Source organism: Streptococcus sp. Marseille-Q7087 (genome assembly GCF_965111935.1).
On sequence record NZ_CBCOPJ010000001.1, the window covers coordinates 20001 to 195000 of the forward strand.

The 175000-nt window shown below is 40.8% G+C and carries 162 protein-coding genes, 13 tRNA genes, 5 rRNA genes, 1 other RNA gene and 1 pseudogene (1 of these 182 running past the window's edge); 155 read left to right on the top strand and 27 right to left on the bottom strand.

From position 1 onward, the window contains the following. The first annotated feature begins 238 nt into the window (after positions 1-238). The 12 genes from ACWPVF_RS00105 to ACWPVF_RS00160 all read left to right on the top strand — a co-directional run bounded on the left by ACWPVF_RS00105 (position 239) and on the right by ACWPVF_RS00160 (position 9737). Positions 239-1525 (top strand): adenylosuccinate synthase, encoded by a 1287-nt coding sequence (locus ACWPVF_RS00105; protein ID WP_045613084.1) that lies wholly within the window; start codon positions 239-241, stop codon positions 1523-1525. 199 nt (positions 1526-1724) lie between these two features. Beyond that, a complete protein-coding gene (gene tadA, locus ACWPVF_RS00110) occupies positions 1725-2192 on the top strand; it encodes a tRNA adenosine(34) deaminase TadA (RefSeq protein ID WP_454383964.1) in 468 nt (155 codons plus the stop codon). Positions 2193-2224: 32 nt separating this feature from the next. Next, an RNA gene (ffs, locus tag ACWPVF_RS00115) (signal recognition particle sRNA small type) lies at positions 2225-2322 on the top strand. Between the two features lie 54 nt (positions 2323-2376). Then, positions 2377-2820, top strand: coding sequence for a dUTP diphosphatase (locus ACWPVF_RS00120; RefSeq protein ID WP_454383966.1), 444 nt, complete (start codon positions 2377-2379; stop codon positions 2818-2820). Continuing rightward, entirely contained in the window at positions 2780-3337 is a 558-nt protein-coding gene (locus tag ACWPVF_RS00125; protein ID WP_454383968.1) for a histidine phosphatase family protein, read from the top strand. Before ACWPVF_RS00120 ends, ACWPVF_RS00125 begins: the two co-directional genes overlap by 41 nt. A gap of 13 nt (positions 3338-3350) precedes the next feature. Further along, positions 3351-4712 (top strand): DNA repair protein RadA, encoded by a 1362-nt coding sequence (gene radA / locus ACWPVF_RS00130; protein ID WP_454385765.1) that lies wholly within the window; start codon positions 3351-3353, stop codon positions 4710-4712. A gap of 70 nt (positions 4713-4782) precedes the next feature. Beyond that, positions 4783-5481, top strand: coding sequence for a TIGR00266 family protein (locus ACWPVF_RS00135; RefSeq protein ID WP_454383970.1), 699 nt, complete (start codon positions 4783-4785; stop codon positions 5479-5481). 158 nt (positions 5482-5639) lie between these two features. Beyond that, the gene (locus ACWPVF_RS00140) at positions 5640-6134 is read left to right on the top strand and encodes a beta-class carbonic anhydrase (protein ID WP_045613092.1); all 495 of its coding nucleotides are present in this window, start codon (positions 5640-5642) and stop codon (positions 6132-6134) included. 215 nt (positions 6135-6349) lie between these two features. Then, positions 6350-7318, top strand: coding sequence for a ribose-phosphate diphosphokinase (locus ACWPVF_RS00145; RefSeq protein WP_000010176.1), 969 nt, complete (start codon positions 6350-6352; stop codon positions 7316-7318). Positions 7319-7592: 274 nt separating this feature from the next. Then, positions 7593-8246 carry an amylase-binding adhesin AbpA gene (gene abpA, locus ACWPVF_RS00150; RefSeq protein WP_454383973.1) on the top strand — a complete coding sequence of 218 codons (654 nt, stop codon included), beginning with the start codon at positions 7593-7595 and terminating at the stop codon, positions 8244-8246. A 76-nt stretch (positions 8247-8322) separates the two neighbouring features. Further along, on the top strand, positions 8323-9165 hold the full coding sequence (gene srtB / locus ACWPVF_RS00155) for a class B sortase, LPKTxAVK-specific (RefSeq protein ID WP_454383975.1): 843 nt from the start codon (positions 8323-8325) through the stop codon (positions 9163-9165). Between the two features lie 134 nt (positions 9166-9299). Further along, positions 9300-9737, top strand: coding sequence for a CoA-binding protein (locus ACWPVF_RS00160; RefSeq protein ID WP_070457923.1), 438 nt, complete (start codon positions 9300-9302; stop codon positions 9735-9737). 28 nt (positions 9738-9765) lie between these two features. Here ACWPVF_RS00160 and ACWPVF_RS00165 read toward each other — a convergent pair whose 3' ends face one another. Further along, on the bottom strand, positions 9766-10776 hold the full coding sequence (locus ACWPVF_RS00165; protein ID WP_454383978.1) for a YeiH family protein: 1011 nt from the start codon (positions 10774-10776) through the stop codon (positions 9766-9768). Positions 10777-10930: 154 nt separating this feature from the next. Between ACWPVF_RS00165 and ACWPVF_RS00170 the strand changes: the two genes are divergently transcribed. The 4 genes from ACWPVF_RS00170 to ACWPVF_RS00185 are packed head-to-tail and all read left to right on the top strand — an operon-like array spanning position 10931 to position 14094. Then, entirely contained in the window at positions 10931-12100 is a 1170-nt protein-coding gene (locus tag ACWPVF_RS00170) for a pyridoxal phosphate-dependent aminotransferase (protein WP_454383980.1), read from the top strand. Further along, positions 12097-12867 carry a DNA repair protein RecO gene (gene recO / locus ACWPVF_RS00175; protein WP_454383982.1) on the top strand — a complete coding sequence of 257 codons (771 nt, stop codon included), beginning with the start codon at positions 12097-12099 and terminating at the stop codon, positions 12865-12867. The genes ACWPVF_RS00170 and recO overlap by 4 nt, the downstream gene beginning before the upstream one ends. Beyond that, positions 12864-13856, top strand: coding sequence for a phosphate acyltransferase PlsX (gene plsX, locus ACWPVF_RS00180; protein WP_454383984.1), 993 nt, complete (start codon positions 12864-12866; stop codon positions 13854-13856). Before recO ends, plsX begins: the two co-directional genes overlap by 4 nt. Before the next feature lies 1 nt (position 13857). Further along, positions 13858-14094, top strand: a complete 237-nt coding sequence (locus ACWPVF_RS00185; RefSeq protein ID WP_045613102.1) for an acyl carrier protein — start codon at positions 13858-13860, stop codon at positions 14092-14094. A gap of 53 nt (positions 14095-14147) precedes the next feature. Here ACWPVF_RS00185 and cysK read toward each other — a convergent pair whose 3' ends face one another. Continuing rightward, a complete protein-coding gene (cysK, locus tag ACWPVF_RS00190; protein ID WP_454383986.1) occupies positions 14148-15074 on the bottom strand; it encodes a cysteine synthase A in 927 nt (308 codons plus the stop codon). Positions 15075-15218: 144 nt separating this feature from the next. Beyond that, positions 15219-15854, bottom strand: a complete 636-nt coding sequence (locus ACWPVF_RS00195) for a YigZ family protein (RefSeq protein WP_454383988.1) — start codon at positions 15852-15854, stop codon at positions 15219-15221. A 55-nt stretch (positions 15855-15909) separates the two neighbouring features. Between ACWPVF_RS00195 and ACWPVF_RS00200 the strand changes: the two genes are divergently transcribed. From ACWPVF_RS00200 to polA, 9 genes are all read left to right on the top strand, one after another. Then, positions 15910-17208, top strand: coding sequence for a DEAD/DEAH box helicase (locus tag ACWPVF_RS00200; protein ID WP_454383990.1), 1299 nt, complete (start codon positions 15910-15912; stop codon positions 17206-17208). Then, positions 17205-17867: a ComF family protein gene (locus ACWPVF_RS00205; RefSeq protein ID WP_454383992.1), complete on the top strand. Its 663-nt coding sequence runs from the start codon at positions 17205-17207 to the stop codon at positions 17865-17867. The genes ACWPVF_RS00200 and ACWPVF_RS00205 overlap by 4 nt, the downstream gene beginning before the upstream one ends. A gap of 79 nt (positions 17868-17946) precedes the next feature. Next, on the top strand, positions 17947-18495 hold the full coding sequence (hpf, locus tag ACWPVF_RS00210; RefSeq protein ID WP_045613108.1) for a ribosome hibernation-promoting factor, HPF/YfiA family: 549 nt from the start codon (positions 17947-17949) through the stop codon (positions 18493-18495). A gap of 278 nt (positions 18496-18773) precedes the next feature. Further along, positions 18774-20621 (top strand): DHH family phosphoesterase, encoded by a 1848-nt coding sequence (locus ACWPVF_RS00215; RefSeq protein WP_454383994.1) that lies wholly within the window; start codon positions 18774-18776, stop codon positions 20619-20621. Then, complete coding sequence (gene rplI, locus ACWPVF_RS00220) at positions 20618-21070, top strand: 50S ribosomal protein L9 (protein ID WP_004250991.1); 453 nt, start codon at positions 20618-20620, stop codon at positions 21068-21070. Before ACWPVF_RS00215 ends, rplI begins: the two co-directional genes overlap by 4 nt. A gap of 42 nt (positions 21071-21112) precedes the next feature. After that, positions 21113-22471 (top strand): replicative DNA helicase, encoded by a 1359-nt coding sequence (gene dnaB, locus ACWPVF_RS00225; RefSeq protein WP_454383996.1) that lies wholly within the window; start codon positions 21113-21115, stop codon positions 22469-22471. Next, positions 22468-22734 carry a Veg family protein gene (locus tag ACWPVF_RS00230; protein WP_006154753.1) on the top strand — a complete coding sequence of 89 codons (267 nt, stop codon included), beginning with the start codon at positions 22468-22470 and terminating at the stop codon, positions 22732-22734. Before dnaB ends, ACWPVF_RS00230 begins: the two co-directional genes overlap by 4 nt. A gap of 94 nt (positions 22735-22828) precedes the next feature. Next, the gene (locus ACWPVF_RS00235) at positions 22829-23950 is read left to right on the top strand and encodes an SH3 domain-containing protein (RefSeq protein ID WP_454383998.1); all 1122 of its coding nucleotides are present in this window, start codon (positions 22829-22831) and stop codon (positions 23948-23950) included. A gap of 64 nt (positions 23951-24014) precedes the next feature. Then, entirely contained in the window at positions 24015-26648 is a 2634-nt protein-coding gene (polA, locus tag ACWPVF_RS00240) for a DNA polymerase I (RefSeq protein ID WP_454384000.1), read from the top strand. Positions 26649-26766: 118 nt separating this feature from the next. On the opposite strand, the gene ACWPVF_RS00245 is transcribed toward polA, so the two are convergent. Further along, on the bottom strand, positions 26767-28215 hold the full coding sequence (locus tag ACWPVF_RS00245) for an APC family permease (RefSeq protein WP_454384002.1): 1449 nt from the start codon (positions 28213-28215) through the stop codon (positions 26767-26769). Between the two features lie 424 nt (positions 28216-28639). After that, positions 28640-30727 (bottom strand): GH92 family glycosyl hydrolase, encoded by a 2088-nt coding sequence (locus ACWPVF_RS00250; protein WP_454384004.1) that lies wholly within the window; start codon positions 30725-30727, stop codon positions 28640-28642. Between the two features lie 171 nt (positions 30728-30898). On the opposite strand from ACWPVF_RS00250, the gene ACWPVF_RS00255 reads away from it, so the two are divergent. From ACWPVF_RS00255 to ACWPVF_RS00325, 15 genes are all read left to right on the top strand, one after another. Next, positions 30899-32179, top strand: coding sequence for a glycoside hydrolase family 125 protein (locus ACWPVF_RS00255; protein WP_454384006.1), 1281 nt, complete (start codon positions 30899-30901; stop codon positions 32177-32179). Positions 32180-32374: 195 nt separating this feature from the next. After that, positions 32375-35020: an alpha-mannosidase gene (locus tag ACWPVF_RS00260; protein ID WP_454384008.1), complete on the top strand. Its 2646-nt coding sequence runs from the start codon at positions 32375-32377 to the stop codon at positions 35018-35020. A gap of 84 nt (positions 35021-35104) precedes the next feature. After that, positions 35105-35974, top strand: a complete 870-nt coding sequence (locus ACWPVF_RS00265) for an ROK family protein (protein ID WP_454384010.1) — start codon at positions 35105-35107, stop codon at positions 35972-35974. Beyond that, entirely contained in the window at positions 35968-37848 is a 1881-nt protein-coding gene (locus ACWPVF_RS00270) for a beta-N-acetylhexosaminidase (RefSeq protein ID WP_454384012.1), read from the top strand. The genes ACWPVF_RS00265 and ACWPVF_RS00270 overlap by 7 nt, the downstream gene beginning before the upstream one ends. Positions 37849-38049: 201 nt before the next feature. Further along, complete coding sequence (locus ACWPVF_RS00275) at positions 38050-38979, top strand: ABC transporter permease (RefSeq protein ID WP_045613125.1); 930 nt, start codon at positions 38050-38052, stop codon at positions 38977-38979. A gap of 13 nt (positions 38980-38992) precedes the next feature. Continuing rightward, entirely contained in the window at positions 38993-39913 is a 921-nt protein-coding gene (locus ACWPVF_RS00280; RefSeq protein ID WP_045613126.1) for a carbohydrate ABC transporter permease, read from the top strand. Positions 39914-40017: 104 nt separating this feature from the next. After that, positions 40018-41514 carry an ABC transporter substrate-binding protein gene (locus tag ACWPVF_RS00285; RefSeq protein WP_454384015.1) on the top strand — a complete coding sequence of 499 codons (1497 nt, stop codon included), beginning with the start codon at positions 40018-40020 and terminating at the stop codon, positions 41512-41514. Between the two features lie 157 nt (positions 41515-41671). Then, the gene (locus ACWPVF_RS00290; RefSeq protein ID WP_454384017.1) at positions 41672-42361 is read left to right on the top strand and encodes a CPBP family intramembrane glutamic endopeptidase; all 690 of its coding nucleotides are present in this window, start codon (positions 41672-41674) and stop codon (positions 42359-42361) included. Between the two features lie 127 nt (positions 42362-42488). Further along, a complete protein-coding gene (gene trhO, locus ACWPVF_RS00295; protein ID WP_454384019.1) occupies positions 42489-43475 on the top strand; it encodes an oxygen-dependent tRNA uridine(34) hydroxylase TrhO in 987 nt (328 codons plus the stop codon). 122 nt (positions 43476-43597) lie between these two features. Next, positions 43598-44461, top strand: coding sequence for a DUF4299 family protein (locus ACWPVF_RS00300; protein WP_454384021.1), 864 nt, complete (start codon positions 43598-43600; stop codon positions 44459-44461). Between the two features lie 184 nt (positions 44462-44645). Next, a complete protein-coding gene (locus tag ACWPVF_RS00305; protein ID WP_454384023.1) occupies positions 44646-45569 on the top strand; it encodes a helix-turn-helix domain-containing protein in 924 nt (307 codons plus the stop codon). 93 nt (positions 45570-45662) lie between these two features. Beyond that, positions 45663-45884: a hypothetical protein gene (locus tag ACWPVF_RS00310; protein WP_454384025.1), complete on the top strand. Its 222-nt coding sequence runs from the start codon at positions 45663-45665 to the stop codon at positions 45882-45884. A 31-nt stretch (positions 45885-45915) separates the two neighbouring features. Further along, a complete protein-coding gene (locus ACWPVF_RS00315) occupies positions 45916-46779 on the top strand; it encodes an ATP-binding cassette domain-containing protein (RefSeq protein ID WP_454384027.1) in 864 nt (287 codons plus the stop codon). A gap of 23 nt (positions 46780-46802) precedes the next feature. Further along, positions 46803-47495, top strand: coding sequence for an ABC transporter permease (locus ACWPVF_RS00320; protein ID WP_454384029.1), 693 nt, complete (start codon positions 46803-46805; stop codon positions 47493-47495). 11 nt (positions 47496-47506) lie between these two features. Beyond that, positions 47507-48085, top strand: coding sequence for a hypothetical protein (locus ACWPVF_RS00325; protein WP_454384031.1), 579 nt, complete (start codon positions 47507-47509; stop codon positions 48083-48085). 158 nt (positions 48086-48243) lie between these two features. Here the strand turns inward: ACWPVF_RS00325 and ACWPVF_RS00330 are convergent, their stop codons facing one another. From ACWPVF_RS00330 to ACWPVF_RS00355, 6 genes are all read right to left on the bottom strand, one after another. Next, the gene (locus tag ACWPVF_RS00330; protein ID WP_454384033.1) at positions 48244-49191 is read right to left on the bottom strand and encodes a DUF6574 domain-containing protein; all 948 of its coding nucleotides are present in this window, start codon (positions 49189-49191) and stop codon (positions 48244-48246) included. 30 nt (positions 49192-49221) lie between these two features. Further along, a complete protein-coding gene (locus ACWPVF_RS00335; RefSeq protein WP_454384035.1) occupies positions 49222-50169 on the bottom strand; it encodes a DUF4097 family beta strand repeat-containing protein in 948 nt (315 codons plus the stop codon). Continuing rightward, positions 50162-50755 carry a DUF1700 domain-containing protein gene (locus tag ACWPVF_RS00340; RefSeq protein ID WP_454384037.1) on the bottom strand — a complete coding sequence of 198 codons (594 nt, stop codon included), beginning with the start codon at positions 50753-50755 and terminating at the stop codon, positions 50162-50164. Before ACWPVF_RS00340 ends, ACWPVF_RS00335 begins: the two co-directional genes overlap by 8 nt. Further along, positions 50742-51068: a PadR family transcriptional regulator gene (locus tag ACWPVF_RS00345; protein WP_454384039.1), complete on the bottom strand. Its 327-nt coding sequence runs from the start codon at positions 51066-51068 to the stop codon at positions 50742-50744. The genes ACWPVF_RS00340 and ACWPVF_RS00345 overlap by 14 nt, the downstream gene beginning before the upstream one ends. Positions 51069-51229: 161 nt before the next feature. Next, entirely contained in the window at positions 51230-54055 is a 2826-nt protein-coding gene (locus tag ACWPVF_RS00350; protein WP_454384041.1) for a hypothetical protein, read from the bottom strand. A 211-nt stretch (positions 54056-54266) separates the two neighbouring features. After that, positions 54267-55433 carry a CynX/NimT family MFS transporter gene (locus ACWPVF_RS00355; RefSeq protein WP_454384043.1) on the bottom strand — a complete coding sequence of 389 codons (1167 nt, stop codon included), beginning with the start codon at positions 55431-55433 and terminating at the stop codon, positions 54267-54269. A gap of 219 nt (positions 55434-55652) precedes the next feature. On the opposite strand from ACWPVF_RS00355, the gene ACWPVF_RS00360 reads away from it, so the two are divergent. From ACWPVF_RS00360 to ACWPVF_RS00375, 4 genes are all read left to right on the top strand, one after another. Beyond that, positions 55653-56483: a glycosyltransferase gene (locus ACWPVF_RS00360; protein WP_454384045.1), complete on the top strand. Its 831-nt coding sequence runs from the start codon at positions 55653-55655 to the stop codon at positions 56481-56483. 76 nt (positions 56484-56559) lie between these two features. Then, the gene (locus tag ACWPVF_RS00365; RefSeq protein ID WP_454384047.1) at positions 56560-58410 is read left to right on the top strand and encodes a polysaccharide biosynthesis protein; all 1851 of its coding nucleotides are present in this window, start codon (positions 56560-56562) and stop codon (positions 58408-58410) included. A gap of 152 nt (positions 58411-58562) precedes the next feature. Continuing rightward, positions 58563-58988, top strand: coding sequence for a DUF805 domain-containing protein (locus tag ACWPVF_RS00370; protein ID WP_454384049.1), 426 nt, complete (start codon positions 58563-58565; stop codon positions 58986-58988). A gap of 151 nt (positions 58989-59139) precedes the next feature. After that, entirely contained in the window at positions 59140-59583 is a 444-nt protein-coding gene (locus ACWPVF_RS00375; protein WP_045613141.1) for a DUF805 domain-containing protein, read from the top strand. Between the two features lie 86 nt (positions 59584-59669). Here ACWPVF_RS00375 and ACWPVF_RS00380 read toward each other — a convergent pair whose 3' ends face one another. Genes ACWPVF_RS00380 through sdaAB form a run of 3 tightly spaced genes read right to left on the bottom strand, consistent with a single transcriptional unit; the run spans position 59670 to position 61887 of the window. Next, positions 59670-60311: an HAD hydrolase-like protein gene (locus tag ACWPVF_RS00380; RefSeq protein ID WP_454384052.1), complete on the bottom strand. Its 642-nt coding sequence runs from the start codon at positions 60309-60311 to the stop codon at positions 59670-59672. Positions 60312-60334: 23 nt separating this feature from the next. Then, positions 60335-61207 carry an L-serine ammonia-lyase, iron-sulfur-dependent, subunit alpha gene (sdaAA, locus tag ACWPVF_RS00385; protein ID WP_016466472.1) on the bottom strand — a complete coding sequence of 291 codons (873 nt, stop codon included), beginning with the start codon at positions 61205-61207 and terminating at the stop codon, positions 60335-60337. Between the two features lie 8 nt (positions 61208-61215). Further along, the gene (gene sdaAB, locus ACWPVF_RS00390; RefSeq protein ID WP_414259915.1) at positions 61216-61887 is read right to left on the bottom strand and encodes an L-serine ammonia-lyase, iron-sulfur-dependent subunit beta; all 672 of its coding nucleotides are present in this window, start codon (positions 61885-61887) and stop codon (positions 61216-61218) included. A 242-nt stretch (positions 61888-62129) separates the two neighbouring features. On the opposite strand from sdaAB, the gene apf reads away from it, so the two are divergent. Further along, positions 62130-62774 (top strand): aggregation-promoting factor, encoded by a 645-nt coding sequence (gene apf, locus ACWPVF_RS00395; protein WP_454384055.1) that lies wholly within the window; start codon positions 62130-62132, stop codon positions 62772-62774. A 158-nt stretch (positions 62775-62932) separates the two neighbouring features. Here apf and ACWPVF_RS00400 read toward each other — a convergent pair whose 3' ends face one another. Continuing rightward, complete coding sequence (locus ACWPVF_RS00400; RefSeq protein ID WP_454384057.1) at positions 62933-63724, bottom strand: hypothetical protein; 792 nt, start codon at positions 63722-63724, stop codon at positions 62933-62935. Positions 63725-64028: 304 nt separating this feature from the next. On the opposite strand from ACWPVF_RS00400, the gene mnmA reads away from it, so the two are divergent. The 51 genes from mnmA (at position 64029) to gap (ending at position 101201) form a co-directional block, all read left to right on the top strand. Further along, positions 64029-65150, top strand: coding sequence for a tRNA 2-thiouridine(34) synthase MnmA (gene mnmA / locus ACWPVF_RS00405; protein ID WP_454384059.1), 1122 nt, complete (start codon positions 64029-64031; stop codon positions 65148-65150). A 140-nt stretch (positions 65151-65290) separates the two neighbouring features. Continuing rightward, entirely contained in the window at positions 65291-65746 is a 456-nt protein-coding gene (locus ACWPVF_RS00410; protein WP_454384061.1) for an NUDIX hydrolase, read from the top strand. 8 nt (positions 65747-65754) lie between these two features. Beyond that, positions 65755-67671: a tRNA uridine-5-carboxymethylaminomethyl(34) synthesis enzyme MnmG gene (gene mnmG / locus ACWPVF_RS00415; RefSeq protein WP_454384063.1), complete on the top strand. Its 1917-nt coding sequence runs from the start codon at positions 65755-65757 to the stop codon at positions 67669-67671. Between the two features lie 86 nt (positions 67672-67757). Continuing rightward, the gene (locus ACWPVF_RS00420) at positions 67758-67892 is read left to right on the top strand and encodes a hypothetical protein (protein WP_414264779.1); all 135 of its coding nucleotides are present in this window, start codon (positions 67758-67760) and stop codon (positions 67890-67892) included. Between the two features lie 44 nt (positions 67893-67936). Continuing rightward, complete coding sequence (locus tag ACWPVF_RS00425) at positions 67937-69490, top strand: damage-inducible protein CinA (protein WP_454384065.1); 1554 nt, start codon at positions 67937-67939, stop codon at positions 69488-69490. A gap of 125 nt (positions 69491-69615) precedes the next feature. Continuing rightward, the gene (gene nrdD, locus ACWPVF_RS00430; protein WP_414308167.1) at positions 69616-71823 is read left to right on the top strand and encodes an anaerobic ribonucleoside-triphosphate reductase; all 2208 of its coding nucleotides are present in this window, start codon (positions 69616-69618) and stop codon (positions 71821-71823) included. Between the two features lie 11 nt (positions 71824-71834). Then, positions 71835-71975 carry a hypothetical protein gene (locus ACWPVF_RS00435; RefSeq protein WP_000521611.1) on the top strand — a complete coding sequence of 47 codons (141 nt, stop codon included), beginning with the start codon at positions 71835-71837 and terminating at the stop codon, positions 71973-71975. A gap of 37 nt (positions 71976-72012) precedes the next feature. Continuing rightward, positions 72013-72513 carry a GNAT family N-acetyltransferase gene (locus ACWPVF_RS00440; RefSeq protein ID WP_454384067.1) on the top strand — a complete coding sequence of 167 codons (501 nt, stop codon included), beginning with the start codon at positions 72013-72015 and terminating at the stop codon, positions 72511-72513. 4 nt (positions 72514-72517) lie between these two features. Beyond that, positions 72518-73114, top strand: a complete 597-nt coding sequence (gene nrdG, locus ACWPVF_RS00445) for an anaerobic ribonucleoside-triphosphate reductase activating protein (RefSeq protein WP_454384069.1) — start codon at positions 72518-72520, stop codon at positions 73112-73114. After that, positions 73111-73743, top strand: a complete 633-nt coding sequence (locus ACWPVF_RS00450; protein WP_454384071.1) for a uridine kinase family protein — start codon at positions 73111-73113, stop codon at positions 73741-73743. Before nrdG ends, ACWPVF_RS00450 begins: the two co-directional genes overlap by 4 nt. A 265-nt stretch (positions 73744-74008) precedes the next feature. Next, positions 74009-74317: a 30S ribosomal protein S10 gene (gene rpsJ / locus ACWPVF_RS00455; RefSeq protein ID WP_003009585.1), complete on the top strand. Its 309-nt coding sequence runs from the start codon at positions 74009-74011 to the stop codon at positions 74315-74317. Between the two features lie 82 nt (positions 74318-74399). Next, the gene (gene rplC, locus ACWPVF_RS00460; RefSeq protein ID WP_004251088.1) at positions 74400-75026 is read left to right on the top strand and encodes a 50S ribosomal protein L3; all 627 of its coding nucleotides are present in this window, start codon (positions 74400-74402) and stop codon (positions 75024-75026) included. Between the two features lie 24 nt (positions 75027-75050). Beyond that, positions 75051-75674, top strand: a complete 624-nt coding sequence (gene rplD, locus ACWPVF_RS00465) for a 50S ribosomal protein L4 (protein WP_000024549.1) — start codon at positions 75051-75053, stop codon at positions 75672-75674. Continuing rightward, a complete protein-coding gene (locus tag ACWPVF_RS00470) occupies positions 75674-75970 on the top strand; it encodes a 50S ribosomal protein L23 (protein WP_001055347.1) in 297 nt (98 codons plus the stop codon). The genes rplD and ACWPVF_RS00470 overlap by 1 nt, the downstream gene beginning before the upstream one ends. Positions 75971-75987: 17 nt before the next feature. Beyond that, complete coding sequence (gene rplB, locus ACWPVF_RS00475; RefSeq protein ID WP_454384073.1) at positions 75988-76821, top strand: 50S ribosomal protein L2; 834 nt, start codon at positions 75988-75990, stop codon at positions 76819-76821. A gap of 102 nt (positions 76822-76923) precedes the next feature. Next, positions 76924-77205 (top strand): 30S ribosomal protein S19, encoded by a 282-nt coding sequence (gene rpsS / locus ACWPVF_RS00480; protein ID WP_000533766.1) that lies wholly within the window; start codon positions 76924-76926, stop codon positions 77203-77205. Positions 77206-77216: 11 nt separating this feature from the next. Next, on the top strand, positions 77217-77561 hold the full coding sequence (gene rplV / locus ACWPVF_RS00485) for a 50S ribosomal protein L22 (protein ID WP_000818137.1): 345 nt from the start codon (positions 77217-77219) through the stop codon (positions 77559-77561). 12 nt (positions 77562-77573) lie between these two features. Then, complete coding sequence (gene rpsC / locus ACWPVF_RS00490) at positions 77574-78227, top strand: 30S ribosomal protein S3 (RefSeq protein ID WP_000529936.1); 654 nt, start codon at positions 77574-77576, stop codon at positions 78225-78227. A gap of 3 nt (positions 78228-78230) precedes the next feature. Beyond that, entirely contained in the window at positions 78231-78644 is a 414-nt protein-coding gene (rplP, locus tag ACWPVF_RS00495) for a 50S ribosomal protein L16 (RefSeq protein ID WP_002928793.1), read from the top strand. 9 nt (positions 78645-78653) lie between these two features. After that, positions 78654-78860 (top strand): 50S ribosomal protein L29, encoded by a 207-nt coding sequence (gene rpmC / locus ACWPVF_RS00500; RefSeq protein ID WP_000772918.1) that lies wholly within the window; start codon positions 78654-78656, stop codon positions 78858-78860. Positions 78861-78884: 24 nt separating this feature from the next. Then, the gene (gene rpsQ / locus ACWPVF_RS00505) at positions 78885-79145 is read left to right on the top strand and encodes a 30S ribosomal protein S17 (RefSeq protein ID WP_000440801.1); all 261 of its coding nucleotides are present in this window, start codon (positions 78885-78887) and stop codon (positions 79143-79145) included. Positions 79146-79170: 25 nt separating this feature from the next. Then, positions 79171-79539, top strand: a complete 369-nt coding sequence (rplN, locus tag ACWPVF_RS00510) for a 50S ribosomal protein L14 (RefSeq protein ID WP_000616547.1) — start codon at positions 79171-79173, stop codon at positions 79537-79539. Positions 79540-79613: 74 nt separating this feature from the next. Continuing rightward, positions 79614-79919 (top strand): 50S ribosomal protein L24, encoded by a 306-nt coding sequence (gene rplX, locus ACWPVF_RS00515; RefSeq protein WP_000497691.1) that lies wholly within the window; start codon positions 79614-79616, stop codon positions 79917-79919. A 23-nt stretch (positions 79920-79942) separates the two neighbouring features. Further along, a complete protein-coding gene (gene rplE / locus ACWPVF_RS00520; protein WP_000013542.1) occupies positions 79943-80485 on the top strand; it encodes a 50S ribosomal protein L5 in 543 nt (180 codons plus the stop codon). A 17-nt stretch (positions 80486-80502) separates the two neighbouring features. Further along, complete coding sequence (locus tag ACWPVF_RS00525) at positions 80503-80688, top strand: type Z 30S ribosomal protein S14 (protein ID WP_001085699.1); 186 nt, start codon at positions 80503-80505, stop codon at positions 80686-80688. A gap of 212 nt (positions 80689-80900) precedes the next feature. Beyond that, on the top strand, positions 80901-81299 hold the full coding sequence (rpsH, locus tag ACWPVF_RS00530; protein ID WP_454384076.1) for a 30S ribosomal protein S8: 399 nt from the start codon (positions 80901-80903) through the stop codon (positions 81297-81299). A 187-nt stretch (positions 81300-81486) separates the two neighbouring features. Next, positions 81487-82023, top strand: coding sequence for a 50S ribosomal protein L6 (gene rplF, locus ACWPVF_RS00535; RefSeq protein WP_045613177.1), 537 nt, complete (start codon positions 81487-81489; stop codon positions 82021-82023). 83 nt (positions 82024-82106) lie between these two features. Continuing rightward, positions 82107-82463 (top strand): 50S ribosomal protein L18, encoded by a 357-nt coding sequence (gene rplR / locus ACWPVF_RS00540; RefSeq protein WP_004251098.1) that lies wholly within the window; start codon positions 82107-82109, stop codon positions 82461-82463. A gap of 17 nt (positions 82464-82480) precedes the next feature. Continuing rightward, the gene (gene rpsE / locus ACWPVF_RS00545) at positions 82481-82975 is read left to right on the top strand and encodes a 30S ribosomal protein S5 (RefSeq protein ID WP_004251100.1); all 495 of its coding nucleotides are present in this window, start codon (positions 82481-82483) and stop codon (positions 82973-82975) included. Between the two features lie 13 nt (positions 82976-82988). After that, on the top strand, positions 82989-83171 hold the full coding sequence (gene rpmD, locus ACWPVF_RS00550) for a 50S ribosomal protein L30 (RefSeq protein WP_000057241.1): 183 nt from the start codon (positions 82989-82991) through the stop codon (positions 83169-83171). 145 nt (positions 83172-83316) lie between these two features. Further along, on the top strand, positions 83317-83757 hold the full coding sequence (gene rplO, locus ACWPVF_RS00555) for a 50S ribosomal protein L15 (protein WP_195183501.1): 441 nt from the start codon (positions 83317-83319) through the stop codon (positions 83755-83757). A gap of 12 nt (positions 83758-83769) precedes the next feature. Beyond that, positions 83770-85080 carry a preprotein translocase subunit SecY gene (secY, locus tag ACWPVF_RS00560; RefSeq protein ID WP_454384079.1) on the top strand — a complete coding sequence of 437 codons (1311 nt, stop codon included), beginning with the start codon at positions 83770-83772 and terminating at the stop codon, positions 85078-85080. 155 nt (positions 85081-85235) lie between these two features. Continuing rightward, on the top strand, positions 85236-85874 hold the full coding sequence (locus ACWPVF_RS00565) for an adenylate kinase (RefSeq protein ID WP_045613186.1): 639 nt from the start codon (positions 85236-85238) through the stop codon (positions 85872-85874). 117 nt (positions 85875-85991) lie between these two features. Further along, the gene (gene infA / locus ACWPVF_RS00570; protein WP_001029883.1) at positions 85992-86210 is read left to right on the top strand and encodes a translation initiation factor IF-1; all 219 of its coding nucleotides are present in this window, start codon (positions 85992-85994) and stop codon (positions 86208-86210) included. Positions 86211-86234: 24 nt separating this feature from the next. Next, positions 86235-86351: a 50S ribosomal protein L36 gene (rpmJ, locus tag ACWPVF_RS00575; protein WP_001808836.1), complete on the top strand. Its 117-nt coding sequence runs from the start codon at positions 86235-86237 to the stop codon at positions 86349-86351. A 17-nt stretch (positions 86352-86368) separates the two neighbouring features. Then, positions 86369-86734: a 30S ribosomal protein S13 gene (rpsM, locus tag ACWPVF_RS00580; protein WP_006151054.1), complete on the top strand. Its 366-nt coding sequence runs from the start codon at positions 86369-86371 to the stop codon at positions 86732-86734. A 17-nt stretch (positions 86735-86751) separates the two neighbouring features. After that, positions 86752-87135 carry a 30S ribosomal protein S11 gene (rpsK, locus tag ACWPVF_RS00585; RefSeq protein ID WP_001118385.1) on the top strand — a complete coding sequence of 128 codons (384 nt, stop codon included), beginning with the start codon at positions 86752-86754 and terminating at the stop codon, positions 87133-87135. Positions 87136-87178: 43 nt separating this feature from the next. Beyond that, a complete protein-coding gene (locus tag ACWPVF_RS00590; RefSeq protein WP_454384082.1) occupies positions 87179-88114 on the top strand; it encodes a DNA-directed RNA polymerase subunit alpha in 936 nt (311 codons plus the stop codon). Between the two features lie 11 nt (positions 88115-88125). Next, the gene (rplQ, locus tag ACWPVF_RS00595; RefSeq protein ID WP_004251124.1) at positions 88126-88512 is read left to right on the top strand and encodes a 50S ribosomal protein L17; all 387 of its coding nucleotides are present in this window, start codon (positions 88126-88128) and stop codon (positions 88510-88512) included. A gap of 261 nt (positions 88513-88773) precedes the next feature. Then, on the top strand, positions 88774-89040 hold the full coding sequence (locus tag ACWPVF_RS00600; protein WP_454384084.1) for an ACT domain-containing protein: 267 nt from the start codon (positions 88774-88776) through the stop codon (positions 89038-89040). A gap of 9 nt (positions 89041-89049) precedes the next feature. Then, a complete protein-coding gene (locus ACWPVF_RS00605) occupies positions 89050-90387 on the top strand; it encodes a PFL family protein (protein ID WP_454384086.1) in 1338 nt (445 codons plus the stop codon). Positions 90388-90696: 309 nt separating this feature from the next. Then, on the top strand, positions 90697-91068 hold the full coding sequence (gene rnpA / locus ACWPVF_RS00610) for a ribonuclease P protein component (protein ID WP_045613192.1): 372 nt from the start codon (positions 90697-90699) through the stop codon (positions 91066-91068). Beyond that, a complete protein-coding gene (locus tag ACWPVF_RS00615) occupies positions 91043-91858 on the top strand; it encodes a YidC/Oxa1 family membrane protein insertase (RefSeq protein WP_071788244.1) in 816 nt (271 codons plus the stop codon). The genes rnpA and ACWPVF_RS00615 overlap by 26 nt, the downstream gene beginning before the upstream one ends. Positions 91859-91872: 14 nt before the next feature. Then, positions 91873-92829: an RNA-binding cell elongation regulator Jag/EloR gene (gene jag, locus ACWPVF_RS00620; RefSeq protein WP_454384088.1), complete on the top strand. Its 957-nt coding sequence runs from the start codon at positions 91873-91875 to the stop codon at positions 92827-92829. A gap of 55 nt (positions 92830-92884) precedes the next feature. After that, positions 92885-93505, top strand: coding sequence for a ribonuclease P (locus tag ACWPVF_RS00625; protein ID WP_454384090.1), 621 nt, complete (start codon positions 92885-92887; stop codon positions 93503-93505). Between the two features lie 118 nt (positions 93506-93623). After that, positions 93624-95600 carry a transketolase gene (gene tkt, locus ACWPVF_RS00630; protein ID WP_454384092.1) on the top strand — a complete coding sequence of 659 codons (1977 nt, stop codon included), beginning with the start codon at positions 93624-93626 and terminating at the stop codon, positions 95598-95600. A 117-nt stretch (positions 95601-95717) separates the two neighbouring features. Then, on the top strand, positions 95718-96038 hold the full coding sequence (gene yajC, locus ACWPVF_RS00635; protein WP_016466451.1) for a preprotein translocase subunit YajC: 321 nt from the start codon (positions 95718-95720) through the stop codon (positions 96036-96038). A 47-nt stretch (positions 96039-96085) separates the two neighbouring features. Further along, positions 96086-96523 carry a low molecular weight protein-tyrosine-phosphatase gene (locus tag ACWPVF_RS00640; protein WP_454385768.1) on the top strand — a complete coding sequence of 146 codons (438 nt, stop codon included), beginning with the start codon at positions 96086-96088 and terminating at the stop codon, positions 96521-96523. After that, positions 96516-96929: an MORN repeat-containing protein gene (locus ACWPVF_RS00645; RefSeq protein WP_006151082.1), complete on the top strand. Its 414-nt coding sequence runs from the start codon at positions 96516-96518 to the stop codon at positions 96927-96929. Before ACWPVF_RS00640 ends, ACWPVF_RS00645 begins: the two co-directional genes overlap by 8 nt. 299 nt (positions 96930-97228) lie before the next feature. Beyond that, positions 97229-99880: a bifunctional acetaldehyde-CoA/alcohol dehydrogenase gene (gene adhE / locus ACWPVF_RS00650; protein WP_454384095.1), complete on the top strand. Its 2652-nt coding sequence runs from the start codon at positions 97229-97231 to the stop codon at positions 99878-99880. 310 nt (positions 99881-100190) lie between these two features. Beyond that, the gene (gene gap, locus ACWPVF_RS00655) at positions 100191-101201 is read left to right on the top strand and encodes a type I glyceraldehyde-3-phosphate dehydrogenase (protein WP_045613204.1); all 1011 of its coding nucleotides are present in this window, start codon (positions 100191-100193) and stop codon (positions 101199-101201) included. 69 nt (positions 101202-101270) lie between these two features. Here gap and ACWPVF_RS00660 read toward each other — a convergent pair whose 3' ends face one another. After that, entirely contained in the window at positions 101271-102146 is an 876-nt protein-coding gene (locus ACWPVF_RS00660) for an RluA family pseudouridine synthase (RefSeq protein WP_142321326.1), read from the bottom strand. Positions 102147-102233: 87 nt separating this feature from the next. Here ACWPVF_RS00660 and pbp2a point away from each other — a divergent pair, with 87 nt between their 5' ends. The 30 genes from pbp2a to ACWPVF_RS00810 all read left to right on the top strand — a co-directional run bounded on the left by pbp2a (position 102234) and on the right by ACWPVF_RS00810 (position 126088). After that, complete coding sequence (gene pbp2a, locus ACWPVF_RS00665; RefSeq protein ID WP_454384098.1) at positions 102234-104459, top strand: penicillin-binding protein PBP2A; 2226 nt, start codon at positions 102234-102236, stop codon at positions 104457-104459. A 181-nt stretch (positions 104460-104640) separates the two neighbouring features. Next, positions 104641-105117, top strand: coding sequence for a sigma-70 RNA polymerase sigma factor region 4 domain-containing protein (locus ACWPVF_RS00670; protein WP_045613208.1), 477 nt, complete (start codon positions 104641-104643; stop codon positions 105115-105117). Positions 105118-105186: 69 nt separating this feature from the next. Further along, positions 105187-105258, top strand: a tRNA-Glu gene (locus tag ACWPVF_RS00675). 227 nt (positions 105259-105485) lie between these two features. Continuing rightward, positions 105486-107033 (top strand): 16S ribosomal RNA (locus ACWPVF_RS00680). 50 nt (positions 107034-107083) lie between these two features. Next, a tRNA-Ala gene (locus ACWPVF_RS00685) sits at positions 107084-107156 on the top strand. Between the two features lie 125 nt (positions 107157-107281). Then, a 23S ribosomal RNA gene (locus tag ACWPVF_RS00690) occupies positions 107282-110183 on the top strand. A 77-nt stretch (positions 110184-110260) separates the two neighbouring features. Then, positions 110261-110376 (top strand): 5S ribosomal RNA (gene rrf / locus ACWPVF_RS00695). The 16S, 23S and 5S rRNA genes sit together here with 11 tRNA genes alongside, the layout of an rRNA operon. 4 nt (positions 110377-110380) lie before the next feature. Further along, a tRNA-Val gene (locus ACWPVF_RS00700) sits at positions 110381-110453 on the top strand. Between the two features lie 2 nt (positions 110454-110455). Beyond that, a tRNA-Asp gene (locus ACWPVF_RS00705) sits at positions 110456-110528 on the top strand. Positions 110529-110546: 18 nt separating this feature from the next. Continuing rightward, a tRNA-Lys gene (locus tag ACWPVF_RS00710) sits at positions 110547-110619 on the top strand. Between the two features lie 5 nt (positions 110620-110624). Then, positions 110625-110706: transfer RNA gene (locus ACWPVF_RS00715), tRNA-Leu, on the top strand. Between the two features lie 12 nt (positions 110707-110718). Continuing rightward, positions 110719-110791: transfer RNA gene (locus ACWPVF_RS00720), tRNA-Thr, on the top strand. Between the two features lie 27 nt (positions 110792-110818). Beyond that, a tRNA-Gly gene (locus ACWPVF_RS00725) sits at positions 110819-110890 on the top strand. A 7-nt stretch (positions 110891-110897) separates the two neighbouring features. Further along, positions 110898-110983 (top strand) — tRNA-Leu (locus ACWPVF_RS00730). An 11-nt stretch (positions 110984-110994) separates the two neighbouring features. Continuing rightward, positions 110995-111068: transfer RNA gene (locus tag ACWPVF_RS00735), tRNA-Arg, on the top strand. A gap of 13 nt (positions 111069-111081) precedes the next feature. Next, positions 111082-111155: transfer RNA gene (locus tag ACWPVF_RS00740), tRNA-Pro, on the top strand. A 202-nt stretch (positions 111156-111357) separates the two neighbouring features. Beyond that, positions 111358-112629, top strand: coding sequence for a glycosyltransferase (locus ACWPVF_RS00745; RefSeq protein WP_454384100.1), 1272 nt, complete (start codon positions 111358-111360; stop codon positions 112627-112629). Continuing rightward, positions 112629-113609 (top strand): NAD-dependent epimerase/dehydratase family protein, encoded by a 981-nt coding sequence (locus ACWPVF_RS00750; RefSeq protein ID WP_454385770.1) that lies wholly within the window; start codon positions 112629-112631, stop codon positions 113607-113609. Before ACWPVF_RS00745 ends, ACWPVF_RS00750 begins: the two co-directional genes overlap by 1 nt. Further along, complete coding sequence (locus tag ACWPVF_RS00755; protein WP_454384102.1) at positions 113584-114399, top strand: MBL fold metallo-hydrolase; 816 nt, start codon at positions 113584-113586, stop codon at positions 114397-114399. The genes ACWPVF_RS00750 and ACWPVF_RS00755 overlap by 26 nt, the downstream gene beginning before the upstream one ends. Beyond that, the gene (locus ACWPVF_RS00760; protein ID WP_454384104.1) at positions 114377-115639 is read left to right on the top strand and encodes a F390 synthetase-related protein; all 1263 of its coding nucleotides are present in this window, start codon (positions 114377-114379) and stop codon (positions 115637-115639) included. The genes ACWPVF_RS00755 and ACWPVF_RS00760 overlap by 23 nt, the downstream gene beginning before the upstream one ends. A 14-nt stretch (positions 115640-115653) precedes the next feature. Next, the gene (locus ACWPVF_RS00765; RefSeq protein WP_454384106.1) at positions 115654-116598 is read left to right on the top strand and encodes a 3-oxoacyl-[acyl-carrier-protein] synthase III C-terminal domain-containing protein; all 945 of its coding nucleotides are present in this window, start codon (positions 115654-115656) and stop codon (positions 116596-116598) included. A 171-nt stretch (positions 116599-116769) separates the two neighbouring features. Beyond that, positions 116770-118302: a cardiolipin synthase gene (gene cls / locus ACWPVF_RS00770; RefSeq protein WP_454384108.1), complete on the top strand. Its 1533-nt coding sequence runs from the start codon at positions 116770-116772 to the stop codon at positions 118300-118302. A gap of 256 nt (positions 118303-118558) precedes the next feature. Continuing rightward, positions 118559-118849, top strand: coding sequence for a thiamine-binding protein (locus tag ACWPVF_RS00775; RefSeq protein ID WP_454384110.1), 291 nt, complete (start codon positions 118559-118561; stop codon positions 118847-118849). Then, positions 118812-119570 carry an ABC transporter permease gene (locus ACWPVF_RS00780; RefSeq protein WP_045613716.1) on the top strand — a complete coding sequence of 253 codons (759 nt, stop codon included), beginning with the start codon at positions 118812-118814 and terminating at the stop codon, positions 119568-119570. Before ACWPVF_RS00775 ends, ACWPVF_RS00780 begins: the two co-directional genes overlap by 38 nt. Positions 119571-119608: 38 nt before the next feature. Further along, a complete protein-coding gene (locus ACWPVF_RS00785) occupies positions 119609-120616 on the top strand; it encodes an ABC transporter substrate-binding protein (protein WP_454384113.1) in 1008 nt (335 codons plus the stop codon). Continuing rightward, positions 120616-121344: an ABC transporter ATP-binding protein gene (locus ACWPVF_RS00790; RefSeq protein WP_454384115.1), complete on the top strand. Its 729-nt coding sequence runs from the start codon at positions 120616-120618 to the stop codon at positions 121342-121344. The genes ACWPVF_RS00785 and ACWPVF_RS00790 overlap by 1 nt, the downstream gene beginning before the upstream one ends. A 364-nt stretch (positions 121345-121708) precedes the next feature. Beyond that, entirely contained in the window at positions 121709-122002 is a 294-nt protein-coding gene (locus ACWPVF_RS00795; RefSeq protein ID WP_454384117.1) for a DUF7675 family protein, read from the top strand. Positions 122003-122342: 340 nt separating this feature from the next. Continuing rightward, positions 122343-122801 carry a CtsR family transcriptional regulator gene (locus tag ACWPVF_RS00800; RefSeq protein ID WP_454384119.1) on the top strand — a complete coding sequence of 153 codons (459 nt, stop codon included), beginning with the start codon at positions 122343-122345 and terminating at the stop codon, positions 122799-122801. Between the two features lie 6 nt (positions 122802-122807). Beyond that, the gene (locus ACWPVF_RS00805; protein WP_454384121.1) at positions 122808-125240 is read left to right on the top strand and encodes an ATP-dependent Clp protease ATP-binding subunit; all 2433 of its coding nucleotides are present in this window, start codon (positions 122808-122810) and stop codon (positions 125238-125240) included. 74 nt (positions 125241-125314) lie between these two features. Then, positions 125315-126088 (top strand): NUDIX domain-containing protein, encoded by a 774-nt coding sequence (locus ACWPVF_RS00810; RefSeq protein WP_454384123.1) that lies wholly within the window; start codon positions 125315-125317, stop codon positions 126086-126088. 49 nt (positions 126089-126137) lie between these two features. Here the strand turns inward: ACWPVF_RS00810 and ACWPVF_RS00815 are convergent, their stop codons facing one another. Next, positions 126138-126368 carry a hypothetical protein gene (locus ACWPVF_RS00815; RefSeq protein ID WP_016466580.1) on the bottom strand — a complete coding sequence of 77 codons (231 nt, stop codon included), beginning with the start codon at positions 126366-126368 and terminating at the stop codon, positions 126138-126140. Between the two features lie 267 nt (positions 126369-126635). Here ACWPVF_RS00815 and ACWPVF_RS00820 point away from each other — a divergent pair, with 267 nt between their 5' ends. Further along, positions 126636-127325: a hypothetical protein gene (locus tag ACWPVF_RS00820; protein WP_454384126.1), complete on the top strand. Its 690-nt coding sequence runs from the start codon at positions 126636-126638 to the stop codon at positions 127323-127325. A 127-nt stretch (positions 127326-127452) separates the two neighbouring features. After that, positions 127453-128139 (top strand): YoaK family protein, encoded by a 687-nt coding sequence (locus ACWPVF_RS00825; protein WP_454385772.1) that lies wholly within the window; start codon positions 127453-127455, stop codon positions 128137-128139. A 46-nt stretch (positions 128140-128185) separates the two neighbouring features. Here the strand turns inward: ACWPVF_RS00825 and dusB are convergent, their stop codons facing one another. Continuing rightward, on the bottom strand, positions 128186-129166 hold the full coding sequence (gene dusB / locus ACWPVF_RS00830; RefSeq protein ID WP_263394113.1) for a tRNA dihydrouridine synthase DusB: 981 nt from the start codon (positions 129164-129166) through the stop codon (positions 128186-128188). After that, a complete protein-coding gene (gene hslO / locus ACWPVF_RS00835) occupies positions 129153-130025 on the bottom strand; it encodes an Hsp33 family molecular chaperone HslO (RefSeq protein ID WP_454384128.1) in 873 nt (290 codons plus the stop codon). The genes dusB and hslO overlap by 14 nt, the downstream gene beginning before the upstream one ends. A 271-nt stretch (positions 130026-130296) precedes the next feature. Here hslO and ACWPVF_RS00840 point away from each other — a divergent pair, with 271 nt between their 5' ends. The 11 genes from ACWPVF_RS00840 to ACWPVF_RS00890 all read left to right on the top strand — a co-directional run bounded on the left by ACWPVF_RS00840 (position 130297) and on the right by ACWPVF_RS00890 (position 139784). Continuing rightward, on the top strand, positions 130297-130428 hold the full coding sequence (locus ACWPVF_RS00840) for a teichoic acid D-Ala incorporation-associated protein DltX (RefSeq protein ID WP_006154052.1): 132 nt from the start codon (positions 130297-130299) through the stop codon (positions 130426-130428). A 20-nt stretch (positions 130429-130448) separates the two neighbouring features. Then, on the top strand, positions 130449-131999 hold the full coding sequence (dltA, locus tag ACWPVF_RS00845; protein ID WP_454384130.1) for a D-alanine--poly(phosphoribitol) ligase subunit DltA: 1551 nt from the start codon (positions 130449-130451) through the stop codon (positions 131997-131999). Then, positions 131996-133240 carry a D-alanyl-lipoteichoic acid biosynthesis protein DltB gene (dltB, locus tag ACWPVF_RS00850; RefSeq protein ID WP_454384132.1) on the top strand — a complete coding sequence of 415 codons (1245 nt, stop codon included), beginning with the start codon at positions 131996-131998 and terminating at the stop codon, positions 133238-133240. Before dltA ends, dltB begins: the two co-directional genes overlap by 4 nt. 13 nt (positions 133241-133253) lie before the next feature. Then, positions 133254-133493: a D-alanine--poly(phosphoribitol) ligase subunit DltC gene (dltC, locus tag ACWPVF_RS00855; RefSeq protein WP_414254617.1), complete on the top strand. Its 240-nt coding sequence runs from the start codon at positions 133254-133256 to the stop codon at positions 133491-133493. Beyond that, positions 133486-134754, top strand: coding sequence for a D-alanyl-lipoteichoic acid biosynthesis protein DltD (gene dltD / locus ACWPVF_RS00860; RefSeq protein ID WP_454384135.1), 1269 nt, complete (start codon positions 133486-133488; stop codon positions 134752-134754). Before dltC ends, dltD begins: the two co-directional genes overlap by 8 nt. Before the next feature lie 248 nt (positions 134755-135002). Then, a complete protein-coding gene (gene adcR, locus ACWPVF_RS00865) occupies positions 135003-135443 on the top strand; it encodes a zinc-dependent transcriptional regulator AdcR (protein ID WP_454384137.1) in 441 nt (146 codons plus the stop codon). Continuing rightward, positions 135443-136147: a metal ABC transporter ATP-binding protein gene (locus ACWPVF_RS00870; protein ID WP_045613679.1), complete on the top strand. Its 705-nt coding sequence runs from the start codon at positions 135443-135445 to the stop codon at positions 136145-136147. Before adcR ends, ACWPVF_RS00870 begins: the two co-directional genes overlap by 1 nt. After that, the gene (locus ACWPVF_RS00875) at positions 136140-136946 is read left to right on the top strand and encodes a metal ABC transporter permease (RefSeq protein WP_414308212.1); all 807 of its coding nucleotides are present in this window, start codon (positions 136140-136142) and stop codon (positions 136944-136946) included. The genes ACWPVF_RS00870 and ACWPVF_RS00875 overlap by 8 nt, the downstream gene beginning before the upstream one ends. Positions 136947-136955: 9 nt before the next feature. Then, positions 136956-138458, top strand: a complete 1503-nt coding sequence (locus tag ACWPVF_RS00880; RefSeq protein ID WP_454384140.1) for a zinc ABC transporter substrate-binding protein AdcA — start codon at positions 136956-136958, stop codon at positions 138456-138458. Between the two features lie 129 nt (positions 138459-138587). After that, positions 138588-139451: a VOC family protein gene (locus tag ACWPVF_RS00885; RefSeq protein ID WP_454384142.1), complete on the top strand. Its 864-nt coding sequence runs from the start codon at positions 138588-138590 to the stop codon at positions 139449-139451. A 75-nt stretch (positions 139452-139526) separates the two neighbouring features. Further along, complete coding sequence (locus ACWPVF_RS00890; protein WP_454384144.1) at positions 139527-139784, top strand: metal-sensitive transcriptional regulator; 258 nt, start codon at positions 139527-139529, stop codon at positions 139782-139784. Positions 139785-139876: 92 nt separating this feature from the next. Here the strand turns inward: ACWPVF_RS00890 and ACWPVF_RS00895 are convergent, their stop codons facing one another. The 3 genes and pseudogenes from ACWPVF_RS00895 to ACWPVF_RS00905 all read right to left on the bottom strand — a co-directional run bounded on the left by ACWPVF_RS00895 (position 139877) and on the right by ACWPVF_RS00905 (position 141345). Further along, the gene (locus ACWPVF_RS00895; protein WP_454384146.1) at positions 139877-140173 is read right to left on the bottom strand and encodes a rhodanese-like domain-containing protein; all 297 of its coding nucleotides are present in this window, start codon (positions 140171-140173) and stop codon (positions 139877-139879) included. After that, positions 140163-140947, bottom strand: a pseudogene (locus tag ACWPVF_RS00900) (rhodanese-like domain-containing protein); the annotation flags it as partial. The pseudogene ACWPVF_RS00900 and the gene ACWPVF_RS00895, both read right to left, overlap by 11 nt. 92 nt (positions 140948-141039) lie before the next feature. Further along, positions 141040-141345: a rhodanese-like domain-containing protein gene (locus tag ACWPVF_RS00905; protein WP_061863960.1), complete on the bottom strand. Its 306-nt coding sequence runs from the start codon at positions 141343-141345 to the stop codon at positions 141040-141042. 567 nt (positions 141346-141912) lie between these two features. Between ACWPVF_RS00905 and rpoB the strand changes: the two genes are divergently transcribed. From rpoB to ACWPVF_RS00925, 4 genes are all read left to right on the top strand, one after another. Next, positions 141913-145515, top strand: a complete 3603-nt coding sequence (gene rpoB / locus ACWPVF_RS00910; protein ID WP_454384148.1) for a DNA-directed RNA polymerase subunit beta — start codon at positions 141913-141915, stop codon at positions 145513-145515. Positions 145516-145547: 32 nt separating this feature from the next. Next, positions 145548-149201 carry a DNA-directed RNA polymerase subunit beta' gene (rpoC, locus tag ACWPVF_RS00915; RefSeq protein WP_454384150.1) on the top strand — a complete coding sequence of 1218 codons (3654 nt, stop codon included), beginning with the start codon at positions 145548-145550 and terminating at the stop codon, positions 149199-149201. Positions 149202-149466: 265 nt separating this feature from the next. Continuing rightward, a complete protein-coding gene (locus ACWPVF_RS00920; protein WP_454384152.1) occupies positions 149467-157764 on the top strand; it encodes a CshA/CshB family fibrillar adhesin-related protein in 8298 nt (2765 codons plus the stop codon). A 146-nt stretch (positions 157765-157910) separates the two neighbouring features. Beyond that, the gene (locus ACWPVF_RS00925; RefSeq protein WP_454384154.1) at positions 157911-158474 is read left to right on the top strand and encodes a sugar O-acetyltransferase; all 564 of its coding nucleotides are present in this window, start codon (positions 157911-157913) and stop codon (positions 158472-158474) included. A gap of 30 nt (positions 158475-158504) precedes the next feature. On the opposite strand, the gene ACWPVF_RS00930 is transcribed toward ACWPVF_RS00925, so the two are convergent. Together ACWPVF_RS00930 and ACWPVF_RS00935 are read right to left on the bottom strand one after the other, a co-directional pair. After that, positions 158505-159188, bottom strand: a complete 684-nt coding sequence (locus ACWPVF_RS00930) for a DUF4956 domain-containing protein (RefSeq protein ID WP_454384156.1) — start codon at positions 159186-159188, stop codon at positions 158505-158507. Next, entirely contained in the window at positions 159181-159957 is a 777-nt protein-coding gene (locus ACWPVF_RS00935; protein WP_454384158.1) for a polyphosphate polymerase domain-containing protein, read from the bottom strand. Before ACWPVF_RS00935 ends, ACWPVF_RS00930 begins: the two co-directional genes overlap by 8 nt. 206 nt (positions 159958-160163) lie before the next feature. Here ACWPVF_RS00935 and ACWPVF_RS00940 point away from each other — a divergent pair, with 206 nt between their 5' ends. Then, positions 160164-161411 carry a carbohydrate-binding domain-containing protein gene (locus ACWPVF_RS00940; RefSeq protein WP_454384160.1) on the top strand — a complete coding sequence of 416 codons (1248 nt, stop codon included), beginning with the start codon at positions 160164-160166 and terminating at the stop codon, positions 161409-161411. Positions 161412-161473: 62 nt separating this feature from the next. Here ACWPVF_RS00940 and ACWPVF_RS00945 read toward each other — a convergent pair whose 3' ends face one another. The 3 genes from ACWPVF_RS00945 to ACWPVF_RS00955 form a co-directional block, all read right to left on the bottom strand. Next, positions 161474-161677 (bottom strand): CsbD family protein, encoded by a 204-nt coding sequence (locus ACWPVF_RS00945; RefSeq protein ID WP_371560816.1) that lies wholly within the window; start codon positions 161675-161677, stop codon positions 161474-161476. A 117-nt stretch (positions 161678-161794) separates the two neighbouring features. Continuing rightward, complete coding sequence (locus ACWPVF_RS00950) at positions 161795-162427, bottom strand: DUF421 domain-containing protein (RefSeq protein WP_454384162.1); 633 nt, start codon at positions 162425-162427, stop codon at positions 161795-161797. Continuing rightward, a complete protein-coding gene (locus ACWPVF_RS00955; RefSeq protein WP_006154032.1) occupies positions 162424-162876 on the bottom strand; it encodes a DUF3290 family protein in 453 nt (150 codons plus the stop codon). The genes ACWPVF_RS00950 and ACWPVF_RS00955 overlap by 4 nt, the downstream gene beginning before the upstream one ends. Positions 162877-163066: 190 nt before the next feature. Here ACWPVF_RS00955 and ACWPVF_RS00960 point away from each other — a divergent pair, with 190 nt between their 5' ends. From ACWPVF_RS00960 to ACWPVF_RS01010, 11 genes are all read left to right on the top strand, one after another. Next, positions 163067-163831 (top strand): nucleoside phosphorylase, encoded by a 765-nt coding sequence (locus tag ACWPVF_RS00960; protein WP_454384164.1) that lies wholly within the window; start codon positions 163067-163069, stop codon positions 163829-163831. Between the two features lie 32 nt (positions 163832-163863). Further along, positions 163864-165243, top strand: coding sequence for a TrkH family potassium uptake protein (locus tag ACWPVF_RS00965; protein WP_414308222.1), 1380 nt, complete (start codon positions 163864-163866; stop codon positions 165241-165243). 13 nt (positions 165244-165256) lie between these two features. After that, complete coding sequence (locus tag ACWPVF_RS00970; protein ID WP_414308223.1) at positions 165257-165922, top strand: potassium channel family protein; 666 nt, start codon at positions 165257-165259, stop codon at positions 165920-165922. Between the two features lie 156 nt (positions 165923-166078). After that, positions 166079-168307, top strand: a complete 2229-nt coding sequence (locus tag ACWPVF_RS00975; protein WP_454384167.1) for an SSURE domain-containing protein — start codon at positions 166079-166081, stop codon at positions 168305-168307. A 122-nt stretch (positions 168308-168429) separates the two neighbouring features. Further along, a complete protein-coding gene (locus tag ACWPVF_RS00980; protein WP_045613077.1) occupies positions 168430-169128 on the top strand; it encodes a response regulator transcription factor in 699 nt (232 codons plus the stop codon). Then, positions 169125-170177, top strand: a complete 1053-nt coding sequence (locus ACWPVF_RS00985; RefSeq protein WP_414308226.1) for a sensor histidine kinase — start codon at positions 169125-169127, stop codon at positions 170175-170177. Before ACWPVF_RS00980 ends, ACWPVF_RS00985 begins: the two co-directional genes overlap by 4 nt. 194 nt (positions 170178-170371) lie before the next feature. After that, positions 170372-170983, top strand: a complete 612-nt coding sequence (rpsD, locus tag ACWPVF_RS00990; protein WP_006144803.1) for a 30S ribosomal protein S4 — start codon at positions 170372-170374, stop codon at positions 170981-170983. 234 nt (positions 170984-171217) lie between these two features. Next, a tRNA-Glu gene (locus ACWPVF_RS00995) sits at positions 171218-171289 on the top strand. A gap of 227 nt (positions 171290-171516) precedes the next feature. Continuing rightward, positions 171517-173064, top strand: a 16S ribosomal RNA gene (locus ACWPVF_RS01000). A 50-nt stretch (positions 173065-173114) separates the two neighbouring features. Then, positions 173115-173187, top strand: a tRNA-Ala gene (locus ACWPVF_RS01005). 125 nt (positions 173188-173312) lie between these two features. Then, a 23S ribosomal RNA gene (locus ACWPVF_RS01010) occupies positions 173313-175000 on the top strand; it runs 1214 nt beyond the window's last position.

The window sequence follows — 175000 nt, forward strand, 5'->3', positions numbered from 1 at the left end:
TAGTCAATTTTTATTTATTACGAACGTTATTTTACAAACAATAAAAAATATATAGAAAATACTAGATATTGTTAAAATTTTAATTTAGAATTAATGGAAAACCCTAATCTTTTCTAGTGTTTATTCTTGATAAAATGGGGTTTTTTTCTTATAATAAATTGTAAGATATAATTGTGGGTGAGAGTCCCGCCATGTATATGAGAAAGGACGAGCCTTTAGGCTCAGACGAAAATTTATTATGACTTCAGTTGTTGTTGTAGGTACCCAATGGGGTGATGAAGGTAAAGGAAAAATTACTGATTTTCTTTCAGCTAATGCAGAGGTGATTGCTCGTTACCAAGGTGGTGACAATGCAGGTCACACGATTGTGATTGATGGAAAAAAATTTAAGTTACACTTGATTCCTTCTGGAATTTTCTTCCCAGAAAAAATCTCTGTAATTGGAAACGGAATGGTTGTAAATCCAAAGTCTCTTGTAAAAGAATTGTCTTATCTCCATGAAGAAGGGGTTACAACAGATAATTTACGTATTTCTGATCGTGCGCACGTTATTTTGCCTTATCATATCGAGTTAGATCGCTTGCAAGAAGAAGCTAAGGGTGATAATAAGATTGGTACTACAATTAAAGGAATTGGTCCAGCTTATATGGACAAGGCAGCTCGTGTGGGTATCCGTATCGCAGATCTTTTGGATAAAGAGATTTTCCGTGAACGTTTAGAACGCAATCTTGCTGAGAAAAATCGTCAATTTGTAAAATTGTATGATAGCGAACCTATTTCATTTGATGATATTTTTGAAGAATATTATGAGTATGGCCAACAAATCAAGCAATATGTAACAGATACTTCTGTTATCTTGAATGATGCACTTGATAATGGCAAACGTGTTCTCTTTGAAGGGGCTCAAGGCGTTATGCTTGATATTGACCAAGGAACTTATCCATTTGTTACTTCCTCAAATCCTGTTGCTGGTGGTGTGACAATTGGTTCTGGAGTAGGTCCAAGCAAGATTGACAAGGTTGTAGGTGTATGTAAAGCTTACACAAGTCGTGTTGGTGATGGTCCTTTCCCAACTGAGCTATTTGATGAAGTTGGAGATCGTATCCGTGAAGTGGGGCATGAGTATGGAACAACCACTGGTCGTCCGCGTCGTGTAGGTTGGTTTGACTCAGTTGTTATGCGCCATAGCCGTCGTGTGTCTGGCATCACAAATCTCTCTTTGAACTCTATCGATGTTTTGAGTGGTTTGGATACAGTAAAAATCTGTGTGGCCTATGATCTTGACGGTCAACGTATTGATTATTACCCTGCTAGTCTTGAACAATTGAAACGTTGTAAACCAATCTACGAGGAGCTACCAGGTTGGCATGAAGATATTACTGGAGTACGTACTTTGGAAGACCTTCCTGAAAATGCGCGAAACTATGTTCGTCGTGTTAGCGAATTGGTGGGTGTTCGTATTTCTACATTCTCTGTAGGTCCTGGCCGTGAACAGACAAATATTTTAGAAAGTGTCTGGTCATAGGAGATTTTTTAAGATTTGTTTAAGACAGGTCGGATATACTATAGACAGTTACAAGAAGACCTCCTAACTTGTTGTAACAAATTTCCTAAACTTTTCTTTTTCATAATAATCTCCCTATAAAGCCACCGCATTCGGTGGCTTTTTTTGTCTTCAAAAACGTGATATAATGATAGAATTGATAGCTAGGAAGAGAGAAGAGATGGATTACACGCTTGAAGAGAAAGAAGCTTTTATGAGAGAGGCCTTAAAGGAGGCAGAAATTGCCTTAGAGAATGATGAAATCCCGATTGGTTGTGTGATTGTCAAGGATGGGATAATCATCGGGAGAGGCCATAATGCGCGCGAGGAATTGCAACGTGCAGTCATGCATGCAGAAATTATGGCTATAGAGGATGCTAATCTGAGCGAAGAGAGTTGGCGATTGCTTGATTGTACGCTTTTTGTGACCATCGAGCCTTGTGTCATGTGTAGTGGGGCAATTGGGCTCGCACGGATTCCAAACGTGGTCTACGGGGCTAAAAACCAGAAATTTGGCGCTGCTGGAAGTTTGTATGATATTTTGACGGATGAGCGGCTCAATCACCGTGTGGTTGTTGAGACAGGCATTTTAGAGAGTGAGTGTGCAGGGATTATGCAGGACTTTTTCCGAAATCGACGGAAAAAATAATTTCTCTTTAAAAACAGAAAGGAATGTGGTATAATAACTAGTGGAGCAACAGTTCTGCGTGAAGCGGGTCAGGGGAGGAATCCAGCAGCCCTAAGCGATGTGAATTGTGTGCTCTTTTTTCGTGCTTTTTTCGAATAAATAAGATAAAATAGCCTAGAATATAAGATTTAAAAAGAGGAAAAATATGAAAATTCGTGGTTTTGAATTAATTTCTAGTTTTACAGATGAAACTTTGTTACCCAAGCGTGAGACAGCTCACGCAGCTGGTTACGATCTAAAAGTTGCAGAACGTACGGTTATCGCTCCAGGAGAGATTGTTCTTGTCCCAACTGGTGTCAAGGCCTATATGCAGCCGACTGAAGTGCTCTATCTTTATGATCGTTCCTCTAACCCTCGCAAAAAAGGCCTAGTTTTAATCAACTCTGTGGGGGTTATTGATGGAGACTACTATGGCAATCCAGGAAATGAAGGCCATATCTTTGCTCAGATGAAAAACATTACGGACCAAGAAGTGATTCTTGAAGTTGGGGAACGTGTGGTTCAGGCTGTCTTTGCACCTTTCTTGATCGCAGATGGGGATGAAGCAGATGGCGTTCGTACTGGTGGATTTGGATCGACAGGGCATTAAGATGAAGATTATCTTTGTCCGTCATGGGGAGCCAGATTATCGTGTGTTAGAGGAGTATGCTTATTCCGGATTTGGAATGGATCTAGCTCCCTTATCTGAGAAGGGAAGGAAACAGGCTCAGGACCTTTGCCAAAATCCCTTGTTCCAATCAGCTGATTTGCTAGTAGCTTCTTCAGTGACGCGAGCTTTAGAAACGGCTTCTTATCTTGCTAGTGCTATTGGACTTCCTTTGAGAGTGGAACCATTATTGCATGAATGGCAAGTCTATGAAAGTGGCGTAGAGAATTTTGAAAAAGCTCGTACTCTGTTTCTAGGAAATAATGGATCCTTATCGCCTAATAGTCCTATTCAATATGAGACAGCTGAGGAAATGAGGTCTCGGTTTCTAGAATCTATGGGCAAGTATCGAGACTATCAGACAGTCGTTGTTGTCACTCATCGAATGCTCATGCGTCAATTTGTGCCAGACGAGAAGATTGATTTTTGCCAAGTGATTGAGTGTGAGATAGAGATTTAGAAAGAGGTTTATTATAGCAAAGAAAAAAGCGACATTTGTGTGTCAAAATTGTGAATATAATTCACCCAAGTATCTAGGCCGCTGTCCAAACTGTGGAGCCTGGTCTTCTTTTGTAGAAGAAGTTGAGGTCGCAGAAGTCAAAAATGCGCGTGTGTCCTTGACAGGTGAGAAAACCAAGCCTATGAAATTGGCTGAGGTGACTTCTATCAATGTCAATCGAACTAAGACTGAGATGGAGGAATTTAACCGAGTGCTTGGTGGCGGTGTGGTGCCAGGAAGTCTTGTCCTCATTGGTGGAGATCCAGGGATTGGAAAATCAACCCTTCTCTTACAAGTATCAACCCAGTTATCTCAAGTAGGAACAGTTCTCTATGTTAGTGGGGAGGAGTCTGCTCAACAGATCAAACTCCGTGCAGAGCGCTTGGGTGATATCGACAGTGAGTTTTATCTCTATGCAGAAACCAATATGCAGAGTGTGCGGGCAGAAGTGGAGCGTATCCAACCAGATTTTCTTATCATCGACTCGATTCAGACCATTATGTCTCCTGAGATTTCAGGGGTGCAGGGATCAGTCTCTCAAGTACGCGAGGTAACGGCTGAACTCATGCAGTTGGCTAAGACCAATAACATCGCCATCTTTATCGTGGGGCATGTGACAAAAGAAGGAACCTTGGCTGGCCCACGTATGTTGGAACATATGGTGGACACCGTACTTTACTTTGAAGGGGAGCGCCACCATACCTTCCGTATCTTAAGAGCGGTCAAAAACCGTTTTGGCTCGACCAATGAGATTGGAATCTTTGAGATGCAATCAGGTGGATTGGTTGAAGTTCTTAATCCTAGTGAAGTGTTTTTGGAAGAACGCTTGGATGGGGCGACTGGTTCGTCAATTGTTGTGACTATGGAAGGGACACGTCCGATTTTGGCGGAGGTTCAGGCCCTGGTGACACCGACTATGTTTGGGAATGCCAAGCGAACTACAACTGGTCTTGATTTCAATCGTGTTAGCTTGATTATGGCTGTTTTGGAGAAACGGGCAGGTTTGCTCCTCCAAAATCAGGATGCCTACCTCAAATCTGCAGGTGGCGTCAAATTGGATGAGCCTGCCATTGACCTTGCGGTAGCAGTTGCTATTGCGTCAAGCTACAAGGACAAGCCTACCAATCCCCAAGAATGTTTTGTAGGAGAACTTGGTTTGACGGGAGAGATTCGACGCGTAAATCGTATCGAGCAACGGATCAATGAAGCTGCGAAACTTGGATTTACAAAAATTTATGTACCGAAAAATTCTTTGACAGGTATTAAACCGCCTAAAGAAATTCAGGTGATTGGAGTGACGACTATTGGAGAAGTCTTGAAAAAAGTGTTCTCCTAATAGTTGTACTCAGGTTTATATTACTAATTATTTTATTGCTAACTTTTATTAAAACAAGGAGGAATTTCTGATGAAATTTTCTATGGATAGTCAAATGCAATTTCCTTTGGTAGAGTTATCGCTCAATCAAGGAGAAACAGTCTTTATCCAGCGTGGGAGTATGGTTTACCACACATCTAATGTCAGCCTCAATACCCAGCTTAATGCTAGCGGTTCTGGTTTGGGGCGCTTTGTCAAAGCTGTGGGACGTTCGATGGTTTCTGGTGAAAGTACCTTCATTACTCAAGCTATTGCAGAATCTGACAACGGACATCTTGCTTTAGCACCAGATACTCCTGGTCAAGTGATTGCTCTTGAACTAGGCGAAAAGCAGTATCGCTTGAATGATGGAGCCTTTCTAGCTCTTGATGGTTCGGCAACTTATACAATGGAGCGTCAGTCTATTGGGAAAGCCCTGTTCGGAGGGCAAGGTGGTCTCTTTGTGATGACAACCAAAGGTCAGGGAACTCTTTTGGCCAATGCTTTTGGATCTATTAAGAAAATTGAACTCCAAAACCAAGAAGTGACGATTGACAATGCCCATGTGGTGGCTTGGAGTCAGTCTTTAGACTATAATATTCACTTAGAAAATGGTTTTTGGCAATCTATCGGTACAGGGGAAGGAGTTGTTAATACTTTCCGAGGTACTGGTGAGGTTTATGTACAAAGTCTCAATCTTCAGAGTTTTGCAGGGGCACTCAACAAGTATATTCCAAAAAGTAGTTCATAAAAATAAAACTAGGACAGAAACCCAAGCTAGAAGCCGGACGTCTCTGTCCTAGTTTTCTATATATAGTCTGAAAGCTGACAAACGAGGCAAAAGATGGTAAGATAGGAGATAAATAATTTGGTGTTCAAATTATCTGGCAGACTAGAAAGTGAGTTGTCATGTCCTATTTTGAAAATTTTTTAAAAGCCAATCAAGCCTATGTAGAACTACATGGAGATTTGCACTTATCCATTAAACCCAAGACCAAGGTTGCAATCGTCACTTGTATGGATTCGCGTCTCCACGTTGCGCCGGCTCTGGGGTTAGCTCTGGGGGATGCCCATATTTTACGAAATGCGGGTGGCCGTGTGACAGATGATATGATTCGCTCACTGGTGATTTCCCAACAACAGATGGGAACAAGAGAGATTGTGGTACTTCACCATACAGACTGTGGTGCCCAAACATTCAATAACGAGGACTTCCAAGAGCATTTAAAACGTGAATTGGGGGTTGATGTATCTGGCAAAGACTTTCTTCCTTTCCAAGATGTCGAGGAGAGTGTTCGCGAGGATATGAAATTACTTCGAGAATGTCCATTGATTCCGGATGATGTCATTATTTCAGGAGCTGTTTATGATGTGGACACAGGAAGAATGAGCGAAGTATATTAATTTTTCATGTGAAAGTGCTTCTCGTAGGCAGAAATAGGATGCTAAAATAGATAAATTTTTGCTTTACTATCACTAATATAAAATAGCATAAGACAAGGGGATAAAAGTCTACTCTTGTCTTATTTTTTATTGAAAAATCAAGAAAAAAGCGCTACAATGGTAGATGGAAAATATTGTGCAAAAACACAAGTGATACATAAATACTGGAGGAAATCATGTCTTTTTCTGATTTAAAGCTGTTTGCCCTTTCTTCAAATAGAGAATTGGCAGAGCGTGTAGCGCAAGAGATTGGAATAGAATTGGGAAAATCGACTGTTCGTCAATTTTCAGATGGAGAAATTCAAGTTAACATCGAAGAATCTATCCGTGGGAAACATGTCTTTATCTTACAATCAACTAGCTCACCTGTAAACGACAATCTACTAGAAATTTTGATTATGGTTGATGCTTTGAAGCGTGCTAGTGCAGAATCTGTCAACGTTGTGATGCCTTACTATGGTTATGCGCGTCAGGATAGAAAGGCTCGAGCGCGTGAACCAATCACTGCAAAACTCGTTGCAAATATGCTTGAAGTGGCTGGAGTGGATCGTTTGTTGACGATTGATTTGCACGCTGCACAGATTCAAGGATTCTTTGATATTCCTGTTGATCACTTGATGGGTGCTCCTTTGATTGCGGATTACTTTGAGCGCCGTGGTATGGTTGGTTCTGACTATGTTGTTGTCAGTCCAGACCATGGTGGGGTAACTCGTGCTCGTAAATTAGCAGAGTTCTTGAAAACTCCAATTGCCATTATCGATAAACGCCGTAGCGTAGACAAAATGAACACTAGCGAAGTGATGAACATCATTGGTAAGGTAGAAGGCAAGACTTGTATCTTGATTGACGATATGATCGATACAGCTGGTACTATTTGTCACGCAGCAGATGCCCTTGCTGAGGCAGGAGCTGTTGAAGTTTACGCAAGCTGTACGCACCCAGTTCTTTCAGGGCCAGCTATGGACAATATCCAGAAATCAGCCATTAAAAAATTGGTTGTTTTGGATACTATCTACCTACCAGAGGAACGTTTGATTGATAAGATTGAGCAAATCTCTATCGCTCATCTTTTAGGCGATGCAATCATCCGTATCCACGAAAAACGTCCTCTTTCTCCATTGTTTAGTATCGAGAAGACTATTTAAATTTACAGTTGAGGAAATAAAATATACTCTTAGAAATACAGAACCCTAACACTCGCAAAACTCTACATTGTTCGGAGTTTAAATATTTTTGTATCAATTGTTACAAGAATATTATTTGATTTTTTTAATTAGAATGAATTTTACTTATTTTTTACCAGAAAAAAATAAATTTATTTTAAAAAAAGCTTGACAACTTAGATTTATATGATATAATTTGATGTAATAAGGGTTGTCCTTATAAATTAAATTTTAAAATTAAAGAGGAGATAAAACAATGAAGAAAGTTTTATTATCATCAGTAGCAGCTCTTGCAGTATTTTCTGCAGCAGCTCCAGCATTTGCAGATATCAACGGTGGAGCTAACACTCCAGGTGCATACGACCAACCAGTAACTGGTGGTGGTGTAAACGACGCTTACAACGCTCAAACTGAGTTTAAAAATGGTCGTAAAGCTAACGAATATGTTGGTGGTCACCAAGATAACGTTGATGCTATTGCATCACAAGACCCAGCAGTAGTTGAAGCTAAAAAAGCATTCGACGCTGTTGAAGGTGGATCACACCTTTACGGTGAAAAGAAAGCTGCTTACGAAAGCGCATTGAACGATGCTCGTAATGCTGCTCGTAACGCTAAAATCCAAGAATCTCAAAAAACATACAACACTGCTGACAAAGCACAACGCAGCTACTACATCTTGAACGAAACTCCAGAACAAGCAAATGCTCGTTACTTGAAAGAACATGGTCTATCTGCTCAAGCAGAACAACCAGCTGCTCAAGCAGCAGCTGACCAAGCAGCAATGCAACCAGAAGGTGGTAAACCAGGTGCTGTAGATCAAGCTAAAAAAGCTGATGCAGCAGCTAAAAAAGCAGGAGCTTCTGCAAAAGCAGGTCAAAAAGCTCTTCCAAAAACTCACGCTGTTAAATAATTTATTTATTTGGTGAAGTATACTATCACTGAAACTTTGTTTCAGTGATTTTTTTAGTAAATAACGAGGTAGAAAAATGAGTGGACACTCTAGAACAAAGAAAACACCAATTACTAAAATAATTGCTTCTATCGCAGCAGTAGCTATCGTTGCTTTGGGAGGCTTGTTTATATATAATAACAGCTTCTCAGCATCAAGTGAGAATAAGACGACTGAAACTACCGTTACCCAGGAAGCGTCAAAGCAAGCTTATACTGCTAGCGAGGAAGAAAAGGAATATCTCTCTAATAAATTTAAAGGTTTACTTGCAACAAACTCTGAAACTGTGGGGTATGTATATATTCCGGGTACACAGTTAGATGAACCAGTCGTTCAAACAACGGATAATGCGACTTATTTAGATAAGCGCTTTGATGGCGTTAACGAGCCTTTAATGGGGACAGTCTTTATGGACGCTGATAACAAAAAGGACTTTAGCGATCGATTAACTTGGTTATTTGGACACGCTCGTGGTAGTAAAGTGGCTGACCACCGTATGTTTAAAGATGTGAACTATTTCAGTCGCCAAGATTATTTTGATGAACATCCTTATGTAGTTATTGAAACTCCAGAGAGAAAGTACTATTATGAAGCTGTTGCCATGATTATTGTTCCAGAAGAAACAGCATTTTACCGTACTTCTTTTGATGATGATGCAGATTTTGAGAAACAGCTAACTACTATTTATGATACTGCAGAGGTTAAGAAACCAAATGTTAAAGTATCAGCTAAGGATAAATATCTTGTGCTTTCTACTTGTCGTGAAGAAGATGATACAATTCGTGCCAATCTCTACCTTCGACAAATTCCTGATTCAGAGATGAGTGACTTTGTTAAACAACACGGAGAAAGCCTTCAGTATAAACCAACAAGAGAATAATCTTTAAATAAAATCTTTATGGAATCCTCTTAAAATTAAATGAATAGTTTAATTTTGGGAGGATTTTTTATTTTCATAGCAAATTTCTGCAAGCCTTTTCAAAATATGCTATACTGAGAAAAAGGAGGAATTCTATGACTCAAGAATTTATTAATCCAAGTGATGGAGTAATCCGTCAGTATCTAGAAACTAGTAAAACTCTGGCAGTAGTCGGTTTGTCTGACCGTGAGGAAACAACTAGCAATCGAGTGACTAAAGAAATGCAGGCTCGTGGCTATAAAATCATTCCAGTTAACCCTAAAGCTGCAGGTGGCGAGATTTTGGGAGAAAAGGCTTATGCTAGTCTAGCTGAAATTCCTTTCCCTGTAGATATCGTTAATGTATATCGTCGCAGTGAATTTTTACCTGATGTAGCGCGTGATTTCCTCAAGGCGGATGCTAAGATTTTTTGGGCGCAATTAGGACTTGAAAGCTTAGAAGCAGAGGAGATTTTACGTGCTGGAGGATGCGATGACATCGTGATGAACCGTTGCATTAAGAGAGAACATACACGTTTAATTCTTGAACAATAAAAAGGTAGCCTTTAGGCTACCTTTTTTCTTAGAAAATACCAATGAAGGCTTGCATACCAAGACTAGTCAGGATGATGGCAATCCAGCAAAGGGCTCCAAGAAGAATGGATTTTCCACTGGATTTGATCATAGCAATGAGGTTGGTTTTGAGGCCAATAGCACTCATGGCCATGATGATGAGGAATTTGGAGAGTTGTTTGAGAGGTGAAAAGAAGCTATTGCTGACACCAAAAGAAGTAAGGACGGTGGTTAGCAGAGAAGCTAGGATAAAGTAGAGGATGAAAACGGGGAAGATTTTTTTAAGTTTTACCCCTTGGCTATTTCCTTGTTGACGACTTTGCCAGTAGGAGAGGAAGAGAGTAATAGGAATAATAGCTAGGGTACGGGTCAGTTTGACAATGGTTGCTGACTCAAGAGTGTTGGTGTGATAAAGACTATCCCAGGCGCTAGCTGTAGCTGTTACAGAAGAAGTATCGTTGACTGCTGTCCCTGCAAAGAGAGAAAACCCTTCGTTTGATAGGTGAAGCCAGCCTCCTAGGGTCGGGAAGATAAGCGCAGCTATGACATTGAAGAAAAAGATAACAGATATGGCTTGAGCGACTTCTTTTTCCTTAGCATGGATGACAGGAGCGGTTGCCGCAATGGCAGAGCCTCCACAGATAGAAGAACCTACTCCAATTAAGGTAGCCAGCTTTGTATCGAGGCCAAAAAATCGTTGGAAGAGATAAGCTACAATCAAGGCTATAGAAATGGTAGAAAGAATGACAGGGAGGGAAGATTTCCCAACTGCGAAAACCTGAGAGATATTGAGTCCAAATCCAAGCAAGATGACAGCGTACTGGAGTAATTTTTTAGAGCTGTAAGTCAAACCAGCATCTAGCTGTTTATAGGAATTGAGAAAGGGGTGGAGAATCATTCCGATAAAGATGGCAAAAACTGGCGCTCCTACAACAGGCAAGAAGCCTCCTAAAACCCAAGAGATGATAGAAATGATAAGACAGACTAGAAGTCCGGCCCAATTTTTTGATAGAAATGACATAAAAACCTCCGAAAATAAGCACTTCTTATTATAAGCTTGTCTATCAGAAAAGTAAAATAGAAAGTTGGAAGCACGCTGTAACTAAATGGATTTTTGCGGTCAAGGAGCTTTTGTAGTATAATAGATATATGTTCTTTAATCAAGGAGGGTATCTATGGACTTAACCAAGCGCTTTAATAAACAATTAGATAAGATTCAAGTTTCCTTGATTCGTCAGTTTGACCAGGCTATTTCAGAGATTCCTGGAGTGTTACGTCTGACATTGGGAGAACCGGATTTTACAACACCAAATCATGTCAAGGAGGCTGCAAAACGAGCCATTGATCAAGACCAATCCTACTATACAGGGATGAGCGGTTTACTGACCTTGCGTCAGGCGGCTAGTAATTTTGTAAGAGAAAAATACCAGCTAGACTATAATCCTGAAAATGAAATCCTAGTCACTATTGGTGCGACAGAGGCTTTATCAGCTACTTTGACAGCTATCTTAGAAGAGGGAGACAAGGTTCTCTTACCAGCTCCTGCCTATCCTGGCTATGAGCCGATTGTCAATCTAGTGGGGGCAGAGATTGTCGAGATTGATACAACTGAAAATGGTTTTGTTCTGACTCCTGAAATGCTGGAAAAGGCAATTTTGGAGCAGGGTGACAAGCTTAAGGCTGTCATTCTCAACTATCCAGCTAATCCAACTGGTATCACTTATAGTCGCGAGCAATTAGAAGCCTTGGCAGACGTTCTACGTAAGTATGAGATTTTCGTAGTCTGTGATGAGGTTTACTCAGAATTGACCTATACAGGGGAAAATCATGTCTCTTTGGGAACCATGCTGAGAGATCAAGCCATTATCATTAACGGTCTTTCTAAATCCCATGCCATGACAGGGTGGCGTTTAGGTTTTATCTTTGCACCAGCAAACTTCACAGCTCAACTCATAAAGAGTCACCAGTACTTGGTAACTGCTGCGAATACTATGGCGCAACATGCTGCAGTAGAAGCCTTAACAGCTGGTAAAGATGATGCAGAACCGATGAAGAAAGAGTATATCCAACGTCGAGACTACATTATCGAGAAGATGACTGACCTTGGCTTTGAGATTATCAAACCAGATGGTGCTTTTTACATTTTTGCTAAGATTCCTGCAGGTTACAATCAAGATTCTTTTGCTTTTCTAAAAGATTTTGCTCATAAGAAGGCTGTTGCCTTTATCCCAGGTGCTGCCTTTGGTCAGTACGGAGAAGGGTATGTTCGCCTATCTTATGCAGCCAGCATGGAAACGATTAAAGAAGCTATAAAACGACTTGAGGAGTATATGAAGGAAGCATGATTCAGTCTATTACGAGTCAAGGCCTGGTGCTCTACAATCGTAACTTTCGTGAGGATGATAAGCTGGTCAAAATCTTTACAGAGCAAGCTGGGAAACGGATGTTTTTTGTGAAACATGCTAGCAAATCTAAACTTGCTCCAGTCATTCAACCCTTGGTGCTGGCTCGTTTTCTCTTAAAGGTCAACGAAGATGGACTCAGCTATATTGAGGATTACCATGAGGTAAAGACTTTTCCTAAAATCAATAGCGACCTCTTTGTTATGGCATATGCAACCTATGTTGCAGCTTTGGCAGATGCGAGTTTGCAGGATAATCAGCAGGATGCACCCTTGTTTGCTTTTTTGCAAAAGACTTTAGAGTTGATGGAAGAGGGCTTAGACTATCAGGTTTTGACCAATATTTTTGAAATTCAAATATTGACACGTTTTGGGATTAGTCTGAATTTTAATGAGTGTACTTTCTGCCATCGTGTTGGGCAGGCCTTTGATTTTTCTTTCAAGTACGGTGCCTGCCTTTGCCCAGATCATTACCATGAAGATGAAAAACGATGCCATTTGAATCCGAATATTCCTTATCTGCTCAATCAATTTCAAGCCATTGATTTTGAAACTTTGGAGACTATCTCACTCAAGTCCGAAATCAAGCAGGACTTGCGTAAGTTTATAGATCAAATCTACGAGGAATATGTCGGTATTCACCTAAAATCAAAGAAATTTATTGATTCCCTAGCCGACTGGGGACAATTACTAAAAGAGGAAGACAAATGAAAAAAATCGCAGTAGACGCAATGGGTGGCGATTATGCACCACAAGCTATTGTAGAGGGTGTCAATCAAGCCCTTGCTGACTTTTCAGATATTGAGATTCAACTTTACGGAGACGAAAGTAAAATCAAGCAATATCTAACAGCTACAGACCGTGTCAGCATTATCCATACAGATGAGAAAATTGACTCTGACGACGAGCCTACAAAAGCTATCCGCAAAAAGAAAAATGCTAGTATGGTCTTGGCGGCTAAGGCTGTCAAGGACGGAGAAGCAGACGCTGTTCTCTCGGCAGGAAATACAGGTGCTTTGTTAGCGGCAGGGTTTTTCATCGTTGGTCGTATCAAAAATATCGACCGACCTGGGCTTATGTCAACATTGCCAACGATTGATGGTAAGGGTTTTGATATGCTGGATCTCGGAGCTAATGCCGAAAATACAGCTCATCACCTCCATCAATATGCAATTCTAGGTTCCTTCTATGCCAAGAATGTTCGTGGCATTGCAAATCCCCGTATTGGCCTTCTCAACAACGGTACAGAAAGCAGTAAGGGAGATCCACTACGCAAGGAAGCCTATGACTTATTAGTAGCTGACGAGAGTTTGAATTTTGTCGGGAATGTGGAAGCACGTGACTTGATGGATGGTGTTGCAGATGTAGTCGTAACCGATGGTTTCACGGGAAACGCTGTTCTCAAAGCTATTGAAGGTACTGCTATGGGGATCATGGGATTACTTAAGAATGCCATTGTAGGTGGTGGACTTAGAGCCAAGCTCGGTGCATTCCTCCTCAAGGATAATCTCAGAGGTTTGAAAAAACAGCTCAACTATTCAGATGTTGGTGGTGCCGTCTTGTTTGGCGTTAAGGCGCCTGTTGTTAAGACTCATGGTTCAAGTGACGCTAAGGCTGTATACAGTACGCTTCGTCAGATTCGTACCATGCTTGAGACAGATGTAGTTGCACAAACTGCGCGTGAATTTTCAGGAGAATAATATGACAGATAAAGAAATTTTTAACCGTGTTGTTATGATTATCCAAGAACGTCAAGGGGAAGACTTTGTTGTAACCGAAAACTTGAGTTTGAAGGATGATTTGGATGCTGACTCTGTGGATTTGATGGAATTCATTTTAACAATCGAAGACGAATTTGGAATCGAAATTAGTGATGAAGAAATCGACAACCTCAATAGCGTCGCAGATGTATTAGCAATTATTAAAAATAGAACATAAGAAAAAGTAACATGCTTGACATGTTACTTTTTCTATTTAGTGTATTTAGGAGATTACACTTCAAATTCATAGAGTGCTGTAGATAGGTAACGTTCTCCGTTATCTGGTGCAAGTGCAAGGACTTTTTTACCTGCTCCAAGTTTTTTAGCGACTTCAATTGCTGCATAGATAGCTGCAGCAGAAGAAATACCTACTAAGAACCCTTCTTTTCCACCGATTTCACGACCAAGTGCAAGAGCATTGTCTGATGTTACGCGGACGATACCATCGTAAGCTTGTGTGTCAAGTGTCTCTGGAATGAATCCAGCAGAGATACCTTGAATCTTATGAGGTCCAGGTTTTTCACCTGATAAGATAGCTGATTCGTCTGCCTCAACTGCAAAAACTTGAATGTTTGAATTCGCAGCTTTAAGAGCATGAGAAACACCTGAAATAGTTCCTCCAGTACCAACACCGGCAACAAAGGCATCTAAACCGTCAGCTCCGAAATCAGCTAGAATTTCAGCTCCTGTTGTTCTTTCGTGAACTTCTGGGTTAGCTTGGTTGATAAATTGCAAAGGTAGGAAACCATCACGTTCAGCAGCGATTTCTTCAGCTTTAGCAATAGCGCCTTTCATACCTTCACTTCCTGGAGTTAGAACGAGTTCAGCACCATATGCTTGGATGATTTTACGACGTTCCACACTCATTGTCTCAGGCATAACGATGACAACTTTGTAGCCTCTAGCAGCACCAACCCATGAAAGACCGATACCAGTGTTTCCGCTTGTTGCCTCTACAATAGTAGAACCAGGTTTAAGTTTGCCTTCTTGTTCAGCTTTTTCAATCATGCTTAGAGCAATGCGGTCTTTAACGGATGACCCTGGGTTAAAGGCTTCTAGTTTTACGTAAACATCTGCTGCACCCTCAGGCACGATGTTGTTCAATTTAACAATCGGTGTTCTACCGACAAGTTCAGTGATATTGTTATAAATAGCCATATTAGCACCTCTATATATAAGATGCTACTAGTATAACGCTAACTTTACCTTTTGTAAAATATAGAAATCCTATCGAAGCGATAGGATTTTTTTATATCAGATATAAATGAGGAAATTTAGATGATAAGGTAGTATTTCTTTATTTTACCCTAAGTTAACAGGAACCTCAACCTCTCGTAACCCCTGATCAATTAAGGTGACTTTTCCATTGAAAAATTCTATGAGAGAAGCTTTGATAGTTTCTTTATCTTCCTTATCAACAAAGATGATTGTTTTGACTTGATCAGTGAAATTTGTTTCAAGTTCCATGAGATTATGTTCTTTAAGAAAATTGCCATATTCTTGATATTGAGCATAACTCATTTGAATCTGAATCCCTGCTTGTTCTTTAATTTCTACAATTCCAATCTCTTTAACAGCTAAAGCGACACTACCAGCATAAGTGCGAATGAGCCCCCCAGCACCTAGCTTAATACCACCGAAATAACGGGTAACAACCACACAGACATTAGTTAAATTGTGATTTTCTAACACTCCTAGCATTGGTACTCCAGCAGTTCCGCTTGGTTCTCCATCGTCACTAGTTCGTTTAATTTCACTCCGCTCACCGATAATAAAAGCAGAGCAGTTGTGGGTCGCTTTATAGTGTTCTTTCTTAATAGCAGTGATGAAAGCTCGAGCTTCTTCTTCGCTATTGACGCGCTTTGCATGGCAAATAAAGCGTGATTTTTTGATTTCTTCTTGGACTTGTCCGTCCTCTTTAATTGTTCTACATTCCATATTTTTATTGTACTAAAAAATAGGATAAAGTTCTAGATTTTACGAATAAAGAAGTATGAAAATAGATCCAAATTATCTAGGACGTCTTTTTACTGAAGAGGAATTAAGTGTAGCAAAGCGTGAGTTAGCAGTGAAACTTCCAAGTATGCGAAAAGAGAAGGGGAAACTAGTTTGTCAACGATGTGATAGTGTGATTCAAGAAGAATGGTTATTACCCATTGATGCATACTACTGTCGAGAATGTCTGTTGATGAAGCGAGTTAGGAGTGATCAAAGTTTATATTATTTCCCTCAGGAAGAATTTCCAAAACAAGAGGTTCTTAAATGGCAGGGACAATTGACTCCATTTCAAGAGAAAGTATCAAAAGGATTACTTAAAGCTGTAGAAAGTCAGCAGCCAACTTTAGTTCATGCCGTGACTGGCGCTGGGAAAACAGAGATGATTTATCAAGTTGTTGCGAAAGTTATTAATGATGGTGGGGCGGTTTGTCTAGCCAGTCCCCGGATAGATGTTTGTTTGGAGTTACATAAGCGACTACAAAATGATTTTGCCTGTGACATCGCGCTTTTACATGGTGAGTCTCAACCCTATTTTCGGACACCTCTAGTCGTTGCAACGACTCACCAATTATTAAAGTTTTATCATGCTTTTGATTTGTTAATAGTAGATGAAGTAGATGCTTTCCCTTATGTTGATAACAAGATGCTTTACAAAGCTGTAAAGAATTGTGTAAAGGAAGATGGACTCAGCATATTTCTTACAGCAACTTCTACAGACGAGTTGGATAAAAAGGTTCGCTTAGGAGAGTTAAAAAGGTTGAGTCTACCAAGGCGGTTTCATGGCAACCCCTTAATAATTCCAAAACCAGTCTGGCTATCTGAATTGGACAATTACTTAGACAAACATCGTCTCCCCCCAAAATTAAAAAGCTATATAGAAAAACAACGAAAATCGAGCTATCCATTACTCATTTTCGCTTCAGAGATTAAAAAAGGAGAGAAGTTAAAGGAAATCTTGCAGCTACAGTTTCCAAATGAGAAAATTGGTTTCGTATCTTCGGTTACTGAAGACCGATTAGAACAAGTTCAAGAATTTAGGGATAGAGAATTAACCATATTGATAAGCACAACCATATTAGAACGCGGAGTTACCTTTCCGTGTGTAGATGTCTGTGTTGTTGAAGCCAATCATCGCCTCTTTACAAAATCAAGTCTCATACAAATTGGAGGGAGAGTTGGTCGTAGTATGGATAGACCAACTGGAGATTTGATTTTCTTTCATGATGGATTGAATCGTTCAATTAAGAATGCTATTAAAGAAATTAAACTGATGAACAAGGAGGCAGGCTTATGACTTGTTTACTATGTGGGGAACAGTCAAAAAACAATCTAACCTTTGGAGAACTTCTTTTCTTGAAAAAGGAGGAGAATCCACTTTGTTTAGCGTGCTCCTCTACTTTTGAAAAGATTGGGGAAGAACATTGCCCAAATTGCTACAAAATAGGAGTGTCAACTTTGTGTCAAGAATGTCAATTATGGTGTAAAGAAGGAATTGACGTAGACCATGAAGCAATTTTTACTTATAATGAAGCAATGAAGGATTACTTTAGTCGATATAAGTTTGATGGAGACTATCTTCTGAGAAAGATTTTCGCATCGATTTTAAGGGAGAGATTAAAAAAGTACAAAGAGTTTCAATTTCTTATAATACCTTTAAGTTCAGAAAGGTTTTCCAAAAGAGGATTTAATCAGGTTGAGGGTTTAATTGAAGCTACAGGACTCTCTTATCATGATTTTTTAGAAAAAAATGAAGAGAAAGCAAGTTCTTCAAAAAATCGTTCAGAACGTTTGGCCACGAAACTTCCATTTTTTATTAAAGCTGGTGTCACGATTCCAAAGAAGATTTTATTAATTGATGATATTTATACTACTGGAGCAACCGTTAATCGTGTGAAGAGATTGCTTGAGAACGCAGGAGCAAAGGAGGTTCGAACATTTTCCCTCGTAAGATGAGGAAAAAGATTGCAATAATTTTATGAAAGCGTTATAATAAATGTAGAAAAACAAATATGTTTAGAAAGAAGGTACTTATATGATTAAATATAGTATCCGTGGTGAAAACCTAGAAGTAACAGAAGCAATTCGTGATTATGTAGTTTCTAAACTCGAAAAGATCGAAAAATACTTCCAAGCAGATCAAGAATTAGATGCACGTGTAAACTTGAAAGTGTACCGTGAAAAGACTGCTAAGGTAGAAGTTACGATTCCACTTGGATCCATTACTCTCCGTGCAGAAGATGTTTCTCAAGATATGTATGGATCAATTGATTTAGTGACAGATAAGATTGAACGTCAAATTCGTAAAAATAAAACAAAAATCGAACGCAAGAACAGAAATAAAGTATCAACTAGCCAATTATTCACAGACGCTTTGGTTGAAGAGTCAGATGTTACTCAGCCAAGAGTAGTTCGTTCAAAACAAATTGATTTAAAACCAATGGACCTCGAAGAAGCCCTTCTTCAAATGGACTTATTGGGTCATGATTTCTTCATTTACATTGATGTTGAAGATGAAACAACAAATGTAATTTACCGTCGTGAAGATGGAGACATTGGCCTTCTTGAAGTAAAAGAATCATAATACTTAATATGATTAGACTAAAAAGGTGGTTTACACTAGTGTAAACCACCTTTTGTTTTAAGGAATGCTACATTTGAGTACAAGCGCTATTCCTTCTTTAAAGGTCGCTTTTTCAGTGCAAATATGGTATAATATTGCGCAAGAGGTTTGTAATGAAAAAAAATGAAATGAATCCCTTTTTTATATATTTATTTGTTGGGATTTCCTTTATAATTATGACTGTATTGGTTGTTTTTCTTCAAAATAACCTAGTCACAATAACATGCTTATTTTTCTTGATGGTAGTGTTTCTTTTGCTATTTTATTTTCAGAAGAGATCTTATCAGAAAACAGAAATTGAACAAATCCAGTACGTAAACCATCAAGCGGAAGATAGTTTAAGTTCACTCTTAGAACAGATGCCGGTGGGAGTTGTCAAACTAAACATGGAAAGTAGTGAGATTGAGTGGTTCAATCCCTATGCAGAGTTAATGCTGACAACAGAAGATGGAGAAATTGACTATTCTCAAGTTCAAGAAATTATAAAAACATCCATATCTTCACCTGGAATTTATGCCAATGTGGGAGAAAAACGTTATGCAGTACACCTAGATAGAAACTCAGGTGTACTCTACTTTTTTGATGTTTCTGGAGAGTATGAAGCCACAGTAGAATTGGTTACGAGTCGCCCTGTTATCGGTGTCATTTCGGTAGATAACTATGATGATTTAGAGAATGAAACATCTGAATCAGATATCAGCCATATTAATAGTTTTGTTGCGAATTATGTCGCAGAGTTTACTGGAAAACATAAGATGTTCTCTCGCAGAGTGACCATGGATCGTTTTTACTTGTTTACCGACTATACGGTATTGGAGCAATTGATGCAGGATAAATTTTCTGTAATTGATACCTTCCGTGAAGAAGCTAAAAAGAGAGAGTTGCCGTTAACTATGAGTATAGGTATATCATACGGTGATGGAGACCATGAGAGCATTGGTAAAGTTGCTTTATCAAATCTTAACCTTGCAGAAGTTCGTGGTGGAGACCAAGTTGTCGTAAAAGAGAATGACGAAGTTAAGAATCCAATTTATTTTGGTGGAGGCTCTGCAGCTTCTATTAAGCGAACAAGAACACGTACTAGAGCGATGATGACGGCAATCTCTGAGAAATTGAAGAGTGTTGATCATGTTTTCGTTGTTGGTCATAAAAACTTAGACATGGATGCTTTGGGCTCTGCGGTTGGAATGCAATTGTTCTCTAGTAATGTCCTGGATGAAAGTTATGTAGTCTATGATGCTGAACAAATGTCTCCGGATATTCATCGAGCCATTCAATTTCTAGAGAATGAGGGGGTAACAAAACTCCTTACTCTAAATCAGGCTATGGAGATGATTACTAATCGTTCTTTGCTTGTAATGGTGGACCACTCTAAGACGGCCTTGACCTTGTCAAAAGAGTTTTATGATTTATTCACGCAAACGATTGTTATTGACCATCATAGACGGGATCAGGATTTCCCAGACAATGCAGTGATTACCTATATCGAGAGTGGAGCAAGTAGTGCAAGCGAACTTGTAACGGAATTAATCCAATTCCAAAACTCTAAGAAATCACGATTGAGTCGTATTCAAGCAAGTGTTCTGATGGGCGGTATGATGCTAGATACCAAGAATTTCACCTCTCGTGTGACTAGCCGAACATTTGACGTAGCGAGCTATCTAAGAACACGCGGTAGTGATAGTGTTGTGATCCAGGAACTTGCGGCGACTGACTTTGAAGAGTATCGATTGGTGAATGAACTCATCTTACAAGGACAGGCTGTACAACCTTCTATTCTTGTTGCTCAGGCCAAGGATACTAAGGAATATGATACTGTAGTGATTAGTAAAGCAGCCGATACGATGCTGGCCATGTCAGGTATTGAAGCTAGCTTTGTTATTGCAAAAAACCGCCAAGGGGATATTTCCATTTCTGCACGAAGTCGTAGTAAGATTAATGTGCAACGGATTATGGAAGAATTGGGTGGCGGAGGCCACTTCAACCTGGCAGCTGCTCGACTTACAGATATGAGTCTGCAAGAAGCAGGTGATAAATTGAAAACCATTATTTCTAATGAACTTAGTGAAAAGGAGACAGAGGAATGAAAGTAATCTTTTTAGCAGATGTAAAAGGTAAAGGGAAAAAAGGCGAAATCAAGGAAGTTCCAACAGGTTATGCACAAAACTTTTTGATTAAGAAAAATCTTGCTAAAGAAGCGACTTCTCAAGCAATTGGCGAGTTGCGTGGTAAGCAAAAATCTGAAGAAAAAGCACATGCCCAACTTCTTGCAGAAGCACAAGAAATTAAGGCGAAACTTGAAGCAGAAGAAACAATTGTTGAGTTTGTTGAAAAAGTTGGTCCGGACGGACGAACTTTCGGTTCAATTACAAGCAAGAAAATTGCGGAAGAACTTCAAAAACAATTTGGAATTAAAATTGATAAACGTCATATTCAAGTCCAATCTCCAATTCGTGCAGTTGGCTTGATTGATGTTCCAGTAAAAATTTATCAGGATGTAACTAGCGTCATCAATCTTCGTGTAAAAGAAGGCTAATCTAGATCTAAGTAATTATTTTGTAAAAGGAAGGGAAATCTGATGGCAGAAGTAGAGGAACTACGAGTTCAGCCCCAGGATATCTTGGCAGAACAATCTGTATTGGGAGCTATATTTATCGATGAGAGTAAACTCGTGTTTGTTCGAGAATATATTGACTCTCGAGACTTCTTTAAGTATGCTCACCGTTTGATTTTTCAGGCCATGGTTGACTTATCAGATCGTGGCGAAGCCATTGATGCAACAACTGTTCGTACGATTTTAGATAATCAAGGTGATTTGCAAAATATTGGTGGGCTATCCTACCTTGTTGAAATTATCAACTCTGTACCGACTTCTGCTAATGCTGAGTACTATGCAAAGATTGTAGCAGAGAAAGCCATGCTTCGTCGCTTGATTGCCAAATTGACAGAATCAGTCAATCAAGCTTATGAAGCCTCTAGTCCAGTAGATGAAATCATTGCGCGTGCAGAAAAAGGCTTGATTGATGTCAGCGAGAATGCCAATCGTAGTGGGTTTAGAAATATTCGAGACATTCTAAACCTTAATTTTGGAAACCTAGAAACTCGTTCACAACAAACTTCTGATATTACAGGGATTGCAACTGGTTATCAAGATTTGGATCATATGACTACAGGTTTACACGAGGAAGAGTTGATTATTATAGCAGCTCGTCCTGCTGTTGGTAAGACTGCCTTTGCATTGAATATTGCTCAAAACATTGGAACTAAGCTAGACAAGACTGTTGCAATTTTCTCTCTCGAGATGGGTGCAGAGAGTCTGGTCGACCGTATGTTGGCTGCCGAAGGACTAGTAGAGTCTCACTCTATTCGTACTGGACAACTTACTGAGGAAGAATGGCGTAAGTACACCATTGCTCAAGGGAATCTTGCTAAAGCAAGCATCTATATCGATGACACACCCGGAATCCGGATTACTGAAATTCGGTCACGCGCCAGAAAATTGTCTCAGGAAACAGGCAATCTTGGATTAATCTTGATTGACTACCTGCAGCTAATCACAGGAACAGGCAGAGAAAACCGTCAACAAGAGGTGTCAGAGATTTCACGTCAGTTGAAGATTTTGGCCAAGGAATTGAAGGTTCCCGTTATCGCGCTGAGTCAGTTGTCGCGTAGTGTTGAACAACGTCAAGATAAAAGACCGGTATTATCAGATATTCGTGAGTCTGGATCTATCGAGCAGGATGCGGATATTGTAGCCTTTCTTTATCGTGACGACTATTATGAGCGTGGTGGCGAAGAAGAGGAAGGTCTTCCTAATAACAAAGTAGAAGTTATTATCGAGAAAAACCGTAGCGGTGCACGTGGAACGGTAGAATTGATTTTCCAAAAAGAGTATAACAAGTTTTCAAGCATTTCGAAGAGAGAGGAACAAAGATGACAGATGCATTTACAGATGTAGCCAAGATGAAAAAAATCAAAGAGGAAATCAAGGCACATGAAGGACAAGTCGTGGAAATGACCTTAGAAAATGGTCGTAAACGCCAAAAGAATCGCTTAGGAAGACTCATTGAAGTTTATCCATCGCTCTTTATCGTTGAATTTGGAAATGTTGAAGGGGACAAACAGGCCAATGTCTATGTTGAATCCTTCACCTATTCAGATATTTTAACGGAAAAGAATTTGATTCACTATTTGGATTAAGGTTGAAAGTGAGAGTATTCTCACTTTTTTCTTTTTCTTTCGAATGATATAAATGAGGTTAACCTCAAAAATTTATCTATTCGAAGGAGAATGAATGACATATAGTAAAAAGGGAACTTTTCTAAAGAGAACGACGGTGGGTACAGCATCATTATTGCTAGCAGGTGCTTTTTTGTTTGGTGGAGGAACTGTTCATGCCAATCAGGTAAACAATGGCTCAAAGGCACGTGGAGATGATTATCCCTATTATTATAAAAATGGAAATCAAAATATTGATAAATGGCGCCTATACTCAAGACAGTGCACATCTTTTGCAGCTTTTCGATTAAGTAGTGTTAATGGATTTGAACTACCAGCTGCTTATGGGCATGCGAAGGAATGGGGCTATCGAGCTCAAAAAGAAGGATATCGTGTGGATCAGAGACCAGCGATTGGGGCTATTGCTTGGAGCACGAGGGGAACGCATGGTCACGTAGCTTGGGTTTCTAATGTGATTGGAGACATGATTGAAATCGAGGAGTACAATTACGATTACACAGAAACGTATCATCGTAGGACAGTAAAAGCAAGTTCTATGACTGGATTCATTCATTTTAAAGATGTGGGGACTGCTAGTGTAGGAAATAATCAATCTGTACTAGCTTCTAGTGGAACTCATTACTTTACAGAAAAAGTAGCTATTATGAATCAGCCATCATTGACATCTACTATTATCGATTACTATGAACCTGGAATGAGTGTTCATTATGATCAAACTCTTGAAAAGGATGGCTATAGATGGATTAGTTATATGTCACGAAGTGGGAATAGACGTTATATCCCCTTAATTAAAACGGCAACCTCTAAGAATGGATGGGAAAAACAGGGGACAATCTGGTACTACTATGAAAATGACAAAGTGGCTCTTGGTTGGAAAAAAATAGACGGAAGTTGGTACTATTTCCAAACAAGTGGTGCCATGAGAACAGGATGGCTAAAAGACGGATCTAAGTGGTACTACTTGAAATCATCTGGAGAAATGCAGACGGGATGGTTAAAGGATAAGGGCATTTGGTATTACCTAGAAAGCTCAGGTGCTATGAAGGCTAGTCAGTGGTTTCAGGTTTCAGGGAAATATTATTACGTAAACTCATCTGGAGAATTGGCAGTAGATACGACAATCGATGGGTTCCAAGTTGACAGTAATGGTGCGCGAGTAGAAAAATCAACTCAATAAGCCTTCTCCTATAATCTAACTCTTAGCAATGGTATTTTTCTTTGCTTTCCTTTATAATGGGTGTATGGACAAGAAAAAATTATTATTAATTGACGGTTCTTCAGTTGCTTTCCGAGCATTCTTTGCGCTTTACCAGCAACTGGATCGTTTTAAAAATGACAATGGACTACATACCAATGCAATCTATGGTTTTCACCTGATGCTAAATCACCTATTGGAACGAGTCCAACCTAGTCATATCCTGGTTGCTTTTGATGCAGGAAAGACAACTTTCCGTACAGAGATGTATGCAGATTACAAGGGTGGCCGTGCTAAGACTCCGGATGAGTTTCGTGAGCAATTTCCCTTTATTCGTGAGTTGCTAGACCATCTTGGGATTCGTCATTATGAGTTGGCCCAGTATGAAGCAGATGATATCATTGGTACCTTGGGACGCTTGGCTGAAAAGAAATCTTTTGATGTAACTATCGTCAGTGGAGACAAGGACTTGATCCAGTTGACAGATGAACATACCGTGGTTGAAATTTCCAAGAAAGGTGTAGCTGAGTTTGAGGCCTTTACACCAGAATATCTCATGGAAAAGATGGGCATCACACCAGCTCAGTTCATTGATCTTAAAGCTCTCATGGGAGATAAATCAGACAATATCCCTGGCGTAACCAAGATTGGTGAAAAGACCGGTATTAAGCTCTTGTTAGAACATGGCTCGCTTGAAGGCATTTATGAAAATATCGATAGCATGAAGGCTTCCAAGATGAAGGAAAATCTTGTCAATGATAAGGAACAAGCCTTCCTATCTAAAACACTGGCTACCATCGACACGAAAGCGCCGATTGAGATTGGACTGGATGATTTGGTTTATAGCGGTTCAGATGTGGAAAACCTTGGGAAATTCTACGATGAGATGGGCTTTAAGCAGCTCAAACAAGCCTTGAATGCTTCTCAGACTAACCAAGCTGAGATTTTGAATTTCACTATGGTGGATAAAGTGAGTCAAGATATGCTGAGCGCCGACTCCATTTTTCACTTTGAACTCTTTGGGGAAAACTACCATACAGATGATTTGGTTGGTTTGGCCTGGTCATGCGGAGACAAGCTCTATGCTACAGATAAGCTGGAACTTCTGCAGGATCCGATTCTTAAGGATTTTCTAGAAAAAACACCTCTGAAAGTGTATGACTTTAAGAAAGCAAAAGTCCTTTTAAATCGCTTTGGTTTGAATTTGCAGGGTCCTGCTTTTGACAGTCGCTTAGCAAAATATCTCCTATCAACAGTCGAGAATAATGAAATTTCAACCATTGCTAGTCTCTACGGTCAAACATACTTGGTCGATGATGAAACCTTCTACGGTAAAGGTGTCAAAAAAGCTATCCCAGAGCGAGAGAAACTCTTGGAACACTTGGCTCGCAAGGTTGCTGTATTGGTTGAGACAGAGCCTGTTTTACTTGACAAGTTAAATGAGAATGGGCAACTAGACCTTCTCTATGAAATGGAGCAACCTCTGGCCCTTGTTCTAGCTAAGATGGAAATCGCTGGGATCAAGGTCAAAAAAGAAACCTTGTTTGAGATGCAAGCTGAAAATGAGCTCGTCATCGAAAAGCTGACGCAAGAGATTTATGAACTAGCTGGTGAGGAATTTAATATCAACTCACCAAAACAGCTGGGGGAATTGCTTTTCGAAAAGTTAGGGCTCCCACTCGAATACACCAAGAAAACCAAGACAGGTTACTCGACAGCAGTAGATGTCTTGGAGCGTCTAGCTCCTATTGCACCAATCGTCAAGAAAATTCTTGACTATCGTCAAATTGCTAAGATTCAATCCACTTATGTGATTGGTTTACAGGACTGGATTTTAGCGGATGGTAAGATTCATACCCGCTATGTGCAGGATTTGACTCAGACAGGTCGTCTGTCTAGTGTCGATCCAAACTTGCAAAATATTCCTGTTCGTTTGGAACAGGGTCGCCTCATTCGTAAGGCTTTTGTACCAGAGTGGGAAGATAGCGTACTTCTCAGCTCTGACTACTCACAGATTGAACTACGAGTTTTGGCCCATATCTCTAAGGATGAGCACTTAATCAAGGCCTTTCAAGAGGGAGCGGACATCCATACCTCGACAGCTATGCGGGTCTTTGGAATTGAACGTCCTGAGGATGTAACTCCAAACGACCGTCGCAATGCCAAGGCTGTAAACTTCGGAGTGGTCTACGGAATTTCAGACTTTGGTTTATCGAATAATCTAGGCATCAGCCGTAAAGAAGCTAAAGCCTACATCGATACCTATTTTGAACGCTTCCCAGGTATCAAAAACTACATGGATGAAGTGGTTCGTGAGGCGCGTGATAAGGGTTATGTAGAGACTCTCTTCAAACGTCGTCGTGAGTTACCAGATATTAATTCGCGCAACTTTAATATTCGTGGTTTCGCAGAGCGGACAGCTATCAACTCACCTATCCAAGGATCGGCTGCAGATATTCTCAAAATCGCTATGATTCAGCTGGATAAAGCATTGGTAGAAGGTGGTTATCAGACTAAGATGCTTCTACAAGTACACGATGAAATCGTTCTTGAAGTTCCTAAGTCAGAATTAGCTGCCATCAAAAAACTCGTCAAACAAACCATGGAAGATGCCATTCAACTCAGTGTGTCCCTCATTGCTGATGAAAATGAAGGCGTAACTTGGTATGAGGCCAAGTAAAAAATAGACTATTAAACAAAAAGAAATCCCCTTGAACGTTACTGTTCAAAGGGGATTTTTGCTGAGAAAATTCTTTCAAGCAAAGATAAAATCGATTTTATCTAGCTAGTAGTAGAATTTATTTGATTTGTTTCTTTTGTTCTTTTTTGGCAAGTACTGGTAGAATCACACCTAATCCAATCAGAATAATTGGAGTCAAGATGTTCGTAAGAAGAGAGAATTGCCAAGCAGTCGGATTCTCAGCATAGCTAATTTTTGGAACCATACCAAGGATACAAGCAAAGGCAGTAAAGAGGAAGCACCAAGTACCGATAATAAAGCCAAGTTTAGGATTGTTCACAAACTTGTATTCGGCATTTTTGTATGTCTTCCAAGCGCGATTAAGCATCATATAGGCAAGGAATACCCAGAGGTAACGCATTGGCATTACGATCGAATTGAGGTTTGTCATCCATTTTACAAGTCCGTCAATTTCCTGAATACCAAAAATTGGGAGGATAATGATGAGACTGACAAGGACGCCTGTAAGGAGGTAGCCGTTAATGAGGACACCTTTTTCAGTACGTTTGCGAAGCCAGCTTGGGATGTAGTCTTCATCAGCGTTATTGAGAAGGATTTGCAATGGTGCGTCAATAGAGAAGGCAAGCGCAGCGATTTGTCCGACCATGTTTGTAAGAGCGTAGATCACGACAAAGAGGTTTCCAACTCCCCAAGAATTTCCTAATATTTGGAAGGCTTGATAAGCGCCATTACGCATGAGGTCTTCAGGGATATTATTGCCATCAAATAGCATTCCCATGGCAACTGATCCGAGAATAGCAGAGAGTCCTACCATGATAGCCATGACAATCATACCCTTTGGAAATTCTTTTGCAGGGTTGCGAGTTTGATTAACATAAGGGGAAATTTTTTCACAACCACCAACTGCGAAGACCAATAGTGAGATTGTTGTAAAATAAGAAAAATCAAAGTTTGGAATGTAGGTGCTCAGTTGATCCATGTGTGGTGTCGCAAACTGAATATCTGGCTTGATGAAAGGCAGACCGACAGCCAAAAGCACAAAGAGTAAAGACATAATCAACATAGCACTTCCTGCCAAGCTACCAATGACTTTTAGAGTTGCCAATCCCTTTGTAGAAAGGTAGAGGAAAAGTCCAAAGATTAGCAAGCAGAGAATAACGATCCAGTGGATGTCGATTTGTTTAAGGAATTGTCCGTTACCTTGCAAGGCCCAACCAAGCGGAATTAGAATTCCTTGAGGTTTTTGTGCGAGATAAGGGATATGCACAACCCAGTAGGTCCAAGCAGCAAAGTAGGCTAAACGTTTGGTTGATGTTTTTTCAACCCAGTCACTAACACCGCTTCCGCTTTCCTTGAAGGTAGAACCTAGTTGTCCGACGATGAGGGAATAGGGGATAAAGTAGAGTGCGAGGATTAAAATCCAAGATACGACGACTGAAATTCCCTGTTGAGAATAGTTGTTGACGACGTTTCCTAGCCCCCAAACCATGTTGAAGGCAATCAGAGAAACCATCAGCCAATTAAGTTGGTGTTGATCTTTTTTCATAATGTCTCCTTTTCTATTAATTTCAGTATATCATGTTTTTTTGAAAGCGCCTAACAAAATTCGAAATTTCCTATAAAAAATGTAAAGGATAGCTAACAGATAGAGAGTGGGGCTTGTTGATTGAGAAAAAGATTATCCACAGCCTGTGGATAACTCGACGTTAGCCTATCAAAAATATTTTTATAGCAATGGTTTGGAAGGTGGCAAGAAATTTAGGAATTATAAGAGATGATAAACTAGTATAAATCTTGATATAACAAGCTTTGTTGGATGCTTTCTATTCTAAAACATAGAGAATAGAATTGGAAAGATATTTTGGAAATGCTTGAAAATGATTTTTGAAAAAGGGTTGAATGTTATTCACAACCTGTGGATAACTTTGTATAAAAGAGAACCCCCTTTGTCAGACACAAAGGGGGTTAGTTTATTGATGGTTTGGTAGCCAACTGAGGGTAAAGTCGAGAGATTGGGCGTTTAGCAAATCCTGGTGACCAATACTCTGAACTTCTTTTCCGTCAAGATGACAGTCTTGTACAAAGTGGAAGTGTTCATGATTTTGTTGTGTGCGAATATCAAGCCATTTATCTTCTTGAGCTAGATTGACACGAAGGTGGTCAAAGAGTGGAATTCCGATATCATAACTGGCTTTACCTGGGCAGGTTGGATAAAGTCCGATAGCAGACCAGACATACCAAGCCGATAAACTGCCGTTATCCTCATCTCCTGGATAAGCATCCCAGCCAGCTCGAAAGGCTTTTTGACGGAGAGTCTTGATTAAGAGACTGGTATATTGGGGATAATTACTGTAGCGGAACAGATAAGGGATGTGGAAGCTTGGTTGGTTTGAAATGGCTAGTTGACCAAAAGGTGCTGTTGCCATTTCGCTCATCTCGTGAATTTCATATCCATAACCCGTCGTTTCAAAGAGTGGGAGACTTTGACAAGCTTTTAAGAGATAATTGCTAAAGGCTTCTTTTCCACCCATTAGTTGACCAAGTCCAGAAATATCATGTAAGACGCCGAGACTGGCTTGGATGGCTGAACACTCAGCATAATCACGGCCCCAACTATAAGGAGAAAAGTCAGGGCGGAAGTTGCCATCTACATCACGCGCCCTCATGTATCCTGTCTCAGGGTCAAAGAGGTTTTGATAATTCTTAGCATATTGGGAATAGGTTTGGGCTAGCTCTTCATGACCCAATTTTGCTGCGCAGGTAGAGATGCAAAAATCACTGTAAGCATAGTCTAGGGTATGGCTGACACTTTCATGGAAGTCTGTGGATAGGTAGCCTAGCTCTTGGTATTGTGCCAGGCCGTGTCGCCCGTTGACAGCTTTTGGGTCAGCCTTGGTCGCAGTTTCAAGCATAGCTTTGAGAAATTCTTCTTCAAGATCAGGCGCCATATCTTTACAAGCACTATCTGCAATAAGACCATCAATCAAGGTGCCAGGCATCATGCCTCGTTCGTCAGGCGCCAGCCACTTAGGGAGATACCCAGTGTCGCGGTAGCTATTGAGGAAGCCTTTGAGAAACTGACGATAGCGTTCCGGAATAATCAAGGCAAAGAGTGGGAAAGAAGTGCGGAAGGTATCCCAAAAACCATTGTTGGTAAAGAGAAGACCTGATTTAACTGTTCCTGAAGCGAGGTCCATATGGATGCTTTCACCTTGCTCATTTACCTCATAGAAGGTTTGCGGGAAGAGAAAGAGTCTATAAAGACAGTGATCAAAAAATGTTCGGTTTACTGGACCAGTTTCCACGACATCAAAACGGCCTAGAAGGTCTTCCCAACTTTCTTTGGCATCTGCTTTTGTTTCTTCAAAATCCTGTTTAGGAAGATTAAAGAGGGCCTGTTCTTTGGAAATAAAAGAAGTTGCCAGTTGAATGAGTGCTTCTGCTCCAGCCAAGTCAATACGCCAGTCTTGCCCCTCTTGCGTAATAGAAAGGATTTCTACAGAAAATGCGAGAGCAGTATACATGACGAGGGGACTTTTATTGGTTTCGGTTTCACCTGCTTGTATCAGGGCCAGAGTTCGCTTATCGACTTGTTCGACTGTCAGTTCATCTGCGGCGTGAAGATAGAGGGAGAGGGCTTTTCCTTGTATCTGTCTTAGTTGAATAGAAGCTCCATAGCAAGTAGGACTTAGTTGCGTTTCAATCTGGTAACGCTCAGAAAAAATCTTTAGAAAATGAGGATTGAAAATAGCACGATCAAGGTTATAGGAGGACTGACGATGAAAGAGAGTATCGCCGCTGATTTCTCCTGTAATTGGTGTCAGCAAGAGCCAGGAGTAATCGCCAATCCAAGGGCTAGGCTGGTGGGTTAGTCGAATACCCTGAAAGATAGGAAGATGGGGATCAAAGAACCAAGATCCTTCCTGGTCACTAGTTTGGGGGACAAAGTAATTCATCCCAAAAGGAACACCTGTGTAGGGTAGGGTGTTTCCTCGTGAAAATGCATGTTTACTGGCTGTTCCAAAACGCGTATCAATGGTTTCGAGTATAGGTTTCATAGTAGTTCCTTCAGTAGTTTTCTACATTATATCAGAAAAAGGAGACTTTTAGAAAATGACTTTCAAATATAACAATTTTGTAGAATAATGACTAACATTTGTGTATATATTTTCTGGACTAAAAGCTATATACTGAAAATGAAAATCTGTTTGAAAGAGGCAAAATAGTTTATGGTTTATTCAAAAGAAATTGTCAGAGAGTGGCTAGATGAGGTAGCAGAGCGTGCCAAGGAGCATCCTGAGTGGGTTGATGTCTTTGAACGTTGCTACACAGACACTTTAGACAATACAGTTGAGATTTTAGAAGATGGTTCGACCTTTGTACTGACGGGAGATATCCCAGCTATGTGGCTTCGTGACTCAACTGCTCAGCTGAGACCTTACCTCCATGTGGCTAAAAGAGACCCTCGTTTGCGTCAGACCATTGCTGGTTTGGTCAAACGCCAGATGACCTTGATCCTCAAGGATCCCTATGCTAACTCTTTCAATATTGAGGAGAACTGGAAAGGGCATCACGAGACCGACCACACCGATTTGAATGGCTGGATTTGGGAGCGCAAGTATGAAGTGGATTCGCTTTGCTACCCTTTGCAGTTGGCTTATCTTCTGTGGAAAGAAACTGGTGAGACTAGCCAGTTTGATGAAACTTTTGTCACAGCGACCAAGGAAATCCTTCATCTCTGGACAGTGGAACAAGACCATAACAACTCACCTTATCGCTTCGTTCGTGACACTGATCGCAAGGAGGATACCTTGGTAAATGACGGATTTGGTCCTGACTTTGCCGTGACAGGGATGACCTGGTCAGCCTTTCGTCCAAGTGATGACTGCTGTCAGTATAGCTATTTGATCCCGTCAAATATGTTTGCAGTGGTTGTCTTGGGTTATGTGCAAGAAATCTTTGCAACATTGAATCTAGCTGATAGCGAAAGTATTATTGCTGATGCCAAACGACTCCAAGCTGAGATTCAAGAAGGAATCGAAAATTACGCCTACACTACAAATAGTAAGGGCGAGAAGATCTATGCCTTTGAGGTAGACGGTCTAGGAAATGCTAGCATCATGGATGATCCGAATGTGCCAAGTTTGTTAGCGGCTCCATATCTTGGTTACTGTGATGTCAATGATGAAGTGTATCAAGCTACTCGTCGCACTATCCTGAGCCCTGAAAATCCATACTTCTACCAAGGAGAGTACGCAAGTGGACTTGGAAGTTCTCATACCTTCTACCGCTATATCTGGCCGATTGCCCTTTCTATCAAAGGATTGACAACAACGGATAAGGCAGAGAAGAAATTCTTGCTAGATCAGTTGGTTGCCTGTGATGGTGGAACAGGTGTGGTGCACGAAAGCTTCCACGTAGACGATCCGACACTCTACTCACGCGAATGGTTCTCATGGGCCAACATGATGTTCTGCGAATTAGTCTTGGATTACTTGGATATTCGCTAATACTCTTCAAAAATCAAATTTAAACCACGTCAGCTTCGCCTTGCCGTACTCAAGTACAGCCTGCGGCTAGCTTCCTAGTTTGCTCTTTGATTTTCATTGAGTATAAGGAGCACGCTTTAGATTCACTGATTCTTGTTAGAATTACAAGTTTATATTTAAAACATTAAAAATTTAAGTTAGAATGAGGTTTTACTCATGGAAAATGTTGTTGTACATATCATCTCTCACAGTCACTGGGATCGTGAGTGGTATCTACCTTTTGAAAGTCACCGGATGCAATTGGTGGAACTTTTTGACAATCTTTTTGATCTTTTTGAAAATGATCCTGAGTTCAAGAGTTTCCACCTGGATGGACAAACCATCGTCCTCGATGACTATTTAGAAATTCGTCCTGAAAACCGTGACAAGGTGCAGCGTTATATCGACGAAGGCAAGCTCAAGATTGGTCCTTTTTACATCTTGCAGGATGATTACTTGATTTCAAGTGAAGCCAATGTTCGCAATACCTTGATTGGACAAGCGGAATGTGCCAAATGGGGCAAATCTACTCAAATTGGATACTTCCCAGATACCTTTGGAAATATGGGGCAAGCTCCTCAAATCCTTCAAAAATCAGGTATTCACGTAGCAGCCTTTGGTCGTGGTGTCAAGCCAATCGGCTTTGACAACCAAGTTCTCGAAGATGAGCAATTTACCTCTCAATTTTCTGAGATGTACTGGCAAGGTGCGGATGGTAGCCGTGTACTGGGCATTCTCTTTGCCAACTGGTACAGTAACGGGAATGAAATTCCAGTGGATAAAGACGAGGCTTTGACTTTCTGGAAGCAAAAATTAGCAGACGTCCGTGACTATGCATCGACCAATCAATGGTTGATGATGAACGGATGTGACCACCAGCCTGTTCAGAGAAATCTGAGCGAAGCCATTCGTGTGGCAAACGAACTCTTCCCTGACGTGACCTTTATTCATAGCTCATTTGACGAATATGTGCAAGCAGTGGAAAGCGCGCTTCCTGAACACCTATCAACGGTTACAGGTGAGTTGACCAGTCAGGAAACGGATGGTTGGTATACTCTTGCCAATACTTCTTCTTCACGCGTTTACCTCAAACAAGCCTTCCAAGAAAATAGCAACTTGTTAGAGCAGGTGGTGGAACCTTTGACCATCATCACTGGTGGACATAACCACAAAGATCAATTGACCTATGCTTGGAAAGTACTTCTGCAAAATGCACCGCACGATAGTATCTGTGGTTGTAGTATTGACGAAGTTCACCGTGAAATGGAAACTCGTTTTGCAAAGGTTAATCAAGTCGGGAATTTTGTTAAGAGTAATCTTCTTAACGAGTGGAAACATAAAATAGCAACTCAGGAAGCGCAAAGCGACCACCTCTTTACCGTTGTCAACACAGCTTTACATGACAAGGTTGATACAGTTAGTGTTGTAGTGGATGTTGTGACTTGTGATTTTAAAGAATTGCATCCGACTGAAGGTTACAAGAAGATGGCAACCGTGACCTTGCCAGATTACCATGTTGAAGATTTAGATGGCCATGTCCTTGAAGCCAAGATTGAAGACTTGGGTGCAAGTTTTGGCTATACTTTGCCTAAGGATAAATTCCGCCAACCCTATATTGCACGCCAAGTGCGCGTGACAATTCCAATCCACCTTGCACCGCTTTCTTGGGCAAGTTTCCAATTGGTCGAAGGTCAAGTAGATCACCGTGATGGTATTTACCAAAACGGAGTCATTGATACCCCATTCGTAACAGTGAGTGTAGATGAAGGAATCACAGTCTATGACAAGACTACTAATGAAGCTTACGAAGAATTCATCCAATTCGAGGACCGTGGAGATATTGGTAACGAGTACATTTACTTCCAGCCGAAAGGAACTGAGCCAATTTATGCTCAACTGAAAGGTTATGAAGTCTTAGAAAACAATGCTCGCTATGCCAAAATCTTGCTCAAACATGACTTGACCATTCCAGTCAGTGCAGATGAAAAATTGGATGCGGAGCAAAGAGGTATCATCGAGTTCATGAAACGAGATGCAGGTCGTTCAGAAGAGTTGACAACCATTCCTCTTGAAACAGAAATGACTGTCTTTGTGGACAATCCACAGATTCGCTTCAAGACTCGCTTTACCAACACAGCCAAGGATCACCGCATCCGTCTCTTGGTGAAAACTCATAACACCCGTCCAAACAATGATTCTGAAAGCATCTATGAAGTTGTAACAAGACCAAATAAACCAGCAGCTTCTTGGGAAAATCCTGAAAATCCACAACACCAACAAGCCTTTGTCAGCTTGTATGATGATGTTAAAGGAGTGACAGTATCCAATAAAGGATTGCACGAGTATGAAATTCTTGGAGATGACACCATGGCTGTAACTCTTCTTCGTGCTTCAGGCGAACTCGGTGACTGGGGCTACTTCCCAACGCCGGAAGCTCAGTGCTTGCGAGCTATCGAAGTTGAATTTGCAGTAGAATGTCACCAAGCAGGGGAACGCTTCTCAGCTTTCCGTCGTGCCAAAGCCTTCCAGGTGCCATTTACAGCTCTTCAAGTTGCAAAACAAGAGGGTAGCGTTGCAGCAACGGGTAGCCTCTTTAACCATCCGGCCCTGAACTTGCCACAAGTATGCCCAACAGCCTTTAAGGTGGCTGAGAATGAAGAAGGTTATGTCCTTCGTTACTATAACATGAGTCAAGAAAATATCCGTGTGTCTGAAAAACAACAAACCATTCTTGACTTGTTGGAACGCCCATACCCAATCCATTCAGGACTATTGGCACCACAGGAAATTCGTACAGAATTGATCAAAAAAGAAGAAATTTAATTTCAAAAAGTAAACATAAACAGAAAGGAGGAGCGAAAAAGTAAGAACAAACTGCTGATTCGCTCCTTTTTGCAGGTGAAAGCAATGACCATTGCAACGATTGATATCGGAGGGACTGGCATTAAGTTTGCTAGTCTAACTCCTGATGGAAAGATTTTAGATAAGACCAGCACCCCAACTCCAGAAACTCTAGAAGATTTATTGGCTTGGTTGGACCAATGCTTATCAGAACAGGACTACAGTGGAATCGCTATGAGTGTTCCAGGAGCGGTCAATCAAGAAACAGGAGTGATTGAGGGGATTAGTGCCATTCCTTACATCCATGGTTTTTCATGGTATGAGACCCTTGCTCATCACCAACTCCCTGTCCATCTAGAAAATGATGCCAACTGTGTTGGACTGAGTGAACTACTAGCTCATCCTGAGATTGAAAATGCAGCCTGTGTCGTGATTGGTACAGGAATCGGTGGGGCTATGATTATCAATGGCAAGCTTCACCGTGGACGTCATGGCTTGGGTGGAGAGTTTGGCTACATGACAACTATCGAGCCTGCACAAAAACTCAACAACTGGTCACTACTAGCTTCTACAGGAAACATGGTTCGCTACGTCATTGAAAAGTCTGGTCAGTCTGATTGGGACGGACGCAAGGTTTACCATGAAGCGGCAGCCGGCAATGCTCTTTGCCAGGAAGCTATTGAGCGTATGAATCGTAATCTTGCTCAAGGACTGCTCAATATCCAGTATCTCATTGATCCAGATGTCATTAGCCTAGGTGGCTCTATCAGTCAAAACCCAGATTTTATCAAAGGTGTGCAAAAAGCAGTAGACACTTTTGTCGAAACCTATGAAGAATATACAATTGCTCCAGTGATTCAAGCTTGCACCTATCACGCAGATGCCAATCTCTACGGTGCCCTTGTCAACTGGTTACAGGAGGAAAACCAATGGTAACTTTTACAGGACTTAGTCCCAAACAAGCCCAATCTATCGAAGTATTAAATAATCACATTTCTCTACCGGATGTAGAGGTGGCAGTCGCTCAGTCTGATCAAGCTTCTATCTCTATCAAGGGTGAGAAGGGGCAGTATCAACTGACCTACCGTAAACCTCATCAACTCTACCGTGCTTTGTCTGTCCTCGCAACAGCTTTAGCAGAAGGGGACAAGGTAGAGATTGTAGAACAAGCGGCTTATGAAGATTTAGCCTACATGGCGGACTGTTCGCGCAATGCCGTGCTCAATGTCGCATCGGCCAAACAGATGATTGAAGTTTTGGCTCTCATGGGCTACTCAACCTTTGAGCTCTACATGGAAGATACCTACCAAATCGAGGGACAGCCTTACTTTGGTTATTTCCGTGGGGCTTATTCAGCTGAAGAATTACAGGAAATCGAAGCATACGCCCAACAGTTTGACATGACCTTTGTGACATGTATCCAGACCTTGGCCCATTTGTCAGCCTTTGTCAAATGGGGCGTCAAAGAAGTGCAAGAGCTCCGCGATGTAGAAGATATTCTTCTCATCGGTGAAGAAAAAGTCTACGACCTGATTGACGGTATGTTTGCGACATTATCTAAACTACAAACTCGCAAGGTCAATATCGGGATGGATGAAGCTCACCTAGTTGGCTTGGGACGTTACCTTATCCTAAACGGTGTGGTTGATCGTAGCCTCCTCATGTGCCAACACTTGGAGCGCGTGCTGGATATTGCAGACAAGTATGGTTTCCACTGCCAGATGTGGAGTGATATGTTCTTCAAGCTCATATCAGCAGATGGCCAATATGACCGTGACGTGGAAATTCCAGAGGAAACTCGTGTTTACCTTGACCGTCTCAAAGACCGTGTCACCTTGGTTTACTGGGATTATTACCAAGATAGCGAAGAAAAATACAACCGCAACTTCAGTAACCACCATAAGATTAGCCAGGATATCGCTTTTGCTGGTGGTGCTTGGAAGTGGATTGGCTTCACACCACACAATCATTTCAGTCGTCTAATCGCTCTTGAAGCCAATAAAGCCTGCCGTGCCAACCAGATCAAGGAAGTCATCGTGACAGGTTGGGGGGACAACGGTGGTGAAACGGCCCAGTTCTCGATTCTGCCTAGCTTACAAATCTGGGCAGAACTTAGCTATCGTAATGATTTAGAGCGTCTATCAGCTCACTTCAAGACCAACACAGGCTTATCGGTTGAGGACTTTATGCAACTTGATCTTGCCAACCTCTTGCCAGACCTACCAGATAATCTCAGTGGTATCAACCCTAATCGCTATGTCTTTTATCAGGATGTTCTTTGCCCAATCCTTGACAAGCACATGACTCCTGAGCAGGACAAACCACACTTTACCCAAGCAGCTGAGACTCTTGTTGCTATTAAAGAAAAAGCAGGAAACTATGCTTATCTCTTTGAAACTCAGGCTCAGTTGAACCAGATTTTAAGCAGTAAAGTGGATGTGGGCCGACGCATTCGTCAAGCCTATCAAAAAGGTGATAAAGAGAGCTTGCAACAAATTGCTAGGGAAGAATTACCAAAATTAAGAAGCCAGATTGAAACCTTCCACAAGCTCTTTAGCCACCAATGGTTGAAAGAAAACAAGGTCTTTGGCTTGGATACAGTGGACATCCGTATGGGTGGCCTATTGCAACGAATCAAGCGAGCAGAAAGTCGCATTGAAAACTACCTAGCAGGCGAAATCTCTCGTATCGACGAACTAGAAGTAGACATCCTGCCATTTAATGATTTCTACGGGGATAAGGACTTCGCAGCAACGACAGCCAACCAGTGGCATACTATTGCGACAGCTTCGACTATTTACACAACTTAGAAAAACTCTATTCAGGAAGAAAGTTTCCCGTGAAACCTATTCTTATATAAAAAAGTCTCCACATAAAATAATTTGTGGAGTTTTTTCTATAATTTGTAGTTTAAACTGTCCTAAAAATAAGAGTATACTATTTTTGTAAACGTTATCAAGTCTAAAAATTGTGAGATTATCAAGTTTTAGAAAATAAAAAGGGAGGAAATTATGAACAAGTTTTCAAAAACTTTAAGAGATAATTGGATTTTTCTCTTAATGGTTCTACCAGGGACACTATGGTTGATTTTATTCTTCTACATCCCAGTATTTGGAAATGTCGTTGCCTTCAAAGACTACCATATGACTGGTGAAGGATTCGTCCACAGTATTATAAATAGTAAATGGGTCGGACTAGATAACTTTAAATTCTTGTTTAGTTCCAAAGATGCCTTTGTCATCACTCGAAATACTGTACTTTACAATCTTGGATTTATCTTTATCGGTTTGGTTGTGTCAGTTGGTATTGCCATTATCCTTAGTGAACTTCGCTCTAAGCAAATGGTTAAAATCTACCAAACATCTATGTTGTTCCCTTACTTCCTATCTTGGGTTATCATCAGTTTCTTTACAGATGCTTTCCTAAATATCGATAAAGGGCTTATCAACCATACCTTAGAAGCTCTCGGGATGAAGGGCATCAACTTCTACGCTGATATCAGCATCTGGCCGTACCTCCTTCTCTTCTTAGGTATCTGGAAAGGCTTTGGATATAGTAGTGTGATGTACTACGCAACTATCATGGGTATTGACCCAACTTACTACGAAGCAGCGACAGTGGACGGTGCTAGCAAATGGCAACGTATCCGTAACGTAACCATCCCTCAGTTGACACCGCTTGTGACAGTATTGACCATCCTTGCAGTCGGAAACATCTTCCGCGCAGACTTCGGTCTTTTCTACCAAATCCCTCACAACGCTGGTCAGCTTTATAGTGTAACAAACGTATTGGACGTTTATGTCTTTAACGGATTGACCCAAACAGCAGATATCGGTATGGCATCAGCAGCCGGTCTCTATCAGTCAGTCGTCGGATTGATTCTCGTAATCCTATCAAACTTACTTGCAAGACGTGTTGATCCTAACTCAGCACTATTCTAGAAAGGAGGAGCATATGGCAAAAAAAATTCAAAAAGAAAAAATTGATAATGTTGGCATACACTCCTTCAGCAAAAAAGCAGATATCTTCTTTAGTATTATATCTGGTTTGCTGGCCTTCTCTTGTATCTTGCCTTTCATCTTTGTAATCATTATCTCAATTACAGATGAGAAGAGTATCGTTCAATATGGATATAGCTTCTTCCCATCACAATTTGGTTTAGATGGTTTTGAGTTCTTGGCTCAGTTCAAGGACAAGATTCTACAAGCGCTCTTTATCTCAGCCTTTGTGACAGTGGTTGGGACATTAACAAACGTATTCATCACCACAACCTACGCTTATGCCATCTCACGTTCAACGTTTAAGTATCGCAAATTCTTTACAGTTTTCGCTCTTCTTAGTATGTTGTTCAATGCTGGTTTGGTACCAGGTTATATCGTGGTAACTCAATTGCTTCACTTAGGAGATACTATTTGGGCCTTAATTGTTCCAATGCTTCTATCACCATTCAACATCATGTTGATGCGTTCCTTCTTCAAGAAGACCATCCCAGAAGCAATCCTCGAATCAGCTCGTATCGACGGGGCTAGTGAGGCTCGGATCTTCTTCCAAATCTGTTTACCACTTTCTCTTCCAGGAATTGCGACTATCACACTTTTGACAGCACTTGGATTCTGGAACGACTGGTTCAATGCCCTACTTTACATCAAGAGTGATAACTTGTATCCATTGCAATATTTGCTGATGCAAATTCAAAACAACATGGATTACATTGCTAAGTCAGTTGGTATGTCAGGACAACTTGCTGTTGCCTTACCAAAAGAAACAGGTCGTATGGCCATGGTCGTTGTTGCGACTGTTCCGATTGCGATTCTCTATCCATTCTTCCAACGCTACTTTGTAAAAGGTTTAACTATCGGTGGTGTTAAAGAATAAGAGACACTGAGAAACAAGTTTTCTCTACCCTATCTAACTTTTCTTGTGAAAAGTAGATCACTAAAATTGTTTTAAATTTAAAAATAAAAAAAGGAGTTTTTATCATGAAAAACTGGAAAAAATATGCTTTTACTTCAGCTAGCCTTCTAGCTTTGGCTGCTGGACTTGCAGCTTGTGGTAACCTTAAAGGAAACAACCAAAAAGCTGCTGAATCATCATCATCATCGTCATCAGGTGATAAGACTGTTATCAAAATGTACCAAATCGGTGACAAACCAGATAACTTGGATGAATTGCTAGAAAATGCAAACAAAATCATCGGAGAAAAAGTTGGTGCTAAATTGGATATCCAATACCTTGGTTGGGGTGACTACGGCAAGAAAATGTCAGTTATCACTTCATCAGGTGAAAACTATGATATCGCCTTTGCAGATAACTATGTCGTAAACGCTCAAAAAGGTGCTTATGCTGACTTGACAGAATTGTACAAGAAAGAAGGAGCTGACCTTTACAAAGCACTTGACCCAGCTTACATCAAAGGTAACACTATAAACGGTAAGATTTATTCTGTTCCAGTTGCAGCCAACGTTGCATCTTCACAAAACTTTGCTTTCAATGGCCCACTTCTTGAAAAATATGGAATCGATATCTCAGGTGTAACTTCATACGAAACACTTGAACCAGTATTGAAACAAATCAAAGAAAAAGCTCCAGATGTAATGCCTTTCGCTGTTGGTAAAAACTTTATCCCATCAGAAAACTTTGACTATCCAGTTGCAAATGGTCTTCCATTTGTCATCGACCTTGAAGGCGACACTACTAAGATCGTAAACCGTTACGAAGTTCCTCGTTTCGTAGAACACTTGAAGACTCTTCACAAATTCTATGAAGCAGGATACATTCCAAAAGACGTAGCAACAAGCGATACTTCATATGACCTTACTCAAGATACTTGGCTTGTTCGCGAAGAAACAGTAGGACCAGCTGACTACGGTAGCAGCTTGCTTTCTCGTGTTGCTAACAGAGACATCCAAATCAAACCATTTACTAACTTCATCAAGAAAAACCAAACAACTCAAGTTGCTAACTTTGTAATCTCAAACAACTCTAAGAACAAAGAAAAAGCAATGGAAGTGTTGAACCTCTTGAACACTAACCCAGAACTCTTGAACGGTCTTGTTTACGGTCCAGAAGGCAAGAACTGGGAAAAAGTTGCAGGTAAAGAAAACCGTGTTAAGGTTCTTGACGGATACAAAGGAAACACTCACATGTCAGGATGGAACACTGGTAACAACTGGATTCTTTACATCAACGAAAACGTTACAGATGAACAAATTGCACAATCTAAGAAAGACTTGGAAACTGCAAAAGAATCTCCAGCGCTTGGATTCATCTTCAATACTGACAACGTGAAATCTGAAATCTCAGCTATCACTAACACTATGCAACAATTCGATACAGCTATCAACACTGGTACTGTAGACCCAGAAAAAGCTATTCCAGAATTGATGGAAAAACTTAAATCTGAAGGTGCTTACCAAAAAGTATTGGATGAAATGCAAAAACAATACGACGAATTCTTGAAAAGCAAAAAATCATAAGAATAATTGATTTCGTGTATTCATTCCTAAAAATTGCAATCACTGCCTTGTCTAGAGTCTTCTAGATAAGGTGGTGATTCTTTTTTCAACATTTGCATATAATTATCTGCATTTTGTTCAGAGTTTTGCTCTTACATTTAAAATAGGTTACAGACATATGAAAAAATACCATCCTCTTTTCAAAATCAGTGCAATCTTATCCTACCTATTTTTCGTATATGGACTTTCTCAGCTAACACTTATAATCCAAAGTTACTGGCAATTTTCTTCTCAGATTGGCAATTTTTTCTGGATTCGAAATCTTGTCAGTCTTGTCTTCATCGGACTGATGGTATGGATATTAGTCAAGACAGGTCATGGATATCTTTTTGTTATTCCTAAGAAAAAATGGCTGTGGTATACAGTTTTGACGATTCTCGTAGCTGTGCTTCATATAACGTTTAATTTCCAAACGGCTAGACATGTTCAGTCTACCTATGAAGGTTGGGCCGTGTTGATTGGTTATAGTGAGACAAATTTTGCCGAGTTGGGACTCTACCTAACCTTATTTTTTCTAGGGCCTCTGATGGAAGAATTGATTTATAGAGGATTGCTCCAACATGCCTTCTTTAAAGATTCGAAATTTGGGCTTGACCTGATTCTTCCTTCGGTTTTATTTGCTCTTCCTCACTTTACAAGTTTTCCCAGTGTACTAGATATTCTTGTTTTTGCGACATTTGGAATCTTTTATGCGGGTCTAACTCGCTATACCAAGAGTATCTATCCCGGTTATATCGTTCATGTTATCAATAATATTGTGGCTACCTTGCCATTTTTGATAACTTTTCTTCATCGAATATTCAGCTAAACAAGACCTGTTTTCAGGTCTTGTTTTCATTTTTCGGTCAAATAAATTGCATTCGCTTTCTTGGGGGAGTATACTGGTATAGTTGAATAAAAAATTCTGATAATTTAATCTTAGAAAAGAGAATCTTATGGCAAAACCTATTCGTGTTTTACTTTACTATAAATATGTTCCAATCGAAAACGCAGAACAATTTGCTGCAGACCACTTGGCTTTCTGTAAATCAATCGGCCTCAAAGGGCGTATCCTAGTCGCTGACGAAGGGATTAACGGAACCGTTTCTGGTGATTACGAAACAACGCAAAAATACATGGACTACGTTCACAGCCTTCCAGGGATGGAAGACCTCTGGTTCAAGATTGATGAGGAAGAAGAACAAGCTTTCAAGAAGATGTTTGTTCGCTACAAAAAGGAAATCGTCCACCTTGGTTTAGAAGATGAAAACTTTGACGAAGATATTGATCCCCTTGAAACAACAGGTGCCTACTTGTCTCCAAAAGAATTTAAAGAAGCTCTTCTAGACGAGGATACAGTTGTTCTTGATACTCGTAACGACTACGAGTATGACCTAGGTCATTTCCGTGGTGCTATCCGTCCAGACATCCGCAATTTCCGCGAGTTGCCACAATGGGTTCGTGATAACAAGGAAAAATTTATGGACAAGCGTGTCGTAGTTTACTGTACAGGTGGAGTCCGCTGTGAGAAATTCTCAGGTTGGATGGTACGTGAAGGCTACAAAGATGTTGGTCAATTGCATGGAGGAATTGCGACTTATGGGAAAGATCCAGAAGTTCAAGGGGAACTTTGGGATGGGAAAATGTATGTCTTTGACGAACGTATTGCAGTCGATGTCAACCATGTCAATCCAACCATTGTAGGGAAAGATTGGTTTGATGGAACACCATGTGAACGCTATGTAAACTGTGGAAATCCATTCTGTAACCGCCGTATCTTGACATCAGAAGAGAATGAAGACAAGTATCTCCGTGGCTGCTCGCACGAGTGCCGTGTTCATCCACGTAATCGCTATGTTTTGGAACATGAATTAACGCAAGACCAAGTCATCGAGCGTCTAGCAGCGATTGGTGAGAGCTTAGATCATTCTGAAGTCGTATAAAAGTAGGACAGTCCTGACGGGCTGTTTTTCTATGCTTTTGACCAAAAAATCTTAAATTTGTTTCTGCATCTTTCAGGAAAATGGTGTATACTATATGTAAACGATTTCAAAGGAGGCCATTTATGGTGAAAACATTTTTTATTCCAAACAAACAAAGTATTCTAGGGCAACAGGAGATTCTTACAGCTAAGTCAGTCTTGGCCCTAGTAGATGGCTTAGAGTCACATAGTTATGACGCAGTCTATCTCCGTCAACCACTTAATCGCCTCGAATATATCGAGTGTGGAATCGTAGGCAAGTCTCAGTTCTTCTTTAAAGTTCGCTACCTAGACTCTCAAAAAGGCTACCAAGTAATCATTCCTGACTTGATTACAAGAGCTGATTGGGAAATTGTGGAAGCTCTCTTACAAGCCTTGTCTAGCAAGGTCGGTGAAGAAGTTGAAGGCTTGGCAGACTTTGATTTGGAAAATTATTTCCACGATACTGTCAAAAACTATTTGGCGGATAAGGATGCTCGTTTGGGTTTCTGCCAAGGAATTCTATCACCTGTTTATTTTGATAAGAAGAATTTGGAAAACTTCTCAGAAGAAGGTGGTTTAGCGCGATTTGAAGAATTAGTTAAGAGGGTTCAAGGGTCGGATGCATATCCTGCTAGCGCTAAATTCTATCCGGATAGTGAAGGTAAGGTTCATGGTATCTATCACTTGGCTCAGGGGGTGAAAACTATTTTGCCAAAAGAACCAGTGATTCCTGCTCCTTACGTTGAGCAGTTGGTAGGAAAAGAGCTTGTCTGGGAAATTGATCTAGTAAAAATATCAGGAGACGGCTCAAAACCAGAAGACTATGAAGCGGTGGCTAGACTAGATTATCAAGCCTTTTTAGGAGCTTTACCAGAAGAACTCTACCAAGATCTAGATGCCAACCAAGTAGAAGTAGGCCCTGTTTCAGGCGAGGATTTTGAAGCTTTAGCACATGCGAAAAAATAGGTAAAAGCCATAGTCTAAGTTTTCACAGAATATCTTAGAATGAGACCTCATTTTATTGATAGAGTAGCTTAGTGATATTTCGTAATACGAGATTTTAAACATTGCTTATCTTAACAAAAAACAGTATAATATAACAATATATAGACGCTATTGTTTGTCAAAGGACTATCAGGAGATCGATCATATGGATATCAAGAAGGAAGTAGGTAAAAGAATCCGAATGTTGCGAGAGATGAAACATATCACTCGTGAAACTCTTTGTGATGATGAAAGCGAGATAACAGTACGCCAACTAGCACGGATTGAATCAGGTCAATCTTCTCCAAGTTTACCCAAGGTAGAGTATATAGCTTATAAACTAGGTTGTCCAATTTCACATATAGTAGACATGGATCATATAATCTTACCTTCAGATTACTTGATCTTAAAGGATAAACTCATTAAGTTCCAAACTTATGGGGATGATGATAGAATCCATATTAAAGAAGAGTTGTTTGACAGAGTTTACGAACACTATTATGACAGCTTACCTGAGGATGAGCAGATTGCAGTTAGTGCCTTACAAGCTAGTTTTGATGTTTTTGTAAGTGAAGATGCAGGGTTTGGCGATGCTTTGCTTGATGAGCATTTTGAGCAAGTAAGGATAAGGAAAAACTATTCGGTGAATGATTTGCTTCTCATAAAATTGTACTTTGTTTCATGTATAGCAAGACCGACTGAGTATAATCACGAACTATTTTGGGAACTTTCTAAAAAACTTCTGAGAGAAACGAATTCATCCGATTTAGAGACAGCTTATATGTTAAAGAAAACGGTGCTTGATTCTTTAGCTGTTCAATGGATGGAAAAGTCCTACTCTACTTTTGAGCCTTATGTTAAGGCAATGAATAGATTGATGATTTTATCCCAGGACTTTCAAAAGAAACCAATCGTAGATATGCTAGAAGCTATGTGTATCTTATTTCATAAACGGGATAAGGAAAAAGCTATCCAATTATATGACAGAGCCATTATCTGCGCTCAAGCATTTGGAGACCAAGTATTAGAAGCGCGAATCTCTGGGGAGAAAGAAAGAGATTTAAAAACTTTTGAGGAAATGAAGAGCTAACATGACATTTTTGTCATGTTTTTTTGTTTTTGAAAGCGGTAAACTAGAGATGTAATGAAGGGTTAATTGAGTTATTTAGAGTAGGAGGAAGAGATGGAGAATCTTAGTATCTCGCTAGAGACTTTTACACAGACTCGCCACAGTTTGGTGTTTCGAAATAACACGACTGAGCAAAAGTTGGTAGAGATAGTATTAAATAACGAAATCTTTCGCCTAGCAATTTTAGATGCTGGCGAAGAGCGAGTTTTAATTCTGCCTGAGGAAGTTACAGATGTAAAGAATTTTGGAATTTCAGAGGTGGAGGATAATTCATGAAGCCAAAAGATATAATGAACGGAGAGAAACTATGAATCGTGTGATTTTAAGTCTTAAAAATATCGATAAAACATATGGAAAAGAACAGGTTCTCCATAATATTTCCTTTGATATTGAGCAAGGGGAAATATGTGGCCTTATTGGTGAAAATGGTGCAGGAAAGACGACATTAATGAGAATTCTCCTAGGACTAATTCGAGCTGATAAGGGAGAAATCGAGAGTGTCTCTCAACATAAGATTGGCAGTATTATCGAATCACCTGCTCTTTATCCAAACCTGACTGGACTCCAACACTTACAATATTACAAGACAAGATTTGGTTTAAAGACAGACATCATAAAAATGTTGGAATTGGTTCACTTGCCTGAACCGTCATGGGATCGAAAGGTAAAAAACTATTCTCTTGGCATGAAACAAAGATTATCGATAGCAATTGCCCTTTTGGATAATCCAGAGCTCATCATCCTAGATGAACCCGTGAATGGTTTAGATCCTCAGGGGATTTCAGATTTAAGAAAAATGATTTTGAATTTAAGGGATCAGTTGGGAGTTACTTTTTTAATTTCAAGCCATATCCTATCAGAGTTGGAGTTTATAACAGATAAGTATATCATCATGAAACAAGGAAAGATTCTAAATGTGATGAGTTCACAAATGCTAGCGAACAATCTATCTGAAAAAATTTTCCTAAAGACAAGTGATAATCAAATTCTAAAAATGTTTTTAGAAAAAGAGGGCATCAATAATGTTGAGCAGGATGACTATCTGGTTGTGGCAGAGAAGGAAAAATTAATGGCTATTTTGCAATATTGTGTTACTTCAAATCTAGTGATACTGGATATTTATATTAAGAAGGAACGCTTTGAGGACTACTATTTGCGTAATATTATCTGATGATTTAAGAAAGGAGGAGAGTCATGAATTCTCTTAAGGCAGATATGTATAAATTTTACTGGGAAAAAAGAGGAATACTTCCTAGTTTGTTGATAGGATTATTGATTTTGTTATTCTCCTTATTTTTTAAGTCATCGAATGAAGATGAACCAGCATTTCGAGTATTAATTTCCAATGTGAGTGGTTTTATTCCTTTGCTTTTCATCTCAGCTAATTTATTTTTCTGGGGAGAAGATTATAGTTTCCGTACAATCAATATTCTGCTCACAAAAGAAAAACAACGTTGGAAGTTATTTTTATATAAAACTTTGGGAACCATTTGTTTGTCTTTCCTGTATGTGACTATTTTTTATAGCTTAACAGCTCTTGTCTATTTGGAGGGAGACTTGGTGTTGATTGTTTCGACATTTTTACACCAGCTTCCATACTATCTCGTCATTATTAGTATCTCCTTATTGATTTTTCAAATATTTGATAAGGTTTATGAATCATGTATGATTTACACACTCTACATTTTACTGTTTGATAACCTATTGGTTTACGTTCTTCCAAATTACGGTGAGAGTGTGAAGGACTATTTGTTCATGACTTTAAATTTGAAAGCATCACCAGATATCGGTCATTTTACCCTTATAAACGTATGCTATCCTATAGTGGTAAGTCTAGCAGTAATTGTCCTTGCCTTGGCTGTATTTAGCAAAAAAGAATTTAAATAGGAGGACTAGTGATGAAAAAAATAGGAATCGTAATTGGGCTGTTGTTATTGATTGTAGTAGCTGGAATTTTATTATCCTTAAAAAGAGGGGAAACGACAGTCAGTGTAAAACAATCATGGACTCTTTCTGCTAAAAGTATTAAGACGTTAGAGTTTTATGGCTCAAAGCAAGCAATTGATCTTAAAGTTGTTAAGAGTGACTCAGATGAAACAACTGTTCAAATAGAAGGAAAAGTTTCCGAAGAATCAGTGAATAACATATCTAAAAATGTTAAGATAAGTTCAGATAGTCTATATATTCCGTTTTCGCAACATGGATTTAATTTGGCACTGAGTTCACAAGGAAAAGACAAATTATATGTGACCATTTCTTTAGGAAAAAATGCAACTTTCGAAAAAATTTTTGTAGATACACTTGTTGGTGATGTATCTATTACAGTTCCTGAAGACTTTGATGGAATCTATACTTTGCATACAAACAATACAGGAGAAGTTTTAAAGGTTCCTACTACAAATCAAACTTCAAACAGCATCATTGAGGTTGATGGCTATAGTAAGATAAGTGTTGAAAAAGGAGAAAATGATGGTTAGTCACTATAAACAAGCAACTATGCTGGATTGTGTAAAGACAATCATTTCTTACTATTTCCTAAAACGAATCATGTAGATAATTTAAAACATTCAGCTTTTGTAGCGGAACTAGTATTTTCAAAATTAGAAAAATCCTGTCATTTTGACAGGATTTTTTCTTACATAAAGGCTAGGATTCGAAGATAATCGAAAACCAGTGCCATTTCTGCTAGGAAAAAGAGAAATAGGATGCTTCCGTTGACTAGAAAGGCTAAGAGAAGGCGATAGAAGGAGTCTGTTTGACTTTCCTTACTCGGCTTCGAGATAGTATAGAGGTTGGCAAGAAGTACCAGACCAATGCTAATGAGGCAGAGAAGGATGGCAAACTTGAGACTGTTAAAGAATGCGAAGAAACTAGCCAGACCTGTCAAAAGGATAGGAATAGCGAAGAGTCTGGTGTACTCTTGAAAAGTTTTCTCGAGTGTCCAGTTATTATTTTGATCGACAAAACGTTTGACTACAAATCCACCCATGAGGATAGAGAAGAAGAACAAACTTGTCGCTACCAAGATGGAGAAGATAGAAAAGAGATTCAGTGAAGGGAAATGCTGGAGAGTTTTAGAGTCAATAGCTGCCATATGGCCGTAGTAGTTATGCTTGATATGATAAATCGTACAGAAGAAACTAAGAGCAGAAAAGATGGTCAGCAGGGCAAAGGCATTATAGCTATGTTTTTTATCTGTATCAAGTCTTGCTGTAGGCTCTTTAAGGGCCCCTTGTAACCAAACCCAAAAGTCAGCTAGTTCTTCTTTGAAAATTGCCGTTTTTGTAGGTACAGGGTCTGGTAAAAAAGGACTTTCCAAAGATTTGCTAGGCTGAGAAGCTTCTTTAACAGGCTCTTCTGACTGTTCTGTCTTTGTTGTCGGTTCTTCTAGTTCTTCTGCCTCTACTTTTTCTAGGTCAGTTTCCTGATTTTCAGGATTGACTTGAAGATTTTCCTCAACTACTTGCGATTCTTCCTTTGTATCTGAATCTTCTTCAAGGAGAACTGAGTCGGATGGGCTATCTTTTTTCTTATTGTCGGCTGTTTTCTCGAAATCAGCACTTTCAAACCATTCTTGTGTCATGATGAGACCTCCCTTTTGATTAGTAACTTTTTATTCATGATGTCTATAAGAAGGCGAGCGAACATCCTCTTTTGGTAGATTGATGTCTCGACCAGCTTTTGCGACAAGTAAATCTTGTGTATCTTTTTTCTCTGAGTTATAAGGATTAGAGAACTCTTCGTCTTCCTTGTTTTCCTCGTTTGGATTATATCCTTCCCGACTGCGATGGTAGATGGAACCATGGTCAGAGGAAAGATTTAGATTGATTCTGTCAAATTCTTTTTGGGTTAGCTCTATGGTCATATCTTTTTCTGCCTCTAATTCCACTCTGCCATGGATTTGGATGTCGTCAGCAGAGATATGTGCATGGTCTGCTTGGATGCGACTATCTGTTAGACTGGTTTCAAATACATTGACAATTCCAGTTGTGATCAGTTGGCTATTTTTAATCTCGCTATCAGTGATACGAAGGAGATATCCATTTGACAGAATCTTGGCATTGCTGATTTTTGCATTGGAAATTGAAAGGATACGATGGTTTACCTGGGCAGTTAGATTTTTTAAGTCCTTTCCTCTTGGTAATGAGAGAACAACTTCATCATTGCGACTAGAAACTCCGCTTACGATATAGAGGATACCCTGGATACTAGAACCAACAGAAGGACGTGTAGTTGACTTGGTGTCGGAAATTTCAAGAGTTTTTTCTTTACTAGAATGTTGAAGATTCTCTTTTTCAGAGATGGTTGGATGATACTGGATGTGAATCTTATCATCGTTTGACTCCGTAATAACTAGAGAATGTTGTGTTAGTGAGATGTTAAGATTTTCGATATCTTGATCAAATGTGAGCTCTTCCATTCGGCTCTCAAAGACTGGATTTTGAGACATTGCAAGGAGGCTTCTGACACCATCGGTTTGGATGCCGATGATCATCATGGTAAAACCGATGATACTGGTAACAACACCAAAGATAAGAAATCCTTTTGTCCATTTACGCATGTCTTTCACCTCTCTTTCCTCTATTGAGAATCCATTGGATAAGTCGAAGGATTAGTATTCCAAAAAAACGGGTCACATAGGAAGTCGCCAGCAAAACTAGGGACGAAGCTCCGATAGCTAGTAAACCTCCGCCAAAAATCAGTACAAAAGCAGATGTAGATTCAGCGAGAACGTAGAAACTTTCAAAAAGGAGGATGGCTCCGAGCACCATTCCAGCTGCGGATACGCCAAAGAAGGCCAACAGTACACTGATCGCTGCGATAAAAATTCCGATGATAGTCATGAGAATTCCAATTGCAACAGGAATTCCGATAGGAGCCGCAAGAAGTGCTAGGATAGCAATTTGTAAAACCTGACGGTTATTCTTACTTGAATTTTCTTCGTTGATTTTTTTATCGAGAAGTGTTGTCAAGATATCATGAGCAGCTTCTTTTGGACTACCGAGGCTAGCCATTAGCTCCTCCTCACCTTCTGGACCAGCATCATCAAAGAGTTCTTTGAAATAGTCCATGGCTTCGATGCGATCAGCTTGAGGAAGCTTCATCAGATAGGCTTCAAGCTGATTCAAATATTCAGTTCTTGTCATGGCGAATGCTCCCTTCTATAATGCCGTTGATAGTGTCAGTGTAGAGTGTCCATTCTTCTCGAAGGACAAATAGTTGCTCCTCTCCGACAGCGGTCAAGGAGTAGTACTTGCGCATCCGACCTTGGTATTCACGAGAGTATGTAGTCAGATAGCGGTTGGTATCCAATTTTTTTAAAATGGGGTAGAGGGTGGATTCCTTGATTTTTGCGATGAGTTTAATGGTTTGACTAATCTCATAACCGTAGGAATCCCCTTGTTCTAGGATGGCCAAGATGAGAAATTCAATCAAGGCCGATGATGTTGGAAAATACATGGGGCACCTCCTTTTTTAGTATATAAAAATTTTATATATAATTATTCTACACATACATCATACATCTATTTGTAAGCCCTGTCAAGCAATATGTATAAAATTTTTACATATAAAAAATCTTCTAGTAAGAACTAGAAGATTAGAGGAAATTTGTGAGAATATTATCTAAATTTTATCGTAGATTTTTTATATTTGATATGATTATCCAATAGCTTCAGTAGAGGAGTTACATATTCAGGATTTGGAAACTTGGGACCGAAAATGACTTCATCGATTTGAATTGAATTTTCACGTTCTACATAAAGTCTGCCTATCCCAGAGGTTTTATCAATTTTGATTTTATCATTACTTGGGTCTAGGTTAGCATAGCGTAAGATACGCAGTTCATTCTCATATTTATAATCTACAGATTTGAACAAGTAACGAATTTCTTCGATACAGTTGGAGATAGCTTTTTTATAAAAGTCATCATCATCATCATTCACTCTCTCATACAATTTTTGTTTTAAATTATTCACAGATTCTTTTAATTTTGTGATTTCATTGCCATCAAATAGTTCTGTTTTTTCTAGTTCAAAGTTTTCACCTGTATTTTTAACATAGGCTATTCTATAGAGATAATCAATATTCCCTTTAGCTACCTTGTCTTTTTTTTCAGGCTGGGGCTGTATCTCTTCAATCCTAGCAGAAAAAGTTGACTCCTTTTTCTTGGATTCGTTTGCTGAGACTTTTAAATCACCACTTAATTCCGACATAGACAAATCAATCTTTTTAATGAACTCTAGGGATGTAGTTTCTCGACGCCATGAAACATCATTGAAAGAAGTAAATCTTGAGAAATCATCTTCCTTAAGTACCAGACAAATACCCTGTGCATCATCGCCGTATTGGGACCACATAGTTAAGTCGTCTGTTTTACTGGTGAAGCTCATTAAAAACCATGGACTAGGATCCAAAATATTTCGCTTTTCGAAGTAGGATGTTCTTTCCCCATCTTTGCTAGGTTCTAATATTTCTTCGATAACTACACCTTCCTCGGGATCGTTCATATAATTGGCATTATACAAACGAGTTTTTCCAGATACGGAAAACTTTGTATCATCGGTATTTCCTGTATCCTGATCTAATAAATTTTGGAGAGTTTTTCCTTTGGTATAATGACCAAATTTAAGATTCGAATCTTTATCTTTTGCTTTCAAGCCAAGTTGATACTTGATTTCTTGAACAATTCTGTAGATATCTATTAACTGATTGAGCTTATTCTCATCATCTTTATAGTGTTTTATCCAATCTTTTAAAATATCGTATTTTGTATTTATAACAAGGTCAAGATTTAAAGCCCGAATTAGTAGTTTTCTGTCCAAATCTTCATTGGAATAAAAACATAGTTTATCTAAAATCTTTGTGAGGCTAGTAGATGGAGTATTGTTTGTATCTAATGGAGTATCAGGATTTTTTTCTAATATTTCCACTACAATTTTAAATATTTCAACGCTAGAGAGATTTGTTAGGATAGCTAATATTTGTTTAACTGTATCGCCTTTTTTAACTCTTTCATTTTGAAGGATTTCTAGATTAAATAAAACCATAGCATATCGTAACGCAATGTCTTCAGATTGCTTAAACTGCTCAAAAATTTGTTTGACTAAATTAGCAGTTTTTAGTAGTTCCTCAGCAATTTCTTGTTTAGCTGACAAATTGACTAAAGCCCTAGCATACTGTAACGCAATGTCCTCAGACTGCTTAAACTGTTCAAAAATTTGTTTGATTGAATTAGCAGTATCGTCTACTTCTTTTATATTTACTTGTTCGACCGACAAATTGAACAAAATCATAGCATATCGTAACGCAATGTCTTCAGACTGTTTAAACTGCTTAAAAATTTGTTTGACTGAATTAACGGTATTTAGTAGTTCCTTAACAATTTCTTGTTTAGCTGACAAATTGACTAGAGCCATAGCATATCGTAACGCAATGTCTTCAGACTGTTTAAACTGCTCAAAAATTTGTTTAACTAAATTAGCGGTATTCTTTCTATCTTCTACATTTATTTGTTCAGCTGATAAATTGACTAAAGCCCTAGCATAATGTAAGGCGATACTTTCCGAGTGCTTGAAGCTCTTAAAAATTTGTTTGACTGAATTAACGGTATTTAGTAGTTCCTTAACAATTTCTTGTTTAGCTGACAAATTGACTAGAGCCATAGCATATCGTAACGCAATGTCCTCAGACTGTTTAAACTGCTCAAAAATTTGTTTAACTAAATTAGCGGTATTCTTTCTATCTTCTACATTTATTTGTTCAGCTGATAAATTGACTAAAGCCATAGCATAATGTAAGGAAATGTTTTCAGAATGTTGAAACTTTAGGGTTAAAGTTTCCATTTCTGAGATAGTTTCTTTATGCTCCTCGGCATCATTTTGTCTGTTTGAAAGATTGTATAAAACCATAGCGTATTGTAACGCAATGTCTTCAGAATCCTTGAACTGCTCAAAAATTTGTTTGACTAAATTAGCAGTGTTCTTTCTCTCCTCTACACTTATTTGTTCAGCTGACAAATTGACTAAAGCCATAGCATACTGTAAGGCAATGTTTTCAGAATGTTGAAACTTTAGGGTTAAAGTTTCTATTTCTGATATGGTTTTTTTACGCTCCTCGGCATCATTTTGTCTGTTTGAAAGATTGTATAAAACCTTAACATACTGTAAGGCAATACTTTCCGAGTACTTGAAGCTATCAAAAATTTGTTTGACTAAATTAGCAGTGTTCAATCGATCCTCAACATTATCTTGTTCAACCGACAAATTGAAAAGAACCATAGCATAACCTAAAGCAATGTCTTCTGATTCATGGTGTTGCTCATAAATTATTTTTGATTTTTTAGCTAGAGCTTCACAGGTAGTCTTATCTGTTTCCTTGGCCGATAAGTCAAGGAGCTTACCTAACTCGGCTATACTTTGTTCCAAATTGTATTTCTGTTCATCCATACTATGCCCTCACTTTGAAATAGTAATTATTGCTAGTTAAAACTAATCTACCTTTTCGTTTCATGATTAGTTTATACATATTTTATTATATCAAAAACCATATTTTTCTCCTAGTATATGTATGATGCTTTTTAAATATATACTCATACAAAAAACCAGACTTAGTCTGGTTTTCAAAGTGTATTTTTTTGTGGCAAATTCTAAAAACTTTTTAGAGGATTTTATCAGCTCGGTCCACTATAAAGACTGAAATAATGATAATGATATCAATAACTAGAAGAGCCAATACCGCTGGAACCCAAGACTGGAAAATGTTAAAACTGTAACCAAAGAGGGCTGGGCCGATGGCTGCCAAAATGTAGCCACCGGTCTGGGCAAGTCCAGACAATTGAGCCGTCTTTTCAGGTGAGCTTGTTTTGATAGAGAAGCAAACCATGAGATAGGGGAAAAGTGCGCTACAGGCAGTACCAATCAAGAGATGAGCTACTAACCAGTAGAGGAAACTATTGCTCGGGTATAAAAGCATAGCAATTGCAAGCATTCCAGCGAGAGAGACGATTGTTAACATGATTTGACGGTGACGATTGGACAAACGAGTCGTTAGACTTGGAATGGTCATGGAGAAGGGGATACTAGTCAGAGAAAAGATAGAAGCTAGAAGTCCGGCATCTGTGTGAGATAAGCCAGCACTGATTGCCATGGTAGGTAACCAGGTCATACTAGTGTAAAAGAGTAAGGATTGGAGACCGCAAAAGATCATAATGGCCCAAACTTGCTTGTTTTTTAAGATATTCTCTTTCTTTTGTTTTTTCTCATTCCCTTTTAGAAAATGATTGTGACTATGGTTAGGTAACCAGACCACCAAAGTTAGTAGGCAGACCAAGGACAAACAGAGAATCAAGCCTTTCCAAGAACTTGCTTGGCTGATGGGTACAGATAGATAGGAAGCAAGAGCCGTTGCAATTCCCATGGAAGTTACATAAATTGTTGTCAGAAAGCCAATCTTTTGTGGGTAGTTGGCTTGAATAAGGCTAGGAAGGAGCACGTTAAAGATCGCAATACTCGCTCCGATGAGTAGGGTTCCCAGATAAAGTAATGGGAGATTAAAGATACGAATCCCGGAGCCTACAGATAAGACGATAAGACTATAGGTGAAAAGGTGCTCAAGTCCAATTTTTTGAGCCAAATGGGTCGCAAAAGAGGAGAAGAGGGCAAACATTAAGAGAGGGAGACTGGTCAAAACACCAAGTGAACTAACTTCCACTCCAAAACCTTGGGCAATATCTCCCAAAACAGTTGGCAAAGCTGTAAAAGGAGCTCTTAAGACCGCTCCGATTAAGATAATTCCTAGAATAAAAAAGAGTGATCGTTTTTTCATGTGAACCTCAATAAACTGATTTTGATAACAGCTTATTTTAAGGCTTTTTCCAATAGATGTCAAGATAGGATGAGGGAATCCGCTAATTAGCTGATCGAAATCATGGGTAAAAAAGAAGGATAGATTTACTAGTTTTTTTCTGGGATTCAAATAAAAATAGGAAAGTCTGAAAAATTGTGATAAAATAGTGAAAGAAAATCTATACATTGGAGAAAAGCTGTGTCTGAAAATCAGAAATTTAGTGTCTTGATGTCAGTCTACATCAAAGAGAATCCAGCCTTTTTGAAAGAGGCTGTGGAGAGTATCTTACATCAAACACTCCAACCAAGCGAAGTGGTCATCGTTGAAGATGGCCCACTGACACCTGAACTATATCAAGTGTTGGAGGAATTGGAAGCACAGTCAAGCATTCCAATCAAACGCTGTCCGCTTGAGCAAAATCGTGGTCTAGGGTTGGCACTTAAGTATGGTGTTACACAGTGCCAATATGATGTCATTGCCCGTATGGATACGGATGATATTGCTGTTGAAGATCGTTTCGAACAACAGTTCGAGTTAATGGGAACAGAAAATTTGGACCTGCTAGGTGGTCATATCGCTGAATTTATCGACCAGCCTGATGAAATTGTATCTTACCGTCGTGTACCGATTAAGCATGAGGATATCATTGTTTACCAACGTATGAGAAGTGCCTTTAATCACATGACAGTTATGTTCAAAAAAGATATGGTGCTCAAGGCGGGTAACTACGAAGATGGACTTTATATGGAAGATGATCTCCTCTGGCTCAATATGATTAGTGCCGGAGCTCGAACTGGGAATGTGGATCAAATCCTTTGTAAGGTGCGCGTGGGAGCAGGGATGTTTGAACGTCGAGGAGGTCTTCGTTATCTCAAACTTTATCGCCAAGCACGTAAAAGAATGTATGAACGTGGGCAGATTTCTTATGGCGAATACCTGAAAAGTGTTTTAATCCAAGTTGTTGTTGCTCTCTGTCCAGGATTTGTACGACAGTTTATCTTTTTAAAACTCCTAAGAAAAAATAAGTAAGAATTAACTGCTAGGATTTTAAAGAAAGATTATAATTTCTAGAAAATGTGATTTTGTGTAGGAGGATACCATTCACATGAATAAAAAAATAACAGATTATGTAATTGATCTGGTTGAAGTATTAAATAAGCAACAGAAACAAATTTTTTGGGGATTTTTTGATATTGCCAGTATGATTTCCTCAATCATTGTTTCTTACATCTTATTTTATGGATTGATTAATCCAACACCAGCAGATTATGTGATTTACACTGCTTTAACTTTCCTTTTCTATCAGATTATGATTAGTTTCTGGGGACTTAACGCTAGTATCAGCCGATATAGCAAAATTACAGATTTCATGAAGATTTTCTTCGGAGTGACTATCAGTAGTATCTTGTCTTATATTATTTGCTACGCTTTCTTACCCCTCTTTTCTGTCCGCTTTATCGTACTCTTTATCCTATTAACAACTTTCTTGATTCTACTTCCTCGTATCACTTGGCAGTTGATTTACTCAAGACGTAAAAAGGGTAATGGAGAAGGAGAACATCGCCGTACCTTCTTGATTGGTGCTGGTGATGGTGGGGCGCTTTTTATGAATAGCTACCAGCATCCTACTAGTGACCTCGAATTGGTCGGGATTCTGGATAGTGACGAAAAGAAAAAAGGCCAAAAGCTAGGGAAAATCCCAGTATTGGGTTCTTATGATGACCTGCCAGAATTGGCTAAGCGCTTTAGAGTTGAAAAAGTGATCGTTGCGATTCCATCATTAGATCCATCTGAATATGAACGCATCCTGCAAATGTGTAACCATATCGGCTTGAAATGCTATAAGATGCCTATGATCGAGTCAGTCGTGCAAGGTATTCAGCCTCCAATTGGTGGTTTCCAGAAAATTGACATTACAGACCTTTTGGGACGTAAAGAGATTCGACTAGACGAATCACGTCTGGGTTCTGAAATTACTGGTAAAACAATCTTGGTGACTGGTGCCGGAGGTTCGATTGGATCAGAAATTTGTCGTCAGGTTAGTCGTTTCAATCCTGAACGTGTCATTTTGTTAGGACATGGGGAAAATTCTATTTACCTGATTTACCATGAATTGATTCGTAAGCACCAAGAGATTGACTTTGTTCCTGTCATTGCCGATATTCAAGATTACGAGCGTCTGCTTCAAGTTTTTGAACAGTACGAACCAGCTATTGTTTACCATGCTGCAGCCCATAAACATGTTCCAATGATGGAGCGCAATCCAAAAGAAGCCTTTAAGAATAATATCCTTGGAACCTATAATGTTGCTAGAGCAGTTGACGCTGCTAGAGTACCAAAAATGGTTATGATTTCGACAGATAAGGCCGTTAATCCACCAAACGTAATGGGAGCAACTAAACGTGTAGCTGAGTTAATTGTGACTGGCTTTAACCAACGTAGCCAATCAACCTACTGTGCGGTTCGTTTCGGTAATGTACTCGGTAGTCGTGGTAGTGTGATTCCTGTCTTTGAACGTCAGATTGCTGAAGGCGGACCTGTTACGGTGACAGACTTCCGAATGACTCGTTACTTTATGACCATTCCAGAAGCTAGTCGTTTGGTGATTCATGCGGGAGCTTATGCAAGAGACGGGGAAGTCTTTATCCTTGATATGGGCAAACCAGTACGCATTTATGATTTGGCTAAGAAAATGGTTCTACTCAGTGGCCATACTGAAAATGAAATTCCAATCGTAGAAGTAGGTATTCGCCCAGGTGAAAAACTATATGAAGAGTTACTTGTATCTACGGAGTTAGTTGAAAACCAAGTTATGGACAAGATTTTTGTTGGTAAAGTAAATGTAATGCCTCTTGAGATGATCAATCAGAAGATTGAAGAATTCCGTACTATGCAGGGTTCTGAATTGAAGAGAGCCATTATCAGCTTTGCAAACGAAACAACTCATGCTGACTAAAATAGATGAGATATTATCCGCGACTTCTTTTATAGAAGGAACAGATAATATCTTTTTTAAAGTCTGGAGTGTTGGTCATGAATGATAAGTTTACTTGTCAGGTTTCAACACATATGATAAAATATAGTCATAAAAGTAAATAGGAGTATTTTATGATTAACGCTTATAAGAATTTTTTTAAAGGCTATGTAGATTTTGCAGGTCGTTCAACACGTTCCGACTATTGGTGGGTTTGGCTTGGAAACATGATCCTCCTTGTCCCTTTTTACTCAGTATATTTTAAGGCACTCGCAAATCCAAGAAATGAGGCGGTTCTTATGGCCTTGGGTGGAATTGCTATTATCTATATGATCTTCGGTATAGCACTTTTCTTACCTGGACTTGCATTGACAGTTCGTCGACTACGTGATGCTGGTTTCCACTGGGCTCTAATCTTTATCATTTTTATTCCCATGGTTGGACCTCTTGCTTTTTTAGTTTTGTTAGCTATGCCAACGAAACAAGTAGAAGTAGTGACCATCAATGAAACTGAAGAAGTTGTAGAAGTTTCACCATTAGAAGAATCAGACAAAAACTAAGAAGTTTAGGTTTTGCAAGTGAAACTGTTTTAGAGTTTTCTTTATATTGTTAAGCAAATATCTAACACTCCCATATCTAAAAATAGATTTGGGAGTGTTCTATAACTGAATAGTTAGTTATATTGATGAAAATAAAAGTCGGGAGTATCTCATGATTAACGCGTATAAGAATTTTTTTAAGAATTATGCAGAGTTCACTGGACGATCAACGCGACCAGATTACTGGTGGGTTTGGCTAGGAAACTTTATCCTTTCTATTCCTTTCTGGATTATCTATTTCTACACTGTATTTCTTAGTGCCGTGATGGATTCGATAGACGATTCAGTGAGCGAAGCGACTTTTATGGTGTTTGGCTTAGTTGTTATTATTTATGCAGTTTTCTACCTAGCAATCTTAGTGCCAACACTAGCTTTGTCGGTTCGCCGTTTGCGTGATGCTGGATTCCACTGGGCCTTTATCTTCCTTCACTTTGTTCCAATGGTCGGACGTTTTGCTCTATTAGTTCTGCTAGCTATGCCAAGTAAGGAAGTAGAAATAGTAACAACCAATAGGCCTAAAGAAGTTGAAAGCGAAGAAGTTTCCCCTTTTGAATAATTGGACGAATATGGGGAATGTCATTCTCCTCATTATGATCAGACAAAAAGCTCCCAAACCTAACTTTTAGGCTGGGAGTCTTTTGTTTAACGTTTTAATTGTAGATGCTGTAAAATGTCTGTTGGGTGGTGAGCAATCCAGTCAGGATGATAGGTCATGAGCTCCGTTTCATCGCCAAATCCCCAAGTAACCGCTAGTTTTTTAATGCCAGTTTCTTGGGCGCCAATCATATCAAACTTGGTGTCTCCGATAATAACCACTTTTTCTGGAGCTAAATCATGTGTTGTTAAAGCTTGACGAATAACATCTGCCTTGTGCAGGGCTTGAGGACTTGAACCATAGATTCCATCAAAGAATTGATTGATCTCAAAGTTGCTGGTCATATCAATTGCAGTTGGTGTATTCTTCGTAGTAGTGATATAGAGTGGGTATTGTTTAGCTAGCTCAGTGAGTAACTCCTTGATTTGTGGAAAGAGCTGGGCTTCGTAAACTCCCTTTTCTTTATAGTAGAAACGATAAAGCTGGATAGCTGTCTCAATTTGATCTGTAGGGAGACAACTAGCGAAACTAGTTTCCAAAGGAGGTCCCATAAAACCACGGATGGTTTTTGCATCTGGACTAGGGACTCCCAGTTGTTCAAAAGTATAGGTGAACCCATTGTGAATACCGACTGAGCTATCTACAAGGGTTCCGTCTAAATCAAAAAAGATGGCTGATAGAGATGACATTGATTCTCCTAGTAATTTTGAAATTATTCACCGAAGATTTCTTTTTGAAGGCGACGACCTGTCGGTGTGGCAGCAAGGCCTCCCTCGGCAGTTTCACGAAAGGCGGTTGGAAGACTAGAGCCCACTTGGTACATGGCATCAATGACCTCATCAACTGGGATTTTTGATTCGATACCAGCTAAAGCCATGTCTGCTGCGATGAAGGCAAAACTTGCTCCCATGGCGTTACGTTTAACACATGGAACTTCAACCAAACCTGCAACGGGGTCGCAGATAAGGCCAAGCATGTTTTTGATAACGAAGGCGATGGCTTGGCTCGCTTGATAAGGCGTTCCGCCTGCAGCTAGGGTTAGGGCAGCAGCGCTCATGGCTGAAGCTGAACCGACTTCGGCTTGACAGCCCCCTTCGGCTCCTGAGATAGAAGCATTGTTCGCAATCACGAGTCCAAAAGCACCCGCAGCAAATAAGAAGTCTAGTTGTTGTTCATGAGTTAGACCCAACTTTTGAATAGCAGCTGTGAGGACTGCGGGAAGACAACCGGCACTACCAGCAGTAGGAGTTGCACAGACCAATCCCATCTTGGCATTGTGTTCATTAACAGCGATAGCGTTACGGGCAGCAGATAAGACGGTAAAGTCAGACAGCGTCTTTCCTTTTTTGATGTAGTGGTCGAGCTTGGCAGCATCACCACCTGTCAAACCGCTACGAGATTTCTTTTCGCTGAGACCGAGTTCAACAGAAGCCTTCATGACTTCAAGATTGCGCTCCATGAGGAGGAGAACTTCTTCGCGTTCTCGACCGGTTAACTCAAACTCGGTCGTAATCATGAGCTCCGCAACATTTCCTTGAAAATCAAGTTCGGCTTGTTCGACTAATTCTTTGATAGAGTAAAACATATTTTCTCCTATTGAAAGAAATTGACATTGTGCAAATGAGGAATTTTCCGAATCTCTTCGATAGATTCTTCACAGTTACGACTATCAACTTCGATAATCATGATGGCTTTCTCACCAGCTTTTTCGCGTGTTACATTCATTTGGGCGATGTTAATATCGAAGCGCGACAAGGCCTCTGTTACATGAGCAATCATACCAGGGACATCCTGATGAACGATGATAATGGTAGGGGTATTCATATTGAGAGATACGGCAAAGCCATTTAATTCTGTCACCTGGATGTTACCACCGCCGATTGAAATTCCAGTAACACTGATAGTTTTTCGCTCATTTTTCACAGTGATTTTAGTGGTGTTTGGGTGGGGAGCATTGCTGTCCTTTTGAATAGTCCATACGATTTTTATACCACGTTTGTGGGCAATTTCCAGACTGTTAGGAATTTCAGGGTCATCTGTATCCATTCCTAAGATCCCAGCGACGAGGGCAAGATCGGTCCCGTGTCCGCGGTAGGTTTTTGCAAAAGAATTAAAAAGCTGAAATTCGACTTCGGTTGGAGTATCATCAAAGATAGATGAAACAATTTTCCCGATTCGAACAGCTCCTGCCGTGTGACTACTAGACGGTCCAATCATAACTGGACCAATGATATCAAAGACAGATTGAAAACGAAGTGATTGCATCTGTTTCCCCTTAAAAAGATTCTTACTTCTATTATAGCAAAGTTTAGATGTAAGTGCTTATTTCCGTTCTGAAATCTCTAAAAAGACCAAAAACCCTTTAATAACAAGGTTTTTGTAACAAAAAAAGCTGTTTTTAAGTAAATAAATCACAGTTCTGTAACATTTCTACACAAAATCGTTAACAAATAGTAACAATAGAAGGGTATCATGGTAGTATAAGAAAGAAGGAGAAACTTTTTTAAATGAAATCAAACATTAAATCTAAATTTGCAGGATTAGCAGTAGTACTTGCTTTCCTTGCACCATCACTAACTTTCGCACAAGAATCAAAAACTTATACAGTTAAAGCTGGAGATACTCTATCAGAAATTGCTGAAACTTACAACACAACAGTTGAAAAATTGGCTAAATTGAACAACATTAAAAACGTTGACCTCATCTATGTTGACCAAGTTTTAGTTATTGAAGGAGAAGCTCCAGTTGTAGCGGCGACTCCTGCAACGACAACTCCTGCACCATCTGCAAATACTGAAGCTCCGGTTTCAACACCAGCCCCAGCGACTGCAGAAGAAACTCCAGTTGTAGAAGAAACTTCTGCCCCAGCAACTGCAACACCAGCACCAGTAGCAGAAGAGAGCACAACACCAGCTGCGACTGTAAGCGGATCTGAAGCAGAAGCGAAAGAATGGATTGCTCAAAAAGAATCAGGTGGTAGCTACACAGCTACAAACGGACGCTACATCGGACGTTACCAATTGACAGATTCATACTTGAACGGTGACTATTCAGCAGAAAACCAAGAACGTGTAGCAGATGCTTACGTTTCAGGACGTTACGGTTCATGGACAGCTGCTAAGAACTTCTGGCTTAACAACGGTTGGTACTAAGAAATAAAAAAAGAGTCTTGAAAGGCTCTTTTTTTATTTTTATTTAATGAGAGATACTTTTTAAAGATTAGTGATGGCAGATTCATTAATACTGATGATGTTTACGGAATTTTTCACTCGAATTAGTAAGATGAACGGTTTGTTTCGTGAACTTCAGTCTAATCACTGTGGTTATTAGACTCTGCTTGAGAACCGGAAGAATTAGAAGGTTGACCTTGTGTATCAACACTATGATTTCCTTCACTGCCAGCGCTATCAGACGAATATTGCTCAGCTGCAGGTGCTTGAGAATTATTTATACTTCCATATGATTCAGTATAGGTTGGAGTGTAGCTGCTATCATCCGAATAGTAGACTTCAGTCCTCTGAACGCTACTAGTTGTTTCTGTTTGGTTAGATTTTTGTTCTTCTTTTTTGGTCAAGTCTTCAACTTGTTTTTGGAATTTAGAGATTAGTTCTTGAATTGGTTTTATCTTTTCTTCAATGGAAGTTTGCTCGTTAGCAGAGTTGATATTTTTAATGATTTCTAGTATTTTTTGTAAAGAAGTGATACCTGTTTCAAGTGTTTGTTTATCTTGAAACTGGCTATCAGAGTCCTTTATATCTAATTTTAAAGCTTTTTCAGTATAATGCTTTGTGACTTTATCGGCAGTAGAAGTAAGAAAGTCTGTTAGTGTCTTTTTACCCGCATCAGTGGTTGGTTTCAATTCCTGAATCTTTTTCCAATCATCTATTATGCTTTCAGAATCGATGTTGAAGTCTTTAATAGCATTTTTTACTTGTTCAATATCTTGTTGATTTTTTTGTTGTTTGATGAGAGCAATGTTTCCTCTCTCTGCTTGAACATGTTCTTGATGAATGACTAAGGCTGTTAAAAGTCCAAAACCTGCAATAATTATAATAGCAAAAATGGTATTTTTTGATTTTAGTATATCTTTGTAGTTGTTCACAATAGTTCTACGCACGTGGATAAAGGTATATGTATGGAATCATGTGCGCATTCCTCCTCATTACAGTATATCATTTTTAGTTGATTTTAAAAATAAATTTTTAAAGTGAATAGAGGTTTAGGCATGAATTGCTTTTTTGAGTTCTTAATTTTATGTATTTACAGAAGAGATTGCTAGATTTGTCTCCATCTTCCTTGTCATCTTTTTTAAAGCATGCTATAATGAATCTTGCTCAAGCGACCTTCAATCGTTGAAGCACACACGACCTTCAATCGTGAATAAACGAATAGATGGGAGACTTACCATGAGTGATAACTCTAAAACACGTGTTGTCGTGGGGATGAGTGGTGGTGTCGATTCGTCAGTGACGGCTCTCCTGCTCAAGGAGCAGGGCTACGATGTGATCGGTATCTTCATGAAGAACTGGGATGACACAGATGAGAACGGCATCTGTACGGCGACCGAAGATTACAAGGATGTGGCTGCGGTGGCAGACCAGATTGGCATTCCTTACTACTCTGTCAACTTTGAAAAAGAGTATTGGGACCGCGTTTTTGAATATTTCCTAGCGGAATACCGTGCAGGACGCACGCCAAATCCAGACGTTATGTGTAACAAGGAAATCAAGTTTAAGGCCTTTTTGGACTATGCCATGACCTTGGGGGCTGACTATGTGGCGACTGGTCACTATGCTCGAGTGGCGCGTGATGAGGATGGCATCGTTCACATGCTTCGTGGTGTGGACAATGGCAAAGATCAGACCTATTTCCTCAGCCAACTTTCTCAAGAACAACTTCAAAAAACCATGTTCCCGCTGGGACATTTGGAAAAACCTGAAGTCCGAAAAATAGCTGAAGAAGCTGGACTTGCGACTGCCAAGAAGAAAGACTCGACCGGAATTTGCTTTATCGGAGAAAAGAACTTTAAAGAATTTCTCAGCAACTATCTACCAGCTCAGCCTGGTCGCATGATGACTGTGGATGGTCGCGATATGGACGAGCATGCCGGCCTTATGTACTATACGATTGGTCAGCGTGGCGGACTCGGTATCGGTGGGCAACACGGAGGGGACAATGCCCCTTGGTTCGTTGTTGGCAAAGACCTGAGCCAAAATATCCTCTATGTCGGACAAGGTTTCTATCATGAAGCACTCATGTCAACTAGCTTAGAGGCTAGTCAAGTTCACTTTACTCGTGACATGCCAGAGGAGTTTACGCTAGAATGTACGGCTAAATTCCGCTATCGTCAGCCTGACTCTAAGGTAACTGTTCATGTCAAAGGAGACAAGGCCGAGGTCATCTTTGCGGAGCCGCAACGCGCCATTACACCAGGACAGGCAGTTGTCTTTTACGATGGTGAAGAGTGTCTCGGTGGTGGTTTGATTGACAATGCCTACCGTGATGGCAAGGTTTGTCAGTACATTTAGATTGACAAATGTTCTCAATTTGCTACAATAATAAAAGCAATAGAAATGATGGTCAAAGCTCATGGATGTTGCAGGCTTTTTTGTCCTGCACTTCTTTGGAGTTTTGACTGTTTTTGTGTCGTTTAAGGGAAAGGACAAAAATGACTCGACAAGACTTTCGGACAAAAGTAGGAAATACTGTTTTTGGTGTTCGGGCGACAGCCTTGATTCTCCAAAATGGCAAGCTCCTAGTTACTAAAGACAAGGGTAAATATTACACTATCGGCGGTGCGATTCAAGTCAATGAAAGCACGGAGGGCGCGGTAGTCCGTGAAGTGAGGGAAGAACTGGGTGTCAAAGCTCAAGCTGGGCAGCTAGCTTTCGTGGTTGAAAATCGTTTTGAACAAGACGGTGTTTCTTATCACAACATCGAGTTTCATTATCTGGTGAACTTGCTTGAGGATGCCCCATTGACCATGCAGGAAGACGAAAAAACGCAGCCTTGTGAGTGGATTGACTTGGATGAACTCCAGAATTTCCAACTAGTTCCAGCCTTTTTAAAAACAGCTCTACCAGAATGGGACGGCCAACTAAGACACATTCATCTTGAGGAATAGGAGAGAAAATGACTTATAATTTTACGGAAGAATACGATATTATTGTAATTGGTGCGGGACATGCTGGGGTAGAAGCCTCCCTAGCTGCTAGCCGTATGGGTTGTAAGGTATTGCTTGCGACTATCAACATCGAAATGTTGGCTTTCATGCCTTGTAATCCTTCTATCGGTGGCTCTGCCAAGGGAATTGTTGTGCGTGAGGTAGATGCCCTGGGCGGCGAAATGGCCAAGACTATTGATAAAAGCTATATCCAGATGAAGATGCTCAACACTGGGAAAGGACCTGCTGTTCGTGCTCTTCGTGCGCAGGCTGACAAGGAACTTTACTCTAAGGAAATGCGCAAAACGGTTGAAAATCAAGAGAATCTAACCCTTCGTCAAACCATGATTGATGAGATTCTGGTGGAGGATGGCAAGGTTGTCGGTGTTCGTACAGCGACCCATCAAGAATATGCTGCCAAGGCTGTTATCGTGACCACAGGGACAGCCCTCCGTGGGGAAATCATCATCGGAGACCTCAAGTACTCGTCAGGTCCTAACCACAGTCTGGCTTCTATTAACCTAGCTGATAATCTCAAAGAACTGGGCCTCGAAATCGGTCGTTTCAAGACAGGAACGCCTCCACGTGTCAAGGCTTCCTCTATCAACTATGATGTGACAGAGATTCAGCCAGGAGATGAAACACCAAATCACTTCTCTTACACTTCACGGGATGAAGATTATGTCAAAGACCAAGTACCGTGCTGGTTGACCTATACCAATGGTACCAGCCATGAGATTATCCAAAACAACCTCCACCGTGCACCTATGTTTACAGGTGTGGTCAAGGGAGTGGGGCCTCGCTATTGTCCGTCGATTGAAGATAAGATTGTGCGTTTTGCAGACAAGGAACGCCACCAACTCTTCCTTGAACCAGAAGGTCGCAATACAGAGGAAGTTTATGTCCAGGGACTTTCAACCAGCCTGCCTGAGGATGTGCAACGTGACTTGGTACATTCCATCAAAGGTTTGGAAAATGCAGAGATGATGCGTACTGGTTATGCTATCGAGTACGACATGGTCTTGCCTCATCAATTGCGTGCGACTCTGGAAACCAAGAAAATCTCAGGACTTTTCACAGCTGGTCAGACCAATGGTACATCAGGATATGAAGAGGCTGCTGGTCAAGGGATTATCGCTGGTATCAATGCGGCTCTGAAAATCCAAGGCAAGCCTGAGTTGATTTTGAAGCGCAGTGACGGCTATATCGGGGTGATGATTGATGACTTGGTGACAAAAGGAACCATTGAACCTTACCGTCTCTTGACCAGTCGTGCTGAGTACCGTCTCATCCTCCGTCATGACAATGCGGATATGCGTTTGACAGAGATGGGACGTGAGATTGGTCTTGTGGATGATGAACGTTGGGCTCGTTTTGAAATCAAGAAAAATCAATTTGAAAATGAAATGAAGCGTTTGGATAGCATCAAACTCAAGCCAGTCAAGGAAACCAACGCTAAGGTTGAAGCAATGGGCTTCAAACCATTGACTGATGCAGTCACTGCCAAGGAGTTCCTCCGTCGTCCAGAAGTCTCTTACCAAGACGTGGTGGTCTTTGTTGGACCTGCTGCCGAAGAATTGGATGACAAGATTATCGAATTGATTGAAACAGAAATCAAGTACGAAGGTTACATCTCAAAAGCTATGGATCAGGTTGCCAAGATGAAACGCATGGAAGAAAAACGGATTCCAGCCAATATCGACTGGGATGATATTGACTCTATCGCGACAGAGGCTCGCCAGAAGTTCAAACTCATTAATCCAGAAACCATCGGTCAAGCCAGCCGTATCTCTGGTGTAAACCCAGCAGATATTTCTATTCTGATGGTGTACCTGGAAGGTAAAAATCGAAGCATTTCAAAAAACTTAGAAAAGAAAGCTGACTAAAGATAAAAGACTGAATTCTCTTTTGGGGAATTCAGTTTTTTAGATTTTTCTTCTTTTTCCGAATGAAGAGAAAAGGAGGAATGACTATGCTGACAGTAGAGGAAAAAACTTTTTTAGACCACTATAAAAAAGCTTCTTATCATCGTTTTTATGAGATTGAACGTTTTGTCTCCTTGTCTGAAAAGTTGTGTAAGCGTCCGCCGCAGGCTGACAAGAACTAGACTTTTTGATATACTAGAACAAATTAAAATATAGGAGAGAATAAATGAACGTATATGGCAGATTAGAAGACGAACCAACTCCAACTTGGATGGGGAGTCAGGATGCTCCAGTAGAGAATGAGGAGCAACTTGAGGTTGAAACTCGTCAACCTGCCCACTTACCATTTTTTAATATCCTAATTTTGAGTACCTTAGTAGTACTTGTGTCTGTGATTCTACCCTATTTATTAGGACTGCTAAGTCCAGAGCAGGCTCAGGATTTCTATAATGGATGGGCTATGCATCAGAGTGGGGATATCTATTCAGATTATTTTGGTATTAGTGGTCTCCTCTATTACTTTTTACAGTATCTGACCAAAGGCAGTCTGTTGTTTGCAGTCTTTAATTGGTTAGCCTTAATAGGTGCAGGATTCTTTCTTTTTCATTCAGCTTATAATTTGACGGAGCAAAATAAACAATCGCAACAAGTATTGACAGTATTTTATATATTGACTGCTGCTTTTAGCTTTGGTGGTGGCTATGCAACTATCCTTGCCCTCCCGTTCTTGTTCTATGCTCTCAGCTTAGTGACTGCATATTTGGTCGAACCAGACCATGACAAAGGTTTCGTTCGTATTGGAATTAGTTTGGCTCTCGCATTTTTCTTTGCACCTTTGGTGACAACTTTATATGCATTTGTCTTATTTTTTGCTGTAACAGCTTTTAATGTTGGACGCAACAACTTGACTCATGGCCTCTATCAATTTTTTGCAGCGGGCCTTGGTTTTTCAATCTTCTTTTATCCAATTGGCTACTATACAGCTTATAAAGGTAGCTTTGGAAATGCCATTAGTCAAATTCTCTATCCATTAGATAGTTTAAACTTTACGTCTAACCCAGGATTATTCGACAATATCCTCTTCTATGGATTGTTGTCGATAGGTCTCGGAGTATTGACATTGGCATTGACAGGACTCTTCAAATCGAAACCTTTGAAGCAATCAGTCTTATCAATCTCTGCTGCAATAGCTGTCACTTTGGTATTAGTTTTAGAAATTTTTTCTACAGATCTTATCAATGGTAGTCGTATGGTTGAGCTCCTTCCCTTCTTGTCTATTCTATTGTTAACTCGAATTCGCACGTGGGAATTAGAGGGAGCCAGCCGTCGTAGAAGACGCAGAGAAGAAACTTCGGTATGGGGAGCTTTTCTAAAGGGAAATGCCTATCTGCCAATTGTAGCTCTGGCTTACCTATTTTTAGCACCTGTAGTATCACGATATTTGCTCCATGCGGAACAATATCAAGAACGTACAAGCATTGAATCTAAGGTCAAAGGGGAAACTCAAGCTACAGATCGTATCTATGTTTGGGATAATCTGACAAGTAGCTATAAAGCTAGCGAACGCTTGTCAGCTAGTCAGTTGCTATCGCCTAGATTACATACAGGGCTTGATGCAAATCGTACTAAGCTTGTAAATGATCTACGAGATAATCAACCAAAGATGATTGTTGTAAATACAAAGACAACTCTATGGACAGAAGTAGAGCAGCTTTTAGCTGAAAATTATCAAGCGGTTCAAAGTGAATTCAAAGATTTCAAACTCTATAAATTAAAATAAAAATTATCAATATCTTGTGTTATTTTAAAAAAAAATTATTTTTTGACACAAGATATTGATTTTTATTTTTTTAGTGATATAATACTTTTTAGAATCAATATTATATTTAAGAAAAGGGTATGGATATGATTGTATTGGAAGAGAAGACTGTCCCTGATCCAACTTTATTCGTTGAAAAGCGTGACGGTAGACGTGTTATTTTTGATGTAGATAAGATTGACAAAGCGCTTCATAAGGCTGCGGAAAAGATTATGGATGTAACTCCTTTGGTCGAAAAGCGACTTAGTACCCTCGTTGAACGTATCGTTGACGAGATTCATAGCCGTTTCCCACAAGGTGTAAAAATCTATGAAATTCAAAACATCGTAGAACACGAGTTGTTGGAAGCTAAAGAATATGCCTTGGCCGAGGAGTATATTACCTATCGAACACAAAGGGATTTTGAGCGCTCAAAAGCGACAGACATCAACTTTAGCATTCATAAACTTCTCAACAAAGATCAGGCAGTTGTCAATGAAAATGCCAATAAAGACAGTGATGTCTTTAACACCCAGCGTGATTTGACGGCAGGGATTGTTGGAAAATCCATCGGACTTCAAATGCTTCCTAAGCATGTGGCAAATGCCCACCAAAAAGGGGATATCCACTATCACGATTTGGACTACAGCCCCTACACTCCTATGACCAACTGTTGTTTGATTGATTTTAAGGGTATGTTAGAAAATGGTTTTAAGATTGGGAATGCTGAGGTAGAAAGTCCGAAATCTATCCAAACTGCGACGGCGCAAATTTCACAAATCATCGCAAACGTCGCATCTAGCCAGTATGGGGGCTGTTCGGCAGACCGTATAGATGAAGTTTTGGCTCCTTATGCAGAGAAAAATTATCAAAAACACCTTAAAGATGCAGAGGAATGGGTCCTACCTGACAAGCACGAAGAATACGCCTGGAAGAAAACTCAAAAAGACATCTATGATGCCATGCAATCTTTAGAGTACGAGATTAACACCCTCTTTACCTCAAACGGGCAAACGCCATTTACTTCTCTTGGTTTCGGTTTAGGCACTAGTCGTTTTGAACGCGAAATTCAAAAGGCAATCCTGAATATTCGAATCAAGGGGCTGGGTTCAGAACATCGTACAGCAATCTTCCCTAAGCTCATCTTCACACTTAAAAGAGGACTTAACTTGGAGGAAGGTTCGCCTAACTACGATATTAAGCAGTTGGCTCTTGAGTGTGCAACTAAGCGTATGTATCCAGATGTCTTGTCTTACGATAAGATTGTCGAGTTGACAGGTTCTTTCAAAGTTCCGATGGGATGTCGTTCTTTCCTCCAAGGTTGGAAGGATGAAAATGGAGTTGAAGTCAATTCAGGTCGTATGAACCTAGGTGTGGTAACGGTCAATCTTCCTCGGATTGCCCTTGAATCTGAAGGCGACATAAATAAGTTCTGGGAAATCTTCAATGAGCGTATGAATATTGCAGAAGATGCACTGGTCTATCGTGTAGAGCGAACCAAGGAGGCGACGCCAGCTAATGCGCCTATCCTCTATCAATACGGTGCTTTCGGTCATCGCCTAGGAAAAGAAGAAAGTGTTGACCAACTCTTTAAGAATCGCCGTGCTACTGTTTCGCTTGGATATATCGGGCTCTATGAAGTGGCAACAGTATTCTTTGGCAACAATTGGGAAAATAATCCAGAAGCCAAAGAATTCACCCTTGATATCATTCGAGACATGAAACATCGAGTAGAAGAATGGTCAGACCAATACGGTTATCACTTCTCTATTTATTCAACACCATCTGAAAGTTTAACGGACCGTTTCTGTCGCCTGGATACAGAGAAATTTGGTTCTATTCCAGACATCACAGATAAAGAGTACTACACAAATTCCTTCCATTATGATGTCCGAAAAAATCCAACTCCTTTTGAAAAATTGGACTTCGAGAAGGTTTATCCAGAAGCGGGTGCATCAGGTGGATTTATCCACTACTGTGAGTACCCAGTTCTTCAACAAAATCCAAAGGCCTTGGAAGCTGTTTGGGATTATGCTTATGATCGTGTAGGTTATCTAGGGACTAATACTCCGATTGATCGTTGCTACAAGTGCGATTTTGAAGGAGACTTTAATCCAACCGAGAGAGGTTTTGCCTGTCCTAACTGTGGCAATAGTGATCCTAAAACAGTCGATGTTGTTAAACGGACTTGTGGCTATCTTGGAAATCCGCAAGCGCGTCCGATGGTGAATGGACGTCATAAGGAAATTGCTGCGCGTGTTAAACACATGAACGGTTCTACTATTAAAACAGCAGGGCATGAAGTAACAAATTAGAAAGAGATAGCATGGGAAAATATCAATTAGACGATAAGGGTAAGGCCTTGGTTCAACGATTCCACGAAAAGCATTCAAAGGGTGGAGTCAATAAAAAAGATCGAGTAGCCAGCCTTAGAGAACAATTTTTAAATAAGAACAAGAAAAAGTGAGAGTCCCCTCTCACTTTTCTCATAGCGGGAGGAATACATGGAATTACGCAGACCAACATTTACAGACAAAGAAACAGTTTTAGAGATGATGGCAGAGTTTGAACAGACTCAATCAGCCCACGATGGTGGATTTTGGGATGCTGAGAACTTTGATTATGAGAATTGGCTAGAAACTAACCTTAATAAAGAAATGGGAATAAACTTGCCTGAAAATCGCGTTCCTTCTATTCAATTTGTATCATTTGATGATGTAGGTCGTGCTATAGGATTTTTGAATCTGCGATTGAGACTAAATGAGGGATTGCTGAATTATGCTGGTCATATCGGTTACTCCATCCGCCCTTCTGAAAGGGGAAAAGGATATGCCAAGGAAGCTCTCCATCAAGGTCTGCAAGTTGCTAAAGAAAAGAATATCAAACGAGCACTTGTGACTTGTAGCGCAGAAAATCCTGCCAGCCGAGCTGTTATCTTAGCTAATGGTGGAGAGTTGGAGGATGTTCGTAATGGAACGGAGCGCTATTGGATAGAGTTGGAGTAGAAGTATGACATGGAATACACCAAAACCTGGCGAGTGGAAGAGTGAGGAGCTTAGTCAAGGGCGTATCATTGACTATAAGGCTTTTAACTTTGTCGATGGAGAAGGGGTGCGCAATTCTCTCTATGTAGCCGGCTGCATGTTTCACTGTGAGGGCTGTTACAATGTAGCGACCTGGTCCTTTAATGCAGGAATTCCTTATACGCCAGAGTTGGAAGAACAGATTATGGCAGACTTAGCACAGTCCTATGTTCAAGGATTGACCTTGCTAGGAGGAGAGCCATTCCTCAATACAGGTATTCTTTTGCCCCTTGTAAAACGCATTCGAAAGGAATTGCCAGAAAAAGACATCTGGTCTTGGACAGGATACACCTGGGAAGAAATGATGTTGGAGACGCCTGATAAACTAGAACTTTTATCCCTGATTGATATCCTGGTAGATGGTCGCTATGATAAAAGCAAGCGTAATCTCATGCTTCAGTTCCGTGGCTCTTCCAACCAACGGATTATCGATGTGCAAAAGTCTCTCCAAAGTGGAAAGGTAGTCATTTGGGACAAGCTTAACGATGGAAAAGAAAGCTATGAACAGGTGAAGAGAGAATGAAGAAAAAAGACTTAATAGAACAACTGGTCTCAGAGATAGAAACTGGAAAAGTAAAAACACTGGGTATCTACGGCCATGGAGCTTCAGGGAAATCAACTTTTGCTCAAGAATTATACCAAGTATTGGATGCTGAAAAGGTAAATTTACTAGAAACAGATCCCTATATTACTTCAGGACGACATTTGGTAGTGCCTAAAGAAACACCGGACCAAAAGGTGACAGCATGTTTACCAGTGGCACATGAACTGGCAAGTTTACAGAGAGATATTCTAGCCTTACAAGCGGGTATGGATGTCTTAACTATCGAAGAACCTTGGAAGGCTAGTGAGGTCTTATCGGGAGCAAAACCAATTCTGATAGTCGAAGGGATGTCTGTGGGTTTTCTTCCAAAGGAACTCTTTGACAAAACCATTTGTTTCTACACGGATGAAGAGACAGAATTAAAGAGGCGTCTAGCTCGAGATACGGCTGTGAGAAATGGCGATGCATCCTTTATATTGGCTAATAAGCAAATGAGACGAGAGCAGTATCTGCAATACTATAAAGAAACCGAGTCAAAAGCGGATATCTTGATAAATCAATCAAATGATAAATTTCAGATTAAAACAAATATTATAAATATTATATAGAAGAAAAAATAAAAATTTGCTCTTCATTTTTGCCTTTTTGAGGTAAAGAGCAATAAGAAAACAGTTTCATGTAAAAAATTAAAAAAATCCTGCCAAATCCCTTGCAATCGCAGGGGCTTTGTGTTATTCTATTATGGTGCTGTAAATTACAGCCTTAGCTTTGATGCAAGAGGTTGCGACACGCTCGGTTGCATTGCCACGCAACGCGCGTCGGTTTTCTTGTGGAGCTAGCCTATTATCTTAAATAGACGAAAAGGAGAAAAAGATGGCAAACAAAAAAATCCGTATCCGTTTGAAAGCTTACGAACACCGTACGCTTGACACAGCGGCTGCAAAAATCGTAGAATCAGCTACTCGTACAGGTGCACAAGTTGCGGGTCCAATCCCACTTCCAACTGAGCGTAGCCTCTACACAATCATTCGTGCGACTCACAAATATAAAGATTCTCGCGAACAATTCGAAATGCGTACACACAAACGTTTGATCGATATCATCAACCCAACTCAAAAAACAGTTGACGCTTTGATGAAATTGGATCTTCCAAGTGGTGTAAACGTAGAAATCAAACTTTAATTTAAAGCTTGATACCTTGAGCATAAAAAACGCTCGTTAAAAACTTTTTGAATAAAAAATATAGAAAAGGAACTATTTTCTCATGACAAAAGGAATCTTAGGGAAAAAAGTGGGAATGACTCAAATCTTCACTGAAGCTGGCGAATTGATCCCTGTAACAGTTATCGAAGCAACTCCAAACGTTGTTCTTCAAGTTAAAACTGTTGAAACAGATGGTTACAACGCTATCCAAGTTGGTTTCGATGACAAACGCGAAGTATTGAGCAACAAACCTGCTAAAGGACATGTAGCAAAAGCTAACACGGCTCCTAAGCGCTTCATTCGTGAATTCAAAAACGTTGAAGGCTTGGAAGTTGGTGCTGAAATCACAGTTGAAACTTTCGCAGCTGGAGACATTGTTGATGTAACTGGTACATCTAAAGGTAAAGGTTTCCAAGGTGTTATCAAACGCCACGGACAATCACGTGGACCTATGGCTCACGGTTCTCGTTACCACCGTCGTCCAGGTTCTATGGGACCTGTTGCACCTAACCGCGTATTCAAAGGTAAAAACCTTGCAGGACGTATGGGTGGCGACCGCGTAACAATTCAAAACCTTGAAGTTGTACAAGTTGTTCCAGAAAAGAACGTTATCCTTATCAAAGGTAACGTACCAGGTGCTAAGAAATCTCTTATCACTATCAAGTCAGCAGTTAAAGCTGGTAAATAATAAGGAAAGGGGAACACAGTCAAAATGGCAAATGTAACATTATTCGACCAAACTGGTAAACAAGCGGGCGAAGTTGTTCTTAACGATGCAATCTTTGGTATCGAACCAAACCAATCTGTTGTGTTTGATGTGATCATCAGCCAACGCGCTAGCCTTCGTCAAGGAACTCACGCAGTTAAGAACCGCTCAGCTGTTTCAGGTGGCGGACGCAAACCATGGCGTCAAAAAGGAACTGGACGTGCTCGTCAAGGTTCTATCCGCTCTCCACAATGGCGTGGTGGTGGAATCGTCTTCGGACCAACTCCACGTAGCTATGCGTACAAACTTCCTCAAAAAGTTCGTCGCCTTGCACTTAAATCTGTTTACTCAGAAAAAGTTGCTGAAAACAAATTTGTAGCCGTTGATTCTCTTGAATTTACAGCTCCAAAAACTGCTGAATTTGCAAAAGTTCTTGCAGCTTTGAGCATCGATTCTAAAGTCCTTGTTATTCTTGAAGAAGGAAACGAATTCGCAGCTCTTTCAGCTCGTAACCTTCCAAACGTGAAAGTTGCGACTGCTACAACTGCAAGTGTTCTTGACATCGCAAATAGTGACAAACTTCTTGTTACTCAAGCAGCTATCTCTAAAATCGAGGAGGTTCTTGCATAATGAATTTGTATGATGTTATCAAAAAACCTGTTATCACTGAAAGCTCAATGGCTCAACTTGAAGCAGGGAAATATGTATTTGAAGTTGACACTCGCGCACACAAACTTTTGATCAAGCAAGCTGTTGAAGCTGCTTTTGAAGGTGTTAAAGTTGCAAATGTTAACACAATCAACGTAAAACCTAAAGCTAAACGTGTTGGACGTTACACTGGTTTTACTAACAAAACTAAAAAAGCTATCATCACTCTTACAGCTGATTCAAAAGCAATCGAGTTGTTTGCTGCTGAAGCTGAATAATCTAAGGAGGAAATATCGTGGGAATTCGTGTTTATAAACCAACAACAAACGGTCGCCGTAATATGACTTCTTTAGATTTCGCTGAAATCACAACAAGCACACCAGAAAAAACTTTGCTTGTTGCTTTGAAGAACAAGGCTGGTCGTAACAACAACGGTCGTATCACTGTTCGTCACCAAGGTGGTGGACACAAACGTTTCTACCGTTTGGTTGACTTCAAACGTAACAAAGACAACGTTGAAGCAGTTGTTAAAACTATCGAGTACGATCCAAACCGTTCTGCAAACATCGCTCTTGTACACTACACTGACGGTGTGAAAGCTTACATCATCGCTCCAAAAGGTCTTGAAGTTGGTCAACGTATCGTTTCAGGTTCTGAAGCAGATATCAAAGTCGGAAACGCTCTTCCACTTGCTAACATCCCAGTTGGTACTTTGATCCACAACATCGAATTGAAACCAGGTCGTGGTGGAGAATTGGTACGTGCTGCTGGAGCATCAGCTCAAGTATTGGGTCAAGAAGGTAAATACGTTCTTGTTCGTCTTCAATCAGGTGAAGTTCGTATGATTCTTGGAACTTGTCGTGCAACAGTTGGTGTTGTCGGAAACGAACAACATGGACTTGTAAACCTTGGTAAAGCAGGACGTAGCCGTTGGAAAGGTATCCGCCCAACAGTTCGTGGTTCTGTAATGAACCCTAACGACCACCCACACGGTGGTGGTGAAGGTAAAGCACCAGTTGGTCGTAAAGCACCATCAACTCCATGGGGCAAACCTGCTCTTGGTCTTAAAACTCGTAATAAGAAAGCGAAATCTGACAAACTTATCGTTCGTCGTCGCAACGAGAAATAATTTTAAACTAGTCGCTTAAGTGCTAGATAATCCGCCAGCTCGGTAGCGCTCCTCGTGAGCGCAAGCCGCTGTGGTACTATATTTAAAGGAGAAAATATTAAAATGGGACGCAGTCTTAAAAAAGGACCTTTCGTCGATGAGCATTTGATGAAAAAAGTTGAAGCTCAAGCTAACGACGAAAAGAAAAAAGTCATCAAAACTTGGTCACGTCGTTCAACGATTTTCCCAAGTTTCATTGGTTACACTATCGCAGTTTATGATGGACGTAAACACGTACCTGTTTACATCCAAGAAGACATGGTAGGTCACAAGCTTGGTGAATTTGCACCAACTCGTACTTACAAAGGTCACGCCGCAGACGACAAGAAGACACGTAGAAAATAAGGAGAACATAAATGGCAGAAATTACTTCAGCTAAAGCAATGGCTCGCACAGTACGTGTTTCACCTCGTAAATCACGTCTTGTTCTTGACAACATCCGTGGTAAAAGCGTAGCCGATGCAATCGCAATTTTGACATTCACTCCAAACAAAGCTGCTGAAATCATCTTGAAAGTTTTGAACTCAGCTGTAGCTAACGCTGAAAACAACTTTGGTTTGGATAAAGCTAACTTGGTAGTATCTGAAGCATTCGCAAACGAAGGACCAACTATGAAACGTTTCCGTCCACGTGCGAAAGGTTCAGCTTCACCAATCAACAAACGTACAGCTCACATCACTGTAGCTGTTGCAGAAAAATAAGGAGGTAAAATCGTGGGTCAAAAAGTACATCCAATTGGTATGCGTGTCGGCATCATCCGTGATTGGGATGCCAAATGGTATGCTGAAAAAGAATACGCGGATTACCTTCATGAAGATCTTGCAATCCGTAAATTCGTTCAAAAAGAACTTGCTGACGCAGCAGTTTCAACTATTGAAATCGAACGCGCAGTAAACAAAGTTAACGTTTCACTTCACACTGCTAAACCAGGTATGGTTATCGGTAAAGGTGGTGCTAACGTTGATGCACTTCGTGCTAAACTTAACAAATTGACTGGAAAACAAGTACACATCAACATCATCGAAATCAAACAACCTGATTTGGATGCTCACCTTGTTGGTGAAGGAATTGCTCGTCAATTGGAGCAACGTGTTGCTTTCCGTCGTGCACAAAAACAAGCAATCCAACGTGCAATGCGTGCTGGAGCTAAAGGAATCAAAACTCAAGTATCAGGTCGTTTGAACGGTGCAGATATCGCCCGTGCTGAAGGATACTCTGAAGGAACAGTTCCACTTCACACACTTCGCGCAGATATCGATTATGCTTGGGAAGAAGCAGATACTACATACGGTAAACTTGGTGTTAAAGTATGGATTTACCGTGGTGAAGTTCTTCCAGCTCGTAAAAACACTAAAGGAGGTAAATAACCAATGTTAGTACCTAAACGTGTTAAACACCGTCGTGAATTCCGTGGTAAAATGCGCGGTGAAGCTAAAGGTGGAAAAGAAGTGGCATTCGGTGAATACGGTCTTCAAGCTACAACTAGCCACTGGATCACTAACCGCCAAATCGAAGCTGCTCGTATCGCCATGACTCGTTACATGAAACGTGGTGGTAAAGTTTGGATTAAAATCTTCCCACACAAATCTTACACAGCTAAAGCTATCGGGGTTCGTATGGGATCTGGTAAAGGGGCACCTGAAGGTTGGGTAGCACCAGTTAAGCGTGGTAAAGTAATGTTTGAAGTTGCAGGTGTATCTGAAGAGGTCGCTCGCGAAGCGCTTCGTCTTGCAAGCCACAAATTGCCAGTTAAATGTAAATTCGTAAAACGTGAAGCAGAATAAGGAGAAGGCATGAAACTTAATGAAGTAAAAGAATTTGTTAAAGAACTTCGTGGTCTTTCTCAAGAAGAACTCGCGAAGCGCGAAAACGAATTGAAAAAAGAATTGTTCGAACTTCGTTTCCAAGCTGCTACTGGTCAATTAGAACAAACAGCTCGCTTGAAAGAAGTTAAAAAACAAATCGCTCGTATCAAAACAGTTCAATCTGAAGCGAAATAATAGACTAGGGAAGGAGAAATTTCAATGGAACGCAATAATCGTAAAGTTCTTGTTGGACGTGTTGTATCTGACAAAATGGACAAGACAATCACAGTTGTAGTTGAAACAAAACGTAACCACCCAGTCTATGGTAAACGTATTAACTACTCTAAAAAATACAAAGCACATGATGAAAACAATGTTGCCAAAGAAGGCGATATCGTACGTATCATGGAAACTCGCCCGCTTTCAGCTACAAAACGTTTCCGTCTTGTAGAAGTTGTTGAAGAAGCGGTTATCATCTAATCAAGCCTGAAAGGAGAAAACTGAAATGATTCAAACAGAAACTCGTTTGAAAGTCGCAGACAACAGCGGTGCACGCGAAATCTTGACTATCAAAGTTCTTGGTGGTTCTAAACGTAAATTTGCGAACATCGGTGATGTTATTGTGGCATCTGTAAAACAAGCTACTCCTGGTGGTGCGGTTAAAAAAGGTGACGTTGTTAAAGCAGTTATCGTTCGTACTAAATCAGGTGCTCGTCGTGCTGATGGTTCATACATCAAATTTGACGAAAACGCAGCAGTTATCATCCGTGACGACAAAACTCCTCGCGGAACACGTATCTTTGGCCCAGTTGCACGTGAATTGCGTGAAGGTGGCTTTATGAAGATCGTGTCACTTGCTCCAGAAGTACTTTAATCAATAAAAAAACAAACACAGTCCCCTGGCCTAGCCAGGGTGCCCATTGGGCGTAAGAATAAAAGGAGAAAAAAATGTTTGTAAAAAAAGGCGACAAAGTTCGCGTAATCGCTGGTAAAGATAAGGGAACAGAAGCTGTTGTCCTTACTGCCCTTCCAAAAGTAAACAAAGTTATCGTTGAAGGTGTTAACATCGTTAAGAAACACCAACGTCCAACAAACGAACTTCCTCAAGGTGGTATCATCGAGAAGGAAGCAGCTATCCACGTATCAAACGTTCAAGTTTTGGACAAAAATGGTGTAGCTGGTCGTGTTGGTTACAAATTTGTAGACGGTAAAAAAGTTCGCTACAACAAAAAATCAGGCGAAGTGCTTGATTAATCACGAAGGAAAGGAGAAGTATAATGGCAAATCGTTTAAAAGAAAAATATCTTAATGAAGTAGTACCTGCTTTGACAGAACAATTTAACTACTCATCAGTGATGGCTGTTCCTAAAGTGGATAAAATCGTTTTGAACATGGGTGTTGGTGAAGCTGTATCAAACGCTAAAAGCCTTGAAAAAGCTGCTGAAGAATTAGCACTTATCTCAGGTCAAAAACCACTTATCACTAAAGCTAAAAAATCTATCGCCGGCTTCCGTCTTCGTGAAGGTGTTGCGATCGGTGCAAAAGTTACCCTTCGTGGTGAACGTATGTACGAATTCTTGGATAAATTGGTTTCAGTATCACTTCCACGTGTACGTGACTTCCACGGTGTTCCAACAAAATCATTTGACGGACGCGGAAACTACACACTTGGTGTGAAAGAGCAATTGATCTTCCCAGAAATCAACTTTGATGACGTTGACAAAACTCGCGGTCTTGACATCGTTATCGTAACTACTGCTAACACAGACGAAGAGTCACGTGCATTGCTTACAGGCCTTGGAATGCCTTTTGCAAAATAATATAGGAGGTATAACTAATGGCTAAAAAATCTATGATTGCTAAGAACAAACGCCCAGCGAAGTTCTCTACTCAAGCATACACTCGCTGTGAACGTTGTGGACGTCCACACTCAGTTTACCGCAAGTTTAAACTTTGCCGTGTTTGCTTCCGTGAATTGGCATATAAAGGTCAAATCCCTGGTGTCACTAAAGCATCTTGGTAATAACATGATACAAAGAGCGTAACAACCCCAGCAAAAATAGGAGATTTGGTGCAGGAGCAATACTCCAAGACAAATCTATCTTTTTTGCCCAGGTTGTAGCTCGTGTTCAAATGAGATTATCTTGTTTGAATGTGTCAATACTATCTGAGCACAGCTCAATCATTAACTAGCAAGTGCAACTTGCAAACTACTAGTAAGAGGAGAAAAATAAAATGGTTATGACTGACCCAATCGCAGACTTCCTAACTCGTATTCGTAACTCTAACCAAGCAAAACACGAAGTACTTGAAGTACCTGCATCAAACATCAAAAAAGGGATTGCTGAAATCCTTAAACGCGAAGGTTTTGTTAAGAACGTAGAAATCATCGAAGATGACAAACAAGGCATCATCCGTGTATTCCTTAAATACGGAGCAAACGGTGAACGAGTTATCACTAACTTGAAACGTGTTTCTAAACCAGGACTTCGTGTCTACAAAAAACGTGAAGATCTTCCAAAAGTACTTAACGGTCTTGGAATTGCTATCCTTTCAACTTCTGAAGGTTTGCTTACTGATAAAGAAGCACGCCAAAAGAACGTTGGTGGAGAGGTTATCGCTTACGTTTGGTAATATTTAGCTCCCAATTTCGTTGTGACTCTTCGTTATCGTCTCTTACCTAACCCAAAGTTATGCCTGCGAGGCGATGCCTCGATTCACTTAGAAATTGAGACCTAAACATTAACTCTTAAATCAAAAAGATTTAACCCCGTGAAAACTGGCCTTTAAAGGCCTGACAATTTAACAGGAGAATAAAAACATGTCACGTATTGGTAATAAAGTTATCGTGTTGCCTGCTGGTGTTGAACTCACTAACAATGACAACGTTGTAACTGTAAAAGGACCTAAAGGAGAACTTACTCGTGAGTTCTCAAAAGATATTGAAATCCGTGTGGAAGGAACTGAAGTAACTCTTCACCGTCCAAACGATTCAAAAGAAATGAAAACTATCCACGGAACTACTCGTGCACTTTTGAACAACATGGTTATTGGTGTTTCAGAAGGATTCAAGAAAGAACTTGAAATGCGTGGGGTTGGTTACCGTGCACAACTTCAAGGAAACAAACTTGTTTTGGCTGTTGGTAAATCACACCCAGATGAAGTTGAAGCTCCAGAAGGAATTACTTTTGAACTTCCAAACCCAACAACAATCGTTGTCAGCGGAATTTCAAAAGAAGTAGTTGGTCAAACAGCTGCTTACGTACGTAGCCTTCGTTCACCAGAACCATACAAAGGTAAAGGTATCCGTTACGTTGGCGAATATGTTCGTCTTAAAGAAGGTAAAACTGGTAAATAATGTTGAGTGGTTGATTGTCAACCACCAACCTCATTACCAACTTTGTGCATAGCACATGATTTAAAATTAAAGAGGTGAAAACTGTGATTTCTAAACCAGATAAAAACAAACTCCGCCAAAAACGCCACCGTCGTGTACGCGGAAAACTCTCTGGAACTGCTGATCGCCCACGTTTGAACGTATTCCGTTCTAATACAGGCATCTACGCTCAAGTGATTGATGACGTAGCGGGTGTAACGCTCGCAAGTGCTTCAACTCTTGACAAAGAAGTTTCAAAAGGAACTAAAACTGAACAAGCCGTTGCTGTCGGTAAACTCGTTGCAGAACGTGCAAGTGCTAAAGGTATTTCAGAAGTGGTGTTCGACCGCGGTGGATATCTATATCACGGACGTGTGAAAGCTTTGGCTGATGCAGCTCGTGAAAACGGATTGAAATTCTAATAGGAGGACACTAGAAAATGGCATTTAAAGACAATGCAGTAGAACTTGAAGAACGCGTAGTTGCTGTTAACCGTGTTACAAAAGTTGTTAAAGGTGGACGTCGTCTTCGTTTCGCAGCTCTTGTAGTAGTTGGTGACCGCAATGGTCGTGTAGGATTTGGTACTGGTAAAGCTCAAGAAGTTCCAGAAGCAATCCGCAAAGCAGTAGAAGATGCTAAGAAAAACTTGATCGAAGTTCCTATGGTCGGAACAACAATTCCACATGAAGTTCTTTCAGAATTCGGTGGAGCTAAAGTATTGTTGAAACCAGCTGTAGAAGGTTCTGGAGTTGCCGCAGGTGGTGCAGTTCGTGCCGTTGTGGAATTGGCAGGTGTGGCAGATATTACATCTAAATCACTTGGCTCTAACACTCCAATCAACATTGTTCGCGCAACTGTTGAAGGTTTGAAACAATTGAAACGCGCTGAAGAAGTTGCTGCCCTTCGTGGTATTTCAGTTTCTGATTTGGCATAAGAAAGGGGATAAAATGGCTCAAATTAAAATTACTTTGACTAAGTCTCCAATCGGACGCATTCCATCACAACGTAAAACTGTTGTAGCACTTGGACTTGGCAAATTGAACAGCTCTGTTATTAAAGAAGATAACGCTGCTATCCGTGGTATGATCACTGCAGTATCTCACTTGGTAACAGTTGAAGAAGTAAACTAATAAAATTTTAGGGGATGTGCATAAGACCATCCCCTAAAACTAGATATAGTCATCTAAAATGACTCAGTATAGGCGAGTTGATAAAGGAGACAACCTTTTCTTCTTTATCGGCGCTAGCATTTTACAAAAGAGGAGAAAATATATAATGAAACTTCATGAATTGAAACCTGCAGAAGGTTCTCGTAAAACTCGTAACCGTGTTGGTCGTGGTACTTCATCAGGTAACGGTAAAACATCTGGTCGTGGTCAAAAAGGTCAAAAAGCTCGTAGCGGTGGCGGAGTACGCCTTGGTTTTGAAGGTGGACAAACTCCATTGTTCCGTCGTCTTCCAAAACGTGGATTCACTAACATCAACGCTAAAGAATACGCAATTGTTAATCTTGACCAATTGAACATCTTTGAAGATGGTGCAGAAGTAACTCCAGTTGTTCTTATCGAAGCAGGAATTGTTAAAGCTGAAAAATCAGGTATCAAGATTCTTGGTAACGGTGAGTTGACTAAGAAATTGACTGTTAAAGCAGCTAAATTCTCTAAATCAGCTGAAGAAGCTATCACTGCTAAAGGTGGTTCTGTTGAAGTCATCTAAGTGAGGTGACCTATGTTTTTTAAATTATTGAGAGAAGCATTCAAAGTTAAACAAGTTCGATCAAAAATTCTATTTACAATTTTTATCGTATTTGTATTCCGTATTGGTACAAGCATTACTGTGCCGTGGGTAAATGCAAATAGCTTGAACGCTTTGAGTGGACTATCCTTTTTGAATATGTTGAGCTTGGTGTCAGGAAATGCCATGAAAAACTTCTCGGTTTTTGCACTAGGAGTTAGCCCTTACATCACAGCCTCAATCGTCGTTCAACTCTTGCAAATGGATTTATTACCAAAATTTGTAGAGTGGGGGAAACAGGGGGAAGTTGGTCGTAGAAAGTTAAACCAAGCAACTCGATACATTGCACTTGTGCTCGCATTTGTTCAATCAATCGGAATTACTGCTGGTTTTAATGCTCTGTCTGGAGCTAAACTTTTGACTGTACCACTTACACCACAAGTTTTCCTTGTAATTGGTGGAATCTTAACCGCAGGAAGTATGATTGTGACCTGGCTAGGAGAGCAAATCACAGATAAGGGATACGGAAATGGTGTTTCAATGATTATCTTTGCAGGGATTGTTGCTTCAATTCCTGATATGATTAAAGGCATCTATGTGGATTACTTTGTCAATGTACCAAGCAGTCGTTTGACATCGTCTCTTATTTTCGTTGCCATCTTAATCGTTGCTGTTTTGTTGATTGTTTACTTTACAACTTACGTTGAACAAGCTAAATACAAGATCCCAATTCAGTATACAAAGGTAGCTCAAGGTGCACCATCAAGTTCCTATCTTCCTTTGAAGATTAACCCTGCTGGGGTTATCCCTGTTATCTTTGCCAGCTCTATTACAGCAGCACCGGCAGCAATTTTACAATTCGTAAGTGCGTCTGGCCTTAATTGGGAATGGGTAAAAACCGCTCAAGAGTTGGTATCTACTTCAACCCCAACAGGTGTTGCATTGTATGCTCTGTTGATTATTCTCTTTACATTCTTCTATACATTTGTACAGATCAATCCAGAGAAAGCAGCAGAAAATTTACAAAAGAGTGGAGCTTATATCCATGGTGTCCGTCCAGGTAAGGGGACAGAGGAGTACATGTCAAAACTTCTTCGTCGTCTCGCTACTGTCGGATCTCTCTTCCTAGGTGTTATTTCTATCTTACCTATCGTAGCTAAAGATTTATTTGGTCTTTCAGAAGTTGTTGCTTTTGGGGGAACAAGTTTGCTAATCATTATCTCTACAGGTATTGAAGGAATTAAACAATTGGAAGGATATCTATTGAAACGTAAGTATGTTGGTTTCTTAGATACAACAGAATAATTGTAATAGAAAATAAAATTCACTATTGCTCAGAGAGTGGAGTGTAAAAATCAAAGACATTGTCAGATTTTTATCTCCTCTCTTCTATTTTGTTTTTAAATAGGAGTTGAAATGAATTTTTGCTTCTATTTAAAAATAAAAAAGGAGTATGAATCATGAATCTTTTGATTATGGGTTTACCTGGTGCAGGTAAGGGGACACAAGCGGCGAAAATCGTTGAACAATTTCACGTTGCCCACATCTCGACAGGTGATATGTTCCGTGCAGCAATGGCTAACCAAACTGAAATGGGTGTGCTAGCTAAATCATATATTGACAAAGGCGAGTTGGTTCCAGATGAAGTTACAAACGGAATTGTTAAAGAACGTCTTTCTCAAGATGATATTAAAGAAACTGGCTTCTTGTTGGATGGGTACCCACGTACTATTGAACAAGCGCATGCTTTAGATAAAACATTGGCTGAACTTGGTATTGAGCTTGAAGGTGTTATCAACATCGAAGTAAATCCAGACAGTCTTTTAGAGCGTTTGAGCGGACGCATCATTCATCGTCAAACTGGAGAGACTTTCCATAAAGTATTCAATCCGCCGGTTGATTATAAAGAGGAAGATTACTACCAACGTGAAGATGATAAACCTGAGACAGTAAAACGTCGTTTGGATGTTAATATTGCTCAAGGTGAACCAATCATTGCTCACTATCGTGCTAAAGGTTTAGTACATGATATCGAAGGTAACCAAGATATCGATGATGTCTTTAAAGATATCGAAAAGGTATTGACAAATTTGAAATAAAAGCGTTTTTCAGACTTGCAAAATGTCATGACAAATGTTATACTGAGTTAGTCTGACTTATAATTGTTGTCTCTGTGTCTAGAGGCATCAAATCGAAATTTAGGGAGGTACTTTTGCGTGGCAAAAGACGATGTGATTGAAGTTGAAGGCAAAGTAGTCGATACAATGCCGAATGCAATGTTTACGGTTGAACTTGAAAATGGACATCAGATTTTAGCAACAGTTTCTGGTAAAATTCGTAAAAACTATATTCGTATTTTAGCGGGAGATCGTGTTACTGTTGAAATGAGTCCATATGACTTGACACGTGGACGTATCACTTACCGCTTTAAATAATCGAAAAACTTGGAGGGATAAGAAATGAAAGTAAGACCATCGGTCAAACCAATTTGCGAATACTGTAAAGTAATTCGTCGTAATGGCCGTGTTATGGTAATTTGCCCAGCAAATCCAAAACACAAACAACGTCAAGGATAAGATAGAAAGGAGAAAACATGGCTCGTATTGCTGGAGTTGACATTCCAAATGACAAACGTGTAGTTATCTCATTGACTTATGTCTATGGTATCGGACTTGCAACATCTAAGAAAATCTTAGCAGCTGCTGGAATTTCAGAAGATATTCGTGTTCGCGACCTTACATCAGATCAAGAAGATGCTATCCGTCGTGAAGTTGATGCAATTAAAGTTGAAGGTGACCTTCGTCGTGAAGTAAACTTGAACATCAAACGTTTGATGGAAATCGGTTCATACCGTGGTATCCGTCACCGTCGTGGACTTCCTGTCCGTGGACAAAACACTAAAAACAATGCTCGCACTCGTAAAGGTAAAGCTGTTGCGATTGCTGGTAAGAAAAAATAATATAGGAGGTAAAAGTCTTGGCTAAACCAACACGTAAACGTCGTGTGAAGAAGAATATCGAATCTGGTATTGCTCATATTCACGCTACATTTAATAACACTATTGTTATGATTACTGATGTGCATGGTAATGCAATCGCTTGGTCATCAGCTGGTGCTCTTGGTTTCAAAGGTTCTCGTAAATCTACACCATTTGCTGCTCAAATGGCTTCAGAAGCTGCTGCTAAATCTGCACAAGAACACGGTCTTAAATCAGTTGAAGTTACTGTAAAAGGTCCAGGTTCTGGTCGTGAGTCAGCTATTCGTGCTCTTGCTGCCGCTGGTCTTGAAGTAACAGCAATTCGTGATGTGACTCCAGTGCCACACAATGGTGCTCGTCCTCCAAAACGTCGCCGTGTATAATCATTACCTTTACACTGCTTTTCGTTTAAGAGGGAGTAACTAAATGATCGAGTTTGAAAAACCAAATATAACAAAAATTGATGAAAATAAAGATTATGGCAAGTTTGTAATCGAACCACTAGAACGTGGATACGGTACAACACTTGGTAACTCTCTTCGTCGTGTACTTCTTGCTTCTCTTCCAGGAGCAGCTGTTACATCTATCGATATCGATGGAGTATTACATGAGTTTGATACAATTCCTGGTGTTCGCGAAGACGTGATGCAAATCATTTTGAACATTAAAGGGATTGCAGTTAAATCATATGTAAAAGACGAAAAGACTATTGAACTTGATGTCGAAGGGCCTGCTGAAGTTACAGCTGGAGACATTTTGACTGATAGTGATATCGAAATCGTAAATCCAGGTCATTATCTTTTCACAATCGGAGAAGGTGCTTCATTTAAAGCGACTATGACTGTAAATAGTGGTCGTGGATATGTACCTGCAGATGAAAATAAGAAAGATAATGCACCAGTTGGAACGCTTGCTGTAGATTCTATTTATACACCAGTTACAAAAGTTAACTATCAAGTAGAACCTGCTCGTGTAGGAAGCAATGATGGTTTCGACAAATTAACCCTTGAAATCTTGACAAATGGAACTATTATTCCAGAAGATGCTTTAGGGCTTTCAGCACGCATTTTGACAGAACATCTTGATTTGTTTACAAATCTTACAGAGATTGCTAAATCTGCAGAAGTGATGAAAGAAGCTGATACTGAATCGGACGACCGTATTTTGGAACGTACGATTGAGGAACTTGACTTATCTGTACGCTCATATAACTGTTTGAAACGTGCTGGTATCAATACTGTGCATGATTTGACAGAAAAATCTGAAGCAGAGATGATGAAAGTAAGAAATCTTGGACGCAAGAGTTTGGAAGAAGTGAAACTCAAACTCATTGATTTGGGTCTTGGATTAAAAGATAAATAAAGGAGGAATACATGGCTTACCGTAAACTAGGACGCACTAGCTCACAACGTAAAGCAATGCTTCGCGATTTGACAACTGACCTTTTGATCAACGAATCAATCGTGACAACTGAAGCTCGTGCTAAAGAAATCCGTAAAACTGTTGAAAAAATGATTACTCTAGGTAAACGTGGTGATTTGCATGCACGTCGTCAAGCTGCTGCTTTCGTACGTAATGAAATCGCATCTGAAAACTATGATGAAGCAACTGACAAGTACACTTCTACTACAGCTCTTCAAAAATTGTTCTCAGAAATCGCACCTCGTTACGCAGACCGTAACGGTGGATACACTCGTATCCTTAAAACTGAACCACGTCGTGGTGATGCAGCGCCAATGGCGATCATCGAATTAGTATAAAATCATCAATTTTGTTGAGTGTTATGATGATGGAGCCCCTGTGCTCTTAGTCTAGCTCTGGTCTACCGCTAGGACTTTTGTCCTAGCGGGAACACTCATCATAAGATGATCGGGTAGACGCTTGTTTACGAAATTGTTTTTCTTTTAAGAACAATTTCGTAAGCAGGCGTTTTTTAGTTTTTTTGTTGTAAATGTGCTATACTGAGAAAAAAAGAAAAACACAAAACTAAATTTTCTATAGTTTAAAAATGGAGGGTCTATATGAAAGCTATTATAACTGTAGTTGGAAAAGATAAGGGCGGAATTGTTGCAGGTGTTGCGACTAAAATTGCTGAATTAGGGTTAAATATTGATGATATCTCACAAACTGTCTTGGACGAGTTCTTCACAATGATGGCTGTGGTATCTAGTGATGAAAAACAAGATTTTACTCATCTTAGAAGCGAATTTGAGGCTTTTGGACAGACTTTGAATGTTAAAATAAATATTCAAAGTGCAGCTATTTTTGATGCTATGTATAATATCTAGGAGGCATGTATGGATATTAGACAAGTTACTGAAACAATTGCAATGATTGAGGAGCAGAATTTTGATATCAGAACAATTACCATGGGTATTTCTCTTCTTGATTGTATAGATCCAGATATTAATAAGGCTGCAGATAAAATTTATGATAAGATAACTAGTAAGGCAGCAAACTTAGTTGCTGTTGGTGATGAAATTGCTGCGGAACTTGGGATTCCAATTGTTAACAAACGCGTATCGGTAACTCCTATTTCCTTGATTGGAGCAGCAACAGATGCGACAGATTATGTAGTGTTGGCTAAAGCATTGGATAAGGCTGCAAAAAAAATTGGGGTAGACTTTATTGGGGGATTTTCTGCCTTGGTACAAAAAGGTTACCAAAAAGGTGATGAAATTCTCATAAATTCTATCCCTCGTGCTTTGGCTGAAACGGATAAGGTCTGCTCCTCTGTCAATATCGGTTCAACCAAGTCAGGAATTAACATGACTGCTGTAGCTGATATGGGACGAATTATCAAGGAAACAGCTGAACTTTCAGAAATGGGAGCTGCTAAACTAGTCATTTTTGCCAATGCAGTCGAAGATAATCCTTTTATGGCGGGTGCCTTCCATGGTGTTGGTGAAGCTGATGTTATTATTAATGTTGGTGTTTCTGGTCCGGGTGTTGTTAAACGTGCCTTGGAAAAGGTTCGTGGGGAAAGTTTTGATGTAGTTGCTGAAACTGTTAAAAAGACAGCTTTCAAGATTACCCGTATCGGTCAACTAGTTGGACAAATGGCTAGTGAGCGACTTGGAGTTGATTTTGGAATCGTCGATTTGAGCTTAGCTCCAACTCCAGCAGTTGGAGATTCCGTGGCTCGCGTTCTTGAGGAGATGGGATTGGAAACAGTTGGAACTCATGGGACGACTGCAGCTCTAGCACTTTTGAATGATCAGGTTAAAAAAGGTGGGGTTATGGCTTGTAACCAAGTTGGTGGCTTATCAGGTGCCTTCATTCCAGTTTCTGAGGACGAAGGTATGATTGCAGCTGTACAAAATGGTTCTCTCAATCTAGAAAAATTAGAAGCAATGACCGCTATCTGTTCAGTCGGGTTAGATATGATTGCCATTCCTGCGGATACCCCCGTTGAAACGATTGCGGCTATGATTGCGGATGAGGCAGCAATTGGTGTCATTAATATGAAAACCACAGCTGTCCGTATCATTCCAAAGGGTAAAGAAGGCGACATGATTGAATTTGGTGGCTTATTGGGAACTGCCCCAGTTATGAAAGTCAATGGAGCTTCTTCGGCTGATTTCATTGCTCGTGGAGGACAGATTCCAGCTCCAATTCATAGTTTTAAAAATTAATAAAAAATAAAATGATTTAAGTTCAATTTAAGGATAAGTATGTATACTCTAATCATTAAATAAAGACCTCCTAACTTTATTTAATAGAAATCCTAAACTTTTTCATAATAATCTCCTACAAAAAGTCGCTCGTAAGAGTGACTTTTGTTTTGTATTCTCAAAAAACTACTAAAATATCATTGATTCTAACCAATTTTTTTAAAAATGGCTACTTTTTTCTAAGTCAAACTAGCCTAAAACCTTGCCATGATTGGCTTTTTGAAATTTTATGGTATAATAGTAGTAGTTTTATTAGATGGAGTATGATTTTTGAGAAAAAGCTTTCGTGTAAAAAAAGAGAAAGATTTCGACGCCATATTTAAAGAGGGGAAAAGTGTAGCTAATCGAAAATTTGTTATTTATCGATTAGAAAACCAGCAACAACATTTTCGAGTAGGCTTATCAGTTAGCAAGAGGTTAGGAAATGCTGTAACAAGAAATCAAATCAAGAGAAGAATTCGACATGTTTTGATTAAAAACAGTCACCAGATAGTTGATAATGTAGACTTTGTTGTCATTGCTCGAAAAGGCGTTGAAACTCTAGAATATGCAGAAATCGAAAAAAACCTACTTCATGTTTTGAGATTAGCAAAGATATACCAGGAAGGAAATAGGAGTGAAGAAGAAATTACAATTGACTAGTATGCTAGGTTTGTCCTTGTTGGTAATGACTGCTTGTGCAACTAGTGAAGTTTCTGCTGATTCGTCAGATTTTTGGAGTAAACTTGTTTATTTTTTTGCTGAAACCATTCGTTTTTTGTCCTTTAATGTAAGTATTGGTTTAGGGATTATTATTTTCACAGTCTTGATTCGAACAATCTTATTACCGGTCTTTCAAACGCAAATGGTGGCATCCAGAAAAATGCAAGAAGCGCAGCCTCGTATAAAAGAATTGCGCGAACGTTATCCAGGTCGCGATATGGAAAGTCGCACTAAACTAGATCAGGAAACACGCAAACTATTTAAAGAATTAGGAATTAAGCAATCTGCATCGTTTTGGCCGCTTTTGATTCAAATGCCAATTCTATTGGCCCTTTTCCAAGCCTTATCGTACGTAGATTTTTTGAAGACTGGCCATTTTTTGTGGTTCAATCTAGGTGGAGCTGACACTACTTTGGTATTACCAATTTTAGCTGCCTTATTCACTTTCTTCAGTAGCTGGCTTTCAAACAAAGCCTTGCCTGAAAAAAATGGTGCAATGACAGCGATGATGTATGGAATGCCTGTCATCATCTTCTTTTTTGCAATGTCTGCACCAAGCGGTGTTGCTCTTTATTGGACGGTTTCAAACGCTTATCAAGTATTGCAAACTTACCTACTGAACAATCCCTTCAAAATCATTGAAGAGCGTGAAGCGGATGTGAAGGCTAAAAGAGATCTAGAAGCTAAGAAAAGAAAAGCTCTGAAGAAAGCACAGAAAAAGAAAAAGTAAGGAGAAATCTGATAATGGTATTATTTACAGGTTCAACTGTTGAAGAAGCAATCCAAAAAGGATTGAATGAATTAAATATTCCGAGAATGAAAGCTCATATCAAGGTTGTTTCGAAAGAGAAAAAAGGATTTTTTGGGCTTTTCGGAAAGAAACCAGCTCAAGTTGATATAGAAGCAATTAGTGAGACTACTGTTGTAAAAGCAAATCAGCAGGCTATCAAAGGCGTTCCAAAAGAAATTAATGATCAAAATGACCCAGTTAAAACAGTCAGTGAAGCGACAGTTGATTTAGGGCATGTAGTTGCAGCTATCAAGAAAATTGAAGAAGAAGGTCAAGAAATTTCTGAAGAAGTCAAGGCTGAAATTCTTAAAAACGATAAAGAAGCAAGTACGATTTTAGAGGAAACAGGGCATATTGCTGTTTTAAAAGAATTGCAACCTGAAGAAGTTCAAGATAATGATGACGAAGAGCAAAGTAGTGATTTAGAAAACCTTGGTTTGAAAGTCGAACCAACTTATGACACTGAAAAGGTTGTTGAAGAAGTGACGGACTATGTTCAAGCAATCATAGATGATATGGATGTTGAGGGAACTATTTCTAGTACCTCTAACCGTCGCTCTATCAATATGCAAATTGATACAAATGAGCCAGGTCGTATTATTGGTTATCATGGTAAAGTTTTGAAATCTCTTCAACTTTTGGCACAAAACTACCTTTATAACCGTTATTCAAAAACTTTCTACATCACTATTAACGTGAATGACTATGTGGAACATCGTGCAGAAGTGTTGCAGAGCTATGCGCAAAAATTGGCTATACGTGTCTTGGAAGAAGGACGTAGTCAGATGACAGATCCAATGTCAAGTAGCGAGCGTAAAATTATTCATCGCATCATCTCACGAATGGAAGGTGTAACGAGTTACTCGGAAGGTGATGAACCAAACCGTTACGTTGTAGTTGATACAGAATAAGATAAATAAAAGATCAGGTTTTTCCTGATTTTTTTCTCACTAAAGAAGGAAGCAAATGAAAGAAATAGAGGACTACCTTGCTTATCAAGGAGAACAGTATCGGAATCCTGACAAGGCTGAGGATGATAAGGAGAAAATGCTTGTATTGCGTAAAAAAGGGCAAGAGGCGCGAAAGTCATTTACTCACATAGCTAAGCGCTTTCAAGCTAAACACTCTGATTGGCAGTTACACCAAACTAGTCAATGGATGAACCAAGCACAGAGATTACGCCCCCATTTTTGGGCTTATTTACAGCGAGAGGGACAAATAACAGAACCTATGTTGGCCCTTCGTTTGTATGGAAATCAGAATAATTGGGGTATTTCTTTGGAAGTTAGCTTTATAGAGAGAAAGAAGGGTGAAGCTACCTTATCAAAACAGGCTAAAGTATTGGATGTGCCAGTGGTTGAGGGAATCTATTATTGGGTTCAGAAAAAAGATGAGAGTTATAGAGTGCAGGCTACTGAGGAGAATAGACAACTTTTGAGACAACAGTTATCTAACCAAGAGATTCGTAAGGTTTTAGTAAAAGCGGATGTTCCAGTAACTGATGAAGAAACTCTGGATACAGTATTAGATAAACTGGACCAAACTTTTGAAAAATTATTGCCTTTCTATCAAGCAACCAGAAATTAATCTAATCGGCTGAGTCATTTTATAGTAAATTGTTTTATTGCTATTCTAGGTATTTTTTCATATAATAGTAAAATAGGATGAGTGATATACTTATCACCTCAAAGAGAAAGGAAATTCTATGTCAAATCTATCTGTTAATGCGATTCGTTTTCTAGGTATTGACGCTATCAATAAAGCAAACTCAGGTCACCCAGGGGTGGTTATGGGAGCTGCACCGATGGCATACAGCCTATTCACTAAAGAACTTCGTATCAATCCAGCTCAACCAAACTGGATTAACCGCGACCGTTTCATTCTTTCAGCAGGTCATGGTTCAATGCTCCTCTACGCCCTTCTTCATCTCTCTGGATTTGAAGATGTGAGCATGGATGAAGTAAAGAGCTTCCGTCAATGGGGTTCTAAAACACCAGGTCACCCAGAATTTGGTCATACAGCAGGGGTTGATGCAACAACAGGTCCTCTAGGACAAGGGATTGCGACTGCGACAGGTTTTGCACAAGCAGAACGTTTCCTTGCAGCTAAGTACAACCGTGAAGGTTATAACATCTTTGACCATTATACTTACGTTATCTGTGGAGATGGTGACTTGATGGAAGGTGTCTCAAGTGAAGCTGCTTCTTATGCAGGTTTGCAAAAACTTGACAAGTTGGTTGTTCTTTATGACTCAAATGATATCAACTTGGATGGTGAGACAAAAGATTCCTTCACAGAAAGTGTTCGTGACCGTTACAATGCCTACGGTTGGCATACAGCATTGGTAGAAGATGGGACAGACTTAGAAGCGATTCATGCTGCTATTGAAGAAGCTAAGGCTTCAGGAAAACCATCTTTAATCGAAGTGAAAACAGTTATTGGTTATGGTTCTCCAAACAAACAAGGGACTAATGCTGTACACGGCGCTCCTCTTGGAGCGGATGAAACTGCAGCAACTCGCCAAGCACTTGGTTGGAACTACGAACCATTTGAAATTCCAGCAGAAGTTTATGCTGATTTCAAACAAAATGTTGCGGACCGTGGTGCATCAGCATATGAAGCATGGACAAAACTAGTTGCAGACTATAAAGAAGCTCACCCAGAATTGGCTGCAGAAGTGGAAGCCATCATCGAAGGACGCGATCCAGTTGAATTGATTCCAGAAGACTTCCCAGCTTTAGAAAATGGTTTCTCTCAAGCGACTCGTAACTCAAGCCAGGATGCCTTGAATGTAGTGGCAGCTAAATTGCCAACTTTCCTTGGTGGATCAGCAGACCTTGCACATTCAAATATGACTTATATCAAAACAGATGGACTCCAAGATGATGCAAATCGCTTGAATCGTAATATCCAATTTGGTGTTCGTGAATTTGCTATGGGTACAGTCTTAAATGGAATGGTTCTTCACGGTGGACTTCGTGTTTATGGCGGAACATTCTTCGTCTTCTCAGACTATTTGAAAGCAGCAGTTCGTTTGTCAGCCTTGCAAGGCCTTCCTGTAACCTATGTCTTTACCCACGATTCAATCGCTGTTGGAGAAGATGGACCAACTCATGAGCCGATTGAACACTTGGCAGGACTTCGTGCAATTCCAAACCTCAATGTTTTCCGTCCAGCAGATGCGCGTGAGACTCAAGCTGCTTGGTATCTTGCGGTGAAGAGTGAGAAAACACCAACTGCCCTTGTCTTGACTCGTCAAAACTTGACTGTTGAGGAAGGAACAGACTTTGAGAAGGTTGCTAAAGGTGCTTACGTGGTATATGAAAATGCAGCAGATTTTGACACTATTTTGATTGCAACAGGTTCAGAAGTGAATCTGGCTGTTGCGGCTGCTAAAGAATTGGCAAGTCAAGGTGGAAAAGTTCGCGTAGTCAGCATGCCATCTACAGATGTATTTGATGCACAAGACGCAGCATACAAAGAAGAAATCTTACCAAATGCAGTTCGTCGCCGTGTAGCTGTCGAAATGGGAGCAACTCAAAACTGGTATAAATACGTCGGTCTTGATGGAGCGGTTCTCGGTATTGATACCTTTGGTGCGTCTGCTCCAGCTTCAAAAGTTTTAGCAGAATATGGATTTACAGTTGAAAACTTAGTTGAAATTGTAAACAACTTGAAGTAAGAAAAACCAGAGCATTGCTCTGGTTTTTTTATTGTTCCAAAACCAGGGTACAATCTTGTAAAAACAAGTGAAATTTGTTATAGTAGTTTTATCTGAATTACAAAGGAGTAAAAAATAATGGGTGGGAATTTAACATTCTTGATTATGCTTGTTTTGATGTTCGGCTTGATGTTCTTCATGCAACGTTCTCAAAAGAAACAAGCTGAAAAACGTATGGAGAGCCTCAACAAACTTCAAAAAGGCTATGAAGTAATTACTATCGGTGGTCTCTACGGTACAGTTGATGAAGTTGACACTGAAAACAAAACGATTGTACTTGATGTAGACGGAGTATACTTGACTTTCGAGTTAGGTGCAATTAGAACAGTTTTGCCAGTCAAAGAAGCTGTTACACCTGAAGGTACAGTTGTTGACGGCGAAAGCGCGATAGAAGAATAAAACGGGGTGATCTCATTCCCGTTTTTCTATGAAGATGAGGAACGATGATGAAAAAGATTGTTTTTGTTTGCCTTGGTAATATTTGTCGAAGCCCTATGGCAGAATTTGTTATGAAATCTTTAACCGATGAATATGAGATTGAGAGTAGAGCAACTTCTTCTTGGGAACACGGCAACCCAATTCACAAAGGAACTCAGAAAATCTTTAAAACTCACGGTATTCCTTATGATTCATCAAAAACATCACAACAAATCTCTAAGGATGATTTTGAATATTTTGATTATATCATTGGTATGGACGAATCGAATCTCCTTGACTTGACTCGAATGTGTCCTCAAAAACAACAGCACAAGATAGAAGCGTTCGCTTCTGAAAGTGTTCCAGATCCATGGTATACAGGTGATTTCAATGAAACTTATGATCGAGTTTTAGCTGGTTGCCAAGCATGGCTATCACGTTTAGAAAATGAGGCAAAAAATGGATAATTTAAAGAAACTCTATGATAAATACAGTGTCTATATAACGCGTCCTCGTTTAGAAATTGCGACGGTAGTAATCATAGTTCTTTGTGCAATTTTTGTATTTGTAGGGAATATGCCCAAGCAAGGAGTCCTAAAGCTAGATGGTGACTCAATTGTATACGATGGGAGCATCGTCCGAGGAAAGATGAATGGTCAAGGCACAATGACCTTCTCAAATGGCGACACTTATACTGGTGAATTTAAAAATGGAGCATTTAACGGTAAAGGTACCTACCAAGCAAAGGATGGCTGGGTTTATGAAGGTGATTTTGTTAACGGCCAAGCTGAAGGAAAAGGAAAACTGACTACAGAGCAAGAAGTTGTCTATGAAGGTGACTTTAAACAAGGGCTCTTCCAACAAGCACAATAACCTCCTCTATGAGGAGGTATTACACTGCACAACTAGAAAGCGCTTACATGGAAATAAAAATGGCTTACAAGACTGTTTTACAACTAAGTTTGTGAAAAATAAAACTTTTACGGAATAATTCACAAACTTTGAGTGAAAAAGCGCATGTGTGAATATATTTGAAATTGTTTTCACAAACAACTAAAAAAAGTTTGTGAAATGTCTATGAAACTGTTTACAAATTTTAAAAAAAGAGTTATAATAATCTTGTGAAAAAATTAACAAAGGACTTACAATCCTTGAAAGCTATGGAGGAAAATATGGCTGATAAAAAAACTGTAACACCAGAGGAAAAGAAACTCGCTGCTGAAAAGCATGTCGATGGTTTGGTGCAAAAAGCTTTAGTTGCCCTTGAAGAAATGCGTAAACTTGACCAAGATCAAGTCGATTATATCGTAGCAAAAGCTTCAGTTGCAGCACTTGATGCTCACGGAGAATTGGCTTTACATGCCTTTGAAGAAACAGGACGTGGAGTATTTGAAGATAAAGCAACTAAAAACCTATTTGCTTGTGAGCACGTAGTAAACAACATGCGCCACACTAAAACAGTTGGTGTTATCGAAGAAGATGATGTAACAGGATTGACTCTTATTGCTGAACCGGTTGGTGTTGTTTGTGGTATCACTCCAACAACAAACCCTACTTCAACAGCAATCTTTAAAGCGTTGATTTCATTGAAGACTCGTAATCCTATTGTCTTTGCATTCCACCCATCAGCTCAAGAATCATCAGCTCACGCAGCTCAAATCGTACGTGACGCAGCGATTAAAGCAGGAGCTCCTGAAAACTGTGTACAGTGGATTACTGAACCATCTATGGAAGCAACTAGCGCATTGATGAACCACGAAGGTGTTGCAACAATCCTTGCAACAGGTGGTAATGCCATGGTTAAAGCTGCATACTCATGTGGTAAACCAGCTCTTGGGGTTGGTGCGGGTAACGTTCCAGCTTATGTTGAAAAATCAGCTAACATCCGCCAAGCTGCTCACGATATCGTAATGTCTAAATCATTTGACAATGGTATGGTCTGTGCATCTGAACAAGCGGTTATCATTGACAAAGAAATTTACGATGAATTTGTAGCAGAGTTCAAATCTTATCACACTTACTTTGTAAACAAAAAAGAAAAAGCTCTTCTTGAAGAGTTCTGCTTTGGTGTAAAAGCTAACAGTAAAAACTGTGCTGGTGCAAAATTGAACGCTGACATCGTTGGTAAACCAGCAACTTGGATTGCAGAACAAGCAGGATTTACTGTTCCAGAAGGAACAAACATTCTTGCTGCAGAATGTAAAGAAGTTGGTGAAAACGAGCCATTGACTCGTGAAAAATTGTCACCAGTTATCGCAGTTTTGAAATCTGAAAACCGTGAAGACGGAATTAATAAAGCTCGTCAAATGGTTGAATTTAACGGTCTCGGACACTCAGCTGCTATCCATACCGCTGATGAAGAATTGACTAAAGAATTTGGTAAAGCTGTTAAAGCTATTCGTGTTATCTGTAACTCACCTTCTACTTTCGGTGGTATCGGAGACGTTTATAATGCCTTCTTGCCATCATTGACACTCGGATGTGGTTCTTACGGACGTAACTCAGTTGGGGATAACGTTAGCGCCATTAACCTCTTGAATATCAAAAAAGTCGGAAGACGGAGAAATAACATGCAATGGATGAAACTTCCTTCAAAAACATACTTTGAACGTGATTCAATTCAATACCTTCAAAAATGTCGTGACGTTGAGCGTGTCATGATCGTTACAGACCACGCTATGGTAGAACTTGGTTTCCTTGATCGTATCATCGAACAACTTGCCCTTCGTCGCAATAAGGTTGTTTACCAAATCTTTGCAGATGTAGAGCCAGATCCAGATATCACAACTGTTGAACGTGGTACAGAAATCATGCGTTCCTTCAAACCAGATACAATCATCGCTCTTGGTGGTGGATCACCAATGGATGCTGCTAAAGTAATGTGGCTCTTCTACGAACAACCAGAAGTGGACTTCCGTGACCTTGTACAAAAATTCATGGATATCCGTAAACGTGCCTTCAAATTCCCATTGCTTGGTAAGAAAACTAAATTCATCGCTATCCCAACTACATCTGGTACAGGATCTGAAGTAACTCCATTTGCCGTTATCTCTGATAAAGCAAACAACCGTAAATACCCAATTGCTGACTACTCATTGACACCAACTGTGGCAATCGTAGACCCTGCTTTGGTATTGACAGTTCCTGGATTTGTTGCTGCTGACACTGGTATGGACGTATTGACTCACGCAACTGAAGCTTACGTATCACAAATGGCTAGCGACTACACTGATGGTCTTGCTCTTCAAGCTATCAAACTTGTATTCGAAAACTTGGAAAGCTCAGTGAAGAATGCAGACTTCCACTCACGTGAGAAAATGCATAACGCTTCAACTATTGCTGGTATGGCCTTTGCGAATGCCTTTCTAGGTATTTCTCACTCAATGGCTCACAAGATTGGTGCACAATTCCACACAGTTCACGGACGTACAAATGCAATCTTGCTTCCATACGTTATCCGTTACAACGGTACACGCCCAGCTAAGACAGCTACATGGCCTAAGTACAACTACTACCGTGCAGATGAGAAGTATCAAGATATCGCTCGTATGCTTGGCCTTCCAGCTTCTACACCAGAAGAAGGGGTTGCATCTTATGCTAAAGCTGTTTACGAACTCGGTGAGCGCGTAGGTATCCAAATGAACTTCAAAGCACAAGGTATTGACGAGAAAGAATGGAAAGAACATTCACGTGAATTGGCCTTCCTTGCTTATGAAGATCAATGTTCACCTGCAAACCCACGTCTTCCAATGGTTGATCATATGCAAGAAATCATCGAAGATGCTTACTATGGTTACAAAGAAAGACCAGGACGTCTTAAATAATTGATTATCAGTCAGAGGCAGGAGTAATCCTGTCTCTTTTTTATAGTTTTTCAAAATAGATGAGGTTAAAAGTTTAGAAAGAAAGGCTTGTAACTAACTGTCAATATCTATGTTGAAAGGCTTTTGGCTCAATTAACTTATATAAATTTGAGTCTTTGCAAAGTAGAAAACTGAAGTGAAAATCAACGTCAGCGCTTGCAATAAAACTAAAATAGTTATATAATAGGTTTGTTGAAAGGTGATTTGTAGTGATTCAAGTTACTCTTTTCACAATAAAATTTTCATGATTTTCATAAGGAGGAAATCACTAATGGTAGTTAAAGTTGGTATTAACGGTTTCGGTCGTATCGGTCGTCTTGCTTTCCGTCGTATCCAAAACGTAGAAGGTGTTGAAGTTACTCGCATCAACGACCTTACAGATCCAGTTATGCTTGCACACTTGTTGAAATATGACACAACTCAAGGTCGTTTCGACGGAACTGTGGAAGTTAAAGAAGGTGGATTCGAAGTTAACGGTAAATTCATCCGCGTTTCTGCAGAACGTGACCCAGAACAAATCGACTGGGCTAACGATGGTGTAGAAATCGTTCTTGAAGCAACTGGATTCTTCGCTAAGAAAGATGCAGCTGAAAAACACTTGCACCCAGGCGGAGCTAAGAAAGTTGTTATCACTGCTCCTGGTGGAAACGACGTTAAAACAGTTGTATTTAACACTAACCACGATGTTCTTGATGGAACTGAAACAGTTATTTCAGGTGCTTCATGTACTACAAACTGCTTGGCTCCAATGGCTAAAGCTCTTCAAGATAACTTCGGTGTTGTAGAAGGATTGATGACTACTATCCACGCTTACACTGGTGACCAAATGATCCTTGACGGACCACACCGTGGTGGTGACCTTCGTCGTGCTCGCGCTGGTGCTGCAAACATCGTTCCTAACTCAACTGGTGCTGCTAAAGCTATCGGTCTTGTAATCCCAGAATTGAACGGTAAACTTGACGGATCTGCACAACGCGTTCCAACTCCAACTGGATCAGTTACTGAATTGGTAGCTGTTCTTGAAAAGAACGTTACTGTTGATGAAGTGAACGCAGCTATGAAAGCAGCTTCAAACGAATCATACGGTTACACAGAAGATCCAATCGTATCTTCAGATATCGTAGGTATGTCATACGGTTCATTGTTTGACGCAACTCAAACTAAAGTTCTTGACGTTGACGGTAAACAATTGGTTAAAGTTGTATCATGGTACGACAACGAAATGTCTTACACTGCACAACTTGTACGTACTCTTGAATACTTCGCTAAAATCGCTAAATAATTCCTGAGTCAATTAAAGCAAGGTCAACTGGCCTTGCTTTTTTGCTTATAATAAAAATGGATGGTTTTATCATCCATTTTGTTTTAATTCTCTTTCAAATGTATCTGATAGCGCAGTAAAACTTAACTTGTTTAAAGTTAGAGGGTGGACAAAGGATAGTTTGAATGCGTGTAGCATCAGTCTCTTAGTTTTTGAATGTGGATTGTAGAGAGGGTCTCCAAGGATTGGATGCCCGTGGTGAGATAGATGCACTCGAATTTGATGAGTACGTCCTGTTTTCAATCTGCACCGAACGAGACTGGTTTTGTTTTGAAACTGTTTCAACCGAGTTACTTGAGTTTCGGCATATTGACCATTTTTTTGATCCACAACTCTTTTTCTACGATCATGGCGATTGCGGCCGATTTTATCTCGAAAGATAAGTTCTTTGGCTTCTGTTTTTCCTTCCACTAAGGCACAGTATTCTCGCGAAATCTCTTTTTTCTCTAATAATCGATTGAGGATAGGCAATATAAATGGATTTTTCGCAAACAGTACGAGACCACTTGTTTCCATATCTAGTCTATGAACAACATAGCAGGTTTGACCGACATAGGCGCTGACATGATTGAGAAGAGCTATCTCATCTGGCTGATTTCCATGTGTCTTCATACCCTCAGGTTTATTGACGATAATTAAATGTTGATCTTGATAGACTTCATTTACAAGTTTGGCGTCTCCCGAAGTAATTTCTTTTGCAGGATAATCTTCCTCGTCGAAAATCAATTGACATTCATCTCCTGCTTTGATAGTTTGGTGCCAATGAACTTCTTTTTTGTTGATAAGGATATGTTTCTTAACTCTCAAAAAATGTCGTATTTTTCGAGGGATTAACAGTTGCTCTTCCAGAAAAAGTTTGACTGTCATTTCAGGCAAAGAATCAGGTATAGTAAAGGTAAATTTCATACAGATATTGTAACAAAAATTAGTCTATTTGGACAGGGGACTAGCTAAATTCTTGTCTTCCTATAGGGAAGATGATAAAATAAACGCATGAAATTAGATACATTATTTGAAAAATTTCTTTCCTTATTTAAGAAAGAAGAATCTGAAATTGAAGAAACAGAGACTAATGAAGTTGAACATGAAGGTAACGGGTCTAGTAATTTACGACGTTCAAGATCAGGACGGAAGAAATCTGGGTCAGTTGGTTCTATCCGAAAATTCTGGCGTCGCTATCATCTGACAAAAATCTTTCTGATTTTGGGACTCAGTACTAGCTTGTTTGTTGGAGTTTATCTGTTTGCCCTAGCAAAATCGACAAATGTTACAGATTTGCAAAATGCTTTAAAAACTCGAACTCTGATTTTTGACCGAGAAGAGAAAGAAGCGGGAGCCCTGTCAGGACAAAAAGGGACCTATGTCGAACTTTCTGATATTAGTGAAGATTTGCAGAATGCTGTTATTGCGACAGAAGATAGAAGTTTCTATAAAAATAGTGGAATTAACTATGGGCGCTTTTTCCTGGCTATCCTAACAGCTGGTCGTTCGGGCGGTGGTTCTACAATTACCCAACAGTTGGCGAAAAATGCTTATCTTTCACAAGACCAAACTGTGCAGAGAAAGGCTAAAGAATTCTTCCTTGCTTTAGAATTAACCAAAAAATACAGTAAAAAAGAAATTCTAACCATGTACTTGAACAATGCCTACTTCGGTAATGGAGTTTGGGGTGTTGAGGATGCAAGTAAAAAGTACTTCGGAGTTTCAGCCTCTCAATTGACACTTGATGAAGCTGCAACCTTAGCAGGAATGCTTAAAGGGCCAGAGTTATACAACCCTTTGAATTCCATTGAAGACTCTACTAATCGCAGAGATACTGTTCTACAAAATATGGTAGCTGCTGGCTATATTGATAAAAATAAAGAAGCGGAAGCTGCAGGTGTTGACATGGCATCTCGGCTTCAGGATGTTTATGAAGGAAAAATATCAGACTACCGTTATCCTTCTTATTTTGATGCAGTTGTTAATGAAGCTATTGAAAAGTATAACCTAACAGAGGAAGAAATCGTTAATAACGGTTATCGAATTTATACGGAGCTAGATCAAAATTACCAAGCAAATATGCAGGTAATCTATCAAAATACATCTCTCTTTCCAACGGCTGAAGATGGGACACATGCAGAGTCAGGTAGTGTCGCTTTGGAACCAAAAACGGGTGGAGTTCGAGGGATTGTTGGTCGCGTTGCCGGAGATGATAAAGTTGGTTTTCGAAATTTCAACTATGCAACTCAATCAAAAAGAAGTCCAGGGTCAACGATTAAACCATTAGTAGTTTATACACCAGCAGTCGAAGCGGGTTGGGCTTTAAATAAAGAGTTGGATAATCATACCATGGAATATGGAGACTACAAGGTCGATAACTACGCTGGAATCAAAACGTCACCAGAAATTCCAATGTATCAAGCTTTAGCCGAATCTTTAAACCTCCCTGCAGTAGCAACAGTTAAACAACTTGGCATCGATAAGGCTTTTGAATCAGGTGAAAAATTTGGACTTGATTTAACGAATGTGGATCGCGTGTTAGGTGTAGCTCTAGGTGGTGGCGTGGAAACTAACCCACTACAAATGGCGCAAGCTTATGCAGCATTTGCAAATGAAGGTTTAATGCCTGAAGCACATTTTATTACACGAATTGAAAATGCAAGTGGAGAAGTCATTGCTACTCACAAAAATACTCAAAAACGAGTGGTTGACAAATCGGTAGCTGATAAAATGACAAGTATGATGCTTGGAACCTTTACAAATGGTACAGGAATAAGTTCTTCACCTAATGGCTATGTTTTAGCTGGAAAAACTGGTACAACTGAAGCGGCATTTAACCCAGTATATACAAGTGACCAGTGGGTTATTGGCTATACACCTGATGTGGTAATCAGTCACTGGCTTGGTTTCCCGACTACGGACGAAAATCATTATCTATCAGGCTCGACTTCAAATGGCGCAGCTCATATTTTTAGAAGCATGGCTGAAACAATCCTTCCTTATACGCCGGGAAGTACTTTTACAGTTAAGAATGCTTATGAACTAAACGGTATAGCACCTAAAAATGCTCAAAATCATGTTACTGACAGTGGTGGAACGCAATCAAGTGATACTATAACCGATATTAGAGGACGAGCTCAGAATCTTATCGATGAAGCAGAACGAGCAATTTCAGATGCTAAGATTAAAGAAAAAGCAAAAACAATATGGGATACAATAGTAGATTTGTTCCAATAATTCTTAAATGACAAGAATAATTTCTTGTCATTTTTTTATCCTGAAATGACTTTAAAATAATCTAAGAGAGATATATTGGTCTCCAAAGTGTCAATTTAGACAAGTATATAATCAGAATAAATCATAAAGGCATTTATGAAGGTTGACTCTGCTATACTAAATGCAGAAAAGGAGGGTAATCATGTTAGAAAAAAATTACCAAGAAGTAAGAGCTATCGTACACAAGTGCCGAAAGGAGTACTATCTTCATTTATGGGAAAAAGAAGATTGGGACCAAGAAGGAATGATTTGTCTTCATGAATTAATGGAGAACCACCCAGAATTCAAGGAGAAAAAAAATAAACAATTCTATATTTACTTTAAAACAAAATTTCGCAATCGGATTTTAGATGCTGTGCGAAAACAAGAGAGTTATAAAAGAAAATTAGATCGTCAAGCATATGAAGAAGTGGGTGAAATTAGCCACAGATTAAGGGAGGGAGGACTTGTCTTGGATGAGTCGTACGCTCTACAAGAAATGCTTAAGAAATATCGAGCTGGTTTAGGAAAGGAGAAGTTGGAATATTTCGAACGATTGATGGCAGATGAACGATTTAAAGGCAGAAAAGCTATGCTTAAAGAGTTGCAACTTGTCTTAAAAGATTTTGGACCAAAATAATAAAAAATAGCAAAAACCAGTTGACAAGCGCTAAAAAGTAGGTATAATAGAAAGAGTTGAAAAACTCAAGGTCCGTTGGTCAAGGGGTTAAGACACCGCCTTTTCACGGCGGTAACACGGGTTCGAATCCCGTACGGACTATGGGTGTATCGCGGTTAAGGTTGATAGGATTTAAAAAAAGTTAAAAAACCTGTTGACAGAGAAAACTGACTGTGATATACTAATATAGTTGTCGCAAGCGCGACAAAGACCTTTGAAAACTGAACAAGACGAACCAATGTGCAGGGCACTATAACTGAAGGTTATAGTACTGAACAATGAAAAAACAATAAATCTGTCAGTGACAGAAATGAGTGAGAACTCAAACTTTTAATGAGAGTTTGATCCTGGCTCAGGATGAACGCTGGCGGCGTGCCTAATACATGCAAGTAGAACGCTGAAGCTTGGTGCTTGCACCGAGCGGATGAGTTGCGAACGGGTGAGTAACGCGTAGGTAACCTGCCTGGTAGCGGGGGATAACTATTGGAAACGATAGCTAATACCGCATGACAACAGTTATTGCATGATAGCTGTTTAAAAGGGGCAATTGCTCCACTACCAGATGGACCTGCGTTGTATTAGCTAGTTGGTGGGGTAACGGCTCACCAAGGCGACGATACATAGCCGACCTGAGAGGGTGATCGGCCACACTGGGACTGAGACACGGCCCAGACTCCTACGGGAGGCAGCAGTAGGGAATCTTCGGCAATGGACGGAAGTCTGACCGAGCAACGCCGCGTGAGTGAAGAAGGTTTTCGGATCGTAAAGCTCTGTTGTAAGAGAAGAACGAGTGTGAGAGTGGAAAGTTCACACTGTGACGGTATCTTACCAGAAAGGGACGGCTAACTACGTGCCAGCAGCCGCGGTAATACGTAGGTCCCGAGCGTTATCCGGATTTATTGGGCGTAAAGCGAGCGCAGGCGGTTAGATAAGTCTGAAGTTAAAGGCTGTGGCTTAACCATAGTACGCTTTGGAAACTGTTTAACTTGAGTGCAAGAGGGGAGAGTGGAATTCCATGTGTAGCGGTGAAATGCGTAGATATATGGAGGAACACCGGTGGCGAAAGCGGCTCTCTGGCTTGTAACTGACGCTGAGGCTCGAAAGCGTGGGGAGCAAACAGGATTAGATACCCTGGTAGTCCACGCCGTAAACGATGAGTGCTAGGTGTTAGACCCTTTCCGGGGTTTAGTGCCGTAGCTAACGCATTAAGCACTCCGCCTGGGGAGTACGACCGCAAGGTTGAAACTCAAAGGAATTGACGGGGGCCCGCACAAGCGGTGGAGCATGTGGTTTAATTCGAAGCAACGCGAAGAACCTTACCAGGTCTTGACATCCCTCTGACCGCTCTAGAGATAGAGTTTTCCTTCGGGACAGAGGTGACAGGTGGTGCATGGTTGTCGTCAGCTCGTGTCGTGAGATGTTGGGTTAAGTCCCGCAACGAGCGCAACCCCTATTGTTAGTTGCCATCATTCAGTTGGGCACTCTAGCGAGACTGCCGGTAATAAACCGGAGGAAGGTGGGGATGACGTCAAATCATCATGCCCCTTATGACCTGGGCTACACACGTGCTACAATGGCTGGTACAACGAGTCGCAAGTCGGTGACGGCAAGCTAATCTCTTAAAGCCAGTCTCAGTTCGGATTGTAGGCTGCAACTCGCCTACATGAAGTCGGAATCGCTAGTAATCGCGGATCAGCACGCCGCGGTGAATACGTTCCCGGGCCTTGTACACACCGCCCGTCACACCACGAGAGTTTGTAACACCCGAAGTCGGTGAGGTAACCATTTGGAGCCAGCCGCCTAAGGTGGGATAGATGATTGGGGTGAAGTCGTAACAAGGTAGCCGTATCGGAAGGTGCGGCTGGATCACCTCCTTTCTAAGGATAAGGAATGCACATTGGTCTTGTTTAGTCTTGAGAGGTCTTGTGGGGCCTTAGCTCAGCTGGGAGAGCGCCTGCTTTGCACGCAGGAGGTCAGCGGTTCGATCCCGCTAGGCTCCATTGGTGAGAGATCACCAAGTAATGCACATTGAAAATTGAATATCTATATCAAATAGTAACAAGAAAATAAACCGAAAACGCTGTAGTATTAATAAGAGTTTATGACTGAAAGGTCAAAAAAATAAGGTTAAGTTAATAAGGGCGCACGGTGGATGCCTTGGCACTAGGAGCCGAAGAAGGACGTGACAAACGACGATATGCCTTGGGTAGCTGTAAGTAAGCGATGATCCAGGGATTTCCGAATGGGGGAACCCAACAGGTACTACCTGTTACCCATATCTGTTAAGGATATGAGGAGGAAGACGCAGTGAACTGAAACATCTAAGTAGCTGCAGGAAGAGAAAGCAAAAGCGATTGCCTTAGTAGCGGCGAGCGAAACGGCAGGAGGGCAAACCGAAGAGTTTACTCTTCGGGGTTGTAGGACTGCAATGTGGACTCAAAGATTATAGAAGAATGATATGGGAAGATCAGCCAAAGAGAGTGAGAGCCTCGTATTCAAAATAGTCTTTGTACCTAGCAGTATCCTGAGTACGGCGGGACACGTGAAATCCCGTCGGAATCTGGGAGGACCATCTCCCAACCCTAAATACTCCCTAGTGACCGATAGTGAACCAGTACCGTGAGGGAAAGGTGAAAAGCACCCCGGGAGGGGAGTGAAATAGAACCTGAAACCGTGTGCCTACAACAAGTTCGAGCCCGTTAATGGGTGAGAGCGTGCCTTTTGTAGAATGAACCGGCGAGTTACGATATGATGCGAGGTTAAGTTGAAGAGACGGAGCCGTAGGGAAACCGAGTCTGAATAGGGCGCTTTAGTATCATGTCGTAGACCCGAAACCATGTGACCTACCCATGAGCAGGTTGAAGGTGCGGTAAGACGCACTGGAGGACCGAACCAGGGCACGTTGAAAAGTGCTTGGATGACTTGTGGGTAGCGGAGAAATTCCAAACGAACTTGGAGATAGCTGGTTCTCTCCGAAATAGCTTTAGGGCTAGCGTCGACATAAAGATTCTTGGAGGTAGAGCACTGTTTGGGTGAGGGGTCCATCCCGGATTACCAATCTCAGATAAACTCCGAATGCCAATGAATTATGGTCGGCAGTCAGACTGCGAGTGCTAAGATCCGTAGTCGAAAGGGAAACAGCCCAGACCACCAGCTAAGGTCCCAAAATAATTGTTAAGTGGAAAAGGATGTGGGGTTGCACAGACAACTAGGATGTTAGCTTAGAAGCAGCTATTCATTCAAAGAGTGCGTAATAGCTCACTAGTCGAGTGACCCTGCGCCGAAAATGTACCGGGGCTAAAACAATTTACCGAAGCTGTGGATACCTTTATAGGTATGGTAGGAGAGCGTTCTATGTGTGGCGAAGGTGTACCGTGAGGAGCGCTGGAACGCATAGAAGTGAGAATGCCGGTATGAGTAGCGAAAGACAGGTGAGAATCCTGTCCACCGTAAGACTAAGGTTTCCAGGGGAAGGCTCGTCCGCCCTGGGTTAGTCGGGACCTAAGGAGAGACCGAAAGGTGTATCCGATGGACAACAGGTTGATATTCCTGTACTAGAGTATGTAGTGATGGAGGGACGCAGTAGGCTAACTAAAGCAGACGATTGGAAGTGTCTGTCTAAGCAGTGAGGTGTGAACTGAGTCAAATGCTTAGTTCTATAACATTGAGCTGTGATGGGGAGCGAAGTTTAGTAGCGAAGTTAGTGACGTCACACTGCCAAGAAAAGCTTCTAGCGTTAAACATACTCTACCCGTACCGCAAACCGACACAGGTAGTCGAGGCGAGTAGCCTCAGGTGAGCGAGAGAACTCTCGTTAAGGAACTCGGCAAAATGACCCCGTAACTTCGGGAGAAGGGGTGCTGACTTTACGTCAGCCGCAGTGAATAGGCCCAAGCAACTGTTTATCAAAAACACAGCTCTCTGCTAAATCGTAAGATGATGTATAGGGGGTGACGCCTGCCCGGTGCTGGAAGGTTAAGAGGAGTGCTTAGCGGTAACGCGAAGGTATGAATTGAAGCCCCAGTAAACGGCGGCCGTAACTATAACGGTCCTAAGGTAGCGAAATTCCTTGTCGGGTAAGTTCCGACCCGCACGAAAGGCGTAATGATTTGGGCACTGTCTCAACGAGAGACTCGGTGAAATTTTAGTACCTGTGAAGATGCAGGTTACCCGCGACAGGACGGAAAGACCCCATGGAGCTTTACTGCAGTTTGATATTGAGTGTCTGTACCACATGTACAGGATAGGTAGGAGTCTATGAGATCGGGACGCCAGTTTCGAAGGAGACGTTGTTGGGATACTACCCTTGTGTTATGGCCACTCTAACCCGGATAGGTGATCCCTATCGGAGACAGTGTCTGACGGGCAGTTTGACTGGGGCGGTCGCCTCCTAAAAGGTAACGGAGGCGCCCAAAGGTTCCCTCAGAATGGTTGGAAATCATTCGCAGAGTGTAAAGGTATAAGGGAGCTTGACTGCGAGAGCTACAACTCGAGCAGGGACGAAAGTCGGGCTTAGTGATCCGGTGGTTCCGTATGGAAGGGCCATCGCTCAACGGATAAAAGCTACCCTGGGGATAACAGGCTTATCTCCCCCAAGAGTTCACATCGACGGGGAGGTTTGGCACCTCGATGTCGGCTCGTCGCATCCTGGGGCTGTAGTCGGTCCCAAGGGTTGGGCTGTTCGCCCATTAAAGCGGCACGCGAGCTGGGTTCAGAACGTCGTGAGACAGTTCGGTCCCTATCCGTCGCGGGCGTAGGAAATTTGAGAGGATCTGCTCCTAGTACGAGAGGACCAGAGTGGACTTACCGCTGGTGTACCAGTTGTCTTGCCAAAGGCATCGCTGGGTAGCTATGTAGGGAAGGGATAAACGCTGAAAGCATCTAAGTGTGAAACCCACCTCAAGATGAGATTTCCCATGATTTTATATCAGTAAGAGCCCTGAGAGATGATCAGGTAGATAGGTTAGAAGTGGAAGTGTGGCGACACATGTAGCGGACTAATACTAATAGCTCGAGGACTTATCCAAAGTAACTGAGAATATGAAAGCGTAAGGTTTTCTTGGAATTTGATAGATATTCAATTTTGAGTAGGTATTACTCAGAGTTAAGTGACGATAGCCTAGGAGATACACCTGTACCCATGCCGAACACAGAAGTTAAGCCCTAGAACGCCGGAAGTAGTTGGGGGTTGCCCCCTGTGAGATATGGAAGTCGCTTAGCTCTAGGGAGTTTAGCTCAGCTGGGAGAGCATCTGCCTTACAAGCAGAGGGTCAGCGGTTCGATCCCGTTAACTCCCATAGGTCCCGTAGTGTAGCGGTTATCACGTCGCCCTGTCACGGCGAAGATCGCGGGTTCGATTCCCGTCGGGACCGTAATAACGAAAGTTATTTGACTCGTTAGCTCAGTTGGTAGAGCAATTGACTTTTAATCAATGGGTCACTGGTTCGAGCCCAGTACGGGTCATATTTGCGGGTTTGGCGGAATTGGCAGACGCACCAGATTTAGGATCTGGCGCTTAACGGCGTGGGGGTTCAAGTCCCTTAACCCGCATAATAGAAATTAGCCGGCTTAGCTCAGTTGGTAGAGCATCTGATTTGTAATCAGAGGGTCGCGTGTTCAAGTCATGTAGCCGGCATTTTTTTTAATATAAACCAGAGTCGATGCGAACGTAGTTCAGTGGTAGAACACCACCTTGCCAAGGTGGGGGTCGCGGGTTCGAATCCCGTCGTTCGCTTAGAGAGGCCGGGGTGGCGGAACTGGCAGACGCACAGGACTTAAAATCCTGCGATTGGTAACGATCGTACCGGTTCGATTCCGGTCCTCGGCATATAAAAATGAGCACCCTTAGCTCAACTGGATAGAGTACCTGACTACGAATCAGGCGGTTAGAGGTTCGACTCCTCTAGGGTGCATTACAATTTAATTCGGGAAGTAGCTCAGCTTGGTAGAGTACTTGGTTTGGGACCAAGGTGTCGCAGGTTCGAATCCTGTCTTCCCGATTGGTCAATACTTGATTTGAGGCGATTGCCTTTTTTTTTATTTGTTGAATTTAAATGTAACAATTTCAAATTTATTATTTACCTGTAAATTTCATTACATTTTCTTAAAGGTTTTGTGTTGTTTTCTTTTCAAATACTTATAATTGTTCAAAGGATTATCTAATTGATAGTTCTTTTTTTTTATTTTTGGTATCCTAGTCATATGAAAAGAATCAAAATTGATGTTGTGATTGTTCCTTTAAGCGGACATTTGTATCCAACTATGAATTTATTGCTCCCTCTTTTAGACAATCCTCAATATGAGATACGTTTGTTTACAGGTCCTCAAAAGAAAGCTGTTTGCGAAGCATCTGGTTTTCAAGTAGTTCCCATACTTGAAGATCACATTGAGGAGTTTGAAAGTGCAGCAAATAACTCTGAGCAATTAGGAATTTTATCGGCCTATCATCAACTTTCTGCTAGTATTGATTTAATTAACGTAGTTTCAGATCAATTATTGGATGAGTGGCAAAAGAATCGTCCAGATATTGTTATTGCTGATTTTATAACTTTGTCAGGTGGGCTCGTGGCAAATCAGCTTGGTATTCCTTGGATTACTACCATGGCTACACAATTTGTTTTAGAAACGACTGACGGCCCGCCCTGTCTAATTGGTGGGATGGGGAGTCCCAAGAATGCCTGGGATTCTGCAGTACAATTTTTAGGTAGAAAGGGAACTCGGTTAGTAAAACGGATTGTATCTTTTTCGTTTCGTGATCGTTTAAAGAGATATAATTTTAGACTCTATAATCAGCTGGACCAAGAGACTATTTATTCTCCATATTCAATCCTTGGTATAGGGATGAAAGAAGTAGAGTTAAAAAAGGGATTCCCAGAACACTACAAGTGGGTAGGACCCTCTGGAGCTTCGGTTGAGGTAGGAGAGGATTATCCTTTAGATTTGTCTCCTTTTATGGATCGAAAGAAAGTTTTGGTGACTTGTGGGACACAACTAGCTTGGGCCAAAGAAAATCTTATTTATCAAGCTACGCAACTTGCAAAATCTCATCCTGATTGTCACTTTTTTGTAACTCGTGGTGTAGGTGGAGAGCCCTTCCAATGTGAAAATCTCATGGAGAATCTGTCCGTTGTTTCTTATCTTCCTTACAAAGAATACATTCCTCAGATGGATTATGTGATTCATCATGGTGGAGCTGGGATTTTTTATCAGTGTATCATTTATGGTAAACCAGCTTTGATTTTGCCTCATGATTATGATCAATTTGATTATGCTGTTCGGGGTTTGGAGGCAGGTGTTGCTTTCACAGCTAAAAGAGATAATAGCAAGGAGATTGGGCAGGCCTTTGAAAAATTAATTGCTAAAGAAGATTGGTCAAAATTAGAAATTTTACGCCAGGCTGCACAATCCTATCATCCAACAGAAATTTTGGAAAGCGAAATCCACCGTCTGTTAGCAGATAAGGAGAAAGAATGATGAAAAAAGTATTAGTCACAGGAGCCACTGGTTTCTTGGGGAAATATGTAGTAGAAGAACTAGTTGAGCATGGTTACCAAGTGCGAGCTTTTGGTAGAAACAGTCAGGTAGGGCAATCCTTGGAAGACTCTTCTGTCAGTTTTTTTCAGGGGGATTTGACCAAAGCTGATGATGTGCTAGAGGCTTGCAAGGGGATGGACCTGGTCGTTCATGCGGGAGCCCTGTCAACAGTTTGGGGTCCTTGGGAAGATTTTTATCAGGCTAATGTTTTAGGAACCAAATATGTTCTCGAGGCATGTCACCAAACAGGTATTCAACGTTTAGTCTATGTATCCTCACCAAGCATCTATGCTGCTCCTAAGGATCAGTTGGCTATCAAAGAAAATGATGCTCCAGAGGAAAATAATCTCAATAATTATATTCGTAGCAAATTGGCTTCAGAGAAGCTCTTTAAAGATTATCCAGATGTTCCTAATATCATCTTGAGACCTCGGGGACTGTTTGGGATTGGAGATACCAGCATCTTGCCACGGGTGATTAATCTTAGTCAAAAAATTGGTATTCCTTTAATTGGAGATGGGCGTCAGCTCATGGACATGACTTGCGTGGAAAATGTTGCTCTCGCAATTCGTTTAGCCTTAGAAGTCCCAGAAGCAAAAGGTGAGGTCTATAACATTACTAATGGCGAACCGAGGGCATTTAGGGATTTGCTAGAGGAAAGTTTGACAGGTTTGGGTTACCCAATCAAATATAGAAAAATTCCAGCATCTCTATTAGCAAGAATTGCAAGTAGTTTAGAGTTTCTTTACAAGTCCTTGAATCTGAAAGGGGAACCGCCTTTAACACGATATACCTATTATCTACTTCGTTATAGTCAAACTCTAGATATTAGCAAGGCTGAGAGGGAATTGGGGTATCGTCCGAAAATTAGTATTTCAGAAGGGATTGAACAATATGTCCAAGATTATCGAAAGCATTGAGTATTTCCCAGCGGGATATTGTACGAGTTATGCCGGTTTGCTCTTTAAAGGTGTTAAGAATAGAAAGATGACTTTCCCTGCAGGTGTCTTTTTGATCAAACACAGGGATAAAGGATATTTGCTCTATGATACTGGCTATCACTATGATATTAAGACAAAACTAAGATATGCTTTATATCGCTTGGGGACGCCCGTTCAAATGACAGAACAGGATCAGATTTCGCACTTGCTGAAAGCTAAAGGAATCAAGCCAGAAGAAATCAAGTATGTCTTGTTGTCTCATCTACATCCAGATCATTTGGGAGGGACTAGCTTCTTTCCGAATGCAAACTTTATCCTGACCCAGGAAGTCTATGATGTTTACAAGAAGCCCAAACTAAAAGATTTAATTTTTAAAGAATTTTTACCGAGTGACTTCGAGGAAAGATTGACAGTCATCAAGACAAATCAGCAAAACTCCAACTTCAATTATCGTTCCACCAATGATCTTTTTGGAGACGGAAGTATCCTGGTAGCTTCTATTGATGGGCATGCTAAGGGCCAAGCCTGTCTCTTTATTCCAGATTATCATCTCTTTATTGCAGCAGACCTTTGCTGGGGAATTGACCTTTTATCCTATACGAAACAGATGCATCTGATTCCTTCCTTGGTGCAAGATAGTAAGGCTGAATATATCAAAGGAACAGAGCTCTTGGAAGAGGTTTTAAAGGATGGAATAGAAGTGCTCGTTAGCCATGACCCTGTAGAAAGGATTGAGCGGATTTTGTATGAAAAAAATAACCTTTCTTAAAACTTTTATCCAAACTCGTTGGCTACATAATTTTAAGTCTCGAGAAGCCTTAGAAAACTATCAGAAAAAGCAGTTGGCTGCCTATATGGACTTTCTCAAACGTGAGTCACCTTATTTCAAAAATGGTGTGCCTCACGACTTTGACCATATGGATAAAGCTTTTATGATGACGCATTTCAACGAACTTAATACTCAAGGAGTGGATCGAGATGAGGCCTTGGCTTTGGCTATCGAAAGCGAGAAGACCCGTAATTTTACAGAACTCAAAGGTGAAATAGCAGTTGGGTTGTCTTCTGGAACATCTGGACACCGGGGACTCTTTATCACAACTGAAAAAGAGCGCAGTATGTGGGCGTCGGCAATTCTAGCCAAGATGTTGCCCAAAGGTCACCTTTTTGGACATCGTATAGCTTTTTTCCTGAGAGCAGATAATGAGCTGTATCAGACCATCAATACGGCGCTCATTCGTTTAGAATACTTTGATATTTTCAAGAATACAGATGAGCATATCGAGCGCCTCAACAATTATCAACCGACCATCGTGGTGGCGCCTGCTTCGATGTTGATTGAATTGAGTAAGCGTCTAAAAGCGGGAGAGCTAAAGATTCAGCCACAAAAAATCGTTTCAGTAGCTGAAATCTTGGAAAATAGTGACAGAGAACGGATTTCTGCGGCTTTTGCACTACCAGTTATTGACCAAGTCTATCAAGCAACAGAAGGTTTTCTAGCTTGTACTTGTTCGGCTGGGAATCTGCATCTTAATGAAGACATCATCTTTGTGGAAAAACACTATTTGGATGACCGACGTTTTTATCCAGTCATTACTGATTTTAAGCGGAGCAGTCAGCCTGTTTATCGCTACCAGCTCAACGATATCTTGGTTGAAAATCCTGAACCTTGTTTATGTGGGTCTTATTATACAAGGATTGACAAGGTTGAAGGGCGTTCTGATGATATCTTCTATTTTGATAGGCAAGATGGAGGTCAGGTCACGATTTATCCTGACTTTATCAGACGTTGCATTCTCTTTGTGGAGAATGTCGGAGATTACCAAGTTAAACAACATTCTGAGAGGTTAATAGAAGTTTGTCTGAGTCGAAGGGACGAGCAATTGGAAACAGCCATTACAGAGCAATTTCGACTCTTGGCTCAACAAAAAGAGTTTAAAGAACCTGAAATTCGATTTTCAGATTATCACTGGGATACAAGCCGTAAGCTCAAGCGTATCCAACGTTTATGAAAGGAAAAAAGATTATGACAGAAGTGAAAAGACATGTAGAAATCGCAGGCTATGGAGTTTACCTTCCAAAAAATACAGTGCAATTTAAAGACCAAACCCGTTACCGTGTCGTAGAAAATGAAGAAACACAGCTAGATTTGGCAGAAGCGGCTATCCAACGTGCACTTGAAAATGCAAACTTAAGTATTAAAGACATTGATTGCCTTGTATCAGCTAGCGCGGTAGGTGTTCAGCCTATTCCGTGTACAGCTGCTTTGATTCATGAGCGCGTGGCAAAAGGACTCTCTATTCCAGCCATGGATATCAATACGACTTGTACAAGTTTTATTTCAGCTCTATCAACGATGTCACATTTGATTGAAGCAGGAGAATATCGTCGCGTTTTGATTGTATCTAGTGAAGTTGGTAGCTTGGGTCTTAATCCAAAGCAAAAAGAAAGTTATGAACTCTTTGGTGATGGGGCCGCAGCCTTTATTTTCCAAGCAAGTAACAAGGATAAGGGAGTGATAGCAAGCCTTCAACGTACTTGGTCGGAAGGAGCTCACGATACTGAAATCCGTGGAGGTTTGACCTCATATCAACCAAAAGAGTACTCTGAAGAAACGAAGACCAATTTCATGTTTGATATGAAAGGGAAGAAAATCCTCTTGCTTTCTGCTCGTGTCATTCCAGAAATGTTCCAAGAATTCCAAGAGAAATCCGGTATTTCTAAAGATGCTGTAGACTATATTATTCCACACCAAGCTAGTCGAGCATTACCACTTGTTATGGGTAAATTAGGAGTTAACAAAGACAAGTATCTCAATATTGTCAGTGAGTATGGGAATATGGTTTCCGTTGCGGTACCTTTTGGCTTGGCCTATGCACTCGATCATGGCTATGTGAAGGAAGGAGATACTATCTTCTTAATGGGGACTGCAGCTGGTATGACGGTTAATATGTTGGCTTTGAAATTGTAAAATAAGAGCAGGCACCTATAAGTGGCCTGCTTTTTAAATTAATTTTAAACGTAGAACTATCGGCCTATACAGAAAAAGCTTGATAAGTTTTATGAAACTAAGTATACTAGAAGGTGACAAGCATTTTCAGACGTTGAATTAGGGAGTAGACTTAGAAATTGAGAGGGAGATATGGGGACAAGAAAATTTCGATTATTGATGTCCAAGTATGGCTTTAGTATTGCGATAATTCTGATAGAATTATTTGTTATTTTTGGCATTATTCTTTACATGAGTCAGATTGCTCCGCTTGTTTGGGTTTCCCTTGTATTTCTGGTTAGCGTGGCAACTGTTATAGCGATTGTTAATCGCTCCATGTCTCCTGAGAGCAAGGTGACTTGGTTGATTGTGACCTTTGTGCCGGTGTTTGGTCCACTGCTTTATCTCATGTTCGGTGAAAGAAGGCTATCAAAAAAAGAACTGAAACAACTCCAGGAATTGAATTCTATTGCATTTCATGAGAATAATGGGCGCCAACTCCATCTGCAGCTACAGGAGACAGATAAATCAGCTTATGGAATTATCAATGCCTTGCTACATATGGATAGTAATGCAGAAGTCTATGACCAGACAGATTCACAATTTTTCGCAAGTGGCGAGGAAATGTGGCAACAGATGCTGAAGGATCTTAAAAGAGCTGAAAAGTTTATTTTTCTTGAATACTATATTGTCGAAGAGGGCTTGATGTGGGATAGCATGCTCGAAATTCTCGAAGAAAAAGCTGCTCAGGGTGTTGAAGTCAAGATGCTCTATGACGATATTGGTTGTATGGTGACTTTGCCTGGGGATTATACTGTTTATTTGCGGTCTAAAGGAATTGATGCTCATAAGTTTAATAAGGTGATTCCTCGTATGACAGTGGCCTATAACAACCGTGACCACCGTAAAATCTTGGTCATTGATGGACAGATTTCCTATACTGGTGGAATTAATCTTGCAGATGAATATATCAATCAGATTGAACGTTTTGGACACTGGAAAGATAGTGGAATTCGGATAGATGGTCCGGCGACTCAAGCCTTTACCAGACTATTTCTCATGAACTGGTACATCAACCGTGGGGAAATCAGTGACTTTGATCAGTATCATTTGGAAAATCAGACACGGTCTGGTAGTGGTCTTTGTATCCCATACGGTAGTGGACCGAAACCGATTTACCAGATGAAGGTGGGTAAAATTGTCTATCAAAACTTGATTAATCAAGCGGAAGATTTTGTCTATATCACAACGCCTTATCTCATTATTGATTATGATTTGACAGAGGATATAAAAAATGCGGCCATGCGAGGCGTGGATGTACGAATTGTAACTCCATATATACCGGATAAAAAGCTCATCCAGTTGGTAACTCGAGGATCTTATCCAGACCTTTTATCTGCTGGTGTACGTATCTTTGAGTATACTCCTGGTTTTATCCATAGTAAGCAAATGATTGTCGATGATCGATTTGCAGCTGTCGGAACCATAAATCTAGACTATCGTAGCTTGGTTCATCACTATGAAAATGCGGTTTTATTATATGAAACACCGTCTATTGCAGCTATTCGTAAAGACTTTGAAGAGATTTTTGAAGTGTCGCAAGAAATCTTCACAGATACCATAAATCCAACATGGTATCAAATGATGATTAAAGAAATTACACAGTTATTTGCACCAATGCTTTAATTGAAAGAGATGGATTACCGTCTCTTTTTTTCTGCAAGCAGTTTCCTTGACATCTTATTTTTTTTGCGTTATCATATGTCCATATAATATATGGGAGTCTGTGTACAGTCTGAGAGGAAGTGTTAAACTTCGACCGCACCTGATCTGGGTAATGCCAGCGTAGGGAACGAAACTTAGCCGAATCATGCACCTTTTTCATATATGAAAGAGGTTTTTCTTTTTTCAAAGAAAAACTGTAACTTAGAAGGAGGTTTTAATGAAAGCAAGCATTGCTTTACAAGTCCTACCCCTGTCACAAGGGATTGACCACATAGCTGTTATTGATCAAGTCATTGCTTATCTGCAAGCTCAAGGAGTGACTATGGTAGTGACACCCTTTGAAACGGTCTTAGAGGGAGACTTTGATCAACTCATGCGCATTCTCAAAGAAGCGTTAGAAGTGGCAGGTCAAGGGGCAGACAATGTTTTTGCCAATGTGAAAATAAATGTAGGAGAGATTTTAAGCATCGATGAGAAACTTGAAAAATATAATGAGACGGCACATTAGTCTGCTAGGATTTTTGGGTGTCTTATCTCTTTGGCAGGTAGCGGGTTTGTTAAAACTCTTACCAAAGTTTATCTTGCCGACACCACTTGAAATCCTTCAGTCTTTTGTTCGTGACAGAGAATTTCTCTGGTACCATAGTTGGGCAACGTTAAAGGTTGCCTTGTTAGGTCTGGTATTGGGTGTCTTGATAGCCTGTATCATGGCCGTCCTTATGGATAGTCTGGGCTGGTTAAATGACCTGATTTACCCAATGATGGTGGTTGTCCAGACCATACCGACCATTGCCATAGCTCCTATCCTGGTTTTATGGTTAGGTTATGGAATCTTGCCCAAGATTGTCTTGATTATCTTGACGACAACCTTTCCGATTATTGTCAGTATTTTAGATGGATTTAGGCATTGTGACAAGGACATGCTAACCTTATTTAGTCTGATGCGTGCAAATCCCTGGCAAATCCTGTGGCATTTTAAAATCCCTGTCAGCCTGCCCTACTTTTATGCAGGATTGAGGGTCAGTGTCTCTTACGCCTTTATCACAACAGTGGTATCTGAGTGGTTGGGAGGCTTTGAAGGACTTGGTGTCTACATGATTCAGTCCAAGAAACTGTTTCAGTATGATACCATGTTTGCCATTATTATTCTGGTATCGCTTATCAGCCTTCTGGGTATGAAGCTGGTCGATATCAGTGAAAAATATGTGATTAAATGGAAACGTTCATAGAACAATAACGTTTGAGAAAAAGAAAAGAGGAAATAAAAATGAAGAAAACATGGAAAGTGTTTTTAACGATTGTAACAGCTTTTGTAGCTATCGTGCTGGTGGCTTGTGGCCAAGGAACTGCTTCTAAGGATAACAAAGAAGCAGAACTTAAAAAAATTGACTTTATCCTAGACTGGACACCAAATACCAACCATACAGGGCTTTATGTAGCCAAAGAAAAAGGCTATTTCAAGGAAGCTGGAGTGGATGTTGATTTGAAATTGCCGCCAGAAGAAAGTTCATCTGATTTAGTTATCAATGGTAAGGCACCGTTTGCTATCTACTTCCAAGACTACATGGCTAAGAAATTGGAAAAGGGGGCAGGTATTACTGCCGTTGCCGCTATAGTTGAACACAATACATCAGGAATCATCTCTCGTAAGTCTGACAATGTTAGCAGTCCAAAAGACTTAGTTGGTAAGAAATACGGAACCTGGAATGATCCGACTGAGCTTGCTATGTTGAAAACCTTGGTAGAATCTCAAGGTGGAGACTTTGAGAAGGTCGAAAAAGTACCAAACAACGACTCAAACTCAATCACACCGATTGCCAATGGCGTTTTTGACTCTGCTTGGATTTATTATGGTTGGGATGGAATTCTAGCCAAATCTCAAGGTGTGGATGCAAACTTTATGTATTTGAAAGACTACGTAAAAGAGTTTGACTACTACTCACCAGTTATCATCGCTAACAACGATTATCTGAAAGACAACAAAGAAGAAGCTCGCAAAGTCATCCAAGCCATCAAAAAAGGCTACCAATATGCCATGGAGCACCCAGAAGAAGCTGCAGATATCCTCATCAAAAATGCACCTGAACTTAAGGATAAACGTGACTTTGTCATCGAATCTCAGAAATACTTGTCAAAAGAATACGCAAGCGACAAGGAAAAATGGGGACAATTTGATGCTGACCGTTGGAATGCCTTCTACAAATGGGATAAGGAAAATGGAATCCTCAAGGAAGACTTGACTGATAAAGGATTTACCAACGAATTTGTAAAATAATGACAGAAATTAGACTAGAACACGTAAGCTATGCCTACGACAATGAAAAGATTTTAGAGGATATTAACCTGCAAGTGACTTCAGGTGAAGTGGTCTCTATCCTAGGCCCCAGTGGTGTTGGAAAGACCACCCTCTTTAACCTGATTGCTGGGATTTTAGAAGTCCAGTCTGGTAGAATCATTCTTGATGGAGAGGAAAATCCCAAGGGGCGCGTGAGCTATATGCTACAAAAGGATTTACTTTTGGAACATAAGACTGTTCTAGGCAATATCATCCTGCCCCTCTTGATTCAAAAGGTGGATAAGGCGGAAGCCATTGCCCGTGCAGACGAAATCCTTGCTACTTTTCAATTGACAGCCGTCAGGGATAAGTATCCTCATGAGCTTAGTGGAGGGATGCGCCAGCGTGTGGCCTTACTCCGCACTTACCTTTTTGGGCACAAGCTCTTTCTTTTAGATGAGGCCTTTAGTGCCTTGGATGAGATGACTAAGATGGAGCTTCATACCTGGTATCTTGATATTCATAAACAGCTAGGCCTGACGACACTCATTATTACGCATAGTATAGAGGAAGCTCTTAACCTTAGTGATCGGATTTATATCTTGAAAAATCGCCCGGGGCAGATTGTTTCAGAAATTAAACTAGATTGGTCTGAAGACGAGGACAAGGAAGTCCAAAAGATTGCTTACAAACGTCAAATCTTGGCAGAATTAGGCTTAGATAATTAGAAAAATAGGGAGTTGGTGAGGTTGCTACTTTGCCAGCTCTTTTTTATCTATAAATGGGAATTCTGATAGATAAAAAGTGATAAAATTGACCTATGGTGTTATGATGAAAAAGATGAAATTAAAAAACATTTAGACACAGATCTTGAATTTAATGTTAATGGCCGAGGTGCTTGTTTCTTATCTAGCATTTGTGTAGCTGGTTATGATTATGAAGGTCAGAAGTTTGATACAATTGATGAAGCTATGGAAGCTAAAGTTTTTGATGGTAAAAGTTTAGTAGATATATGGGATGAAGTTTTTCTACAAATATCTTAAAATAAAAAATATGGACACATTATTGCAATAGATGATAGAAAGAGCATGAATGATGTTAAATAATGAACTACATAACTACAACAAACAAGACTCATCCGATGAAATAGATGAACTCATTACTTCGGAGTCTAATCTTGAAGGGTACAGTGATTTTTACAAAGATAGTGAAGATTCAAAAGTTTGGTGGATTGATAAAATAGATGTTATAGGAGAGATTCTGTTCAGCTTTGATAAGAAAAAAATTTATAACATTTTTCTCGACTATCCTCACAACATGACTGAAGAAGAGGTTAAAATTTTTGATAGCGAGAATCCTTTCTGGAGAGATTTTTTCTCTCGATGATAGAATATGGACTATAGTAGAAAAAACTGTGAAAAATTCACGCTACAAAAAACTTCGGTATACCATTAATAATACCGAAGTTTTATTTTTCTAGACTTTACGAAATATTTCTTAGATTTGATCATAAATAACATACTTTCAAAGGATTTGAAAGCTAGGTGTAACTTTGTTATTATAACATAAATGTAGAATAGAAAACGGAATAAGGCATAGTTTGCTATCGGTAGCGATTTTTAAAACTCAGTATTTTCAAGGATTAAGCCCTAAAAGTTTGACTTATAGAGTCTTAAATGATAGTATAGTCAAAGATAGTCAAAGTTTGAAAAGGAGGTAGCAAGCTATGAAATTTAAAAATACATCAGACCATATTGAAGCCTATATCAAGGCGATTTTAGAACAATCTGGTATCGTCGAATTGCAACGTAGCCAGCTAGCGGATACCTTTCAAGTCGTACCTAGCCAGATTAATTATGTGATTAAAACTCGTTTTACAGAGAGTAGAGGATATCTAGTTGAGAGTAAGCGTGGTGGTGGGGGCTATATTCGCATAGGTCGAATTGAATTCTCCAACCACCATGATATGCTCCGTGATTTGTTGTATTCAGTGGGTGATGAGGTAAACCAAGTCATCTTTGAAGACGTCTTAAGACTCTTAGTCGAACAAGACTTGTTGACACGCCAAGAGATGAGTCTATTATTAGCTATGGGGACAGACCGAATTCTAGGTGAGGAAGCTAATTATATTCGTGCCAATATGCTTCGCCAGTTGTTGCATGAAGTAGATAGAAAAGGAAAATAAAATTACATGAAATATTCAAAAGCATTAAGAGAATGTATAGATAGCGCCTTTCTGGTAGCGAGTCGCTTTAATGCAGACTACCTAGAGTCTTGGCATTTGCTGATTGCGATGGCCAATCATAGCTACAGTGTTGCTGGAGCAACTTTGAATGAATTCCCGTATGAGATTGATCGTTTAGAGGAAGTTGCTGTTGAATTAACAGAGGCAAACTTTAACCACAAGGAAGATTATCAGGAACTCCCTTTTTCCTATCGCTTAAATGTCTTGATGTTGGAGGCGGAACATGTTGCTTCGGTTGTACATGCCAAAGCATTGGGGACTGAGCACCTTCTCTACGCAATCTTGCATGACGGTAATGCTTTAGCTACTCGCATTTTGGAAAAAGCAGGTTTTTCTTATGAAGACCAGAAGGACCAAATCAAGATTGCTGGACTTCGTCGTAGCCTTGAAGCGCGTGCTGGTTGGACAAAGGAAGATTTGAAGGCTCTACGTCAGCGCCATCGCTCAGTAGCAGATAAGCAAAATTCGATGGCCAATATGATGGGTATGCCTCAAACTCCAAGTGGCGGTTTGGAAGATTACACTCATGACCTCACAGAGCAAGCTCGTTCTGGCAAGTTGGAACCAGTTATTGGTCGTGACCAAGAAATCTCACGGATGATTCAAATCTTGAGTCGTAAGACCAAAAATAATCCAGTTTTAGTTGGAGATGCGGGTGTCGGTAAAACAGCACTGGCACTTGGCCTTGCACAGCGAATTGCTAATGGAGATGTACCAGCTGAAATGGCTAAGATGCGTATTCTAGAGCTTGACTTGATGAATGTGGTTGCAGGGACTCGATTCCGTGGTGACTTTGAAGAACGTATGAACAATATCATCAAAGATATCGAGGAAGATGGTAAGGTTATCCTCTTTATCGATGAGCTTCATACTATTATGGGTTCAGGAAGTGGGATTGACTCGACCTTGGATGCGGCCAATATCCTGAAACCTGCCTTGGCACGTGGAACTCTGAGAACTGTCGGAGCGACTACTCAGGAAGAGTATCAAAAACACATCGAAAAAGACGCAGCCCTTTCTCGTCGCTTTGCAAAAGTGATGATTGAAGAGCCGAGCGTGGCGGACAGTATGGCAATCTTACAAGGATTAAAAGCAACTTATGAGAAGCACCACCATGTCCAAATTACAGACGATGCTGTCGAAACAGCTGTTAAAATGGCGCATCGCTATTTGACAAGCCGTCACTTGCCAGACTCAGCGATTGACCTTTTGGATGAAGCGGCAGCGACAGTTCAAAACAAATCGAAACACGCTAAACAAGATGAGTCAGGTTTAACAGCAGCTGACAAGGCATTAATGGATGGCAAATGGAAGCAAGCAGCGCAACTCATTTCAAAAGAGCAGGAAGCACCTGTTTACAAAGATGTAGTAAAAGAATCTGATATTTTGACAACTTTGAGTCGCTTGTCAGGTATTCCAGTTCAAAAATTGACACAAACGGATGCTAAGAAGTATCTCAATCTTGAAGCTGAACTCCACAAGCGTGTGATTGGGCAAGAACAAGCAGTATCTAGTATCAGTCGTGCTATTCGCCGAAATCAATCGGGAATCCGCAATAACAAACGTCCAATTGGATCCTTTATGTTCTTAGGGCCGACTGGTGTTGGTAAAACTGAGTTGGCCAAGGCCTTGGCAGAAGTTCTCTTTGATGACGAATCTGCCCTTATCCGCTTTGATATGAGTGAGTATATGGAGAAATTCGCAGCTAGCCGTCTCAACGGAGCTCCTCCAGGTTATGTAGGTTACGAAGAAGGTGGAGAGTTGACCGAGAAGGTTCGCAATAAACCGTACTCAGTACTTCTCTTTGACGAAGTAGAAAAGGCGCACCCAGACATCTTTAATGTGCTCTTACAGGTTTTGGATGATGGTGTCTTGACGGACAGTAAGGGTCGCAAGGTTGATTTCTCAAACACCATTATTATCATGACGTCGAACCTTGGTGCGACAGCTCTTCGTGATGACAAGACAGTCGGCTTTGGAGCTAAGGACATTCGTTTTGACCAGGAAAATATGGAAAAACGGATGTTTGAAGAGCTGAAAAAGGCTTATCGTCCAGAGTTTATCAACCGTATTGATGAGAAGGTAGTCTTCCATAGCTTGTCAAGTCAAGATATGCAGGACGTGGTTAAGATTATGGTCAAACCATTGATTGCAAGTTTGGAAGAAAAAGGGATAGACTTGATACTTCAAGCATCTGCTCTTAAACTTCTAGCTCAGAAGGGATATGATCCAGAGATGGGAGCTCGACCGCTTCGTAGAACCCTACAAACTGAAGTAGAAGACAAACTAGCAGAGCTTCTTCTTAAAGGAGAATTGGAAGCTGGCAAGACCCTGAAGATTGGTGTCAAAGCTGGTCAATTAAAATTTGAGATTGCATAAAACAAAAACTAGGATACTTTAGTTCAGGTAGATAGAAACCCTTCATTGCCATCAATGCAGAAAGGAAGTAGAAGATGATGAATCAAACTATTCCAACCGGGATGACAGAAAAAGAGTATTTTGAAGTTCATGCAAGCCAGGAGGAGTTTCTTGAGTGGTATCACCAGCAAGAACTCCCTCAGTATGAAAAGCCAAGTGTGACTGTGGATATGGTAGCCTATTGCTTTGTAGAAGGGAAAATGAAACTCTTTCTGATTCGTCGGAAGGCACATCCTTTCCAAAATTGTTTAGCGCTAGTTGGCGGATTTATGGATAAGGGGGAAGATGCTGCCCATGCTTGTCAGCGTGAAGTGAAAGAAGAAATCAATCTTGAACTTCCCTTAGAAAAGATTGAACAGTTAGTAACAGTATCGACTCCTGCTCGTGATCCCAGAGGTTGGACGGTTACCATTGCCCACTTGGTTTACCTACCGAACCGAGCGATTGACTTGGTCCAGGCAGGAGACGACGCAAAAGAAATCGTTCTTGTAGATGTTGATTTTCACACAGGTAAGTGTTATTTGGATGGAAAAGAACTGGAAGAGAAGGACTTTGCATTTGACCACTTATCCATTATTCAAACATCCATCCAGAAGATTCAAAAAGCTATCGACTATGACCCTCGTTTCCTTTATCTACTAGAGGATGAGTTCACAGTGGATGACGGCCTAGCTCTCATTGAGACTCTATGCCCAGGGAAATCAGATACGAGTGAGAGTTTCTTAGAGAAATATGGAGACAGCTTAGAGGAAGTTGGTTTTAAACGGATTCCTCAGAAGGAAGTCATCACTATTTATCGATTAAAATAAAAAAGAGGTCGGGACAAAATCCCAACCTCTTTTTGTTGTTATTTTTTGTTTAAGAATGTTCATCTTTTTTAGAATTACTCATGGTTCGAATGAAGAAATCTTTGTATTTGTATTTTAAATAATGTTCGTGTAAGTATAGTAGAGACATATATACAATCATGAAGATTGTGGTTAAATAAAATAAATCAAATGTAGTCTGGGCATAGCGACTTGCAGACTGATAAGAGCAGAAAGCACCTAAAATTATCCAAGGAAGATATTTGTAATATTTGCTTGACATAAGTCTACACCTCCAATATCCTATTTCAATTTTATTATAGCCCTTCAAGAAAAAAATGCAAGCGATTACACTTTTAAAATATAGCATTTCAGTAGAAAGAATCTTCTTTTTTTAATTCTTTACGAATAGTAGAGATAGGAGGATTAAAAAGGGACAAGTATAAATAAAAACCATATATAAATAGTTGACAAACAAGCAAGAAAATATTACAATAATATTACAGAAGTGTTGCACAACATTTCGAAAAGATTACAGGAGAAAAATATTATGAAAACAAAAAACTCAATTCGATTGCTAGCAGTTGCCGTATTGGCTTCAACATTGCTCTTGGGAGCATGCGGCAATAAAAAAGAAGAAGCTAAAAATGACAATGCTAATAAGACAACGCAAACGACATCAAGTTCAAAGACAAGCTCTTCTAACAAAGAAAACAAATCTCAAACTTCAACAAGCACCACTACTTCAGAAAAAGCTAAGTCCTCTTCTGATCAGTCAGCTGCTACTGCAAATCAATCGCAAGCAACACCAGCACCAGAAACAAAACAAAACCAAGAATCTTCTGCTAAGCAAACCCCTTCTCAAGCTCCATCCAATCAAGAAGGAACACAAGCAAAATCGAATCAGTCAACTTATGATCCAACAACTGATCGCAAACTTCAAGACAAGCAGGCAGAACATAACAAACGTTATAAAGGTGTCTTGACTATGGTGGACAAAGATTTTTCGGCTGCAGCTGGAAATTGGAAGGGTGCTAATGGTGAAACAATCACTGTTTCATCAGGTGGTCAGTTTACAGTAGAATCTGCCGATGGTAAGAAAGAAAACTATTCTATCCAAAGCTATTCTTATACTCTTGATGATGGGAAATACAATGCTGAAGTAGGTGGTGGAAAAGTCATCCAAATTACAACAGGTGCAGATGGTACGGTATCTAGTGTTGTTTTGATTCAACCATAGAAAGCCGCCTCGCCTCAAATCTTGTCTAGACTTAGATTTATAAAAGAGTAGTTCAACTGTTTTTCACTTAATTTCTCTAATAGAAGTGGTATAATAAATGAATCGAAAGGGAATGAGTGACAAAGCAATGGCGGATAAATTAATTTTACCTCAAAATACACGACTCATGGGAGTATTTCTGGGCTTTATAGGTGGTTCTTTGGATGTGTTTTGTCACATCCAGTACCATAGTTTGGTGGCTACACAGACAGGGAATATTCTCCTACTGATATCAGATTGGCATGACTCAAATGTCATCAATACCATGCTGCGATTCTGCTCCATTATTTTCTTTTCCCTAGGATTTGTTTTTGCCTTACACGTGAAAGAATATCGTAAAACAGCCTATTGGCGAGTTAAGATGCTACTTCCCTTATTTATCGGGACTCTTCTTCTGCCCTTCTTTTCAAGATTTCCCTTACTAGAAGTTCCTTTTATTGCTTTTGGAACAGGAATGATGATGCTAACATTTACGGGTAGTTTGATTGAGGATCATCCCTATGTCATTTTTATGACCTCTGGAAATTACCGAAAGATGTTGACTGCTTTGTATCGCATAACTAGGGGAGAAGGAAATATCCAAGAATATCGTCGTCAAGCCTTGAACTATGGGATTGTTGTAGGGAGTTTCGTAGCGGGGGCAATTAGTTTGGCTGTATCGATGCATTTTCTCCATGAATGGTCGATTTGGATTGTCAGCTTTAATTTATTTTTGATTATGTGCTACTATATTGCTAGAGTGAAGCAACTCGATTTGCAAGATGAAAATATATAAAAAGGCAAGGCTCGTTTTGAGCTTTGCCTTTTTGTGAGATAGAAGATTATGCTTTATCTAATTGCAAGAGTGCTTCAATCTCAGCCAGAGTGCTAGCTTGTGAAATAGCTCCACGGAGTTTAGCAGCTCCAGATGTTCCACGGAGATAGTGAGGAGCTAGTCCACGGAATTCACGGACAGCAACCTTTTCTCCTTTGAGGTCAATCAAGCGTTTCAAGTGTTCATAGGCGATTTTCATTTTATCTTCAAAGGTCAAATCAGGCAGGATTTCTCCTGTTTCAAAGTAATGATTGATTTGGTTGAAGAGGTAAGGATTTCCCATAGCTGCGCGTCCAATCATAACGGCATCAGCACCGACTTCTTCAATACGTTGTTTTGCATCTTGGACAGTGCGGATGTCACCATTGGCGATAAATGGAATTTTTGTAAGAGCTTGGGCAACCTTGTGAAGGGTTTCAAGGTCCGCATGGCCAGTATACATTTGTTCACGGGTACGACCGTGCATGGCAAGGGCAGAAACACCTGCAGCTTCAGCAGCGAGGGCGTTTTCTACTGCTAAGGATGGGTCAGACCAGCCTGTACGCATTTTGACAGTGAGAGGGATATCAAGGACTGATTGAACCTTGTTAATGATAGAATAGATCTTGTCTGGATCCTTGAGCCACATAGCACCAGCCTCGTTTTTTACGATTTTATTAACTGGGCAGCCCATGTTGATATCGACGATATCGGTCTTGGTGTTTTCTTGGATGAATTCTGCTGCGCGTGCTAGGCTATCTTCGTCGCTTCCGAAAAGTTGGATCGAAACTGGGTTTTCTCCTTCATCGATATGAAGCATGTGAAGAGTCTTTTCATTGTTGTATTGGATTCCTTTGTCAGAGACCATTTCCATAACAACGAGTCCAGCTCCGAGCTCTTTTGCAATAGTGCGGAAGGCAGAGTTGGTTACTCCCGCCATAGGTGCTAAAACGGTACGATTGGGAATCTCAACATTACCAATCATAAAAGGTGTATTAAGATTTGTCACGAATGAGTTCCTCCAGGTCGTTTTCATCAAAGTTGTAAGTAGTTTGACAGAACTGACAAGTAATTTCTGCCCCGTGGTCTTCATCCTTCATTTCTTGTAAATCTGAGCTCGGAAGGCTCGCAAGAGCATCCATAAAGCGTTCTTTGCTACAGTCGCATTGGAAACGAATTTCTTCTTCAGACAGACGTTTGTATGGTTCGTCGCCGTAGATAGCTTTGAGAAGGGCTTCGATATGGTCGTCACTCTCTAGCAGTGTTGAAATGGCTGGCATTTCTTGGATACGTTTTTCAAAACGGGCGATTTCTTCTTCCTTGGCATTTGGCAATACTTGGAGCAAAAAGCCACCAGCAACTTCGACCTTGTCGTCTCCATCTAAAAGGACATTAAGCCCTACAGCTGAAGGGGTTTGTTGACTTTCTGTTAAGTAGAAAGCTAGATCTTCGCCAATTTCTCCAGAGATGAGAGGTGTCATGGAATTATATGGATTTCCAGTACCGTAGTCTGTAATCACAAGAAATTGACCATTGCCGACAAAAGGTCCAACGAGGACTTCTCCTGTTGCAGTCTTTTTAATGTCAACTCCAGGGTTTTGAACGTAGCCTTTGACGTTACCCTTGGTATCTGCAACTGTGATAATGGCACCGAGGGAGCTCGTTCCAAGAACCTTGACAGTCAGCTTGGTATTTCCTTTTTCATTGGCTGCGAGAATCTGGCTGGCAATGAGGGTCCGACCAAGTGCTACAGTTGAGCTAGCTTGGGTTTGATGTTTTTCTTGAGAAGTGCGGACAGTTTCAGTGCTGTCTAGTACATAAGCACGAAAAGATCCACTTTCTGATATTGTTTTAATAATTTTATCCATAGCTACTATTTTAGCATAAAAATGCCCAAAGGGGGAGCCGTGTGTTTGCTAGTCTTTTAAATTGCATGATTTAAAATTGTTTTCGCTAGATAACAAAAGGGTGATGTTTTTATTCCTAGCTTGGCTTGTCTTAAAATAAGCTAAAATCAACTTCTAAAAAATGGTAAACAGTTGAAAACAAAGGGAATAAAGTGGTAAAATGAGAACAAGATAAAATAGTAATTGTATGTTTGAGAAAAAATGATGAAAATTTACAGAAAAGAAATCAATCATGAATAAAAAGAAACCATACTATGTTTTTTTAGGACAAACTGTCCTGTATTTTATTGTTTTACTGGGTTTACTTTATTTCTTTAGCTATTTAGGGCAAAGTCAGGGAAGCTTTATTTACAATGAATTTTAGTTTTAAGGAGAGAAAGAATCGTGTCTAATAAGCCAATTAGAGATATGATTGAACGAATTGAGCATTTCGCTCAAACTCAGCCGGCTTTTCCAGTATATAATATCCTTGGAGAAGAGCATACCTATGGTCAATTGAAGGCTGATTCAGATAGCTTGGCTGCAGCTATTGATCGACTAGACTTGCCTGAGAAATCTCCTGTAGTAGTTTTTGGTGGTCAAGAGTATGAGATGTTGGCTACTTTTGTGGCCTTGACCAAATCTGGCCATGCCTATATCCCAATTGATAGCCACTCTGCCTTGGAGCGTGTGTCTGCTATTCTTGAAGTAGCAGAGCCAAGCTTGATTATTGCCATCAATGAATTCCCATTGAAAAACCCAGCTGCTCCGATCATGTCCTTGGAGCAAGTGCGTGAAGCTTATAAGGCTCAGTATACCTATGACTTGCAACATCCTGTCAAAGGGGATGATAACTACTACATCATCTTTACCTCAGGGACAACTGGGAAACCAAAAGGGGTGCAAATTTCGCACTATAACTTGCTCAGCTTTACCAACTGGATGATTACAGACAAGGAATTTGCAACGCCAGAGCGTCCGCAAATGTTGGCGCAACCACCCTATTCCTTTGACTTGTCTGTCATGTATTGGGCACCGACCTTGGCTCTTGGAGGAACCCTTTTTGCTCTTTCATCAGCCATCACTCAAGACTTCAAACAACTCTTTGCAACTATCTTTTCTCTTCCGATTGCGATCTGGACTTCAACACCATCTTTCGCAGATATGGCCATGTTGTCTGAGGATTTCAATGCTGAAAAGATGCCAGGGATCACCCATTTCTACTTTGATGGGGAAGAGTTGACCGTTAAAACCGCTCAGAAATTGCGCGAGCGTTTCCCAAATGCGCGCATCATCAATGCCTACGGTCCAACGGAAGCGACGGTAGCTTTGTCGGCAGTGGCTATTACAGATGAGATGTTAGCTACTTTGAAACGTCTGCCGATTGGTTACACCAAAGAAGATTCTCCAACCTTCATTATTGATGAGGCAGGAAACAAATTGCCAAATGGTGAGCAAGGGGAGATCATCGTATCTGGCCCAGCCGTTTCAAAAGGTTATATGAATAATCCAGAGAAAACAGCAGAAGCCTTCTTCGAATTTGAAGGCCTTCCAGCCTACCATACGGGAGATGTCGGAACCATGACGGATGAAGGTCTCCTTCTCTATGGTGGACGGATGGACTTCCAAATCAAGTTTAACGGTTATCGTATCGAGCTAGAGGATGTCTCTCAAAACTTGAACAAATCGAAGTATATTGACTCAGCAGTCGCAGTACCGCGTTATAATAAAGATCACAAGGTCCAAAATCTCTTGGCCTATGTTATCTTAAAAGATGGCGTTAAAGAACAATTTGAGCGCGAAATTGATATCACGAAAGCTATCAAGGAAGACTTGGAAGATATCATGATGTCTTACATGATGCCATCTAAGTTCCTGTATAGACAAGATTTACCACTAACTCCAAATGGCAAAATTGATATTAAAGGATTGATTAATGAGGTGAATAATAGATGATGGATTTCCTAAAACAGCTACCTCATATTGAGCCTTATGGGAATCCACAGTACTTTTTGTACGTAATTACGGCTACCTTGCCAATCTTTATCGGACTTTTTTTCAAAAAACGTTTTGCCTGGTATGAAATATTGGTTAGTTTGTTCTTTATCGTTACTATGTTGACGGGGGGCAAGACTAATCAAATAGCTGCCTTAGGAATTTATCTGATATGGCAAATATTACTGGTACTTTTTTACAAGCAGTATCGAAAAGTCCGAGATGGCAAATGGATTTTCTACTTGGTGAGTCTATTATCGTTACTTCCCATCATTTTTGTGAAAGTGCAACCAGCTATTAATGGCACACAATCTTTATTAGGATTTATTGGTATTTCCTATTTGACTTTTCGTTCGGTGGGAATCATTATTGAACTCAGAGATGGAGTCATTAAGGAATTAAAGTTGTGGGAGTATTTACGTTTTCTCCTCTTTATGCCGACATTTTCAAGTGGGCCCATTGATCGTTTCAAGCGTTTTAATGAAAATTATAAGACGATTCCAGAACGTGATGAGTTGATGGACATGCTAGCTGAGTCAGTTCGATATATCATGATGGGGTTTCTGTATAAATTTATCCTGGCTCATATTTTAGGCGAAATTATGTTAACGCCCCTAAAAAATCTAGCTCTTCAGGCAGGTGGATTCTTTAACTATTATGTAGTAGCAGTCATGTATACATTTGGTTTGGATCTTTTCTTTGATTTTGCGGGCTATTCTATGTTTGCTTTGGCGATTTCAAATCTGATGGGAATTCGTAGTCCGATCAACTTCAACAAACCTTTTTTATCGAGGGATTTGAAGGAGTTTTGGAATCGTTGGCATATGAGTTTATCTTTCTGGTTCCGTGATTTTGTCTTTATGCGTATGGTCATGTTAATGACGAGAAAGAAGCTTTTTAAGAATCGAAATGTGACTTCAAGTGTCGCCTATATCCTGAATATGCTCCTTATGGGCTTCTGGCATGGGATAACATGGTTTTATATCGCTTACGGACTCTTTCATGGGATAGGCTTAGTGATGAATGATGCCTGGGTTCGGAAGAAAAAAACGCTCAATAAAGAACGTAAGAAAGCAGGGCGAGCTCCCTTGCCTGAGAACCGTTGGGTTCAGTTACTTGGCATGGTGATAACCTTCCATGTCGTGATGATTTCATTCTTAATCTTCTCCGGATTCTTGAATGATTTATGGTTTAAAAAATAGAAGGAATTAAAAAATGGATATCAAATCGGAAGTTATTGAAATTATTGATGAATTGTTTATGGAAGATGTTTCTGACATGATGGATGAGGATCTTTTTGATGCAGGTGTCTTGGACAGTATGGGAACAGTTGAATTAATTGTGGAAATTGAGAATCGCTTTGATATTCGTGTCCCGGTTACAGAATTTGGTCGTGATGACTGGAATACAGCCAATAAAATCGTAGCAGGGATTACGGAGTTAAAGAATGATTAAACGCTTGTGGTTAATTTTTGGGCCACTCCTTATAGCTGGTTTATTGGTTCTTCTGCTTATCTTTTTCTATCCTAGTAGTAAAAGTCACAATCTTATGGAGGAAAAATACTCTGCGGCCTCAATAAGTGCAGAAAGCTTTAAGGAGAGAAGTCAAAAAGTGAGAGCTCTCACAGACCCTGATATGTGTTTTATCCCTTTCTTTGGGTCAAGTGAATGGATCCGTTTTGACAGTATGCATCCAGGTGTATTAGCTGAAAAGTATAATCGCCCCTACCGTCCGTATTTTATGGGGCAGGCAGGAGCGGCTTCTCTTAGTCAGTATTTTGGGATGCAACAAATCATACCTGAACTTAAAAATAAACAAGCTGTATTTGTAATCTCTCCACAGTGGTTTACAAAAGAGGATCATGATCCGACTATTTTTCAAACATATTTTAATAATGATCAGTTGACTGCCTTTTTGGAGAATCAATCTGGGGATGTTGCCTCTCAATATGCGGCTAGTAGACTCTTAAAGCTAAATCCAAGAGTTCCGATGAAAGGAATTGTTGAGAAACTGGCTAATAATGAACAGTTGTCAGACTTTGATCAAACGATGGTAAATCTCTCTGCCGAGTTCAATGAAAGACAAGCTGCCCTTTTTGGTCAATTCTCTATTCGAGGCCAATTAAAGTATAAAGATCATATTGAAAAATATTTGAATAGCCTCCCGGATCAATTTTCGTATGAAGAATTGGAAAATATTGCACGTAAGGACGCAGAAGCAAATACGACCAATAATGATTTGGGAATGGAGAATCACTTCTACAATACTCAATTAAAGAAGGATTTGAAAAAGTGGGAAGGGTATCAAAAAAATTACAACTTCCTCCAGTCAAGGGAATACAATGATTTACAGTTAGTGCTCGATCAATTTGCAAAATCTAAGGTCAATGTGCTCTTTGTCTTTCAACCTGTCAATAAAAAATGGATGGATTATACAGGTTTGAGTGAGGAGATGTATCAACACTCTGTCGAAAAAATTCGTTACCAGTTGGAGAGTCAAGGTTTCACCAATATTGCTGATTTTTCAAAAAACGGTGGAGATCCCTACTTTGTTAAGGATACGATTCATATTGGTTGGTTAGGCTGGTTGGCGTTTGACAAGGTTGTAAATCCTTTTTTGAGTAATCCAACAACAGCTCCTAATTACCAAATGAATGATCGATTCTTCAGTCAGGATTGGGCAAATTACGATGGGAATATTAAAGATTTTCAATAAATAGCAACAGAGCCTGAACCTTGGTTTGGGCTTTTTGTAATCAATGAATTTTGGGTAAAGGTCAGTATAGTAGTGAAGTTTCTATTTGAATGAAGGAAGTAAAAAGTCTGTAGAGGAAATGAAAACATGTCAGATGTTTTCATCTTTTTTCTTGACTTTTAACTGGGATGTGATATACTTAACTGGTAAAGAAATGAAGCAAAAAACTTGTATTTTAAAGTAATTCTGTTCTGAGAAAGGAGCAAATCATGAGACAATTGGCGAAGGATATTGATCAATTTTTAAATGAGATTATCCTAAAAGCTGAAAACCAGCATGAAATTTTGATTGGTCATTGCACGAGTGATGTGGCTTTGACAAATACCCAGGAGCATATCCTGATGCTATTATCAGAAGAATCATTAACCAATTCTGAGTTAGCTCGACGTCTCAATGTCAGTCAAGCTGCTGTCACTAAGGCTATCAAATCCTTGATTAAAGAGGGTATGCTTGAAACCTCTAAGGATCCCAAGGATGCTCGAGTGATTTTTTATCAATTGACAGATTTGGCTCGACCTATCGCAGAAGAACACCATCACCATCATGAACATACCCTCTCGATCTATGAGCAGGTTGCTACTCAATTTACACCAAACGAGCAACAAATTATCCAGCGGTTTTTAACTGCTTTAGTAGGAGAAATCAAGTAATGAGATACATCACGGTAGAGGATTTGTCCTTCTATTATGACAAGGAGCCTGTGCTTGAACACATCAATTATAGTGTTGATAGTGGGGAGTTTGTCACTCTAACTGGAGAGAACGGAGCAGCCAAGACAACGCTAATCAAGGCTAGTCTTGGAATTCTTCAACCACGAATTGGGAAAGTAACCATCTCAAAGACAAATATTCATGGGAAAAAGTTAAGAATCGCCTATCTTCCTCAGCAGATCGCCAGTTTTAATGCAGGTTTTCCTAGTACTGTTTATGAGTTTGTCAAATCAGGTCGCTACCCAAGAAAGGGCTGGTTCCGTCGTCTGAATGCCCACGATGAAGAACATATCAAGGCTAGTTTAAACTCTGTCGGCATGTGGGAACATCGGGATAAACGGATTGGTTCTCTCTCTGGTGGGCAAAAGCAAAGAGCGGTTATTGCACGTATGTTTGCTTCAGATCCAGATATCTTTATCTTGGATGAGCCGACAACAGGGATGGATGCAGGTACCAAGAATGAATTTTATGAGCTCATGCATCATAGTGCCCACCATCATGGTAAGGCTGTTTTGATGATTACTCACGATCCTGAAGAAGTCAAGGATTACGCAGATCGCAATATCCACCTTGTTCGTGACCAAGATTCGCCATGGCGTTGCTTCAATGTCCATGAAAGTGACCAGGAGGTGGAGCATGCTTAATCTATTGTCTTATGATTTTATGCAGCGAGCCTTTTTGGCAGTTATTGCCATGAGTCTCTTTTCACCAGTTCTGGGGACATTCCTTATCTTGCGTCGTCAAAGTCTCATGAGTGATACTCTGAGTCACGTCTCGCTTTCAGGGGTTGCCTTTGGCTTGGTTTTAGGAATTTCTCCGACCATTTCAACCATTGCTATTGTCTTGATTGCGGCGGTCTTTCTTGAGTATCTCCGCACGATTTACAAGAGCTTTATGGAGATTGGAACTGCTATCCTCATGTCGACGGGTCTTGCAGTTTCACTCATTGTTATGAGTAAGGGTAAGAGCTCTAGCTCGATGAGTTTGGATCAATATCTGTTTGGTTCTATTGTGACCATCAGTCAAGAACAGGTAATTGGACTCTTTGTCATTGCAGCGGTTGTACTAATCCTGACCTTCCTCTTTTTAAGACCCATGTATATCCTGACCTTTGACGAGGACACAGCTTTTGTAGATGGTTTACCTGTACGTACCATGTCTATCCTCTTTAACATGGTAACGGGTGTGGCCATTGCACTCATGATTCCAGCTGCAGGAGCACTCTTGGTATCGACCATCATGGTCCTACCAGCTAGTATCGCGTTGCGCTTAGGGAAAAACTTTAGTTCGGTGATGATTCTTGCCAGTGTTATTGGATTTCTAGGTATGGTGGCGGGACTTTATATATCCTATTATGCAGAGACACCACCGAGTGCAAGTATTACCATTATCTTTGTAGTTGTCTTTTTGTTAGTCAGCTTACTCAAACGTTTTATCAAATAGGAGAAGAAAATGAAAAAACTAGGCCTACTTTTGGCAAGTTTTGTGACAGTGTTCTTAGTCGCTTGTTCCAATCAAAAACAAGCAGACGGGAAATTAAATATCGTCACAACTTTTTACCCTGTATACGAATTTACCAAGCAAGTAGCAGGAGATACAGCCAATGTCGAACTCTTAATCGGAGCTGGGACAGAACCACATGATTATGAACCATCGCCTAAGGCAGTCGCTAAAATTCAAGACGCCGATGCCTTTGTTTATGAGAATGAGAACATGGAAACATGGGTTCCAAAACTTTTAGATTCACTAGATGAGAAAAAAGTAAAAACAATCAAGGCTACTGGAGATATGTTGCTTCTTCCAGGAAGTGAAGAAGAGGAAGACCATGTTCATGGCGAAGAAGGTCATCATCACGAGTATGATCCTCATGTATGGTTGTCTCCTGCGCGTGCAATCAAACTTGTAGAACATATCCGTGATAGTCTTTCAGCTGACTATCCAGATAAGAAGGGGACTTTTGAGCAAAATGCAGCAGCCTATATCGAAAAACTACAAGCCTTGGATAAGGCTTATGCTGAAGGACTTTCTAATGCTAAGCAAAAGAGTTTTGTGACTCAACACGCTGCCTTTCGTTACCTAGCCTTAGATTACGGACTCAATCAAGTCTCTATCTCAGGTCTTTCACCAGATGCGGAGCCTTCAGCAAGCCGTTTGGCAGAATTGACCGAGTACATCAAGAAAAACAAAATCTCTTATATCTACTTTGAAGAAAATGCTTCTCAAGCCCTAGCCAATACCCTCTCAAAAGAAACAGGAGTGAAGTTAGATGTTCTGAATCCTCTTGAAAGCTTGACCGAAGAGGACATGAAGGCTGGAGAAAACTATATCTCTGTCATGGAGAAAAACCTCAAGTCTCTCAAGCAGACAACTGATCAGGCAGGAGCAGAGATTGAACCAGAAAAGGCAGAGGAAACTAAAACCGTTCAAAATGGCTACTTTGAGGATGCAGATGTTAAGGATCGTACTTTGAGTGATTATGCTGGCAACTGGCAGTCAGTCTATCCTTTCCTTGAAAATGGGACTCTTGACCAAGTATTTGACTACAAGGCTAAATTGACTGGTAAGATGACCAAGGATGAGTATAAGGCCTACTATCAAAAGGGTTACCAAACAGACGTGACCAAGATTAACATCACGGATAACACTATGGAATTCATCCAAGGTGGCCAAAGTAAGAAATATACTTACAAGTATGTCGGCAAGAAAATCTTGACTTATAAGAAAGGGAATCGTGGAGTACGCTTCCTCTTTGAAGCGACTGATGCAGACGCCGGACAATTCAAGTATGTTCAATTCAGCGACCACAATATTGCTCCAGTCAAGGCAGAGCATTTCCATATCTTCTTTGGAGGCACTAGCCAAGAAGCCCTCTTTGAAGAGATGGACAACTGGCCAACTTACTATCCAGATGGCTTATCAGGTCAAGAGATTGCCCAAGAAATGTTGGCTCATTAAATCCAAACAATCCTTCCTACATGGGGAGGATTTTTCTTGTTTTATCAGCGTTGAGCTTTTGGATTGACATTAGCTGAGAGGGGAGTATAACAGATGTAACAATAAAAGTTACAACAAAGGAGCTTTTCTATGGTTTACGAATATAATAGTCGCATTCATTTGGCTGAAGTAGCTTTAAATGTCAAGGACTTAGAAAGTCAGACAGCATTTTATCATCAATTGCTAGGTTTGGAAATAGTACATCAATCGGAAGAGGAGGTTCTCTTAGGTGCGGGAGAAAAACCGCTTGTGAAGTTTATCCAAACAGAAAATACAGGCAATCCTAAGCAGAGTTATGGTCTTTATCATATGGCCCTTCTTTTGCCGAATCGTGAAGATTTGGCCAACGTTTTTAAACACTTGTTAGACTTAAAGGTTCCCTTGATTGGTGGAGCTGATCATGGCTATAGTGAGGCTATCTATCTTGAAGATTTGGAGGGCAATGGCATAGAACTCTATAGAGACAAGCCAGTAGCAGAGTGGGACATTCGTGAGGATGGTCGAATTATTGGTGTGACAGAAGAACTTTCTGCCCAAGATATCTACGAACTAGGAAAAGAAATAGAGTCTTTTGCAATCGCAAGTGGGACTCGTATGGGCCATGTTCATCTATCTGTTAAAAATAGCCGAGAAGCATCTGTCTTCTACCAAGAGTCTCTTGGTCTTGAGGATAAATTCACGATTCCACACGCAAGTTGGATTGCATCGGGAGATTACCATCATCATCTAGCAGTTAATGAATGGGGAGGTAAAAACTTAGCTTTACGTGAAAATGGGATGGCAGGTCTAGCCTACTATGTGGTTGAAGTTGAGAACAAAGAGGAATTATTAAAAGTATTTGCTCAATCTCAAACTGGCAAGCCTAATGTTCAATGGGTTTCCTCTTCAGAATTCTCTATTACAGATAAAGATGGGATTGTTACTTATGTGAGAATGGGGGCTAGAAGGCTTTGACTACTAAAAAAGTGATACTTTTGACAAAGCCCTTTATTAGAGATATAATGTAGAAAAATCGTTAAGGATAAAGAGATGACAAAATCAAAGTACATTACACGCCTCAAACGCTCAGAAGGTCAATTGCGGGGTATCCAAAAGATGATGGAGGAAGAGCGTGATTGTGTCGATATCATTACTCAGTTAACGGCAGTTCGATCCAGTGTTGATCGTATTATTGAACTGATGATAACAGAGAATTTAACAGCTTGCATTAACGACCCTCTAGAGGATCCTCGAGCACAGAAGGAACGATTGGAAAAGGCAATTAAATACTTGATTAAACGCAAGTAATATAAATAGCGTTTCTCATAAATAGTGAACAAATTATTAAAAGAGCAGTTGGTCTTATTGAAAGTAGACCAATTGCTCTTTTTGAATTTTATTTACTCGACATCACCAGGCCAGTGGTTCATGCCGCCTTCTACATTGGTGACAGCCAGACCTTGGGTTCTGAGAAATTGACAGGCAGTCGCGGAACGCCCACCACCTTGGCAGATGATATAGTATTCTTGATCAGATTTGAGTTCTTTGTAGCCTTGCTCCAAAGTGCTTAAAGGAATATTGGTTGCACCCGGTGCATGTCCTGCTTGGTATTCATGAACTTCGCGTACATCTATTAGGTTAAGTTCTTCGTTTTGATATTTCTTAAAAAAGTCAGTCATGCTGATATTAGTTTTCATATTCGACTCCTTCTGGGTTAGCTATTTTGTATAGGGAATAAGCACCGTCAAGGTTATGAACGGTAAATCCTTCTTGTTTGAGGATGCGCTCTGCGATATAACTGCGAAGACCGCTGTGACAGCTGACAATGTAAGCTTGGTTTTATTTAGTTCGTCCAAGCGATTTCTTAGTTCATTCAATGGAATGTGGATGGTATTGACCTTGATTTTACCACTTTGGAACTCGTTGCTTGTTCGTACATCTAAGAACTTTTTGCCCTTAGCCAGTTCATCTTCTAGTTGGTACCACTGGATATTGTCACTGAGACCTTCGATGAGGTTCATAGCGGCGTAACCCAGCATATTGACCGGATCCTTGGCAGAGCCAAATGGCGGTGCATAGGAAAACTCTAACTCTGGCAAATCAAAGACAGTGAGATTTGCTTTAATAGCAGTTGCTAGGATATCGATTCGCTTGTCAACACCTTTCTTCCCAACTCCTTGGGCACCGTATATTTTTCCACTGGTTGGGTCGAAGAGGAGTTTCAAGGTAATATCAGTAGCTCCTGGATAATAACCAGCATGATCTTTCCCGCTGACATGAAGTGCTTTATATGGGATTTGGCTGGCACGAAGAGTACGCTCGCTGAGACCTGTCGAAGCAGCGGATATACCAAAGGCACGAACGATAGCAGTACCGATACTACCCTTATTTTTGCGCTCCATTCCCGCAATCACATCTGCCACCTGACGTCCTTGACGGTTAGCAGGAGAAGCTAGAGAGATGATAGTATCTTCCATGAGGCGTCTGAGACGAGTCGCCACTGACATACCACCTGCAACTCATCCAACAATGATAATCTTCATTGAGTTTCTTCCTTTTAGTTCTATATGGTTTCGCCTGTCCAAGCGATCATACCGCCTCGGACGTTGATAACATCATAGCCTTTTTTCTTGAGCTTTTTAGCAGCCATCTTACTTCGGATACCAGAATGACAGATGACATAGAGAGTTTCTTTTGTCGCAGGTGTGTAAGATCCGATTTCGGTTAGAGGAATATTCTTTGCATTTTTGATATGACCTTTACGGAATTCCGTAGGCGTCCGAACGTCCAATAGCTGAATCGGTTCCTTGAGTTTAGCTTCTAATTCGCTGGTAGAAATACTATCAATTTTTGTAAATAAGTAAAACATAGGCACCTCCAAATATACCCGTATAGGGTATATTAAACCACTAAGAAGTGCTTTTGTCAAGCAAGTTGAATTGATCAGCATTCTTTCTTATTTAGAAAAATTTTTGTGCTTTTCCAGTATGTTAGATGATACCCTACAAACAAGGGAGAATCGTTTTTTCAGTTGGTTGGCAGGATATATCATACAAGTGATTCTAATTATTCAAGAACGAACCTCTGAAAACAATCTTTTCAGAAACAACTTACAACTATACCAAAGCAAGAAAAAACCGTCAAAGGACTTGAAAAATTAGAGAAAATCGGGTATAATGTGAGTAATCATTTGTCGTAGGTTTTGTCTGAAATATTGTCCAGACAAGGCTCACAGCAGTTAAATCTCCTGAAAAAAGTCGGATTTAACTGCTCTTTTTGTGCTTTTTTTTCGGGTTTTTTTGCATCTGTAACAGAGATTTAAAGATTCTGAAAATTACCCAAAGAGGATAAGTTGATAGGGGTTTTAGAACCATCTAACGATAATTATTAGCTTAGGCGACTAAGCTTGGAACTTTATTTACAAAGGAGAATCATCTTGGCAGGACATGACGTTCAATACGGGAAACATCGTACCCGTCGTAGTTTTTCAAGAATTAAAGAAGTTCTTGACTTACCAAATTTGATTGAAATTCAAACTGATTCATTCAAAGATTTCCTAGACCATGGTCTGAAGGAAGTGTTTGAAGATGTATTGCCAATTTCAAACTTTACTGACACTATGGAGTTAGAGTTTGTTGGCTACGAAATCAAAGAACCAAAATACACGCTTGAAGAAGCTCGCATCCATGATGCAAGTTATTCAGCACCAATCTTTGTAACTTTCCGCTTGATCAACAAAGAAACTGGCGAAATCAAAACTCAAGAAGTCTTCTTTGGTGATTTCCCAATCATGACTGAGATGGGTACTTTCATCATCAACGGTGGTGAACGTATTATCGTATCACAGTTGGTGCGTTCTCCAGGTGTTTACTTTAATGACAAGGTAGACAAAAACGGTAAAGTGGGCTACGGTTCAACTGTTATCCCTAACCGTGGGGCTTGGTTGGAACTTGAAAGTGACTCAAAAGACATCGCCTACACTCGTATCGACCGTACTCGTAAAATTCCATTTACGACCTTGGTTCGCGCGCTTGGTTTCTCAGGTGATGATGAGATCTTTGATATCTTTGGTGACAGCGAATTGGTTCGCAACACTGTTGAAAAAGATATCCATAAAAACCCAATGGACTCTCGTACAGACGAAGCTTTGAAAGAGATTTATGAGCGTCTTCGTCCAGGTGAACCAAAAACTGCTGAGAGTTCACGTACCTTGCTTGTAGCTCGTTTCTTCGATCCACGTCGTTATGACTTGGCAGCTGTTGGGCGCTACAAGATCAACAAGAAACTCAATATCAAGAACCGTTTGTTGAACCAAACAATTGCTGAACCATTGGTGGACCCTGAAACTGGTGAAATCTTGGTTGAAAAAGGTACTGTAATGACTCGCGATGTCATCGAAAGTATCGAAAGTCACTTGGATGGTGATTTGAACAAGATTGTCTACACTCCAAATGACTCAGCGGTATTGACAGAACCAGTCGTACTCCAAAAATTCAAGGTTGTAGCACCAACTGATCCAGATCGTGTTGTAACAATCATCGGTAATGCAAACCCAGATGATAAAGTTCGCACAATCACTCCAGCAGATATACTTGCTGAAATGAGTTACTTCCTCAACTTGGCTGAAGGTATCGGTCGTGTCGATGATATTGACCATCTCGGGAATCGTCGTATCCGTGCCGTTGGTGAATTGCTTGCCAACCAAGTGCGTCTTGGACTTTCACGGATGGAACGTAATGTTCGTGAACGTATGTCTGTTCAAGATAACGAAGTATTAACACCTCAACAAATCATTAACATCCGTCCAGTAACTGCGGCAATCAAAGAATTCTTTGGTTCATCTCAATTGTCACAGTTCATGGACCAACACAACCCACTTTCTGAGTTGTCACACAAACGTCGTTTGTCTGCCTTAGGACCTGGTGGTTTGACACGTGACCGCGCTGGATATGAAGTGCGTGACGTGCACTACACTCACTATGGTCGTATGTGTCCAATCGAAACACCTGAAGGACCAAACATCGGTTTGATCAACAACTTGTCTTCATACGGACACCTCAACAAGTATGGTTTCATTCAAACACCATATCGTAAAGTTGACCGTGCGACTGGTAAAGTTACCAACGAAATCGTTTGGTTGACTGCCGATGAAGAAGATGAGTACACAGTTGCTCAGGCTAACTCTAAATTGAATGCTGATGGCACTTTTGCAGAAAAAGTTGTCATGGGACGTCACCAAGGGGTTAACCAAGAATATCCAGCATCAAGTGTCGATTACATGGACGTTTCTCCTAAACAGGTAGTTGCCGTTGCGACAGCATGTATTCCATTCTTGGAAAACGATGACTCCAACCGTGCCCTCATGGGTGCCAACATGCAACGTCAGGCTGTGCCATTGATTGACCCTAAAGCACCATTTGTTGGTACTGGTATGGAATATCAAGCAGCTCACGACTCTGGAGCGGCTGTTATCGCTCAATACGATGGTAAAGTTACCTATGCAGATGCGGATAAGGTAGAGGTTCGTCGTGAAGATGGTTCTCTTGATGTTTACCATATCCAAAAATTCCGTCGTTCAAACTCAGGTACTGCTTACAACCAACGTACCCTTGTAAAAGTTGGCGATGTCGTTGAAAAAGGTGACTTTATCGCTGATGGACCTTCTATGGAAAAAGGTGAAATGGCGCTTGGACAAAACCCAATCGTTGCCTACATGACATGGGAAGGTTACAACTTCGAGGATGCCGTTATCATGAGCGAACGCTTGGTCAAAGATGATGTCTATACATCTGTCCACCTCGAAGAATACGAATCAGAAACACGTGATACAAAGCTTGGGCCTGAAGAAATCACTCGTGAAATTCCAAACGTTGGTGAAGATGCCCTTAAGGACCTTGACGAAATGGGTATTATCCGTATCGGTGCTGAGGTTAAAGAAGGGGATATCCTTGTAGGTAAGGTAACACCTAAGGGTGAAAAAGATCTTTCTGCTGAAGAACGCCTCTTGCACGCTATCTTCGGAGACAAATCTCGTGAAGTTCGTGACACTTCTCTTCGTGTGCCACACGGTGCCGACGGTGTCGTTCGTGATGTTAAAATCTTTACACGTGCAAATGGTGATGAATTACAATCTGGCGTTAACATGCTAGTTCGCGTCTACATCGCTCAAAAACGTAAGATCAAGGTCGGAGATAAGATGGCCGGACGTCACGGGAACAAAGGGGTTGTTTCTCGTATCGTTCCTGTAGAAGATATGCCTTATCTTCCAGATGGAACTCCAGTCGATATCATGTTGAACCCTCTTGGGGTACCATCACGTATGAATATCGGTCAGGTTATGGAACTTCACCTTGGTATGGCAGCTCGTACACTTGGTATTCACATCGCAACACCAGTCTTTGACGGAGCAAGTTCAGAAGACCTCTGGGACACTGTTAAAGAAGCAGGTATGGATAGTGATGCCAAGACAATCCTTTACGATGGACGTACTGGAGAACCATTTGATAACCGTGTGTCAGTTGGTGTCATGTATATGATCAAACTTCACCACATGGTTGATGATAAATTGCACGCTCGTTCAGTCGGACCATACTCAACCGTTACACAACAACCACTCGGAGGTAAAGCTCAGTTTGGTGGACAACGTTTCGGTGAGATGGAGGTCTGGGCGCTTGAAGCCTATGGTGCATCAAATGTTCTTCAAGAAATCTTGACTTACAAGTCTGACGATATCAACGGACGTTTGAAAGCTTATGAATCTATTACTAAAGGAAAACCAATTCCAAAACCAGGTGTTCCAGAATCATTCCGAGTTCTTGTAAAAGAATTGCAATCTCTTGGTCTTGACATGCGTGTCCTTGACGAAGATGATCAAGAAGTGGAACTTCGTGACCTTGATGAAGGAATGGACGAAGATGTCATCCACGTAGATGACCTTGAAAAAGCCCGCGAAAGAGCAGCTCAAGAGGCAAAAGCAGCCTTTGAAGCTGAAGAAAATGCAAAAGCGGAAGCAACAGAAGAAGCTGCTGAACAAGAATAAGCAGTTCACTTAAAATAGAAAGGGAAGAAATAGTGGTTGATGTAAATCGTTTTAAAAGTATGCAAATCACACTAGCTTCTCCAAGCAAAGTCCGTTCATGGTCTTATGGAGAAGTCAAAAAACCTGAAACAATCAATTACCGTACGTTGAAACCAGAACGTGAAGGACTCTTTGACGAAGTGATCTTTGGTCCTACAAAAGACTGGGAATGTGCTTGTGGTAAATACAAACGCATTCGCTACAGAGGGATTGTTTGTGACCGTTGTGGTGTTGAAGTAACGCGTACAAAAGTTCGTCGTGAACGTATGGGACACATCGAGTTGAAAGCTCCTGTATCTCATATCTGGTATTTCAAGGGGATTCCAAGCCGTATGGGCTTGACCCTTGATATGAGCCCTCGTGCCCTCGAGGAAGTTATCTACTTTGCTGCTTACGTGGTGATCGATCCGAAAGATACACCACTTGAGCACAAATCTATCATGACAGAGCGTGAATACCGTGAACGCTTGCGTGAATATGGTCAAGGATCATTCGTTGCCAAAATGGGTGCAGAAGCGATCCAAGACCTTTTGAAACAAGTTGATCTTGAAAAAGAAATTGCTGAACTCAAAGAAGAGTTGAAAACAGCTACTGGACAAAAACGTGTCAAAGCAATCCGCCGTTTGGATGTTTTAGATGCTTTTTACAAGTCTGGAAATAAACCTGAATGGATGGTTCTTAATATCCTTCCAGTTATTCCACCAGATCTTCGTCCAATGTTGCAGTTGGATGGTGGCCGTTTTGCCTCATCTGACTTGAATGACCTTTACCGCCGTGTTATCAACCGTAACAACCGTTTGGCTCGTTTGCTTGAGTTGAATGCACCAGGTATTATCGTTCAAAACGAAAAACGTATGTTGCAAGAAGCAGTTGATGCTTTGATTGACAATGGTCGTCGTGGTCGTCCAATCACAGGACCAGGTAGTCGTCCGCTTAAGTCATTGAGCCACATGCTCAAAGGTAAACAAGGACGTTTCCGTCAAAACTTGCTCGGTAAACGTGTTGACTTCTCAGGACGTTCCGTTATCGCCGTTGGTCCAACTCTTAAGATGTACCAATGTGGTGTGCCACGTGAAATGGCCATAGAGCTCTTTAAACCGTTTGTTATGCGTGAAATCGTAGCTCGTGATATCGTTCAAAACGTTAAAGCAGCTAAACGCTTGGTAGAACGTGGGGATGAACGTATCTGGGATATCCTCGAAGAAGTCATCAAAGAACACCCAGTTCTTTTGAACCGCGCACCTACCCTTCACCGTTTGGGTATCCAAGCCTTTGAGCCTGTCTTGATTGACGGTAAAGCCCTTCGCTTACACCCACTTGTCTGTGAAGCCTACAATGCCGACTTTGACGGTGACCAAATGGCCATCCACGTACCGCTTTCAGAAGAAGCCCAAGCAGAAGCGCGTATCCTCATGCTTGCTGCTGAGCACATCTTGAACCCTAAAGATGGTAAACCAGTTGTTACACCATCTCAGGACATGGTTTTGGGGAACTACTACTTGACCATGGAAGAAGCTGGTCGTGAAGGTGAAGGAATGGTCTTCAAAGACCGTGACGAAGCTGTCATGGCTTACCGCAATGGTTATGTTCACCTTCACTCACGTGTAGGTATCGCAACTGATAGCTTGAACAAACCATGGACAGAAGAGCAAAAACACAAAATCTTGCTTACAACTGTCGGTAAAATTCTCTTCAACGATATCATGCCAGAAGGTCTACCTTACTTGCAAGAGCCAACAAATGCGAACTTGACAGAAGGTGTTCCTGCTAAGTACTTCTTGCCATTAGGTGGGAATATCAAGGAAGCTATTAGCCAACTTGAAATTAACCCACCATTCAAGAAGAAAAACCTTGGAAATATCATCGCTGAAATCTTCAAACGTTTCCGTACGACTGAGACTTCTGCCCTACTTGACCGTATGAAGAACCTCGGTTACCACCACTCAACTCTTGCTGGTTTGACAGTGGGTATTGCCGATATTCCAGTCGTTGAAGACAAGGCTGAAATCATCGAAGAATCACATAAACGTGTAGAACAAATCACCAAACAATTCCGTCGTGGTATGATCACAGATGACGAGCGCTATAACGCTGTTACAGCTGAATGGCGTGCTGCCCGTGAAAAATTGGAGAAACGTTTGGTTGCTAACCAAGATCCTAAGAACCCAATCGTTATGATGATGGACTCTGGAGCCCGTGGTAACATCTCAAACTTCTCACAGCTTGCCGGTATGCGTGGTCTGATGGCTGCTCCGAACGGACGTATCATGGAATTGCCAATCCTTTCAAACTTCCGCGAAGGTTTGTCAGTACTTGAAATGTTCTTCTCAACTCACGGTGCTCGTAAAGGTATGACCGATACGGCCCTTAAGACAGCCGACTCAGGTTACTTGACTCGTCGTTTGGTTGACGTTGCCCAAGACGTGATTATTCGTGAGGACGACTGTGGAACTGACCGTGGTCTCTTGATCCGTTCTATCACTGAAGGTAAAGAGATGATTGAGTCTCTTGAAGAACGTCTCAATGGTCGTTACACTAAGAAAACTGTTAAGCATCCAGAAACTGGTGCAGTTATCATCGGTCCAAATGAATTGATTACAGAAGACAAAGCACGTGAAATTGTCAATGCTGGTGTCGAAGAAGTAACTATCCGTTCAGTATTTACATGTAACACTCGTCATGGTGTCTGCCGTCACTGTTACGGTATCAACTTGGCGACTGGTGATGCGGTTGAAGTTGGTGAAGCAGTTGGTACAATCGCTGCCCAATCTATCGGGGAACCTGGTACACAGCTTACAATGCGTACCTTCCACACGGGTGGAGTTGCCTCAAATACCGATATCACTCAGGGTCTTCCTCGTGTCCAAGAAATCTTTGAAGCCCGCAATCCGAAAGGGGAAGCGGTCATCACAGAAGTCAAGGGTGAGGTTACAGCCATCGAAGAAGACGCTTCAACTCGTACTAAGAAAGTCTTTGTTAAGGGTGAAACTGGCGAAGGCGAATACGTGGTACCATTTACAGCTCGTATGCGTGTTGAAGTTGGAGACCAAGTGGCGCGTGGTGCTGCTCTGACAGAAGGTTCTATCCAACCAAAACGCCTCCTTGCAGTTCGCGATGTCTTGTCAGTTGAAACTTACCTTCTCGGTGAAGTACAAAAAGTTTACCGTAGTCAAGGGGTAGAAATCGGTGACAAACACATCGAGGTTATGGTTCGTCAAATGATCCGTAAAGTTCGTGTTATGGATCCAGGGGATACAGACCTTCTCATGGGTACTCTCATGGATATCAACGACTTTGCAGATGCTAACAAAGATGTTCTTATCGCAGGTGGTGTTCCAGCAACTGGTCGCCCAGTTCTTATGGGAATTACCAAAGCCTCACTTGAAACAAATAGTTTCTTGTCAGCTGCTTCCTTCCAGGAAACAACTCGTGTCCTTACAGACGCGGCTATCCGTGGTAAGAAAGACCATCTCCTTGGACTCAAGGAAAATGTTATCATCGGTAAAATCATCCCAGCAGGTACTGGTATGGCTCGCTACCGTAACCTTGAACCACAAGCAGTCAATGAAGAAGTTTACCTTGATCCGTCTCAAGAAGATGAAAAAACAAATCTTGTTGTAGAGGCACAAGTTGAAGTAAACGAATAGAATATTTTACTTGAAATGAAAAAGAGGGGATGCCCCTCTTTTTCCGGGTAAAAGCATTGCATAAAATTGCGTAAAAATACAAAAAAACAGCAATATTTTGACACTTCGAAGTATATATATTCTTTTTAAAAATATTAAGCACAATCCTTTGTATTTTAGGGAATTGAATGCTAAAATGTTAAATGGTTGTTTGTGTATTCATGAAAAAACAACGCATAAAATATAATAATATATACAATCCCGCAAGGGTATTGGAGGTAATATCGTGAAAAATGATTTGTTTAACGATCGTATCAGTCGATTTTCGATTCGTAAACTAAATGTTGGAGTATGCTCAGTCCTACTCGGAACATTAGTTATGCTCGGAACAGCTGCAAACGTTAGTGCGGATGAAGTTACTGAGGATAAAAAAGTTGAGGGAGTTGTTGCGACTACGGAGGTAGAAAGTCCAGCTAATCTTCCAACTGTTGAAACAGAAAAGACACCTGAAACTACTTATCAAGCAGATGCAGCTCCTGTAGTTCCTGCAGAAAAAACAGCTCCAGAAATAACTGATAAAGCTGAAGCTCCTGTGACTCCTACAAAAACTGCTCCAACTACAACAGCTCCTGTTGAAGAAAAAGCACCAGTTGTGGCACCTGCTGCCTCAGCTCAAGCAGATAAGAAAGAAGAAGTTACTGCTGCTGGCGTAGAAGCACCAGCAAAAAAAGAAACAGCTGCAACAGCCGCAGCAGAAAACACTGGGAAACGTCGTAGCCGTCGTGCTCTTGGTGATGCCAATGATCCTAACTTGATTGGGGATGACGTTGAAGACGCAACTTCAACTCCTAAGGTTGAGAAGCCAGGCTATTCAACCTTGAATGCTAAAGAATTCACGAAACAGATTAACTGGCTCGATTTTGGAGATACTGCAAATTGGACCAACACAACTACAGGAGACAATGGTCAAACAGCTCTCCAAGTTGGTTCAACCTATACAAAAGAAATTATGCCTGGATATGTAGTTACTGTAAAAGTGAAGTCTTTGAAACCCTTCCAAGCAACTGAAATTTATAAGAAGCGTATGGAGGAGCGAGGCGCAACTGCTGAAGAAAAAGCTACCTATGATCCAAATGCAAAAAATGGTGTTGTAAGTGGAGTTATGACACCAGCTACTAAAGAAGCGTTTAAAAATGGTGAAGAAGCAAAAATTATCGCCGATCCTCAGAATCGTTGGACAGAGATTCGACAGGAAGGTATTAATACTGGTACAAAGCAAACCACAATTGGTTCTGAACTCAATGGTTCCAATATCGGTGTACAATTTGAAATTTCTGCTACATTTAGAGGCAAATCTGTTAAGCCAGCAGTAGTTATGGCAGATGGAGAATCAGCCAATCCTGGTGAATTGGTTCTATTCACGACAAATGGTACGGGTTGGCAACATGTCGGAGAATGGAAAAAAGGTCCAAACGGTCAACCTTATGTAGTTCAAGACACAAATTACCTTTTTGATCCTGCGAATGGATTCATTAATAACAAACCGGTTAAAGTTAATGGAGCTAAGCTTAATGGACTAAATTTGCAACTTCTGATTAAATCGGATCAAGTTGGTCCAGATAAGAAACCAGTCGCATGGAAGTACTTTGGTAGTGCTGATTTGACAACAGGTGGTCTTGGAACTGGCGTGTTTGGACCAAATTATTCATCCGGGAACGTTTCAGTACCTTTGGTTATGACGCGCGGGGCATCTGAGATTGGCTTGTATATTGCTTCATCTGGTAAACAAGCAGCTATGCTTGGTTTCTTCCCGCTTGATGAGGGAGATGCACCGGAAAGTTATGGCAAAGCTTCTCATGCGATTGGAACAGTAGACGGAGTTACTGGTGGGAAGGTAAGTCAACCATACTTGGGAGATGTTAGCCCAGATATGGATGAAAACAACAAGGGCGATTGGGAAGGTGACGACAAATCGGTTACTGCTGACGAAGGAATCGACCAACTCTTACCAGATGACTTGAAGGGCGCGACTAATGAGATGATCAAGCTAGATCGTACTCGTCCAGGAAACTATACTTTGAAGGTTGAAGCCCATACAGATGGAGCAGATAAAGCTTATCTATATGGTTGGATTGATTTTAACCAAAATGGGAAGTTCGATGATAACGAACGCTCTGATCTTGCTACAATCACAAAAGATGGCACTGTTGAGTTGAAGTTCAACAATGGTAAAGCGATTACTGATCCGACTGTTACAGAGCTTGGTGTCCGTGTCCGTATCGCAAAAGATGCAAAAGAGATTGAAAGTCCTACTGGCATGGCTCTATCTGGTGAGGTAGAAGACTTCAAGACTCAAGTAACCTTCCCGCCAAAAGGTGAACGCAAGGAAACAAGTGACGTCCAAGGAGCCAAACAAAGTTCAACTATCGCCTTTACTCCACAAGGATTAGCTAAATATAGCCGCACTCAAAAAGCAGTCATCGACGAAAAAGTTGCACCAGTCATGGTCGACAACAAGACAAAACAAGTCGTAACTCCAGGACCTGATGGCTATTACGCAGTAGCTGGTCAAGGTAAGTACAAGATTACTGCTAATGGTAAGGACGTCGATGTAGAGTTTATCCCAGAAGACAACTTTGTCGGAACTGCAGATGGTATCTCAATCCGTCGTACAGACAACAATGGAAACGACACTGATTGGAATTCTAAAGACGCTGCGGAACTTCCTTCAATCAACGAAGTCCTGGATAACATGGATGGTCTTTACATCCCTACTGTAACTCCTAAGAACCTTGAAGGTATTGATAAAGAAACAACAGATGTTCAAGGTGCTACTCAACTTGGAACACCAACTTTTGCAGTAGAAGGAACAAATAGCAAGGGTGAGAAAGTTACAGTATCGCCAAGTGGAGAATACCCTGCGAAATTCGTAGATCCAACGACTGGTCAAGTTACAGATAACACTGCTATTACAGTCCCAGGCGAAGGAGAGTATTCATTAAACCGTGCAACTGGTGAGGTAACCTTCCGTCCAGAACCTGGATTTGTCGGAACTGCTAAGGGTGTAACCTTGTCTCTAACTGCTCCAGTTGGTCGCGATAAGAACGGGGATGCTCCAGCAGAAGCTATTAAGACTGCGACAGCTAAATACATTCCAACTGTAACACCTGTAACAATTACTCCTACTAACAAGGAGTCAGTGGACATTCAAAATGTTCCTCAAACTCAAACTCCTACATTTGAGTTGAGCAACGATAAGACTGCGAAAATCACAAGTAAGAAATTGGTAGACCCAGCAACTGGTCAACCTACTGATGAAACTACTGTGACTGTTCCAGGAGAAGGAACTTACACAATCGATCCTACTACAGGAGCAGTAACCTTCACCCCAGAATCAGACTTTGTCGGAAAAGCTAAAGGCGTTAAGGTTCAAGCAACTGCAACTATTACAAACGCTAAAGGTGAAACTTCAGCAATCACTGCTGAAGCAAGCTATACACCAACTGTACTTTCTGCCGCTCCAACAGCTCAACCTGCAACATCTAAAGATATTCAGGGAGCTGTACAAACAGGAACACCTACTTTTGCGGGTGCAACAGTTAATGTAAATGGTCAAGACAAACAAATTCCACTAAAAGAAAATAGCTATAAGCTTTTGGATAAAGATGGAAATGAAGTTCTTGGTACGACTCCTGCTTATGCAGAAGATGGTACAACACCAATTGGTACTTTCTCTATTGATTCAACTACAGGTAAGGTAACTTTCACACCAACTGATAAATCTTATACAGGTAAAGTTACCCCAGTTAAAGTTCAAGCTGAAAGTACAAATGGCCTTAAAGTAGATACTACTTACACTCCAGAGATTGTACCAGTAACACCAACAGCTACACCAGCTGAAACTACAAATGTTCAAGGTGCGACTCAAAAAGGTAAACCAGAATTTAAAGGTGGTACTGCTGATGTTGACGGTGTTGAAAAGGCTGTAGCCATTAACGAAGCTGTTCCTGCTAAATTTGATGATGGTACAACAAGTAAGAAGGTTGAAGGAGTAGGTACTTACACAGTAGCTCCAGACGGAACAGTTACATTTGTTCCAGAAAAATCATTTGTTGGTAAAGCACCAGCAGTAACAGTGGTTCGTGAAGACATGAACGGAACAAAAGCTTCTGCAACGTACACACCAACTGTGACTCCGGTAACACCAACAGCGACACCAGCTGAATCAGTAGCACCTCAAGGTGTGGTTCAAACTGGAACTGTAACCTTCACAGAGGGTGACCCAGTTGCACCAATCGACAAGGATACCATTACTCTTCTTGATGAAAATGGTCAACCAGCTGCATCAGTAGTTGCTAAATCACCAGAAGGTAAAGAAATCGGTACCTTCACAGTTGATAAGGCAACAGGTGTTGTAACCTTCACACCAACAGATAAGACATACTCAGGTGATGTGGTTGCCGTTAAGGTTCAAGCTAAGGATGCCAACGGTACGCCAGCTGAAACAACTTACACACCTAAGATTACTCCAGTTGTTCCAACAGCAGAGGATGTAACTTCAAAAGATAAACAAGGCCAAACTCAAACAGGTAAGCCTAAGTTTACAGAAGGCAATCCAAACATTCCAATGGATGATGATACGCCAGCTACATTTGAAGATGGTTCAACGACTAAGACAATTCCAGGCGAAGGAACCTACACAGTAGCCCCAGATGGAAGTGTAACCTTCGTCCCAGAGAAATCATTCATCGGAACAGGAACCGGCGTAACAGTTAAGCGTGTAGATAAGAATGGTACACCAGTAACAGGTAAGTACACACCAACAGTAACCCCTGTAACACCTACAGCGACACCAGCAGAATCAGTAGCACCTCAAGGTGTGGTTCAAACTGGAACTGTAACCTTCACAGAGGGTGACCCAGTTGCACCAATCGACAAGGATACCATTACTCTTCTTGATGAAAATGGTCAACCAGCTGCATCAGTAGTTGCTAAATCACCAGAAGGTAAAGAAATCGGTACCTTCACAGTTGATAAGGCAACAGGTGTTGTAACCTTCACACCAACAGATAAGACATACTCAGGTGATGTGGTTGCCGTTAAGGTTCAAGCTAAGGATGCCAACGGTACGCCAGCTGAAACAACTTACACACCTAAGATTACTCCAGTTGTTCCAACAGCAGAGGATGTAACTTCAAAAGATAAACAAGGCCAAACTCAAACAGGTAAGCCTAAGTTTACAGAAGGAAATCCAAACATTCCAATGGATGATGATACGCCAGCTACATTTGAAGATGGTTCAACGACTAAGACAATTCCAGGCGAAGGAACCTACACAGTAGCCCCAGATGGAAGTGTAACCTTCGTCCCAGAGAAATCATTCATCGGAACAGGAACCGGCGTAACAGTTAAGCGTGTAGATAAGAATGGTACACCAGTAACAGGTAAGTACACACCAACAGTAACCCCTGTAACACCTACAGCGACACCAGCAGAATCAGTAGCACCTCAAGGTGTGGTTCAAACTGGAACTGTAACCTTCACAGAGGGTGACCCAGTTGCACCAATCGACAAGGATACCATTACTCTTCTTGATGAAAATGGTCAACCAGCTGCATCAGTAGTTGCTAAATCACCAGAAGGTAAAGAAATCGGTACCTTCACAGTTGATAAGGCAACAGGTGTTGTAACCTTCACACCAACAGATAAGACATACTCAGGTGATGTGGTTGCCGTTAAGGTTCAAGCTAAGGATGCCAACGGTACGCCAGCTGAAACAACTTACACACCTAAGATTACTCCAGTTGTTCCAACAGCAGAGGATGTAACTTCAAAAGATAAACAAGGCCAAACTCAAACAGGTAAGCCTAAGTTTACAGAAGGAAATCCAAACATTCCAATGGATGATGATACGCCAGCTACATTTGAAGATGGTTCAACGACTAAGACAATTCCAGGCGAAGGAACCTACACAGTAGCCCCAGATGGAAGTGTAACCTTCGTCCCAGAGAAATCATTCATCGGAACAGGAACCGGCGTAACAGTTAAGCGTGTAGATAAGAATGGTACACCAGTAACAGGTAAGTACACACCAACAGTAACCCCTGTAACACCTACAGCGACACCAGCAGAATCAGTAGCACCTCAAGGTGTGGTTCAAACTGGAACTGTAACCTTCACAGAGGGTGACCCAGTTGCACCAATCGACAAGGATACCATTACTCTTCTTGATGAAAATGGTCAACCAGCTGCATCAGTAGTTGCTAAATCACCAGAAGGTAAAGAAATCGGTACCTTCACAGTTGATAAGGCAACAGGTGTTGTAACCTTCACACCAACAGATAAGACATACTCAGGTGATGTGGTTGCCGTTAAGGTTCAAGCTAAGGATGCCAACGGTACGCCAGCTGAAACAACTTACACACCTAAGATTACTCCAGTTGTTCCAACAGCAGAGGATGTAACTTCAAAAGATAAACAAGGCCAAACTCAAACAGGTAAGCCTAAGTTTACAGAAGGAAATCCAAATATTCCAATGGATGATGATACCCCAGCTACATTTGAAGATGGATCAACAACGAAGACAATTCCAGGTGAAGGAACCTACACAGTAGCTCCAGATGGAAGTGTAACCTTCGTCCCAGAGAAATCATTCATCGGAACAGGAACAGGCGTAACAGTTAAGCGTGTAGATAAGAATGGTACACCAGTAACAGGTAAGTACACACCAACAGTAACTCCGGTAACTCCTACAGCTGAAGAAGTGACTTCAATTGATAAACAAGGCCAAACCCAAACAGGTAAACCTAAGTTTACAGAAGGTGATCCAGTAGTTCCAATGGATGATGATACCCCAGCTACATTTGAAGATGGATCAACAACGAAGACAATTCCAGGTGAAGGAACCTACACAGTAGCTCCAGATGGAAGTGTAACCTTCGTCCCAGAGAAATCATTCATCGGAACAGGAACAGGCGTAACAGTTAAGCGTGTAGATAAGAATGGTACACCAGTAACAGGTAAGTACACACCAACAGTAACTCCGGTAACTCCTACAGCTGAAGAAGTGACTTCAATTGATAAACAAGGCCAAACCCAAACAGGTAAACCTAAGTTTACAGAAGGTGATCCAGTAGTTCCAATGGATGATGATACGCCAGCTACATTCGAAGATGGTTCAACAACGAAAACAATTCCAGGCGAAGGTACTTATACAGTAGCCCCAGATGGAAGTGTAACCTTCGTCCCAGAGAAATCTTTCATCGGAACAGGAACAGGCGTAACAGTTAAGCGTGTAGATAAGAATGGTACACCAGTAACAGGTAAGTACACACCAACAGTAACACCAGTAACTCCTACAGCTGAAGAAGTGACTTCAATTGATAAACAAGGTCAAACTCAAACAGGTAAGTCTAAGTTTACAGAAGGTGATCCAGTAGTTCCAATGGATGATGATACGCCAGCTACATTCGAAGATGGTTCAACAACGAAAACAATTCCAGGCGAAGGTACTTATACAGTAGCCCCAGATGGAAGTGTAACCTTCGTCCCAGAGAAATCATTCATCGGAACAGGAACAGGCGTAACAGTTAAGCGTGTAGATAAGAATGGTACACCAGTAACAGGTAAGTACACACCAACAGTAACACCAGTAACTCCTACAGGTGAACCGGCAACAACAATTGGTCCAAAAGGTCAAGAGCAATCTGGTAAACCAACATTCAAGGAAGGCGATAGCCGTGTTCCTATGAATGATGATGTTCCAGCTACATTTGACGATGGTTCAACAACTAAGACTATTCCAGGTGTAGGTACGTATACAGTAGCTCCTGACGGAACTGTAACCTTCAAACCAGAACCAGAATTTACTGGACCTGCTCCATCAGTGACAGTTGTTCGTGAAGATATGAATGGTACTAAAGCTTCTGCAACGTACACACCAACTGTAATTCCTGTTACTACATTCGTAGATAAAGAAGGAAAAGCAATCCCAGGATATCCAACAGAGGATGGTGAACAACCTAAAGCTGAGATCCCAGGTTACCGTTTCGTTGAAACTAAGAAATTGCCTAATGGTGACACTGAACATGTCTATGAAAAAGTGAAGACAAGTCATAAGGATAAGGAAGGTAACGAGATTCCAGGTTATCCAATCGAAGACGGTGAAAATCCTAATAGAGATATTCCAGGTTACCGCTTCGTAGAGACTAAGAAACTTCCAAACGGTGATACAGAGCACGTTTATGAGAAAGTACCAACGCCAGATCCAGTGCCAACACCAGATCCAGTGCCAACGCCAGATCCAGTGCCAACACCAGATCCAGTGCCAACGCCAGATCCAGTGCCAACGCCAGATCCAGTGCCAACACCAGATCCAGTGCCAACGCCAGATCCAGTGCCAACGCCAGATCCAGTGCCAGCACCAGTTCAAGAAAAATCAGCACCAGTAGCTGAAGAGGTAGTTTGGACAACTAACCAGTTGCCAAATACTGGTACTGAAGACCACGCTAGCCTTGCTGCCCTTGGTTTAGTAGGTGTCTTGAGTGGATTTGGACTTATCGCTCGTAAAAAGAAAGAAGACTAATCTGATTTTTACAGAAAAGAAATAGTCAACTTTCTAATTAAAAACTAGTACATCCAAAGATGTACTAGTTTTTTTAATCTCTTTGCTACTTGTCTTAAGAATAGAACTATGCTACAATCGTGTAAAATAAACAAGGATATCAAGATATGAAAAGTGAATACCAAAAAATGATTGCGGGAGAACCTTATCACCCGTTCGATCCAGAACTTCGTGCTCTAGCACAAACAGCACGACAAAAGCAAGCCTCATTTAATGAAGAAGTCGATCCAGTAAAAGGTATGGAAATCATCAAAGGATGGTTTGGCTCAACTGGTGAAAATCTCTATGTCAATACTCGTTTGGTGGTGGATTACGGGGTCAATATTCATTTGGGAGAAAATTTTTATTCCAATTGGAATCTGACCATGTTGGATGTTTGTCCTATTACCATTGGCGACAATGCAATGATTGGTCCTAACTGCCAATTTTTGACACCTCTTCATCCTCTAGATCCAGAAGAACGAAATTCAGGTTTAGAATTTGGGAAACCCATTACGATTGGTAAAAACTTCTGGGCAGGTGGTGGGGTTATTGTCCTTCCAGGTGTTACACTAGGTGATAACGTTGTTGCAGGAGCAGGAGCTGTCATTACTAAATCTTTTGGCGATAATGTAGTTCTGGTAGGCAACCCAGCACGAGTTATCAAAGAAATTCCAGTCAAAAAAAACTAAAAGAACAGCATCTTGCTGTTCTTTTAATTATTAGAGATTTTTTCTCTTCTTAGCTTTTTTAGTTAAAGCTACATCGCATTGTTCGATATTTTGTGTGAGATAACTAGTTACTTGGAAGTCGTCATCATCAGATTTAAGTTCAATTTCATAGACAATGCTTAGAATTTCACCAGCATTTTTACTATTAATGGTAATCATATCAATTTCAGAACAAAATTGGTCAAGAGAAGTTTGAACAGCATTCTGAACTTTCTCTTGATTGGCTACTGTGATTGTCAAAAGTCTACGACGTTGATTGTCGGTTTTTATTTGTTGATGTTCCAAAAGGAACCAAACACCTAAGATAAAGAGTGTGAAGATAATGGCCAAGAAAAGGTATTCTGTCCCACAGGTAAGGCCTATAATCATGGCTAGAAAAATAGCTATCAGTTCTCGGGAACCACTCGTTGCTGAACGGAAACGAATTAAACTAAAAGTTCCAGCTACAGCAATCGAAGTACCCAAGCTCCCATTGACCAGAAAAATAACCAAGGTCATAAGGCAGGGAAGTAGAGACAAGCTGATGGCAAATTCTCTGGTATAGAGGGTCCGATATTTGTAGGTCCAAGTAAGTGCCAAACCGAGGACTAGACTGACTAGAAGTGCCAGCAGTAGTTGGAAGGGGTCTGCACTTGCAGTGGCGTTGTTGAAAATGGAATTAAATAGATTAAGCATAAGCGGTACCTGCGCTTTCTATACTAGGACGTGGTGCATAAGGAAGCCCTTGAGATTTGTGGTAAGCACAACTGTATTTTGAAAATTTGTGCTCCATCAAACCATACTTGTCTAGAATGTCTTGTAACCACTGGGGTTTGTTTCCAGGAGCATTAATCTCCATAATTACAGTATCGTCATCTAGTAAAGCATCTCCATGGTTTCCAGCGAAAAGACTGACATTTTCATCTCTATAGACTAGATTTTGGTCAATTGTGATACGAATTTTGTTATAGTCGTAGCCCTCGATGTATTTCTTTTCCTTCAATGAATAACGATCGTAGTAGATGTACATACGAGGCTGGATAGCCTGCTTGTAATCCTGGTGAAGCTTTTTCACTTTTTCAATGACGACTGTATCAGTAATGCTAGCATCCAAGTGCCCTTTGGTCATAAAATTAATGATAGAAGTAGGAGTTGAGAGTAGTCTAAACTTGCGACCAACTCCTTCTTGATCCTTGGTTTTGATTTCTAAAAATACTTGACTATCTGCTTTAGGTTGACTGAGATAGGTCCGCATCCGAACCTTTTCTTTTCGCTTATTTCCAAAATCATCATCTTGGAGCACATCAAAGTCTTCCGTATCAAAGTAGATATTTGAAATAGTTGAAATTGGATAGTCGTCTTCTACTAGATATTCCTTTAAATCTTGAATCAGTTTGTCTATTTTATCTTTGGAGACAATATATTTGGTTTCAATCCGCTTAAAAGTTGTTTCTAATGGTTTCATAAGTCTTTCTCCTCTTGCTTTCAGTTATACTATTTTTAAACAAGGTGAACTTGCTTGTCTACAATTCTAGAGGGGATTTCTAAAACTTTTGTTAAATTTAACTTAATTGAAACTAAACTTAAGAAAACTTTCAGAAAAAATTTAGGCTTCTTTTAGGAAAGACCCGTAGACTAAGAGCATGTAAAATGAAAGACGAGGAAACGAGCATGAAAGCAAAAAAATGGACATTCCTATTAACAAGTATAACAACTCTAGCACTGGTAACAGCATGTGCCCAGTCAACCTCAAATACAACAGCTAGCAATAGTACTGCAACGACAACAGTAACTACCAATAAGAAAACATCTAGTTACTTTACAGATAAGGATTATGATACTTCTTATGATGAAAAAACAGCAGCAACTGTAACCCTGTCAGGATCAACGTCGACGGTATCAGGTGACGGAGTAGCCGTATCAGGTTCTACCGTTACAATCTCTAAGTCAGGAACCTATGTAATTTCTGGTCAATCCGACGGAGTTCAAATCAAGATCGAAGCTGGAAGTTCAGATGATGTACACATCGTACTAAACGGTGTCACCATGACTAATACCAATGCAGCTATTTCTGCAACATCAGCTGGCCATGTTTACCTCACTCTAGCAGATGGTACCACAAATAGCCTGTCAGATTCAGCTTCAAACAGTGATGACAAGGCAGATGCGGCCCTCTTCTCTAAAGTGGACTTGACCATCAACGGTAAAGGGACTCTCAATGTAGATGGCAAGAAAAATAATGCTATCAAGGCTAACGACACGCTTCACATCACAGGTGGAACCTATAACATCACAGCAGTTGGAGATGCCTTTAATGTCAATGATGAACTCAACATCACTGGAACAACTATGACTATCGATGCCAAGGAAGATGGTGTCAAAGTAGACAATGATGAGGACACATCTGTAGGAACCATGTATCTCTCTGACAATACCATCACTGTTACTGCTGGTGATGATGGTATCCACGCTTCAGGTGATTTGGTCATCGATAGTGGTACCTATACTGTTAAGAATTCTACCGAAGGGCTTGAAGGAAAATCAATCACTATCAACGGTGGAGACATTACTATTTACGCAACAGACGATGGTGTCAATGCAGCCAACAAAAATGCCCAACAAAGTGAAATCTTCTTCACCATGAATGGTGGGAACTTGACCGTTGAAGTTGGCCAAGGAGACACTGATCCGATTGACTCAAATGGGAATATCACGGTCACGGGTGGAACTATTAAGATGACTGGTCAAACAGGATTTGACTTTGATGGAACAGCGACCTACACAGGTGGAGATATCTACCTCAACGGTGAAAAACAAACGGAAATCGTCAATTCTATGCCTGGAGGCGGAGGAGCACCCGGTGGTGGCCCTCAAGGGAATGGTGGTCCTGGTGGTGGTGCACCTGGCGGACACCCATAAAATAAAATCTCCTTTCTCGAAAGAGAAGGGAGATTTTTTTATGTTGTTAGAACGAAAGAGAATTATTCTCCGTCTTTTTTAAAGATGTTTTTAACACCAGATACTGCGCCTTCGATAGCTTCTTTAGCATCTTCAGCAACTTCTTTAGCTTTTGAAGCTACTTTTTCTGCAGCTCCTTCAGCTTGAGTTTTTGTATCGCCAGTAAGTTTACCAAAACCTTCTTTAACCGAACCTTTAGCTTGGTTGAATTTTTCTTCGATTGACATGGGGGTTACCTCCGTTAATTTATTCTATCATCTAAAATCCATCAGATAATAACTTAAGTATATACCTATTATTGTCAAAAAGCAAAAAACTGATACGAAAAGCATCAGTTTATTTTTTTAATAGGTTACAATGTTTAATTGTCCTTTATCGTATTCAGCGATAAAGATATTAGAAACGTCTTCGAAACCTTCCTCTTTTAATTTTTCTGTTAGCCATTCCTCAGTTTTGCCAATGGTTTCTAGGATTTCAACTTGGACAACACCGTCTGTAATGACTGGGTACTTAGGATTTTCATCGCCCATTCTTACGACAATCAATTGCCCGTTTTGTTCAATCACAGCTCGCTTGACGTCTTTTAGTTGGAATATTCCTTGAGAGCGTAATTTAAGAGCTACGTCTGCAGCTGCAAGACCTTTTGAACGACAAGATTCGGGATCTAATTTACCATTTTTAATGATAATAGTCGGTTTTCCGTCAATTAAGTGTTTGAAAAAGGAAATATTGGTATTCAACCATTTAAGGAGCAGGATGAGAATAGTCCAGATGATAAGGATAACAATGTATTGGATGATGGTGATAGAACTATTGTAGATAACCCCACCGATAATACCCCCGAGAACAAAGTTCTGGATTTGATCTACTGCAGAACTTGGTGCTAAATTTCCTTTACCTGTTACGTTAATAACAAAAACAAGAGAAAGTAGCCCCAAGGCTAATTTAATTGCAATCGTAGCAAAAAAGATTATCATTTTTCAACCTCCACGAGTTCAACATCTGATTTATAGAGTTCCATTTTTTCTAATAAATAGCTATCTTGGTCAGTCCCGCTAATGGCACGATAAAAATTGTTGCCAACCTTAATAATCGCCCCATCAGTCACTGCTGATGTGTTGACATAAACATTTTTCTTATCAACACCTAACTCTTTTGATACAATTTCGATGAAGTGCAAGGAACTACGAAATTGATTATCATTGGATTGGTTGTTTTGAAGATTCGTAATGCTAATCAATACAAAAGCAATTAACGTCAAAATAGAAATGAGCGATAATTCACGGAACTTACTCCCTCTTTTATCTTTGAAAGCCTTAAATGCAAAGAATCCAGTCACAATCACTAAGAGCGTCGACACAATAATCATGACCCAATCCTGTTGACTGATTTGGCTTAGAACATAGTCGTATGAATAGAATTTCATAAGATTTCTCCTTTTTTAAATTCAATCTATTATAAACTAATTCCTAAGTTTTAGCAATTTTGTTAGTAGAGGAAAAAGCATTTAATGGTTGTTTACTACTTAAGGTAGGTTTTTCTGATTTGACTTAGCCTCCCGTCTTGACTTTCGTTTGGCTTTTGTTATAATAGTAAAAATTTAGAGGAGGTATTCTATGATTCAAAAACATGCTATTCCTATTTTAGAGTTTGACGATAATCCTCAGGCAGTCATCATGCCCAATCACGAAGGATTAGATTTACAATTGCCAAAGAAGTGCATCTATGCATTTTTGGAGGAGGAGATTGACCACTATGCTCAGGAAGTAGGGGCGGACTGTGTTGGTGAGTTCGTTTCTGCCACCAAGACTTATCCAGTCTATGTCATGGACTACAAAGGCGAAAAAGTTTGTCTAGCCCAAGCTCCTGTCGGTTCTGCTCCAGCGGCCCAGTTTATGGATTGGTTGATTGGCTACGGTGTGGAGAAAATCATCTCTACTGGTACTTGTGGAGTCCTAGCCGATATTGAGGAAAATGCCTTTCTCGTCCCTGTTCGCGCTCTGCGAGATGAGGGTGCCAGCTACCACTATGCAGTGCCTTCTCGTTATATGGAGATGCAGACTGAGGCTATCTCTGCCATTGAGCAAGTCTTGGAACAAAGAGGCATTCCTTACGAGGAGGTTATGACCTGGTCGACAGACGGTTTTTACCGAGAAACAGCTGAAAAAGTTGCCTATCGTAAGGAAGAAGGCTGTGCAGTTGTGGAGATGGAGTGTGCAGCTCTTGCGGCAGTAGCCCAACTACGTGGGGTTGTCTGGGGGGAATTGCTCTTTACCGCAGATTCCTTAGCGGATATGGACAACTACGATAGTCGTGACTGGGGCTCTGAAGCTTTTGATAAGGCCTTAGAACTCTGTCTTGAAATTGTTAGTCATATGTGACCGCTTTAACTGTTTTATGGTACAATGTAGCTATGTTATTCAAATCATTTTCGGAAAAAATAAATACGACCTTGGGGCGTTTGTCACCTGCTCGTCGAATTTTTTTAAGTTTTGCTTTGGTTATTTTCGTAGGCTCTCTTCTTTTGAGTCTTCCATTTGTGCAAGCAACTAGCTCCCAAGCGACCTATTTCGACCATCTCTTTACAGCAGTATCCATGGTCTGCGTGACAGGGCTCTTTACTCAACCAGTAGCTTCAACCTACAATGTCTGGGGCCAGTTAATCTGTATGTTTTTGATCCAGATTGGTGGTTTGGGTCTCATGACCTTTATAGGGGTCTTTTATATTCAAAGTAAGCAAAAGCTAAGTCTTCGTAGCCGTGAAACAATTCTGGAGAGCTTTAGTTATAGAGAAACTCAGTCTTTAAAGGTTTTCATGCGTTCGATTTTCTTGACGACTTTTCTCGTTGAAGGCCTAGGAGCCTTCCTGTTAAGTTTTCGTTTTGTTCCTGAATTTGGATGGGGCCGAGGGATTTTTACCTCTATCTTCGTAGCTATTTCAGCTTTCTGTAATGCTGGATTTGATAATTTTGGAAGTACAAGTTTGGTAGCTTTTCAGACCGACCCTTTGATTAATCTAGTAATTGCTGCTTTGATCATCACAGGTGGTCTAGGATTTATGGTCTGGTTTGATCTAGCAACCCAGTTAGGAAAGAAGAAAAAACGCCGTCTTCGTTTTCATACCAAGTTGGTTCTCTTTTTAACAGCAGGAATTTTACTCTTTGGAACCGTATCGACTTTGTTAATCGAGTGGAACAATCCAGGGACCATTGGCAATCTTAGCGTGCCTGATAAATTGCTGGTTAGCTTTTTCCAGACTGTCAGCATGAGGACAGCAGGTTTTGCTTCGATTGATTACACCCAGGCCCGACCTGTTACGTTGCTGATTTATATCTTACAAATGTTTCTCGGTGGGGCGCCTGGTGGAACAGCCGGAGGGCTTAAAATCACAACCTTCTTTGTATTGTTAGTATTTGCGCGCAGTGAACTTTTAGGATTGCCCCATGCTAATGTGGCTCGGAGAACGATTGAACCTCGGACAGTCCAAAAATCTTTCAGTGTCTTCATCATCTTCTTGATAACTTTTTTATCGGGTTTAATCCTACTAGGAATAACAGCAGAAGGGAATCCGAAATTCATCTACCTGATGTTTGAAACTATTTCTGCGCTTGCTACCGTTGGAGTAACTGCTAATCTGACACCAGAGTTAGGTAAATTAGCTCTTAGCGTCGTCATGCTACTGATGTTTATTGGCCGGATCGGGCCACTCACACTGTTAGTCAGTTTGGCTGAGTATCAACCAGATAAGAAAGATACAATCCACTATATGAAAGCGGACATTACTATAGGATAAGAAAGGATAAACTATGGCGGATCGGACAATTGGAATTTTAGGTTTGGGTATTTTTGGAAGTAGTGTTCTTACAACTCTCGCTCAGCATGATATAAATATTATCGCCATTGATGACCATGAGGAGCGAATCAATCAGTTCGAACCAGTCTTGGTACGTGGAGTTGTTGGAGATATAACAGATGAAGAGCTCTTGCTCTCAGCAGGAATTGATACCTGCGATACAGTTGTGGTGGCAACTGGGGAAAATTTAGAATCTAGTGTGCTTGCAGTTATGCATTGCAAGAGCCTTGGAGTGCCGACTGTTATTGCTAAGGTTAAAAGTCATACAGCAAAAAAAGTCCTTGAAAAAATTGGCGCGGATTCAGTCATTTCCCCAGAGTATGAGATGGGTCGCTCGTTAGCGCAGACGATTCTGTTTAATAATAGCGTAGATGTCTTTCAGTTGGACAAAAATGTCTCTATTGTTGAGATGAAAATTCCGCAATCATGGTCAGGCAAGAGCCTAAGTCAACTAGACCTTCGAGGACGATACAATCTCAATATCCTTGGTTTTCGTGACTACGAAAATGCTCCCTTAGATGTTAAATTTGGACCAGATGATCTTTTGAAAGCTGATGGCTATATGATGGCAGTAATCAATAACCAATATTTGGATAATCTAGCACGCCTCAATGATTAAAAGAGAAATAACTATTCTTTTTTCTAGTGACTATTGAGTCAATATAAGTATTTTATAAGAAGGATTTAAGAAAAATTTTAACTTTTTCTTAATCCTTTTTAATTTTAGGAGATTATACTAGAGCTATCAAAAAAAGAAAACTCTAAGGAGAATCCTATGAAATTCAATCCAAATCAGAGATATACTCGTTGGTCTATTCGCCGTCTCAGTGTCGGTGTTGCTTCAGTTGTTGTAGCTAGTGGCTTCTTTGTCCTAGTCGGTCAACCAGGTTCTGTACGTGCAGATGTCGTCAATCCGACACCGGCCCAAGTCATGCCAAACGACACTTCGGTGAGTGAAAAGAGCGACTTACCAGCAGAGCTACTCAAAGAAGCAGTGGATACTACTCTTCCTTTAGAACAGGCAGACTCAACATCTAAAGCAAGCTTGGATACTATAAGCTCACCAGAAAAAGCGGATGTAGCCACTAAAGACCAAGTAGTAGCACCAAAAGAAGAAGTGCAATCCCAAGCTGACTCTAAGAAACAAACAGAAGATGCGGTTAAACCTGCGGAAGGTCCTGCGTCTACAGTTTCTGGAAAAGACCGTGAAGCAAGTGAAGCTCAACCAGCAACCACTCCATCTGAAGTTCAAAAAGGCGTGGTTGATAATACCAAAGACACAGTAGATGTTCCAGCTACATACTTGGACAAAGCCAACTTCCCAGGTCCGTTCACAGCTGGTGTCAACCAAGTCATTCCATATGAATTCTTCGCTGGTGACGGCATGTTGACTCGCCTTATCTTGAAATCCTCTGATAAGGCTCCATGGTCAGACAATGGAACGGCTAAAAATCCCGCCCTTCCACCAGTAGAGAAATTGGGCAAAGGTCTCTACTTCTATGAAGTGGATTTGGCAGGTACCCAAGGCAAATCTGACAAAGAGCTTCTAGACCTCTTGAAACAAAACGGCACTCAAAGCTATAAAGCTACTATTAAAGTGTATGGTGCGAAAGATGGCAAGGCCGATTTAAGCAACCTAGTAGTGACTAAGGATTTGGATGTCAATTTGAATGGCTTAACCACTCCAGCTGAAGTTCAAAACGGTGTGGCTGACAATACTAAAGACACAGTAGATGTTCCAGCTTCTTACTTGGACAAGGCCAATTACCCAGGTCCATTCACCGCCGGTGTCAACCAAGTCATTCCATATGAATTCTTTGCTGGTGACGGTATGTTGACTCGCCTTATCTTGAAAGCTTCTGACAAGGCTCCGTGGTCAGACAATGGCTCGGCTAAAAATCCTGCTCTCCCACCAGTAGAGAAATTGGGCAAAGGCCTTTACTTCTATGAAGTGGACTTGGCAGGTACTCAAGGCAAATCTGACAAAGAGCTGCTTGACTTGTTAAAACAAAACGGCACTCAAAGCTATAAAGCTACTATTAAAGTGTATGGTGCGAAAGATGGTAAGGTCGATTTAAGCAACCTCGTAGCGACTAAAAATTTGGATGTCAACTTGAACGGCTTGACCACTCCAGTTGAAGTACAAAAAGGTGTAGCCGACAACACTAAAGACACGGTAGACGTCCCAGCTACATACTTGGATAAAGCCAACTTCCCAGGTCCATTCACAGCCGGTGTCAACCGAGTCATTCCATACGAATTCTTCGCCGGTGACGGTATGTTGACTCGTTTGATTCTGAAGGCATCAGACAAGGCTCCATGGTCAGATAATGGCTCAGCCAAAAATCCCGCCCTTCCACCAGTAGAAAAATTAGGCAAAGGCCTTTACTTCTATGAAGTGGACTTGGCAGGTACTCAAGGCAAATCTGACAAAGAGCTGCTTGACTTGTTAAAACAAAACGGCACTCAAAGCTATAAAGCTACTATTAAAGTGTACGGTGCAAAAGATGGCAAGGCCGATTTGACAAATCTGGTAGCGACTAAGGATTTGACAGTGAACTTGAATGGACATCAGTCTCTTATTCCGATGCAGTCAGATTCCGTTCCATCTTCTAATGGTTCAGCTATGCTGACTCCAATGATGAATAGTCATCAAGGTGCTTCTAATATGAAAGCTCAAATGCCAGCTTCTAGCCAGGATAAGATGATGCCTAACAAAGAGCGAGACAAAACCATGAATGTTAGACAGCTAATGGCAACTCCAAGTATGAAGCAAGACCAAGCTCCAGCAGCCTCAAGCAAGATGTCTGATGAAGGCAAGATGGCATCTAATAATAAGGTATCAAGTCCAATGATGGCTGATCAAATGAAAGAACCAAAAGGCATGCTTCCATATACCGGTGAAGCCCAAACCTCAATGACTACTCTTGGATTCTTTGGACTCGCCTTGGCCGGACTGTTAGGTGGCCTCGGTTTAAAAGCTAAAAGAGAGGAAAATGACTAGTCTGGCTACAGACTTTCTATCTAGGATTTGAAAAATCCAGATAGCGATTAGAATGTTCGTAAAGCGATTAAAATAGTGTTATACTATTGTGGTATAGCACTGTTTTTTCAAAGGAGAGACAGATGGGAAAGACCATTTTACTCGTTGACGACGAGGTAGAAATCACAGATATTCATCAACGCTATCTGGTTCAGGCAGGATATCAGGTTTTGGTGGCCCATGATGGAGTAGAGGCTTTAGAAATCTTCAAGCGAAAACCGATTGATTTGATTATTACAGATATCATGATGCCTCGGATGGATGGCTATGATTTGATTAGTGAGGTTCAGTATCATTCTCCAGATCAGCCTTTTCTCTTTATCACGGCTAAGACCAGTGAGCAAGACAAGATTTATGGACTAAGCTTGGGGGCAGACGACTTTATTGCCAAGCCATTTAGCCCTCGTGAGTTGGTTTTACGTGTCCACAATATCTTGCGTCGCCTTCATCGTGGAGGTGAGACAGAAGTCGTCAGTCTCGGGGATTTACGGATGAATCACGGTAGTCATGAGGTTTCTATCGGAGGTGTATCGCTTGATCTAACAGTCAAATCCTTCGAGCTTTTATGGCTTTTAGCCAGCAATCCAAAGCGGGTTTTCTCTAAGACAGATCTCTATGAAAAGGTTTGGCAAGAAGACTATGTGGATGATACCAATACCTTGAATGTTCATATTCATGCATTGAGGCAGGAGTTGGCTAAATATGCCAGTGCAGAAACGCCCACCATCAAAACCGTTTGGGGCTTGGGCTATAAAATTGAGAAAGCACGAGGTAGTCAATGAAATTAAAAAGTTATATTCTAGTGGGTTATATCATTTCAACACTCTTAACGATTATCGTAGTTTTTTGGGCGGTCCAGCGAATGTTAATTGACGAAAGAGAGATTTATTTCCTAGTGGGAATGACTCTCATGGCAAGTTTTGTTGGTGCTGGGATTAGTCTCTATCTCCTATCACCGGTCTTTACTTCATTGGGTAAACTGAAGGAACATGCCAAGCGAGTAGCGGACAAGGATTTTCCTTCAAATCTTGAGGTTAAAGGGCCTGTGGAATTTCAGCAGTTAGGACAAGCTTTCAATGAAATGTCACATGATTTACAGGCGACCTTTGATTCCTTGGAAGAAAGCGAACGAGAAAAGGGCTTGATGATTGCCCAGTTGTCGCATGATATCAAGACCCCCATCACTTCGATCCAAGCGACGGTAGAAGGGATTTTGGACGGGGTTATCAAGGAAGGAGAACAAGCCCATTATCTAGCAACCATTGGACGCCAGACAGAACGGCTTAATAAACTGGTTGAAGAGTTGAATTTTTTGAGCCTAAATACAGCTAGAAATCAGGAGAAGACGACTGGAAAAGACAGCATTTTTCTGGATCAGCTTTTGATTGAGTGCATGAGTGAATTTCAATTTTTGATTGAGCAGGAGGAGAGAGATGTCCACTTGCAAGTGATTCCAGAGTCTGCCCGGTTTGAAGGAGATTATGCCAAGCTTTCTCGTATCTTGGTTAATCTGGTTAATAACGCTTTTAAATACTCTGCTCCAGGAACCAAGCTGGAAGTGGTAGCTAAACTGGAGAAGCATCAGCTTTCAATCAGTGTGACCGATGAGGGACAGGGCATTGCCACAGAGGATTTAGAGAATATTTTCAAACGCCTTTATCGTGTTGAAACTTCGCGTAATATGAAAACAGGTGGTCATGGATTAGGTCTTGCGATTGCGCGTGAATTAGCCCATCAATTAGGTGGAGAAATCACAGTTACCAGCCAGTACGGCCTAGGAAGCACCTTTACCCTCCTTCTCAACCTTTCTGGTAGTGAAAATAAAGCTTAACTCCCCTTTACAAATTCAATAATTCATGATATAATAGTCTTTGTGTGAAATAGCAGCAGGAAAGCATGAAGCTCGTCAACAGGTGTCTTATGATAAGTAACCTTGGCTGTTTAGGCGAAGGGCATCTGCACGAATCAGGGCTTTCTAAGTGACTATTTCCACCGAAATATTATTTATATCAGGAGGACATTCACATGTCACGTTATACAGGACCATCTTGGAAACAAGCTCGTCGCCTTGGCCTTTCACTTACAGGTACAGGTAAAGAATTGGCACGTCGTAACTACGTACCAGGACAACACGGACCAAACAACCGTTCTAAATTGTCAGAATACGGTTTGCAATTGGCTGAAAAACAAAAACTTCGTTTCACTTACGGTGTTGGTGAAAAACAATTCCGTAACTTGTTCGTAGAAGCTACAAAAATCAAAGGCGGAATCCTTGGTTTCAACTTCATGCTTCTTTTGGAACGTCGTTTGGATAACGTTGTTTACCGTCTTGGTCTTGCGACTACTCGTCGTCAAGCTCGTCAATTCGTAAACCACGGTCACATCCTTGTTGACGGAAAACGCGTTGATATCCCATCATACCGTGTAACTCCAGGTCAAGTGATCTCAGTTCGCGAAAAATCATTGAAAGTTCCAGCAATCCTTGAAGCTGTTGAAGCAACTCTTGGACGTCCAGCATTCGTATCATTCGACGCTGATAAATTGGAAGGTTCATTGACTCGTTTGCCAGAACGCGATGAAATCAACCCAGAAATCAACGAAGCACTTATCGTTGAATTCTACAACAAAATGCTTTAATTTTAAGATTTGTTTTACAAAAAGCCTACAACAGTGGGCTTTTTTCTTTATCTTAAAATGTTGGCCTCTGGGTTTGTTCCCCTTTTTACTCCCCTTATAGTGCTTTTCGGTCTAGGAAGACTACTATTTAAAATTAAAGATTAAGATTTAATAAAAAAATATCAGAAAAAAATAATCTCAAGTTCTTGACAAGCGCTAAAAAGTAGGTATAATAGAAAGAGTTGAAAAACTCAAGGTCCGTTGGTCAAGGGGTTAAGACACCGCCTTTTCACGGCGGTAACACGGGTTCGAATCCCGTACGGACTATGGGTGTATCGCGGTTAAGGTTGATAGGATTTAAAAAAAGTTAAAAAACCTGTTGACAGAGAAAACTGACTGTGATATACTAATATAGTTGTCGCAAGCGCGACAAAGACCTTTGAAAACTGAACAAGACGAACCAATGTGCAGGGCACTATAACTGAAGGTTATAGTACTGAACAATGAAAAAACAATAAATCTGTCAGTGACAGAAATGAGTGAGAACTCAAACTTTTAATGAGAGTTTGATCCTGGCTCAGGATGAACGCTGGCGGCGTGCCTAATACATGCAAGTAGAACGCTGAAGCTTGGTGCTTGCACCGAGCGGATGAGTTGCGAACGGGTGAGTAACGCGTAGGTAACCTGCCTGGTAGCGGGGGATAACTATTGGAAACGATAGCTAATACCGCATGACAACAGTTATTGCATGATAGCTGTTTAAAAGGGGCAATTGCTCCACTACCAGATGGACCTGCGTTGTATTAGCTAGTTGGTGGGGTAACGGCTCACCAAGGCGACGATACATAGCCGACCTGAGAGGGTGATCGGCCACACTGGGACTGAGACACGGCCCAGACTCCTACGGGAGGCAGCAGTAGGGAATCTTCGGCAATGGACGGAAGTCTGACCGAGCAACGCCGCGTGAGTGAAGAAGGTTTTCGGATCGTAAAGCTCTGTTGTAAGAGAAGAACGAGTGTGAGAGTGGAAAGTTCACACTGTGACGGTATCTTACCAGAAAGGGACGGCTAACTACGTGCCAGCAGCCGCGGTAATACGTAGGTCCCGAGCGTTATCCGGATTTATTGGGCGTAAAGCGAGCGCAGGCGGTTAGATAAGTCTGAAGTTAAAGGCTGTGGCTTAACCATAGTACGCTTTGGAAACTGTTTAACTTGAGTGCAAGAGGGGAGAGTGGAATTCCATGTGTAGCGGTGAAATGCGTAGATATATGGAGGAACACCGGTGGCGAAAGCGGCTCTCTGGCTTGTAACTGACGCTGAGGCTCGAAAGCGTGGGGAGCAAACAGGATTAGATACCCTGGTAGTCCACGCCGTAAACGATGAGTGCTAGGTGTTAGACCCTTTCCGGGGTTTAGTGCCGTAGCTAACGCATTAAGCACTCCGCCTGGGGAGTACGACCGCAAGGTTGAAACTCAAAGGAATTGACGGGGGCCCGCACAAGCGGTGGAGCATGTGGTTTAATTCGAAGCAACGCGAAGAACCTTACCAGGTCTTGACATCCCTCTGACCGCTCTAGAGATAGAGTTTTCCTTCGGGACAGAGGTGACAGGTGGTGCATGGTTGTCGTCAGCTCGTGTCGTGAGATGTTGGGTTAAGTCCCGCAACGAGCGCAACCCCTATTGTTAGTTGCCATCATTCAGTTGGGCACTCTAGCGAGACTGCCGGTAATAAACCGGAGGAAGGTGGGGATGACGTCAAATCATCATGCCCCTTATGACCTGGGCTACACACGTGCTACAATGGCTGGTACAACGAGTCGCAAGTCGGTGACGGCAAGCTAATCTCTTAAAGCCAGTCTCAGTTCGGATTGTAGGCTGCAACTCGCCTACATGAAGTCGGAATCGCTAGTAATCGCGGATCAGCACGCCGCGGTGAATACGTTCCCGGGCCTTGTACACACCGCCCGTCACACCACGAGAGTTTGTAACACCCGAAGTCGGTGAGGTAACCATTTGGAGCCAGCCGCCTAAGGTGGGATAGATGATTGGGGTGAAGTCGTAACAAGGTAGCCGTATCGGAAGGTGCGGCTGGATCACCTCCTTTCTAAGGATAAGGAATGCACATTGGTCTTGTTTAGTCTTGAGAGGTCTTGTGGGGCCTTAGCTCAGCTGGGAGAGCGCCTGCTTTGCACGCAGGAGGTCAGCGGTTCGATCCCGCTAGGCTCCATTGGTGAGAGATCACCAAGTAATGCACATTGAAAATTGAATATCTATATCAAATAGTAACAAGAAAATAAACCGAAAACGCTGTAGTATTAATAAGAGTTTATGACTGAAAGGTCAAAAAAATAAGGTTAAGTTAATAAGGGCGCACGGTGGATGCCTTGGCACTAGGAGCCGAAGAAGGACGTGACAAACGACGATATGCCTTGGGTAGCTGTAAGTAAGCGATGATCCAGGGATTTCCGAATGGGGGAACCCAACAGGTACTACCTGTTACCCATATCTGTTAAGGATATGAGGAGGAAGACGCAGTGAACTGAAACATCTAAGTAGCTGCAGGAAGAGAAAGCAAAAGCGATTGCCTTAGTAGCGGCGAGCGAAACGGCAGGAGGGCAAACCGAAGAGTTTACTCTTCGGGGTTGTAGGACTGCAATGTGGACTCAAAGATTATAGAAGAATGATATGGGAAGATCAGCCAAAGAGAGTGAGAGCCTCGTATTCAAAATAGTCTTTGTACCTAGCAGTATCCTGAGTACGGCGGGACACGTGAAATCCCGTCGGAATCTGGGAGGACCATCTCCCAACCCTAAATACTCCCTAGTGACCGATAGTGAACCAGTACCGTGAGGGAAAGGTGAAAAGCACCCCGGGAGGGGAGTGAAATAGAACCTGAAACCGTGTGCCTACAACAAGTTCGAGCCCGTTAATGGGTGAGAGCGTGCCTTTTGTAGAATGAACCGGCGAGTTACGATATGATGCGAGGTTAAGTTGAAGAGACGGAGCCGTAGGGAAACCGAGTCTGAATAGGGCGCTTTAGTATCATGTCGTAGACCCGAAACCATGTGACCTACCCATGAGCAGGTTGAAGGTGCGGTAAGACGCACTGGAGGACCGAACCAGGGCACGTTGAAAAGTGCTTGGATGACTTGTGGGTAGCGGAGAAATTCCAAACGAACTTGGAGATAGCTGGTTCTCTCCGAAATAGCTTTAGGGCTAGCGTCGACATAAAGATTCTTGGAGGTAGAGCACTGTTTGGGTGAGGGGTCCATCCCGGATTACCAATCTCAGATAAACTCCGAATGCCAATGAATTATGGTCGGCAGTCAGACTGCGAGTGCTAAGATCCGTAGTCGAAAGGGAAACAGCCCAGACCACCAGCTAAGGTCCCAAAATAATTGTTAAGTGGAAAAGGATGTGGGGTTGCACAGACAACTAGGATGTTAGCTTAGAAGCAGCTATTCATTCAAAGAGTGCGTAATAGCTCACTAGTCGAGTGACCCTGCGCCGAAAATGTACCGGGGCTAAAACAATTTACCGAAGCTGTGGATACCTTTATAGGTATGGTAGGAGAGCGTTCTATGTGTGGCGAAGGTGTACCGTGAGGAGCGCTGGAACGCATAGAAGTGAGAATGCCGGTATGAGTAGCGAAAGACAGGTGAGAATCCTGTCCACCGTAAGACTAAGGTTTCCAGGGGAAGGCTCGTCCGCCCTGGGTTAGTCGGGACCTAAGGAGAGACCGAAAGGTGTATCCGATGGACAACAGGTTGATATTCCTGTACTAGAGTATGTAGTGATGGAGGGACGCAGTAGGCTAACTAAAGCAGACGATTGGAAGTGTCTGTCTAAGCAGTGAGGTGTGAACTGAGTCAAATGCTTAGTTCTATAACATTGAGCTGTGATGGGGAGCGAAGTTTAGTAGCGAAGTTAGTGACGTCACACTGCCAAGAAAAGCTTCTAGCGTTAAACATACTCTACCCGTACCGCAAACCGACACAGGTAGTCGAGGCGAGTAGCCTCAGGTGAGCGAGAGAACTCTC

Bases quoted from the DNA above. Each gene is read 5' to 3' on its own strand.
- ACWPVF_RS00105 (WP_045613084.1), top strand. From the start codon at position 239: ATGACTTCAGTTGTTGTTGTAGGTACCCAATGGGGTGATGAAGGTAAA.
- tadA (WP_454383964.1), top strand. From the start codon at position 1,725: ATGGATTACACGCTTGAAGAGAAAGAAGCTTTTATGAGAGAGGCCTTA.
- ACWPVF_RS00120 (WP_454383966.1), top strand. From the start codon at position 2,377: ATGAAAATTCGTGGTTTTGAATTAATTTCTAGTTTTACAGATGAAACT.
- ACWPVF_RS00125 (WP_454383968.1), top strand. From the start codon at position 2,780: ATGGCGTTCGTACTGGTGGATTTGGATCGACAGGGCATTAAGATGAAG.
- ACWPVF_RS00135 (WP_454383970.1), top strand. From the start codon at position 4,783: ATGAAATTTTCTATGGATAGTCAAATGCAATTTCCTTTGGTAGAGTTA.
- ACWPVF_RS00140 (WP_045613092.1), top strand. From the start codon at position 5,640: ATGTCCTATTTTGAAAATTTTTTAAAAGCCAATCAAGCCTATGTAGAA.
- ACWPVF_RS00145 (WP_000010176.1), top strand. From the start codon at position 6,350: ATGTCTTTTTCTGATTTAAAGCTGTTTGCCCTTTCTTCAAATAGAGAA.
- abpA (WP_454383973.1), top strand. From the start codon at position 7,593: ATGAAGAAAGTTTTATTATCATCAGTAGCAGCTCTTGCAGTATTTTCT.
- srtB (WP_454383975.1), top strand. From the start codon at position 8,323: ATGAGTGGACACTCTAGAACAAAGAAAACACCAATTACTAAAATAATT.
- ACWPVF_RS00160 (WP_070457923.1), top strand. From the start codon at position 9,300: ATGACTCAAGAATTTATTAATCCAAGTGATGGAGTAATCCGTCAGTAT.
- ACWPVF_RS00165 (WP_454383978.1), bottom strand. From the start codon at position 10,776: ATGTCATTTCTATCAAAAAATTGGGCCGGACTTCTAGTCTGTCTTATC.
- ACWPVF_RS00170 (WP_454383980.1), top strand. From the start codon at position 10,931: ATGGACTTAACCAAGCGCTTTAATAAACAATTAGATAAGATTCAAGTT.
- recO (WP_454383982.1), top strand. From the start codon at position 12,097: ATGATTCAGTCTATTACGAGTCAAGGCCTGGTGCTCTACAATCGTAAC.
- plsX (WP_454383984.1), top strand. From the start codon at position 12,864: ATGAAAAAAATCGCAGTAGACGCAATGGGTGGCGATTATGCACCACAA.
- ACWPVF_RS00185 (WP_045613102.1), top strand. From the start codon at position 13,858: ATGACAGATAAAGAAATTTTTAACCGTGTTGTTATGATTATCCAAGAA.
- cysK (WP_454383986.1), bottom strand. From the start codon at position 15,074: ATGGCTATTTATAACAATATCACTGAACTTGTCGGTAGAACACCGATT.
- ACWPVF_RS00195 (WP_454383988.1), bottom strand. From the start codon at position 15,854: ATGGAATGTAGAACAATTAAAGAGGACGGACAAGTCCAAGAAGAAATC.
- ACWPVF_RS00200 (WP_454383990.1), top strand. From the start codon at position 15,910: ATGAAAATAGATCCAAATTATCTAGGACGTCTTTTTACTGAAGAGGAA.
- ACWPVF_RS00205 (WP_454383992.1), top strand. From the start codon at position 17,205: ATGACTTGTTTACTATGTGGGGAACAGTCAAAAAACAATCTAACCTTT.
- hpf (WP_045613108.1), top strand. From the start codon at position 17,947: ATGATTAAATATAGTATCCGTGGTGAAAACCTAGAAGTAACAGAAGCA.
- ACWPVF_RS00215 (WP_454383994.1), top strand. From the start codon at position 18,774: ATGGTAGTGTTTCTTTTGCTATTTTATTTTCAGAAGAGATCTTATCAG.
- rplI (WP_004250991.1), top strand. From the start codon at position 20,618: ATGAAAGTAATCTTTTTAGCAGATGTAAAAGGTAAAGGGAAAAAAGGC.
- dnaB (WP_454383996.1), top strand. From the start codon at position 21,113: ATGGCAGAAGTAGAGGAACTACGAGTTCAGCCCCAGGATATCTTGGCA.
- ACWPVF_RS00230 (WP_006154753.1), top strand. From the start codon at position 22,468: ATGACAGATGCATTTACAGATGTAGCCAAGATGAAAAAAATCAAAGAG.
- ACWPVF_RS00235 (WP_454383998.1), top strand. From the start codon at position 22,829: ATGACATATAGTAAAAAGGGAACTTTTCTAAAGAGAACGACGGTGGGT.
- polA (WP_454384000.1), top strand. From the start codon at position 24,015: ATGGACAAGAAAAAATTATTATTAATTGACGGTTCTTCAGTTGCTTTC.
- ACWPVF_RS00245 (WP_454384002.1), bottom strand. From the start codon at position 28,215: ATGAAAAAAGATCAACACCAACTTAATTGGCTGATGGTTTCTCTGATT.
- ACWPVF_RS00250 (WP_454384004.1), bottom strand. From the start codon at position 30,727: ATGAAACCTATACTCGAAACCATTGATACGCGTTTTGGAACAGCCAGT.
- ACWPVF_RS00255 (WP_454384006.1), top strand. From the start codon at position 30,899: ATGGTTTATTCAAAAGAAATTGTCAGAGAGTGGCTAGATGAGGTAGCA.
- ACWPVF_RS00260 (WP_454384008.1), top strand. From the start codon at position 32,375: ATGGAAAATGTTGTTGTACATATCATCTCTCACAGTCACTGGGATCGT.
- ACWPVF_RS00265 (WP_454384010.1), top strand. From the start codon at position 35,105: ATGACCATTGCAACGATTGATATCGGAGGGACTGGCATTAAGTTTGCT.
- ACWPVF_RS00270 (WP_454384012.1), top strand. From the start codon at position 35,968: ATGGTAACTTTTACAGGACTTAGTCCCAAACAAGCCCAATCTATCGAA.
- ACWPVF_RS00275 (WP_045613125.1), top strand. From the start codon at position 38,050: ATGAACAAGTTTTCAAAAACTTTAAGAGATAATTGGATTTTTCTCTTA.
- ACWPVF_RS00280 (WP_045613126.1), top strand. From the start codon at position 38,993: ATGGCAAAAAAAATTCAAAAAGAAAAAATTGATAATGTTGGCATACAC.
- ACWPVF_RS00285 (WP_454384015.1), top strand. From the start codon at position 40,018: ATGAAAAACTGGAAAAAATATGCTTTTACTTCAGCTAGCCTTCTAGCT.
- ACWPVF_RS00290 (WP_454384017.1), top strand. From the start codon at position 41,672: ATGAAAAAATACCATCCTCTTTTCAAAATCAGTGCAATCTTATCCTAC.
- trhO (WP_454384019.1), top strand. From the start codon at position 42,489: ATGGCAAAACCTATTCGTGTTTTACTTTACTATAAATATGTTCCAATC.
- ACWPVF_RS00300 (WP_454384021.1), top strand. From the start codon at position 43,598: ATGGTGAAAACATTTTTTATTCCAAACAAACAAAGTATTCTAGGGCAA.
- ACWPVF_RS00305 (WP_454384023.1), top strand. From the start codon at position 44,646: ATGGATATCAAGAAGGAAGTAGGTAAAAGAATCCGAATGTTGCGAGAG.
- ACWPVF_RS00310 (WP_454384025.1), top strand. From the start codon at position 45,663: ATGGAGAATCTTAGTATCTCGCTAGAGACTTTTACACAGACTCGCCAC.
- ACWPVF_RS00315 (WP_454384027.1), top strand. From the start codon at position 45,916: ATGAATCGTGTGATTTTAAGTCTTAAAAATATCGATAAAACATATGGA.
- ACWPVF_RS00320 (WP_454384029.1), top strand. From the start codon at position 46,803: ATGAATTCTCTTAAGGCAGATATGTATAAATTTTACTGGGAAAAAAGA.
- ACWPVF_RS00325 (WP_454384031.1), top strand. From the start codon at position 47,507: ATGAAAAAAATAGGAATCGTAATTGGGCTGTTGTTATTGATTGTAGTA.
- ACWPVF_RS00330 (WP_454384033.1), bottom strand. From the start codon at position 49,191: ATGACACAAGAATGGTTTGAAAGTGCTGATTTCGAGAAAACAGCCGAC.
- ACWPVF_RS00335 (WP_454384035.1), bottom strand. From the start codon at position 50,169: ATGCGTAAATGGACAAAAGGATTTCTTATCTTTGGTGTTGTTACCAGT.
- ACWPVF_RS00340 (WP_454384037.1), bottom strand. From the start codon at position 50,755: ATGACAAGAACTGAATATTTGAATCAGCTTGAAGCCTATCTGATGAAG.
- ACWPVF_RS00345 (WP_454384039.1), bottom strand. From the start codon at position 51,068: ATGTATTTTCCAACATCATCGGCCTTGATTGAATTTCTCATCTTGGCC.
- ACWPVF_RS00350 (WP_454384041.1), bottom strand. From the start codon at position 54,055: ATGGATGAACAGAAATACAATTTGGAACAAAGTATAGCCGAGTTAGGT.
- ACWPVF_RS00355 (WP_454384043.1), bottom strand. From the start codon at position 55,433: ATGAAAAAACGATCACTCTTTTTTATTCTAGGAATTATCTTAATCGGA.
- ACWPVF_RS00365 (WP_454384047.1), top strand. From the start codon at position 56,560: ATGAATAAAAAAATAACAGATTATGTAATTGATCTGGTTGAAGTATTA.
- ACWPVF_RS00370 (WP_454384049.1), top strand. From the start codon at position 58,563: ATGATTAACGCTTATAAGAATTTTTTTAAAGGCTATGTAGATTTTGCA.
- ACWPVF_RS00375 (WP_045613141.1), top strand. From the start codon at position 59,140: ATGATTAACGCGTATAAGAATTTTTTTAAGAATTATGCAGAGTTCACT.
- ACWPVF_RS00380 (WP_454384052.1), bottom strand. From the start codon at position 60,311: ATGTCATCTCTATCAGCCATCTTTTTTGATTTAGACGGAACCCTTGTA.
- sdaAA (WP_016466472.1), bottom strand. From the start codon at position 61,207: ATGTTTTACTCTATCAAAGAATTAGTCGAACAAGCCGAACTTGATTTT.
- sdaAB (WP_414259915.1), bottom strand. From the start codon at position 61,887: ATGCAATCACTTCGTTTTCAATCTGTCTTTGATATCATTGGTCCAGTT.
- apf (WP_454384055.1), top strand. From the start codon at position 62,130: ATGAAATCAAACATTAAATCTAAATTTGCAGGATTAGCAGTAGTACTT.
- mnmA (WP_454384059.1), top strand. From the start codon at position 64,029: ATGAGTGATAACTCTAAAACACGTGTTGTCGTGGGGATGAGTGGTGGT.
- ACWPVF_RS00410 (WP_454384061.1), top strand. From the start codon at position 65,291: ATGACTCGACAAGACTTTCGGACAAAAGTAGGAAATACTGTTTTTGGT.
- mnmG (WP_454384063.1), top strand. From the start codon at position 65,755: ATGACTTATAATTTTACGGAAGAATACGATATTATTGTAATTGGTGCG.
- ACWPVF_RS00420 (WP_414264779.1), top strand. From the start codon at position 67,758: ATGCTGACAGTAGAGGAAAAAACTTTTTTAGACCACTATAAAAAAGCT.
- ACWPVF_RS00425 (WP_454384065.1), top strand. From the start codon at position 67,937: ATGAACGTATATGGCAGATTAGAAGACGAACCAACTCCAACTTGGATG.
- nrdD (WP_414308167.1), top strand. From the start codon at position 69,616: ATGATTGTATTGGAAGAGAAGACTGTCCCTGATCCAACTTTATTCGTT.
- ACWPVF_RS00435 (WP_000521611.1), top strand. From the start codon at position 71,835: ATGGGAAAATATCAATTAGACGATAAGGGTAAGGCCTTGGTTCAACGA.
- ACWPVF_RS00440 (WP_454384067.1), top strand. From the start codon at position 72,013: ATGGAATTACGCAGACCAACATTTACAGACAAAGAAACAGTTTTAGAG.
- nrdG (WP_454384069.1), top strand. From the start codon at position 72,518: ATGACATGGAATACACCAAAACCTGGCGAGTGGAAGAGTGAGGAGCTT.
- ACWPVF_RS00450 (WP_454384071.1), top strand. From the start codon at position 73,111: ATGAAGAAAAAAGACTTAATAGAACAACTGGTCTCAGAGATAGAAACT.
- rpsJ (WP_003009585.1), top strand. From the start codon at position 74,009: ATGGCAAACAAAAAAATCCGTATCCGTTTGAAAGCTTACGAACACCGT.
- rplC (WP_004251088.1), top strand. From the start codon at position 74,400: ATGACAAAAGGAATCTTAGGGAAAAAAGTGGGAATGACTCAAATCTTC.
- rplD (WP_000024549.1), top strand. From the start codon at position 75,051: ATGGCAAATGTAACATTATTCGACCAAACTGGTAAACAAGCGGGCGAA.
- ACWPVF_RS00470 (WP_001055347.1), top strand. From the start codon at position 75,674: ATGAATTTGTATGATGTTATCAAAAAACCTGTTATCACTGAAAGCTCA.
- rpsS (WP_000533766.1), top strand. From the start codon at position 76,924: ATGGGACGCAGTCTTAAAAAAGGACCTTTCGTCGATGAGCATTTGATG.
- rplV (WP_000818137.1), top strand. From the start codon at position 77,217: ATGGCAGAAATTACTTCAGCTAAAGCAATGGCTCGCACAGTACGTGTT.
- rplP (WP_002928793.1), top strand. From the start codon at position 78,231: ATGTTAGTACCTAAACGTGTTAAACACCGTCGTGAATTCCGTGGTAAA.
- rpmC (WP_000772918.1), top strand. From the start codon at position 78,654: ATGAAACTTAATGAAGTAAAAGAATTTGTTAAAGAACTTCGTGGTCTT.
- rpsQ (WP_000440801.1), top strand. From the start codon at position 78,885: ATGGAACGCAATAATCGTAAAGTTCTTGTTGGACGTGTTGTATCTGAC.
- rplN (WP_000616547.1), top strand. From the start codon at position 79,171: ATGATTCAAACAGAAACTCGTTTGAAAGTCGCAGACAACAGCGGTGCA.
- rplX (WP_000497691.1), top strand. From the start codon at position 79,614: ATGTTTGTAAAAAAAGGCGACAAAGTTCGCGTAATCGCTGGTAAAGAT.
- rplE (WP_000013542.1), top strand. From the start codon at position 79,943: ATGGCAAATCGTTTAAAAGAAAAATATCTTAATGAAGTAGTACCTGCT.
- ACWPVF_RS00525 (WP_001085699.1), top strand. From the start codon at position 80,503: ATGGCTAAAAAATCTATGATTGCTAAGAACAAACGCCCAGCGAAGTTC.
- rpsH (WP_454384076.1), top strand. From the start codon at position 80,901: ATGGTTATGACTGACCCAATCGCAGACTTCCTAACTCGTATTCGTAAC.
- rplF (WP_045613177.1), top strand. From the start codon at position 81,487: ATGTCACGTATTGGTAATAAAGTTATCGTGTTGCCTGCTGGTGTTGAA.
- rpsE (WP_004251100.1), top strand. From the start codon at position 82,481: ATGGCATTTAAAGACAATGCAGTAGAACTTGAAGAACGCGTAGTTGCT.
- rpmD (WP_000057241.1), top strand. From the start codon at position 82,989: ATGGCTCAAATTAAAATTACTTTGACTAAGTCTCCAATCGGACGCATT.
- rplO (WP_195183501.1), top strand. From the start codon at position 83,317: ATGAAACTTCATGAATTGAAACCTGCAGAAGGTTCTCGTAAAACTCGT.
- secY (WP_454384079.1), top strand. From the start codon at position 83,770: ATGTTTTTTAAATTATTGAGAGAAGCATTCAAAGTTAAACAAGTTCGA.
- ACWPVF_RS00565 (WP_045613186.1), top strand. From the start codon at position 85,236: ATGAATCTTTTGATTATGGGTTTACCTGGTGCAGGTAAGGGGACACAA.
- rpmJ (WP_001808836.1), top strand. From the start codon at position 86,235: ATGAAAGTAAGACCATCGGTCAAACCAATTTGCGAATACTGTAAAGTA.
- rpsM (WP_006151054.1), top strand. From the start codon at position 86,369: ATGGCTCGTATTGCTGGAGTTGACATTCCAAATGACAAACGTGTAGTT.
- ACWPVF_RS00590 (WP_454384082.1), top strand. From the start codon at position 87,179: ATGATCGAGTTTGAAAAACCAAATATAACAAAAATTGATGAAAATAAA.
- rplQ (WP_004251124.1), top strand. From the start codon at position 88,126: ATGGCTTACCGTAAACTAGGACGCACTAGCTCACAACGTAAAGCAATG.
- ACWPVF_RS00600 (WP_454384084.1), top strand. From the start codon at position 88,774: ATGAAAGCTATTATAACTGTAGTTGGAAAAGATAAGGGCGGAATTGTT.
- ACWPVF_RS00605 (WP_454384086.1), top strand. From the start codon at position 89,050: ATGGATATTAGACAAGTTACTGAAACAATTGCAATGATTGAGGAGCAG.
- jag (WP_454384088.1), top strand. From the start codon at position 91,873: ATGGTATTATTTACAGGTTCAACTGTTGAAGAAGCAATCCAAAAAGGA.
- ACWPVF_RS00625 (WP_454384090.1), top strand. From the start codon at position 92,885: ATGAAAGAAATAGAGGACTACCTTGCTTATCAAGGAGAACAGTATCGG.
- tkt (WP_454384092.1), top strand. From the start codon at position 93,624: ATGTCAAATCTATCTGTTAATGCGATTCGTTTTCTAGGTATTGACGCT.
- yajC (WP_016466451.1), top strand. From the start codon at position 95,718: ATGGGTGGGAATTTAACATTCTTGATTATGCTTGTTTTGATGTTCGGC.
- ACWPVF_RS00640 (WP_454385768.1), top strand. From the start codon at position 96,086: ATGAAAAAGATTGTTTTTGTTTGCCTTGGTAATATTTGTCGAAGCCCT.
- ACWPVF_RS00645 (WP_006151082.1), top strand. From the start codon at position 96,516: ATGGATAATTTAAAGAAACTCTATGATAAATACAGTGTCTATATAACG.
- adhE (WP_454384095.1), top strand. From the start codon at position 97,229: ATGGCTGATAAAAAAACTGTAACACCAGAGGAAAAGAAACTCGCTGCT.
- gap (WP_045613204.1), top strand. From the start codon at position 100,191: ATGGTAGTTAAAGTTGGTATTAACGGTTTCGGTCGTATCGGTCGTCTT.
- ACWPVF_RS00660 (WP_142321326.1), bottom strand. From the start codon at position 102,146: ATGAAATTTACCTTTACTATACCTGATTCTTTGCCTGAAATGACAGTC.
- pbp2a (WP_454384098.1), top strand. From the start codon at position 102,234: ATGAAATTAGATACATTATTTGAAAAATTTCTTTCCTTATTTAAGAAA.
- ACWPVF_RS00670 (WP_045613208.1), top strand. From the start codon at position 104,641: ATGTTAGAAAAAAATTACCAAGAAGTAAGAGCTATCGTACACAAGTGC.
- ACWPVF_RS00745 (WP_454384100.1), top strand. From the start codon at position 111,358: ATGAAAAGAATCAAAATTGATGTTGTGATTGTTCCTTTAAGCGGACAT.
- ACWPVF_RS00750 (WP_454385770.1), top strand. From the start codon at position 112,629: ATGAAAAAAGTATTAGTCACAGGAGCCACTGGTTTCTTGGGGAAATAT.
- ACWPVF_RS00755 (WP_454384102.1), top strand. From the start codon at position 113,584: ATGTCCAAGATTATCGAAAGCATTGAGTATTTCCCAGCGGGATATTGT.
- ACWPVF_RS00760 (WP_454384104.1), top strand. From the start codon at position 114,377: ATGAAAAAAATAACCTTTCTTAAAACTTTTATCCAAACTCGTTGGCTA.
- ACWPVF_RS00765 (WP_454384106.1), top strand. From the start codon at position 115,654: ATGACAGAAGTGAAAAGACATGTAGAAATCGCAGGCTATGGAGTTTAC.
- cls (WP_454384108.1), top strand. From the start codon at position 116,770: ATGGGGACAAGAAAATTTCGATTATTGATGTCCAAGTATGGCTTTAGT.
- ACWPVF_RS00775 (WP_454384110.1), top strand. From the start codon at position 118,559: ATGAAAGCAAGCATTGCTTTACAAGTCCTACCCCTGTCACAAGGGATT.
- ACWPVF_RS00780 (WP_045613716.1), top strand. From the start codon at position 118,812: ATGAGAAACTTGAAAAATATAATGAGACGGCACATTAGTCTGCTAGGA.
- ACWPVF_RS00785 (WP_454384113.1), top strand. From the start codon at position 119,609: ATGAAGAAAACATGGAAAGTGTTTTTAACGATTGTAACAGCTTTTGTA.
- ACWPVF_RS00790 (WP_454384115.1), top strand. From the start codon at position 120,616: ATGACAGAAATTAGACTAGAACACGTAAGCTATGCCTACGACAATGAA.
- ACWPVF_RS00795 (WP_454384117.1), top strand. From the start codon at position 121,709: ATGATGTTAAATAATGAACTACATAACTACAACAAACAAGACTCATCC.
- ACWPVF_RS00800 (WP_454384119.1), top strand. From the start codon at position 122,343: ATGAAATTTAAAAATACATCAGACCATATTGAAGCCTATATCAAGGCG.
- ACWPVF_RS00805 (WP_454384121.1), top strand. From the start codon at position 122,808: ATGAAATATTCAAAAGCATTAAGAGAATGTATAGATAGCGCCTTTCTG.
- ACWPVF_RS00810 (WP_454384123.1), top strand. From the start codon at position 125,315: ATGATGAATCAAACTATTCCAACCGGGATGACAGAAAAAGAGTATTTT.
- ACWPVF_RS00815 (WP_016466580.1), bottom strand. From the start codon at position 126,368: ATGTCAAGCAAATATTACAAATATCTTCCTTGGATAATTTTAGGTGCT.
- ACWPVF_RS00820 (WP_454384126.1), top strand. From the start codon at position 126,636: ATGAAAACAAAAAACTCAATTCGATTGCTAGCAGTTGCCGTATTGGCT.
- ACWPVF_RS00825 (WP_454385772.1), top strand. From the start codon at position 127,453: ATGGCGGATAAATTAATTTTACCTCAAAATACACGACTCATGGGAGTA.
- hslO (WP_454384128.1), bottom strand. From the start codon at position 130,025: ATGGATAAAATTATTAAAACAATATCAGAAAGTGGATCTTTTCGTGCT.
- ACWPVF_RS00840 (WP_006154052.1), top strand. From the start codon at position 130,297: ATGAATAAAAAGAAACCATACTATGTTTTTTTAGGACAAACTGTCCTG.
- dltB (WP_454384132.1), top strand. From the start codon at position 131,996: ATGATGGATTTCCTAAAACAGCTACCTCATATTGAGCCTTATGGGAAT.
- dltC (WP_414254617.1), top strand. From the start codon at position 133,254: ATGGATATCAAATCGGAAGTTATTGAAATTATTGATGAATTGTTTATG.
- dltD (WP_454384135.1), top strand. From the start codon at position 133,486: ATGATTAAACGCTTGTGGTTAATTTTTGGGCCACTCCTTATAGCTGGT.
- adcR (WP_454384137.1), top strand. From the start codon at position 135,003: ATGAGACAATTGGCGAAGGATATTGATCAATTTTTAAATGAGATTATC.
- ACWPVF_RS00870 (WP_045613679.1), top strand. From the start codon at position 135,443: ATGAGATACATCACGGTAGAGGATTTGTCCTTCTATTATGACAAGGAG.
- ACWPVF_RS00875 (WP_414308212.1), top strand. From the start codon at position 136,140: ATGCTTAATCTATTGTCTTATGATTTTATGCAGCGAGCCTTTTTGGCA.
- ACWPVF_RS00880 (WP_454384140.1), top strand. From the start codon at position 136,956: ATGAAAAAACTAGGCCTACTTTTGGCAAGTTTTGTGACAGTGTTCTTA.
- ACWPVF_RS00885 (WP_454384142.1), top strand. From the start codon at position 138,588: ATGGTTTACGAATATAATAGTCGCATTCATTTGGCTGAAGTAGCTTTA.
- ACWPVF_RS00890 (WP_454384144.1), top strand. From the start codon at position 139,527: ATGACAAAATCAAAGTACATTACACGCCTCAAACGCTCAGAAGGTCAA.
- ACWPVF_RS00895 (WP_454384146.1), bottom strand. From the start codon at position 140,173: ATGAAAACTAATATCAGCATGACTGACTTTTTTAAGAAATATCAAAAC.
- ACWPVF_RS00905 (WP_061863960.1), bottom strand. From the start codon at position 141,345: ATGTTTTACTTATTTACAAAAATTGATAGTATTTCTACCAGCGAATTA.
- ACWPVF_RS00925 (WP_454384154.1), top strand. From the start codon at position 157,911: ATGAAAAGTGAATACCAAAAAATGATTGCGGGAGAACCTTATCACCCG.
- ACWPVF_RS00930 (WP_454384156.1), bottom strand. From the start codon at position 159,188: ATGCTTAATCTATTTAATTCCATTTTCAACAACGCCACTGCAAGTGCA.
- ACWPVF_RS00935 (WP_454384158.1), bottom strand. From the start codon at position 159,957: ATGAAACCATTAGAAACAACTTTTAAGCGGATTGAAACCAAATATATT.
- ACWPVF_RS00940 (WP_454384160.1), top strand. From the start codon at position 160,164: ATGAAAGCAAAAAAATGGACATTCCTATTAACAAGTATAACAACTCTA.
- ACWPVF_RS00945 (WP_371560816.1), bottom strand. From the start codon at position 161,677: ATGTCAATCGAAGAAAAATTCAACCAAGCTAAAGGTTCGGTTAAAGAA.
- ACWPVF_RS00950 (WP_454384162.1), bottom strand. From the start codon at position 162,427: ATGATAATCTTTTTTGCTACGATTGCAATTAAATTAGCCTTGGGGCTA.
- ACWPVF_RS00955 (WP_006154032.1), bottom strand. From the start codon at position 162,876: ATGAAATTCTATTCATACGACTATGTTCTAAGCCAAATCAGTCAACAG.
- ACWPVF_RS00960 (WP_454384164.1), top strand. From the start codon at position 163,067: ATGATTCAAAAACATGCTATTCCTATTTTAGAGTTTGACGATAATCCT.
- ACWPVF_RS00965 (WP_414308222.1), top strand. From the start codon at position 163,864: ATGTTATTCAAATCATTTTCGGAAAAAATAAATACGACCTTGGGGCGT.
- ACWPVF_RS00970 (WP_414308223.1), top strand. From the start codon at position 165,257: ATGGCGGATCGGACAATTGGAATTTTAGGTTTGGGTATTTTTGGAAGT.
- ACWPVF_RS00975 (WP_454384167.1), top strand. From the start codon at position 166,079: ATGAAATTCAATCCAAATCAGAGATATACTCGTTGGTCTATTCGCCGT.
- ACWPVF_RS00980 (WP_045613077.1), top strand. From the start codon at position 168,430: ATGGGAAAGACCATTTTACTCGTTGACGACGAGGTAGAAATCACAGAT.
- ACWPVF_RS00985 (WP_414308226.1), top strand. From the start codon at position 169,125: ATGAAATTAAAAAGTTATATTCTAGTGGGTTATATCATTTCAACACTC.
- rpsD (WP_006144803.1), top strand. From the start codon at position 170,372: ATGTCACGTTATACAGGACCATCTTGGAAACAAGCTCGTCGCCTTGGC.